Genomic DNA, 230,686 nt, shown 5'->3' on the forward strand with positions numbered 1-230,686 from the left:
ATCTTCATAGAGCAGGGCCACCTTCTGGGCCTTGAGCGTCTTGGTGAGGTAGTAGCCCAGGACATGGCCCTCGTCGCCGTAGTTGGGCTGTGTCATCCACATCCAGGGCAGCGTCTTGCCCTGAGCATCGATAAACTTGGAGCCACCGCCAACCGGGTCCACCATGGGAATGCCCTTGGGGCCAAGATAGGCCGAGGCGACATTGGCGGCACCCGAGCCGCAGACCTGGAAGATGCCAAAGACATTGTCCTGCTCAACTAGTTGGCGTACCGCGTCACGTGTTTTTGTCGTGTCGCCGTTATCGCTGACCTGCACGAACTTGATCTTGCGCCCATTGATGCCGCCAGCCTTATTGATCTTGTCGAAATAGAGCTGGTCGCCCTGCAAAATAGGTTGACAGATGACCTTAATAGCGCCCGTGGTGTCGAGTACTCCGCCAATCGTAATCGTGTCGTTCGTCACTCCGGGAACGTTGCTGCTATCACCTGCCGCCGCGCTACTACCGCCGCACGCGGACAAAATCAATAGAAGCATGGTCGCCAGCCCCAGAGCGGCATACCATCTGCGTCTGCCCAGGTATGATGCTCTTTTTAAAAATAATTTGCCCATGTCGCCTGGTTCCTCCTCTTTGATCTCCCCCACACTCTTTGTGGGATACGCCTCAATACACTTGACGTCAGCCAGAGAAAAAGATACATTACTATAAACATGACACTTGAGTCATGTATCATATAACAGATAAATGATAATTGTGTCAAGGGATGAAGTGGGTATAAAGGGATTGATTTGAGATTACCGTAAAAGGAGAACACCATCCATGCTTGCGTTGGTCCAGGTTCTCATCTCCGGGCTGGTCACGGGCTGCCTGTATGGTCTGCTAGCCCTGGGCATCGTGCTTATTTATCGCACAACGGGCGTGCTTAACTTCGCCTATGGAGCCATCGCCTCATTCTGCACCTGCTTTATGTATGCGCTTATGTCACTGGCGCACCTGAACTTCTGGCTGGCGGCCCTGCTGACCCTATTCGGCTCGCTGCTCTTCGGCGCGCTTCTGGAGCGAGGCTTTGCCCGTCCTGTGTTGCGCGCTCCCATTTTTACCAAGGCCATCGCGACGCTGGCCCTGGCCCTGGTGCTGGAGACCGTGGCGCAGCTTATCTGGCCTCAGCTTACCTCTCCGGTGCGCTTCTCTACGCCTTTCGAGGGCCTGGCGCTCCATCCGGGTGGCCTCTACCTCTCGCTCATCGATCTGCTTGTGGTGGGGGTAACTGTTGTGCTCGTGCTCGCGCTAAACCTCTTTCTTACCCGCACCAGCCTGGGCATTGCTATGCGCGCGACCTCGGATAATCTCCCCACGGCGCGCCTGATGGGCATCCCCGTGGGCCTGATCTTCTTGTTGGTCTGGTCGCTGGCGGCGCTTATCGCTGCCCTGGCTGGCATATTACTGGCCAGCCGCCAGCAGTTGATCGAGGTGCGTTTTATGGACCCCATCCTGTTGCTGGCCTTTGTGGGCGCGGTCCTGGGAGGCCTGGAAAGCCTACCGGGCGCTCTGCTGGGTGGTATCCTAGTGGGCGTCGTCGATAACCTGCTAACGCTACTGCTCGCAGGCCACACGCTGGGCGCGCTGAATATTGGCGACCGAAGTATCGTTGAGATGCTCATTTTCGTGGCTTTTGTGCTGGTTCTCTTGCTACGGCCTCAAGGGCTACTTGGGCGCGCATTGCTGCGCAGGGTATAGCCGTTCCAATCAAGGAAGATTTTGCTATGGCAATGAAAAAGCGTGCTGAGGGTCGGTCTCCCGTGCTCTCACCCGTCCCGACAGAGACAACCGGGCGCTTCTCGGGGCGCATGCGCGGCTGGATAGCCAGCGCCTGTCTCTTGCTATTTCTCCTGCTGCTCCCCACACTCTATGATGGGCTCTTTGGCGGCAGTGCCAACTTTGAGCTGCATCGCGTGAGTCTGATTGGCATCTTCGTCATCGCGGCCCTGGCCCAGAATGTGCTGACAGGCTATGCCGCCCAGCCCTCACTGGGTAACGCGGCCTTCTTTGGCGTTGGCGCCTATATGCTAGCCTGGACGACGAACGATCTCAACTGGCCCTTCTGGCTGGGAATTCTTATAGCCATGGCCGCGTCGGCTATTCTGGGGGTAATCATTGGGGGGCCCGCACTGCGTATCTCGGGTGCGCACCTCGCCGTGGCGACCCTGGGACTGGTGCTAATCACAGGCTCACTCCTCGATCTATGGGACAAGGCCGCGGGCCGCCAGAACTACGATCTCAATACGATCCCTCTCTGGCTAAGTGATGACCGCGCGCTCTATTTCCTGATTATGGCCGTGGTTACGCTGTTGCTCTTCCTGAGTTTCTACTTGCTGCGCTCGCGAGTGGGGCGGGCCTGGATCGCCATTCGCGACGACGAGGCCGCCGCCGAGGCCTTTGGCGTTAATATCACACGCTATAAACTCCTGGCCTTTGTCGTGAGCGCCGTGCTGACCGGGCTGGCGGGCGCGTTCTATGCAACCTGGGCCACGACCGCCAGTTCTTCGATGTCCAGTTCTGATCAGACGATTGCCTTCCTGGCGATGATTGTAGTAGGCGGTCTGGGCTCGATTGTTGGTTCGGTGCTGGGTGCGCTCTTCGTCGGCTTCCTACCCCTGCTCCTGGGCCAGTTGCCCAATCCCCTGGTTATGGGCAGTATGCAGATCCAGGTTGCGACCCTGACGACAGGCATTTATGGCCTGCTCCTGCTGCTGGCCCTGATCTTCTTCCCCCACGGCTTGAGTGGCCTGGTAGAGCGTTTCCAGGGGAGACGTGATACGAGAGGAGGGCAGGCATGACGACTGCACAGAACGGGCCTCTACTGGAGATTCGCGATTTGAGCGTGCGATTTGGCGGCCTGCTCGCCCTCTCCGAGTTTTCGCTGACGGTCGAGCAGGGAGAGATCTACGCCCTGGTTGGACCTAATGGTGCGGGCAAGACGACCGTGCTGAACTGTATCAGCGGCTTTGTCCGCCCGGTGGCTGGCTCGATCACCTTCGCGGGTACCTCGCTCTTGCCGCTGGGACGAGACCGCCGCATCCGCCTGGGTATCGGGCGCACCTTCCAGCAGCTACAACTCTTCGCCAGCATGACGGTTCTGGAGAACCTGCTGGTCGCGCAGCACTCCGCCATGCGCTCTGGTCTTTTTGAGGGAATACTGCCCTTTGGTCGCGCTCCGCGTGAGGATCGCAAGGCCCGTACGCGTGCTCGTGATACCCTGATTCTGCTCGGGCTGGAGGAGTACGCCGATACCAGGGTAAGCGTCCTCCCACATGGCATTCAGAAGCTTGTAGGGGTAGCGCGGGCGCTGGTGCTCCGTCCACGCCTGGTATTGCTCGACGAGCCAGCCGCAGGCATCACGCATCAGGATGTCGAGGCCATGGCGCAAAATCTGCGTACCTGGCGCAAAGAGCTTGGTACGACCCTGCTCCTGATCGAGCATAACATGAGCCTGGTGCAGGCCGTAGCTGATCGCGTCTGCGTGCTTGACTATGGGCGCAAGCTGGCAGAGGGCGAGGCGCGCACAGTCCTCTCCGACCCCGCCGTGCTGGAGGCCTACCTGGGCCGCGAGGCGCTTGAGGAGCCAGAAGTTGTGCGCAGCGCTGTGCATGAAGCGACCAGTATCTCCGAGGAGCAAGAGGCGCGAAAGGAGGATTCAACGTGTTAAAAGTAGAGCATGTAAGCGCTGGCTATGGCGCGGCGGATGTCCTGCATGACGTCTCTTTCGTGGTTCCTGAGCGCGAGATTGTGACTATCCTCGGCGCCAATGGTGCAGGTAAGACCACACTCATGCGCGTGCTCACCGGACTGATCAAGTCGCGCCAGGGGACAGTTGCATTGCAGGGACAGCAGCTCGAAAGCTGGAGTCCTGAGCGACGTGTGAAAAAAGGTCTGGCCCTTGTTCCTGAGGGACGCGAACTCTTCCCCTCGCTTACCGTGTACGAGAATCTCTTGATGGGAGCCTTCACACGTGCATCGCGCCAGGAGCGCGAGGAGACTCTGGAGCGCGTGCTCAAGTACTTTCCGCGCCTGAAAGAGCGCCTGCATGCCTATGCCGCCAGCCTCAGCGGCGGCGAGGGACAGATGGTCGCCATCGGACGTGCTCTCATGGCCCATCCGCGTGTGCTCCTGCTCGACGAGCCTTCGCTTGGCCTGGCCCCAGTCGTCGTGGATACCGTCTTCGACGTCATCGCCCGCTTGAATGTCGACGAAGGATTGACTATCATACTGGTAGAGCAGAATGCTCGCCGCGCCCTGCGTATCGCACGCAAGGCCTACGTCCTTCGCGGAGGGACCATCGCCATGGAAGGCACAACGCGAGAACTAGCCTCCAGTGCCGCCATCCAGCAACTCTATCTCGGAGGCTAAGCTATTTTTCAAAGGAGTCTATGCTATGACAGGCTTAGAAGGAAAGGTTGCCCTGGTTACCGGTGCCGCATCAGGGATCGGCCTGGCAATTGCCCGTGTGTTCGCCGAACAGGGCGCGCGCGTTACATTGACTGATATTGATATAGAGCGTGGCGAGGCCGCAGCCACGGAAATTCCCGGCGCGCGTTTCCTGGCCGCCGATATGTCGAAGGGCATCGAGATTGAGCGCCTCATCGACGAGATTTTGAAGACTGAGGAGCACATCGATATCCTGGTCAATAACGCGGGCATTCAGCATGTCTCGCCCATCACCGAGTTTTCGGAGGAGAAGTGGCGCCTGATCATCGACATCATGCTCACCTCGCCCTTCCTCCTCACCAAAGCTGTGCTACCCTCCATGTATGAGCACAAATGGGGCCGTATCCTCAATATTGGCTCCGTGCATTCGCTCAGGGCTTCTGCATACAAGTCTGCCTATGTAAGTGCCAAGCACGGTCTTCTCGGCCTGACGCGCGTCACCGCCCTGGAGGCGGCTGAGCATGGTGTGACTTGCAACGCCATCTGTCCCTCCTATGTGCGCACGCCCCTCGTCGAGAAGCAGATCGCCGACCAGGCTCGCATCCACAATATTCCCGAAGAGGAGGTCGTCGAGAAGGTCATGGCCGCCGAGGGCGCGATCAAACGTCTGCTCGAACCCAGCGAGGTGGCCCAGCTCGCTCTCTTCCTCTGTAGCGACGCCGCTAGCGGCATCACCGGCAGCGCCCAGACCATCGACTGTGGCTGGACCGCCCACTAGAGTTGATGCCCGACGCTGCTAAAGCACGCGTCGGGCTATTCATATAGTCCGCGTAACCGCTCGCGCTCTATACCTTCCATATCTGTACTATCGCTCCACTGGCTCAGGCTTCCTATCAAGCGTCGCCCGGCGATACGCTGCACATCGGGATCGGTAATCTCTTCTCGCAGCGCCTGGGCGAATAGCTCGCCGTGGATGGCCCGGAAGGGGCGGTCATAGAAGCTGGAGGCGACCTCGGGCAGGACCTTGCTTACACCGAGCGCGTTCTGCATGCGTGCCAGGACCTCATAGGCGTCGGCGAGGGCGTCCATGCGTTCCTGCCAGCTCGCGGCCTGTTGCGCCCGCCTGAGCAAAGGGCAGATCTCCCCGGCACAGCGCAGCCGTTGGAAGCCTGTGCCAAAACACTTGGCATAGGGGGCGTACTGCCTCTCCATCAAGAAGCACAGGTTCATCACATCGCGAACGAGGCGCGAGGCGATGAGCGCCGAACCCAGCTCGTCACCCATAAATAAAGAGGCGTGGACCCCAATCGTGATCCATAGACATCTCGCTATCGAAACCCAGCACCTCGCTCCCCGGCCCAATCAGGGCGGCGGCATATGCCAGCTCGGGATAAGCCTCTACGAGCAAGGGATGCACGATCTCCTCATAGAAGCGACGGCTCAACTCAACTCCCGGGATAAATATGGGCATGCGAACTCCTTCACAAAAGATCTAAGCACCAATCATTACAGCGCATAAAGTGGCCCTTGGGGTACTCGAATTCGCACTCTTCGACCAGGGTGAAGCCCAGCTTGCGGCAGAGTGCGTTCGATGGCGGATTTTCCACAGAGGGGAAGGCGTGCAGAAAGCGGTGCTTGCCGTCCGCTCTGGCTGCCGCGATGACCAGGGCAGCGCCCTTTCCCGCGATGCCCCGGCCTTGGAAACCGGGAAGCACCGACCAGCCCATCTCATAGATCTCTTCGCCATTATGGCTACTATCCCAGTAGCCGACCGATCCGACTGCCTCACCCGTCTCCTGAAGCACAACCTTAAACATCCGCCCCTTGCCGGACTCCACTAGCTTCTCATAGCGAGCCTGGCGTTTGATTAGTTGCTCATCGCTCTCAGGTCCACCGAGGTGCTCGGTCATCGCCGGGTCACCTAGCAACTTCTTCAACAGCGGCAGGTCGCCCTCACCCCACGGCTCAATCCGTATATTGCTCTTATGCTCCATATCATTTCCTGACTTGCTATCCACAGCCATTCTATTCTCCCTTTTTGTATGAGTTTGCAACTAGAAAATTGTAGGGTCCAAGCTTGCTTGGATTTTTCCTTGCTTGCTGTGTTATCTAATATAGCACTAAAACCTGTCAATACCTGTCAGGAATAGGCTGATTTTAGCCTACTGCTCTTTTTTCTTTTAAACTCTGCTATAATGGCTTTCAGGCGCAGGAGTAGATATTCGCGTATTTCTCTGCGTCGCTATTTCTTATTTGAGGAGTGCATATGTCAATTTATAGGCTTCACAAACGTTGGTGGCTTGTCTTTCTTGGTTGTCTTGTTTGTGTGTTGTCAGCTTGTGAATCTACTCAGTCGCTTAATTCTATCTCATCCCAGACAGTAAGCACGCATACAGTTGGCCCGAATCACACAACCACGCCTACAACTAAACCAGCACCACAGACGAGTTGTCCGGCGGCTGGCACTGCACGTGCGATGGTGACGGAGCCGCTTACATTGGGCAACCACCCTACCATTATCTACTCAACCAATCAGGACACCTCTAATGGCGGTAATGCTGATCCTCTCGCGGGCGCACTGAAACGCTATGATGTGACAACCGATAGCAAGACTGTGGTTGTGAATATCCCAGGTGCAAGGATTGACAATGCACAAGTTTCAAACGATGGTCAATGGATATTCTTCACCTCAGCCTCAAAAAGCGCAACCACAGATCAGCATGGCTCGATGTGGGACATCAAGATGCAGGTTGTCCGTGTAGATGGGCAAGACCTGCAAACACTCTATTGCACTACTAGAGGTGTTACAGATCTTCCATATATTAAATGGTCTCCTGACCAGCAATCAATTGTCTTCCTTGGCAGTACATCCTCTAGTGGCGCTTCCGATCCCAATGGAAACACAGCCGTGCTGTTATTGAGTACTTCTACTGGCCAGATCCAAAGTATATTTGTCCCTACCTCCAATCCTCTCGATTGGAGCATAACTGGATTTAGTTCCTGGGCTGATAATACACATATTTATATGTATGGCATCGAGGGTCATGGGCAAGGCAAAAAGAACGTTTACTTGCTAGATATCACCAAAGGGACCAATCAACATGAAAACAATCTTACTACTATTTTAGATGGCCCCTTTAACGGTTTGGCGAGCGATAGCTCTAAACTGTACATTGATTACAATGGTTGTGATCAATATAGTTGCTCGCCTCCCAGCTCAGTGGTTTCTATGCCAGCTACAGGTGGTACTTCGCAGACGATCTGGCATAGTACACAATATAACGTGACTGAAGCCTGTCCAATTAACGACCATCAGTTGTTAGTCAGTATCATGAACTTTCAGCAGCATCCAGGCCCCTCTGATACCTCGCACAACGGAGTTTGGATTATGAATGGCGATGGGACCTTAGCGCAACGGCTCACCACTGCTAACCAGAGTACGGCTCCGATCAGTAACTGCACTTCTGCGACGTCTCATGGCTCGCGCGCTGGCGATATGTATGCGCTCGCTATACGCACCCAGCCAGTAACTAGCGGCCAACTGGTCTTTGGTAAGACCAGCAGTGGTACGCCCACACCCTTCGCCACTTATGGAGATGGACTATTTGCCGATGTGGTTGGCTGGACAACGATGTAACTACTAATACCTTCAAATCGTCTTCATGAGAGAGCTGTGGGAAGCCTTTGTAAAAGCTTTCCACAGCTCTGATCGCCTACGAGGTTACGTGTGAGCTACACCTCCAGGCTCTTTTGGTTCAGCAGAAAGGAAAAACCGTGGATAACCAACCCACAAATATACGTTTCATTCAACCCTCAACGCTCCCGCCAACGCCAGGCTATACCCATGTTGTCGAGGTCAAACGAGGGCGGACCATCTTTATCTCTGGCCAGATCGCCCTTAACCCATCCGGCGAGATCATTGGTCTAAATGACTTTCATGCCCAGGCTCAGCAGGTCTTTGAAAACCTCAAGGCCGCGCTTGCCGCCGTTGAAGCCGACTTCACCAGTGTGGTCAAACTGAACATGTACGTTGTGGACATGTCTCAAATTCTCACTCTCCGCGAAGTACGCGACCGCTACATCAATACCCAGAACCCGCCCGCCATGACCTTGGTCGAGGTTCGCAGGCTGGCTCGCGAGGAATTCCTGCTCGAAATCGAAGCCATCGCCCACCTGCCAGAGTAGCACAAACATATCCCTTACCCCTCGATGAGGAAGTGTGCGACGGAGCCGCAAGTAAAGCACCCGCTTAAGAAGCGTCTTCGTCGCATATCCCTGGAAACTTTGCCTATTTTTGTTTCAACCTGGAGGGATTCCATGAACTTATCTGTGTTTACCTCTTTATTGCTCTCACATTTCTTTATACTGAGATTGTGGCTGGCAAGAGAGGCTTTGGCGGCAAACTCCCCAGCGCCGCCTGGAAACCTGAACGCTCCTCTCCGGAACAGCAGTAGCCGCGTACGCCAGGAGCGGGCCCGCTCCTGGCGTACGCGGCTACTCACATTAAAGCGCGTCCATAAACTCAGTGCAGAGCTTGAGTACCTCGTCCTGCTTCTCGATGTGGGGTGAGTGGCCGCACTCGGGTAGTACGTGTTCCTGGTAATTGCCGCCGTTAGCCTGGTAGCTCTCTAGCAGCGTGCGGATCTGCGTCTTCATCGGTTGGGGAGGATAGATCTGCGCGCCGGGCCAGCCAGGAATGACACCCAGTTGTCCCAGGAAGCCGATATCGAACATGGAAGTGTCGGAGACGATCTGGTCATCCGCGCCATGAAACCAGAGGATAGGCGGTTTGTCTGCGATATCGACCAGGGCGCTCTGATTCAGGTATTTAGGCGCCAGGGCGTTGTTGACGCCTTGCTTGCCGGGGGCGATACCAGGCCAGTTCTCGGAGGGAAGCATATCGCCGGGATAGTTGCCGGGTGTGACCTTCGTCGAGAGGATCGCGCTTACATAGATCTCCTCGCGCTCGGATGATACCTGGAAGGGGGGCTTAAAATAGAAGGCGTTCATCGTGGTGCGTGACGAGGTGGGGCCGCTGCCACGATCGCCACTCTGCAGGCTCTTGACGAAATCGGCGTTGACGGTGCCCCCGCCGCTGCCCGCGCTATCCAGCCAGGTTGGCGTGCCTGCAGCGTCTTTAGAGCCTCCAAAGCCATAGGGCGAGCCGCTCGCCTCCAGCAGGAGCGTGCGCGCCGTGCCTGGATAGTCGATGGCGTACTGCATGATGATATTTCCACCCAGCGACCAGCCCAGGAGATGGAAGGGAGGCAGGTTGAGCGCCTGGACAAAGGCGGCGAGGTCATCGGAGTAGTCGCGTACCCCACGCGTGGCGTCGACGGGTAGCGTCTCGCTCTCACCATAGCCGCGCATATCTGGCGCGTAGACTGTGTAGCTTCCCGTGGCCGCCAGGGCCAGCATGAAGTCCTGAAAGAAGAGTGAGGACGAACAGTTACCATGCACCAGGACCACAGGCGTCGCCCCCTGTCCCGTGGTCAAATATGCCATTGTGAGCCGACTTGTTTGAAGCGTGCGCTGGCTAATTCCGTCCAGCAAAAGCGATGTCGTCATCTGATTATCCCTCCATTACGAATTGTGTACGCAACTGTGCCTTCATGACCTTGCCCATGGCGTTGCGGGGCAACGCATCAGTAAACATAAATGCGCGCGGAATCTTATAGCGTGCCAGTTTGTCGTCACAGTAGGCTATGATCTCTTCTGGCGTAAGCTCCGCCTGCTCGCGGGGTACGATCACGGCCAGGCCAACTTCGCCCCACTTGGGATCTGGTCGGGGAATGACCGCGACCTCGTAGATAGCGGGATGCCGCGCCAGGACCTGTTCGACCTCGGCTAAATACACGTTTTCGCCGCCCGAGATCAGCATATCCTTCTTGCGTCCCACGATGTAGTAATAGCCCTCCTCGTCCTGGCGTACAAGGTCTCCAGTGCGCCACCACTCATCTAAACGCGCCTCCGCCGTGGCTTCGGAACGCCGCCAGTAGCCTGAGCAGACATGGGGACCTGCCAGTAGCAGCTCGCCCTCGCGCCCCGTGGAAACATCGTGCCCCTCTTCATCCACAATGCGCGCCCGTGAATGAAAAACGGGCTGCCCTACCGAGCCCGCCTTGCGCAGAGCATCCTTGGGGGCCAGGCTAAAGCAATTGACACCAACCTCTGTCAGGCCATAGCCCTGGCGAAAAACCAGGCCCCGCGCGGCATAGCCCTCAATCACTGGGAGTGGACACGAGGAGCCACCTGTGACACAGAAGCGGAGCGAGGAGAGATCACTTGTAGCGAAGGCCTTGTGATGCTGCATCATCTGGAAGACGGTCGGCACGGCAAAGACAATCGTGCAGCGCTCCCGCTCAATGGTTCCCAGAATGGCTTCAGGCGTTGAGTTGCGCAGGAGCACTACCGTGCCGCCGCAGTGGTAAAGTGGCGTGGTTAGCACGTTCAGACCGCCCGCGTGAAAGAAGGGTGCGAAGGTTGGCGTAATGTCGTTCTCACGTACGCCCCAGCTAATCTGCGTGTTGATCGCGTTCCAGGTCAGCATGCGGTGCGATAGCATGGCCCCCTTGGGTGTACCCGTGGTCCCCGAGGTATAGAGAATCAGGGCTATCTCCTCACCATCCTGGCTCTGGAAGGGCCTGGCACGCTCCGCGAGTTGCGCATCAGCGCCGGGAAAGCTTGCGAGTGCGCGTAACTGGGGTGCGGGTGAGCTCTGCTGTCCCAGGACTGTCACGATAGTCTGGGACTGCTGCTGGAAGGTCGCGTCATGCAGCAACAAGCGCGGCTCGCAGTCTATGAGGATCGTTGTCAGTTCGTTAATTGTCAGGCGTACGTTTAGGGGAACGAGGATCGCGCCGATGAGGGCGCACGCGAAAAAGGCATCCAGGTATTCTGGCGCGTTCTGCGCCAGGATCGCCACGCGTTCGCCCTGCTGCACGGCGTATTCTTCCTGAAACACAGCCGCCAGGGCGCGTGCGCGCTGGTTGAGTATACGATATGTCAGTCGCCTATGTTTGGAGGTCGTCTCGCCATCTACCAGACCGACTTTGTCTGGCGTCAGTTGTTCACGGCGCTCAAGCCATTCGCCAACATTGATGAATGTCATGTTGCACATCGCCTCTCTGCGTTCTCTGCTAACAAGTATGCATGAAAATCGATTGAAACACAACTAGAATAAATTGCTGCTTTAAAACTCACTTTCTGTGCTCAGGCTAGCCCCAGCGCAACGCCGTCGCGCCCCAGGTAAAGCCCAGGCCCGCGCTCGCCAGGACGACCAGTTGCCCAGGGCGAAGCATATCGCGTTGTTGCGCCAGTTCCAGGGTCAAAACCTGGTCGGGCGCGCCAATATGGCCATAATCCGAGAGATAGATTGACTGCTCTTCACTGAGATGAAGCATGGAGAGGATGCGGCGATGCATCGAGGGCTTCATATGATTGATCGCGAGCAGATCAATATCCTCCACCTGGTACCCACTGCGCTCTACAGCGTCACTTACAACCTGCACAAAACGCTGCTCTGAAATAAGGTCCAGCCCCTGGCGCAAGTGCTCAGTATCTGGAACATGAAAGGTATGCAATCCCTGCTCCAATGTCTCGCGCGAGGTTGGATGCCTCGTCCCGCCCGCGGGAATAATTACATCCTCCGCCAGCGAGCCATCCGTGATAAAGGCCGAGTCCAGCACCTGGTTCAGCGCATAATCGCGCTTCAGCAGCATCGCGCTCCCTCCATCTGAGAGATTGAAGAGAAAGCGACTGGAGGCCTCGCGAAAATCGATCAGATCCGCCGTCCGATGCCCACCACAGATCAAGACCGTGCGCAGCCGCGTATCCGAACGCATCAAGTCGCGTGCAACCTTGAGCGCCAGCACGTTTGTTGTGCAGAGAGCCGCCAACTCAAAGGCGTAGGCGTTTTTGGCCCCCAGCAGGTGCTGAATGCGATTTGCCGCCGACCAGACATAGAAATCCTTGTGCATGCTTCCCGAATAAAGCACCAGGTCGATCTCCCCCGGCTCAAGTGTCGCCAGTTCCAATACCCTCTGCGCCGCCCTTACCGCCATAACCGAGGTCTGATCTTCATAGCTCGCACGCCGCTTCTGCTCAATCCCAAGCTTCCCGCGCACGATCTCCTCGGGAATCCCACTCTGTTCAGCAATATAGGCCGCATCCTGTACCTGCTCAGGTAAATAGGTCGCGAACGCCACCAGCCCAATTCTAGCTGACCTCCCTCCATCCTTGCCCTCTATCGCTCTGAAGCCGCTCTGCTCCTGTGACGCATTCTGTTCCAGGCTCACACCATTACCCCCTTGTGTTATAATATGACAGTTGAGTCACCTTTCATATATGGTACTCAACCATCTCCAGGAAAGTCAAGCGGGCAAAAAAAATAGACAGTCGAGAATGAATATGCGATTATGGACAGTGATGAGTTCTAGATCGTAAAGGGGAGTTGGATAGATGCAAGAACATACCTCAACGACTTCGCAGCCGGAGGAAGGCGCGGAGAAGCAGGCCAAAGGGAACACCCCACTCACTGCCAGGGGCGAGGCCACGCGTCGCCGTATCCTGGATGTCGCCGAAGAAGTTTTTGGTGAGATAGGTTACTACGAGGCCAGTGTCTCAGAGATCACACGGCGTGCGAAGGTGGCGCAGGGCACGTTCTATATTTATTTCCCAACCAAACGTGACATCTTCGCCGAGCTGGTGCGTGACCTTAGCCAGCAATTGCGCGGAGCGCTGCGCCAGGCCACGGCTGGCTCCTCAGGTCGCCTGGAGACGGAGAGGCGCGGCTTTAAGGCCTTCTTTAGCTTTGTCGCCTCGCACCGGGGTCTCTATCGCATCGTCCAGGAGGCGGAGCGTGTAGCCCCTGAGGCCGCGCAGGAGTATTACCAGGGCATCAGCCAGGGCTACATTCGTGGTCTCCGCTCGGCTATGTCTGAGGGAACGGTAAGAGACATGGAACCCGAACCCCTGGCATATGCTCTGATGGGAATAGGTCATTTCGTCGCCTTGCGCTATCTCATCTGGCCTGCGGATAACCAGGAGGAGTCTGCCCAGATCCATGACCTACCACCCGAAGTCTTCGAACCCCTCATGAGCTTTATCGAGCAAGGCCTGGCCCAGTCAGCCCACAAAGATACTCCGAATATTGAGCCACGTGGAGGCCAACGCTGCTAAAGCACGCGTCTACATATGGATTATGATATGTAGACGCGTGCTTTAGCAGCGTTGATCAATAGCTTTATTTTCATAAGGAGACCTGTACATGACCACAGAACTTGAAAACAACCTGCCACCCGTCGGAGCCAGGGTCACCCGCACCCGCACCATTACTGACCAGGACATTGTGCGCTTCGCCGAGGTGAGCGGCGACACGAATCCTGTTCACTTAGATGAGGCCTACGCCGCCCAATCGCGCTTTGGTCGTCGCATCGCGCACGGCTTCCTCACTGGCTCCATGATCTCCGCGCTTATCGGCACCGAACTGCCGGGACCAGGCAGCATCTACCTGGGGCAAACCCTGAAGTTTTCCGCCCCCGTCTACATCGGCGATACCATAACCGTGAGCGTCGAGGTCACCAAAGTTCGTGCCGACAAAGGCCTGGTCTTCCTCCAAACCGATTGCATCAACCAGGACGGAGTAAAAGTTCTGACCGGTGAGGCTACCGTCAAATACGAATCTGATGCCACAGCCGCTCCATAACTCACTATCAATCTCTCAATGAAAGCGTACAGTGTGTGAGAAGTCTTCTCCAAGGATCTCAAGAACTTTCATATCATAGCACTATTTTTCACTGTTTCTTCGATAGCAAGTGCCAGGCGCGTAAAAGCTGTTGCTCACGTTCAGGCGCGAGGCCAGCATGCAATACGTTGTTTGCTGGGCGTGTAGCGTCCCAATCAAGAGTATCCTGAATTGTCTCGGTAAGTGGACGAAAGCGCAGGCCCGCAGCAATTGCCTTACTACAATCAACCCGTGCAAAGCCAACCATGTCACTGGGTACCCAGAGGGGTAATTGAAGATAGGGCGTGACCTCTTGCTCCAGGAGAAACTGCTCATCTACCCACTCAAACTGTGCGTCGCTGCCACTCACCTGGCGGCAACATTCCAAGAATTGACGCATCGTTAATGGACTACCAGGTCCCTTCGCGTTATAAACACCAGTTTGGCGCGCTTCGGCCATCGCAATGCACCACGCCGCCAGATCACGCGCATCTATGAACTGAACTGGCTGCTCTGGATTACCGGGTGCTAAAACTGGGCCACCTTGAGCGATACGATGAGGCCAGTAGGTAAAGCGATCAGTGAGGTCATGTGGCCCCACGATGAGGCCTGGGCGAATAACCAGCACGCGGTTGGGTAGCGCCTGCTCTGCGTAGTGCTCACAGAATGCTTTACGTGCTCCGTAAGTCTCCCGTGTTTGGGTCTCAATGGCGGTATCTTCGAGTTTTGAGAGTGGTGAGAGCTCATTGATTGGCGCGACAGTAAAGTCTGCGTAGACAGAAGTCGTAGAGATAAAGGTATAGTGGCTAGTGCTCTCTGCTAGTAAGCTAGCACTTTCGTATACCTGGCGCGGAATTTGTCCATTGGAATCAATCACTGCATCCCAGATGCGCCCATGAAGCAACTGGAGATCGCTCTCGCGGTCACCATGGATCTGCTCCACCTGCGGAAACAGTTCGGGATGCGAGAGGCCACGATTAAAGAGTGTTACTGTATGCTGGCGCTCTAACGCTGCCTGAACAAGATGACGACCCAGAAAACCAGTCCCGCCAAAAATAAGAATTCTCATGTTTTTCTTTTTCCTTCTCCAGAATGCACTGAACAAAATGATACATGAGATTCTTTCTGAGTGAAAAGAGCAAAAGCATGCTGATAGCATATGTTTGCAAGGTTACAATGCTATCAGCATATGTTGTGACTAGAACCATAAAATGACATGCATTGGAACCATAACGAGTCGTCGAGTCGTCTTTTTCACGCTCGACGAAAAGAAGCAAGAGGAGGGACCTCAATGCTTTTTGGAAGCATATTATGTCGCAAAGTGCAAATTGGAACCATAAGTTGTCGTAAAGTCGTCTGTTTTCGGACCAGCAATAGGAAAGAAGAAAAGAGATATTGAGCGATTAACTCTGTATGAGTATGTCTATAATGCGCTTCTTATGTGTTCCATTGAAGATTGCACTACGTTTGGCACTCCGTCCAATGTAGTGTAGGCTGAGCTTCTATTCAAGAACAGGTGGCTCGTGCGAAAGAGAGTGTTGGTGAGCACACGTCTCGATTTCCGACTCGCCTGAGCCGTTCGACTGTGTACGACTCAGGCGAAAGCCAAAAAAATGGTTCGACTGTGTATTGTTTGCTTACCAGCGATTCCAATGCAGTACTTCGTCCAGCGGCTTGCGCACAGCAGGTTTGAATGTGTCGCCTATGGTATAGGCAACAGGAATAAGCGCTGTTTGCATGATCTGTTCGTAGGGAATGCTCAGTATTTCGGCTGCTTCTCGCTCAAAGAAGAGATGGTAGGATGTCAATGAAGTACCCAGGCCTCGCGAACGTGCGGCTAACATAAAGCTCCAGGTGGCTGGCATAATCGAACCCCACAGACCTGCTTGTTGGATGACTGGGAGATTCTCGCTGCGGCCCTCGATGCAGGGAATGACATGGACAGGGACCTCGTGCAGATGTTTAAGTAGGTAGTGTGCCGAAGCGCCTACTCTGGTATACATGGCTGCCTGATCCCCAGCGAGAGCAGCGGCGGTGTGCTCCTCGATGAACTCCCTATTGGTTTCCCATCCTTTGCGATAGAGTTCCGCCAGGTCCTTGCGCTGGGCCGGTTCGGTGATCACGAGAAAGTGCCAATTCTGTCCTACGCCTGCGGTTGGAGCTTGCACCGCAAGTTGGAGACATTGGGCAATGACCTCTGCTTCTACCGGGCGCGTCAAGTCCAGGCGTTTGCGCACGGTGCGGGTGGTGGTGAGCAGCTCATCGATAGAAAGATTGAGGGGAGACATGATCGAACTCCTTTCAAGATCACTGAGATCTCTGATTGACAATAACACAGGTGTATGACAGGATGGAAATGATCCTTTGTTCTCCTCGCAGTGTAGTCTGACCACGGGTGAGAGGCAAGAAACAATCGGGATCAGATGTCGCAAGCTGAGACAAGGAGCGCAAAATGACTCAATTTGCTCACAATTTGCATGTTTTACGCATGCGCAAGCTTCTGCGGACGGCCTTGATGGAACTCGTCGAAGAGCGTGGTTTTGATGCTCTCACGGTGGGAGAAATCACTGGCCGTGCGATGGTGAGTCGAGCTGGCTTCTATCGCTATTATCGGGATAAATATGATCTGGTCGAAGGGCTCTTTGAGGAGGCTGTGCGTACTATGATGAACAATCTGAGCGCTCATCCTCGTGTTGTCCGAGGCTCCCAGGAACCGCAAACGTTACCAGAACCCTGGGTGAAGTTCTTCGAGCATTTTGTAGAATACGAGCCACTCTATCGCGTGCTGTTTGCCAGCAAGAGCATTTCATGGCTTGTGGTGAAAATGCACACCTCTCTGAGAGAAGCGATGTGTGTACGCGTACAGCAACCATCCTCGTGTGTGCAGAACGGGAAACGCGTAGCCAGGACCTACGACAGGCTTGCCCCTTCGCTTGCTGCCACGCTGGTAATCGAGGTCATAACCCGCTGGTTTGAGGAGGGCCTGGGAGATCCTCCGAAGGAAATAGCCCTGCGCTGTTCGAGGCTCGCCTCTTCGCTCCTGAAAGAAGTGGGAACCTGGGAATGACTCCATCAGGTCGGGTGCATGATGAGCTTTATCAGAGACGACTTTGTGTATTTCTGAAGCCACACCAATCATGGCACCAACTTGATATTGCAGACTTTAACATCACATTCAACAGAGAGCTAAACTGACGTACCATCTTCATCCATTTTGGAAGCATATTGTGTCGTTTTTGCCAGAATATGGTTCCGGTCACATATATACTTCATCTAACGTTGTCGTATTTTCGATATTATGATATGTATGCTTTAAATTATTCATGGAAGGATGCTTTATGGAAAATACTGATACCGCGCTTATCATTGTCGATGTCCAGGTCAACATGTTCTCGCCTGAGAACCCTGTGTATCAGGGTGAACAATTGCTGGCAACAATTGCTCGTCTCCGCGAAAAGGCGCGCTCCGCCCAGATACCCATTATCTACATCCAACATGGCAGTCAGCGCCAGGGACATCCTATGGAAGTGGGGAGCGCAGGCTGGCAGATCCATCCTGCTCTTGCACCGGACCCACAAGACACCATTATCCAGAAGCATATGTCCTCCTCTTTTTATCAAACTCCACTTGATGAGTATCTGGCCAGCCACCAGATCCAAAAGCTCGTTATTGCTGGCATCCAAACGGAACTATGTGTTGACACAATCTGCCGGGAGGCTTGTAGCCGGGATTATGATGTCACACTGGTTAAAGATGGCCATAGTACCTGGCAAAGAGGTGAAATTACAGCCCCTCAAATTATTGCCCACCATAACTCACTGCTCAATGGCTGGTTTGTCACCGTGAAAGAGGAACAAGCCATCTCTTTTTGAAAAGAGGGCCATGCATTGATGATGGCACGCGCACAAACCCCATGTAGGGTCCATGCTTGCATGGACTAACGCCCCCCAGCCCAGTAGCCCGCTACTTGCGTACGCGGCTACTGGGCTGGGGACATTACCCATATGGGTGGGTCTATTTGCACAGCTTGACAGTGTCGAGTGGCTGTGGGATAATGCACTTCGCTCCAACACATGGTAAACAGCGACAATCACCGGTTTGATCGGTGCTCCTGTCCGATTTACCCGGCGTCTGTACCTCGCTTTTGAAGTGCAGGCTCGCAGATGCCCAGGTGCCACGCTAAGGTGGCTCGCCACGGGTACTTCCCCCGCTGCATGACACGTTCTCTCCAAGAAGAGCGAGCGTGCTTTTTGTGCTGTCTCTGACAGGATGCAGAGAGGGTCCCTGACCAGGCCTTGAGCGACTAAAAACGAGTTTTCAGCGGTCGCAAAAAGAAGTCAGAAAAGTACTTGACAAAGCGCAAAGCGTATGCGATAATGACACCTGTCAACGGCGAACACGGACACCGCGAGCGCCGGAGCGACACCAAGCACAAGCGCAAGCCCACGAGGCCTGCCGGGTTGCGGTTCAACAAAAAGAAGAACGAACCAGAGCACCCTGAACAACTGAAGAGTGGAATGCAGAAGTACAACGGAACTTCGTTGATTGAGCATCTCTCAATCGCGGAGAACACCGTTCCTGTCAATTCTGCGAACAAAGCAATGAAGTAACGACAACGTGCTTCTAGCCTGGACGCAAACTTCCAATGCTTACTCCATCGCTGTGTAGCAGTGATGTAGAAAGATACATTCACATTTGAATGGCGAGTTTGATCCTGGCTCAGGATAAACGCTGGCGGCGTGCCTAACACATGCAAGTCGAACGCTCTCTCGCAAGAGAGGGAGTGGCGGACGGGTGAGTAACACATGGGTACCTGCCCCGAGGTGAGGAATACCGGCGAGAAATCGCCGACAATACCGCATATGCTTCTCGCAAGAGAAACAAAGCTCGCAAGGGCGCCTTGGGATGGGCCTGTGGCCGATTAGCTTGTTGGTGAGGTAAGAGCTCACCAAGGCCACGATCGGTAGCTGGTCTGAGAGGATGGTCAGCCACACTGGGATTGAGAACGGCCCAGACTCCTACGGGGGGCAGCAGTGAGGAATTTTCGTCAATGGGGGCAACCCTGAACGAGCAACGCCGCGTGCAGGAGGACGCTTTTCGGAGTGTAAACTGCTTTTCTGAGGGACGAGTAAGGACGGTACCTCAGGAACAAGCCCCGGCTAACTACGTGCCAGCAGCCGCGGTAATACGTAGGGGGCGAGCGTTGTCCGGAGTTACTGGGCGTAAAGCGCACGCAGGCGGTTTCGTACGTCTGGAGTGACAGTTCCCGGCTCAACTGGGAAAGGTCTTCGGAAACGGCGAGACTTGAGGGCTTCAGAGGGACACGGAATTCCGGGTGGAGTGGTGAAATGCGTAGAGATCCGGAGGAACACCAATGGCGAAGGCAGTGTCCTGGGAAGCATCTGACGCTCAGGTGCGAAAGCTAGGGGAGCGAACAGGATTAGATACCCTGGTAGTCCTAGCCGTAAACGATGACCACTAGGTGTGGGAGGTATCGACCCCTTCCGTGCCGTCGCAAACGCAATAAGTGGTCCGCCTGGGGAGTACGGTCGCAAGATTAAAACTCAAAGGAATTGACGGGGACCCGCACAAGCAGCGGAGCGTGTGGTTTAATTCGATGCAACGCGAAGAACCTTACCAAGTCTTGACATGCAGATGCACCAGCGGTAATGCGCTGTTCCTTCGGGACATTTGCACAGGTGCTGCATGGCTGTCGTCAGCTCGTGTCGTGAGATGTTGGGTTAAGTCCCGCAACGAGCGCAACCCCTACTGCCTATTACAACTTCTAGGCGGAACTGCCCGTAAGGGAGGAAGGCGGGGATGACGTCAAGTCAGCACGGCCCTTACGACTTGGGCGACACACACGCTACAATGGCCAGTAACAAAGGGATGCCAACCCGCGAGGGGGAGCCAAGCTCAAAAACCTGGTCTCAGTTCAGATTGCAGGCTGAAACTCGCCTGCATGAAGGTGGAGTTGCTAGTAACCGTAGGTCAGCACACTACGGTGAATACGTTCCCGGGTCTTGTACACACCGCCCGTCACACCACGAAAGTCGGCAACACCTGAAGCCGCCAGGCTAACTCTTCGGAGAGGCAGGCGTCGAGGGTGGGGTCGGTGATTGGGGTGAAGTCGTAACAAGGTAGCTGTACCGGAAGGTGCGGCTGGATCACCTCCTTTCTAGGGAGTCATCACTACCCTTCGAGGTAGTGCACTCTCAGGTCGAACAGGAACGACCTGTCCGTTGATACCCTGCTTCCACTCTTGAGCGGTTCGGCCGCTGGTTTATTCCAGATCCGAAGCCCGCATTGTACCTGAACAACCAAAGAAGTATCCTTCAATTTTGCTGAGCGAGCACGTTGGCATGTAAGTGTTCAACCGTGGCGTGAGTCATATCGAGCTCGTGACAGTGAAGAAAGAAGACCGAGATCCCATACAACAAGGGTAACGAACCAACAAGCAAGAAGCAGACAAGGCAGAACAAGCGAAACAGAGTACGAGGTGGATGCCTTGGCGCTGAAGACCGATGAAGGACGCGGAGACCGGCGAAACATTCAGGGGGAGCTGCATCCAAGCGATGAGCCCTGAGAATCCGAATGGGGCAACCCCTCCAGAGTCATGTCTGGAGACCTATCGCTGAACACATAGGCGATATGGAGGATCGTGGGTGAACTGAAACATCTCAGTAGCCTGCGTAAGAGAAATCAACCGAGATTCCCGTAGTAGTGGCGAGCGAACCGGGACGAGCCCAAACCATCTATTCCTTGGAATAGGCGGGGTTGTAGGACTTCTATCAGCAGACATTTTCTTACTCGAAGGCATTGGAACGTGCCACCAGAGGGGGTGAGAGTCCCGTAGAGGACGAGAGAATGGCTGTGAGAAGTATCCTGAGTACCACGAGACACGTGCAATCTTGTGGGAAGCTGGGGGGACCACCCTCCAAGGCTAAAGAACTTCAGCGACCGATAGCGAACAAGTACCGTGAGGGAAAGGTGAAAAGTACCCCGAGAGGGGGATGAAAGAGTCCCTGAAACCACGTACTCACAAGCAGTCAGAGGCCACTGTCTCATGAGAGACTAAGGGCTGATGGCGTGCCTTTTGTAGAATGATCCGGCGAGTGCATCGCACGTTGCAGGTTAACCAGCGCTAAAGCTGGGGAGCCAGAGGGCAACCGAGTCTCAAATAGGCGTGTATGTAGCGGCGATGCGACCCGAAACCGTGTGAGCTACCCATGAGCAGAGTGAAGCGGATGTAACAGTCCGTCGAGGCTCGAACCCACCAGTGTTGCAAAACTGGGGGATGACTTGTGGGTAGGGGTGAAATGCTAATCGAACACGGAGATAGCTGGTTCTCCCCGAAATGTATTGAGGTACAGCCACCTGACACGACTATCCTGGAGGTAGAGCACTAGATAGGCTAGGGGCCCTGTGCGGGTTACCAACCCTACTTAAACTCCGAATGCCAGGACAGGATCCAGGTGAGTGAGACGGCGGGGGCTAAGCTTCGTCGTCAAAAGGGAAACAGCCCAGACCATCGGCTAAGGTCTCCAAATCGATGCTCAGTGTCAAAGGGGGTCAATGCGCCCAAACAGCCAGGATGTTGGCTTAGAAGCAGCCACCATTTAAAGAGTGCGTAATAGCTCACTGGTCGAGTGCAATGGCACCGACAACGTATCGAGGCTTAAGCATCGTACCGAAGCCGTGGAATATAGGACTACCTATATTGGTAGGGGAGCGTTCTCGACGCCTGAGAAGCCAGACCGCAAGGACTGGTGGAGGCAAGAGAAGTGAGAATGCCGGAATGAGTAGCGCAATGTCTGCGAGAACCAGACACACCGAATGCCTGAGGGTTCCTGGGCAACGTCAATCGTCCCAGGGTGAGTCGGGCCCTAAGCCGAGGGCGTCATGCCGTAGGCGATGGAAAGCAGGTCAGAGAATCCTGCACCGGAACATTTCGTTATGAGCAATGGGGGGACGCGGTAGGGAAGGTGAGCCGATCGAATGGACAGGATCGGTGCCTCTGCTGAAGCGCGTGACCGAGGAAAATCCCGGACACAGATGCGTAACACGGAGGCCGAGCGCCCGCGAGGGTGCGGAAGTCATTGGTCCCCAGGCCGTCAAGAAAAGCCTCTCGCCAGAAATTGTTCCGCCCGTACCGCAAACCGACACTGGTAGGCAGGGGGAAATCTCCCCAGGTGATCGAGCGACCCTCTGTTAAGGAACTCGGCAAATTAACCCCGTACCTTTGGAAGAAGGGGTGCCTGCGTAGCTGTCGCTCTTCGGAGCGGTGGTGAGAAGGTTGCAAGAAATCGGCTCAAGCGACTGTTTACCAAAAACACAGGTCTCTGCGAACGCGAAAGCGGAAGTATAGGGGCTGACTCCTGCCCAGTGCCGGAAGGTTACGAGGAGTGGTGTGCGTAGCCACGAATCTAAGCCCCGGTGAACGGCGGCCGTAACTATAACGGTCCTAAGGTAGCGAAATTCCTTGTCGGGTAAGTTCCGACCCGCACGAAAGGAGTAACGACTTGAGCGCTGTCTCGACAGAGGACTCGGCGAAATTGAAGTACCCGTGAAGATACGGGTTACCCACGACAGGACAAAAAGACCCCGTGGAGCTTTACTACAGTTTGGCCTGGAAACGAAGTATGGTGTGCGTAGCATAGGTGGGAGCCGAAGAGAGCAGGCTTGTGGGCTTGCAGGAGGCAGCAGTGAAATACCACTCTCACCATGGTTTGTGTCTCACACGTCACCGTGATCCGGGACGTGAACAGGGCCAGATGGGTAGTTTGACTGGGGCGGTCGCCTCCCAAAGAGTAACGGAGGCGCCCAAAGGTTCCCTCAGGGTGGATGGACATCACCCTCTGTAGAGTGTAAAGGCACAAGGGAGCTTGACTGCAAGGCTGACACGCCGAGCAGGGACGAAAGTCGGGCTTAGTGATCCCACATTCCCGTGTGGAAGGAGTGTGGCTCAACGGATAAAAGCTACCCCGGGGATAACAGGCTTATCTTGCCCAAGAGTTCACATCGACGGCAAGGTTTGGCACCTCGATGTCGGCTCGTCGCATCCTGGGGCTGGAGTAGGTCCCAAGGGTTGGGCTGTTCGCCCATGAAAGCGGCACGCGAGCTGGGTTCAGAACGTCGCGAGACAGTTCGGTCTCTATCCGTCGTGGGCGTCGGAAAAGTGAGGGGAGTCATCTTCAGTACGAGAGGACCGAGATGGCTTGACCGCTAGTGCGCCAGTTGGGGGGCCTCCTCCAGAGCTGGGTAGCTACGTCAAGAAGGGATAAGCGCTGAAAGCATCTAAGCGCGAAGCCGACCCGAAGATAACTTTTCCCACTCTCTTGGAAGAGTCAAGATCCCAGGAAGAAGACCTGGTGGATAGGCTGCGCGTGGACGCCTGGTAACAGGTGGAGCGGAGCAGTACTAATGATCGTACGGCTTGTTTCCCATTGTGTTTCTTCGCGAATGTGTGGTGAGTCCTTGTGGTGTGAGTGAGAGCGGTCTAGGATCGGACCTGAGCACGAGTGAGAGGGCGAGCGGCACGGGGAGCAGAAGCAGGCCAGCGTGGCTCAGCAAAATTGAGGGAGTACTTCTTTGGCAGGTTATATCAGAACGAAAAAGGGTTCGCAACGAAAGAATGATGTTGCGAACCCTTTTTCGTTCTTGGCTGAGAAGAGTATGCTGTCAGAGAGACCAACTCAAGTGTGCAGTTTTATTTGTGGCTGTGAATTAATTTGTTATTGGCAGCATAAGCATTTTCAGCGTGGCCCATAGCGCGAGAAGGGCCTTGAGGAGTGGCGCCTTATGAGCAGCACAGAGCTTATACCTTATCGTATAGATGTGCATCATCATGTTATTCCGCCCTTTTATGTCGAGGTTTTGCGCCAGGAGGGCATTACTGAAGCGGTGCCGGGTGTATCCTTTCCCAACTGGAATATTGACGACATGATCACCATGCTGGACCAGCAGGGCATTGCGGCTGCTATTGTCTCGATATCGGAGCCAGGCATCTACTTTGGGGAGAAGGTGAAAGCTCAGGCCCTGGCCCACCGCGTCAATACATTCCTGGCTGAGCTGGTGCAGAGCCATCACACACGCCTGGGAGCTTTCGCCATTCTCCCCCTGCCTGATATCGATGCCGCTCTCAAAGAGATGGAATATGCTCTGGACACGCTCAAGCTAGATGGCATTGGCCTGCTCACCAACTATCGCGGAACTTATCTTGGCTCTCCAATCTTTGACCCACTCTTCGCCGAGCTGAACCGCAGACGGATCCCAGTCTTTATCCATCCCTCTACTCCTCCATCCAAGGATCAGCCGCACTTCGGGCTTCCTGCGCCACTCTACGAATTCCCCTTCGATACCACGCGCGCGGTCGCGAACCTGTTATACAGCGGTACCATGGAACGCTATCCCATGCTGCGCCTGATTCTCTCCCACGCAGGAGGTACAGTCCCATTTCTGGCCAAGCGCCTGATGACTGGTGCAATGCTTGCCAAGCTCAGTGATCGTACTCCCGAGCATCTGCTAGCCCTGCTCAAGCGTTTCTATTATGATGTTGCCATGTCAATCTCGCCCTACTCGCTCCCCTCGCTCCAGGCCCTGGCGGACCCCTCTCACATTCTCTATGGCAGTGACTATCCCTTCGTTCCAGTCGACGCCATCGCCCGCGACATCAAAGAACTGCGCAACTACGATGGCTTCGACCGCCAGGAGATCCACCTGGTCGAGCGTGAGAATGCCCTGCTCCTCTTTCCTCGCTTGCGCTCATGAAGGGCAAAAAACAGGCCTCTTCTTAAATGCCCTTTTCATATGCAACAGGCAAGAGGTAAAATAACCGTTGAGATAAAGATGTCCAACAAAGATATTGAGGAGCAATAACGGGGTATGTCACATGAACACCTTGATCCACATGCTATTCTTGAAACGCTTGGTTTGCTTGATGTTACTGCCGTAGCCCCTGTGCATGGAGGAACAGATACTGCTATCTGGCGTGTTGAAAAAGCTGGAACAGTCTATGCCTTGCGTGTCTTCCAGAAAGGGGAGGATGATGACTGCCAGCGCGAGCAAGTGGTAATGCAGGCAGCACTGGCCGCAGGTTTGCCTGTGCCGCAGGTTCATGCAATGGGGAAATGGCACGATTATCCTGCACTTCTTTTATCCTGGCTCCCAGGAAGGCCTGTTGCTGAGGAACTACGTGCCCATCCCTGGCGAGCCTGGTCTCAGGGGGTGCTATTTGGCCAGATGCAGGCCACTATTCATACCCTTGCTGCACCTGAAGTGCTCTGCCAGCAACCAGAGGCGTGGATCAAATGGTCTGGCCCAGACGAGAAGTCACTGCAAGAGTGCCTGCACCGAGCGAAGCAGCAAGCTCTTACGCTGCTTCACCTGGATTATCACCCTCTCAACGTGCTGACAGACGGAAACAAGATAACCGCCGTGCTTGATTGGAGGAATGCTCTCTCTGGCGACCCTCGCGCTGATGCGGCCCGCACGGTCTCTATCCTTCGTTATGTTAGTCTTGGAAGACGATCTATTTTAGAATTGCTCGTGCTGAGGATCTTTGAAGCTGGCTGGCGTAGCGGCTATGAACAAAAGAGAGGAGCCTTAGGAGACATGAATCTCTTTTACGCCTGGGCTAGTGTTGTGATGGAGAGAGACCTGGCAACAAAGCTCACACAGAAGGAACTCTCTCTTATTCACCAGTGGACGTTAAAATGGAAAAAGCGCATAGGGTGCCTCTAGAAGCCATCTCTACAAGCTCCCAGTCCACTGGATTGTTTTTACATTGAAGGTCTTCCATGCAACTGCATTTGACGTTACCTTTGGTACCATAGATACCATCTTCAGCGTCTCAGCCATTCTTATCATCTTGGGTGGCCTCTATGCCCTGATCAACCTGCGCCACATCCGTCTCGATGAGAAACTATCCTCACCACAAGAAGAGATTGCTATCGCCGAGTAAATGAAATTTAAGAGCGTGAGAGAGCGCTTTTGACCAATATGGCGTTCTCCTGCGCTCTTTGTTTTTGCTTCTAGCCCGCCAACTGTATTCCTGTGTAATGGTCTGTGTGGTAACGTGTAAGGAGCACCATCTATTTCAACTTTGTGCAGGAGGGCATGTATGAAGCTCAAACGGCTGGGTAATACTGGTTTGCAGGTGAGCGAGGTCGCGCTAGGGACAATGACCTTTGGCCACCAGGCGAACCAGGAGGTGGCCTTTCAGATGATGGATATTGCGGAGAGGGCGGGCGTCAATTTCTTTGATACAGCTAATATTTATCCCGATACTGAGTTGGGCTTGCAGGGACGTACCGAGGAGATTGTGGGAAACTGGCTGCGGGTACGTAAGGCGCGCGAGCGTATTGTGTTGGCGACGAAGTGTGGAGGTCCGATGGGCGAGGGACCAAATCAGGCAGGTTTGAGCCGTAAGCACATCTTGGCAGCCTGTGAGGCCAGCCTGCGCCGCCTGCAAACTGACTATCTCGATCTCTACCAGGTGCATTGGCCCGATCCCCAGACGCCCATAGAGGAGACGCTGAGCGCCCTGGATCAGCTTGTACGTGAGGGTAAGGTACGCTATATCGGCTGTTCAAATTTCCCTGCCTGGCAATTAGCAGATGCGCTCTGGACCAGTAAAATGCATGGTTTGTCCAGCTTTGTGAGCGATCAGCCGCGTTATAACATGCTGTTTCGCATGATTGAAGACGAAATTCTGCCTCTCTGTCGCGCGCATGGCCTGGGAGTCATCGTTTACAATCCCCTCGCTGCTGGTGTCCTGACGGGTCGTTACCGGCAAACCCCAGAGGTGCAGCAAGGAACACGCTTCAGTCTTAGAGGTAGTGGTCAGCTCTATCAGCGTCGCTATTGGAAGGAGGCTATGTTTGAGGCTGTCGAACAACTCCATGATTTCTTCACGCCACGTAATAAGAGCCTTACCCATGTTGCCCTGGCCTGGGTGCTTCAGCAGCCTGGAATTACCAGCGCCATTCTGGGGGCAAGCAGGCCTGAGCAACTCACCGATAGCCTTAAAGGTGTCGAGCTGGCACTGGATGAAGAGGAACTCAACGTGTGTAACGAGGTCTGGTTCCAGTTGCCACGCGAACAGGATCAGGGAGTTGCGCGCAGATAAGTTTGCACTCAGGAGGTGTTAGTATGAGTGAGGTCGTACGGCGAGAGGACCTGCTGCGCCACCTGCGCGACCTCAGTACCGGAACCTATGAAGGCCAGGTAAGTCGTGCGGAGAAAGAAGAGATCTATCGTAAGGCCGTCGAGCTATTAACTCCAGTGGTACAGTCTGTCCTGGAAGAGGCCAACTGCCTATTTCTAGATGGTACAGGCCAGGTGCGTGTTATTGGACCAAAGAATGATGGTCAGGGTGGCCTGGAGACACGCTTTGAGCTGACCTGGCCGAAACAGCGGACGGCCCAGGTCATGCGTGGCCCTCGCGCTCCACTGCGACCTATAATCATCAAGGCGCACTATGGGCGCGGCTTTCTGCACCCACATCTCTCTGGCTCTAGCGGCGGCAACTGGCCCTTACAGATTCTCAATGCTGAGGACGCTGAGCGCCAACGCACTATCCTGGCTGCCATCGTTGAGATGGAACTCCACGAGCGTGTCTTCGAGACCGATTGGCACATCCTGCCTATCAGTCGGCAATGGCAGCAGGATAAAAGCTAGCTGCGTCTTATGGACAAGGAGGTGCTTGCACTGACCACAGGGCAGCGCTCTCTTGCCCTTTTCGTTTTTGCTGGTAAGCGATTGATCAACAATAATATCGCCTTACATAAGAAGTATATATATAGAGGCGTACTACTGGCTGGCGTTCGCCAGCCAGTAGTACGCCTCTATATATATACTTTTAAACCTATGAGCGCCAAAGGCGCGAAAGACTACGTAGCAAGCAGACTAGCAAACTTTACAAGACATTCTCTCTGGCATGATAATGTAAGGGAAACGGATGAAGGAGTAACAAAAATAATTATGGCTAAATTGCGCTTCACCATATTCATTCAACGCTCGCCGGAGACAGTGTACAAGGTGCTTGCCGACCTACGCGGCTATAAGTCCTGGCTGCCATCGTCGAACCTGTTTAGGGAGACTACTGTTACGACTGATGGCCCGGTACAGGTAGGCACAGCCTATGTGGATAAGGGACCCTCCTCAGAGATGCAGGGCGAGGTCACAGCGCTTAAGCCACATTCACATATCGTTTTTCATCAGGCGGCGCGTAAGGGTATGCTAGATATTTATGTGCGTTATACACTTCAGCCAAAGGAGGGCGGCACACAGGTTGTCAGGGAGCTAAAGTTGCGTACGAAGGGCCTGGTAGCCCTTTTACAGCCGGTCCTTGTACGCGCCATTCGTAAGGAGAACGAACGCATTCTTCAACGTTTGAAGTGGTATCTGGAGGCGCGGTAGCCTGAAAACACTTCCTTCTTTGAGAGGTCACATGCCATAACGGTAATAACAGTGGATGTGGCCTCTTTTTATTTTTGGCGTAACACTTTTCATTGCTCATGCGACGGAACAAATGAGATCTCAAAACTAGAAAAATTGCTGAGGACATGGATGCAGTTGTTTAAGCAGCAAGCAAACCCCGACCATAAGGCCCTGGTGGCTGAATTATATACACGTTATGCGCCGGCCATAATGATGTATATACGTCGGCAAGTACCTTCTCAGGAGGATGCGGAAGATATCTTATTAGAGGTGTTTACAGTCGCGCTAGAGAGCAAATTGCTTGGTAAGCTGAATGAATATAAGCGGAAAGGCTGGCTCTGGAGTGTGGCGCACAACAAGGTGATGGATTATCACCGACGCGCCAAACATCGCACTCACACGAACCTGGAGGATGTGGTAGAGGATCTGCTGGATGATGAGATGGATGCGCCAGAATTTGTCGCTTTACGCAATGAGGCGCATGCCCAGGTGCGTGAGCGTTTGCTTTCGCTTTCAGAGGTGCAGCAGGAGGTGGTGCGCTTACGCTTCGCTCACGGCCTGCGTAGCCCTGAAATCGCAATATTGGTCAATAAGAGCGAGGCGGCGGTGCGTGTCATGCTCTCCCGCGCGCTCAACAGTTTGCGGGGAATCTACAAGATGGATAGTGAGGAGACACACGATGGCCGATAAAGAGTACTTTAACCCGGGGATTGTAGATGAGCAGATCGATGCGTTACTGCAAACTGGGAGTCATCCCAATGAAGAGACGCGCACTGTACACGATCTACAAGGCCTCTACAGGAGCGATCTGCGCTCACTGGAGCGAGTATGGGAGCGCCTGGACCTGGGGACAGACACAGGCTTTGGGAAAAATCCCTGGACAAAGAGAATTTCTCAAAACAACAAACCATTAGAATCTGAAAGGTTTCGATATATGCAAGGACAGCATACTCAACAACATAAAGCCAGGTCATCCTCGACGTTTACACGTCGCTTGGGCCTGATTGCGGCGGTGCTCTTTATGGCCCTCCTGGTGGGAAGCCTGGTTGCTTTGCTGAACGCTACGCACGGGCAACATAATAGTCATAACGGTCCTGCCACTTCAAGGCATACACAAGTTGTTACCAATGCTCCCAATCTTCAGGTGAAAACGCCGTCTGGAGTATATGTTGGCGGCGACGGTGGCGTAACCAAGATCGATCCCCAGACGGGAAATGTGATCTGGGGCTATAGCATAACACTTAATAAGACCTTGAAGGGAACACCACCGAGTATGCTCGGTGCAGGTGTTAATCGAATTATCTTGAGTGGCAATACCCTCTTCGCCCTGGTTGTTAGTTCTGCGAGTCAAAGTACGGAGGCGCAACAGGGGGTAATAGCGCTCAATGCCCAGGATGGTTCCGTCTTCTGGCATAAGAATGTAGATCAAGGTTTAAGGGATATTGCCTTAGGCGATGGCCAGGTCTATGTTAGTACCATCACGTATTCCGCTAAAGATTCTCCTACGTCTGATATACATATTTTTAACGCGAGCACAGGCGTTGAGAAGCGTAGTTACTCCCTCCAGATGGATATCAACTCTATGACGTGGAATGCAAGTAAGCTGTACCTTGGTACCAATCACGGTCTGTATGCCATTAAGCCAGCCGATGGTACCGTCCTCTGGAGCCAGCCAGTATCACATGAGCAATTTTACGTGACGCGGCTACATATCGTGAATGGCGTAGTGTATACCTCCTTCGATTACACTAATGAAGCTGGACCGAGCCATTCGAATATTGAGGCGTTTGATGCCCTGAGCGGCAAGCCGTTGTGGCATACGGAAGACATCCCTGGCCAGGTCTTTGATATTGCCCTGGATGAGAAGGCTGTGTACCTGGGGATCCTGCGACACAGTCCAGACAAATTAAATGTATTCCGGGGTACGGTCTATTCTTACGATATCAAGAATGGACAGCCAAACTGGTCAACACCTGTAGATGGTGCGGTACAGAGCGCGCCTGTTGTCGCCGATGGTGTCGTCTATGTGCCAACTTATGGAGGCCGAGACGGTAACGGTCATACGACGACCGCTCTGGACGCCAGCACCGGCAGCCAAAAATGGCAGAAGCCCGTTACCCTGGGTATCATGCTCAATCCAGTTGCGGCTAATGGCATGATTTACGTCGCCGACTGCAATTCCTTCGATTCCAAGTCTCCATTGGGAACCAAGGTCTATGCCTATAAGGCGGACGGCACCCTGGCATGGCAGTTTAGCATTGCTCACAGCGTGTTGGCTCTGGAGGTGGCCGAATAAGCAGGTTTTCACGGACCTGATGAGAAATGATGACGGCGTGGGTGGTGGGTATGTACCCGCCACCCACGCCGTCATCTCTTACTCTAAATTCGAGCTAGCGATCACCTCTTATCTGGCTGAGCAGATTCTTGGCCTGTTCGGCGTGTCTATTGGCAGCCTGCTGCTCATCATTAAAGAATTGAGCAATCTCTTGCTGCCCCTGGCTCTGGGCGTCTTGCTTGTAGCACTCACAGGTCTGTGCTTCCCGTAATGAGTGGTACAGTACACTAACTACATTGTATACATCGTTGTGTGTGGAGGTGCTTTGCGGTTCTTGCATCGCGTTCTATCCTTTCCGTGTTGTTGTTCATGGCTTTCTATCGTTGAGTAGCAGCCAGGTGAGAGTTACTCACGCAGGCTGCACGATAAGCGAGCGCCAAACGTTTCGGCATGAGTTTGCACACTGATATCTTGCCTCCATGTATATGCCATTCAGGAATTATTTTTGGGCAATATTGGTTGTCAGTAGACCAATTTATCCTCTTATGCGCAAAAAGTTCCAGCTTCGATCTCTCGTTTCTCGTACGACACCTGAGCTGGCCGCTCGATGGGCGCTACGCTATCGCGCGCACTTTTACAGGGCAAGAGCCATGCCCTGGTGCTGCTGGATGCCCGGAGCAATACGGTAAGCACGTTGATTTCGCCAGGTGAGGTTCCAGCACCTCTTCTGCCTGGAGACCCAGAATGGTACTAACAAGCTCATTCGCCTGGTAAAGCGGACAAAGTAGACCTAATTCCGTTTATCACACAGCCGCGGGCGTCGCAAGAGGCCCTTTTTCTCAGCCCACCACTGGCGTACGCGGCTCCTGGTGGGGGGCTACGCGCTACTGTCCTTCGCTCTGCCTGTGCTGCTGAGGACAAGGGATGGTAACGCTATCCTGCGCATTGAAGATGTTCAATTGTTTGCCGTGCTTAATTACATCTTGCTTAAATAGTCACACATGCGATACCAGATGCTGGGGGGATCGCCATGCGCGGGAGCTGGTGCGTTGGCGTAGTGGAGGTACAGCTCATGGAGCAGTTTGGATTCATGGGAGGGATGGCCCTCGATGATCCATTGCAGGGCCTCCAGGTCTTGCAAGAGTTGCTCAACTGAGATGGCAAGCTCTGTTGGCACCACCGGAGGTGTCTCGCTGGCCTCCTCGACCGCCTGTGCGATGAAGGTGGCAACCTGGTCATCTAGTAACAGGCTTGTTGTGAGTGTGTCTCTCGGTTCAGGAGGAGTGTTACTACTGTTATTTCCCAATTGGAGATCAATAATGGGATATACTTCGTTGAGAGGATCAACAAAAATCTCAAAGAGGGCGTTGTGGATGGCCTCAGAGAAGGCGACAGGATCGTCCAGGGAGTCTGCCAGCGCAAATCCCTGAATATTTTCGTAACGCTGAAGAGGCAAAGGGAGGCGCGTGCGGACGAGTTGTTGGAGTTCACGTGTAATCTCGCCGCGTAGTTCACTGATCGAGGTGTCAGGCCGCCAGGGACCAGTACCCAGGCAGTAAAAGGACCAGCATTTGATAGTTCGCCACTCAGCGGGCCAGGAACATCGCCGGTTGACGAGATAGATGCACTGGCGCTCGCTGGCACTAATGTTTTCTGCAAGCACAGGTGCAGACTGGTCGAGGAGCGTTATCGCAAGTAGATCAAAAGGCTGGACGTTCGAGGCATCCGCCACGCAGCATTGCCCACCGCACTGACGGCAGTAGTTGAAGCCGTTCCAGAGGATATGGTTATACTCTTGAAATAGAGTGGAGAGGTCGCGCACAAACTCCCGCGCTGACTCATAGGTCCAGGTAAGCCCATATGCTGGCACTGAGATTGTGTCGTTGTGCGCTCGCCACTGAGTGATGGCCTGTTCACAGAGACGAAAAGCTTCTCCATTGGCTATATAGACCCGCTGATACTCGGGATGCTGAGTTAATTTCATCTCGCCCTCCCTGAAGAGATGCACCATCGCATTCTGCAATAGTGGTTTGTCGGAGCACGCTAATGCTCTATCTTCACCGAACTCACACTGTATTATGGCATATATCTATACTGTGCTCTATTCAAGATGGGAAAGCCGGCGAGTGCATAAGCATTCTCCGGCTATGTGGTGCGAAATAAAAGTGAGGGTCTGGAATGCTCTACATCTCGCCTTGAACGATGGCCGCGATATTAAAGGCGTGGGATAGAACGCGGCTCATGGCGTTGAGCAGGTCGAGGTGAATGGCGCTTGAAGAGAGGCTGGGCGCGACCCTCTGTTGCAGGCGGCGTACATGACGCAGGTGGAGTGTGCGCTTGGTTTGGGCGAGAATTGCTTTGCGAGTGAGGCATTCCGTGGCAAGGGTTGGATCTTGCGACGCCAGCGCTGCCAGCACCTGCTGTACCGCGAGCTGCACTTCCTGATAATAGGTAATAAGATCCTGCCAACCCTCCTCTGAGAAGACGACCTGTTCGCGCTGCTTGCGTTGTGCGAGCCGGACGATCTGTTTATCAATAATATCGCCAATCGCCTCTAGATCTGTTACAATGTATAGTAGAGCTAGCTCACGCCGCGACTGTTGCTCTGTCATCTGTTCTTCATCAAGCCGGGTCAGGTAGCTTTTCACAGCTTCTTCTAGATCATCGAGCTGGTCATCAAGCTGGTCGATATGCCTGGGAACGTTATCACTTTCTTCATCAAAGGCCAGAATACCACGTTTAAGCATAACTGTGACCAGGTCAGTCATGCGCACAATCTCGCGCATAGCCTGGCCGAGGGCAACAGCCGGTGTTGCCAGGGCTTCTGGATCAAGATGGCGTGGTCCATCTACGCTCTGACTCTCCTGATCGGGTACCAGGGCCGTTACCAGGCGTACCAGTGGTGTTGCCAGGGGAGCGAAGACCAGTGCCAGGGCGATATTCAGCCCCATATGCGCGATAGCGACCTGCGTCCCACCATTCCCCAGATGGGAGAGTAACTGAGCCAGCGGCTGAAGCAGGAGGAACGCCACGGTCACACCTATGAGTTTGGTTCCGGTATGCAGGTAGGCCAGGCGACGCCCGACGCGGGATGAGCCACCCAGGGCAGATAAAAGTGCTGTAAAGGTATTGCCAACGTTTGTACCCAGCATGATTGCCAGGGCTGCGATAGGCGGTAGCGCTCCATTGCCCGCCAGAACGATGACCAGGCCGATAGAGGCTGCGCTTGAGGTAAAGGCGATTGAGAGGATGGCGCCAATAAGAGCCAGAACAATAGGAGCGTTGACCATAGCTTGTAGTACATCTGCCGTAAGAGGACTGGCCGCGACGGGACGGCTCCCAGCTTCGAGTGCCGCCAATCCAACCGTGATTAAGCCAAAGGCAAAAAAAGCCTTCCCAAATGGGCGTAGCCCGGAACGGCGGGTGAAGAATGCTATGGCGGTGCCCAGTCCCAGGATTTCCAGGGCGTGATCAGTAATATGTAAGGCTAGCAACTGGACAACCAGGGTAGAGCCAATGTTGGCTCCCAGCAACATAAAAAAAGCCGTCGTCAGGGTAATAAATTGTGTATTGACGAGACCAACAAGCAGGCTGGATGTGGCGCTAGAACTCTGTGTAATCGCAGTGGTGATCAGTCCGAGCAGTAGCGCCATCCAGGGGCGACGTGACAGCGTCGCCAGGGCACTACGCAAACGGGCGCTCATTGTCTTCTGAAAGATATCAGAAATTTGCTGTACTCCATAGAGGAGCAGCAGGACGCCTGCAATTAGAAAACTCACCACCGTGGTGGGCGATGTTGGCAACTGCATAAAGGGGCCTCCTCTCATCCTTGTCGGGAAATGCCTCTACCTCTTCTGCTAGTGGGTTTCCTTTCTCGCTGGTAGCTCTCAATCGAGAGATTCCGACTTTGTGTATAACCCGGCAACCGGCAGTTTGGGCGTGAAAATCAAACAATTTAATATTAAGGGAATGTTAATGGATTGTTAAGAGAATGTTAAATACTATAACATCTTCTGTCCAGAGGCGCAAGCGGAAAAGAGGGATAATTTTCGGTGTGTAGCGGTTTTAAGGCGAAATAGTCCAGTACTTGCCAGGTTCTACAATCGTAGAACCTGGCAAGTACTGGACTGCTAAGGCTGGAACAGCAACTAAATGGAAGCGCTTATTGTTGTTTCGTGTTCAAGTAAGGTCGCGAGACCCGCTACACTATCTACCAGGTGCGTGGGCTGCTGGTCCTGGAGTTCCTCGTAGGAGCCATAACCATAGGCGACCGCGATAGAGGCGAGGCCATTCTGCTGGGCGCCGATGATGTCGTGTTTGCGGTCACCAATCATGATCGCATTCTGATAAGTTGGAGCTGGAAGCGATGCTAGAGCGTAAGCAATGACCTCGGCCTTGGCAATGCGTGTGCCATCCAGTTCGCTGCCTGCGATAAGCTCAAAATAGTGTGCTAGATCGAAATGGGCCAGAATGCGCTCGGCGAAAATTGTAGGCTTGGAGGTCGCGACCAGCAGGCGCTTATGGCTAGCACGCAGATCGGCGAGCAGAGCAGGAATGCCGGGGTAGACTGAGTTTTCGTATAGTCCAGTTTCAGCGAAATACTCGCGGTAGTAAGCAATGGCCTGTTGGGCCTGTTCAGGTGTAAAGCCATAGTAATTGTGGAAAGACTCGGCCAGGGGTGGGCCAATAAAGGGGGCGAGTATATCAAGATCAGGAACATCTATGTCAAAGCGTGCCAGGGCGTACTGCACGGACTTCGTAATGCCTGGCTTGGGATCAGTTAGTGTGCCATCGAGATCGAAGAGCAGAGTATCATAGGTTAGCATAAGTCTTTTGTAGTTCGCTTTCTTGTATATTGATTAGCTTTATCATAACACAAGAACTTATTTGGAGATAGCATAATACGTCCAGTGTCGTAAGCAGTGGTGAAATCAATAAGCGGACTGGATGTGGTTGAGTGTATGTATGTAACGTCAATGCGCATATCAGAGGCTGATCCACATGTACATGTTTTTTGCCTCGGTCTGGGCGCGGATGGCGAGCTGGCAGAGCTGCTGGAGAAATTGCGTGGCCGCCTCGGTAGGGGGCAGGCCTTTCTTGCTTTGCCATTCCTTGGTCGCTCCCCACTGCGCGCCATAGCGGCTGATCTCAGTGTCTTGTAGCGTAGCTAATCTGTTAACCAGGGGATCGGGGAACTGGTAGATCCATTGCTCGGTGGATTCGGCCTCGCCGAGCATACGCTCATCAAGGCTGGACAAGATAGCTGGTAGGCTATTCTTTTCCAGATTCGTCACGATGAGTTCCAACTGAGCCAGCATGAGAGGGTCGATATTCTTGCCCTGCATGGTTGGAAAGAACTGGCCTGGATTGCCCTGACTCATGAATTGTGTCTCTTCTAGCTCAGTTTTAGTCGCAATAAAGGCGTCGCTTATGAGGCTCATAGTGTTATCTCCATTATTTTAGCGCTTCTTATCACAAATAGAAGCTTAGTTTGTATTTCATGTATTAATCTATATCTGAAGTTTAAGATTGCCGTGCAACAAAAGCATCTTCAGTATATCATTAACAGGTCATGTCTGCCGTATGTAAAATCCATGAAGCTTTCATATCTGTTTCTTTGTGGAAGGGAGCCAGGGTGGGCGGTTTCCCTTTGCCAAGAATGATACGTGATATAGCTGAAGGATGCGTGGTTGCGTACTACGGCGCAACCATATTTTCTGCCTGAATTAATGTTAGCGAAGGGGGACAAGAGAGATGGCAAAGCGCTTAGAGGGTAAGGTTGCGTTGATTACGGGCGCGTCGTCTGGAATTGGAGAGGCGACGGCGCTGGCCCTGGCGGCTGAGGGGGCGCAGGTGGCGGTAGTGGCGCGTCGGGCCGACCGTTTGCAGGAGCTGGTCAAGCGCATTCATGAACAGGATGGTACAGCGGTGCCTGTGGTGGCGGATGTGGCCGACGAGAAACAGGTGCAGAACGTGGTCAACCATGTGAAGGGGAAGCTGGGGCGCATCGATATCCTGGTCAATAACGCTGGCCTGATGCTGCTGGGCTTGATCGATGGTGCGAATACCGAGGACTGGCGGCGCATGGTGGATGTCAATATTATGGGTTTGCTCTACACGACGCATAGTGTGCTACCAATCATGAAGGAGCAAAAGAGCGGACATATTATCAATATCTCTTCGGTGGCTGGTCGTACGGCGCGTGCGGGGAGCGGCGTCTACAATGTCACCAAGTGGGGCGTTGTGGCGCTCTCAGAGGCGTTGCGACAGGAGGTCTATAAAGACCATATTCGCGTCTCCGTCATCGAGCCTGGCGCGGTTGCGACCGAGTTGACCGAGCATATCACCGATGAAGAGGCTAAGAAAAAGCAGGCCGAATGGTTGCAAGGCATCACCCCGTTGGAGAGCGAAGACATTGCCAATGCCATCGTCTACGCCGTGGTCCAGCCAGAGCGCGTCAACGTCAATGAGATCCTGATCCGTCCAATCGAGCAGGATCGCTAAGCTGCGTGTGGCACGACGCTGCTAAAGCACGCGTCTACATATAATGGTACGAGTATATCACGCCATTATATGTAGACGCGTGCTTTAGCAGCGTCGGTCAGGAACTCTAGCGGCTTGTAGCCAGTTGCTCAAAGAATTCGGCGGCCTCGGTGGCTGTGGGTATTTTGAGAATGTTCTCGTTGGCAAAGTCCTGGGCCTGGGGATAGCCGCTCTCGCGTACTTGTTGGGCGGCGGCCTCCAGATCGTATTCCGTCCGGCGGAACTCGTGGCCTTCGGGGGTGAGAAGCAGCCAGTATGCGCCTGGACGTTCTGCATAGGGCATGCCCACACTACCTGCATTAATGATGCGCGTGTTGCCTGTCTGGCGCTCGAATTGTATGTGGGTATGGCCGCAAATGACGATGGGGTGAGCGGTATTGGCGAAGAGCGTGTCGAGGCGCTCCTGGGGTGTCAGGGGAGTGAAGATATCCTCGTCGTTGTGGGGCGTGGCATGGCAGAAGAAAATTTCGCCCTGTTCTTCGAGAGGGAGGGTCAGGCTCTCGGGTAGGCTGGCCAGGTAATCGCGCTGAATCTGCTCCAGTTGTCGCCCAACCCAGTGAGTTGCCGCCTGGCCCTCTTCTGACATATGTGAGGGCAGGGGAAGGCCGTCGAAGGCCAGGACGGCCTCGCGTTCTCCATTACCACGAATGGCGCGCATGTGCAGATCGAGCTGTTGCAGGCGTTCCAGCGTCTGACGCGGGAAGGGACCCGAAACAATATCGCCGCCCAGTACCACCAGGTCAGGCTCTATCTCCTCAAGCTCATTGAGCACCGCTTCTAGAGCGGGCAGGTTTCCATGAATATCATAGAGGGCCGCAATCTTCATATGTTAACTCCTCTTTCATTTCTATGTCTCTATGCAAAGCATAGCAAATACTGGCCGTATGGAGAAGAAGATATCTATGCTTGTAGCATAGATACCCGGTCTATAGGCGTAATATTCATAAAGAAGCCAGGCGGCTGGGAAAGAGTTGCTTTGTGTTGCTATTGTGTCTTACACTGAAGTTATGATTGAGCACGCACGAAAATCCTTGATATAAAATAAGGAGGCGCAAGCTTTGAGCCATTTTACTGAAACTGAGATTGCATATATGCAGGAGCAGAAGCTGGGGCGGCTGGCGACGGTGGATACCAGGGGCAATCCGCATGTGGTGCCAGTGGGTTTTCGCTATAACAGCGAGCTAGATACCATCGACGTCGGTGGCTATAATATGGGTAAGAGCAAGAAGTTCCGCGACGCGGGCCGTCACGGGCGGGCAGCCTTTGTAATCGATGATGTTCTGCCACCCGGGCAACCACGTGGTGTTGAGATCCGAGGCCGATCCGAGGCCATTCAGCAGGGGGGACGGGAAATTTTGCAGAATGAGAATGTGGATGCCGAGTTTATTCGTATCACGCCCACGCATATTATCTCGTGGGGCATCGATACTCATCCCTATCGTCCCAACAGCCGAAAGGTCTCTTCCTAGCCTCATTGAAACAGGTGCGCCGGGTGCCTGCGTGCAATAAACAAAAGATTTGAAAAGGGTGAGCAAGCATATATGGCTAAGTTTCTTTTTTGTAACGTGCCACGCTATGGACAGGTCAATCCCACGCTGGCGGTGGTGCAGGAGCTAGTTGTGCGGGGAGAGCAGGTGGTGTATTGCTTAACCGAGGATTTCCGGCGCGCGGTGGAGGCTACTGGCGCGCGCCTACAGCCCTATCGATCGACGATGTTTGGTTTCAGTTCACCGAGCGCGCCGAGGGGCCCCTATTCCTCAAGCACGCCCGCGCGCCTGGTGGAGGAGAGCCGCTACGTCCTCTCGCAACTGCGCGATGTCGTACGTATGGAGAAGCCGGACTGCGTGATTTATGATCCGGCCAGCCTCTGGGGCTATGTGCTGGCTCAAATGCTGGGCGTGCCAGCGATCCAGTTCCGGCCTGGCTATGTCTTCAACGAGCATTTTCAATTTGCGAGCGAACTGTGGGAGGGGGCCGCGGAAGCGATTCATCCCCACCCCTTCGAGCAGGCGAACAAGGATTTTGAGGCGCTCTGTCGCGTCTATGGCGTGAATGCGTTCCCTTTACAGGAGTTGTATGCCCGAGCGGAAGCGCTGAACGTTATTTCTATTCCCAAGGCCTTCCAGCCTGCGGGCGAGACCTTCGATGAGCGCTTTCGCTTTGTCGGACCCTCCATTGTCTCGCGGCTCACAACCTCGGAGTTTCCCCTGGAGCGCATCAATAGCCAGCCTGCGCTCTATATTTCCCTGGGAACGGTCTTTAATAACCGCGTTGACTTTTTCAACACCTGTTTTGAGGCTTTTGGTGGGAGCGCATGGCAGGTCGTGCAGGCCATTGGCCAGCGCATCAACCGCGCACAGTTGAAAGAGATTCCCGGCAACTTTATGGTCTTCCCCTTTGTGCCGCAGTTGGAGGTCTTGCAGTATACCGATATCTTTATTACGCATGGCGAGCTGGGTAGCATCATGGAGTCGTTGTATTACGGTGTGCCACTTATCGTGGTACCTCAGACCTCGGAGGAGGCGATCACCGCGCGTCGCGTCGAGGAGCTGGGCCTGGGCCTCTCGCTGGACACAGGCGAACTGCATGCTGATGTCCTCAAGCAAACAGTGAATCGCATCGCCAGCGACTCTAGCTTCCGTGTTAACACCAAGCGCATGCAGCGCGCCCTGCGCGAGGGCGGTGGCTACCACGCCGCCGCAGATGCCATAGTTGAGTTTAAACAGCGCAGGTAGCCCGCTACTGGCGTACGCGGCTACGCTGTTGTTGCCCGACAAGCGTAAGGCTCACATTTGCTTTATAACTGCTCACGTAGTGCCAGGCCTACAAATCAGGGCTATTCAACCTGCGCATGTGTTCTTCTGTCAGATGAACGTGCAATGCCCCGAGGTTCTCGTCCAGTTGCGTTGTGTTGCTGGCGGCAATCAGGGGGATGACAGCGGGCGTACTCTGGAGAAGCCAGGCTAAGACGACCTGATTCGGCGTGGCACCGGTTTCGGCTGCTACGGTTGCCAGCGCGCTCAGACGGGCCTCAGTTTCACTTGAGCGGTATTGTGGTATCAAAGCGACATCCTGGCGAGTGTATGCACCAGAGAGGAGTGGGGAGTAGGCAAGCAGCGAAAAATCCTCATGCTCCTGGCAGTAATCCAGCAATTCCTGGGAGGCCGCGATCTGGGGTTCAAAGGTCGCTCCAGCTCTGGGCTGCAGGTAGCTATAGCGCTGTTGCACACAACAATACGTGGCCCAGCCATGCAGGTGGCTGATGTTGCGGGCCTGCTCAATGCGCCAGGTCATCATATTGCTACAGCCAATGGCACGGACTTTTCCAGCAGTGACGAGGCGGTCAAAGGCGGCGAGCGTTTCCTCCAATGGGGTCTGCCGATCATCGATGTGCGCGTAGTAGAGATCGAGGTAGTCAGTCCCCAGACGCGTTAAACTGCCTTCGACGGCTCGCTCAATGGCGCGAGCAGAAAGTCCTTCCCAACTTTCGAAGCTTCCACCAGGCTGGGTAGGCCGGGCTCCGACTTTGGTTGCCAGAGTGATCTGATCACGGTTCTTACGGCTCTTGAGCCAGCGCCCCAGGACCGTTTCGCCTTCATCGCCAGTCGCACCGTCGATCCAGAAGGCGTAATTGTTCGCGGTATCGAAAAAGCGTCCTCCAGCCTCAAAATAGCGGTCTGCCAGTTGATAGGCCATTTCCTGGGTAGTCAATGTGCCAAAGAACATACAGCCCAGGCAGAAGGCACTGACGTCCATGCTGGTTTGTCCGAGAGAGATCTGTTTCATGAGTACACTCCTGATATGAAGAAGTCGTGCCTGGATAGGCTCCAGGCGCGTAGAGATAGTATAATCCCATGAAACGTTTGCCCACATCCACCAAAAGAAGGACCCGCGCGCTGGATTGTGTTGCCAGCAGTTTTACCAAACATCCCAAACGGGGGAACCTTCTATCCTGGGGATACCTCTATTTGAGATGAGTGAGTGACACTAAAGGTTGAGGTTCTATGAAGATTGGGTATACTCGCATTTCAAGACATGAACAAAATGAAGCGCTCCTGAAACCAGATCCCAACCATCTTCGTTGCTAGCATGGCCTTATCCCTTGAGCCAGGCATTTAGGCTCTAAGAAGCGTCACAAGATTTTCCCAGTGGGCACCAAGAACGATGAGTGCCAATATGAGGAAGACTGCTGCAGGAAGCAACTCCGATATAGGATCTTTACCTCGTACAGTATGGGAAAAGAGAGCCCCTAACATGATGGCTATCAAAAGCAAGGCCGCCAGTGTTGCCAGGAGCGGAAACCATATGCCAACCAGCAGACCTATCCCTGCCAGGAACTCGCAGACTCCTGTGAAATAACGGAGCGCCGCGCAGTGATATGTAGGCGCGTGCTTTAGCACGCGCCTACATATCACTGGCTCTAGACGCGTAGTACAGTGCTGCAGGACCAGCAACACTTGCCCAACCTGGTAATACTGAGTTGATCGCTAACGCTTCCCTGACTGGTAACACTTGCTCAAGCAGTAGCCGCGTACGCCAGTAGCAGACTCATTGCGACGTTTGTTGAATGCGATTGATCATGTGCATAATAGATTTACCTTGGAGCGAGGAGTGTTGAGCATGAATGATCGGACATATCCACCGAATAACACGTTGCCCTTTGTGTGTGCTTTGATGTGGCGGTTGGAGGAGGCTGGCTTGCGGACCTGGCTCTTTGGCGGCTGGGCCGAGGAGGTTTGGCAGTTGTGTCCTCCACGAGCGCATCACGATATCGATTTGTTGTATGTCGCACCAGATTTCCAGCAACTGGACGCGTGGATGGCACAGCAGGGGGAGCTTGAGCCTGTTGTGGGCAAGCGCTTTCATCACAAGCGCGCTTTTATTTACCAGGGAGTGCTGGTCGAGATTTTCTTGCTTGAGCACAGCGATAACAGTTTTATCACAAAGTATTTTGGCGATAAGTATGTGCTGACGTGGCCGAAGGGGACGCTCTCGGAGGTGCAACTGGCCGATGAGCCAAGAATAAGTCTTGCCAGCCCGGAAGCGCTGCTTTATTATCGCGAACAGCATGAGCAAGTAAGTGGGGCGTATGAGGCGTATATAAAGGAATAAGAAACCGTTCATTTCAGGAATTGTAGAGGTCTTCGGGGTATGGTACAATCTTGCCTAAGATCCACCACTGAAGGAGATATTTATGGAGTCTGCTCAACCTCTTGTCATGCTTAATCCTGCCGCTCGACATGGCAAAGTAGACCTCTATCGTACACTTGTACGCAGCCGCGCGGAACAGGAAAAGGCCGAATATATCGAGACAAGCGCACCAGGAGAGGCGCGGGAGCGTGCCCGGCAGGCTGCTATGCAGAAGCGTCCCGTGATTATTGTTGGCGGAGATGGCTCGGTGAATGAAGTTGTCAACGGCCTGTTGAGCGTGAGCCAGCGTGTTCCGTTGGGCATCGTGCCAGCAGGTTCAGGCTGTGATTTCGCCTGGAATACCCTCCACTTGCCTCATGATCCTCAAGCCGCAGTCGAGCGCGCTTTTAGTGGTAGATTGATTAACGTGGATGCTGGCCGGGTAAATGAACACTATTTCGCCAATTCGTTCAGTGTGGGGCTTGATGCTGATATTGCTGTGGCAGCAGGGAGCCTGAAAAAATATTTGCGCCTGGCTGGTATGCCTCTCTATTACACCTCAACCCTGCGCCAGTTGCTGTTCGGCTACCACCGTTGCCCCTGGCTAAAGTTCAGTCTGGATGATAATGGAGAGAGGCGCGAGCAGGAACAGCGTTTTATCCTTATGGCGATTACCACGGGACCAACCTATGGTGCTGGCTTTCGCATCAATCCTCAAGCCGATCATACAGATGGCCGCTTCGATATCTGTACCATTCGTTACACTCCCTTGTTGCGTGCCCTGCGCCTATTACCAATCGTCCAGAAAGGTGAACACAGCGATTTGCCAGAAGTAACCTTCTATCATGCTAGAACCGTACAGATTGAGAGTCAGGGGTCTGTGCATATGCAGATGGATGGCGAAACTATGTCTGCGAGCAGCTTCAATGTCACCATTTTGCCGAAGGCTCTGTGGGTACGTGTATGAAAAAGGCCGCAACATATGGAAGTGGCCGGCTAGGCAGCATCATTTACACTGTGTTGCGTCCAGTGGCTCGGTTGTTGATATTGTTGGTATGCCGTGTCTCGGTGCGTGGTTCGGAGCATGTGTCCGTAGCTGGTCCCCTTTTGCTCGTCTCTAATCATCTCAGCTGGTTCGATCCCATCCTGGTAGCGGGTCTTCTTCCTCGCCGTACCTGGTTTTTTGCCAAGAAAGAGATTTTTTCCTGGCCCATTGTGGGCTGGCTGGTGCGTTGTACAGGACAAATTCCTGTACATCGTGGCGAGAGCGATCGCGCGGCTCTGGAACAGGCGCTTGCCTACTTACAGGAGCAACGACCCTTGCTCATCTTTCCTGAGGGGACTGTCGCCCGCCAGGAGCAGATGCTTCAGGCCCACACGGGGGTCGCGATGCTTGTCCTGCGTACCGGAGCGACAGTTCTCCCCGTGGCGTTGAGTGGCTCACGACGTATTCTACGTCCTGGAGGTGGGTGGCGCCCTCATGTCTCTGTTCAGTTTGGTGAGCCCTTTGTTCCCGTTCTGCCCATAGGACTGACGCGTAAAGAGGGGTTACGCAGTATCACACAGGAAATGATGCTGCATATCGCTACCCTGTTGCCGCCAGAGCAGCGGGGAGCATATCGCGACTTGCCGCTGGAGAAGATGTAGAAGGTGTGTCGATCAGTAACTCTGCTGGCATTGCTCACCCGCTCCACGGATTAGCCAACATCTATCGTGAGCAGAAGAAGTATGAGCAGGCGGAGCTGTTGTATCAACGGGCCTTACATATCCGAGAACAAACGTTGGGGCTAGATCATCCTGATACAGCAGAAATGTTGCGCGACCTGGCAACCCTTAGGGAAACTCAGGGGAACAACGTCGAGGCTGTATCTTTGTACCAACGTGTACTGGACATCCAAAAGCAGGTTCTGGGACAACAGCATCCGAAAACGTTGGAAACCCATGAGCGCCTACGTGTTCTATTGCAAGGAATGAACGGGTGAGACGCTGCATTTATATCCCCTGAGTAAAATATAGACTGAGGCGGTCTTAATCAGGCTGAGGCGGGACCGCCGGCGAGCAGGTGCTGACTGATTGACGAATAATGAGTTGACTGGTTATTTCGACGCGGATGGGGGCGGCCTCGGGTTTGAGGGCGCGGTAGATCATGCGTTGTACGGCCAGTCTCCCCATTTCCTCGCTGTTGGCGTGCAGGGTGGTAAGCGCGGGGATCAGAAGTGAGGCGGCGGGAACATCATCATAACCGATCACAGAGATATCTTCAGGCACACGCTTCCCGGCCTCTTGTAGAGCACGCATGACGCCAATCGCGCTCGCGTCATTGGCACAGAAGACTGCGCTGAAGGGAGGATGCAGCCTGGAGAGCCAGGTTTGCATCATGTGGTGCGCGTCATCTACCTTGAGCTGGCTTTCAAGCAGGAAAGCGGGATCATAGGGAATATGGGCCTCCTCCAGAGCTGCACGATAGCCAGCCAGGCGGCGTTGCAAAGTGCTCCTCCGCTTACTCTCAGGCTCGGTCATGTGTAGGATGCGTCTATGTCCATGCTGGAGCAGGTGGCGTGTGGCCTGGAGACCTCCGATGAAATTGTTGGGAAGAAAGGTATCAACCGCCAGGTCACGTTGCTCGGCATTAATTAGAACCACTGGTGTTTTAAGGTTAAGGAGCTCTTCAATGAGCTCACGATCATCAATACTCACCAGTAAGATGCCAACCTCTGGACGTCCTCGGGCCTGGGCAAGTATACTGGCTCTATCGGCTGCGCTCTGCTCAACGACGGAATAGTTCAGTAAGATGTCATGCTGACGGCACTCTGCCGCGACACCGTCCAGGATATTGACGTGGAATGTGTGAGGGGCTTTCATCGTAGCGTAGGACGGTGTAAAAAGATGTAGTTGCTGCAACTTGCCGGGCGTTGCCATGTCCTGGTGGCCAAGCTCCGCCGCACTTTTTAAGACATGCTCCCGAAGCTCCTCACTAATGCCTTCCACGTTATTGAGCACCCGAGAGACGGTACTGGGGGAGACACCCGCGTGTTTGGCAATAGCCCGTTGTGAGACGCGATGCATTGCCAGGAGGTGAGGGGAAGCGTTGTTCTTCATATATCCTCTCTTTACTACTTCTCCGAAAACCTGAGCGCGAAGCGCTAGGCACGCGAGTGACGTTGGGTTTCGGAATAAGATCTTAGAGTTGGAGGAAACTCCAAATCAGATTTATGTATGTGTATATAGCTTACGCTATTGTGAAATTATGTGCAATAGTGTTTCTGGATTTTACGCTAAATCCGCCTGAAATGTGTGCTGAGGAAATGAATTGTGGTTGGGTTGAGGACAGAAACGGAAAGTTTCGCAACGTTTTCGCAACGTAATAGCTTGAAAAGGTGCAAAGCTCCTCGGTATACTTGAAGTCATAGATTGCTTTGTGTTGCGAAGTTGCAGCGCACTAGATCAAAGGAGAAGTTATCCCGTTACTCTACAGTATCTCATACTTACTTTTGTCAATTTGCCTCCTGTGATGTATTTCAGCGAAAGGATTCTTCTCTATGCCGCGTCTCAAAGGCATATTTATCTTGCATTCTAGCGCATACGAAGAGATATATGGGCCTGCGGTGCGCGAAGCGATTGACGAACTGATCGATGTGGTTGCGCCGCCCCAGACGGCTGAGGAGATACTCGCCCATCCCGAGCTCTTGCGCGAGGTGGAGGTGCTTCTCTCTGGCTGGGGAGCGCCCCTCATAGACGAAGCCTTTCTGGCGCATGCCCCTTGCCTGCGGGCCGTTTTCTATGGCGCGGGCTCCATTCGCGGCTTTGTCACGGATGCCCTGTGGCAGCGTGGCATCCTTGTAACAAGCGCCCAGGAGGTAAATGCTATCCCGGTAGCGGAATACACACTTAGTGCGATTCTCTTCTCACTCAAACATGGGTGGCGCCTGGCCGGGCAGGCACGCCAGCAGCAGCGTTTCCCTTCACGCTATGGGGTACCTGGCGTGTATGGAGCCACGGTGGGGATTATCTCTCTGGGCATGGTTGGACGACAGGTTCGCGAGTTCTTGCGCCCCTTTCATCTGCATGTGCTCGTGTATGATCCCTATGTTTCTTCTGCTGAGGCAGCTGAGCTAGATGTCTCCCTCTGTTCTCTGGAGGAGCTTTTCCGCGAGGCTCAGGTCGTGTCTCTGCACACGCCACTGCTGCCCGAAACCACAGGCTTGATACGTGGCACTCACCTTTCCTCTATGCGGAAAGGATCCACGTTTATCAATACGTCGCGTGGAGGATTGGTGCGGCATGAAGAGTTGATCGCGGTGCTGGAGCAGAGAAGTGACCTGCACGCGGTTCTGGATGTGACCGATCCAGAGCCGCCGCATCCGGACTCTCCGCTCTACACACTACCCAACGTTACGCTGACGCCACATATTTCTGGCTCGCTTGGCTCAGAGCGTCGCCGCCTGGGCCAGGTCATGATGGAGGAATTGCAACATTTTGTTGCGGGAGAACCACTGCGCTATGCGGTCACGCGGGAACGGCTCTCGCTGATGGCAACGCCATAGCTCTGCCCAACGCAACGTAGCCCATGTGCAATGTCGTTTTATTTCGTTCAATAAGCTAATCGTGCTTGGTAACTCATACACAAGTATCCATTTACAGCGTCGTTTGGTTCAGTTTAACAGGAAGGGTTCTTCATATGCGTCAATGGCGCCGTCTGGCATTTGTTGCCCTGATGTTGCTGAGTATGCTACTTACCGCCTGTGGCGGGAGCAATGCTCAAGCAACTACTGTCTTAAAGATCGCCGATTACTCTCCTGAACAGAAAGCGTTTCATGAAGCGGTTGCTGCCGAGTATCATCGACTGCATCCCGACGTGACTATTCAGTGGCAATCGACGGCGCAGGCTCAGTACCTGCAATCGTTGCCGCTCTCGTTCCAGAGCCACCAGGCTCCAGATATTTTCTTCTACAAGTCGCAGCTTTCTCCCGAGCTCTCCATGTCTTTCCTGCTCAAGCAGGAATGGATTCGCCAGCTCGATCCCACGGGTAATCCAGATCAGAGTTTTTTGAGCCGCTGGTCCTCTGACATGTTCCAGGAAGGGATAAACAAGCACAACGGCCAGGTCTATGGCTTTCCCTTCACCGACAACGTGATCTGGGGGCCAGGCTTTATGTTCTACAATAAGTCGCTCTTTCAGCAGGCCGGCCTCGACCCCGCCAATCCGCCCACGACCTGGAGTCAGTTTACCTCCGCCTGTCAGGCAATTAAAGCCAAGACCGGGAAATATTGCCTGGGCGTATCGCTCAAGGGGACCGATTTCCAGCGCATGTGGTATCCCATCGCTGGTTCAATCATGACCGACCAGTTCTTTGACTACAAAACCGGGACCTTTGATCTCAACAATCCACAGTTGCTCCAGGCCTTCAGCTTTATTCAGAGTCTCTACCAGAAGGGGCTGGTGGCTCCTGGTGTGAACGACAAGACCTTCTCGCGCCAGCAGCTAGCTAGTGGACAGGTGGCCATGTACTTTGATGGTACCTGGCTGCCCAGCACCTTAACGCAGCTTGGTTTCTCCGAGAGCCAGTATGGCATCGCGGCGCCTCCTTCTCCTGACAATGGCCCTCGCGGTGCCGAGGCGATCTTGAATACGCAGAATGTCTACTGGGTCAGCAGTCAGACGCAGCATGCCAACCAGGCCTGGCAGTTTCTCCAGTGGATGACTGACCCGACTGGCTTTTTCGCCAAGAACTATCTGAAGGATGGCTTTGGCACCCTGGCCTTCGCGGATAATAAATCGCTGATCACCGATCCTGCCATGAAGACCATGGAGCAGATTGCGGCCAGCGGCCTGCGTGTAAACTATCCTGAGCCGCTGCTCAAATGCCCCGACCTGGCGAAGTCACAGGCCTATTCCAAGGCCGCAGGGACTAAGCCCAACGGCGAATGGCAGACCATGGTTGACGCCATTGTCAAGAACACGCCGCTGAAGCCAGGCGCCGATCAACTGGTGGTGCAGCGCCAGAAGACCTTCCTCGATACGTTGCAGCAGGAGGCGGCCTCGGGCTTGAAAGTCTCGCAGTCCTGCTTCGCGTTCTCCAATTGGAACTATAACGAGAATTATACAGGCGGGTATTAGCCTGTAACGGGTTTTTGCCTGCGGCTGCTCGGGCGATTGCCAGGGCAGCCGCAGGCAAGACCAAATCACTGCGATGTTGTTAGCATCGCCTACTCGCGATCTGAAGAGAAGGTACACAATGGGTAAAGTTATAGAATCCTCTCGCTCACTTGCTGCATCCGCCTCGGCAGGTGGAGGAAAACGTGTTCAGACGCGTGTTCGTGGCAAGGGTACAACGGGCTTCTGGATCTTCCTTTTTCTACTGCCATTTCTCCTGTTCTTTGGCGCTTTTACGCTCTGGCCGCTGCTGGCTACCGTAGTCTACTCGTTCTTTGATTGGAATGGCATTGATGCTCTCTCCGCGCAAAACTTTGTCGGCCTGAGCAATTACCTGGAACTCTGGTATGATCCCTTGTTCTGGCAGTCTTTCTGGAATACCCTGCTCTTTGCTCTGGCCAATACTGCCATTAAGCTCCCACTTTCGCTCTTTCTTGCCATTATCCTGACACGCAAGTGGCTCTGGTTTAAACGCTTTTTCCGCACGCTCTTCTTTGTGCCGATCATCCTGCCTGTTGCGCTTGCCGGACAGATCTTTACCTTCCTGCTTAATCCCTCCAATGGGGCGTTGGATAGCTTTCTGCTAGGGACCGGGCTGATCAAGCAACCTATCGACCTGCTGGGAAATGGGAACACGGCCTTGTGGACCGTTATTCTGATCTCCGTCTGGCAGATTTTCGGCCAATATATGCTCTACTGGATGGCCGCTTTACAAAATGTGCCGGAGGAGCTCTATGAGTCCGCACAGATCGACCGGGCTAACGCGTGGCAGCAATTTGTGCATATTACGCTGCCCACGATCGCGCCCATGGCGATTGTGATTACGCTGCTCGGCCTCGTTAATTCGCTGCATGTCTTTGGCATTGTCGTGACCATGACCAGCGGCGGCCCTGGTACCAGCAGCTACGTACTCTCCTATTATATCTACGAGGCGGCTTTCCAGAACCTGCCTTTCCGCTATGGCTATGCCTCGGCGACAGCCGTCCTGTTTATCCTGCTGGCAGCGATCTTTGTTATTATTCAGTGGTGGCTGGGGCGTGATAACACACAGACCACGCGCCGGCTTGGTGGAGGCCGCGCATGAAATCGCTCTCACAACGGAGTGGAGGCCGCTTCCTCCGCTACAATCTGATTACGATTACCCTGCTACTGCTGGTGGGCTTTTTCTGGGTCTACCCTTTTCTCTGGGCGATCGCGGGTGCGTTTAAGACGCAGAGCGGTCTGTTTACTTCAGGGATTAGTCTGTGGCCCAATGAGTGGGATTTCTCCAATTTCCAGCGCGCCTGGGTGACGGCTGGTTTTGGTCAGTATTTCTTTAATACGTTGCTCTACTCTACTGCCTCTACGGTGATTGAGCTGTTCAAATCGGCGCTCTGTGGCTATGTCCTGGCGCGCTATCGCTTCCCTGGACGTAACCTGCTCTATGCGCTAATTGTCGCCACGCTCTTTGTGCCGCTGGCCTCGATTGTCCTGCCACAATTCCTGGTGGTGGAGTCGCTGGGCCTGCTCAATACCCAGGCCGGGGTCATCCTGGCTTTCTCCGGGGCCACGGGCGCCCTCTATGTGCTGCTCTTCGTCAACTTCTTCAAGGGCATTCCTGAAGAGTTGTTTGACGCGGCAAAGGTCGATGGCGCGGGCTTTGTGCGGCTCTTCCGCCTCGTCTTCCCGCTGGCGCGCCCGGTGATCGCAACGGTGGTAATTTTCAACTTTATTGCCACATGGAATGATTTCAATATCCCGCTGATCTATACCTTGAGCGCGCCGGATCTGCGCAATCTGGCCGTGGGAATGTTCGCCTTCCAGGGCGAGAACTCTTTTGACTGGACCGGCTTTGCCGCGGGTACCGTCATCTCATTTGTGCCTGTGCTGCTGGTCTTCCTGGCCTTCCAGGGATACTTTGTACGCGGCCTCTCTGGCGCGGTGAAAGAGTGATTTAGAGAGCAATTTAAAGAGTATTTGCTAGAAAGAAAGATAGGCGTATGCGCCATCAAGCTGCTAAATGTATAAATGAAGCGTGGCGTTTTCACCTGGGGGACCTTCCGCCCTCGGACGTGATGCGAGCTGAGGGGCAGACCTGGAGCGGGGTCACGCTACCCCATAGCTGGAACGCTCTGGACGCCATGGCGCTAGAGGAAGCGCACCATTACACTCGTTCGGTGGGCTGGTATGTGCGCGAGTTTGAGTCGCCTGCCGCTGGACAGCGTCTCTGGGTAGAGTTTGAGGCTGCCTCGCAGCGCGCCAGTACCTGGTGCGATGGCGTGTGCCTGGGAGAGCATGCCGGGGGCTATACGGCTTTTACGGTGGAGCTTCCCAGGCAGCCGCAAGAGAGCATGCCGGGAGAGTCACTGACGCTGGCGCTACGCGTGGATAACCTTCCCGATCCCGATCTCATTCCCTCTGACATGTCGGACTTCTTCCTCTATGGCGGTCTGACGCGCAACGCCTGGTGCTATACCACCGGCTTGCGCCGCCTGGCGAGCCTGCGCTGTGAGACGGAGGTGAGTGTGGAGTTAGCCATGCTCACTATCCATGGCGAGCTGGATGCACCGCCTCCGCGAGCGTTGCGCTTAAGCGCCCGGCTCCTCTCGCCCCAGGGCGAGCTGCTCAGTACTATCGAGGGGAGCATTACGGAAGCAGGCTTTGAACTGCCTGCTCATCGCATTGTACAGCCGCAGCTCTGGTCTCCAGCTCAACCTGTCCTCTATACCGTAGAGGTGACGCTGCTGGATGGTGAGGAGGCCTGGGATGTAGTCACGGAGCGGATTGGCCTGCGCTTCTTCGACTTTCCCGAGAGCGGTCCCTTTCTCCTGAACGGGGAGCCGCTCAGGCTGCATGGTACACACCGGCATGAGGATTGGGCGGGCTATGCCAGCGCCGTCCCTGATGCTCTGTCGCGCCAGGAGTTACGATTGATCAAGGAGGCGGGCTTTAACTTCGTGCGCCTGGGACACTATCCGCAGGCGCGGGCGGTACTGGAAGCTTGTGACGAATTGGGCCTGCTGGTCTGGGATGAGCTGCCCTGGTGCCGGGGTGGCATTGGTGGCGAACACTTCCGTGCTCAGACTCAGGCGATGCTTGAGGAGATGATCAAGCAGCACTATAACCACCCCTCCATCGTCATGTGGGGCCTGGGCAACGAACTGGATTGGGAGAGCAAGCATCCAGATTCTAGCGATGAGAAGGTCTGTGCCTTTTTGCAGACCCTGCACGACTTCGCCCATGCCCGCGATCCTCAGCGTCTGACCGCCCTGCGGCGCTTTGAGCCGGGGGCGAGCATCGTGGATGTCTATTCGCCCTCGATCTGGTCCGGCTGGTATCGTGGGCGCTATGAAGACTATGAGGCGGCGCTCAACGAGGCCCTGGCGCGCTATCCGCGCCTGCTGCATATCGAGTGGGGTGGCGATAGTCATTACGCCCGCTATAGTGCTGGCGAACATATCAACGCGGAAATCGATCAGGAGAGCGACCACGCCGAGCGGCCAGGTATCGCGACCGGTGTAGGTGGTCCAGCGCGTGGTAGCCGCGATAGCGACTGGAGCGAGAGCTATATTCTCGACCTGATGGAGTGGCACCTGCAAGCCCAGCTCCGTACCCCGCGCCTTGTCGGCAACGCGCAGTGGGCGTTTAAGGATTTTGGCACGCCGCTGCGGCCCGAGAATCCCATCCCCTATGTCAACCAGAAGGGATTGCTGGACCGGGCGGGCCGGCCCAAAGCGCTCTACTATCTCTTCCAGAGTTACCTGGCGACCACGCCCATGTGCTTTATTGAAGCGCCAACCTGGGCTATACGTACAGGCCAGCGCGACGCGTTACAGCGTGTGCGCATCTATTCCAACTGCCCCCAGGTCACGCTCTTTGTGAATGGTCGGGATTGTGGCGAGCGGCGGCGCGACGGCACGGCCTTTCCCGCCGCGGGCCTGGTCTGGCATGTCCCTCTGTGCCTGGGAGCAAACGCGCTGCGTGCCGTAGGCCTCGCCGCTGATGGACAGCGCGTAGAGCATACTATTAGCGTGGAGTATCACGAGGCCGCAACGGGTCCTGGCGCCGCCTTTCAGTGGCAGATTCAGCCAGCAAAGACGGCTGGTGGTGAGGAGGGGCAACAGGTCACCATCCAGCTTGTAGACGCGGATGGGCATCCCCTTATCGAGGATCGCCGCCGCGTCTCCTTCGAACTAAGTGGTGCTGGAAGGTTGCTTGCCTGCCTGGGGATCGCCGGTGGAAGCAGCGTGATTGAGCTTGCCAATGGGCGCGCCAGTATTACCGTGCTGACTAAAGAAGCGACTACGCTGCTGGTTAGGGCCGACCAACTTCCAGAAACACTAATTCCCATCGAGCCAGGAGATAGATAAATATGAAACTTGCATATTCTTCCCTTGCCTGTCCAGGCTGGACGATTGAAGAGGCGGCAGAGGCGGCTGCACGCTATGGCTATCAGGCCATTGAATGGCGCCTGGCGGATGGCGAGACGCTTGAGCCCGATGCCTCGCCCGTGGTACGGCGTCGCCTGCGCCAGGCCTCCAGTGCCTATGGGATCGAGATTGCCTGCCTGGATAGCTCGTGTCGGGTGACGCAAGGCACACCTGAGGAGCGTGCGGCGGTGATCGAGGCTGGTCAGCGTATGCTCGATATGGCCGCTGAACTGGGCGCGCCTTTTCTGCGCGTCTTTGGCGGCGCTCTCCCTACAGGTACGACGCGCGCCGAAATGCTCGCGCCCACTGCCCAGGTGCTACACGCGCTTGGCGCCTATGGAGCCGAGCGCGGCGTTACCGTCCTGCTAGAAACCCACGATGCCTGGACCAGGAGCGAAGATGTTCTAAACCTCATCCGGGCCGTGGCTCTGCCCACGGTCAAGGTTTTATGGGATGCCCATCACACCTATCGCGCTGGCGAGACTCCCGCGCAGAGCCTGGCGCTACTCGGAGACGAGATCGCCTATGTCCATCTCAAGGATAGTCGTTTGCTTAATGGCAAGCCGGGAGCCTGGACATATTGCCTGCTCAACGAGGGCGATATGCCGCTACGCGCGATATGTACTCTCCTCAAGCAAGGGGGCTATGATGGCTACCTCTCGCTGGAATGGGAGAAGAAGTGGCATCCCGAGATTGAAGAGCCAGAGGTAGCCCTGCCCCAGGCGTTGCCCTACCTGCGCGACCTCTGGCGGCAGGTCTGACGGATGGTTGCTTTTCTACATTTCTACATCCCAGGCTTGACATGCATATAAATGTTTGATATATTTCCTCCTATGAAACAGACCATCACCGCCAAGCTCAAATTGTTGACTGATCCTGCTCAGTTTGCGGCCTTGCGAGAGACCCAACTGGCCTATCGTGATGCCTTAAACTACGTAAGTCACTATAGCTTTGGGCATGGCAAGAAAAGCAATCGGCGCGCCTTACAAGATGCCTGCTACGACGACATCCGCTTGCTGTTTGGCTTGCCTGCCCAGATGGCCTGTAACGTTCCCCGTCAGGTAGGAGCCACCTACAAAAGCTTGTGGACCAAAGCCAGGCACAATGCCCAGGCCCGCAAAGCTGGCTGGACCAAGAAGCGCTTCAAGGGACTTGATAAGCCGCCCAAGTACGTTTCGCCAACTCTGACCTACAATTACCAGCGCGATTATTCTTTCAAGAAAAATCAACAGGTCAGCATCTTGACTCTTGAGGGGCGGATCGTCGTCTCATATCGCGGTTACGAGAAGCATGTGGCCTTCATTCAGCAAGGAGTCACCATCGGAGCAGCCAAGCTCTGGTATGACAAGCCGCACAAACAATTCTACTTGCTGGTGTCCCTTGACCTAGAGGTGGCTGATCCAACACCTGAGATCCAGTGCCAAGTAGTTGGCGTTGACGTTGGTCAGCGCTACCTGGCCGTGACGGCCACTCCCACGGGGCAAGCCTTGTTTTTTCCTGGCAAGCAGATTCGTGCCAAAGCGGATCATTATGCCCGGCTGAGAAAGCGGTTGCAGAAGAAAGGCACTCGTTCCGCCACGCGACGCCTGCTCGCCATCAGCGGACGAGAGAGACGGTTAAAACACGACCGCAACCACCTGATTAGTCGGCGCATTGTGGATGCGCACCCGCTGAGCCTTATTGGCCTGGAAGACCTGACCCATATTCGTGAAAACACCAAACGCAAGCGGGGCAAGCATGCCAGTAAGAAGCAGCGACGAGCCAATCGTCATGCCTCCTCGTGGGCCTTTGCCGAGCTGCATACTCATATAGCCTATAAGGCAGTGCTTGCAGGAAGCATGGCGATCAAAGTGGATGCGTACCACACCAGCCAAGCTTGTCCTAAGTGTGGCTATGCGTCCCCAAAGAACCGGCCCAATAAGGGGTTGCTCTTTGCGTGCCTGAGTTGTCAGTATACCCTGCATGCGGATCTGATTGGTGCGCGCAATATCGTGTTGCGAACGTTGCTCACTCGGCACGACTGGGTGAGTACGGGGATGTTGTCGGTATCCCCTGATGTGTCGTGCAACGAAGCCAAAGCACGAGAGCGGCAACGTTTCCGTGAGTTGAGGTGGAGCACTGACACAAGCCCCTGCCACAGAGGCGTGGGGTAACTGACCAAGTCCTACAACCCGAACTATCGCGAGGGCTACCTCAATATCATGATTGCAGCCAGCCTCTACTTTGGTCCCAGTACACTCAATACCTTCTTCACCTCGTTTGACTACACCAGCTTTAATCAGCAGTTGCAGTCAGCTGGCTTTACCAACATCCAGGCTGCCTGGGCCAATGCCCAGACGCTCTTCATGAGCGGTGGCAGCGACAATTGTAGCGGCACTGGTTCGGGCGTGCGTACCGCCTTTACCTACAACAACATTCCACTCTCCAATCCCGCCGGTATCTTTGACCAGCTGGCTATCTTCACCTACCAGGATACGGTGACCAGCACGGGTGCAGGCGGCAATGCGTATATCGCCGATAACACCACCAGCCCCTACCAGGGCCAGCAGGGCATGGAGCATGAGTTTAACTCAACCGACTCCGGTGGCGCCCGCAGTGATGCCCTCTACGCCTATGAGGGCTGGATGAACAGCATTTCTTCGCGCACTGATATCACCCTCTTGAATGCCTGGGGCTGTGGCACAACCCAGACGCAGGATATAAGGTTGGAGAGCGTCGGCTCTGGCGATCTGCTCTACAAGCTACAGCATGGTTATGAAGGCTACTATCTTGCCCAGAGCCACCTGGTCAACGAGACAACGCCCTCTAGCGATGGGCCCTCTGCTAAGGGCTTCTACTTTGACCAGCAGGTCTGGAACATCGTTCTCTCAAAGGTCCAGCCCTGCTAAAAAAGTATCCACCTGAACCCGTCAAATGCCAATGGGGTCCAGAAAATGGGCCCCATCGTTATGCACTTTTCTGACTTTTATTTATTGGTTGGCGTCGTTGTACTCTTGTAGTGAGTCATTCGACTTCTGAACGGCACTATCCAATGCAGCTTTCGCACTACTGGTTTGACCAGTGAGGTAGGCGTCCATTGCGGTCTGAACATTATTACGCATAGTAAGCATGTTCCCGGTAGCCGCGCCAGCATTGTAGTAGTTAGTCTGGCTGGAGCGAATCTGGTCAAGGCCTACCTGGAACTGGGGATACTTTGCCAGGGTATCCTTCATCGTCTGCTGATTATAGGCGGAGAGACGGGTCGGGATGTAGCCAGTGTTGGAGGACCAGTACGCCTGAGTGTCTGGCTGAGACAGGAACTTGGTGAAGTCCCAGGCTCCTTCCTGCTGTTCTTTTGTACCCTTGTTCGTGATCCAGAGAGAAGCGCCACCGATGGCGGTGCGACCCTGGGCAGGGAGGGTCGGGCGAGGGATATAAGCAACGCCGATATCCAGCTTATTACCGTTTTTTGCCGCTGTATTGACGAAGTTGCGCATTGAAGCGACAGACTCAAAGGTCATCGCGGACTGGCCTTTGAGGAAGGCTGACGAGGAAGAACTTGAGCCGCTCGCACCAAAGTATTTTGCTGAACCGTCAGAAATCAACTGCTTCTCGAACTCCAGCCACTTGACGCCGGTATCGTTGTTGAAGCTGTACTGCGTCGCGCGCGCCGAACGACCATTGTTGGGGGTAGCCAGGAACTGGTTGCTTGAGGCCAATGCCTGTTCAAAGAACCAGCTATAGTCATAGAAGCTAATGCCTGCACGAGTAACCTTGCCGCTAGAGTCCTTCTGAGTTAGCTTCTTCGCAGCCGCGATCACCTGATCATAGCTCCAGAGTTTCTGATTGGGGTCCAGACCTGCTGCTTTGAAAGCGTTCTTATCATAGTACATCACCATCGTCGAGGAGTTGAAAGGCATGGAGTAGAGTGTTCCGTTAATGGTGTAGTAGTTGCGGATCGCTGGCTCCAGGTCATTAACGACGCTCTGCAGATGATCACGGTTGATCAGATCCTGCACCGGAATAATTTGCTTGGTGTCGATCATGCGCTGGGTGCCGATATCATAGACCTGCACGACATTGGGAAGCTGGTTTCCGCTCAACGAGGCATTGAACTTGCTGAGGGTGTCATCATAGGATGACTGGAAGATGCCATCAATATAGTATTTATTCTGGCTCTCATTGTATTTGTTGATCAGTGTGCGCAGAACGTCACCGTTTACACCACTCAGACCATACCAGAAGGAAATTTTGAGCGTTCCTGGTTTCTGTGGATCGAGTTTAACCGCCGGGGTCGCCGCAGGCGCGGCGGGTGTGGACGCGGTATTGGCAGTGCTTGTGTTACCCCCACCACAACCAACCAGCAGGAGGGTTGCGAGGAGCACCAATATGATTTGTTTTGCGTAACGCATGGGAAATATGATCCTCCAATAAAAGTATTAGCATCTACACAGGACTTCAATTGTTATTTAATAATGCCAGCTGTTAACCCGCGCACGAGTTGACGATGACCAAAGATCAAAGGTAGAAGCGTTGGAATCACAACGATGAGCGTAGCGGCCATCTGGGTGTTTAGAAAATTAACTTCACTAGAGTGAAAGATTGCAATACCAATCTGCGTAGTACGCCACGTCGACTCGTTAGTGACAAGAAGGGGCCAGTAAAACTGGTTCCAGGTCGTAATAAAGGTATAGAGACCCAACGTCGCCAGGGCTGGGCGCGCCAGTGGAAGCAGGAAGCTCCAAAGGAAGCGGAAGTGGCCGCATCCGTCTAACTTCGCCGCCTCTTGCAGTTCGGGCGGAATGGTCATGAAGTACTGGCGTAACAGGAAAATGCCAAAGCCTCCCGCAAGAAATGGCAGAACCAGTCCCTGATAACTATCTGTCCAGTTCAGGTGTAAGATCAACAGGAAATTCGGCACCAGTGTTGCTTCAAAGGGGATCATCATTGTTCCCATGACAATAGCAAAGAAGATCGGTTTACCCCAGAAATTGAGGAACGCAAACGCGTAAGCGGCCAGCGATGATGTCACCAATATGCCAACGGTGACCAGAAACGAGACAACAAAAGAATTGAGAATCCAGCGCGGCAAATCCGGTTGCTGAGCCAGAACCCGCACAAAGACTCCCCAGTCAAGTTGGGTCAGATCCGGAAGGAGTTGTGGTGTTAGAGTCTGCCCCTGCAATGCGATAGAGAACGCGAAAAGCAAGGGGAAGAGAATAATCAGCGAAACCAGTACCAATAAGATATAGGTGACGATTGTCCCCAGGCGTTTCCCAATGCTGATCTTTCTCTGGGGTATTGTATTGACAACGGCACTCATCGGTAATGTACCCTCCTGCCCAGGAAGAGAAATTGCATGGCACTAAGAATGAGCAAAATGATGAACAGAATAATTGACATTGCCGACGCGAAGCCATAGCGATGATCAGCCCAGAACGATTGATAGATCGCATAGACAAAGACATTGGTCGAGCTTTCTGGTCCTGGTCCATTCACCAATACATTGAACTGCGTAAATGCTTGAAAGCACGAAAGGGTGTTAATAATCAACAGAAAGAGCAGGATAGGCGTTAACATTGGCAGCGTGATGTGGAGGAAACGCTTCCAGCGGCCCGCGCCGTCCAGAGAGGCACTCTCGTAGAGGTCCTCAGGTATAGCCTGCATACCAGCGAGCGTGATAACAAAATTGAAGCCCAGACCCGACCAAACCGACATCACGGCCATGGAGATGAGCGCAGTTGAGGCATTATTAAGTAATCCCGGCTGTGGCAAGTTCAATAAGTTGACCAACCAGGTAGTGATGTTCGTCGTTGGATCAAAAATCAGCGCCCAGATGACACTTGAGCTTGCTAGCGATATAGCAATACTAACGGTAAATATCAAACGGAAGACGCCAATACCGCGCACCTTCGCCATCGCTAACGAGGCAAGACCCAGCCCACAGACGATTTGTAGTGAGACTACAAGCAATGCGTACTCAAAGCTTATCAACAGGCTGTTCAGGTAATCATTTTCCGGGTTGCTAAAATTCAGGATTTGTTGATAGTAGCGCAAGCCGACGAACTTTACAGGATTACCCAGCTCATTGGTGATATTGAGACTGAGCCAGATGGCACGGAAGAAGGGGAAATATGTAAAAACGGCGAATACCACAAGTACAGGAGCCAGGAAGAGCAATCCCAGGCTAAATTCGCGTACCCGCCCGCCCAGATTTCTATATACCTGAACATTTATTCTTTTCCCCCCCGGTTGCTCAGATTTCGCAGGTAGCTTCTCTGCTTGTAACGGGGCATCTACATCCAGGTGTTGTATAGAGGATTGTTTCAACTTACCACAGATACTCCTTCTATTAGGATAATAGCCACTTTCTTGATTAGCAAGCTTACTTAGAATAAACCTCTTGCGTTAATTTAATATTAAGTATATATAAAGTTCATGATAAATTTGAGTTAAATGATGTCATCGAAACTGTATATACCCTTTCCAAAAATATACTTTAATTCAAAAACAAACGGTTTAAGTAGATCTTTTATCGTTTTTTCTCTTATCTTCAAAAGACGAGACTATCCCAGGAGCTGTAAGCGGGAGCCGACATCGTGATTGAGCATGGCGAGGTGAGTATTGCAATAAATATTCTTGCGTGTACGGCGCAAGATTCTATTCAAACTGCGCAAGAACATAGGCGATTGTACATTCCCTCTGAGGTACTCTTAGAGTAAGAGAAAGGTGTAGAGGAGCCGTTTGAAAGACTCAGTTAGCTCCTTTCTCTGTACATGGTCCCTCTCCATGGATCTATGGAAACAGGTATGAGTAAGACATACCGCTTTCCATGGACAACCATCGCGATATAGCTTGAAAGAAGGAAACTACAGTGTCTGAGAAAAAAACCGCTCTTGTGACCGGAGCCTCATCGGGGATTGGGCTTGAACTTACGAATACCTTACTTGCTCAGGGATATCAGGTCGTCGCCAACTCGCGCACTATTACCAGTGCGGGAACGCTGACCGCTTCTGATCACCTTGCTCTCATTGACGGGGATATTGCCGATCAGGAAACCGCAAAAAAAGTCGTAGAAACAGCCGTTCAACGGTTTGGCGGGGTGGATCTGCTTGTAAATAACGCCGGGATCTTTATCGCGAAGCCCTTTACTGACTATACCATTGAGGATGTTGATCGCCTGGTCAAGACAAACCTGCTAGGCTTCTTCTTTGTGACACAGTATGCCGTGGAGCAGATGCGAAAACAACATGTTGGGCATATTGTAAACATTACCACCACGCTAGCAGATCAGCCTGTTGCAGGTGTTTCGGCATCCATTGCTCTTTTAATAAAAGGTGGATTAAACGCGGTGACCAAAGCACTGGCCATTGAGTATGCAAGTGAAGGTATTCGCGTTAATGCTGTGGCTCCAGGCAACATTGCAACCCCTCTGCACAAAAATGATGATCATGGGTTCCTCAGCCGCATGCATCCAATTGCACGTATGGGTCAGGCATCTGAGATTGTTGATGCGATCATGTACTTAAACGCAGCAACCTTTGTCACTGGTGAGACCATTCATGTGGATGGAGGAGCACATGCAGGCAAATGGTGATCGAAACGGTCCGCGAAAGCATAGTGAGAGGCTGGATGCGCTTGCCATCCAGCTTCCAACGCCTCCGACACCGCTTGGGAACTATGTGGAAACATCACTGGTTGGGGCCCTGCTTTTTACCAGTGGCATCCTACCCTTTGTCGATGGGAAGCTCCTGTTCACAGGCCGTTTGGGTGCTGATCTGACGGTGGAACAGGGGCAAGAAGCGGCCAGATATGCAGCATTGAATGCTCTGGCAGCGGCGAGTCATTTCCTGGGCGATGTGGATCGTATTCTGAAAGTGGTACGAGTCGGAATTGCTCTGGCGACGACCGAGGCATTTACGCAGCATGCAGCAGTTGCAGACGGTGCCTCAGATCTGTTTGCACAGATCTTTGGGAAGGAACAGGGGCATACCCGGCTGGTCTCTGGTGTTTACAGCTTGCCTGTTCGAACCCCAGTGGTCCTGGATGTAGTCTTTGAAGTTGTTGTGTAGTAAGAGACATAATCCGAGCGTCTTTTTGCTGAGATCCAGGCCAGGCGGCTTATCAGCAGAGACGTAACTGGTTGTATATCAGGAACGGGTATGCTCAGGCAGACGACCTGAGGTCGCCGGTTCGAGCACACCCGTTCGACTATGGAAGGGTTTTGCTGGCTGGTTTACAAGCATATGGTATGTTCATTATCGAGCGTTTGCCTGCTCGTTGGGTTGGTAGTGGAGTTCGACGATGCCGGATGGACGAGTTATGGCGTTGACAAGTTTCAGCTTTGTGTAGTCCTTGAAGAGGGGTTTTCCCTTGCCAAGGGCGATAGGATAGAGAAGAAGCTGATACCGGTCGATCAGGTTGTGACTGGCGAGGGCCTGAACCAGGCTGGCGCTCCCATAGATAATGATGTTACTCCCCGGCTCCTGCTTCAGTTGCGTAATCTCGTCAGGGATGATTTCCCGGCGCACAGTGGAGTTGTTCCACTCGGCGTTCCCCAGCGTTTTGGAGAAGACAATCTTGCGCATCTCGTTCAATTTGCGGGCGTATGCCTTCAGACCCTCTGGAGCATCCGGGGAGTTGGGTACATGTGGCCAGGAACCGGCAAAGCTCTCGTACGTGGTGCATCCTAACAAGAGCGTATCAGCAGCAGAGACAAATTGGTCCTGATATGGTCCGTTGTCCTCATCGTTGATCTCGCCCATCCAATTCATTTCTCCATCGGGTCCAGCGACAAAACCATCAAGTGTCACCCACATGGTCATAATAATGTTTCGCATGGTATGCAACCTTTCTTTTTGTGCACTATTACTCTGTCAATCTTCATTGAAAAGGTTTCAAGCTGCCTACGGCGAGAGGGGATTTAGATGCAGAGAGGCTGACGCCCCTCTGCACTCCCCACCTTCCCAACACCTGAAATTACTTTTCTTTCCGGATAGAACGCTCGTGATTGCGTCACGGTTCATGTGTATGAACGTATGACGACCCCAATGGACTGCGAAAAAGAACCTATGCTGTGCGCTCACTCTGGCGACGACCATCAGCAATGCAGACCGCCAGAACGAAGCTGTCTCAATTGATTTACTTGCAGAATGCAAGTGAAGACACTCTACTATTCTGCATGGGGAACAAAAAAGTGGAAAGAATAAGTCTTTTTCGCTCGTTCGTCGTGAGCTAAGTGATTGAGATTAGCACGCTGCCCAGCAGGAACAGTAGCGCGACAAGCAGCAGCGCGATATGCATGCCAGCAAGAAATGCGCTCCTCTCACTTAACGAACCGAGTATCGAGCCTAAAATCGCAACGCCAAGCACACCTCCCAGTTGACGGCTCGCATTCAGCAGTGCTGAAGCGACACCCACCTGGCTCTTGGGAACGGTATTAAGGATAGCCGTCGTCATGGCAGGGACCGTCATACCACAGCCAAGGCCAATGAGGATTTCTCCAGCCGTCAGCAAAAGGATGGAATCGCCAGTTTCGCCCAACAGGAGCAAGAGTGTGCCAAGACAGCTTGCTGCCAACCCTCCGATCATTGGTCGGCGCGTGCCCAAACGTGCAGTGATCCTCCCTGAGATCAGAGCTGTGCTTCCTGTCGCAACCGTGATTGGCAGTAGCGCAACACCCGCCAGAGCCGCTGGGTAATGATAGATATCCTGAAAGAACAGGGAAAGGACGAATAGGATACCATATAGGCCAAAGTTGAGGATGCATCCTACCAGTATTGGCATGCTAAAGGCTGCCGATGAGAAGAATTGTAGGGGAAGCATAGGCGTACTGTGCCTCGTTTCGATGAGCAAGAAGCCGCCAGACGCGCCTATGCACAGCAGAAACATGCCAACGATCTGAGGAGAAATCCATCCCTGGCTTCGCCCTTCGATAAGTGCGTAGGTCAGCGTGGCAAGGGCAACGATCACGCATGCCTGTCCCCACAGGTCACGTTTCTGCGTTGTTGTACGTGGCGTCTCGCTAACAAAACGCATGGTGAGAGCGAGAGCGAGTAGACCAAAAGGCACATTCAGTAGAAAGATGCTGCGCCACCCCAGCGTTTCAACAAGCAACCCACCGACGATAGGACCTCCTGCCAATCCTATGCCCGAACTGCCGGCCCAGAAACCGACTGCCCTTGCCCGTTTCTCAGAGTTCTGAAAGCCGTGAGTGATCAAAGAGAGAGAACTTGGAACCAGGAGTGCGGGTCCCACTCCTTGAAGTACCCGCGCCGCTATCAAGATATTGAGCGAGGGAGCAAGGCTACAGAGGAGCGATGCTCCTGTAAACAGCACGTATCCCGTAAGAAATGTGCGCTTATGCCTGAGCCGATCCCCGAGCGTGCCCGCGCTGAGCAGCAAGCTCGCAAAGATCAGGGTATAGCCGTTGACCACCCATTGCAATCCCTCAAGCGAGCCATGCAGATCGTGCTGCATAGCCGGAAGGGCCACATTGACAACGGATGTATCGAGAATAACCATGAAGAACCCGAAGCAGATGGCAGTCAACCCAAGGGCATGAAGCGACTCTTTCTCTGAAGGGATAGATGGAATCTGGAGTTCTCTTGACATATCTTATCACGTCTCCTGTACAGATTCTGCAAAATACGAGTACCACAATGTGGTCACATACCCAAGAAGCAGACAGCACTCTTTGCTGCAACCTCCTGGTCGTTCCCGTGAAGGATTTGTTCTCTCTTTACTCTAGTATGAAGCGACGAGGGATGCACCCATATTCTTGCGCCAGCACAACATATTCTTGCGCGGTTAACGATAGGGACTGGGGATGAGTCCAGTGAGACGCTTGAATCACAGCGCCAGGTGGCTTTAGAGGGGATTTTGCTGGGGAAAAATGTTGGGACCCCAAAACTATGAGGAATTTCATAGCTTTAGAGCCCCACTTCTTGTTATACTGGTTTCGGAATCCTAGTCAATAAGGTAAAATAGCTGTATTTAGAAGGTGAATGTCAATACTCTGTTAAAATTGAATTAACTGTAAACGACGGCCTACCACTTCACTACAGATAAGAGCGAGAAAGAAAAGGATATACGACGCGTATGGAAACGATACTACAATTGGGTGAGGGCTTGGATGGATCCTTCTGGTTTATTATCTTGATAGCATTGATATTACTTGCTCTGGCTTTACTCTTCGAGGGAGTCCTACGTGGAAACAAGACGACTGATTCTTATGGGTCGGCAAAGTTCGCGCAGCTCCGCGACATCAAATCGTTGCTTTCCTCAAAAAAGGACTTCGACGGTCCCGAGCAAGCAGAAGGAGAGCCTGCTCCCAGCAGTTTGTTGTTAGGCCGATACAAAGGGAAGACAATCGCTTTGAATGAGGAGGTGTTGGAGAATCATGTTTTGATGGTTGCGCCAACAGGCGCAGGCAAAACAAGCCGTGTCATTCTACCTGGCCTGCTCAGAGAGGAGGGCCACCGGAGCTTATTTGTGATTGACCCCAAGCAAGAGCTTGTGAAAAAGAGTGCGGGGTATATTGCTAAGCATCACGAAGTCTGGATCTTTGCGCCCAATGACGCGGCCAGGAGCCATAGCTATAACCCCCTTGCCTACATTACAAACCTCGACGATGCCCGTGACTTCGCCATGAGTTGGATCCAAAATACGGGTGAGTCAAAGGAACCGTTTTGGGATCGTGCGGCCGAGCTGTTAATCACAGCAACAGTACTCCACTTGCGAACTTGTGAACCAGATGCACCGTTCTCCCGGCTTGCTGATATCTTTAGTATGCCATTTGAAGATCTCAAGACCCTTCTAACAAGGAGCGATAACCAGACAACGCGAAAGATAACAACTTCATTTCTGTCCAACATGGAAAAAAATGGGAAGCTGATAGGTAGTGTCATGACAGACATTGCTAACCGCTTTTTTATGTTGTTCTCACCAGAGGTCCAGGCTGCAACCGCGGAGAATGACATTGACTTTAACGCCATGTGTGACCGATCTATTGCTCTCTACCTCTCTATCCCTTTCGGCGACGCCGAACGGTTACGCCCTCTCTCCGCAACCTTGATTATGCAAATGATGCGTACCTGGATCAGGCGTGCCGACCATAGCCCTAACGGGCAACTTCCCCGGGCTATCGGATGTTACCTTGATGAGTTTGCCAATGCGGGGCGTATACCTCACTTCGAGAGCTATATTTCTACTCTCAGAAGTAAGCGTGTTGCACTGTTGATGGCAATCCAGGCGTTTTCTCAGCTTGAAGAAGTGTACGACCCGGCAGGCAAGGAAACGATCATTAGCAACTCACGTACTAAATTGCTGCTACCAGGCGCTGGTCTGGAAGAGTGCGAGTACTTTAGCAAATTGACTGGGCAGACAACTACTGTAACGAAGAGCCAGAGCAAGAGTATACATGGGATCAGCATATATGCGATACTCTTTGCTGATAGCCAGAGTTTTAACAAGGCAGAAACTAAGAGAGCTCTTATGACACCCGATGAGATGAGAACTATGCGCGAAGGTTCGATCCTTATGATATCGGGTAGTTTTCCTGTAGTGCTTATACAGAGCACCCCATACTACCAGAACCAGGTTTTGGTCGAGCGGTCTCAGATTCATTTCCAGTTGCCAGAGCGTGCTACAGTAATTGCGGCTAAGGAGGATGTATCTTCTGGACAGGGGCGGAAGCGGAAACGGGGACGAAGGGGGGCCGCCCGGTCACAAGATCAAACGAAAGTCACCGTAAAGGAAGAGGCAATGGTTCAAAGCGAGGATGATGCATATATAGAACATGTGGAGGGCATCATTTACTTGTAAAAATAGATTGAGGCAATTTCGCCTTTTTGTCTTGACAAATGTGACTATCATATGCTATAAATTAACGCATGTAGTACCTTCTCTATCTCGCTTGTTCGCTGGGCTTACGCTCGCACCGAGATGTGTTACAAGGTGCTTTTGACCAACTCACAACTTGCATCTCTCACAGAGATTGCTTGTCGTAGTTGGTTTCCCTGAGCTGATGGTATTCTCCGGCTCACTCATAGACTTTCGGAGTTAGTAATAACTTCGAAGGAAAAAAAACCGTTTCGACCCAAGGAGATCATCGTGAAGTTCATCATCCAGATGCTCAACGGTATCTGCCCGTCCTGCGGCCGGGCGATCGACTCCTCCGGCCACTGCGGCTGCAGCTGAGAGATCAACAGCTCCACTCCCTCGCTGAAATGTGAGGGATAACAGGAGGCGGTGCTCTGGGTAACCCCAGGGCACCGCTTCTTGTTTATGATCTCCCACTCGATGAGCAACTGCTCGCAGCATGCAATGCAATCTGGTATCAGCCTTCCGCGTGAGCAGAACAAAAGCCTGCACAAGATATTCTTGCGCAGTTAACGATAGGAACTGGGGATGAGTCCAGTGAGACGCTTGAAGTGCAGCGCCAGGTGGCTTTCATTCGCAAATCCTACCGCGTGCGCAATGATGGTGAGGGACCAGTTCGTTGTGGAAAGTAACAGTTTGGCTCGCTCAATTCGACGCTGGATGACATACTGATGAGGCGAAAAGCCGGTTGACGCTTTGAAGAGACGCGTGAAGTGGTAGGGGCTGAGAGACGCGACAGCCGCGATTTCTGAAAGCGAGAGACCCTCGGCGAGATGGTCTTCGATGTACATGCTGACGCGTCTGAGTGTCATCTTGTCAAGGCCAACGGATCTTGGGAGAGAGGGTTGCTTCACCGACGAGTGTTGTCTGAGCAGGTGGATGCCCAGAATGTTTGCTAATGACTCCACATAGAGCTTCCCACCCAGACCATCTGAGCGAAGCTCCGAGAGCAGCGAGAGCGCGATGGACTCGATCTGGGGGTCGAAAATGCCGAGGGTACCAACGAACTCAACCGTATCAGGATAAATGTCTGCCGAGGCGGCGATCTCCTGAATGAAGGTGGGTGAGAGATACAGATGCAGGTGGCGTACCTCTCCCTCGCGCTCCAGGTGCCAGTTGGTTGGCGCTCCCGCAGGCAAAATGACCAGGTTGCCGGTTCCAAGTTGTCCCTGACGTCCAGCGAGCCGTTCTTGAACAGTAGAAGGAGCACTGAGATTGACGATGAGGATATGGCGAGGAAGAGCAGGCAAGGCAAAATCATCGAGCGGGTGGATGACCTCCGCAATATCAAGCCCATTCCAGCCCTTTCCGCTGCTCGACTGCACAATATGTTCAGGCGGAACATCGAAAACCGTGCCGCGTCCGTCGCCTCCTAAAGGAACCTGCTCCACTCCTTGCCTGCCTTTCCTACCCACGAAAAAATGATGCTGGGTACATGTTCTACTCACTCATCATATGAGCGTCAGTGCCCCCATGCGATTATACATCAGACCTTCGCCTCTGGATACTCCTGTCTTGAGGTATGGAGAGGAAAGAGGCGTTTCCTTCTGTCGTGCCCGACACGATAAGCATGTAAAAACGGATATTCATTTTCCTGAGCAGAGACGCAGGGAAAAAGAGTAAGATCCCTGCGCCCCATATGCCATACGCTAGTTTAGGGACGAAGCACGATTTTGCCATACGAGGCCCGCGACTCCAGCAAGCGGTGCGCTTCCGCAACTTCTTCAAGTGCGAAGGTGCGCATGATGCGTGGGCGAACGTTTCCTTGCTCGACGTAGTGTCTAAAGGCCTGCCTCCCCTGTGCAATGAGATCAGGACGCTGCTGCATGAGGGTGAAGGACGAAAAACCTTCGATCCGTTTCAGCCCCATCATGAGCTGGGAGACGCTCTCCGATGGCAAGGAGGGAATGCGCCCACTAGCTGCGCCGGAGACAATGAGACGGCCAAAGGAGGCCAGGAGTGGAAGGCTTTCAACCAGGATCTGACCGCCTACAACATCAAGGATGACATCGACGCCTTTCCCTCCGGTTGCCTGCATAACCTGCTCGGCCCAACCCGGCTCGGTGTAGTTGATCAGCGTGTCAGCTCCCAGGGTCTGCGCCACGTCGAGTTTAGCCGCGGAACTGGCGGTGGCGATGATCTGCCCTGCCCCCATTGCGCGCGCCAATTGCACCGCAAAATGTCCAATGCCTCCGGCAGCTGCGTGAATCAGCACCCGTTCACCAGGGCGCAACTGCGCCGAGGTCGCCAGAAGATGATACGCCGTCTCGCCCGCAACGGGGAGGGTCACCAGCTCCTCTGGTGAGAGCGAAACCTCTGGCAAGGGCTGAAAACGGAGCGCGAGAGGCACCAGCGCGTATTCGGCATAGGCTCCCACTGGAGCAAAACCGAGGATACGCTCTCCCACCTGAACCTCGCCTACCTCTGGCCCCACCTGGGCTACCGTGCCGTACACATAGTCGCCTGGTGCCACCGGGAACGTGGGTGTTCCCCACGGTGAGTCCTCGTTGCGCATCTGCGCATCAACATACCCAACATCAATGGCTTCGACTTTAACCAGAACCTGACCGGCCTCAGGCTGAGGAATAGCCGCATTCTCGACCTGTAAGACTTCTGGAGCTCCAGAGGTGTAATATCGTACCAGCTTCATTTCTTTCTTTCTTTCCATCCAATTTCAACGTGTTCCTATATTCGCGTTATTCTATCAGCGAAAACGGAACATCAGACAGGCATCAGGATCATTCCTGACCTGAAGTCGTGGCGCATCTGAGACGCGAACACCGTTTGTGGCGCGTGTCAGAACAATCACGTTGTCTGTCTGGTGATAGTATGGGACGATTCCTCTGCATTAACCAGGAGTGTGTTGTATCATATGTCTAGAAAGACACAGCCTCCGGAGGACGTGCAGGGAGGTCATGAGGAACCTATGAGAGAAAGAATCAAGAGCCGTGCGGGACTGGCCGATTTTTTACAAAGCCGTCGTGCTCGTCTGCATCCAGAACAGTTTAATTTCCCGGCATTTCAGAGGAGACGAACGCCTGGCCTCAGACGCGAAGAGCTTGCTCAACTGGTTGGCGTGGGTGTTTCCTGGTATACCTGGCTTGAGCAAGGTCGGGATATTCAGGTTTCCGATCAGGTGCTGGAACGTCTCGCATCCATTTTGCAACTCAATGAGGAGGAGCGCCGCCATTTGTTTCTCCTGGCGCAAGGTCCAGGCCCATTCCTGAGTGAACAGGAGGATCAAAAGTATGCGCCCAATGCCACCACGCAAACCATTCTTGATGGCTTCATGTACCCGGCCAGGCTCTTCGATCCACGTTTAAATATCGTCGGATGGAATGAAAGTGCCAATCGGGTCTTTGGGGATTATCCCAGCCGAACTGGCCGAGAGCGCAATGCTCCCTGGTTCCATTTCATTCATCCATCGTCCCGAATTTTTGAGGTTCATTGGGAAAGGGAGGCGTGGCGCTGCCTTGCCTTCTTGCATGCCAGGTATGACCAATACCCTGATGATCAATGGTTGAGCGAGTTGATTGCGGAGTTGCAGCAAGCCAGTCCAGAGTTTCGCGCCTGGTGGCCTGAGCATGAGATTGTGTTGGACTGTGGCAGCCTTTACGAAATTAATCATCCGCTCGTTGGCCGTCTTGCCTTGCATCCCACAGTTTTCCCTATGCCTGAACAGCCTGACCTACAGATGATTATCTATACTCCGCTGGCTCAGGAAGACACTGCGGCAAAACTGAGCGCGTTAATGATCGAAGAGGACCAATATCATCTTATGGTATCCTAATGCTAGGATGGGCTATGTGCTTGAAATGGCACACGCGTTGTTGCTTCCGACCGAACATATTGTTCAGTCGGAAGCAAGAGTGGCCACGAGCTACTCAGGGAGCCCAGGCATGCATTTCTCCTCATTGCTGGACGACAGCGATGTTTCTCATAACTTAGTCCTGCGCGAGCAACTGGCGCAAGATCATGTGGAGCACACCACCATGGCGCAGGTACTCAATTTCGGCCGCGTTGTCCACGCGAGCCAGCACAGTAAAGCGCAGCAGGCGCTCACCATCCCTGGCCTCTACTTCGAGCAACCGACCCGGTACCAGACCATCTGCGATGCCCCGAATCGTGAACGCTTCCTGCCCTGTGAGTCCCAGCGACTGGCGGCTCTCGCCCGGCTGATATTGCAAAGGCAGAATTCCCATGCTTACCAGATTTGAGCGATGGATGCGTTCGTAGCTCTCCGCAATGACCGCTTTGACTCCCAGCAATGATGGCCCCTTCGCGGCGGTATCACGCGAAGAGCCATTCCCGTACTCCTTGCCAGCCAGGGCGATCAGCGGTACACCCTCTTTCCTATAGCGCATGGCGGCATCAAAGATCGTCATCAGCTCCCCGCTCGGCTGATGAGTAGTCCAGCTGCCCTCTTTGCCGGAAGCCAGTTCGTTGCGTAGGCGAATATTCGCCCAGGTGCTGCGCATCACGACCTCATAGTTGCCTCGCCGCGTCCCATAGGTGTTAAAGTCTGGTTTGCGCACGCCATGTTCGAGTAAAAAATGGCCAGCCGGGCTCTCGGCGGCAATGCTTCCAGCGGGAGTAATATGATCGGTCGTGACGGCATTGCCGAGTGCGACCAGGACGCGCGCGCTCTTGATATCACGCAATGGAGATGGCTCAGGTGTGAGATTTGCGAAAAAGGGCGGTTCCTGGACATAGGTTGAGGCTGGCTCCCAGGCATACGTTGAGCCAGCAGGCGCCTGTACCTGTTGCCATTGCTCATCTCCCTGGTAGATCCGGCCATATTCTTGCGCGAACTGATCTTTGCGCAGCGCGGTCTGCACAATATGCGCCACCTCTTCAGAAGAGGGCCAGATATCGCTGAGGAAGATTGGCTTGCCCGCGTCTGTATGGCCCAGCGGCTCACTCGTCAGATCCTTGCGCACCGTTCCGGCCAGGGCGTAGGCGACAACCAATGGAGGTGAGGCCAGATAGGCAGCCCTCACTAACGGGTGGATTCGCGCCTCAAAGTTGCGATTGCCCGAAAGCACCGCGGCCACATTGAGTTGCTCGCGCTGAGCCTGCTCCTCTATCGCCGGGCTGACCAGCGGACCAGAGTTCCCAATGCAGGTGGTGCAGCCATAGCCGACGAGATAGAAGCCGAGCGCTTCCAGATAGCTTAGCAGCCCAGCCTCGCGCAGATACTCGGTGACAACGCGCGAACCAGGAGCCAGGCTTGTCTTGACGTGAGCAGGAACGCGCAAGCCAACCTCGACAGCGCGCTTTGCCAGCAGGCCCGCGGCGATCATTACAGAGGGATTTGAGGTGTTTGTGCAACTGGTCAGGGCCGCAATAACGACCGAGCCATCACTCAACTGTTCGTCTGAGCTGACTGGTGTGGGCACCGTGGAAACCAGATCAGCAGAGCACACCTCTTGCTCCTTTGAAGGGAAAGCGGCGGCGAAATTTTCCCGCACTCCGGAGAGCGGCACACGACTCTCAGGGCGCTTTGGCCCCGCCAGGCTCGGCTCGATCGTCGCGAGATCGAGTTCGAGCAGTTCACTGAAGATGGGCAGTGGCGCGCCATCGACGCGGAAGAGCCCCTGCTCTTTGCAATAGCGCTCAACTAGTTGAATAAGCTCGATCTCGCGATTGCTGGTCTCCAGATATCGTAGCGTCTGTGCATCAACCGGGAAAAAGGCAGCGGTCGCACCATACTCTGGGCACATATTGGCGAGCGTGGCCCGGTCCGCGACACTCAGACTGGAGAGTCCATCTCCGCAAAACTCAACGAAGGTATTGACAACACCGTGCTTGCGCAGCAACTGGGTGAGTGTCAGCACTAGATCGGTGGCAGTCGTACCAGGCGGCAGCGCGTTGGAGAAACGTACCCCGATAACAACCGGGAACGGTAGATACATCGGCTGCCCCAGCATACACGCCTCCGCTTCAATACCACCAACGCCCCAGCCCAGGACACCGAGTCCATTGACCATTGGCGTATGGGAATCTGTGCCAACCAGGGTATCAGGAATGACAACCTGCCGTCCGCCTATCGACTGGACCTGAACACAGCGACTCAAGTGTTCCAGGTTAATCTGGTGGCAGATACCCATGCCAGGAGGCACCAGCGCAAAATTGTCAAAGGTTTGCTGAGCCCAGCGCAGGAGGGCAAAGCGCTCACCGTTTTGCTCATATTCGCGCTCGCTATTGGCTTGATATGCTCGCTGAGAGCCAGATTGGCTGACCTGAACGCTATGATCAATCACTAAATGGGCCGGCACAAACGGATTGACGCGGCGTGGATCTTTGCCAGCTCGCGCCATAGCTGCGCGCATTGCGGCCAGGTCGACCACTGCTGGTATGCCGGTATAATCGTGTAAAAGCACGCGAGCGGGCCTGAAAGGAACTTCAAACTTCTCCGAGGGCGGCTCTCCTGTCCACTGCGCAAGGCCTCTGATGGCCTCAGGTGCCGCGTGTTCATCACGCAACTGCATTTCCAACAAGATTTTCACCGTCATTGGCAGGCGACTTGGATCTCCCAGCCCCTGATCCTGGAGAGCTGAGAGTGGATAATATTCCAGATCAGTGCCAGGTAAATGGGCACGCAAAGCAAGCATAGTTTTCCTCCTGATAAGCGCCGTCTTCTTGCTATAGCCAACTCTTCCTGAGGCTTTTTATTTTTGCTACTTACTACTTCTCCGAAAACCCTGAGCGCGAAGCGCTAGACACGCCAGTGGCGTTGGGTTTCGGAATAAGATCTTATTGTCACTCGAAGAAGAGTCGACACTTTGTTTCGCGAATTAATAATAACATGCTAAAATAGCACTAGTCAACCCGATTTTAAAGAAAAGTGTAGACACTTATAAAAGCCGGGCAGAATAGTATATAATTCTCTCTCAGAGAATACACAAAGAGGGAGATAGTCGTGGAAGTCTCAATGCACAGCATCTTCGCCAACGAACTGGAACGTTCGGCAAACCTCGATTCGCTGGTTGGCTCAATCGCTGAATGGGTCGGCCTCGCCATCATCGATGGGCGCCTGCGGCCAGGTGACGACCTGAACTCGGTCGCACTTTCCAGGCAATTTAAGACCAGCCGTACACCGGTGCGCGAGGCCTTGATGCTCCTGGAAAAAGAGGGCCTGGTAACGATTCCGCCGCGCCGGCGGCCCTATGTGACGCCCATCAGTCTACGCGAAGTGCGCGAAATCTACCAGGTGCGAGCGCATCTCTACATCCTGGTCGCGGATCTCATCGTCACCCAGGCCTCAGACGAAGCGATTCACACGCTCTGGGAGCACCAGGCGCGCTTAGAAGAAGCGGTCAAAAACAATGACCTGGACGCATATTTCTGGAGCAACCTCTCGTTTCGCGCCACTGAAGCCGAAATCTGCGGCAACCTCTATCTGCAACAAATGCTCAGTTCCCTTGGCCTGCGCACGCTTCACCTGCGCCATCACACGCTATCCTATCCAGGGCGCATGGAACGCTCACTCAAAGATCACGCTCGCCTGATCCAGGCTTACGAAGAGCGAGACTCCTCGCTGGCTCAGTCCCTCACCCGCTCGCTCGTTCTGCGTGGACTAGCCTCAATCGAGCAAGCAGAGTGGGTCAACGGGCAGAGCGAGCGCGGCACATCTGCAGAACGAGAAGAGGAAAGCGAAGAATTTTAATTGACGCGCTGTCTCACCTCTGCTGATCTACTGGTTGAGCAGGTCGCGTAGCACAACAGCGTTGTTGTGCTCGCTATCATGCGCGGAATACACGAGCGTTAGCGGCCCCTGCAATGCCATGTCGTTGAGGCGTTTGAGGGCGGCCTGCCCCTCTGGCGCTTTTAACTCCTCTTCATAACGGCGTCGGAACTCGTCAAATTTGGCTGGCTCGTGATTGAACCAGTGGCGAAGGTCGTTGCTGGGTGCGATTTCCTTGAGCCAGAGATCAATACGAGCGCGCTCTTTTGTGAAACCGCGAGGCCAGAGACGCTCAACTAAAAGGCGTGTGCCGTCATCTTTTTCGGGTGTCTCATAAATGCGTTTGATCACGATCTGGTGATGTGCCATAAAATCTTGTTAGTCTCCATGAACTCTGCTATAGGGGTCTCATTCTCGCTATTACTAGTGTAGTCGTTTAGGCGAATCATCTGGATACATGTGTGATACACGTAGAGTTGAGATGCAGGGCTTTGAGCGTCGCGTGGGGTGGTATTGCCGGTCTGCCTATGAGTAGTCAACTGCTCATAGGCACATACTTAGTTGTATGTGAAATGCATGCTATATCGCATAGATTTCGGCGTGATCTGTCTTACGTAAGAAGAATACAACCAGGCGGATCCTCCCCTACACTTTTCTGAACTTTGCAAAAAAAGTGTGGGGGAACCCATTGCTCATCAAAGTAATTTATACTATTTGAAATGCAAATTATTAAATGTTATAATGCATTCATCAGAGGTTGCTACGAGTTTCTCGTCACTTCGGGTCATCGAGATGAAGTTCTCAACCTAAAGTGAATGCAGCGCTTCGTTCCGGTCACCGAGAGAAATCTCAACCTGGAACGGATGCAGCGCTTCTTTCAGGTTGTCCTGGAGCGATTGATAGAATCTCAAAGCGACTCCCACCTCAAGCCTTCGGAAGGAGGTGTAGACACGATGGATCTGGTCCGTCAGGCTGTGCTGGAGTTCTTCGCCAAGTGCAGGGAGTGCAAGCAGGGCAACCACTGCCGCCTCTGTAAGTGCTGCCGCCGCTAGCACGCGACCTGCTCGCCACGTGACATCGATCTAGAGGAAGGAGTTCTCAAGAATGAGGGCGTGACCACACGTGGTCACGCCCTCATTCTCATTCTAGCTCCATACGCTTTTGTAGGAAAGACCATAAAATTGCCAGTTTTAGGGTACTTCATCGGTACGTGTGAAGATCGTAACTATTAAGTAGGATGGCGTTAAAGTAATATTTCAGGCAATTGTTGTTATGCTCGCAGCCCTATCAAGCTTCAAAAGTGGGAGCGTATGCACGATTTGTGCCCTCTACATGGGCCTTCTGAATGGGTGCGCCACAGATTTTTGCACAGAGACGATACCACGTGCCCACACGTTGGTCGGCCGTGGGCCATCAAAATGGCGAAATACCCTCTCGGTACTTCCCGCTCCGCTGAAAATAAGGAAAACTCCGAAAAACAGGAATGGAGAGGGCGGAAGGCAGATAATGTAGTTAGGAAAATGTGCCTGGCAGGAACCTTTTCTCGAATAAACACGTCCTCCCAGGAGGAATCTATTTCCAGGGCCTCGGATGACTCATGCACAAGGGAAAAAGAAGATGCCCCAAGGAAAGACTTTGCCCACCTGCTGACATTGACGGAGGAGGGAGGAGCGATCCGCGTGTATCTGGATATGGGTCAGCCCATGCAGCAAGTACTCCAGAGCCTCCTTGAGAACCCATCATCTCTGGAGTACGAATTATCAGATGGCGCTCGACGTCAAATCAACATCCTGCTCTCAGCCTTTGAGCAAGAGACAGCCCGTCGCTCCCAACAGAAGCAGGTTCCAGATCTACCTGTGCTGAGCGTATCATCGCCCGCACAAGCTCCTACAGCGATAGCCCTGCTTGAACCGCTGACTGCGCGTGCGTGAGCGGGAAGTGCTGCATCTACTAGCCGGAGGAGCAACCAACCAGCAAATTGCTGAACAGCTGGTTATTGCACTGGCCACGGCGAAGAAGCACGTCGCCAACATCCTGAGCAAGCTGGGAGCCGAGAATTGTGTGCAAGCCATTGCTCGTGCCCGCGAGCGCGACCTGCTTTAATGTCTTTCCCTGCATCTCAAACAGAAATACACCCACGTATTCTCCTTTCGGCTACTCCCACACAACGAGAAAGCAAGTATCCTGTGTGCAAGAGAAGGGCGGGAGAGGCCAGTTCATGAAAGCACAGCCAGGCGAACAGGATTCATTTGCAGAAATTGCAGAAATTCTTGGAAAAAGTCCCGCAAATTGTCGCCAGCTCTTTCATCGAGCGAAAAGCCATATTACAGAGAAAAGGCACCGGGCGACTATCGAGTCGGAAAATCAGCGTCAACTCCTGGAGTCGTTTGTTATCGCGTGCCAGTCTGGAAATCTCTCCATGTTGACGCAACGGCTTGCCAGCGATGTGACCGCTTGGGCGGATGGTGGCGGCAAGGTCCACGCAGGTCCGCTCCCCGTCTCTGGCCAAGAAACGGTTGCCAGGCTGTTCCTCACATTGATGCGCAAAGTGCCAGTAAGCCATACCCTTTTCATCGAGGAAGTGAATGGTACGCCTGCGCTTCTGTCCTGGAGCGCTTCACAGCTCAACTGGGTATTGATACTCGATATCCTCGATAATGCCATTGTGGGATTGTACAGCATTTTGAATCCTGATAAGCTGGCCTTTCTGCAACGCCAACTGGAGGAACGGCGAGGGCAACAAGAGCACAACACATACTTCTTATCCGAAAACCCTGAGCGCGAAGCGCTAGGCGGCACGCTAGTGGCGTTGGGTTTCGGAATAAGATCATAGTAATCTTTTTCTCTATTTCATGTTACTATGTAAATGCATCAATATATATGATAGTTAAATTGAGCTAAGCGATATGAAAAAGCATAAAGGAGATTCAGTTCATGAACCATATTCCCCGACGCATTGGGAAATATGAGTTGCAGGAGCTTTTGGGAAGTGGTGGGATGGCAGAGGTATGGAAAGCTCTTGATACTCAATTGCATCGCTATGTCGCCATAAAATTACTGCATGCAAATTTACATGCAGACCCGGATTTTATCTCTCGTTTTACTCAGGAAGCGCAGATGGTTGCAGCCCTGCGTCACCCAAACATTGTACAAATCTATGACTTTCATATTTCGGAATCAACTGAGACTGAAGATACACCGGCCTATATGGTTATGGAGTATATCCAGGGTCAGACTCTGGCTCATTATATCCGTACTACGTCACAGCAGAAGAATTTTCCTTCTGCTAACGATATCATTCAGCTCTTTACCCCTATTAGCCTAGCTTTAGATTATGCACATCGGCAAGGCACAATCCACCGTGATATTAAACCGGCGAATATTTTGCTTGATCAAAAGAATCGGACGCATAATCCAATGGGAGAGCCGATTCTCTCAGATTTTGGCCTGGCCAAGGTGATGGATGCTCCTTCCCGAACAGTAGCCGGAATGGTGTTTGGCACTCCCCTCTATATTTCTCCTGAGCAGGTGCAGAATGGATTGATAAGCAACCGCACCGACCTTTATTCTCTGGGCATTGTTCTCTATGAACTGTTTACCTCGCAGCCACCTTTTTCTGGCGGGAGTTCGAGCCATATTATGCTCCAGCACGTTCTCGAAGAGCCCACTGATCCACGCAGCATTAATCCCGACCTCTCCTCTGCGTTGTCAGAAGTTCTCCTCAAAAGCATCTCCAGAGATTCACAGGATCGCTTCTCCAGCGCTGCTGCTATGACCGCCGCGGTGGCGGAGGCACTCGATCTCCCAGTGCCAGAAGCTGTGCAGCTGGCACTGGCCTCGACACATCAGGCGCAAGGATCAACGAATGATGCACAAGTTGATCAAGAAGCCGCGACGGTAATTACTTCGTCCCCTGCGGCTATGCTGGGCCAGCAAAAGATGAATGCGGTTGTTGATGACGATGCAGCGCAAGTCGATCTGCTCTCAGCAGAAAGGGTGGAGGGCACTAGTGGCCCCCCGAATTTGCCAGATTCTGAACCGCCATTGGCAGGAGTCGCAACCAGTGACAAAATAGCGACTGCTGATATCCTTGACTCCGGAGCAACTCTTCTCTCCAAACCGGGCCAACAAGTGCCTGATGATGATGAGCAATCCGAAGCAGCTGCTCAAAGTGATGCCAGGAAGGGGCAGACGGTTGCAATACCAGTACGGTCCACATCCTCATCTCCTTCAAAGATGCCACCGGTAGCCCCCCTACCGCCACATGCACCAGGAGCGCAAAAGCGCCAGAGGATGCGTATAGTGATCGCGGCCCTATTCATTGGTATCTTGATTGTGGCGGGGTCAGGCGTGTTTTTGCTCCTGCGAACGCCGCATAAGGGCACCACGACCACCAGCACAAATAGCACTGTTGGGCAGGCTTTCTTTCTCAGTAGCGTAAATATGGACCAGGATACGGCCAGGGGAAACAACAGTAAATTAGAACTAGATCTCAAATCCATTCCAGCCCCTCAAAATGGGAAGAGCTATTATGCCTGGTTACTGCCTGATAAAAATCAGCCTGAAGGGGCGCCTATCCTCCTGGGGCAACTTATAGTGAAGGATGGAACTATTCATTATATCTACCCAGGCAATAGTGATACCTCAGATTTGCTTGCGATGACCAGTCGTTTTCTCATCACCGAAGAAAGTTCCACCATCACACCGGATATCCCTTCTCCTGATCTTAATGCCTGGCGCTATTATGCAGAGATTCCTCAAATGGTGCCCGCCGGTCAGCAGTATAGTTTGCTTAGTCATGTCCGTCACCTGCTGGCGGATGACCCTGACCTCATGTCCCTCCATCTGCCTGGAGGGTTGGATATCTGGGCCAACCGAAATATATACGAGGTTGCTCAGTGGTCTAAAGGGGCGCAGAACGATTGGAAGGCAAAGAATTTTGACGCGATGCACCAGCGTATCGTATCCATTCTTGATTACCTTGATGGAGCCTCATACGTCAAGCAAGATGTGCCAGCGGGTACCCCTCTCTATGCCAATCCCCTGGATGCCCAGGTTGGTTTGCTTAACCTCAATTCCGGAAGTCAAGGTCATCCCAGCTATCTGTATCATATAGCGCTTCATCTCAATGGTGTGCTTTCCTCACCCGGTTCTACTCAGTATCAACGTTCACTAGCATTACAAATCAATACGGGTCTCAGTAACGTAAAATTAGAGTTAGTGCAAGTACGGCTGGATGCCATTCAACTGGTGCATATGAACAATGCCCAACTGGCTCAGCCTTCGTCTCTTGCTCTTCTGAATGATATCGTAACGCGGTCCAATATCGCTTACGCAGGTCAACTAGATGCAGCCACTCACCAGGTAAAGATACTGGGTATGACGCAGATTTACCAGGATAACCAGCGGTTGGCTACCTTTGAGATTAAACCCTATCGATCGTGACGACTCCCCACGTACACATGCGGGGTCTTCTCAGGTGGCCTGATTTAGCACCTGTTTTGAGGCACTGCTCAAGTACCCGTCCCCTGCAAGAGGACGGGTACTTGCAGAAAGGCTCACCTTTGTTACCCTTTCAAGCCGCTTTGTGTATAGCCCTGGACGATGTAACGCTGAAAGAAGAGGAAGAGGAGCACCAGGGGGAGGATGCCGATGGCCGCCGCCATAAATATCTCATGCAGAATAATCGTCTGAGACGTCTCGAACGTAGAGATGACCACCTGAACAGTTTGATTCGAATCATTCTGCGCATTCACAAGAGGCCAGAGAAAAGAATTCCAGTTGGCAATCAGCCCCGTAATACCGAGAGCAGCGAAAATGGGAATCGAGTTCGGAACAACGATACGCCAATAGATGCCCCAATAGCCAAGCCCATCGACATGCCCTGCTTCCTCAAGTTCCCGTGGAAAACTCAAGAAGAACTGGCGAAACAGAAAAGTCGTAAAGCCGCTAAACAGACTAGGAATAATCAAGCCCTGTAACGTCCCGATCCAACCAATGTATGAAACGACAATATACGTTGGCAGAAAAGTGACCGCACCTGGAATCATCATTGTACCCAGAACCGCGCCAAACACAACAGTGGACCAGCGAGAAGGAATACGCGCCATCGCATAAGCCGCCAGCGACGTGACAAGTACCTGCCCGACCGTACCCAGGACAGCCATCAACGCAGAATTTTGCAAACCAACAAGGATCGACGTAGAGCTATCACTAAACAGCTCTTGAATATTCTCAAAGTGGAGGACATTGGGAAAGAGGACACCAAGGCGAATATCCTGCTCGGTTGCCAGACTATTGCGTAGAATTAAATAAAAAGGAACCAGAAAAAGCCCTGCCAGAAAAATGAGCAGCGCATAGCGTAGCACAACGCTCACAATAGATCTTACTGATCTGGCAGCCCTGACGGAACGCTTATCGGCTTTTTGCCTCGAAATAGTTAACGACATAAGCTATTCCCTTTCTTCACGACTGTACTTTGCCAAAGCCAAACACTTTTGCCTGCACAACAGTAAACACAATAATAATGACTGCGAGAATGATTGCGCCTGCGCTCCCACGACCATAATCTTGCGAACCTAGAGCGACCTGGAAGATATAGAGGAGCGGCGGTCGTCCCAGAGACGCATTGCCACTGGACGCCGTACTCCCCATAATGTTATAGAACTCATCGAACGCTTGATAGGCTGCGATCAAGTTCAGAATCAGAATGGCAACCGAGGTATTGCGTAGCAAAGGAAAGGTTATATAGCGGAAAGTAGTCCAACCACGCCTGGCACCATCGACCGTCGCAGCTTCATACAGTTCTTGCGGGATGGTTTGCAACCCTGCAATAAAAAGCAACATATAGACGCCAACCTGTATCCAGAGACGGAGCGAGACCAGTACAATCCAGTAGTACGGGGGATTTGGGCTGGAAATCCAGGTGTTAATAGGATCCATATGCAAGGAGGTCAAAATGGTGTTGGCAAACCCCGTAGGGAGACCATTGAAGATATCGAGCTTCCAGATGAGCGAGGCCACGACATAAGAACAGGCTGTTGGAAGAAAGAACACGGAACGGAAGAATGGCTGGGCAAAACGAATACCGTTGACCAGGAGCGCAAGTCCAAGCGAAAGCGCAAAAGTGGTCGGTATAATGAAAAGCGCGAAGAGCGTGATCGTGACCAGAGCTTGTTGATAGGCTGTATCATTGAGCATGCTGGCATAATTGGCCAGGCCAACAAATTGTGTCGGTGCTATAGTGCTGCGGGCATCGAAGAAACTGAGGAAGATGCTCCAGAGAATAGGGATATAGACAAACACCGCCAGACCAATTAGGAGAGGGGCCGCAAAACCCCAGAAGGCGAGCTCAATCTTGAGACGTTTTCGTAGCGTAGAGCGTTTCCCCCTCTGTTTCACGTCCAGAGGTGCCTCTGGTTGAGCAGGTGAAATGACTTTGGTGGACTCCATACAGCTATCCTTCCTGAAAGGCACCTGTTGGTATGAACCAGTAAATTCAGTCCAGTACACTGCCAGGTATCGATATGGTCATAGGCCTGCAGGGGAGCATGAAACATTCCGCCAGGTTTGTTCATGCTCCCCGATAAAACTACTTTACAATCCTTTGTAACTCGGCCTGGCACTTTGCTTCTGCTTTAGCCAACTCAGCTTTGGCATCGGCACCATTTTTGACGATATTGGTGACTGCATCTGTAAGTGCTGTACCCATGGTCGTATCCCAGGCGGGAGGATTGGGCTTACCATATTGGTTGAGGATACTTACAGCATCTGCGGCTGGCCCGCTTTGCAACTTGGTTGCGCTGGCCGCGGCGCTCTTCCGCGGTGGAAGATGGAAGCCGTAATTCAGACTCCAATCCTGCTGATCTTTCGTATTATCAATCCAGAGCGATTTTGTAAACGCTTTGGCCTCCTGCACATGCTTCCCTTTGGCTGCAACCATAGCACCCCAACCACCAGAAAATGTTGCTGGTATCCCCTGTGCATCAAGTTTTGGCCAGGGTACGACTCCAAAGTCATCACCAAGAGCTTTGATAATAGCTGGCATTGACCATAAGCCACCCCACTGCATAGCAGTCGCTCCACTAATGAAAGCGCCAGGGTCCGCCCAGTCAGTGGTATAACCCAGCAGCAGACTCTTCGACTGATAGAGCTCGCGCACCTTTTTATAAGCCAATACAGTCCGATCATTATTGAACACGATCTTATTATCCGCCGTCAGAAAGTCGCTACCAGCAGACCAGGGAGCGATCTGTTGCAATGCACCAATGCCACCATCGTTACCAATGAAGAGGCCCTTCTGATTGCCAGTTGTCAGCTTGTTCGCTGCATCGATCAACTCATCCATAGTCTCAGGTGGATTGACTCCAGCCTTTACAAGTATACTTTTGCGGTAGTAGAGCAAACCAGTATCTACAATCATCGGAATGGCATAAACTTTTCCGTTGTATGTGTAGGGTATAAGGCTGGAAGCGGAAAAGTCATCTTTCACAGGAGCAATAAGATCATCCAGTGGCTCAATCAATCCTGCATTTACCTGATCTGCCTTCAGCCACCCTTCAAAGGTATCAGGAGGATTTCCACTCAATAAGGCCGCATTGAGGGGAGTGAAATAATCGCCAGGTTTCCAGACAAGGTTGATGGAGGTTTTCGTGTACTCCTTTGCGTAACGCTTGGCGGCCTCCTCGGTGCCCGCTTCACCATACTGGTGATACCACTGCTGTAACACCAACTGGCCATTACCACCGGTACTACCCGGCGTGGTATTACCACAGGCAGCTAGAAAAGCGGCACTCGCCACCGCTGCGCCGGTGGCCTGTAAAAAACGCCGACGGTTGATTTTGTCGAGAATCGTTTGAGTGTCCATGAAGAATCTTCAACCTTTCTGCATCATCGCAAATAAACCTAACAATGTAAATGGCCCTTGCCAGTAAAAGCCCTGACAGCTAGATCTGCCGGTTACCACAACTCTGTAGTAATGTTGGGCAGTCATACCGTCAAACGATCGAATTAGCGTCTTGTTGAGGGCATCCATGCGCTCCCAAACGCCGGGACACACGCGAGACATTGGCAAACAAATAACGAAAACCCCAACTCCTTTCTGTTGAGAATTCAGGGGTGAGCGGGCAAGACGAAAAAGCGATGGAGAACCAGAGCCGCAGCCCCACGCGCCCAGCTTTCGTAGCCAACCAGCGGCTCAACCAGCAGGCGCAGATTCTTTCCTAACTGGGAGAAGAGATTCTGTCGTAGTACGGCTTCCATTGATTGGAACATGGCTGGCTCGACAAAAACGCCCTCGCCCGTGAGAACGATACTCTCGGGGTTCAGGACATTTACCAGGTTGGCCAGGGCAATGCCCATCAGTTCACCGCTATGCTGAAAAGCCTGCGCGGCCAGTTCGTCGCCATTTAAAGCTAGTTCAAGTAATGTATGGATCACGCGCTCCTCGGAGCGCACGGCCCGATCTGAGGAGCTGTCGAGAGGCATATTGAATGGAAGTGTTTGTGAATAGTTGCGCTCGAGATAATTGGCGATGATGCCACGAAAGGAGATATACTCCTCTAGACAGCCACGTTTGCCACATTCGCAACGCCTGCCACCGGGAACCGCTACCATATGCCCAAACTCGCCGGCCCCTCCCGTCGAGCCGTGATAGACCTCGCCGTTGAGCACCAGGCCCAGGCCCACGCCGCGCCCCAGTACGACCGTAAAGAAGTTCTCGCTGCTACCCCCCCAGCCAAAGAGTCTCTCGTAGGTCGTAATGCAGCTCACATCGTTATCGATTACCACAGGAAACCCCAGACGCCGACTAAGTGGTTCGGCTAGCTCAATAGAGTGCCAGTCCAGATTCCAGGAATCGACGCAGATGCCATTTTGCGCGTCGATATAGCCGGAGAGCGCGCAGCCAAGCCCGATGACCAGGTCTTTCTCGACCCCCGATTGGGCCAGCAGATCGTTCGTCATCCTGACGATGTGTTCTAGAGCCTGGGCACCTTGATGTCTGAGCACAGTATCCCAATGGAGCGAAAAAATCACATCGCCGCGTAAGTTAACAACCACTCCGATACATTCAAAGCCCCGTACCATCAGACCAAGAGCAAACCCTCCTTCGGGGTGCAGGTCCAGCAATGTCGCCTTGCGTCCTCCTGTCGATTCCGCCGGGCCACTCTCCACCACAAAATGTCGTCCGATAAGATCGCCAGTCAAACCGATCACCGTAGCCAGGCTCAGACCCGAAAGTTCAGCCAGCTGGGGGCGCGAGATCGGCGCATTCAGCCGAATCAAATTCAGCAAGTTATTCTGATTAATGGCGCGGATCAACCTGCGATCCGCCGGCACTGCTTTCCCCTGCATCGTTTTTCTACCCCGAAAACTTCCTTTAGTGATTGAAGTTAGGCAGAGTATACCCGCGAAAAAAGCTAGTGTCAAGCCCTCAATCCTCTGGATTGCAATAACTGCCTGCCTTCTCTGTCCTGAAATATCCCAGAATAAAAGCGACCATAGGAGTAGAAAGGGCTTCTTCTTGACAAGGGGACCCTTTCTCAGTATGCTTATCAGTATACTTAGTTTAATCATTGATTAAACTAACCGGTCACCGTGCTTATATGGGAAGAGCACGAGACTCTTGTCATTGGCCGCTACAAGGAGGTATTTTTTATGTCTCAACGTCAGAGAATGATGCCCCGACTTCTCTTTGCCCTCACCATTTTGCTCTTATCTGGTAGTCTGCTGACCATGGCAGCCTGGCATCAGGGAAGGACGCCTGTTGCCCATGCTGCAACCAATGTCACCAATGGTTTGGCCCAGACGCCGTACATGGGCTGGAGTAGTTGGAGCCTGGAATCCACTAATGCCAGTGGATATGGGACGAGTTGGCTAACCGAAGCGAATGTCAAAACCCAGGCCGATGCTCTCCATCAAAAGCTGCAGGGGAGTGGATATCAGTATATCAACATTGATGCTGGTTGGTGGATGGATTATAGCTGGAATCCTACCTTCGATTCCTTCGGACGCCCGGCCCCCTTCCCAGGTCGTTTTCCCGATGGCATCGCGGCTGTTGCTGACTATGTCCATCACTATGGGCTCAAACTTGGGATCTATTATGGTGCGGGCCTGGATTTTGCTGCTTACAACAACAACTATCCCATCTATGGCACGAGCTGTCACACACAGGACATTGCTGTCCAACCGCTGACAAAGACCAATGGTTGGCAGGGAGCCTATGCCATCGATTATAGCAAACCCTGTGCCCAGGCCTATATCAATTCAATTGCCAATCAATTCGCGAGCTGGGGCGTCGATTTTATGAAGCTGGATGGGGTCACACCAGGTTCGTTCAATAATGGTGCCAGTTCTGCGGACAATCGTTCAGATGTTCAAGCCTGGTCACAGGCGCTGTTTCAGACAGGGAGACCGATCCAGTTTGTCCTCTCCTGGTCGCTGGATCACGATTTTGTCAACACCTGGCAGCAGAATTCCAATGGCTGGCGCATTGATACCGATGTCGAGTGTTACTGCAATACGCTGGTTACCTGGGATAACTCGGTCAAACAGCGCTTCACTGATGTGGTACCCTGGATCACCGACGCCAAACCGGGTGGTTGGAACAACCTGGATTCGCTCGATGTAGGCGTTGGGAGCATGGATGGCTTGACAAACGACGAGCGCCAGACTTATGAGACCCTCTGGGCCATCGAGGCGGCTCCGCTCTACACTGGGGATGACCTGACCAAGCTGGATAGCTACGGCCTTTCCTTGCTCACCAACGAGGAGGCCATCGCCATCGATCAGGCTGGCCGTCCAGCCAGGCCGGTTTCACAATCTAGCAACCAGCAGGTCTGGTATGCTAAAAACGCCGATGGCAGTTATACGGTCGCGCTCTTTAATCTCGATAACACACCCCAGTCGGTCACAGCGAACTGGAGCGATCTGGGCTTTGTAGGGAAAGCCCATGTACGCAACGTCTGGGCTCACAAGCAGCTGGGCCAGTTTGGAAATAGCTTCAGCGCGGCACTACCCGCTCATGGTTCACTGCTCCTCACTGTCCAGCCAGATTCCACCAGTCCGGCTCCTCCTCCCACGGGTAATGCCGTCTCCTATGAAGCGGAAGCGCCAGCGAATACCATCGGCGGGGGCGCGGTTGTAAGTGGTTGCTCGACCTGTTCTGGTGGTCAGAAGGTTGGCTATCTGGGTGGTGGTGGCTTCGTCCAGTTTAATAATGTGACTGCAACCAGCGCTGGTCTCTACAACCTGACGATTTATTACATTGACGGAGATGGTTGTTGCCGATCTGCCTATCTCAGCTTCAACGGTAGCTCAAGTGTCTTGATGACCTTCCATGGCGATAGCAACTGGGGGAACGTCCAATCGATGCAGATCCGGGTGCAACTCCAGGCTGGCAACAATACCATCAAGTTTGATAATCCAACAGGTTATGCTCCCGATGTGGACCGTATCGTGGTTGCCCCCATCGTGAAAACGACCTCTTATGAGGCGGAAGCCTCCAGTAATACCTTGAGTGGAGGAGCATCAGTGGCCAGTTGCTCGGACTGTTCTGGTGGTCAGAAGGTCGGCAATCTGTTGCTGGGTAGCTCCCTGCAATTCAACACCATTACTGTGGCCAACGCGGGCACCTATAACGTCACGGTCTATTATGTTGACGGTTCCTCCGGTCGCTCGTTAAATGTGAGCGCGAATGGCGGCCCGGTGCTCACCATGTACACCAATGGCACCAACGATAACAACTGGAATGTTGTACACTCAATGGTGATTCAGCTTGACTTGCGGGCAGGAACAAATACGATCCTCTTCGCAACCACTGCCTCGATGTATGGGGCTGATATCGACCGTATTGAGGTATAATGTTTTCTGATGAGAAATGGGTTGCCTGGCGAGCTGATCGGCTCGCCAGGCAACCCTTCATCCCTTGTCCAGGTTGCCAATTGAAAGGAGTCGATACGCATGCACCAGGCAGCGCGTGTTCCACAAGTCAAATCTCCGCTAAAATTATGGTATCGCCAACCGGCCACACAATGGCTAGAGGCACTCCCGGTGGGTAATGGACACCTGGGAGCAATGATTCATGGTGGCATCAGAGAGGAGGTGTTTCAACTTAACGAGGATACGCTCTGGTCAGGCGAGCCATATGATACGGACAACCCTGACGCAGTTACTCATCTGCCTGAACTCAGGCGCTTGATTCTGGAAGAGCGTGACTATGCGGCTGCTCAGAAGGTTGCGCGCCGTATGCAAGGTCCTTATAATGAATCGTATCAGCCGCTTGGCTATTTGCGTCTGAAGTTTGCGCAACAGGGCGAGGTCCAGGCATATCAGCGTGCATTGGATCTGAACACTGCATTGGCAACAGTACAGTATAAAGCAGGTGATATCCTCTTCTCGCGAGAGGTGTTCTCTTCGGCTGTGGATGACCTGCTGGCGATACATCTGACTAGCGATACCCCTCATGCTCTTTCCTTCACAGTCAACTTAGAGAGCATACATCCGTTTACCTGCGCGCCTGCTGGCTCCAATACGATCAGGATGACGGGCCGTTGCCCCAGGCACGTTGATCCAAGCTATGTTTCTACAAATGATCCTGTTATTTATGACCACGGCGAAGACGGCCAGGGTATGCGCTTTGAGACACAGCTTCAGGCCATTGTTGAGGGAGGGCAGATCTCTGCGGATGTAGACGGCACACTGCGGGTGGAAAACGCGCATACGGTGACCTTACTCCTTTCTGCGGCTACCAGTTACCGTGGTTTCGCCTCTCGTCCAGACCTTCCTGCGCATGACCTGGAGCAACTGTGTGCAACCAGGCTCGCCGCGGGCATGAGCAAAGGGTATGAAGCTCTGCGTGCGGCGCACATCAGTGATTATCAATATTTGTTCCAACGCGTTACTTTGGATCTGGGCAGTAGTGAAGGGGAAAAACTCCCTACTGATGAGCGTTTAGCCGCGGTGCAAAAGGGGGCCAGGGATGATGCGCTGCTGGCTCTCTTTTTTCAGTATGGTCGCTATTTGCTTATAGCCAGTTCACGTCTGGGAACTCAGCCCGCGAATTTACAGGGAATCTGGAATGATCAAGTACGACCTGCCTGGAGTAGTAACTGGACCATAAATATTAATGCTCAGATGAATTACTGGCCTGCTGAAACCTGCAATCTGGCGGAATGTCATTCCCCCTTGTTCGACCTAGTGGAAGAGGCCAGCGTGAGTGGGGAACGAACCGCGCAGGTTTATTATGGTTGCCGTGGCTGGGTCGCTCACCACAATATGGACCTGTGGCGAAATACCGCCCCAGTTGGCAACTGTAGCGGTGATCCGCAGTGGGCAAACTGGAACATGGGAGGAGCGTGGCTTTGCCAGCATCTCTGGGAGCATTATGCCTTTTCGGGCGATCGCTCGTTTCTCTCCCAACGCGCCTATCCGATTATGAAGAAAGCCGCCCAGTTTCTGCTCGATTTCCTGGTAGAAGACAAGCAAGGGCACTTGACAACCTGTCCTTCGACTTCCCCAGAAAACCTCTTTATTACTGCCAGTGGAGAGCAGTCTGCTGTCAGCGCTGGTTCAACCATGGATCTCGCCATCATTCACGATCTTTTTACACACTGTATTGCAGCAAGCCAGGTATTAGACATTGATCAAGGATTTGCGCATGAACTGGCACAAGCACTTGTCCGTTTGCCGCAGCCAGGGATTGGCAGATATGGGCAAGTGCAAGAGTGGAACGAGGATTTTGCTGAAGTGGAGCCTGGTCATCGTCATCTCTCCCACCTGTATGGCCTCTATCCTGGTGAGCAAATTACCTTTGAAAAGACGCCAGAGCTCTTCCAGGCAGCACGCAAGTCACTAGAGCGCAGACTCGAACACGGAGGAGGGGCCACTGGTTGGAGTCGAGCCTGGGTAGTCGCATTCTGGGCGCGGTTGGGTGAAGGTAATGTGGCTCATGAGCATGCAATCCAGTTGCTCAAAGATTCGCTTGCTCCAAATCTCTTTGATCTGCACCCCCCCGTGATCTTCCAGATTGACGGCAACTTCGGAGCGACCGCTGCAATTGCCGAGATGCTGGTGCAGAGCCATGCTGGCGAACTGGCGATTTTGCCCGCCCTTCCGCATACGTGGAACGATGGATATGTACGTGGCTTGCGTGCTCGGGGCGGTCTTGAAGTCGATGTGGAGTGGAATAATGGGCATGCCGTATCCGTCATCCTGCGCGCAGAACAAGATGGACGTTTCCTGCTACGCCTTCCTCAAGATCAGCAACCAGTAGCCATAAAAGATCAGAACGGCCAACAGGTTTCATGGAGCAGCGAGCGTGGTCGCATCGTCCTTGTGGTGCAACATGGAAAGAGCTATACAGTGAGCTTTCGCTAAAGTGTGTACTAGTGCTGTGTCAACATTGATTGGAAAGGTGGGGAGTGCAGAGGGGCGTCAGCCCCTCTGCGTCTCAATCCCCTCCCGCCGTAGGCGGCTTGAAACCTTTCCAATGAAGATTGACAAAGTACTAGAGCATATTGATGAGGCTATGGTGACAATATGACAAATACAAAAATTCAGAGCTATCAGGTATTCCAACGTGATGGCGATAATAAAGCGCGTGTAGATCAAGAAGATGGACAGGTGATTGTATTACCCGTTGGGGGCCCTTACGCCGTAGGAAATGCGCAGAATATCCTGGTAGGGGATCTATGGGTGCTCGCGGGACAGAGTAATATGGAAGGGGTTGGGAATTTAATTGATGTTGAAAAACCTTCGCCATTTGTGCATTCGTTACAATCACGCGAGGAATGGGCGGTAGCCGAAGAACCGCTCCACTGGCCGAACGAGTCGCCACGCATTATTCATCATAAGCTGATGGGCGCTGAGGCTGCGCCTCATCCCTTGCCTTCGCATGATCCTATGCGCACAACAGGAGCGGGCCTGGGCTTAGCCTTCGCGAAAGAGCGCTATATCCGGACAGGGGTGCCGATTGGACTGATCCCTGCCGCTCATGGTGGAACTACTCTGGAACAGTGGGACCCGGAGTTACGCGAGCAGGGGGACGCATCGCTCTATGGTGCATTGCTCAAGCGAATTGAGGATGCTGGTGGCAACGTGGCTGGTGTGCTCTGGTACCAGGGCGAGAGCGAGACGTCCTCCTTAGAAAATATTGAACGCTATCACCGCCGTATGCATGCTCTGTTGAAGGCTCTACGTCGTGATCTTCAACAGCCTGATCTGCCATTTTACTACGTGCAGATCGGCTGTACTGTGTCATATGACGCGGATGCCAAAAATTGGAATGGCATCCGGGAAGCGCAGCGCACATGGCCTCCCCTCCTGTCCCACACCGCGATGGTTTCGGCGATTGATCTTGAGTTGGATGATTCGATCCATATAGGTACTCAAGGACTGAAACGGCTTGGACGCCGCCTGGCGGATGTGGCTGACGGCCTGCCATCACCTCAATTGATAGGAGCGACGTTTGAGGCTGAACAATCTCGTATCCGGGTCTCATATCGCCATGTTCGTGGTGGCCTCCATGCGAGTGGTCGTCCATCAGGTTTTTCTTTGCGTGATCGTAACGAGAGAGAATTACCCCTCGTGCATAAGGTGTCCTTGGACGAGAATGCCGCTGTTTTACATCTTATCGACCATCCTCTCCCACCTGATACGTTTTTATGGTATGGTTGGGGCTTGAATCCCTACTGTAACCTCACTGATGCTGCGGATGTTGCTCTTCCAGCTTTTGGCCCACTCCCATTGTGACACTCCGCAGGGGGAAACCCAGCAACTTCTTCCACTCCTGAGCCCTGGAAATCAGTCGCCAGAAGTCATCCGTGAAAGCGACTTTACGCTGCTGCACCAATCATTGTCTCTTTCACATGCACCTCAAGGCTTCCATCGGTTTGCATGCGTTGCTGCAAGATGATGAGTTCTGGCAGATCGAGCGACACAAGAATCCCTTGGGTAGGCAGACTCTCTGCCAGAAGTTAAGGGTCTATAGTATGCTGTTGATGCATCGCTTGTCCTTGGGCGATTTGGCGTTTTTTGTTCATACCAAATCTAACGAAGGACAAGCTGATGGCTTACCTCCTCACCATTTTTCCCCTACTTTCCCCCTAAAGGATGTAGAGCCAATAATTCAAACATAAATACTCCTTTTATGTTGTGAGATTTGAATAATTCAAAGCGTAATCTTATATGGTTACTTGTTTCTTCCTTGCTTTAACTATATTTTTGTTCATTTCCGCCGTAGTAACGTGAATAAAAATATAGATAGGCTTCTCTCGAATCAAAGAACTGGTCCATCCTTTAAAGCTTTGGTTCATTGTAGGCGTTTTTATTTTTCAAGGAGAAAAAAGCTTGGAACCTGGAAAGAAACCGGTCTTGTTCCTGATGACCTGTCTATGCCTGCTCACGATGTTGTTAGCGGCATGCGGTGGTGGCTCCTCTGGACCCTCCTCAACAAAGGCTTCGGATGATAAGCAATCATTGCGTTATCCAGTTGTAGGTGATCCAGATATTAACACCTTTGACCCGGCCCTCGTTCAGGATACTGACTCCAACTTCCCTATCCAGGCCGTCTTTACGGGCCTGGTCACCCTGGACGCCAATCTACAGGTAAAACCTCAACTGGCCGAGAGCTACCAGCAGTCCGATGGAGGTCTGACCTGGACCTTCAAACTCAAGCCCAATCTGACCTTTAGCAATGGAGATAAGCTCACTTCAGAGGACGTCGTGTATAGCATCAATCGCACGATCGATCCTGCCACGAAGTCGAGTGTCTCTGGTTACCTTCAGCTTGTCAAGGGTTATAAGGACCTGAGCGGCGGCAAGGTGAAGACCCTGATTGGCACGAGTTTGCTGGCCCCCGATCCTCAAACAGTAGTCATTAAGATTAGTCAGCCGGCAGCTTACTTCTTGCAGACCCTTTCCTATCCAACCTCCTATGTGGTCAACAAGAAACTGGTCGAGAAGTATGGCGCACAGTGGACCGACCATGTTGAAGAAGGTGGTGGTGCTGGCCCCTGGAAGGTAGAAAAGTACACCCACAACAAGGGTCTCGAACTGGTACGTAATGACGCGTACTATGGGGCGAAACCTCAGATGAAGAGACTCTCAGTGATCTTCTATAAGGACCAGGACTCAATGTACCGCGCCTTCCAGGCTCAGCAGCTCGACTTCACGCCTGTTCCGTCAACAAACCTGGAGCAGGAGCGTAGCACGCCTGGCTTTAAAGAGACACCTATCCTGACCATTCGTTATATTGCGATGAATTACCTGGTGAAGCCCTTCGATAATATCAAAATTCGCCAGGCTTTCGCGCTTGCCATTAACAAAGACCTGATCGTGCAGAGCGCCATGAAGAACGCCTTTACGCCTTCAAACCATGTTATTCCCAAGGGCATGCCTGGGTATAACGAGAATCTTACTGGGCCGCTTGGCACGGGCACCCAGGGCGATGCGAATAAAGCAAAGCAAGTCCTGGCTGAGGGGCTCAAAGATGCGGGCTACGCCAGTGTCTCCGCGCTCCCCCCTATTACGCTCACGTTCTACCCACGCAACCAGAACTTTAAGGATGCTCTCACCGCGATTGCGCAAATGTGGCAAACGACATTGGGTATCAAGGTGAACATCAACGTTGTCACACGCCCTAAACTGCTCGATTTGACGACCGCCACCAAGAACAACGGTTCACTTCAAATGTGGCAGGCTGGTTGGAACGCTGACTATCCCGATCCTCAGGACTGGCTGACGCTCTTCTTCGACAAGGGGCAGGACTACAACCAGTCCAACTATGGTCAGAATAAGGTGCAAGATACTAGCGCTCAATTAGAAGCGCAGAAGAAGCTGGAGCAGGCTGATCAGGAGCAGGATGTTACCAAGCGTATGCAACTGTACAACGAGGCCGAACAGCAGGCAATAAACGATGTTGCCTGGCTTCCTCTCTGGCAGGAGAAGGTCCAGTATCTGGTCAGGACAAATGTGCAGAATCTTTCGCTCAATTCGCAGCAATTGATTCCGCCAGATGACTGGAGCAAAATCTACATCACCCAGTAACGTTTACCAGGTCCGGTACCATTCGCGTTTCTATGGGTTGGACCTTTCCATGGAAAGGTCCAACCCATAGGATGCATCACCAGGCGGTTGCTGTTTGCAGAAACACATTCCTTAGGCTATCTGCGAATGGCAACCGCGACCTATGCGCTTTTTACGCACACGACTACTCTGCCGTCCTCCACGCGAGCGCCGGGGAGTGCCCATGGCACAGCGTACGAACAGACCCTGAAGAACTATCAGGAGTGTTTTATGATTCGCTTTCTGCTAAAACGGCTCATTGGCCTGCTATTTGTCGTTGTTGGGGTCACACTTATCACCTTCTTTATGGGTCATTTCGCGCCCGGAGACCCCATTCGCGTCCTGCTTGGCGACCACCCGAACGCGGTACTGGAGGCCCAGCTCAAACATCAGTATGGCCTGGACCTTCCCTTATATCAGCAGTATCTCAACTATATGGGACACCTGATCAGGCTTGATTTTGGGCTGTCATTTCGGAGCATCAATCGTCCCGTTTGGGATATTCTCAAAGATGGCATACCAGTTTCTCTTGAGTTAGGCTTATGGGGTCTCTTTCTGCAATTACTGCTTGGCATTCCCCTCGGCGTGGCCTCCGCGCTGCGAGCAAACACCTGGGTAGATACGTTCAATATGGGCCTGGCGCTGGTCCTGTACGCCATACCAGTGTTTATCTTTGGTGTGCTCTTCCAATTGCTCATCATCTGGATGGACAAGCAGACTGGTTTGCGCTGGCCCGTTACGCAATGGGGAACGCCATGGCAATACACCTGGCAGGATATCCAGTATAAGCTCGCCCCTATTCTGGTCTATACGGCGGCAGGTATGGCCTACTATGCGCGTCTCGCTCGTACCAGCATGCTTGAGGTGTTACGCCAGGACTACATCCGTACGGCTCGCGCCAAAGGACTGCTGGAAAATGCCATTGTCTATCGCCACGCTTTTCGCAATGCGTTAATACCACTGGTGACAGTGATTGGCGTCTCGATTGGGTTCCTGGTAACCGGTGCCTTCTTTACCGAAAAAATCTTTAACCTTCCTGGCATCGCGAATCTAACCCTGGAGGCGATTGATTCGCTGGATTACCCGGTTCTCCAGGCGACAACGGTTATGCTGGCGTGTAGTGTGGTCCTTGGCAATCTGATCTCAGACATCCTCTACACGGTCGTCGATCCACGTATCAGAGCGGAATAGAAGCGCGAGGTAAAGTTATGGACATGGATACCAGGGATAATATGGAAGCCAGCGAGGAGCGTGAAGAACAGGTCGCACAACACCTGGAAGAAACGCCATCTGTTGAAGCTGTGACTCCGCCTCCTGTCGATCTGCTGGAGATTGGAGGTGACGGTACGCCAGAGAAGACAACGTTATCACCGCTTCAGAAGCCCCCTACACCTCTACAGGATTCACTCAGGCACTTACGCCGCGATAGACGAGCCATGATCTGCCTGGGGATCATCGTCTTCTTCGTGCTGCTTGCCATCGTAGGGCCTTTTATCTATCAGCACGTTGGTGGCGACTACAACAGCCCTATTAACGGGAGAGTTCCTTCCACGGTCTATCATAGCTTCTCGCACCAGGAGCTTAATCGCCTCGATGAAGGACCATCGGCGCAGTACTGGCTGGGAACTGATCGTATCGGGCAGGATCTCTTTGCCCGGATCTTGCAAGGTTTGTTGATATCAATCCTTGTCGCCGTGCTGGTCGAGGTCGTCAATGTGCTACTGGGCCTCATTGTGGGCGTCCTTGCTGGTTACTATGGGGGCTGGACTGATTTTCTCCTGGCCCGCTTTGCCGACCTGATATTTGCCTTTCCCGGCCTCCTCTTCGTCATCCTGCTGACTGGCATTTTTGGGACGCAGGCCGACGTAGCGTTGTCTCGCGTCCCTATCCTGGGACCAAACGGTAACGCGCGTTTGATCCTGGTTTCGATGGCGCTGGCCCTCACCTCCTGGCCCCTTATGGCGCGCTATGTACGTGGGCAAACCATGCAGATCAAGCAACAGCAGTTTATTGAGGCAGCCAAAACAGCGGGTTCGAGTGACTTTAGCATTATCGTGCGACATATCATTCCCAACCTGCTCAGTGTGGTTATTATCGTCTCGACCTTGAATATATCCAATACCATTATTAGTGAAGCTGGTATTAGCCTGCTGGGGTTAGGGGTTCAGCCCCCCGGTGCGAGCATTGGTCTGATGATCTCAGATGGCGCGACCCTGTTGAGTACGCACCCCTGGGAAGCCTTGCTCCCTTCGGGAGTACTGGCAGCTATTGTGCTGGCCTTCTCATTTCTGGGGGACGGACTGCGTGATGCTTTCGATCCGCGCACAAAAGATTAAACGTCCTCTTTTCATCTCTAGCAAAACTATAATTTTGTAATTTGACTCATTCATGAGCAAGCGTATGCTCAACTGTGACTCGTTCACGCAGTTGAGCTCGTCCTTGCGGAGTTTGTTGACGCTCTCGTAACTCGATTGCTAAAAGGAGCTTGATCGGTGTCCAGACAATCGAGGACTAACTGCCATCTCCGATCCATGAGCGTCGCCTCAATGACCTCGTCATCAGAAACACCTGTGTACGCTTGCACAATGGTTGCCAGTGCCAGTCGTGCTGGAGCAACGGGGGGCTGACCTCGTTTACTCGCCCGGTACAAGCCCGCTAATTCCTGTTGGAACGCCTCATCCGGCAGTTCGTGCCGATGGTGGCGAAGAAACACAAACAACTTGGCTCTCCGAATCCGCTTGACAAGCTGTTCCTCTTGTTCAGAAAGTTCCACGGGGGTTGCCAGAACGATGGTTGCATCTGTCTTTTGCCTTTCTCGTCGCGTTTCGCTTCGTCTCACCATGCCTGTGCTTCCGCCTCTCGCGGTCTGCGGACAAAAACAAGCAGAGAACACGCTTCTCTGTCTTGCGCCGTTTCCTGTCCAGGTACGACAGACCCTCTCAATTGGGCAGCCTTTTGCACCTCCCATCTCTGATCGAGGTGCAAAAGGCCGCCTGTGGCAGGTTGCCATTACCAGTCAAGACCGCCATGCCGTATGAGGCGAGCATTTCGAGTCACGACCTCATTCTGCGGCGTGCAGGACGATGACCCCGCGTAGATGGCCTGCTTCACCGCGCTCATGTGCTTTGCGTGCTTCCGCCAGAGGCACAACCGCATCGATAGTAACGCGCACACGCCCGGCGTTGATCAGTTCGCCGATTTCGGCCAGATGCGCCCCGTTGGAACGGACTTGAATCTTCTCAATGGTGACGCCAGCCTCCGCGTATTCCGTTCCCATCCCGTTTTTCAGAGGGCGCAGACCAATCCATACCAGCCTGCCACCGTGCTTGAGCGTCAAGAGCAGCGAATTGTATTCCATTGTACCAACGGTATCGATGACCAGATCAACGTCGCGGACCTCCTGTTCTACGGGAGTGGTCGCGTAGTCGATGAACACATCAACGCCCAATTCGCGGAGAAACGTTTCATGGCGCTTCGATGCTACACCGATGACCCGTGCCCCTCTGGCTTTAGCCAATTGCACCGCAAAGTGGCCGACTCCTCCAGCCGCGCCGTTGACGAGCACGGTCTGTCCTGCACTCAGATTCGTATGCTCAACAATTCCCTGCCAGGCCGTCAGCCCTGCCATCGGGACCGCTGCCGCATGGAGGTGATCGATGCTCGCCGGTTTGAGGGCCAGGTCGAATGCAGGAGCTGTCACATATTCCGCATAGCATTCTGCGGGGACTTCTCCGGGAAAGCGGAGCAAGCCATAGACGGCATCGCCTTCGTGAAAGGCGCTGACTCCTGATCCGATCGTCTCGACGATGCCCGAAACCTGGGAGCCAGGGATAAAAGGGAGAGAGACGCTCATCGGGGGCCTGTCCGCCTCTGGAAAATTGGTATATCCCGAACGTCTGTACCAATCACCTGGGTAGACGCCCGCGGCACAGACGCGAATCAGCACCTCGCCTGGTGCAACTCGAGGACGTGGAACCTCCTCATACACTAAGACCTCAGGACCTCCATAGGTATGAATTTGGATGGCTTTCATGGTTTGGGGAGTTTCAGTCTGCATATTTCCTTCCTGTTCCTTATCTTTTTGCATAATGCATCCTTCTACACGCGCTCCTCCGCTCTCGGCGAATGCTGCTGACCTGCAGGCATGTCGCGTCGGAACTCAACACAGAGATCGCGAAGCGAGGAGAGAAGTGCGAGACGTATTTCTCCCCTTGACTCTAGCGCTATACTAGCAATATGTCCAATATATTGTTCCTATCCCTGCGAGACATGTGATGTATAGCCAGAAGGTCGAGTTGCGTCATCTGCGCTACTTTGTCGCCGTCGCCGAAGAGTTGCACTTTGGCCGCGCAGCCGAGAAATTACATATCGCGCAGCCGCCGTTAAGTCAACAGATCCGCCAGTTGGAGCGAACCTTAGGGGTGCGCCTCTTAGAGCGCAATTACCATACTGTGACGCTAACGAACGTTGGGCGGGTGTTCCTGGAGGATGCCCGACGCATTCTTGAGCAGGTGGAGCATGCACTTTCTCGGGTACAAGATGCTCAACAGGGCCTGGTGGGTTGGCTGGACATTGGATATATCAAGAGCACAAGCGCAACGACGATAATTCCTGACATGCTTGCTATCTACCGCCAGCGTTTTCCCTCTGTGGAGATTCGCCTGAGAGAGGTGAATCTCCAGGAACAACTGCAAGCCATACAGGCGCAGCAGACCCAGGTGGGTTTTGTTACCTGTCCCCCGAAGATACCTGCCGAGCTTGACTCAGTGGTTGTTGAACGTATTCCTCTCGTTGCTGTTTTTGCGCAACAGCATTCCCTCGCTTCCCATGCATCCGTTCCTATCCGCTCCCTGATCAATGAGCCGTTCATTTTTTGTCAGCGCCAGGCCTCGCATTTTTTTTACGACCGGATCATTCAGCTCTGCGGCTTCAGTCCGCGCATTACGCAAGAGGTTCCTGACATTCGTATGCAACTTGGGCTGGTAGCGGCAAACCTGGGTATCTCTATTGTGCCTGCATCAGCAGCGGCTATTCGCACTCGTGGGCTTGTCTATCGTCCTCTTGCCGATCTTGATGGTGATGATACCATCGAAACGGTCTTAGCGTGGCGTCGGAAAGATATCGCTCCCGTGGTTCAGGAATTTCTTGCCGTTGCACGGGAGGTGCTGGAGGAGTGTAAGAATACCACGATAGGTGCTGAGGGGGTGTAAGTTTCTGGGAAAAGGACAAGGGCTGTGCCTCGTCGGCATGAGCAGTGGCATCATAGACGATAACATGCTCTTTTCCCATTACTTGACCGGCGTTCTAGTACTACTTTGTTAGTTTCTTCTGGGGCGGAAGAACTCGATCTGCTGGGTGTGAATGAGCCACCAGACGAGATCCTGGAACAGCCAGAGCAGCATCTGGCGATGCACGCCAGGTAGCGAGCTTCGCATGCCGCAGGGGGAAACGCCTCATCGGGAGGCGAAGAAAGGGTGAGACGAAAGAGCATGAGGAAACTGTAGGTCAGCATGACGAGAGCCAGATGCCGATGCAGGCCGTTCCAACTGCGTCCCTGGAAGTGATCGAAGCCGCATTCCTGTTTGGCATCCGCATAAAACTGCTCGATGACCCAGCGAGCGTGGGCCAGCAGAACCAATCGTTCCAAGGAGGTTTCGAGGGGCAGGGTGCTGAAGCGATACGCGCGTTTGCTCTGGCTTCTTGCCAGCCTTTTCAGCACTCGATGTTTCCTGCTTGTTGGTGTCTGCTTCAGGCAGAGGGCGCTCAGCCAGCAGCCAGCCCTCTGGTCCGGTTTGTACCCGACTGTGACTGGTGGAGTGCCGAGGCGAACCGGTCGCCCAATGCACGCGGATGGCGACCGCCTGCACCTGCATCGTGCCCTTTGTTCCTTCGCGCCAGGAGATGGTTCGCCAGGCAGAGGCGGGCAACGCTTCGATCAGGTCTTTGACCGTGTGCAGCGGGGCTGGACGTGGTTTGCGGGGCTGTCCACGTCCTTGATAGGTGGGCAACTGGAGCGCGACAGCTTGCACTTCGGCGGGCAACCGGCAGCCGAACGTGCTCTCAACCGCGCAGATGTAGGGGATCTGGCGCTCGTCGAGGCCGCGCAGGAAGTTGGGATTGTCTCCATAGCCTGCGTCGACCACCACCATTGCGATCGGGACACCCCACTGCCTGGCGCGATCTAGCAGTCCCAGCGCAATTTCCGGCTTGGTCTGCTGGCTGATCGACTTCGGGACCTGTGCCTGCTTACGGCGCTCGGCATCCTGCATCCAGGCTTGCGGCAGAAAGAGTTGGGCGCTCACGGGCCAGTGGAAAGGTGTGCTGCTTGCCGGATCATCAGCGAGAAACTCAGCACTGACCACGACCTGGCAGTTGCCAATCTTGCCGAGGGTCCCTGAGTATTGCGGAAAGACGCCGACCGAGGCGCTCCCTTTCTTCGGCAGGCCAGTATCGTCGAGAACGAGGATGCCATCCGCTACAGGATGCAAGGCCAGTAAGCGCTTCACGCGTGCTTCGTCCAACTCCAACGGGTCCCAGGCCGCGTCAGTTAACAGGTGTTGCAAGCGCTCAACGGTGGTTCCTGCGACCACGTCTGCGATGGTGTCACACGTTTTGTGAGGCAAGTCGGTGAGCAGTCCAGTCAGGTAGCGCTCCATACTGTCTCGGCTGGTATGTCGGCGGAACAGCGGGGCAAATGGTTCCAGGAATGCTGCCAGTTCTGGTAGGGGTTCGGGTGAGGCTTTGGGCACTCGATTCTTGTTCATGTCTCCATTCTATCACTGAAACTACCAAAGTAGTACTAGACGATTTCGCTTTTCGGCGCGGGAGAACCTTTGGGACGATCGTCGTTAACCTGGATGCTCATCAGATCATCGACATCTTGCCAGATCGGCGGGCCGAAACCGCTGCCACATGGATGGCAGCTCGATCCAGGAAAACAGGTTGCGTGGACCATCGCCATCCGCCGCGCCAAGCGAGATGCGCGTTATCAGCAGGCCAGGCGCCTGCGCGAGCAAGGGCTTGCAATCAAAGAGATTGCCTACCAGCTCGGTGTCAGCGAACGAACAGTACAGCATTGGTTCGAGCGGGGCGTGGCCCTCACTCGTAATACTCCGGCAGCTTTTTCAGCCCTTCCCACTGCTCCTTGTCATGACCGAAAATCACAAGCCCGATATGCTCCCGTTCGACCAGATCAAGCAGTTTAATCGTACTGGCGCGGATCGCTTCGGCGTCCGGGTTGCTACCGTCGTCCTGCTCGTCACGGGTAAAGCCCTTGCCGAAGGGTACAGCGTCAATCGGCAATAAAATCGCCCCCGTTTTGGGCAGCCGCACCAGCACCGATTGATGTCCCGGCACATGCCCGCTCGTCTCAATCAGCTCCAGCCCCGGCAGCAGTTCCGTGTCCCCGTCCACCAGCCGAATGCGCTCCATTGGCTGATCCCATTGGGGTCGATTGGCAGCAAAACGTGGGTTGCTCGCCGCATCCAAATGATGCACACGCTGAACAGCATATTGCGCCTTCGTGAATGCCGCGTGTCTTCCGGCATGGTCGATATCATAATGCGTCGAAATGACTGTATCAATATCGTCCGGTTTTAAGCCAATGCTCGCCAACTGCTCAATAACGTCCTGCCCATTCTCGAACTCCGATTCTCCTTCAGGCATAATCTCCGGTAGACCACTGTCAACCAGAATATTCTTGCCGTCACCCGTTTGCACCAGATAGCACACAATCGGAATCTGGTATTCCGGCATGGACCCAACCTGCATCAGATAAAGACGCTTCATGGCATTCTGGCTCATAAGCTCCTCCTCGGAATTGAAGCATATATTCGATCACATCAATCGTGTTGGCGTTCGTATCGGCCCGGCGTTAGCAGAAAGCTAACGCCGGGCCTGTCAGTCTTGCGCACAAAGGTCTTCCGCTCCCTCATTGCACGCAAGACATTCTACCGTCAAACCTGCGCAAAAACTTCTCCTATCTTGCTCTTTTGGCCATGCAGCATTACCGCCTCGCATTCCAAAACAGTTTCTCAGTCTGGACCACTTATGAAAATTGACCTATATCATGGCTCATCCCACGGGATGCGCAACGAGATTGTAGCAAGCTAGCAGCAGAAAGAAAAAGAGATCTCTAATGAGGTAGACTTTATCCAATTACTAGACAAAAAACGAAAGGCAGAGTAAGCTTCTCTCAAAATTCTTACCAAGGAAAAAAGCGAGATGCAGACGCTGCCTAAAAGGATTATACACGTGTTGCGCCACTTTGAAACCGCTTTTAGCGAAAGGATTTGGGAATGGGCCAAAGTGCTGCTGATTGGGGCGATTTTGGCTCCTGGTGAGCGAACGGTTACCGCCATCTTGCGCGTGATGGGATGTGCCGAGGAAAAGCACTTCCAGAACTATCACCGTGTGCTTAGTCGTGCCACCTGGTCCTCGCGAGAACTCAGTCGCCGCCTGCTGGTGCTGCTGGTGTCTCTGTTTGTTGCCGCAACTGAGCCAGTGATCCTGGGGATCGACGAAACTATCGAGCGCCGACGAGGTCGCAAGATTGCGGCACGCGGGGTCTCTCGTGATCCCGTTCGTTCGAGCAAAGAGTTCTTTGTGCGCAACAAATGGGTTGCGCTGGATCTCGATACTGCTGCTCACGCCAATTCCCTGGGCACAGCGGGTCTGGGCCTTGCCCTTTTTGACCGCGCTGGCTCCATCGGAGCGCTATCACGAAGAACGCAACATGCGACACAAAACCATTACGGATTGGGCCTGGCAGATGATCCTGCAAGTCACTCGCTGGCTGCCTGCACGACGCCTGGTGATCGTGGCTGATGGCACATATGCTGTGCTCTCGTTCCTGCTGAACGTGAGTCGCTTGCCCAGTGCGAGCATCCTCACACGCTTGCGTCTGGATGCATGCTTGTACGAGCCCGCTGCCGCGCGTGAAGCCGGGAAACGAGGGAGGAATGCTCTCAAAGGCAAAGCCCAGCCCAAGCTTTCTGCCCGCCTCACCGCTTCCACCACACAATGGAAGAAACACACTCTTTGCTGGTATGGAGGAACCAAACGAGAGATGGAGCTTGCCACGGGCACGGCTCTGTGGTATCAATCTCCCGTTCCTCCAGTTGCCATCCGCTGGGTGCTCATTCGCGATCCCCAAGGCCAATACGAGCCGATGGCTTTGCTGTGCACGGATCAAGAGGCACTGGCAGTTCAGATCGTCGAGTGGTTTGTCTTGCGTTGGACGCTGGAAGTGACGTTTCACGAGGTGCGTGCTCATTTGGGCGTGGAGACCCAACGCCAATGGTCGGATCTGGCGATTATGCGCACCACACCTGCTCTCCTGGGCCTCTTTTCGCTCGTGACCATTTTTGCGCAGCAGTTGTTGGGGAAGCCCCCCTTTCCCATTCGTCAGACGGCTTGGTACACCAAAGCCTTGCCCACCTTTTCCGATACGCTTGCCTTTGTCCGCCAGCATCTGTGGCCCTCCACCTTTTTTTCGGTGTCGTCAGATGAAGGCGACACCGTTCAAATTCCACGGGTGCTTTTTGATCACCTCGTGGACACGCTCACTTTTGCAGCATAGCCAGATCTTGTTGTTTGAAAATTTGGATAAAGTCTACATGAGAAGGAACAAAATCTTCTCTCTGAAGGAGGTCTCTCTACCTATGATACCCAACGCTTGCATTCAAGTCCACACGTCTCCTGTAGATCGCCCCTCGGTACCAGTCTGGTTCGCTGAAGTGGTCATCATTGTTCAGCACCTCGCAGCGAGTGGTCTGCTTGATGTGTTTGCTCATGAGGTGCGTTTGGTGCGCGGACGTTTTGGCAGCTATGAACCCATCGATTTTCTTGCCTTGCTGATAGGTTATGCAATCAGCGGCGAGCGGACGTTAGCAGACTTCTTTGAGCGCATAGAGCCTTTCGAGACGGAGTTCATGGCATTGTTTGGGCGCAGATGTCTTCCTCATCGTTCCAGCTTGAGTCGCTTCTTAGCCGATGTAGATCGTCCTTGCTTGGAGGCCTTCCGCGCACTCTTCCAGCACCATGCTTTCACTGATGGCTGGACCTTTGAGAGTATCGGCGGATTGTGGGATCGCCAGGGTCACCGCTGCATTGTTTTTGATGTAGATGCCACGCGTCAGGCCGCACGGCAACGAGCGTTACCTTGTGGTCCTGAACTTCCCGCTACGCGACGCCGTCTTGATGCGGTCTGTGCGCCTGGTTACAAAGGGCGCAAGCGAGGTGAGGTGGTACGTACACGTACCACCGCCCTTCAAATGCATACTCGTCAATGGATCGGGACATATTCAAGGAAAGGGAATGGTGACTATCGTGACGAACTTGCTTCAGCATTTCAGGCGATCACCTCCTACGTGAAAACTTTTGCGCTCACATCAGAGGTGGCCTTAGTCCGTCTCGATGGGCAATATGGCGACGCGGCGGTGATCGCGCAAATCATCCTGGCTGGTGTGCACCTCGTGACACGAGGGAGAGGATATCAGATCTTGGAGCATCCCCAGATTCAAGGTGTCCTGGTTCATGCACCAACGGCAAACATGACGAGCAGAAACACGGGTGAGGTCGTTGAGCTCTTTGATGGAGGCTGGCTTCAACCAGGGGAAGACTTCCCTCAAGTTCGCGTGATTGTTGCCCGACATCAAGCTCCTGCACCTGAAAAGTCGATTTCGGTGGGAAAGCGCATCAATGAGTGGGTCTATGAACTCTTCATGACGACCCTTGATGTCGAAAGATTTCTGGTGGAGGACGTGCTGGACCTGTATCATGGACGTGGGGCGTTTGAAGCGGTGCTCGCAGATGAAGATGTCGAAAACGACCCGGATCGCTGGTGTTGCTACTCAGAGTGCGGGCAAGAACTCTGGCAAATCGCGTGCCAATGGATATGGAACCTTCGGCTCGTGCTCGGACATGCCATGCAGGGACAACAAATGCGCGAAATTGAGTGGACCTCCTCGAAGGAGCCTCCAGCACACATAGTGGTGTCGGAACGTCTCTCTGAAGAATATGGCCCTTGGCAGCAGGCGAAAGGTGGGGGATGGGCGCGTGGTGGTTTCGGAGCAGATGCCTTCACCTTACAAGAGAACGGGATGCTGCAATGTCCTGCAGGAAAATCTCTCTGGTTGAGCGAAGTGCGCCAGGAGAACGCCTTCTCTCAACGAGCTGTCTATGTCGCCCTCCAAGAAGATTGCTTGTGCTGCCCTCTGCGTGAGCAATGTCTGGCTCGAAAAGCCAAAGGGAATCGTGCTCGTCGCGTCAGTGCTGTTCGTCGTCTTTTGCCTGCACCTTCATGCGTAGAACCCACGTCTGGAATCCTAGCAGCAACGCAATGGGTGGATGTCGCGGGGCGGATGCTTCGCCGAACATGGATGACCCACTGGCGCAGACAACATGTCGAGAGTGTTCCACTGCCTGACATTCCAAAGAACATTTCCCCTCCACAGCGCTCACCGCGTGCCGTCCGCTCGCATCATCGCTGGAGTTGGTATGATCGACTTGGGCGTAACGCTTGGTGGGGCCCAGCGGTGATGCGAGTCACTGTCGCAGGTGTTCCCGCTTTTCTGGCAGTGAAGTAACGAAGGAGGGATGAGGAGAGAGTAACGCGTCTCAAAAGCGAACAATCTCCCTCTGAGGAGAGTACGAGGGCAGTAATCCTTTGTCCATTTTCACACTCGATCTTTTTCTCTTTTTACTCGCTTGCTGCAACCTCGTTGCACATCCCGTGGGCTCATACACAGGTTTGGTGAAACCTCTTCAATAACCTTGTAAATACTCTGGCGTTTGTGCTCAAGGAATGGATCACTTCTGCCATCATAAACTCAGCATTCACCAAACTTGTGTATGAGCCAAGTTATTTGTCAAGAAAATCAGCATTGGCTCATCCATTTAAGCTCAAAGGACTGGCGAGTTTATACGCCGGAAGTGGCGCATAATTGGGTCAAACTACAAATTTTATGGATCTCTCAACAGAACAATTTTTTATTGCTGAGCACTCTCCAGATGCCACTTGTTTTTAGATCACGCTGTGGAAAAAGTCTCTCAAGTGGCACGACGCTACTAATGCTCTTTTAATAATTAACCCGAGAATGTTTGCGGGCTGCGCTGCTAAAGCACGCGCTTCTATATCATGGCACGGAGCTGGTCGTACCATGATATAGAAGCGCGTGCTTTAGCAGCGCAGCCCCCCCAGCACGACCCACGCGACGATACCCATGGACGCGTCGTCTACAAACGTTCCCAGATTATTTTTTGAAACTCCATAAGTACGCGTCTACATATAATGGTACGGCATCTCGTCCTTGATATGTAGACGCGTACTTTAGTAGCGTCGGTCGATAGCTCTAGGCATGGGGGGGTCTGACTAGAATGTTTCGTTAGCACTTGACAAAGGGGAAGCTGATTCTTATGCTTAATATCAGTGAGTATATTCCCATCGTGCAAAAAAAGCACTCCGGATGCAGGCACTTTTATTTTTCCCTTTTATGCACACGTGTGCATAAAGATTTCTTGTGAGGATCTCTCGTAAAGGGGGCAAGCGTTGCGCCGACAAGAGGTTTCTATTGCCGATATCGCTCGTGTTGCTGGCGTCTCACACACGACCGTCTCGCGTGCGCTCCGACAGAATCCGCTCATCAGCGCGGATACACGCGAGCGCATCCGGAAGCTGGCCGATGAAATGGGTTATACCCCCAATGCTATCGCGCAAAGCCTGCAAACACAGCAATCCAGCACTATCGGCCTGGTCGTAACCTCGATTGCTGATCCCTTCTTTGGCGATGTTGTCAAAGGCGTTGAGGAAGTAGCGCGTGCCGCGCATTTTAGTGTTTTGCTCAGTGCCTCTTATAACGATCCTCAAAAGGCTACAGATATCATCGAAACCTATCAACGTCGGCGTGTCGATGGTATCCTGGTCGCATCATCGCGTATTGCTACCAATTACAGCCAGCGCATTTCCCATATCCGCATTCCCACTGTCTTAATCAATAGTCAGGGCGAGTTACAGGCCAGTCAGTTGCACTGGATTGCAGTAGATGATCACCAGGGCGCGCAGCTTGCCGTCAACCACCTGCTGCAACTCGGACATCGCGCTATAGGCTATCTGGGCAGTAGGAGCCGTCCAGGTTCAAACCAACAACGGCTTCAGGGATACATCGACGCGCTTGATCAAGCTGGTATACAGAGGCAGGCAGCATGGGTGATCCAGCCTCCATGTGATGAGGCCTCGCAGGATGAAGATATAAGTGCGGGACAGAACGCCCTGCCTGATTTTCTCGGAGCAGGTGTTACTGCTGTTTTTTGTTATAACGATATGATCGCTATTGGTATGCTGACAGCATGTCACGAAAAAGGGATCGCGGTGCCACAAGACCTGAGTATCATCGGCTTTGATGATATCCAGATCGCCAGTTGCATGGCGCCGCCATTGACTACTATTCATCAGCCCAGAGTAGAACTAGGACGCCTTGCGACTCAGGTAATGTTAGACCTATTGAGTGGTCATTCAGGTAAAAGCCATAGCCTACCTCCATCTCTTGTATTACGTGGCAGCACCGCGCCATTGCGAGAGCAGTATCGTTAGTACCGCGATCATGCGATTCTATCAGACCGGCCTGCCTGTAGACCTGTAATGTGTATATGCAGACAAGTGTATATGAGAAAGGAATTGATATGCGGCAATATGATGCAAGCAACCTGATTGTTCATTCTGGTAATGCACATGATGCCAATGTTATCGTCGAGGTAACAGCGGAGATGGCAGGCTGGGATTACCTCCATTTTCAGGTGCATCACCTGTCTGCGCAGGACACATGGACGTTTGCCACAGGCGAGCGTGAACTGGCATTGGTAGTCCTGGGTGGTCGTATTCAGGTTGAATCGAATCGCGGTCAATGGTCCCATATCGGGGAACGCGAGAGTGTCTTTACTGGTCTACCACACGCGCTCTACCTGCCACGCCAGACGACGCTGAATGTTCGAGCCGAAACGGAGTGCGAATATGCCGTTATTTCTGCTCCTGCAGACCAGGATTTCGCACCACGCCTGATCACGCCACACGATATCGCTACCGAGATTCGAGGTGGTGATAATGCCACGCGGCAGATTAACAATATCATCCCACCTGGCTTCTCCTGTCAGCGGCTCGTCGTGGTAGAGGTGTATACACCCGGCGGTAACTGGTCGAGTTATCCTCCGCATAAGCACGATATCCATAAGACGGACATACACGGTCAAGTTGTGGAGGCTGACCTCGAAGAGGTGTATTTTTATAAGCTGAGTCGCCCTGAAGGGTATGCCTATCAACGTATCTATACCGATCATGAGTCACCCTTGCACCAGGCTGGCTTTCCCATCGATGCCCTCTTGATGGCGCGTGATAACGATGCTGTGCTGGTGCCAGAAGGGTACCACCCCGTTGCGAGCCCGCCCGGCTACACGACGTACTACCTCAATGCCCTGGCCGGTAGCGCCCAATCTCTGGCGAATAGCGAAGATCCGCGCTACGTGTGGGTCAAGGAACACTACAAAGGGCTTGACGAACGTATACCGCTCTACGAGATCAAGCACAGGCTATAGCACAGGAGAAAGGCATGAATACAGGCAAAAAATACGATGTCGTGACAATGGGACGCTCGTCGATTGACCTCTACTCGAATGATATCGGTGCCCCATTTGTGGGTATTACGGGTTTCGCCGCTTACGTTGGCGGCTGTCCAACGAATATCAGCGTAGGCACGCGCCGCCTGGGATTGAATGTCGCATTGCTCACGGCGGTAGGCGAAGACCAGGTAGGCGACTTTATTCTGCATTTTCTCATGCGCGAAGGGGTCGAGACGCGTTTCATTCCGCGTAAACCGGAGAGACGCTCTAGCGCGGTTGTACTGGGCATTGAGCCGCCGGACCGCTTCCCGCTGACCTATTATCGCGAAAATTGCGCCGATATCGCCTTGACTATCGACGATGTGCTGGCAACACCCATCGCCGACAGCCGCGCGTTATTGATCAGTGGCACGGGCCTGAGTCAGGAACCAAGCAGAAGCGCGACCTTGTTCGCGGCTGAGGTAGCACATCAGGCGGGAGTAACCGTACTGCTGGATATCGACTTTCGCCCTGACCAGTGGCACGACCAGCGCGCCTTTGGCGTGACGCTGCGTTCGGTGCTACGCCTGGTGGATGTCGTTTTAGGCACTGAAGATGAAATCAACGCGGTCATGCTGACCGATGTGAGTCAGATACGGCTCACCCATTCTCAGATTTCGGATGCGCGGGTGAGTGGTGATAGCCAGGCTGCTATCCAGGCCATGCTGGGGCTGGGGCCACAATGGGTTATCCAGAAACGGGGGGCTGAAAGTTCTCTCGTTCACTCCACCTCCAGTGATCTCCTTGCCGGGCCACTATCGGTGCCAGGTTTTCCAGTGGAGGTGCAGAATATCCTGGGCGCGGGCGATGCCTTTGCCTCTGGTGTGCTGTATGGTCTGGTCAATGGATGGGATTGGTATAAGACGGTGCGCCTGGCGAATGCCTGCGGAGCTATTCTGGTGACCCGGCATGGGTGCGCGAACTTTATGCCTACTTACGATGAGGTGATGGCTTTTATTCAGGATCACGGCGGATTCTAATGCTCGCGGGAAGGATGCTGTCAACAACCCCTGGATACATCATAGGGGTTTTCCAGAAGCGGAGGTTCAGTACGTTGACGACGATGACAATGGCCCAGGCACTGATCGCCTTTCTCAAGAATCAGTATATCGCGCGTGATGGTGTAGAAAGTCCCTTTTTTGCTGGATGCTTCGGCATCTTCGGCCATGGGAATGTCGGCGGTATCGGTCAGGCGTTGCAACAAATGCCCGATTTTCGTTACTACCAATCACGAAACGAGCAGGCAATGGTACACGCCGCTGTGGCGTATGCCAAAACGAAGAATCGGCTGCAAGCGTTTGCCTGCACGTCATCGATTGGCCCGGGCGCCACGAATATGCTCACGGGAGCGGCCACAGCCACGATCAATCGCTTGCCAGTGCTGCTCTTGCCCGGTGATATTTTCGCGCGTCGCAATGTCGCACCCGTTCTCCAGCAACTTGAGTTTGAGCATTCACAGGATATATCGGTCAACGATTGCTTTAAGCCAGTGAGCCGTTACTGGGATCGCATCAGTCGCCCCGAGCAGCTCTTGACGACATTACCCGAGGCTCTGCGCGTATTAACCAGCCCCGTAGAGACCGGCACGGTAACGCTGGCCCTCCCACAGGATGTGCAGACCGAGGCATATGCATATCCTTCGGAGTTCTTCGAGCGCCGCACATGGCATATAGCGCGCAATCGGCCAGATCGCCGCGCACTAGAGCAAGCCGCCGCCTGGATTCGCGCCAGTGAACGGCCTCTGATTATCGCTGGAGGAGGCGTGATTTACGCGGGGGCGACGGAACTGCTGTGCGATTTCGTCGAGCGTTCGGGGATTCCCGTCGGCGAAACAATGGCTGGCAAGGGTAGCCTGCGCTATGATTACCCGCTTAATCTTGGCGCAATAGGCGTTACCGGCACCTTCGCCGCCAACCGCCTTGCGCGGGAAGCTGACCTGGTGATTGGCATCGGCACGCGCTACAGTGACTTCACTACTGCCTCGAAGACGGCTTTCCAGCATCCCAATGTACGCTTTATCAATATCAATTGCGCTGAATTCGATGCCTTCAAGCACCGGGCCTGCCCCCTGGTTGGGGATGCGCAAGCGACGCTAGAAGAGCTTCAGGTGCTTCTGGGAGACTATGCGGTTGCTGCTGACTACCGGGAGCAGGCCGAGCGACTTCATGGTGCCTGGGATCGTGAAGTTGAGCGGATTTATGAACTGCGTAATGAGCCGTTACCATCTCAGGGTGAACTTATTGGTGCTGTCAACGAACTGAGCTCACCTGACGCTATTATGGTCTGTGCCGCGGGTAGTCTACCCGGCGATTTGCATAAGCTCTGGCGGGCGCGTCATCCCAAGAATTACCATCTCGAATATGGGTATAGCTGTATGGGCTACGAGATCGCAGGTGGCCTCGGCATTAAGATGGCTGCGCCCGAGCGCGATGTGTATGTGATGGTAGGGGATGGTTCATATCTCATGATGAACGGCGAGATTGTTACCTCCATTCAGGAAAACTATAAATTGATCATTGTGTTACTGGATAATCATGGTTTCAAGAGTATTGGTAGTCTTAGCCGCTCATTGGGCCAGGAAGGCTTTGGTACACGCTATGCTTATCCGGAGAATGGTGTCTTGCCCGGAGACGTGCAGGACACAGAGGTTCGTCCTCTGCCCGTTGATCTGGCAACGAATGCGCGTAGCCTTGGAGCACATGTCATTGAGTGCAAAAGTCACGCGGATTTTGTCGCTGCGCTTGAAGCTGCCAAAGCAGTTGAGCGTACAACAGTTATCTACGTGCAGAATGATCGCTATCAAGAAGTCCCAGGCTACGAAAGTTGGTGGGACGTACCAGTTGCGGAAGTCAGTACAAAGCCGCAAGTAGAAGTAGCCCGCGCCCAGTGGGAAGAAAAGCGCCAGCAGGAGCGCTACTTCCTATAACATAATCCTACATCATCAACACCCTACTCGGGATGGAGGACAGGTATGACACAGCATCGTCAACTCATGAACTATATTGGCGGCCAGTGGATACACTCACGAGCCACTGAATATCTCCCAGTACGTAATCCTGCGACAGATGAGGTCCTGGCGCACGTGCCCTTTTCACTTGCTAGCGAGGTGGATACGGCCGTACAGGCTGCCCAGGCCGCCTTTGACGGTTGGCGACGTACGCCGCCAACCGAGCGTATCCAATATCTCTTTAAGCTCAAGCAGCTTCTGGAAGCGCATTCCGAAGAGATTGCCTATCTGACCACGCAGGAGTGTGGTAAAACGCTGGCGGAAGCTCAGGGTGAACTCTTGCGCGGCATTGAGAATGTTGAGGTCGCGACAGGCATTCCCTCTTTGATGATGGGCTATAACCTTGAGGATATCGCCTCTGGCATCGATGAGCATATGTTTCGTCAACCAGTCGGGGTGGTGGCCGCCATAACGCCTTTCAATTTTCCTGGCATGATCCCGCTCTGGTTCCTACCCTATGCTATCGCCTGCGGTAACTGCTTTATCCTCAAACCATCGGAGAAAGTGCCGCTGACGATGGCGCGCGTCTTCGAACTGATTGATCAGCTTGGCCTGCCAATGGGGGTCGTGAGCCTGGTCAATGGTGGCAAAGAGACCGTTGACGCACTGCTCGATCATTCGTTGGTACGCGCTATTTCGTTTGTGGGTTCCTCGCCTGTGGCAAAGTATGTCTATAGCCGGGCGGCAGTCAATGGGAAACGCGCTCAATGCCAGGGGGGTGCGAAGAATACCGTTATTGTGCTTCCCGATGCCGATATGGAGATGACTACACGTATCGTCGCTGACTCATCGTTTGGCTGCGCCGGGCAACGCTGCCTGGCTACCTCGGTCGCGATTACGGTGGGCGAAGCCCGGACAGAGTTTCGCGAGCGCCTAACAGACGCGGCAGTGCAACGCAAAGTAGGATCTGGCCTGGATTCAGAGGTTGAGATGGGGCCAGTCATTACCCCTGAGAGCAAGCAACGTATCGAGTCGCTTATCGCGAAGGGCGCTGGGGAGGGAGCGGAACTGCTTGTCGATGGGCGCAATACACAGGTCAAAGGCTATGAGCGCGGGTATTTCGTGCGCCCGACACTACTTGATAATCTCGCGCCGCAAAGTGAGCTTGTGCGTACCGAGATATTTGGGCCTGTCCTCAGCCTGATACATGTTCAGGATATCGATGCCGCCATCGAGCTGATCAATGCCTCTCCGTTTGGAAACATGGCCTGCCTGTTTACAAGTAGCGGCGCCGCGGCCCGTAAGTTCCGCTATGAGGCGCGTGTGGGCAATATCGGTATCAATGTGGGCGTAGCGGCCCCGATGGCTTTCTTCCCCTTCACGGGTTGGAAGGATAGCTTTTTCGGCGATATGCACGCTCAGGGGCGCGATGCCATTGAGTTCTATACCGAGAAGAAGGTCGTAGTTGAGCGTTGGCCTCGCGAGTGGTCACGCAAGTTCTAGAGTTCTAGAAACGTGAGAGGGACGAAGATGCATATTGCTAACGCCCCCTGTTCGTGGGGAGCACTCGAATTTGACGATGTGAAGGGTGAAGGTATCACCTACGGGCAGATGCTTGATGAACTGCGTGATACAGGCTACGTTGGGACCGAACTTGGCGATTGGGGCTTTATGCCCACTGTTCCCGCACAATTGCAATTAGAGTTGAAGCGACGCAACCTGCGCATGGTGGGTGCGTTTGTACCGGTGGCGCTGAAAGATGCGAGTATGCATGCCGCTGGGGAAGCCGAGGCGCTCAAGGTTGCCCGTCTGCTGTCCGCCGTGGCTGAGGAGAGCGATCAGTCGCCCTTCCTTATTCTCGCCGATGCCAATGGAACAGAGCCGGAGCGTACTCGCAATGCCGGGCATGTCACGAACGAGATGGAGCTGAGCGCGGCACAATGGACCACCTTCGCCCGTGGAGCTGAACGCATTGCGCGCAGGGTACGTGAGGAGACTGGCATGCCAACAGTCTTCCATCATCATTGTGCTGGCTACGTCGAGACACCACAGGAGATTGAGCGCTTGTTGGAGATGACTGATCCCGAACTCTTAGGGTTAGTCTTTGATACCGGGCATTACCTCTATGGTTCAGGGGACATCGATGGTCAGAGGGTATTGGAAGGGCTTGAGCGCTTTGGGAAGCGTATTCAGCACGTCCACTTTAAAGATTGTCATCCTCTGGTTGCCCGGCAAGCGCGCTCCGAAGGTTGGGATTATTTTACGGCAGTGCGCAATGGGGTATTTTGCGAACTGGGACAGGGTAGCGTCCCATTTGAGGTGGTGCGCGACTGGCTACACGGACGCGGCTATGATGGCTGGATTGTCGTTGAGCAGGACGTTCTGCCTGGTATGGGTAGTCCTAAAGAGAGCGCTCAGCGCAATCGGGCCTATCTGAAGGCAATCGGGCTGTAATAGAAGAAGAGGAGCCTTATGTCAATAGACACCTTGACGGTCGGCCTGATTGGTGCCGGGCGTATCGGTTTATTACATGCTCAACACTTGGCCAGACACATTCCGATGGCTAGCCTGCTCATGGTTGCCGACGCGAACGAGGAGGCCGCCAGGGAATGCGCCCGGCGCTTTGCGATACCCTATACCACACAGAATTACCAGGCGATGCTGGAAAATCCAGATATTCAAGCCGTAGTGATCTGCTCACCAACGGATACGCATGCTCGTATGATTCAAGAGGCGGCGCAGGCTGGCAAACATATTTTTTGTGAGAAGCCTATCGCCCTTGACCTTTCCTCGATAGATCAGGCTGTCGCGGTAGTAGCGTCTGCCGGAGTGAAATTGCAGATTGGCTTTAATCGACGCTTTGACGCGAACTATCGTCGGGTGCGACAGGCCCTAGAGCGTCAGGAAATTGGTTACCCTCAGATCCTCAATATTACCAGCCGCGATCCGGGGCCGCCACCGTTGGCCTATATTCGCGTCTCAGGTGGTCTTTTTCTTGACATGATGATCCACGATTTTGACATGGCTCGCTTCCTGATTGATAGCGAGGTTGAGGAAGTCTTCACCATGGCGGGTGTCATGCACGATCCTGCGCTTGGAGAGGTGGGCGATGTGGATACGGCGGTGGTCATGTTGCGTTTTGCCAATGGTGCTATTGCCACAATTAATAATAGCCGCTACGCTTCCTACGGCTATGACCAGCGTGTAGAGTTGCTGGGAAGTAGCGGTGCAATTAGTATTGATAATAAGTATGCCAATACGGCCATTATCAGCGATGGGCAGAGCATTCGGCGCGACCTTCCGTTACATTTCTTCCTCGAACGCTATAACGAGAGTTTCTTGTTGGAGATGACGGCCTTTGTCGATTCTGTATTGCACGACCAACCTGTGCCCGTCAACGAGCAAGATGGGCGCGCTCCGGTGGTCCTGGCTCTGGCGGCACGCCGCTCGCTGGATGAACGACGACCCATTTCTATTGATGAAATGAGATAGGGGGATGCGCAATGACAGTGAGAATGAGCAAAGGCAAATTCGAGGGACTCAACGCCTGTGCTAATGAGGACGGTTGTATTGCCGCGCTGGCAGTTGACCACCGCCAGAATCTCTTGCAAGCCATTGCGACAGCGCGCGGAGCGGAGGCAACGGCACATGATATGCAAGCCTTCAAAGGAGCGGTAGCAAAGGTTTTATCCCCATATGCCAGCGCTATACTCTTAGATCCAGAGTATAGCCTGATGTATGATCTTCAGAATAAGGCTACCATGCTGGCCTATGAAAAGTCGAGCTACGATAACAGCACAGGAGATCGGTTGCCTGATCTCCTGCCGGAGTGGAGCGTGCGTCGTCTCGTCGAGGCCGGAGCCAGGGCTATCAAAATTCTCCTTTACTACAACCCATTCGACAAAGAGCTGATCAATGTCATCAAGCAGGCCTATGTTGAGCGCATTGGTGCCGAATGCATCGCGCTAGATATACCCTTTTTTCTTGAGCCGCTAGTATACGATAACGCAATAGGGGACGAGAAGGGGCTGGAGTTCGCGAAGAAGAAGCCCCTCTATGTTGCGCGTGCCATGGAGGAGTTTTCACAGCCTCGCTATGGTGTGGACGTGCTCAAGGTCGAATTGCCAATAAACCCTATCTTTGTGGCGCAAACGCGCGCCTTTGCTGGCGGTCAGGCAGCCTATACACACCAGGAAGCGTTAATGCACTTACGGAAGACCGCCGATGCAACGAAGCTGCCATTCATCTACTTGAGTGCGGGCATCAATAACGAGGTGTTCTGCGAAATGCTGGAATTGGCCGCCGAAGCAGGGGCGAAGTTTGCGGGTGTGCTGTGTGGGCGAGCTACCTGGCAGCAGGGCATTCAGGTGTTTGCGCGAGAAGGTGTGAAAGCGTTGGAGTACTGGTTAGCGGAGCATGGCGCTCAAAATATCCAGGCGCTTAATAGGGTACTGACCACCTATGCTAGCGCCTGGTGGGACACGTATGGTGGGAAAGGTAACATCGAGATCGCATAGCTTAGTCTCTTCCTGTTGTGCTATTGCCAGAGCCGAAACGTTCTCTTGCCATATTCCCGCACCAATCAACGCGAATGTAGCAGCATAGAGCTATGCAGAAATCAGCATTATTAGCAACTCGTTTTCACAAGGCATTTATGCTTTTGAAACGATAAAATAAGGCTACAAGCGGTGTATCAGATCCAGACCTATTAGATGAGCTTAGTGAGATTATGGGCGATATCGCCTTGACCGTCTCCAGTGTTATGTGTGGCATTGTGGATCTGGGATCGTTTCTAGAAACCTCAGAGATGGTTGTAAAGGAGGGCCACTTAAAGGGTAATTTGTAGTGCTTTCCATGTTTTTGGACATGTTTGGATTGCTTTCTCAGATTGTAAGCACAAGTATTCGCATGGGCAACCTTATGACATGTCATTCTCTCTATAGCACAAAGAACAGGAGAATATATTTATGCGATCTGGCACGAAATTTGTGAAGGGCATTCTTCCAACGTTTTTCTGTCTGCTCACGCTCCTGCTCGTAGGCTGTGGTAGCGCACAGCAAGGAACTATATCAACGACTAAGGCCGACGATAGTAAGCAAGTCTTCATCTGGCCTAGCAGTGGTAATGATCTCAAGACGATTGACCCCGCGCTCTCGACTGATGGGGGCTCTATTGCCGCTATCGACCTGGTGTTCACTGGTCTGGTCCAGCTCGATAATAAGTTGCAGATACATGATCAGCTCGCGGCCTCACACTCCGTTTCGTCTGATGGCCTCACCTGGACTTTTAAGTTGCGCCCCAACCTCAAGTTTAGCGATGGCACCCCATTGACCTCTGCCGATGTCGCGTATAGCATTGATCGCGCCCTCCAGCCCAGGGTAAAGTCTGCCGTGGCTCTGACCTATATGGGGCTGATTAAAGGCGCGCCAGAACTGGCTGCGGGCAAAGTGAAGACTGTCATTGGTGATGGCATTCTCACGCCTGATCCTGATACGGTGGTGATTATTACGACTCAAAAGGCATCTTATTTCCTGGAAGAACTGACATATTCGTGCTCGTATGTGATTGAAAAGAGCATGATTGAGAAGTATGGCGACCTGAACTTTGTAGACCATCTCAGCCAGGGTATTGGCGGGGCTGGTCCGTTTATGGTTTCCAAGTACGAGCATGGAAAGGCTATCGAGTTTGTCCCTAATCCGCACTACTATGGTCCCAAGCCGCAGTTGAAGAAGATTGTCATTCCCTTCTATAAACAGGCGGATACGATCTATAAGGCCTATCAGACGGGGCAGGTCGACCAGAGTAATGTTCCCTCTGCGCATATAGATGCCGCGAAAGCCTTGCCCGAGAGGCAATTCCATTCCATTCCCCAGTTGTGGATTACGTATTATGGGATGAACTATCTCGTCAAACCGTTTGACAACATTAAGATTCGCCAGGCGTTTGCTTTAGCTATCAATAAAGAAACGCTGGCGCATAATACGTATAAAGACAAGGTTATCGCGACAAATCATATCGTCCCACAGGGGATGCCGGGCTACGATGCGGGCCTCACGGGGCCAGCTGGCGTCAAGAGTCCCGCCGGTGACCCGAAACTCGCGAAACAGTTGCTTGAGGAGGGCATGAAGCAAGAGGGCTATACCTCCTCGACGTTCCCATCGGTGACTTTCACGGTCGCGACCAATGGTAGCTCCGATACACGCAATGAGCTCCAGGCCGTCCAGCAGATGTGGCAGACTGTGCTGGGTATCTCGGTGAAACTCAATGATATTGACTACGGAAAGCTGCTAAGCGATGTTCCGGCGGCGCTAAATAACCCCAATGGTGTACAGATGTTTGCCCTGGGCTGGGTCGCCGACTATCCTGATCCGCAGGACTGGCTGACACTGCAGTTCGATAAGGGGTCACCCAACAACGTAGTTAACTACGGACAGAATCATTCCGCTAACGCATCTCAGCAGCAAGAGACGCAGAAGTTAATGGAGCAGGCTGATAGCACTCAGGATCAAGCGCAGCGGATGAAACTGTACAATCAGGCGGAGCAGCAGCTTGTCAACGATGTGGTATGGCTGCCGACAGTCCAGGTAGGAAGCGTGATTGTGCGTAAACCATGTGTGGTTGGTATTGCGGATAACGCGCAGAGCATGATTCCACCCGACGATTGGACGAACATCTATATCTCGACAGCGACCCCATGCGCTGATACAAGGCAGTATTAAACGTTCGCTGTTCGAAAGGAAGCCAGTTTGTGCCTGTGCGCCAAACTGGCTTCTCCTTTTGTTTGCAACTCTTGACCGAGTGGCTCTACCAAATCGACGCATGATGGGCATAAAAATAATGCCGACTCGGCGCGCCTCTATAAAAACAGCGAGTCGGCATCCATGTTTGTCTGGTTAGAGGCTTTGTTGTTGGAGCGCTAAGACTGTTTGAGCAAGTGTTGTTTGAACCAGGCAAGCACACGTTGCTGGTAGTCGCGCTGGTGTTTCAATTCGCCCAGGCCATGCCCTTCACGTGGGTAGACCGCCAGCACGGTGTCAACGCCGTTCTCTTGCAGTGCGCGATAGAAACCGTAAGCCTGGCTGACGGGTACACAGAGATCCTTCTCGCCGTGAACGACCATTGTTGGCGTGGTTACGCGGCGTGCGTAGGTGATTGGCGAGCGCTCGCGATAGGCTTCGGGATGAGTGAGCGGATCGATAGGATGGCCGTTTTGCCCGAGGAAGCGCATATCCCAGCCCTGTTCGTTAGACTGAGCATGATAGCTGTGGAAGTCACTGATGCCAGCTCCCATGATCGCGGCTTTGAAACGGTTAGTCTGGGTGACGGCCCAGGCAGAGAGGAAGCCGCCATAGCTCCAGCCCATAATACCGACGCGCTCTCCATCAACCAGGTTGCGCTCGACGAGATAATCGACGCCACGCAGAGCATCCTGAAAATCTTTTCCACCCATGTCACCTAGTACAGCGTCAGCGAAGGCGACTCCATGACCCATACTGCCGCGCACATTTGGACGCAGGACGGCAAAGCCAGCCGCCGCCAGGTATTGCGAATGGTAGTCGCCGTCGTCCAACCACGCCCCTGATGGACCGCCGTGGACATGTAAGATCAGGGGTGGGGGAGTGCTGCCTTCATGGTGGAGCGGCCATGTCACGAGAGCATCAATGTGCCAGCCATCAACGCTCTCATAGCGAATGCGCTCAGTCTTCGCCAGCGTCAGCGTCTCTTCCTGCTGCGGGTTCATACGCGTGAGGCGCTTCCAGGTAAGATCCCTCACGCTAGCGTCTTCATAGTGTAGTTCGCCAAACCAGACATCGTAGGGATGCTTCTCGCTGTGCGTAGCGACGACATAGCGCCGGTCTGCCGTCATTGACAGGTGGGGCCAGTGGCGGTCTCCCAGGGCGAAATTGCTGCTCAGGGAAGTCATCTTGCCAGTTGTGCTATCAAGCAAGCCTACCTGACAGGAGAGGCCTTCGAAGCCCGCGCAGATCAAGTGTCGCCCGTCAGGGAGCCAGCTACACCAGGTGGGACTCCAATCAAGCTCCGGTGTGAGATTGCGCGTCTGGCCATTCTTAAGCGAGATGGCATAGATGTCGCCGCCGTTGCGGTCGGGATCACTCCAGTTGCCCGATACATATGCGATAGTATTGCCGTCAAGCGACCAGGCGAGGGAGCATGCCTGGCGGTCAAGCTGGCTGAGCTGACGAACTGCCCCGCCGCTAGCCGCGACGATACCGACCTGCCCCCAGTACCAATCGGAGTATTCGGGGCCAGTGGCGAAATAGACCGCGAACTGGCTGCTATCAGGTGACCAGGCATATTGCCAGATAGAGACGCCATTGGGTGTTACAGGCTCGGGAGTACCATACGCAGGCCGCACCGTCCAGAGGCGGCGATAACGCTCCTCACCAGGGCGCAATATGATAGGATCATCGCCTGGCTTGGGACCATCATGTGAGAGGAAGGCGATGCGGTTACCATCAGGCGACCAGTTGACCTCGCTGATGCCGTTAGGCATGGCGCAAATAGTCCGGCTTTCTCCACCTTGGGCGGGGACAATGCGGAGCAGGGCCTCGTCCTCATGCCCACTTTTAGAGATGAAGGCAAGCTGCTGGCTGTCAGGTGACCAGGAGGGGGCAGAATCATCGAGCGTCCCTGTGCTTAGGGGATAGGGCTCGCCGCCTGCTGTGTCTACACACCAGACGCGCCCCCGCTGTCTGGGCTGATCTGGCACCCATTCGCGAACCACAAACGCGGCGCGCTTCCCATCAGGCGCAATAACCGCGCTGATGACGTTGCGTATACTAAAGAGCGTGTCCAGGACCACAGGCACGTGCGGATGAGTTGTGTGAAAGGGGACCGCCTCCTGTTGAGAGACCGTAGAATGTAACTCGTTCATAGGAAACCCTCTATTTGTTTGCGATAATGGCTTCAATTTCTGCGAACGTTTTGGGTGCGTCGCTGGTGAGGTTTTCGTAGCCCTGCTCGGTTACAAGGATATCGTCCTCGATGCGAATACCGATGTTCCAGAACTCGGGGTTCACGTCTTTGGTGCCTTCGGGGATATAGATCCCCGGCTCAATGGTAAAGACCATGCCGGGTTCGAGCTTTGGATCTTCGTCCCACTGTCCCAGGCGCTTGTATGGGCCGAGATCATGAACATCAAGGCCCATCCAGTGGCTGGTGAAGTAGCCATAGAAAGGCTGATAGGCTTTATCCGCGATAAGCTGCTTCACATCGCCTTTGAGAATGCCATGCTCCACCATCCCTGTTGTCAGGACCTCGACAGTATGGTCATGGATATCGGTAAGCGTAATACCTGGCTTGACCATCGCCGTTGCGGTCTCAAGTGCTTTGAGTACCAGCTCGTAAAGCGTGCGTTGAGCAGGAGTGAAGCGTCCATTGATGGGATAGGTGCGCGTGATATCGGAGCTATAGTACTGATATTCGCAGGCCGAGTCAATAAGAACCAGTTCACCATCTTGCATCTGACGGCTGTTCTTATCGTAATGCATAATGGTCGCGTTGGCACCGGAGCCCACAATAGGCGCGTAGCCGTGGCGAGGCGAACCGTGCTGTTGGTAGACATATGACAGAATCGCCTGGACCTCGTACTCGTGCATACCCGGTTTGAGGGCTTTGAGTACCTCGCTATACGCTTTGGCGCTAATACGAGAGGCTTCACGAATCAGCTCGATTTCCTCCGGCGACTTGCGTACGCGCATTTCGCTCAGAATAAATAGAGGATCGGCGATCTGACGTGGGATGAAAGCGCGGCGGTGGCGCGCGAGCAGTTCTAGCAATTGATCATCGAAGGATTGGGCCTTGCCGCTGCTATAGTAGAGGGTTTGACAGCCTTTGAGATATTCAGGTAGTTTCTCCGCGAACTGCTCAAGTGGGTAGGCAATATCAGCGCCATACTGGCTCATCGCTCCCTCTGGACCAGCGTGCCGTCCCGTCCAGGATTCAGCGAAGGGGTCGCGTGGTGCGACGAAGAGGATAAAGTGATGCTCTGGATGCTCCGGGGCCAGGACGCAGATCGCTTCTGGTTCCTCGAAGCCCGTCAAATAGTAAAAGTTGTTGTCCTGGCGATAGGTAAATTCCAGGGAATCGCCACTGCGCCGAAATTGTGGGCAGCTACGGAGGATTGCCACGCCCCCGCCCATGTGATCCATAAATGCTTTTCGTCGTGCTTCAAACATACGATGGAGTCCCTCTCTAGCAAAAAATAGCCTGAACCAGTCTCTGCCTGTGGTATCCTATTTAGAAGTAGTACTCCATTATATGATGCACAGCCAGGCGCAAGCTTGTACAATTGAGTTATGGTTTATGCTGATTTATGCATAATGGAGCAGCCTCTAAATGGGGTGGTGTAGAAGGAAGACCCTCCTGCATCTCCTTTAAGACCGTTCGGTAATAGGAAAGTAGACAGTATAACGCTCGTCGCGAATGTCGCACAGGGGGAGGAAGCGTGTGGTGTGCGGCTGGTTGCGCGTCTCATAGCTGTCAGGCTGCCAGGCGGCATACTGACGTTCATGACAAGAAGCCAGGAGCGTTTCGGGCTGATCTTTACTTCCATAGAGCATAGACGCGTCATCGCATAGTCCGGCTAAAACTATGGGGCCATCCATAAAGGCCATCATGTCAGATGCGCCTGGCAGGGGGACGATTTGCAAGGCTTTCGGAAGCAGGATGGTAAGCTTATCGTTATGCCAGGTTCGGCGAATGCGATAGTAGCTGGATGGAGTGTGAGGAACCCGTTGGCGCTCGCCATTGATCGTGATTGTTGGTTCGTCTGCGAGCCACCAGGGCAAGCGCAGCGTAAGTGTATACTCTGTGGGCTGCTCGCAGTTGACGCTAAGCGTATACTCGGGATGTGATGTCTGGCGCGGCCGCTCACGCGAAGCCTTCAGCGCGTAGACGTCGTGGGCCTTGCTCTCCAGAGTTACGCTAACTTCGGATCCATCGTGATGCCATTGCACGCGGGAAGGGATGTACTGGCTGACAACCAGCCCTTCATCATTCGTGAAATAGACGTCGCGCGTATGGCTTGCCTGGGCCTGCACAAGGGTTCCGTGACAGCACCAGAAATCATTCGTCGGAGTTCCCCATACTTTGGCTCCTCCCGTCTCCAGAGGCAGGTAGTACGCGACCATGCCTGTCTGCGCGTTCTGCTGCGCGAGGATACCATTATAGAAATTGCGCTCGTAGTAGTCCGCATAGACGACATCCCCAGTCCAGCGGAAGAGATAGTTCGCCAGGCGCATCAAGTTATAGACGGTACAGTGTTCCTGGTTTTCGGGTCCGAGTTGTCCGCCAAGTTGATGCGGTGGACACCACATCTCATCGCTTGTCTGACCACCAGTGCAGAAATAGCCGCGATCCGTAACCGCGAGGCGCCAGTATGCTTCAACAATGTCGCGCCAGCGCTGTTCGCCAGTTACCTCCCAGGCACGCGCTGCGCCATGCACTTCGGGGATAGTGGTATTCGCGTGCATATATGTCAGCACATCTTCGCCAGCAAGCAGGCGATCAAAGAGGCGGCGGCGATCATAACGTCGTATGAGATCCAGATGTTCCTGTCTATTGGTGACACCGTAGAGGTTTGCCCATACTTCAAGCATGCCGCCGGTTTCGACGTCGAGAATATCGTCCATCTGCTCGCGTGAGAACTGCCCTGTCCAGCGATGAAACCAGTTTGCCCAGTGGATGAGGATGTCAAGTGCCTGCTCATTCTGAGCAATTTCGTACATATCGTACAGGCCCATCAAGGTCTTGTGCAGAGTATACTGAGGTGCCCAGACACGCTTGCCACGTGCGATCCAGTCGAGATACTTTTCTGGAATAGAGCCGATCCACTCGCCTCCCATTTCTTGCTGACAACGCGCTAGCTCAGCCACGATAAAGTCAGCCTTCCCTTTGATCTCGGTATCGCCCGTCGATGCGACCAGGCGTGCCGCAGCCGAGAGCCAGTGTCCGAGGAAATGCCCGCGCAATTGGCTGGTTGGCGATTCCCATCCCCCGTGGCAATCTGTTGGTTGCTGGGGCGGGTTCCAGAGTCCGGCTTCACCATAATGGTTCTGCAACAGATGAGAACTCTTGAGACTGAGCATATAGGCGCGATTAAGCTCTGCCCTTTTCTTGAGTGATCCCGGCTGAAGCGTGACTGCGTTCCAGGGGAGCGAATGGTGAATTTCAAACATTGAAGGACCTCCTCTATAGTTCTGTGTCTGGTATATACATGATAGGATAAAGGACGTAGGCACGAGGCGCAATGTAGATTCTCAACGCAAAGGTGGAAAATTTCAACATGTCCGGCTCGATCTATCGACTAGATGGGCAACCAGAAGTTCTGAGTATGGGTTTTGTGCAGGAGGAAACACTGCACGCTGACCGTGTGCTGGATTTCTGGGTGCTTGGTATGCTCACAAGGGGTGCGACGAGTTTACAGGTGGGCGGGGACCGAGTGAACGTATGCGCGAATAGCTATTATCTTCTGCCGCCATATGTGCGGCATTATGGGATACAGAGTGGGACAAGCTTCGATGTAATCTATTTCCACTTTCTAACGAGAGAGGGAGGTTACGAGTCTCAAATGTTGAGCTTGCCTGTCTTGGGACGCATACCACCCGATATCCCATATCTTAACCTGTATCGCTTTCTCAAGCGTGCTGTGGACTTTGCCGTGTTGTCTCCCGCGCAGATAAACGTGCAGGTTGCCGCGATCCTTGCACAACTGAGCGCCATGCAAGATTACACAGGGAGTGAACAGGATAGGCCGAAGCGACTGGCCTATCGCGTCATGGATTACCTCAGAGAGCATATCGAGCAGGATGTGAATAGTGAATTGATCGCGGAGGAGTTAGGATATAGTTATGGACACCTGGATCGTGTCTTCCGGCAGCACTTTGGCAGGAGCATTCATCAGAAGCTACAACACCTGCGCATCGACATCGCGGCGGAATTACTGGTGATGGGTAAACCAATCAAGGAAGTAGGAGCGCAAGTCGGTTTTCATGATTATCACTATTTCCTGAAAGTCTTTAAAAAGATCCGAGGCGTCTCACCGGGCGAACTGCAACGTCGCCCGTCTGCCAGATGGTAAGCTCTGGAGCGTGATTAGCCTCTGAAGAAACTCTCGTGTACGCTGCCACCCTTGACAGGGTGGCATTTTTAGCGCAATATGCGGATGAATAACAGAGCTATACATTTATGGCAAATATATCTTGCCACATCGTATGCTCAAGTAGGAGGGAGAGGCTTTGCTCTGGCCTGATTGTCGAAAAAGCTGTGAATAAGTCATCAAATAATGCGAAAAAGTCCCCCAAGATGTCGGATATTGCCAAGCATGCGGGCGTTACCTTAAGCACCGTCTCTTATACACTGAGTGGGAAGAGGCCCATTTCCGATGCGGTGAAGCAAAAGGTCTACCAGGCGATGGAAGAGTTGGGGTATCAGCCGAACTCGTTGGCGCGCGCGCTAGTGACCAAGCGTACACGTATCATCGCCTTGCTCTATCCCACCTGGAGCTCCAAGGTAGGTCCACAATCCGAGTTTATTACCAGTATCGCGGCCTCGGCTACCGATCACGGGTATGCTCTCCTGCTGTGGACGTCTCCCCTGGCCGATGATGAGAAGGTAATGGACATGACCCACCAGGGCTTTATCGATGGAGCGATTCTCATGGAAGTTGCCCTGCATGATCCACGTGTTGAATTTCTCCAGAAGCAGCATGTGCCCTTCGTTATGATTGGCCGCTGCGCGGAAAATGACGATATGAGTTTTGTGGACCTGGATTTTGATTATGCGTTGGAGACAAGCGTTCGTTACCTGGTAGAGGAGGGGCATCGGCATATCGTGCTCATTAACCAGTCGGAAGAGCTTTTGGAGCGGGGTATTGGCTATGTCGTGCGCTCCAGGGACGCTTTTTATCGCGAGATGCAGAAGCATGGGTTACAGGGCAGAGATTGCTGCTGCGAGGCAAATGATCAGGCGGGGTATGAGGCAACAACGAACCTGCTGAATGACCATCCAGCCATCAGTGCTTTCATTCTCATGACACCCTGGCCGAGCGGTGGTATTATCCGCGCTCTTGCTGACAAGGGGTTGCACATTCCTGAGGATGTTTCCTTAGTCGCGATTTTCTCGCCGCACCTGGCGCAGATGACGACGCCCACCCTTACGTCAGTCGATTTTCCCTTTGAGGAGATGGGGCGACTGGGAACGCAGATTCTAGTGGATAAGTTGAATAGGATCGAGACCGCAGCCTCACATGTCTTGCTGACTCCGCCTCTCACCATACGTTCTAGTTCAGGCCCTCATCGCTAAGACACCAATATTGACAGATATCACTCTTGACAGTTCCTGTTCTTGAACTTATACTTTCTCTATCGAAGCGCTTCGATAAAAGGGACAAAGCTGATTCCAGATCGAGAGGGAAACATGACTGGAGGTCCCTGTGGAGCGGGAACGCATCTCTATTCACTGGAGAGTATGTTCGTGTTGTTCCACAGGGGAGGGGGCAGAAGGTGGGCTTTTACTCTCGTGTCGGGTGTGATGGTCAATCCAAAGGAGGATATACAATGAATCCACAGCCGTTTAAAGTGGCAGGTCAAGCATATATAGCATCCCAAAAGCGCACCTCTAAGCGCTTTTTCAGCCTGATCTCAATGAGTTGCCTCATATTTCTCGCTCTGGGACTACTGTTGAGCGCCTGTGGTGGGTCCGCTCAAAGCTCTAACGGGAAGATTGAGCTTACCGAGATGGACTACCTGGGAACAGAGCCAGCAAACACTGAAATCAATAAACTCATCAAGCAGTACGAGCAGGAGCACCCGGACGTGACGATCAAGCGAACTGCGGTGCCGATTGGCTCATTCACCACCAAAGTATCCCAGCAGGTCGCGTCGCATACACTACCGGACATCCTGGTTATGGATAATCCGAACCTGCCGACGTTCGCATCGACCGGGGCGCTCACACAGCTCGACTCCTATCTGACAGGCGATCTCGCCTCCTCCAAATTCTACGGAGGCTCGCTCTCCACGATGCAGTACCAGGGCAAGACCTATGCTGTGTCAACGGGAAACAACGATCTCGCGCTCTACTACAACAAGAAGATGTTCAATGACGCCGGTCTCAAGCCGCCCACGACCTGGGCCGAGTTGCAGGCGGACGCGAAGGCGTTGACCAAGGGCAATACCTATGGCTTCGCCCTCTCGGCACCTGCTACCGAAGAAGGTTCCTGGCAGTTTGAGCCGTACCTGTGGTCGAATGGCGGCGATCTTGACAAGGTCGATGGCCCTGCAGGCGTCGGAGCATTGCAGTTCCTTACGGATATGCTGAAAGACGGCTCCCTCTCCAAGGCCTCACTGAACTGGGGCCAGGCCGATGTCCTGACACAGTTTGAAGAGGGGCACGCGGCTATGATGGAGAATGGCCCCTGGGACCTGAGCCTGTTGAAGCAAGCCAACGTGGATTACGGCGTTGTTGCTCTGCCAGCCCCATCCGCTGGGAAAAAGACAGTCTCCCCGCTGGGCGGAGAGATCTGGACCATTCCGCAGACCGACGACACGCATCAGAAAGCTGCCTGGGATTTCCTGAACTGGCTGGAGCAGCCAAAGCAGATCACGGACTACGACCAGGTACAGGGCTACATTCCTCCTTTGAAGGCTGCTGCTCAGGATCTTCTGAAGCAGAATACCGAGTTGCAGGTCTTCGCCGATGAGTTGAACAACGCCCAGGCTCGCACTGCCAAAGTTGGCGAGAAGTATCCCAACATCTCGCAGCAGATCTGGACTGCCGAGCAATCCGCCCTCTCTGGCAGCCTCTCTCCGCAGTCTGCGCTGACCCAGGCACAACAGAAGATCGACGCGATTGTAAAGGGCTAATGTGGGATCTCTCCTCTCGCTTGGCTGGCCCACGCTTTCTAACGTGGGCCAGTGAGGCGGAGAGTTCTGGTGTGTGTGTTCAGGGAGGCTTATCGTGGCTACGCATATTCAGGAGCAGCAATCGGTGGTCAGAGGGAACGTATCGAAATCGATAGCGCGCAGAAGCAGTCGTTCGCGCCTGGTTCGCTTCTCATTCCTGGTGCCAGTGATTATCTACTTGCTCATCTTCTTTGGTTATCCACTCTATTATAGTATCAGTGTGAGCCTGGAGAAATACACCCTCCAGACTGAATACACTGGCAACGCGCCCTTCATTGGCCTGAGCAACTATATCGCCGTGCTTCAGGACGCGACGACCGGCGGTGCGGCGCTTCACACGCTCATCTTCACGGTGGGGTCGATTGTGCCTCAGTTTGTGATCGGCCTGGCGCTGGCGGTGTTTTTTACCAAAAAGTTCCCGCTGAGCCGTTTTCTGCGCTCGTTAATGCTCCTGCCCTGGCTGTTGCCTCTGGTCGTGTCGGGAACGGTCTGGCGCTGGCTCTTTGATCAGACGAACGGCATTATTGACCAGACGTTGGCGGGCCTGCATCTCATCCCCGCCGCGCACTTTGGCTGGCTGACCACTCCTGGATACGCCCTGGCAACAATTATCGTGACCAACATCTGGATTGGCATCCCCTTTAATATGGTGCTGCTATACAGTGGTCTGCAAGGCATTCCGGGTGAGCTCTACGAGGCGGCGTCAATTGACAGTGCGACCCAGTGGCAGCGTTTCTGGTATGTTACCGTTCCGCTGCTCAGGCCGGTAATCGGCGTTGTCTTGATGCTTGGCCTTATCTACACGCTGAAAGTATTCGACATTGTGTATGTAATGACCGGTGGCGGCCCAGCGAACACGACGCAGATTTTCGCGACCTGGTCGTATAACCTCTCCTTCGCACAGCAGCTGTTCGGGCAGGGATCGGCGTTAGGGAATGTTATCCTGGTCATTTCACTGGTAGTGGCGCTGTTCTACGTACGCGCCAACCGTCAGCAGGATGCCTGAGCATAGACAAAGGAGATTTCGCAATGCAGGCTCAATCTGTCAAGCGCAAAAGGAGCGTTTCGCTGCGCCCGCTTCTCTTCCTCATCCTGGGGTTGATCATTACCGTGATAATGCTCTTTCCCGTGTATTGGATGATTGTCAATTCGCTGGAAACAAACCAGGATATCTTCAAGATCCCCGTCTCGCTGATCCCGACCCAGATCACGTTTGAAGCGTATACGGCGACTTTCGCCGATCAGTTCCCGCACCTGCTTACCAGCCTGATCGTCGCGCTGGGGGCGGTGGTGATCTCGCTCGTCATCGCGATTCCCGCTGCCTATGCCCTGGCGCATTTCCGCCTGCGCTTCTCAAACGTGTTGATTTTCGCGCTCTTGCTGGCGCAGATGATCCCGGCGGTCACTCTGGCGACGCCGATGTTTCTGATCTTTAACAAGCTAAACTTGTTGAATAGCTACCCGGGCTTGATTCTGGCTGATAGCACGTATGCTGTCCCCTTTGATGTAATTATTCTGGCCGCGTATATGCAATCGCTTCCCTATGAACTGGTCGAGGCGGCATTTATCGATGGCACGGGTGAGTGGGGCGCGTTCCTCAGAATCATACTGCCGCTCGCGTTGCCGGGTATTGTGACGGCAGGGCTCTTCGCCTTCCTCTTCGCGTGGGGCGACTTCCTTTACGGCCTCACGATTATGACGGTGAATGATATTCAGCCCATTTCCCTGAGCATCTATGGCTACCTGGGGCAGTTTAACTCCCAGTGGAATAACCTGATGGCGGTCGCGACCCTCGGAGCGATACCAGCCGCGATCCTGCTGATTGTCTTCCAGCGCTATATCACGTCCGGCCTCTCGTCTGGTGCGTTGAAGGGCTAGGAACTGGTTGAGTGGGGATGTCTCAGAACTTCGGACCAAGAAAGAAGGATTATCATGCAAGGTTTTCAACGATATGCAAATGCACTACTGTGGGAACGGAATCACGAGCAACTGCGCATAGAGCCGTGGGGGCGCGATAGCCTGCGCGTCCGTTCGACGCCTAATGCTGCAGTTCGTGACGACCTGTTGAGCGTCCTTTTGTCGCCGGAACCAACGGAAGTGCAGATCACGATTGACGCGCAGGGGGCCAGGATCAGCAATGGCGCGCTTACCGCGAGCGTTTCTCCGCAGGGGCATGTTCGCTTCTCCAAGACGGAGAGCGGAGAGGAACTGCTGGCGGAAACCCCTCTTAAGCATTCGACCCGCATTCCACCTCGCCATTTTAAAGCGCTTCACAGCGATCTCTATCATCTGGAGGCGCGTTTCAAGGCGTATGAAGGCGAGAGGCTCTACGGCCTGGGGCAGCACCAGCACGGGTTGCTCGATCAGAAGGGGGCGGTAGTCGAACTGGCCCAGCGCAATACTGAAGTGGCTATTCCCTTCCTGTTCTCAAGTCGGGGCTATGGCCTGCTGTGGCACAATCCGTCCATCGGGCGCGTGGAGCTTGGCAAAACCGCGACGCGCTGGATCGCCGAGGCGACCGCTCAGCTTGATTACTGGATCACGACGGGCGATACGCCCGCCTCGATCATGGAGCACTATGCCGATGCGACCGGCCACGCGCCTGAGTTCCCCACATGGGCCTCTGGTTTCTGGCAGTGTAAATTACGCTATCGCACGCAGGATGAATTGCTCCAGGTTGCCCGCGAGTATAAGAAGCGTGGCCTGCCTCTTTCGGTTATTGTTATTGACTTCTTTAACTGGACCTTGCAAGGTGACTGGCGCTTTGATCCGCAAGCCTGGCCCGATCCCCAGGCGATGGTTGACGAGCTCAGAGCAATGGGCGTCGAATTGATGGTTTCCGTCTGGCCGACAGTCAACCCCATGAGCGAGAACTTCGCGGAGATGCAGGCGCGCGGCCTGTTGATGCGCACGGAGCGTGGTATCCCCGCGATGATGATCTTTCAGGATAACCGTCCGGAGGGCCCGGCCTTTGTGCAATACTATGACGCCACCAATCCCGAGGCACGCGCGTTTGTCTGGGAGCAGGTACGCGAGCACTATTATCAGTATGGCATCAAAACCTGGTGGCTGGATGCCTGCGAGCCGGAGATGCATCCGCTGGATGCTGATAACGTTCGTTTCCACCTGGGCAATGGCAGTGCAGTGGCGAACGCCTATCCGATGCTGCACGCCAAGGGGTTCTATGACCATCAGCACCGGGAGAGCGATGAGCCTATCCTCAATCTCTGCCGCTCGGCCTGGGCAGGGAGTCAGCGGTACGGGGTGGCTGTCTGGTCAGGAGATATCGATAGCACTTTTGAGGATTTGCAGATTCAAGTGCGCGCGGGCCTGAATATGGCCTTGAGCGGTATCCCCTGGTGGACAACCGACATTGGCGGCTTCTATGGTGGCGACATCGACTCACCTTCCTTCCGCGAACTGCTGATTCGCTGGTTCCAGTACAGCACCTTCTGCCCGATGCTGCGTCTGCATGGCTACCGTAATCCTGAGCGCAACATTGACGCCATGATTGATACTGGCGCGGAGAACGAGGCGTGGTCGTTTGGCCCGGAGGCATACGCGATCATTAAGGAGCTCTTGTTCTTGCGCGAGCGCCTGCGTCCGTATGTCGAAGCTCAGATGAAGGTAGCGCACGAGAAGGGCACCCCTCCCATGCGGCCCCTCTTCTTCGATTTTCCTGAGGATGAGGAGTGCACGCGTGTAGATGACCAGTTCCTCTTTGGCCCCGACCTGCTGGTGGCCCCAATCTTGACGGAAGGCGCGCGCAGTCGCGGCGTCTACCTGCCCGCGGGGACCACCTGGACCGATGCCTGGAGTGGCGAGACGTTCGAGGGTGGCCACTATATCACGGCAGAGGCCCCCCTAGAGCGGATTCCAGTGTATCTTCGTGATGGAGCTGATGTGCCCATTCGAGAGGGTCGCTAAGCAGCGAGCAAACAAGCAGTGAAAAACAAAGCAGGCGGGACTTAGCGAAGCAGGAAAGACTCTCAGGGACGAGAGGAAGCCCTTCCCTTGATGATGCGTTTTCTTTCTTGCCCGGTTTGTGGTATCGTCGCTTCGGTGTGCGGGTAAATTTCTCCTACCTGCACACTATGCATCGCCACTGGCTGGTTATTGTAGACCTCGACTGTATTGACTGGGCTCCCGGCAAAGCCACCTACAGCATAGATCCTTCCATCCTGTCCAAGTGCTCCTCCAAGCCCATAGCGTGCTGTAGGCATGGCGACAAGGGTTGTCCAGGTATTCGTTTTGGGGTCATATGCTTCCACCGTTTTGAGAGGGCCGCTTGCGTTTCGACCCCCAATGGCGTAAATTCGCCCATCGGGCCCTACCACTGCCGTCAATCCCGTGCGTGCGGTTGGCATAGGTGCAAGGGGTGTCCAGGTGTTCGTCCTGGGGTCATATGCCTCTACTGTCTTGAGGATGCCGCTTGCGTTTATCCCCCCCATTACGTAGATACGCCCATCGGGGCCAGCCGCCGATGCGAGCCCATAGCGTGCGGTCGGCATCGGTACAAGGGTTGTCCAGGTCTGTGTCCTGACATTATACGCCTCCACCACGTTTAGCTCGCCGCTATCTAATTTACCGCCTATTACATAGATGCGCCCATCGGCCCCCACGGCAGCAGTAAGGTTGGAACGAGGGGTGGGCAGCGTAGAGGCAAGAGTTGTCCAGGTATCTGTCAAGGGATCGTAGGTATCCACTGTACTGAGCTGGTTATTGCCGGAGTCTGCGACACGATTGGTGCCGCCAATAGCATAAATAAGGCCATCGGGCCCCAGTACCGCTGCTAGATACCCTCGGCGGGTGGGCATCTGCGTACCGGTAGTCCAGGTATTCTTCGCGGCGTCGTAGATCTCCACGCGGGTAAGGTAATAGCTGCCATCGGGATTGATACCATGGCCACCGATCGCATAGAGCCGCCCGTCGGACCCCCGTACCACCACCAATCCCTCACGTGCGGTTGGCATAGGCGCAACGCTCTTCCATTGTCCAGCCACGGCAGTGGGGGTAACGGTGGGTTGCATGGCGATGGGTGCAGGAGCTTTCCGAGTGATCTGACTGAGTCCATAGGCTGCGCCACCTAGCAAAATCAGCGCTCCCAGCGCGGCGGCCACGATCCACCAGGGGAAGGGCTTTTTCACAGGTGCCGCGGCGGGCACCGTAAATTTGACCGTTGGCCCCTCGCTAGTGTCATCATCGGGATTGGCCAGGTCCAGCATATCCAGCCGGAAGGTGTAGTCGCCAGTTGGGGCGCCTGGTGGAACGGTAATTTGCACGGTATATTGTTGGCTTCCGGTGCTGGCGAATTCGCGCTCAGATTCTCCCAGCAGCGTCAACCAGGGACTGGCAGCCGATGAGAGGGCGACCACGCGGGCGCGACCGCTAATGACTCGTGTCGTTGTGTTAGAAACGGTAAACGAGGTCTGCACCTGGCGACTGCTATCCAGAGGCATGCTACTGGTCGCCGCGGTGATCGCAAATGAGCTTGACATGGTTTTATCCTCCTGGGGGTCCTGCTCAACTTACTTGAGTGCGAGGAGACACGCAGGTGTCCCCTCCGTACGAAGGCACGTGATACTGAGTGCCCCATGCGCTTTGCCCGGGTAAACTTTGAAATTGGTATCCGTTGTGGTCCCTGCTCCCATGAGGGACTGTTGCACGGGCAGCGTCTCTTCCTGGGTGAGCATTACCGTCGCCGACGCCCCCCGTATGAGTTGCAGTGAGGCCAGGCGCAGCGTGAAGGGGGACTCTCCAATGCCAAACGTGCAGACGCTGCCCAGGGGCACGACGAGCGTATCTCTCTGAAGGCAACTCGCTGGTGCAGGCCTCAGATCACCAACCTTTAACGGCTGCTGAATGACGAGAGCTCTACCCAGTCCCGTCACCCACCCAGGAGGCTGGAATGCCTGATCGTCGGAGTGTATGGCCCCAAGGTTGAGACCGACGACGAAGAGGACACCTATCACGAACAATAGGGCGAGAAAGACTTTGGGGCTGCGCATACGAATGTACCCCTTTCTAAGAGGAAGGTGGTCTGCCTTCTGGATTCTCCACCATTTCAAGTTCATAGGTAACATAGGCAGGCTTTTCCGACTCGATGATCTGCTCGATCATGGCGCGGTATGACGCCGCTTCGTGTGGGGCCCGAACGCGCAGGTGGAATGGTCGGAGCAGGCCATCAGATCCCGGCACCTGCTCCTCTATCGTGAAGCCTTGTACGCCGGTTGCCGTTTCCAGGAAGCGTAGCAGTCCCTCTGCCGTCCCTCGCCATTGCGCCAGGAATGGGGCGGCAGCTATCAGTTCGCGGAGCCGCCCCATTCCACTGGGCCAGGAAGGAGCAGCCTGCGTCGCGGATGTTGCGGGAACACCCTGTAAAAAACGTTCTAGATCGACCCAGCTCGCCAGGAAAGGCACGAACGCATCGGGAGCGCGATAAGGGTCAAAGAACGCATCAAGCTGGTCCAACACTGCCTCGTCTGGAGCTGGCAGGGCTTCCATCACTTCGAGCAGGGCGAGCAAGGGCGAGCCTTCCTCTATGGCCCGCTGAAAAACCTCGGGGAGCAGACGCTCAATATCAGTCCGCTTCATCTTCACCTACTACCGCTATATCGTGCTCGCCCGAGACGAACAACCAGGTTGCTGGCAACGTCACTTTGTCGGGGAATTCTTTGTTCGAGGATGAAGAGTAGGCTCCCCCACCATCCTCGCTGCGGAAAATCCCCTTTGCTCCGCCCGCCAGTACCAACCCGGTTTCAGGGTCCGCTCCAAGCGCGATGACCGGGTGGAAGCGGCCCGGGTCTCTCAGGGGCAGGCCACAGCCTACGTCAGATACTCGCCAGGCGGCATCACGTCCATGGAGGTCTAGTTGCAGTACACCCGCGCGATGAGAGCCCGCCAGAACCTTCGTGCCGATAAAAGTGATTGAGCGACACGTCCCTCCAGTCCAGTTTTTCCCGAACCTTTGCCATCCTTCTGGTGGGTCCTCTGAGCCGCGCAACTCCCAGGTAAAGCATCCCTTGCCGGGGTCATCTCCGCCGGAGACCGCCGCGCCCGCCCAGATAAATGAGCGGGGACCATCGTGCTCTATCACTAATTCCCGGATATCCTCGCCACGTAGCCCGGTATGTCGAAAGGTGTTAGTCGCGCCCCCACTGCTGGAAAGATAGACCCCACCAGTATTCTGCGCCGCCACAGCGACGTTTGTGCTCCCCCGCGCGTCCGTACTGGTTGTTACCGCGTAAAAGCCCAGCGCCTGATTCGCCTGGTCCACGAGCACCTGCACAGGGCTACTGCCCGGCTGCATAGTAAGTTCATACAACCCGACGTTTGTCGCCAGCAGCAGAACCGGCGCGCCACCCCGTAACGTCCAGGCCAGGTCCTGTATCAGGAATGCCAGGGAGTAGATGGTGGCTTCCCATGTTTCTGCGCAGTCTCGCGAAATGTGCAGGCGCGATCCCTTATCGTTGGGCAGGCGCGTGGCAACGGCGACAAGCCCCGCTTGAAGCGCATGGACCTGCACAACGGTGATTTCCTCTCCTTCGAAGCGGCCAGCCGGCTCCCAGCCCCCACCATCGTTGAGCGAGCGGAACAGCGTGCTCCCGCTCCCGACATACCAGGTTCGCGGCTGTGTGCTATCGGCGACAAGTGTTGTCACATTACTCTCGGGGACCTCATCCACCACGAGCCGTACCTGATCCACCCAGCGCACCCCTGGCTCTGCTAATGCCACATCGTAGACATGGGATGCGCGCAGGGCCTGCCCAAAGGGCCACCCAGTCGAACTGAATGATGTCGGTAGCGGATTAATTGTCTGGTGCAGGCGTTCAATGACCCGCTGCCTGACCGCCTGAGGATCTTCTTCCCGCCTGACCACGATCCTCGCCTTTACACGTACCTCCTTATAATGGGCCCAATTTACCAGGCAGGTCGTCCCAAGCGGACGTCGCTCGTCCAGTGCCTGCTGGACATGTACGCGGGCCTCCGTGGTCTGGTGCTCCTGGAGCACGGACACCGTCACCTGTCCTCCATCCCGCTTCTCTTCGGGGAGAAAGGGGACTAGCAACACCTCTACGGTTCCAGGTGTGGCATATGCCCATAACGCGGCCCGCGTCAGCGCTTTCGCCCGCGCCACTACCCGTGAATTGTAGAGCGCGACCAGTTCGAAATCGCGGGCAGTTACCGCCCGTTGCAATGAGTGCAATTGCTGTGGCCCACGTACCAACGCATTCTCCAGCGTTTCTGCCGCGCGTCCTCCCACTGCCGGACCGGGGTTTGTGACCTGGACGCCGATGATCGGGTCCTTCAGTTTGGTCAGGATGTTGGCCTCAACATTTCCCTCTGGCCCACCCCCACGCCGGTACCAGACCCGTATCTCTCGCCCAGCACCCGGAATAGCTGATAGTGCATGCGCAACATCTTCCAGCGCGTCCCCCCGCTGCTCAAGCCGCGCCGCTGGGGCGAACATGATCATTCCCGACATCCTATCGGCAAGGTAAACATACGGGTCGTCCCCAACGTTGGTAAAGCTATCAACCTCGCGCCATACACGATAGGTCTTGCCTTGATATTCGATTGCTGGGATACGTTCGCCCAGTTCGCCTGGCCCCGCTTCAACGCCGACGATCAGGTCCAAATCGTCTCCCGTTCTCGCCACGAGTGGTGCCCGCTGTACCCTGATAACCAGATTGGGCAAACCGGTACCCGTCCCGGCAAGCTCACCCTCCACCAGATCGCAGTGGTGCGCCAATACTTCTACTTGAGTTCTACCAGCAGGGATAGTCGCGTTCACCGCCGTTGTAAAGATAAGCGCGTCGCTTGAACTTCCCGAGCGACTGAGCGCCACCCGCGTTCCCCGAGGAATCTGGATCGGTTGATCCTCGGCTCGTGCCCGGCTAAATAACAGGCTCACGCTGGCCGCCACCGGGGGATGCAGGCGCAGGCCGATCAACCGCAAGAACTCGATGTACATCTTCTCGGGCACACGGTTTAAGCGGTAGATCATCGTCTCGGTGAGGTGCGCGAACAGTTCCAGCAACACCATTCCGGGATCGCCCGGCGAAAGGTCTGTCCATTCTGGAGACGACTGCATGATACGACGACGCGCCTCCTCCATAAGCTGCCGGAAGTCACGATCGTCCAGGTTGGGCGAGGGAAGTGGCATTAGCGTCTCCCTCCCGCAAGGTTAAAGGGAAGCGTCGTGACATCGGTCTGCTGGGTGGCCCGTACACGGTATTCAAGGCTGATCGTGAGTTGTTCTGGATTCACTGCGTCACGCTGCGCATCTAGCCGCAGCACTTCAATGCGCGGCTCCCACCGATCGAGCGCCTGCCGTACGTAGTGGATGGCTAAACCGGCAGTCGTCTCATCATTGGGAGAGAACACCAGGCGATGCAAATGACAACCATACTCAGGGTGCATGATTCTCTCGCCTGGGACAGTGGACAGCAAGAGTAAGATTGCCTGGCGTACGGAGTCACGATCGTCCACCATGGCAATACCTCCTCGTGGAGTGAGTCCGAGGCCCGCTGGCCCCTCCGACGTGTCCAGGTCGGGGTGGACGAATTTCCAGGCGCGATAGCGTGGCGTGCTCATATTACCTCCGTCACGAGTTGTTGGCCGGGGTCGCGCACCGTGTATTTGACCACGCCCGGTGGCGTCCCGTCGGTCAGGCCGGTCACCGTATCCAGGCAGATGCGCTGACCATGAATGCGCAGAAAATCGGAGTAGCCGACCTCTACGTTGAGGGTGCGAGTACATGGTTTGATCGTGGCGCCAATATTCGGGCAGCCTGTGATCAACCTGCCTTCCGGATCGTTCTCCACCAGCACCTTTCGCTGCTCGATGGTCACCAGGTTCTGGGTCGTCGCGAGAGAGACGACTCCTAACTCGTGTTTGCAGGTAATAACCCCATCCTCAGTGAGCCACTTCATCGTTTATCCTCTCTCAAAGTCGATGTTCTTGCCGCGAATGACTACCCGTTGCCCCGGTGCCTCGATCTCCAGATCCGCCGCCGCATGTACGCGCACCTTCTGCGGCGAGAGTTCGCAGTAGCTTCCACGACTGTTCTCCAGGCGGATCGTCTGCTGTCCATCATCAAGCTGGATACGCTGCCCGCCTGGGGTCAGCAACGTATAGCGGCGCACCATGCCGCCATCAATGCCCACATCCGGTGGTTCCTCTACTCCGTAGAGTCCACCGAGCACTACTCCCTGGCCTGGATCTTCGTGCGCGAAGAGGACCAGCACGTGGTCTCCAATGTCTGGTAAGGTTATAAATCCTTTTCCCGCGCCCGCCCCTGCGCTCAAAACCCCCATCCAGTCTGTCTCCACGTTGCCATACGTTGGCAGGGAAACGCGAATGCGCCCTAACTTCTCGGGATCATCTATCTGAGTTACCACTCCTGGCGTGGCGACACTGCTACGCGACCGTGGTCGCTGCGCAGGAGGAGAACTGGAAATCTCGGAAATAAAGCCCTTACGCGCATCGATGGTATGCGTGACAGCCGAGAGGACGTAGCGCCCCGCCACGGCGTCTGCTACTCCTGTGACCTCCACTGGCGTTCCTGGTTGTAGGCGTGGATCGCCCTCGGCTATCCCCCAGAGCGTCACTTCTTGCGCCACCCGCAAGTCTAACTCTGCCTGCGCGAGCCCGGTCGCGTGATCGCTGCCAGGTGCCGCCTCATCAACAAGCTCGCGCCTCTCGCTTCCACCGACACGTGCCGGGGTTATCCCGGCGGCAACAGCACGTCCTACTCGCGCCCGTGATGCCTGGCCTTCGTGGGTTTCTATTCGTGATGGATCCCATCCCGCCGCCGCCACTGATTGGCATACCGTGTCAGCATTGATCTCGATGCGCGCTTGAAGGAGGGACTCGCCCAGGGCAAGTGGCACGACCTCGCCAATGCCTTGCAAGGTCAACAGATGCAGGACATTTCCCCGTATCGCCAGGTATAACCCACACCGTTCGGCCACTTCCTGCAGGAGTTCGAGATCTGATTGCCGATGCTGGATGAGCCGGGGCCACAATGGTCCAGGTTCCGCTGCCTTCACAATCAATCCCAGGTCGGCGGCCAGTTCTTGCGCCAGATCTCGTGTAGTGACCTGTACGTGGGCGCGCACCGATTGGCGCTTCCGTAGCCGATGCAGGAGATCATATCCACGAACGCGAATCGCGCGACCATAGGCTGGCTCGTAGCAATGCTCAACTGCCGTCACCTGACCCGCAAAAAGTGGTTCCGGTTGCCCTGCGATCATGACACGTAACGCTGTCCCTGGTGTGAGCCATACGGCGCTCGCCAGGGACACTGGTGGATCGACAAATGTCAATTCGCAGAGCGTCGGCAGCGAGAGACGCTTCTGAATCCGTACCTCTCCTAGCGACTGCGAAATATCAGTGGCGAGCGCCGCTCCCTCTGCTTCCACAAGCACCTCGGGCAGGGAATGTACATAGTTCATGCGCCTTCTTCTCCTAGCACTGAGAGTGGCGGGATGCGCAGCAAGAAACCCACCGGGAGGTGAAGCGGATCTTGCAGATTATTGAACGAGGCGAGCATCCGCCATAGGGCGGACACCTCTGCTGCCGATTGTTCTGGGTAGTAACGGGCGGCAATCACATCAAGGCGCTCACCCTCGCTGACAATATGCACGCGTACGCGATCCTCTGATACACTCTCCGGAGGCACCTGTAGTCCTTCTGGGGAGAGCGTTTGAGCCTGGAGCGGCTGCCTTCCCGGTAACGTCGTTTTCAGCGGCTCGTTTACTCGCCAGAGCCTCATACGCAACCAGGAGCGCTGTGGGGCTCCCTCTGCTGTAAACTGCTCCAGGTGCTCAGCCACCGCGACCACGATCGCGGGTATGTTCCACGATTTGCCCCAGACAAAACGTACCAGCGGAGGCCGTCGATAGCTACTGACACCGCGAGTATTTTCAGCAAGGTTCCATAGTGGTCCCGTGAGATCACGCACATCACTCGTCACAATAGAAGACCCTGCCAGAGAAATATCAAACAAGAGATTGAGTTCTAGCTCTGTCCTGCCACCTCCGGTGTAGAGCAGGGGATCATCCCGTAACTCCACTCCGTTCACCACCCCTCCCAGTGAACGCCGGGGCAGCACTCCCGCTAGCCGACGCATCACCAGGCTATCGGGATTGAGTAAACATCCCAGGCGCTCATTGGTTTCTTCCAGCAAAAAGGCTACGCGTTCCATGAGCGACCTCGCTGTTCCTCGTCCAAGCGCTGCTCCCGTTCCCAGGCTCGTCGCGCTATGTCCCAATCCGTGCTCAGGTTGCGGGTTGTCTCTTCCAGAGGAAGAGATGGCCAGCGCATGCTTGCCTGTTCCAGCTCGATGAGTGATTGATTGCCGTATGCCGGTCCTGGTATGCTCGCTTGAGACCAGTGGTTGTGCTCGTTCTTCTCGCTGTCTTGTAAGTGATCGCTTACCACTTGGGTGTTTAGCACATGCAAAGCACCCAGGCTCACCTGATGGCTGTGGCCAACGCCTGCCTGGGGCAAGGTTTCTCCCGCTGGTTCTGCTGGCTCAGTCTTCTCTGCTCGCGCTGGCCTCCTCTCTTCTACACCTATTAGCGCCCCTCCTCCGCTGTTGCCAGTTGAAAACGTGTGCCAATCCGTGAAAGGGCGAGCGTCGTGACTGGTCTGCTTGGCGGAAGGTACACGTGGGCTCTCCTCTCCTGACACAGACGTTTCCATGTTGACCTGACGTTCCCTGCGTGCCTCGTCAGGCTGTTTACCCGGCTCCGCTGACCTGCTAGTATCCTTCTCCATTCCTAGCGCCGCAGGCACATGCATTTCTTGTCCGTCGATCATTGTCCGTGTGCCACTCTGTTCCTGTGCCGTCAGGGGGACCTGAGATGGTATTGCAGTGCTCCAGCTGGCATGCCCTTTCTGCCACAGCAGTTCTGGTGCGCCTAGCTGCGCCCGTGCCAGCCAGTGAGCAGGCGGACTGTCAATATCCCCACTTCCCACATATTCTTCAGGGATCGGCGACTGCGCTACCGGCATGGGTGAAGATACAAAACGAGAATCGACGCGCTGCGCGCTCCCCTGGCCCCATAGCGCTCCGCGACGTTCGGCTCCCGCCTGCCTGGCCACGAAATCTGCCCAACGCTGTAACTGTCTTGCCAGTGCATGCAACATCAAGCCTTTGACGTTCCGTTTTTCCATCGTTTTCTATGCTCGTTGCAACGTCTCGTAGACTAACGTCAAGGTCTCGATGGCGGCCTCGCGATTGAGCGCGTCCAGGGGAGCGCCACGCCACTCAGACGGCCAGGCATTGATGAGATCCCAACGCATCATTTCGCTCACGCCATCACTATCGAGCATCAGAATAGAGACATTCTTGCGTTCGACTCTTCCTGCCACTGCGGTCATGAGCCAATCCCAGACCTCATGCGAGGCGGTGAGTCCATAGCGTAACGTCACATCGGCATATTCTACCGGGCCTGGAATGCAATGCACCACCTGGTTCGTTCCCCCTTCGCGGTACTTGATGACTTGAATCTTGATTCCCAGCCCGCTGCAAGCCGTGAAATGTCCTTCAGTGACGCCCTGAATCACCAGTTTAAAGTTATAGGCCCGATAGGGGTCGTTGAATACGCCCGGTTGCGCACCAGACGGCGCCGTTCCTGGTGCTATATCTCCAGCTTCAGGCATTAAAACCTCCCACAGTTTCTGTATCAAGCCCACTTGCGTGCTGACTGATACGGAAAACAATGAACTCGGCGGGTTTGACAGGGGCAATGCCAATAACCGTGACAACCATACCAGCATCAATGGTGTCGGGTGGATTTGTTTCTTCGTCGCACTTGACAAAGAACGCTTCCTGAGGTGTGCGACCCATCAACGCCCCGTCTCGCCACAAACGCGTCAGGAATGCCGAGAGGTCCCTCCGGATCGATTTCCATAGGGTCCTGTCATTTGGCTCAAAGACAATCCAGCGCGTACTCGTGGCTATCGATTCTTCAATCATATTGAACAGGCGCCGCACATTGAGATAACGCCATTCACTACTTCCATCGGCAATGGTACGCGCGCCCCAAACACGAATTCCCTCACGCGCGAACGACCGAAGACAGTTTACGCCACTCTGATTCAATATCCCCTGTTCATCGCGTGTGAGCAGATAGGTAAGATTGAGCGCACCCCGTACCGCTTCATTCGCCGGTGCTTTATGTACTCCTCGCGTCGCATCCGTGCGCGCCCAAATTCCGGCAAGATGACCAGAGGGCGGCACATCAACGAGGTCGTTGGGCGAGAGTGGGTCGCGCACTGTGATCCAGGGGAAATAAAACGCTCCATAGCCGCCATCTGACTGCCGTGGCCGAGCCCCTCTCGATCCCCCGAGTTCCGCGGTCGTACCGTCATCGCCCTCGGCGGCGTTACCCTTTTTAGTTTCACCAGTCGCCCCTGCATGACCCGTTCCCGATATCGGCTGGGCCTTCGCTGTGGCAGCCTGCGTCAGCAACGTAATGTCTTCAACATTTTCAGGCGCGTCCAGTATCGCGACCCGGTCCTTGAGCCTTTCACAGTGCGAAAGGACGAGGTCATATGAAGTAGCATCGGTGTATCCCGGTGCTGCAACGATAGCGACCTCATCGATCTGCTCAAGGACATCGAGTCCTACGCGGGCACGTCCCCCGCCCGCGATCGACCCACCTTTACCAACGTTGACCACGAAGCATCGGCTGCCGCCGTTCTGGAAAAAACCGTAGACGGCATGTGAGAGCGGCGTGCTCTTACTTCCCTCGGAGACGAAAAAGCGTATGAACTGCGACCAGTTGTTAATAGCTACCGCTTCATTCAAGCGCCTGGTTGGATCGGGAGCTTCGCCGACAAAACCAGCAGTGCTTGTGCCAACTGCCTGGATTGGTCTCGTCCCCCCCGAAACTTCCTCAATGTAAATGTCCGGTGCCATAGGATTCATCATGGTGTTTCTCACTTTATCTCAAATGAATCGAACCGTATCACCAGTGGCTCTCTGCCTGAAGTGGGTTGTTCCACCGTAACATTCTGCACCCGCCCTTTTGCCTTCACCAGCAAGCGGGTACTACCCGCTTCCCCAGGCACTGTGGGGAAGTGGAATCGCCCCCCTGTATCGGTGTGATTGCGAAGTTGGAGAGCGGGCAGTTCCACACTTGCCCCGGCAATCGGGACATCACCTGGCCCCAGAACGATCCCGTACAGACTTGTGATAGGCGTTCCACGCATCACTAAAGGCCCTTGTACTAGCCTGGTGACCGGCTCTAGCCGCTCAATAGGGAGTGGAACACACAGCGTAAACGTGGGGCGTGGGGCTATGCCTAAGGCCGCCCACATGGCCGCAGGCACTTCTGCCAGGTCAAGCTCATACTCATGCTTCTTTATAGCCGCCAGGACGAGTTTTCCCAGGAGACGATGTGCCTCCTCCTCATCGTCTCCTGCCCAGGTTGCCACGAAATAGCGCAATGCAATTCGTATAGGAGGCTGTCGATTCATCCACGCTTGCGGGGGATTGGTTAACGCGAGCAAATAGAGGCTCACGCCATGTTTGCCTTCTAACTGACGAGGTGGGCCCAGAACAACATCAGCCCCCATGACAACGCTCTTTACCCACTCTTGTAGCTCTCTATCCACTTGATCAATCACGGCGCCCTCGTTTCTGCGCCTGAAATCGATTGATATGCGACCGGTATCATCCCAAACCCTTCTGTCAATTCTCTGCCTGGAGGTCCCCATCTCCAGGCAGAGGAAGGAAAATATATGCTTCTTGTAACCGTATCTATAGATCAGACGTGCCGGGGCGCTTTTTTTAGAGGTTAAAGATACACAAGCACTTATTGTAGTTGAGATCTATAAAAGAGTATACTTCATTTCATCATAAAATATCAAAGTCACATGCTCATGATGCGATAGGATATACTGAAGCTAGAAGTGAAAAAAATCTTAAATGGCATGAACAATACTTTGCGTGCTTGACCGCTCCATTGACTTCCAGCTATAATTGGCTCAGGAACGGGATTGCGTTTTTGCCGTCTGTCCTAAGCGTTCGGTAGTTTTGAGGTATGCAATGAATCGCTTGCGTACGCCTTTCTTATTCTGTGCTATCGTCTTGATTTGTATCGTCGTACTCATTGAAATGGGTACGGCCCTCCCGGGCGTGCTTCGTAGCAACCCGATTCCAATCACAGCCTTCCAACTGCCTCCACAGCTCTCTGCCGCTACTGCCGGACTCAACCGTGACCAGCAAAATGTGGTGGCACAGCTTAGCAGTCAGGGGCATCCACCGGGTCTTGGTCTCCCCGACCTGGCCCTCCTTGACAGCATCATGCTTTTCACCGTTACTCTTATGGGTGTTGCCTTATTCATTCCAGAGCGCCTGCATGGCAGAGTACAGGGAATTGCCACCCTCATCTTCTCACTCCTACTCATGGGCTTCGCTCTGCGCCAGATCTTCATCGCTCTTAGCCTGCTTATGCTGATGATCTCGCTGCTCCTATCCATTCCTTTCGGCACGCTTATCTACCTCATTGTGTACGGATCCTTTAACCGGGCAGGCGCATATGTGGTATTGAGTGTCATCATGTTACTCAAGTTCGGTTTCTCTGGTAGCCTGTTCTTCGCTCAACAGCGCTTCCTTGAAAGCAAAGGACTTCTTCTGCTTCTCCTTACTTCTCTTCTTGGCACTGTTCTCGTTAGCCTTCTTCTTGGTATCGTTCCGGCCTTCCTCGTCAGCATTACTGACGCGATCGCCGCTCTATGCATTGGTATCATTACCATCATCTGGGGCATCACTTTGCTCATCGGCTCTATCACGTCCATTATTAAAACTGTTCGGCTTAATCGCGCACTTACTGCTTGATTCAGGCATGTTTTCAAGAGCAGAAATTGGATCGTACAAACCGCCAGGTTGGGTGTCGATGTTGAAGTCCCACGGCACACAGGAGTGTGCCTTTCTGCTCGCTCTCGTTGCACGTGCGCTTTTTGTGGACGCTCGACCTCGCGTTACAGCGGGTATACAGCCACCAGCGCCCACCCTTGCGCACCCAAATGATCACAGATGGGGATAGCTCAAGCAGCTATCCCCATCTGTGAGTGCTCATTGATCTCGCTAGCTTAGTACAACATCATCGTAGTACGTGTACGTCGCGTCGCCAGCATAGTTATCGTCGTGACTGATCAACTTCAGGGTATAGGAGTGGCCAGCCGTCACCGTAGCTGACACCTGGACCCAGGTCCCGTTGGTGTTACAGGTCTTGGCCAGGACGGTCGAGGTCGTACCACTCGTGTTGTCCTTCAGTGTCGCCGTTGCCCAGTCATAGGTCAGCGTATCCGGACAATACACGCGATACCAGAAGGTCAGATGCGTATTCCCACTGGGCACCGTGAAGGTCTGGCTGATGCTGCTATCGCCATTGGTCGGCGAGGTTGAGCCCACCCGAGCGGAATAACTGCCCGAATGCACCGTGGTGCTGACCGAGGTAGTCCCAGCGGAGGTCCAGCCGGAGAGGCTCCCCGTCTCGAAGCCGCCGTTGGTAATGCCCCCCCGCTCGATGATGTGACAGTTACCGTCACGGATGTGCTGTGGGTCGCGCTACCTTCGGTGCCAGTCACAGTAACGGTATAGGTTCCCGTCGCGATCGACGAGCCAACAGAGACGGTCAGGGCCGAGGAGCTACCCGCCGTAACCGAAGTGGGCGAGAGCGAGGCTGTTGGGCCGGAAGGCGAGACGCTCGCCGAGAGGCTAACGGTTCCCGCCGAGCCACTGTTTACCGCAGTGCTGATCGTAGAGGTGCCGCTACCACCGGGAGCGATAGAAAGGCTGGTGGGACTAGCGCTGATCGAGAAATCATTCGTTGTGGTTCCTCCACCAACGATGGGGTGGGATATATCGCACCTGTTGGTGTCATTCGACCAGGTCGATTGCATGGTGTAGGTGCCGTTGCCCATCGTGACATTAGCAGAGGCACCCTGGCCGGAGGAGATCCAGGCGCACTCATCCGCGTTCTCTTGCCCACTACTGCTGCTCGTCCAACCGCCAGCGGGGTTCTGGTCGGTAATGGTTTCGGAGTATTCGTGGCCTTCGACCATGGTGAAGCCATCGAGAGTGCCCGCTGAGCCAGAGTTAACGAAATTCTGGCCGCAGCTGCTGCCAGCGTCTAGAACATATGGCATGTTGGTGAAGGCGATATCACCGTAGGGCGAGCTGGCTGCACCGCCAGAAAGCGTCGTGTCGCCATTATAGTCGTGCCACGCGCAGAATCCTCCCGTCCTCCAGCCGTCGGGGTTGGTTCCGGTCGCCGAGAGGATCACGTACTGTGCATATCGGTTGCTTGCCGCCGACGTGTTGCCGAAGTGTCCGGCGGCCTTGATTGCCTCGTTGGCTAACTGGTTTCCGCTCGCCGTACCTGGCTCGGCACCGGAGTTATCGTACCAGACACCAGAGAAAGCACCACCAGTTGGGTAGCCAACATGTGCGGTACTCGATGAACAACTGGTAGCACCTGCCGACACGCCGGAACCGTCACAATACTGGGTCATTACGCCTGACCACAGCTCGTTGCCAGTGCCCAGACCTTTGAACATATTCTGCAGACGTGGCGCGGCACCAGCGGAGTCGTTGGAAAAAGTCAGGTTGCCACTGCTGTCAGTGCTCTGAGTTCCCCACTGGGTGCCCCAGAAGACCAGATAGACTTTCTCTTTGCCGCTGGTCACACCAATGCCGTCGATGCCACCACCATAGGACAGTGTGTTAGCGGACACTGCCGTAATTGAGCTCGAATGCGCCTGCTGATAGACTTTGATCTTAACCTGTTGACTGGTCGTAGGGACTGCGCCATGTCGGTAGCTGTGCTGGTACGCAGGCGAGTAGGGATTCGTGTCCAGGGAGGAAGCGGTGTTCTCTTGTGAGGCTGGCGCCGCAAATACGGTCAGGGGGGTTAAGGCTGCCAGGATGAGAACAAACATGGAGACTGCAAACGCTCGGATAGCTCGTTTCTGCACGGCAAACTCCTTTTTTGTGTGAAAAGAAACGATCCTCTAATGGCGACCAGGAGATTTTCATGGGAGGATGGCTGGCACTCATTGTTACCATTCATGCGAACGTGACGGACTCCTCCCGGCAAAATGGCCCATTTTTGTACGAATCCTTGTACTCTCCCTTCATTGTCGCCATTATTACTCTTAAGTATAGCTATCCCTTCTTCACGGGCACTTCTTTAGAAATTTCATACTATTTGGGACGATTTTGTTAAATGTACAAAAAATGTATCTCATTGAGAGCAAGATCAGTACTTTTTTATCGGTTTTTTCATGGTTCTCTGGATTTTTTTATGGTAGAATGCGAAAAAAACTCGCGGGATGCTGATTTCACTTCTATTGAGCTTGAAAATTACATAAGAAATTACATAAGAAGAATCAACATTGCAAAGATTGTGCCAAACGAATGCAGACATCGGAGACAAAAGCATGATTTTCTTTGATGCGCAGAGACCCTCGGACTCGCCTTTTGTCGAACGGATCTGGTGCACCCATAGTGAGGGCTCTCACCCGTTTCTCTCTATTGCCGTGAGCCGCCTTGAGCTTGTCGTGAGTAAACTCCAGGGCAAGATCACCCTGACGGTACGGGGACCCGAGACCAAAGCCACCCCGGTTGGAGACTGTCCTGCCGAGGGGAGTGGTTTGGCATCTTGTTGAAGCCGGGCGTGTTTCTGCCCCATCTGCCTGTAAGATCGCTGGTAGATGACTCGGTGAACCTGGAAGCCTCTTCCAATACTACCTTCTGGCTGGGTGGCTCGGCCTGGCAATTTCCTACCTATGAGAATGCTGATACCTTTGTTGACAGGCTGGTGCATGAGGGGCTGCTGGTTCGTGATCCCATCATCGAGGCTGCCCTACAGGGACACCTCAACGACCTGACCCTGCGCTCGGTCCAGTATCGGTTCTTGCAGTCTATCGGGATCACCCAGAACGCTGTCCGACAAATCGAACGAGCCCGCTCTGCCACCTTCCTCTTACAGCAAGGCGTCTCAATTCTCGACACCATTGTGCAGGCCGGCTATTACGATCAGTCACATCTCACCAGGTCGCTGGGGCACTTCATTGGCCAAACCCCCGCTCAATTGCTTCATCACAGCCGACCTGAGCAGCTTTCGTTTTTGTACAAGACAACTCCTTTTCCTTGAGGCATACTATCCCAGTCCAGGGAATCTCACAAGAATCACGACCAGGAGCATCCTCAGATAGCAGGATGCTCCTCCCATCGCCTCCCGAACAGGGAGGCAAGGAGGTCACCAGAGTTAGCCAGCAGGAGGTCTTTCCTCCTGCTGGCCAGGTAGAGGAGGAGGCTCGTGTGCGTCGAGAGTCCTCTGGGAAACATCCCTTTCGATAGAGTATCGGAAAGGAACAATATGGAGGGAATCATGCGAAAGATCGTTGTCTCAGAGTTTGTGTCGTTGGACAATGTCATACAAGCGCCTGGTGGAGCAGAAGAAGATACCGAGGGCGGTTTCACCCACGGTGGGTGGACAGGGCCGTTCTGGCACGATGACATTGGCGCGCACTTCTTTGAGGAAATGAGCCAAACTGGCGCGCTGCTTCTGGGGCGCAAAACCTGGCAGATCCACGGAGGGGCATTTGAACCCATGCCAGCCGGGGATCCCTTTGGCGATCTCATGAACAGCATGCCGAAGTACGTTGTTTCTACAACCCTAACAACGGCCTCGGCTTGGCGCAACTCAACCTTGATTAGCAGCAATGTTGTCGAGGAAGTACGCACCTTGAAAGCACAGCCCGGCAAGAACATTGCCATCGATGGCAGCAGCGTGCTGGTTCATACCTTGGCCGAGCACGATCTGATTGATGAATATAGCCTGCATGTTTACCCGGTTGTGCTCGGCAGTGGCAAGAAGCTTTTTCCTGAGGATCTGAGCGTTCATCTGCGCCTGATCGAAGCCAAACCACTCCCATCAGGCGTTGTGTTCATGCGCTACGCGCGCGCATGATGGGCCGCTGGCGACGTAATGGTAAAAGGGATGAATCTCAGCAGTGAAAGCACTCCCATGACCAGCAAACTGAAGCGATAACAGCTCGTATTGGTCGAGTTTTGATCAGAATGTTGGTGGTATTGGCAGCGTTGAGGCGGGCGGTTCCATCGGCACATACCCGGATCTGTAACCTGAATGATCGCTATTGGCATAGCGGAACGTTATGCCTCCGCAATCACCTTTGAGAATGGTCATCTGCACTTCATATGTCAATCACCTCGCTCAAAAGCATACTGACTCACCGCGTTGAGGGCGTCCCGATACGCCAGTTGCGTCTGGCGTAAGCGTTGCTGCTGCTCTGGTGTGGGCAGAAGTTTCAGTTTGGCGGTGATGATCTGCTTGATGTCGTTCGCTTTCTCGTGACAACGTGGGAAGCCAGCTTGTAGGTGACGTGTGTGGTGTGCTGTGCATCCATACATATCAGTATGACAAATGTTCTACTCCTTGCGAAGCCCCTGAGATGGCGGCGCTTCCTCCCCTGGTTGAAACGCAGGGGTATCCGCGCCGCCTGTATCATGAAAGTATAGCACAGACACAGACGGGAGAGAGAGGAAAATAGATACAATTACCGCTTCACGAATATAGGACCAGCTTAGATGCAAAAAAGAACAAGCTGGAGCCATCAGCGGCTTCAATAGTTTCTTCTCGGCTGATTGTGATCTCCAGGAAACGACCATTGCTGGCTGAGTATTACCCAGGTCTTGAATAAGGGTGGGCATGAGCGGTCTCATAGTAAAAACGCGCCGAGGAGGCCGCCGTGTTCGTCAACCAGTACAGCGTCACGTTTGTGTGGATGTAGTTAACCCAATCCATACCGTGTACACCATACATGATGAACATATACCATCTCAAGTGTATGAGGAAAGGGCAGCTTTGACCAGGACAGGAGGAGGACACTTCTGGACATTTTGCCCTAATAACTTTACGTGCCGATTTCCTTTGCTTATACTGTAGTAGTCTTGAATGTTGTCAGCTCATACTGTCTATATAGAAGGATAAACACATATCCATGCACTTCGGGAAACGGTTACGTCAGGAGCGATTGCGCCTTCACTTATCGCAAGAAGCTCTGGCAGAGGCTCTGGCTATCTCCGCCAGAAGTATCCGCCGTTGGGAGCAAGGACAGGCGCTTCCTCAAGCGTCGGTCCGGCTCCAACTCAGCCGCTTTTTTGGGCTACGTCCTGAAGAGCTGTTTGAAGATCAGGAAACCCAGACGCCTCGCACGCCTCTCTGGTGTGTTCCCTATCCTCGCAATCCCTTTTTCACCGGTCGAGAAGAGATTCTCACAACTCTCCACACGGCCCTCTCCATCAATCAGGAGGTGGCATTTACCTATGTGTATGCACTCCACGGGCTGGGAGGTGTCGGCAAGACGCAGATTGCCCTGGAGTATGCCTTTCGGTTCGCCCAGAAGTACCACGCGGTCTTCTGGATCGGGGCAGAGACCACTGAGAGCCTCGTCTTGAGCCTGCTACGTATTGCCGAGACGCTCCAATTGCCGGAACGGGGTGACAGGGATCAGCAACGCGTCATCACGGCGGTCCGCGACTGGCTCATGACGCATCATCAGTGGCTGCTCATCTGCGATAACGTGGAAGACCTGGGCGTATTGGATCGTTTCCTTCCATCGAGACGGCAGGGGGCAGTACTGCTCACGACACGCCTGCAGGCGTTGGGGACACATGCGCGAGGTATCCCCCTCTTGCCCATGAAGCACAGGGAAGGGATGTTATTCCTGTTGCGTCGTGCCAGAGTGTTGGAGGCGGAAGCGACTGGCGAACCCATGCATCAGCTTTCCGTGCAACAGCCGTCCCACTACGCGGCAGCGGCGGAACTGGTCACGGCGACAGGAGGATTGCCTCTGGCGCTCGATCAGGCTGGGGCCTACCTGGAAGAAACGCAGTGTGGTCTGCCTGCCTACCTGGATCTCTTCCGTACCCGGCGTGCTGCCCTGCTCCAGCAGCGAGGAGAGGGTGCACAGAATCACCCGCTGCCAGTGTCCACGACGTTTGCTCTTGCTGTCGCCGCGACAGCCGAACGCCACCTGGCGGTGCGGGACTTTTTGCGGGTCTGTGCGCTGCTGCAGCCAGACGCGATCCCTGAAGAACTCTTTCGCCAGGGGGGCGAGCATCTTGGCGCAACGTTGGAGGCGGTGTGTCGCGACATGCTGGACTGGAACCGCGTAGTTGCCCTCGCGTGTTCCTATTCCTTGCTGTCTCGTCAGCCAGAAGCACAAACCTTCTCGATCCATCGACTGATGCAGGCAGTGCTCCTGGATAGCATGACCGAGGCAGAGCGACAAGAATGGTCCAGGCGAGTTATGCTTGCCCTCGACGCTGTGTTTCCTGAAGTGCAACCGACGGCGGAGCTGGCCATCTGGAAGCAGTGTGAGCGACTCCTGCCACATACTTTGCTGTGTCTGCATCAACATAAGGGGACTGAGGATGCTCTCCCCCTGGCATCCTTAGCCTGCAAGGCAGCTCTATATCTATGCGAGGGCGGACAATATGGAGATGCGGAGGCGCTCTATCAACGTGCCTTATATATCCAGGAGCGGCTCCATGGGCCTGAGCACCCGCAGATGGCCACTTCGCTTAACTACCTGGCGGTTCTCTATTGGAGGCAGGGCAGGTATGCCGATGCGGAACCCCTCTATCAACGGGCCTTGCCCATACTGGAAAAGGCTCTGGGTTCTGACCATCCCTATATGGCTCAATTGCTTGGAAATCTGGCGCTTCTCTACCGAGATCAGGGAAAATACGCTGATGCGGAACTCCTCTTCCAGCGGGTGTTGCGTATCTTAGAGCAAGCTCGGGGGGAGGACCATCCTGACATTGTTCAGGTACTGAACAACCTGGCTCTTCTCTACTGGAAGCAGGGCAAGTACGCCGATGCAGAACCCCTCTACCAACGGGCATTGCGGCTCAGTGAGCAGAGTCAGGGATCTATGCATCCCCAACTGCCCGAGACACTCAATGGACTGGCGAACCTTCGCCGAGATCAGGGCAAGTATGCGGAAGCAGAACCCCTCTATCAACGTGCCCTCACAATATGTGAACAGCTTCTTGGCCCACACCACCCTGAGACGGCACAGACGCTGCACGACCTGGCTATCTGCTCTCAGGAGCAGGGTGATCTGGGCAAGGCGCTCTCCTTTGCTGAGCGAGCCCTGAAGATCCGCTCGTTATCTCTGGGAGAAGCTCACCCCAAAACGGTCGCTACCCGGGAACTCTACGCTCAACTTGTGCAGAAACAGGGAGGTGCAGAACAAGACCCGCCCTCCCCAGAAACGAGCAAAATGAATAGCTGACATACACACGATTATTTCAAACGCATGTCAAGCAGTGGACGGCCCGTTCGCGCCGCGATCAGTGAGAGGAGATTGGCAAACTCTTGCTCATACTGGTCTCGCGCGAGCTCTGATACGTAGAGCGGGTACATGCGCTTTGCCATGTATGGCTGCTGCCAGCGAATACTCTTCTCGCCATCGCCGATCTCGTAGGTCCAGTCGTTTGGGTCTGATGATGATTTATGTTGCTTGACAAGCGCGAAGTAGCGAACGTTGCCCCATGGGATAATCACTTTCTCGCCAGGATACCAGGCTGTCAGGCCTTCCTCCGTCGCTTCAAGCTCTGGACAGAGCCAGCGACGCATCCTCAAGTTTACGAATACTCCCAGGGCGGTCCAGGCTACCCACAAGATGATTGCAAGCACGACATACCTGAGCCAGGCATCTAATGCTATCGCTGTGGCTGCGTTGCCATAGTTGTTCAGAAAGGTGGCCCAGGTGGAGTAAAGCGACCAGAGTAACAGCAGGATGATTCCAAAACATAGGAGAATGAGAATGAAGTTTAGGATAATTGGTGCCAGATTGAGGCGGATGCCCAGCCATATCGGCGTTGACTCCAAAACATCTTGGTTCTGCGCGGGCTGAAATTGCGTGCGTTCCTGCCACTCTCCACTGAGAATCTGTCGGCGGCGTGAGACGCTTTGATGATACGAGCGTTGAGCCTGAACAATACTAAGAATCAGGAGTATGGGGACGACAATGACAATGAAGGCGAATTCTATCTGCCCTCGCTCAGGGAGAATTTGCAGATTGAAACTCACCATCAGCAGCAAGAGGAGGATGCTCACGCCGAAAAAAACCGTCAGGGCAGAGATACCGACTGAGTAGCCTCGGTCCAGCGTGATTCGAGCGAGGCCAGCACGGAAGAACGCTTGTGACGGAAACGAAACCGCGTGAGCTGCTCCTGCTGGGCACGGGTCGTCTGCTGGCGCAGTTCTCTCCACCGGCCCCGGTCAAGCTGAGCAATCTGGCGCTGCAAGTGGTGGCGGTGGGTCTCATCTTGCTCCCACCAGGGCGCATAGGCCACGCAGCGCCCATAGCGCAACAGATACGCATTCCAATTCTTGCGCCCGCTCACCCGGCGATACTGCGTTTTGAGCGCGCGAATGCTGCGCTCCATGTCATTGTTGGTGCGCGGAAAGTCCTCCCGCTCATAACACTGCACCAGGTACGGGCGCAGATTCGAAAGCACCTGCAGCAGCTCCCGTAGGCTCTCCTGTTCCAACTCCGAGAGGGGGGACGTTTCCAGAAGTTGGACCATCTGCTCGCGCCACGCGTCCAGGCGTCGTCCCACGCTCTCATTGCTCACGGGTTCTGCGAGCGTGCGTGCCGCTTCTTTCACCAGGATCGCTTCGACCTCACAGAGCCAGCCATACATCCGCTTGACCTGTCTCAGGTGCTCTGCCCAGGTTGCCCGTTCTGTCACAATTGCCTGCAGACGGGTGAGCTTCTGTTCACACCGCCGACTCACGGCGCCCCCTTTTTGAGCAAGTGCTGGAGACTGGCTTCGATCTCCTCCAGCATCTGGCTTGCCTCGACCGTCGCAAAAGTCAGCGGCTGCACGCCGTCGATATTGAGCGCGGTCAAGATCCCAGTGGCGTACGCATCCAGCACGCGGAGCTGCTCGGCCTCCTGAGGCGAGGCGGTCACGAGGGCCTTCTTGATCTGTTTGCGCACCGCACGAACCTTCGGCTGTAAGCGTTTGCGGATCGCCGTTTTCGCCGCTTTGTCTGCTTCAAAGGCGGTCTTGGAGGCATCGCGCAGCGCATGGAACTGACACACCTGATGAGGGACCTCCGGCCAGAGCTCCTGGAGTGCCAGCAGCTCACTTTCCTGGGCATCGCTGATCGTGCCCAGCACCTTCACCCCCAGCTCAACCACCGGAGTCAAGAGTGCTTTCATGACGGCAGTCTCCGAGGAGAGCACATTCTCGGCCACCAGGACCCGCCCAGTCAGCGCATCGCGGACCAGGTACACTGTCTCGTTCCCTTTGTCAGGCTGAATGCCGTCGATGGCAACAATGATGCCCCCGTTCTTCTCGACTTGGGCCAACCACTCCTGGTCCTCGTTGGCCGCACTCGCTGCCCGCAGCAACGTGCAGTACGCATCAAACAGGTAGAGCACTTCTCGGCGCGCGATCTTGACTCCCAACGGGGCCAACCGGGCCAGTAACTCGCGATGGATCTCGTCGACGGTTTGGTGCTCGACCAATCGCAGCCGCCCCACCAACAGCACCACATCCACCCCATACGTGAAGTGGGGCAGGGCCAGCGCATCCGCTCGCGCACTGCGATACGTCCGCTGATGGCCCACACACTGCGCATCGGAACAGCGGTAGCCCGCATGCACCAGTTTGATCACCTCCTGCAACGTGACCACCGTGCGTTCCGACAAGGTGACGGCCCGCCGGAGTCGCTTCTGGCAGTCGGCACAGTGTGTCACTTCGGGACGGTAAAAACGTCGGCTGACCTGGGAAAATGTCCGCGCAGGTTTCATGCGTTTCTCTCCTGGCTGTTTCTGAGATCCTTTCCTGGTGGAGAGTGTACCACATGGGCTCAGTCGGCATCTCTGCCCCTACGGAAAAAAAAAGACTTGCACGACAGACCATAGGACACTCAAGCTCTTCCATCGCTGCGATGGATCAAATTGCATAGCCATAGTCGATGATATGCTATTCATTTTCTATCATTCTTACCTTTCTAAAGTTGTCTAACTGTGCCAATCCAACCTCAATACCGGCGACCAGTGGAGCCAGAAAGAGGGAACCTCCGAGGCAGTGCGCACAATCTATGGCAGACATAGTCAGGGCAGCAATTGGCCCATACATAAACATCCAGCCGCCCTCCCCTATACGAAGTGTGGGAGAGAGAAAAGGCCCCCTACAATCTCCAAGAGGAACATCATCCACGCTGAGGAGAGAACAAAGGCCAGGCTCAGAATGCCCCAGTTCGCCAGGAAGCTGCGCTGCCGACGATATTGACGATATTCCAATAAAACACCGCTTAAGCAGGCACACAATAGCGTGGTACTTGTAAACACCAGGATGGGTCCCAATGCCTGGGGATACAAGATGTAGAGCAGCAAACCCGTGAGAAACATGGCACAGCATCCCCGCCACCAGCCAAGTATGGCACCAGCCAGTAACATCCAGGTGCCAATAAATACCCATAAGAGAAAAATAAACAACACGGTACTTAAACCCTCGGGAGAGAGAGCTCCACTCTGTGTAACCACACCTGAAGATGCGGGCGGTCTCAATACATAGGCCAGCAGGATGAGTAGCGCCAGACTCACTATATATCCTGGGATGACCAGCGCGTCACGCCAGCGTGGTGGACCGCGAAAGAGCGGGAAATGCTTTATGTCGTCCTCAATGAGAGGCTGAGAAGGTATATACGCGGGCGATTGTTCACTTTCGTTCGTATCTTCTTCATCGGTATCTCTCAGCACCATCGCGGTCTGCTCCGCCGAAGATGGCTCATCCCCTTTCCCTTCGCTGATCCTTCTCGCGGCCCGTTCCTGCTGATCGACCGCGTCCTGAAACGCTCTCGCAAATGCCTGGAGCGAGGGAAAACGCTGCTCTGGCTCCTTCTTCAGCGCTCTTAGCACAACATGCTCAACGGCTGATGAGAGCCCTGTCTGCTGACGAAGAGAAGGTACGGGCGCTGAATAATGCTGGGAGAGTATTTCCGCGAAGGTACCTTGAAAGGGGACGTGTCCACACAGCCATTCATAGACTATAATGCCAAGCGCATATTGGTCGCTGGCGGCTACAGCTTGCTGGTACATCTGCTCAGGGGCCGCGTAGGTTGGTGTACCGACAATTCCACTGGCCATACTCCGACTCGGCGAGGCAATACTAAAGTCAGTCAGAAGAATTTCACCATGCGCTCCTATCAGAAGGTTTTTTGGTTTGACATTCCGATGGATAATCTTTTGTTCATGCGCATATTGCAACGCTGACGCTATCTGCTGAACATAGTCATTCACCTGGGTAAGAGGCACGCGGCTGCCAGAGGGGTGGCGCATTTGGAGCGAGCCTCCTGAAGCATAGGACATGACCAGGAAGGGTATTCCCTCATCAAGATCAAAATTGAGTATGCGCAAGATATGGGGATGCTCCAGGCGAGCCAGGATATAAGCCTCTTGCTTAAAAAGCTCTCCGTGCTCTTCTTGCAATTCCCGCGTATGCAATACTTTGATCACGGCCTGGGTGCCCAGGTGTATATGTTCAGCCAGGTACACCTGGGCGAGTTTGCTCTCACCCAGTGGTTTGAGCAGGCGATAGTTACCAAGATGTTCTTTAGAGTTGACCATTCTTCCTTCTCTCCAGGCAAGCAGACTCTCAGCAGCTATTGTGTCCGCTGATCATGGATGTCGTTTCGGTGCTGCTGAGCCTTTACTTGTGGCAATGACAGGCGACGCGATGATGGCATACAGATAGACACTATCCACTCCAGGCTCGCGGTCAACAGCGACGCTACAATTGGTAGAATTGTTAATGATGTTGGATGAGATATTGAGATACTGATAAACGGACAATAAAGCGGTTGTTGAAAAATGAATGAATTGAGCGAGATTGAAGCGACCACACTTACAAGGGTAAGCAGCAATGATGACAGAAACTGATACGCTCTCTTGCGCTCCTGCCAGGCCCCTGCTCCGGCGGTTATGACGATCTGTGCCAGCGTCGTACTTAGAGCGGCGAAGAGGGGAATGCGCCCCTGTAACAGCAGTGGCGTCAAAACAAGGCTATAGACAAGCGCGACTACCAGTGGCGCGCGCCTGCTTCCCAATACCGGGCCGATAAGCAGAAGCCAGGCGAGAAGACAGAGTGAGGGCAACTCATTCTCGTTCAGGTATGAGTAGAGAGGGCTTACATACTCGACAACCTGGGCCAAGGGTAAGCAACTCCCTCTGGGGACGCGTTGTCGTAGCGTTCCCCCTGACGCATAGTTCATTACCAGGTAAGGGGTTTGCTCCACAATCCCAAAGTCAAGCACACGTACGATATGGGGATGCTCAAGCTGAGCAATCAAACGTGCTTCCTGACGAAAGCTCTCAAGCTTATCCTCGCCATCCAGGCGGTTATGCAATAACTTGATAGCGACCAGCATATCGAGGTGCTCCTGCCTGGCAAGGTAGACATCGGCAAAACCTCCTCTTCCTATTCGTTGCAATAAACGAAAGGCATGTAGGTCTGGCAGGTCTTTCAGATTGTCGTCTATCATGAGTCGTGCCTCTGACGACGCCTGAGCACGATAGCCTGGATAATGGCTTCCAGGCCTACCATCAATGGTGGCACGATGATCAACGAGATCCAGGGAGTCTGGCCAATAACTCCCAGGCTCAGGGTTTGCTGTAAATTTCCTAGCAGTGGCGTAGCGAGGGCATAAGCAATATTAGTCCAGAGAATCATACCCAGGACCGCCAGGGTATAGATTCCCCAGGAAATGAACAGGTTGCGCTTCTTGCGCCGCTCATACACTTTGCCTACCACAAAGGCAAAGGCCATCGATCCCAGGAGTGTGATCGCCACGAGAATGAGCACCTGTGCTGGAGAGGGTATCTTCAGGTAAAATTTGATTGTACCAGGTGCAAGATTCGTGGGATCCGAGGCGCTCTGGTTTGCGGGATCGATTAGAAGAAACACGGTCAGTAACCCAAGTGTGGAACCAGTGTAATAGATCAGATTGATAATAGCCGCGCGCCATGCTCCAAACACCGGGCCGGTCATGTAGCTTGTCAAGAAGGAGAGCATAGCTGTGATGACCTCAAAGCCAATCATCGCTCCCGCATACTCTGCTAACAGGTTTGAGAAGGCAGCTGGATCCTGAGCATTCACATTGGTAACAAAGTCATTTAAGCTAGTATAGAGTCTCAGGGAGACCAGGCCTTAGCAGATGAGGATGCTTCAAGCGTATCAGGGGCTCTATCTCTGCCCGAAAACGCTCGCGGGCATCTTCATTCTCGATAGTGCTGTGAAACAAATGTATGGTGACAGGTGTTCCTTGATTACGAAGCTGCGCAAGGTAGATTTCGCTCGTAGCACGTTGTTCTAGAAGACGCATAAGGTGGTACTGGTCGATCTGTTGACCAACATGGCCTGCCATAACGCTCTATCTATCCCTTCTATCGTAGAGCAAGGCCTTCGCCGTCATTTTCTTCTGCTTCTGGCAGCAGCCACTTCCACTCTGGAAGGGATTGCCTTCACCTGGCATGCCATCAAATAGTATTTGCCAACACCGCCTGAACAGCGACTAGCGTGCGCTCAGGCAAATGAACGGCATGGCGATGATTGACGAAAGCCCTCTGCTTCTTCGCTGGCGAGGAAACGCCGGTTTCTGTATTAGAAGTGTACGAGGAAAAGGAAGACCCTACCAGGACAGGCGTAGGACACTTTCAGGCCACTTTGCACCAGGAGTCCTACATACTCATTAACTTTATTTTTACACCGAATACATTATATTAATGCCAGTATCGCGCTCGAATGTGCCGCTCTCCTGGGACATGAACAGAAGCAACTCTTCTCTCTCTCGTGAAGTCCTGGCTGTTCTGACTCACCTTTTTCCAGTCGATCATACCTGGATACCGGGTTCTGATTGGCCCTGGTGGTATTTTCCTATGGCCTTTACAGAGCAGCAAGCTAAACATTCTTCTCAGACGTGTGGCGAGACCAATCAACTGCGCTATAGTGCGCCAATATCGCTCATCGTTTCATACACACAGAATTCTGGTGCAGCGTTCACTCCTCCTGCTCTCCCGCCAGCATATCCCCCTGGTTCGGGACCATCTGGGCGCTGCGCCAGATCTGCACCTGGAAGGTGGACGTCCCGCAGGGAATGGCTCTTCTTTGATTTTGGGGCTGCACTTTTGTCCCTATCTTCTCCTTCCTTTCTTCCCTTCTTTTATATATACTTCACCTCACTTAACGCATGACCTAGGCCAGCCACACGCTCCTGTGCGCTCTGCTTGAGAAGAGGCAAATGGGCTAAAGCCGTGGGGTCTTTCAGCGTCGTCAAATATGCTGCTGGGATTGTTCCTCTGCTCAAGTGGGAGAGTGGCACGTCTCATAGGCGTTCTGTTGTCCAAAAGTCATGAGAGGAGAAGATTTTGTCAACAACAGATAATTTCGATCAGGCAGTGACACAGATGAGGGAAGCGAATCAGCGCCTTCTGGAAGGAGATCCCACACACTACAGTGCGTCCTGGTCGCATTCTGATGATGTTACTATTTTTGGCGGCTTTGGTTCCTATGAGAAAGGGTGGAACCAGGTCGGGCCTCGCCTGGAGTGGGTTGCCTCTCGTTATAGTGGGGGACACGATACCTTCGAACTCATCTCCACAGGTATGAGCGGTGACTTGGCCTATCTCATCTACCTTCAAAATGGTGAGGTACGCCTAGATGGGCAAGAGGAATATAGTCCACTGGCTTTGCGCGTCACTGAGATCTTTCGCCATGAAGAGGGGATCTGGAAGCTTCTCCATCGGCACGCCGATCCCGTCGCGGGAAAAGACCGGGTTCATAACAACCTTTCTCAAATAGATAGATAATCGCGTGCTCGTAACTCTTTGGGGACACGCTCATATGAAATGGCCGAAAGCAGCGGATTGAGGGGACCGCAGCTAACACGGTGATAGAATCTGTCCTCTGCTTGCCACAGTTCCTTCCCTGACGAACGGCATATTTGGGCGTCACTATGTGTTATTGGACAGTAGTGAATGAATCCCATCATTGCCTTACTGGGGCGAGAAAGAGAGAAAACTGATGGACGTATTTGAGGCTGTTCGCACTGTGCTTGCCGTGCGACAATACCAGGAGAAGCCCGTTCCTGAGGATGCGGTTCGGCAAATTGTTGAAGCGGGGCACCTGACTGCCAGTAGTATGAATGGGCAGCCCTGGCACTTTATTGTGATTGAGGACCGGGAGACAATGGGTCAACTTGCCACCCTCGCACGTTCTGGCCCCTATATCGCTCAGGCACCTCTCGCGATTGTGGTAGGGATGGAACAGAGCCCATTTGCCGTCTCCGATGCCAGCCGAGCTATTCAATCCATGATCCTGACTGCGTGGGCGCGGGGCATTGGATCGAACTGGGTTGGTTTCAACAACCTGCAAGATGTGCGGCCTCTCCTGGGCATCCCCGAGAACATCGAGATCCTGGCGATTGTCCCCTTCGGCTATCCTATGACCTCACTTGGGAAAGGACTGAAGAAGCGCAAAACGTTGAGCGAGGTTGTTCATCGCGGTCGCTGGAACCAGCCTTTCGAATAGAGACGGCGTCATATTGGCGAGCGGTCTCTTGTTGCATCAGGCGGTGGAAAAACTGACTCCACTGGGTTGCTATGATGATACCGCTTGCCTGGTTCTCAGTCATCTTTCGTGCTCAGCATCGACGTGTGGTACGCCCATGCCGTACATGTCGACGACGACGAAATCCGCCTTTTCGCCCAGAGAGGCACGGGAGTGTGCCACTGTCCATCATCGAACATGCGGCTCGCCTCGGGCATCGCTCCCATCAAGAAGTACCTGGACCACGGCGTGAAGGTAGGCATTGGGGCCGATGGCTCGTCGAGCAATGACGCCTCCAATATGCTCGTTTTGAACACCTGGGATCGGCTGTTCGAGCTTGTAGCCTTGAAAACCCTCGAACTGCGCCTGCGCTGCGGAAATACGCTGGTACCAGTGCAGAAACGTGACAGCGGATATACTCATCTTCGAGCAATGCTCCTCTGAACTTTATCTATTGTGTGATTTTCGTTTATTGCCATGACTCTTGATTTAGTATAGTGCATGACCTAAATCAAGGTAGGGGCCAGCAATAGAGCACAGCCCAATTCATGATTCTTTCAACGTCATATCTCCTCTTTCCGCATGGTCACCTTCTATGGCCTTAACGCTTGCTGCTCCTGAAGGTCTCTCTAGCCTGATTGGTGTTCCCAGTTGTGCAAAGCAAAAACTGCGTCTATAAAGAATATCTTGCGCGTCTTCATTGGATAACGCCAATGCTTGTGTGAAATCGTTGATGGCTTCTTGCCAGCGGTTTTGAGCTTGATAAGCGATACCCCGGTTATAGAGAACGGTTGGATTCTCCTTCGAGGCCTGGTACTGGAGTCCAGTCCAGCTTGCTTGTTTCTCACAGATATCACATCATTTCACTAGACGTGCTTTCGGTTTGAGCAGGAATGCGTCTTCGTTCTCAGGGATGGGGGTACGTGAAAAGGAGAGGTACCACCGTATGTCCAATACCAAGCAAACCAAGCGTCTCACTCCTGGGTCGCGTGAGACGCTCCTCACCATTCTTGAGACCCTTCCTGATGCCTTCTTTGTCGTCGATGACGCTGAGACCATAATGTATGCCAATGCGAGCGCGCAGGCCATCACCGGAGCACCTCCCGAGGAATGCCTTGGGAACAGGTTCTGGCGCTACGCTCCCCAACTGGTGAGCCCCTCACTCTATCAGGCCATGCGCAGGACCAGGCAAACCAAAGAACCGAACGAAGTGGAGTATTGGTCTCCTATGACCCGGAACTGGCTGCGCGCGCAACTCACTCCGACCGTTGGGGGACTCACGTTGCAATTCCACCAGATGAGAGCACCAGCACCACGCCAGGGGACGTTTCCCCAGGGCGAGCGCCTCTGCATCGATGACCTGGATGGCTTGCATACCAGGATCGGGATTCTGACGCCCGAGGGGATCGTGTTAGACATCAATGCGGTCCCGTTAGATGACGCGCAGGTCCCACGCGAGGAGGTGATTGGCAAATCGCTGGCCGAGACCCCCTGGTGGTCCTTTGCTCCTGCCAGTCAAGAGCGGCTCCGTGCCGCCATCGCGCGAGCCAGCAGGGGAGAAACGGTGCGTTTCGAGGCCCTGGTTCGCCCGAGGGAAGGAATGCTCCTTTCCTTTGAGAGCGTGATCACCCCCCACATGGATGCGAATCACTATGTCGAGTACCTCGTCATCGCCGGCATCGACATCACCGCGCGCAAGCGAGCCGAAAGAGACATCCATGCCTTGATCGATGCCATCCCCCAGTTGGTCTGGACGGGGCGACCGGACGGGTACGTCGACTCGTATAATCAACGCTGGCGCGATTATACGGGCCTGAGCACCGAAGAGGCCCAGGGGGAGGGATGGATGCAGTGTACCCATCCTGAGGACCGGCAACGCATCCTGCAGACGTGGCAGCGCGCCGTCCAGACCAGCGAGCCCTATGAAACGGAACAGCGCCTGCGCCATGGCACGACCGGGGAGTATCGCTGGTTCCTGATACAAGCAACCCCGTACACTGATGCGCAGGGCACGATCCTCAAATATGTTGGCACCTGCACCGATATTCATGACAAAAAGCGGGCCGAAGCAGAACTGCGTGCCCTGATCGATGCCATCCCCCAATTTGTCTGGATCATGCGCCCCGATGGTTCTGCTGAATACGCGAACCCACGCTGGTGCGATTATACTGGCATGACCTCCCAACAATACCAGGGGGACGGCTGGCTCCAGGCCATCCACCCCGATGACCAGCAACGCGTCCTGGCGGGGTGGCAGCGCGCCGTCCAGGCAGGCAGGCCCTATGAAGCGGAACAGCGCCTGCGCAATGGTACCACCGGAGACTATCGGTGGTTTCTTGCCAGAGGAGCACCGTTCAAAGATGCGCAGGGCACGATCCTGAAATATTTTGGCACTACCACTGATATCGATGAGCAGAAACAGGCTGAACAGAAAATCAAAACCAGCGAGGAGAACTGGCGGGTGCTGGCCGAAACGGTGCCGCAGATGGTGTGGACGACGCGCCCAAATGGCCAGCACGAGTATATAAACCAGCGCTGGTGTGACTACATGGGGGTTACGGTTGAGCACATGCAAAGCGACCGATGGGCTCCTCTCTCGTTCATCCATCCCGAGGATCGGGAAGGCACCCGAGCGCTCTGGCAGCAGGCCCTGGACACGGGAGGAATGTATGAGCACGAAGAGCGTTTCAGAAATAGCCAGACCGGAGCCTATCGCTGGTTCTTAGCCCGCGCCATGCCGGTACGCAATGACACCGGTCAGATCGTCAAGTGGTTTGGGACTATCACTGACATCGACGATCAGAAACGGACGGAGGAAGCCTTACGCCAGAGTCAGGAGCGTGCGAGCGTCCTGATGAACTCCAGCATTATCGGGATCAATATCATCGAAGGAGAGCAGATTGTGGACGCGAACGACACCTTTCTGCGCATGACCGGCTATACCCGCGAAGACCTGCGTGAAGGGCGCATGAACTGGATGCACATGACGCCTCCAGAATATCTAGCTCAGGCCCAGCAGGCCCATCAGGAACTTGTCACTCAGCAGTCTACGACGTATGAGAAAGAGTACGTGTGTAAAGATGGCAGTCGCCTTCCGGTGCTCGTGTGCGGGGTCGTCTTCCAGCATCACCCACGCCAGGCGATCGCCTTTGTACTGGATAATTCTGCCCGCAAGGAATTGGAGCAGCGCAAAGATGACTTTATCAGCATGGCCAGTCATGAGCTCAGGAACCCGCTTGCCGCCTTAAAGATGCAGATCCAACTGGTGCAAAAACGACTGGAAAGGCAATCTCATCACGAGGCTGCCACAGCGCTTACCAGGGTAGAGGGGCCTGTCAAGCAACTGGAACGCCTGATTGAAGAGTTACTGGATGTCTCCAAGATCCAGGCAGGCAGGTTGGAGTACGTCCGGGAGACGGTCGATCTTGATGCGATGCTCCATGAGGTGGCAGAAACGATGCAGCAGCTCAGTACGACACATGCCATTGTGGTGCGTGGTGCGGCACCGCGCTCACTCCTCGGAGACAAAGACCGGCTCGGACAGGTCTTCACCAATCTGATCAGCAATGCCATCAAGTATTCTCCCGGCGCAGAGACGGTCGAGATAGACCTGAGTACCTCCGAAGAGACGGTCACGGTCCGTGTCCGTGATCATGGCCTGGGCATCCCACGAGAGCAGCGCGACAAAATCTTTGAACGGTTCTATCGGGCCTCTGGTCCCAGGCAGAAAGCGATCCCTGGTCTGGGCATGGGACTCTACATTGTGGCGGAGATCGTCAAGCGTCATGAGGGAACCATCACCGTGGACAGCACCGTCGGGAAAGGATCGACCTTTACGGTGTCCCTTCCCAAGAAGAGGGATGCCTGAGCAGGGAAAGGTACTCATCAAGCGGTCTATCGAGGAGTGACAGGGAAATAGCCCTCTCGTATGCCACCCCGCCTCCCCACACAATCCCCAAATAAGGAAACGACCGGCACTTTCATCCCTCCCCCTCAAAGGGGGAGGGATGAAAGTGCCGGTCGTTAAAGGGTCTTCTCCTCTAATTCTGCTAATTCCGCTCGTACATCGGTTACGAAGTATTCTAGAGTAGATTGCATTGTGAGGAGATGCATGAGCGCCTGTTGCAGGCAACGCATATAGGATTCTTCGTCTGGTTGGGTATTTGCCTGTTTGAGTGCAGTTTCTATGGTGTTTAGCTCACGTTGCAAAAAGTCGTGTTTTTTCCAGCATCGCTCAAACATAATAATCCCCCTTTTCATATATACAGTATATGTCAATTATACATCTGCATACGTAGCTCAGAGGTAGAGCGCCAGCCCTTTTTTGTCTACACATTGCATCATGAGAAGTCGTACCCACAAGGAAGATTTCTTCTGCTGTTTTTCTGCCTTATTGAATCCAGATCGGCATTTCTTCGTGGTCTACGCCAAAGTGATGAGCCACCTCATGGAGGATCGTCTTTCTGACCTGCGCGCGAATACGATCAAGATCGCCTAAAACCTTACGTAGTTGCCTTGTAGAGATGCAAGACTATTCCATTCATTAGGGGCAATTCCTGGCAATTGAGGGTGCGGCACATGATGTCAACTATAATTCGCCCGTCAGGTTGGCACAGGCCGTACAGCGCTTTCTCAACTGCCAACCAGGTCGCCCTGTAAAAAGGCCAGAGCGGCCTGATTGAAAACCAGGGGACGATCAAACATGCTCACATGCCCGGCTTTTTGGAGAATCAGCAGTTGCGCATTGGGGAGTGTCTGCCGAAGTTGAATACCAGTGGTGAGTGGAACGACAATATCATGTTCACCCCAGACGAGCAGTGTAGGCTGACAGATGGTAGATAGCTCTTCGTTGAGGTCAAGTAGGATCAGGTCATGTGTGGTGCGTAGGAGCAGGCGTGGTCCCGCCCGTAATGCGTCATAAAGAAGCAAGGGTAAGAATGTGGGCCGAACATAACGAGTTGATAGGATTAAAGGGCGCATGTAGCCCAGAATCGAGTGAAATTGGGGTTGCACGGCTGGCGAGACAAGTATCATTCTCATCACTTGTTCAGGATAGGTCGCAGCCAGGTGCATACAGATATATCCGCCCATCGAATGCCCTACCAGGTGCGCCCGCTCAATCCCAACCGCCTTCATCCATGCCAGCAACCAGGTAGCGGCCTTCGCCAGCGTAAACTGACGCGCCAAGCGATGCATCATGCCAAAGCCGGGAAGGTCGATAAGGTAGACGCGATAATCCTGTGCTAGCGCAAAAATATTATGAGTCCACCAAAGCGTTGAGCCGCTCAGTCCATGCACCAGGATGACGGCTTCCTGCGTCATATCCTCTCCAATGACTCGATAGTGTATAGGATATCCCTCGACCTCCACACTCCGTGTAATGCTCTTTGACTTCTGCCTGGTTGCATCCATGTTATAGGTTCCTGTCTATTCTTTGCGATGGGCACCGTTGTCAGGCTCCAAATATGAGCGCGTGAAGTGGTGGTGAGCATAAGAACATGCAGTTTGCCTGCTTGTCGCGCTTAGAAGCTACACGTATGGGTCCCCTTTGGGGGTGACAGTTTGAGAGGGAGCAACAATATAGCCAGACACTATCACTTCTCGTGCTTGATCTGTCATGTGAGATGGGGCGTTGGTAAACTCCACGAACCAGTCATGGGTCTCCGTTTTGTAGAGGCTGGTGAAGGCCTCTATTTCTTTAAGCAGAGAGCGATAGCGTGTATCTTCTCGACGCATAGGGAATGCTCCTTCTTGTGTCTTCAAAAAAAGACATGAAAAAACTGGCTCATCCGCCTGTTAGTGCAGGCAGATGAGCCAGTGTGTACGAAGAAAACGTGAATCTCTATGTACTACAGGAACATACGGTTCCTACTGCTGCGTTCCTCATTGGCGCTATCATTACTGCCAGGCAGAGTCTATGGATAAAACATGCCTGCATTGGTTCTAAACCTTGATTCAGCGTTTTATTCATACCAATGAGGAACGCAGCACTACAGCGATGTCCACAAAGATTGAGCTACATGGTAGGGGAGCTTATGTCACGCTCCCGGAGATGGGATGATGGGTAAGGTAAACCAGAACGTGGCTCCCTGACCAGGAGCACTCTGCACCCCAACACTCCCCTGATGCCGTTCAATGAACACCCGGCACAAATAGAGGGCCAATCCGAAGCTCAAATCCAGTTCATGCTGGACGGCACTCCCTTTGCTCAGGAATCTGCACGATTGCGGTGAGTAGATCCAACATCGACTCGTAGACACATTGGAGGTGGGAGACTTCCTGGTAATAATACGTGCGTCGCAGCGGCACGATATCCTTTTCTCGCCATCCTCTTCTCCTCTTTGCCTCACCTTTTTCAGCCTCGCTGTTCTTTTGCTCCTTGAATGTGTATCTGAAGGCCATTGACAATGCCTCTCTCAGATGATACCATCTCAACATGACGTTAACGTAACGTTTGAGAGGGTGAGCTATGAATGACCGCATGCGCATAGGTGATTTGACGGAACGAGCAGAGGTAACTGCGCGCACTGTTCGCTATTACGAGAGCATTGGACTGATCCCTCCAGGTGAGCGTGAAGGCCACGGTCAGCATTATTACACCGAGCAGACGCTTGCCCGCCTGCGCAAAATTGACCAGCTAAAAAAGCTTGGACTCAGCCTGGATGAAATACGTGACGTTATCGACCTCTATTTCACTGACCCTGGTGGAATACAACCAAAACAGAAGGTCCTCGCCATCCTGCGCCAGCATCTAGCCGATGCAGACCGGAAGATCGGTGCGTTCCAGCAATTTCGTGCTGACTTACAGGCCAATATCGAACGCTTCGAGCGCTGGCTTGAGGAAAGAGAACATTAACCAGGCTTTTTTTGTTCTAAACATGACGTTAACGTCATATTTAGGAAGGTAACTCATTCAGGAGGATTGAGAAATATGAGTGAAACGATTGGATTTATTGGACTCGGCAATCTGGGTCTGCCACTGGCGAGCAATCTACTCAATGCCGGGTATGCTCTCCGGGTGTACAACCGCACGGCGAGCAAAGCGGAACCTCTGGTTCGAGAGGGCGCGCAACAGGTGAGCCGACCAGTTGACGCTGTGACGAGTGGAGGAATTGTTGTGACCATTTTGTGGGGTGATGCGTCTGTGGAAAGCATCGTCACGAGTGATGGTTTTTTAGAGCAATTAGGACCAGGTGGTATCCATCTTGCGATGAGCACGATCTCGCCTGAAATGGCAAAGACGCTTGCGGCAATGCATGCACAACATGGGAGTGTCTATGTTGAGGCTCCCATCTTTGGAGGATCTGAAGCCGCTGTCGCCCAACAGCTCTGGATTCCTTTTGCAGGTCCACAAATAGCCAAAGAACGCGTCCGACCACTTCTCAAGGCGATGGGGGGACAGGGCATCGTTGATTTTGGCGAAGAGGTCGGCGCGGCAACGCTTGTCAAACTCGTGGGCAACTTCCTGATTGTTTCAGCAGGACACTCTCTGAGAGAAGCACTCTCGATGGCCGAGAACAATGGAGTCGATCCCAAAGCAGTACTCGATATGCTGACGACGGCACCCACGTTATTCCCCGCTCCCATCTATCAGAGGCATGGCAAGAGGATTGTCGAGAACACCAAAGCCGCGCCTTTCGGGCAGAATAAGATCCCGCTGAAGGATATTGATCTCTTCAAAACGACCGCACAACAGGTGGCGTTGCCAACACCTGTTGCGAGCCTTTTGTCCGACCTTATGAGGGGCAATGAAGGAAGAGCATAGACTCTTCCAACAATCTCTCAACCCATGATCAGGTAGGAATCAGTCACGCGACCGTTTCACGTTGGCTGCGCAATGGCACGTTTCCAGAACAAAAGCCGCAGCCTCGATCTGCCAGCGTTGACCCTTATCTTCCTCAACTCGTTGAACGATGGAAAGAGGGTTTGCACACGGTCGCGGAGTTGCACCGGGAACTCGTCGCCGTTGGTTACTCACATCAGTACAACTCCGTCTACAGGCGGCTCGTTCGGTCCTTTATTGCAGGGCTTTGTAGCTGGAGTCATACGAGACAAAGAAGCGGTGAAAGCTGGTTTGACGTTGCCTGCGAACAATGGAATCGTCGAAGGAAAAGTGAACAAACTAAAGCTCATGCGCGAGAATGGGCTACGGTCGGGCATCCTTGCCGCTCCTGCGTCAACGGATGGCTCCACGCTCTGTAGGATACCTCTCAAAGATGTGCTTACAAACAGGGATATGCAGCTCTGCCCATCGGTTGGCATCACCAAAAGCGGGACAGATCCAATGCTGTGCGCTTTGCCTCGAAATATGAGCAACACAGCTATTCAGATCGATCGACCTGCTCATTTTTCGGGCTCAGTGCGAATTACAGAAAAGGTTGCTCTCCATCGAATTTGTTCAGGATGAGCTTACTTCACTGCGATCCGCTCCTTACAGAAAAAGGAGCGGATCGCACGCATCTTCTCATAGGAGAGGAGTGAAGCTGCATCAAGGAAAGCTTTGCAAGGAGCGGCTCCTTTAGCGGTTTTCTTTGGCCAACTGGTAGGTTGCGATCACAACGCCTGTGCTCGTCGTCCTGGTGCCGACAAGCTGGAGCGTGGCTGCTGCACCGCCTTCCGGGAAGAGGCGGCGTCCCGATCCCAGCACCAGCGGGTGAATAAGGAGCACGTACGTATCGACGAGGTTCGCCTGCATGAGCGACTGGACCAACTCTCCGCTGCACATGATCACCAGATCCGCGCCTGACTCCCGCTTGAGCCTGGCCACAGTCTCTGCGGCGTCGCCTTTGAGCAGCGTGGAGTTGATCCACGGGAGCGGCTCAGAGAGCGTGGTGGAGGCGACGTACTTCGGCATGTTGTCGAGCATTGCCGAGAAAGGGCTGTCCGTTCGCTTGGGCCAGACGGAGTAGAAGTCCTCGTAGGTGCGCCTGCCCAGTAGCAGGGCAGGGATAGTGGGCATGCTATCCCCCGCCAGCGCCATCGCGTTGTAGGGCGCTCCCCAGCCGCTGTGCTCGAAACCGCCCCGGCGATCCTCGTCTGGCCTCGCGGGGGCCTGCATGACCCCATCGAGGGTCAGATTCGTGAAGACAATCACTTTGCTCATGAACTCTTTCCTCCTTCTGTCGAGAAACCATGGTGTTTCTCTCGTTTGTTGGAGTATACCTTGCCTTTCCTTTGAGCGCTTGTAAAAAACCGTCATCATCAGACAAAAGCATAGCCTGCTTGCTCATGATAGAAGTCATCGACCTGTTGAGCAAGGCGTGTAGGAGTCATGCCAGAAAAGGCTTTCATGTCGTGAATCAAATGAGACTGGTCAGTGAAGTTAAGAGCAGCTGCCACATCGGTCAGCCGTGCAAAGCGCCTGGTTTTGATGAGGTGGATCGCTGCATTAAAGCGCTTTACCCGAAGATACGCCTGGGGGGTCAGGCCCACCGCCTGGGTGAAGCGCCTTTCAAACTGGCGTTCAGAGAGATGGAACGTGTTCAGCAAGTCTTTGACATGCAGCGAACCAATGTGCGCGTGGATCAAACGGAGGCTTTCTTCCACGAGCGTATCTCGCAGTTTCTCCTGCTTGAGCAGAGCCACCAAGAAGGTGGTGAGAAGCGCCATCTGTTCCTGCCCGCTCCGGGCTTCCATCAATTGACTTGTCAAATCGAGAGCCCCGCACTCCTGCGGACCTATCCAGCCGGGAGCAAGTTGCGAGGCATTGATCCCAAAGAGGGTTTTGAGGGCGGAAGGCTTGAAAATCACATGCACCGTTGTGAAAGCTGTTTTTTTGTATGTCATGACGCTGGGCTCGATCACGGGTCCAGAGAGAAAGAGGGGAGGTGGGCAAAAGCTGCGTCCCGAATGGGTGGCGATGTGTTCAAGAGCAGCGTGCCCCTTATTGTGATGAAAAACCATTCCTGGCGCACCAGTGGGAGAGACTTTCATGGTCACGGCTTCCTCGCCACGATAGTCGGCGATCCTTACGCACTCTACCTCGTTTTTGAGGATGGCTGGAGGTGGGAGAATGGCAAAGTGGATCGAGTGCATACAACACATTCTTTCGTTTCATAAAAAGACACATTATCCGATGGTTCTTTCTCAATTCTTCTTTTGCTTGCCTGCAAAGCTGGTAACGGCGAGAGATGAGGCTTACTATCTCCTCTCTGGCTTGCTCTTTATCCCATCTTCTTCGTCAAAAGTTCACAATAGCCTCTAGTGTGTGTACTTTCCTGTAAGATATGCTCAAACGAGACGGTGTGAGATGACCGAGTGGCGAGGGTTGCTCGGTGTGCTTGCGGATGCTGTTAATCGTCGTAATGGGACATAGGGTGCTCCTTTGATGTGTGCTACCCATCGTGTTTGTGTGGTACTCCCTCTACGGCGTTTGCAGAGAGGCTGTTCACGTGCCCGTTGTGTTGGTCGCGGCATTGCTACGCATTTGGCCAGATGGCGCCTGGTATGCGTGCGCCAGGGAGGAAACGGTATGCATCAGGATGACGAGTGCCATAGCGCTCAAGGCGGCGAGGCCAACGACGAACAGACCAAAGGCGATAAACAGGACAAGCACATATCTGCTGTGATAGGGTGCGAGAGGCGTGTATCCTCCATGCCGATTTTGACGATCTGTAACTGTCCATATAAAGCCTCTAAATCAAAATCGCACTGGGAATGACGTTTGTGATCATGACTGGCGGCATTGATCTCTCTGTCGGCGGTATAGCGGCGCTTGCCAGTGTGGTTGCAGCGCTCACCAGCTCGCATGGTTTCTTTTATGCACTGTTTGCGGCGGTTATTGCGGGTACGCTGGTAGGGATTGTGAATGGGATTGTCGTTGCGTGGATGCGCGTGCCACCGTTCATCGCCACGCTTGCCACCTTGTATATTGTGCGTGGTGTGGCTTTGAGACTCATCAATGATGCAGCCAGCGTTAACCTGGATCAGAAAAGTGATTTCATAACGATTGCGGGAACAACAGTGGGGGACGGCTTTCTTAATCCACCGGTGCCGTTCACTATCCCACTTCTGCTGGTGGCCTTTCTCATCGGCATCCTGGTGCTACGGTATACACGCTTTGGCCGCTATGTGCTGGCCATTGGGGGCAATCCCGAAGCAGCGCAACTGATGGGGTTGCCCGTCAAGCGGACGCTTTTCTGGGTGTATACGCTCAGTGGCGCGTTGGCCGGACTTGTCGGAGTATTGTTAGCCATCAATCTGAATGGTGGTTCAGCAACAGAAGGGAACGGTTGGGAACTGATTGCCATCGCGGCGGTGGTAGTTGGTGGCACATTATTGACCGGCGGTGTTGGCTCAGTTTTTGGTACGCTGGTGGGTGTGCTGTTATTAGGCACGATTGTGGAGATCCTTCAGTTAGAAAATAATTACACGCTGGATCATGGTGGAGGGCTCTACCTCAATTCATTCTGGCAGAATGTCATTCGTGGCATATTTTTGCTTATTGTTGTTCTCTTGCAAAGCCGCCTTCAGCAGAAACGCGCCAGACAACGTACCTAGACTTTCACTTCCTGTTGGGTCGAAGGTTCGGACAAAGGCCCCTCAACCCAGCATTTGCGTCCGAACCTTCGACCCTCTTGCAGTATCCTGGAGAGGATAGTAACCACTCTTCTTTTGTGAAGAACAGCGAAGGCATAAGGAAGCGTCTTGGCAATGTTCGTCACGCACTCTCTAGCGCTGGTATGAATTTCGTTGATCGTTTCTCTGACATAGAATGTGATGGACATGCCAGCCACTCTCTTTCGTGATTTTCTGGTCGCAGATCGGACATTTCCCTTCTTGCTCGTTCCAGAGTGCGATGAGCTTTCTTCGCTTGAGCCAGCTTTGGAGCCACTTGAGCCCCATTCGTTCATCGAAGTATGCTTCATAGGCTGGATCGTACGGGTTTGCTTCCCTTGAATCAGGCGGTGTCGCCGGATGCGTGTGTCTGCTGCGTTGATGAGGTGAACGGTCAGAGTCTCCCCTTTTCTTCCCTCAATCTCGCCTGAGAACACCCATTGCCGTTGACCAATGGTATGAAAGTATTTCTCTTTCACCCATCGCCGTCCTTATGCGTGATTACGGTCTTTTCCTGTGAAAGAGTGAGACCACGTTCGCGCAAGAACCATTCCACCGCCGGTTTGACTTCCTGCTCAAGCACCTCTTTCGAGTTGCCTGAGATCAGGAAATCATCTGCTACCGTACCAGATGAACGAGCGCCTTACTGCCTTTGAATTTTCGCCCCACACGGATGCACGAAGAGGTCGAGCGCTACCTCGAACGGCCCGGGCTCGCGTGGACGCATTTGCGCCCCAGCCAATTTATGCAGTTTTTTCTTCCGCACGTGCCGACAGGAGTGGACGTGGCCCAGAACGCCCTCATCATCCCCATGGAGAATGCCAGACTCTCACCTGTCGATATTGAGGACATCGCGAAAGTCGCCTTTGCGTTGCTCCGAAGTTCAGGGCATGAGGGCAAGAGCTACGACATGACGGGTCCCGAAGCGCTGACGATGACGGAGGTTGCCGAGCGGATCTCTCAGGCGATTGGCAAGACCATCCAATATGTCAACGTTTCTCTGGAGCCAAAAAGGCAGGCATTACAGGCAATAGGGATGTCTGTGTAGTATATCGAGATTTTCATGGAAGCACTCACTGAGCGTCGCAAGTGCTCTGAATCGAGAGTAGACCTCAGCACGCACGAGGTCTTCGGGATTCAATCGACCACGTTCGCGGAGTTTGTGCGGTCGAACACCTCTTCTGGCTAGATTGCCGGGTCACTCATCTGAAGAGAAACCACCTACCTCTCAACTAACAGACACTGCGTCAGATCCGCACCGGGAATATGGGCATCCTGCAGAGAACGGATCACCTCAATCCGGACAAGGAACCAAGACCTTCTCGCCGGAGACGCCCTCCCCGGCGCGCGGATTGTGGAGCCTTCCTCTGTGATGTGGCGTGGAACGAGAGGATGAGGAACCCAACAATCAGGTATACGTACTGCATTCCATTGAAATGAAGCGACTTCGATTCATACAACGATTTCATAGCCCAGATGGCCGGCGAGTCGGTGTTTCATGGTGAAAATCCACATCCGGATTGGGAGATTTTCTGGAAGGACATTTTCACCCTCTGAAAGCTTGTTCTCAAGATACCAATAGGACCCTCGGCTGGCTCTTGCAGCTTGTGCAGCCTGCTCATACATACTGTCATCTCTTGATGGCATGCGTTTTCCTTCCCGAGTGTTCAAATGATATGGGTGTACCTTACACTATAGAATCAGGAACATTGGAACGGAAAAACACGATTGCGAAACGTGTTCCCAGATGCAGAGTATCGAGCAAAACAGTCATTTATTGACAATACGAACTACAATGAAGAGAAAGGCCAGATGGAGGAGGCAGCAGGGACCGAAGAAAAGGGCAGTTATCGCCTGCGCAATACTGGTAGTAAGCATGGGCAAGAGATCCAGGAGGCCCCACATGAGCATCTGTATCGTCTTGCCATGGGGAGTCCAATCATCAGATGGTGTGAACGATGTGGAGCCTCATATCTGCTACAACAGCGGCAAGCCTCGGATGGCGAGCCCATAAACTCTATCTGGGTAGCAATTGAGGAGGGAGCATAACGGCTCGGCCATGCTACGTTTTTGCCCTCTCTATGGGGCCAGACATACCCCCCTCTGAATTCCCCTAAAGTAGGGAAGCTAGCTGTGTTTGTGTGGCGTGGTAGGACGGTGGTAAGGAGGTGTATCATGTCGAAAGAATTGATCAGATGTACAGGTGAAGCCCATGCGATGTATGTGTGTCTTGAGTGTGAGGAATACCTGTGTGAGTTGTGCGCTGAAGCCTGTCTACAGGATCATCCCGACAATGTATTGGCTATCACCGATTTGACACCTGAAGAGGTTGAAGAGACGATGTTCATCCCGACGCATTGCCAACTGTGCGGGAAGCAGACAGACATGTTTCGTCCCGTTGAAGCGCCACACGATCCTGACGATATGGTGTGGGCATGTGGTGAATGTGTGAAGTATGGGGGCCTTGCTGATGAGGCCCGGAGTGAAGGTTTTTGTTATCAGAGATAGGCCCAGGATAGCTTTCTTAATCGGTCAAACCGTGCGGAATGAGTCGCCTTCCCCAGCGTGTTCGACTGTCCTTTGAGCAAGTCTACATCTTGCTCCGGCCCTTCGTCGAGTGGGCTTGTTTCAATATGAACGTAGAAGGAAGTGAGAACATGAGACGGTTTATGCTCGTCACCGAACTCAACCTGATCAATGGTATAGAGTTTGACTCTGGCAGGGTCGCGCTCGATCAGTGCGACTCGATTGGCCTGGGGTCGGTTGATTGTGAGAGTCATAGCAGTATCGAGTCTCTGATAAATGCCTACAGCCTATCGCCTATCATCTGGTTTAAGACGCTTGATATCACAGATGAGCAGAGGAAGAAGGCAGAGATAATCCGTGGCCAATGGGTAACGAATGGATATAAATATGAGTCAAGAGAGGTTGAGCTATAGTGACGACTCACCACGGCTAGAGCCCTGTCTTTTATACACAAGGTATTGTCAACTTAAACAAAATTGTAGAGCTTATGGGCGAGAAACAGGCCTCAAAGTGGGGATGGCATCCATGTTCTGACGGTGTTTTCTGGAATATTTTGGCGAAATAGCATTGATGTGGGGAAAGCTCATCAACAAAAATATTTAAGTTGACAATACCAGATCAGCCTGGGAATGCGCTGGAAGAATAGGAAGAACAAGGAGACATCTGAGAGATGAAAGCTATTCGCCTCTATGCTCAGAGTGGACCCGATCAAATTGTGTTCGAAGATGCACCGAAACCTCAGCCAGGAGTGGGAGAAGTCCTGATTCGTGTCCATGCGACAAGTGTGATGTGGCAGGAACCGACCTGGTCGGAAACCTGGAAAACACCGGCTGGTATCGAACGTCAGCATCCCATACCAGGTCATGATGTTTCTGGCGAGGTCGTTGAAGTGGGGTCCGGCGTCGCTGGTATAGCCGTAGGAGAGGGCTATCTATGCGCTCACCGAATTTGGCGGGATGGCGCGGCTGCGGAGTACACTGTCGCACGCGCGACTGATGTGGCGCCCAAGCCACGAACCCTTGGGCACATCCAGGCAGCCGGAGTCCCCCTGGTTGGACTGACAGCCTGGCAAGCGCTTTTTGAACACGCAGGGCTTACCAGTGGGCAATCTCTTCTCATTCATGGTGCCGCTGGTGGCGTGGGAAGCATGGCGGTTCAAATGGCAAAGTGGGCCGGCGCCACGGTGATCGCGACAGCCTCTGCACGCCATCATGCATTCCTACGCACATTGGGAGCCGATGAGATCATTGATTATACCACCACGCGTTTTGAGGATATGGTGCGTGATGTTGATATAGTGCTTGATACCATAGGCGGTGAGACAGTAGCTCGCTCCTGGCGCGTTCTAAGGAAGGGCGGACTGCTCCTGAGTGTGTTTAGCCCCCCATCCCAGGAGCAGGCTGCCGCCTTTGGTGTGCGTGCGTTCTTTTTTGTCGTCAAGCCCAATCGAGAACAGCTCATACACATCGGGGACCTGATAGATACAGGCCAGCTCCGACCAATCATCGAGCGGGTCTTCCCTCTCTCAGAGGCATCTCAGGCGTTTGAGCAGGCCCTGCAAGGGCACACGCGCGGAAAAATCATTTTGCGCGTAGAGGACGAGGGAAGGAGGAGATGACCATGATGCTTGTGACAGGCACAACGAGTGCTGTGGGGAATGCCGTCCTGAAAGAACTCTTGGCACGGAAGATCCCAGTGCGTGCCTTCGTGCGTAAACCATCTGTTGCTGAAAAGCTGGAGGCGCAGGGCGTAGAAGCATTTTTAGGAGATATGACAGAGCGAGAAAGCGTTCAGAAAGCGCTTCAGGGAATCGAGAGTGTCTATCTTATTTCCCCCCTCACTGCGCATCTCTTGGCGACCGAGCAGCTATGGGCTGAGGAAGCCAGAAAAGCTGGTGTACGCTACCTCGTCAAACAATCTGAAATCGGGGCAGATCCTCAATCGTTGAGTCCTTTACTTCACTATCATGGGAGAGCAGAGGACGCAATTCGCACCTCAGGCGTACCCTATACCATTCTACGTACGCTCTACTTCATGCAAAACTTTGCCCCAATGTACGCTCATTCAATTAGCTCCAGAGGCATGATCTATGCCCCGCTGGCGAATGCGCGCATTAGCTATGTGGATGCACGCGATGTTGGTGCGGTTGCGGCGCATCTGCTCACCGAAGAGGGGTACCAATACCAGGAATATGAGGTGACTGGCCCAGAAGCACTCTCATGTGTACAATTGGCGGAGATCTTCTCCACGGTATTGGATGTGCCAGTTCGCTACACTGCCATCTCTGATGAGGATGCGCAACAAGCGCTCTTGAAACGCTATCCTGCCTGGACTGCTCATGCGGTTATCACCCTCCTGCAATTTTATCGTCAGGGAGGCGGAGCCAGTGTTACTCGGGTTATTGAGGATGTGACAGCCCGCAAACCTTGTACGGTAGTCACCTACCTGACTGAGCACGTACAGGCCTTCCAGACAGTCTGAGTGTAGTGCCCGAAACACAGTAGGCCACCAGACCCCATAGCTAAGGCTCTGTCTTTTCTACACATTTCACAATGGCAAATGGGAGGCGGCATCAGATGTGGGATGGGAAGCTAGAGCTTTCACCTCTCTATTTGTCAGCTCTTCTTTCCAAGACAGCTTCTTCAGCCAAGTTGCCAAATCACTTTGTGAGATGTGTAGAAAAGACAGACTTGAAGGTGGGGTCTCCAGGGTATTGTCAACTTAAATATTTTTGTTGATGAGCTTTCCCCACATCAATGCTATTTTCGCCAAAATATTCCAGAAAACACCGTCAGAACATGGGTGCCATCCCCACTTTGAGGCCTGTTTCTCGCCCATAAGCTCTACAATTTTGTTTAAGTTGACAATACCTGCGTACCCTATGCGTTGAGCATTTACATGTTCCACCTTAATCTCTTATTTCTGTATTTGGTGAGACACTCTGCATGTTTCCAAAGCATGAATCACTTCGGACCATCGTGCTTTGGCATGCTCAAGTGCAGGAAACAGGTGTCCTTTCCTACCTGGTGATTGCAACGTCTCTGCCTGATCAAGCACATGCCAGAGCGCGGCTTCACGTTCCTCTTGAGAGGTAACGTGCTCCGGTTCACAGAGGAGGCTCGTTGATAAGCGAAGATGGAGGGTGTGTGGTTCTTCATTGAACACTGAACCAGGGAGGGTAGCGATGTCCCACTCCTCCAGCAGATAGTGCGCAAGCTCCTGGCTGGTCTTGATTCCTCGTTGCAGGAGTGCGGTTTTCCATGGGGAGAAGTCCGGATAGAGGTAGAAGCCTCCTGCTGGGCGTGGGCAAGGAATGCCAAGTTGCGTGAGCTCGTCATAAAGCTGACGAGCGATATATCCGTGAACAAGTGCCGAGCATTGGACATAGTGCTCAACTGATGAATTGGGTAGGAAGGCGGCAAGAGCCGCTTCTTGGAGTGGTGTAGCAGCCGCAGACCAGATTTCACTCGCCAGGGAGCGTAGAGCTGACATCGCCTTGTTGCCTGCACTCGTCGAGGGCAGTGCTGCATATCCAAGCCGCCATCCTCCCGCCGAAAAGGCTTTAGAGAGTCCTCCGGTCACAATACAGCCTTCAGGGTAGAAACGAGCAGGTGAGACGTGTTCGCGCCATCCGTGAGCCAACTCGGCATAAATCTCATCACTAATAAGAGTAACCCCTGCTTCGCGTGCCCAGCGTGCGATGGCTTCCACGTCAGGAAGGTCAAACATGCTTCCGGTTGGATTACTTGGCGTGTTCACAAGCAAAATGCGTGGGTCGGCTCCGTCCTGGCGCGCCTGGGCCATCGCCTGCGAAAGGACTTGTGGCGTCAGACGATGATGATCCTCTGGCTCGGTCTGTACTCCGATCACGCGCCGATTCCCGAGATGGGCTATTGGAGCATAGCTGACCCATGAAGGAATCGGCAGCAGAATGTCGCCTTCGAGGATCTGCACAAGTGCAAAGAGCAATGCTTTGCTTCCTGGACCGACCACGATCTGATCAGCACAATATGCCACCTCACGTGTGCGTGTGAGGTACGCAGCGATGGCCTGACGCAGTGCAGGTATCCCAAGCACAGGGGCATAGCTTGTGCTCGTTGCAGCTTCAGCCAGGGCCGTTTTCAGTAGGGGATGTAGGGGGAATGCGGCTTCGCCAAAGCCGAGATGGATCGTCTCACGGCCCGCCGCACGCCGTTTCGCCACTGCCTCGTTCATAGCAAGGGTGGCGGAGGTGGAAAGGGTTTGCGCTGGTGAGGTGAGGCTGAGCAGCGTATGTACTGAATTTCCATCGGCATGCGCCTCTCTCTCGTGGGTGGTACTCATTATCGTCTCCTTTGTTTGCTCTCATTGTTCTCAAAAATGGGAGAAACTTCTCTCTGCTTGACAAAAGAGTCATTTTCTCGGTGATTTGCTTGTCTATACTCAGTATAGAAGGAGAATATGCAATAATACAGGAGAAATGACAGATATTTCATCGTGATAAGCAAGAAATGTAAAGGAAAAAAGTTCTATGACTTTACAGCATGATGATTCCCTCCTCGATGACATTGGATGGAAGCTCCTCCAAGCGTTGCAAGAAAACGCCCGACAGTCTTTCAGAGAACTAGGACAGCGCGTTGGGCTCTCAGCACCAGCTGTGATTGAGCGCGTTCGCAAACTGGAGGGAGCGGGAATTCTTATCGGTTACAGGGCTGAGATTGACCTGGCAAGGGTCGGCCTGTCAATCATAGCTTTTATACGAATGAGTACCCCGAGAGAGCGAAGCGGGTATGTTGGGAGACAATTACAGGACATTCCCGAAGTCCTCGAATGCCATCGTGTAGCGGGTGAGGATTCCTTCCTGATGAAAGTGGCTGTTTCCTCAATGAGCCATCTGGAGAGGCTTATCGACCATCTCGCCCAGTATGGTCAGTCTACGACATCTATTGTCCTGTCTTCCCCGGTGACTAGCCGCATCGTGGAAGCAGAGAAAGACTGAATATGACCTTTGTGAGACACTTGTTCATATGAGTTACCAATCATAGAATATCTGTACTCGGTCAAGTTTCCTCTTTTAAAACGTTATTTTCAGTACTTTACAGGTAGAAACGAGCAAGTTTTGGCGAAAAGCTTGTCGCAGAATCCTTACCGTACAGATTTCATCTTTAGATACTCTGACCTCTATGAGAACGAAGAGGCCATAAGAAGAGCAGTCGTCATGGCCTGGTCCGGGCCGCCAGCAGTCAGATTTCGATCAAAGCGACCTGCTCCCTCGTTGCGCCAACGTAGATGGTGTTATCGACTTTAGGTACGAGATAGATATCTTTGCCCAGGATTGTATGCTTGAGCGGCGTCTCTGGCTACTTAAGAGATAGGATCTGGCCGCGACCAGGGAAAACGAGGATGGTCAGGCCAAGCCAGGTACCGACCTGCGCGGACTAGGCGCCGGTCGCGATCACGAGCAGATCACAGTCAATGGTCTCTCCCCGGGCCGTGCGTATTCCCGTCATCGCGCCTGAGGTATGATGTATGCCCGTGACCTCAGTGTGTTCGTAGATGCGTGCACCGAGCTTACGGGCGGCCTCTGTATATGCCCTGGTCGCTAAGCGCGGCCTGATGCTGGTCGCATACGGGACGTAGAGAGCGGCGGTGATGGCAGGATTGAGCAGTGGTTCGTTGCGGTGTAGCTCCTCCGAGGTCAGCCAGGTGACGTCCCAGCCATGCGTCTGCCAAGCTTCGGCATAATTGCCGGGAGGCCAGGCCGTGCTGGCTGGCCCTCCGGCCGCTATCTGTACCCATTCGGAAAGCCAGACCTCCCGCACGCTCTTTGATTGTCCTGTCGTCCCACTCTCGGCAGCCGGACCAAGGCATGAACAGACGCAACAGATGGGGGATGAACGCACCTCTCCGGCCAAGGGCACGCTCGCCATAGAGAGACCAGTTCCAAAACCTGGCATATAAAATGGCTCCGTACTTTCCATATAAAATGGCCCTTGTAGGAAGGCCACTATCATTCTATAATTTTGCCAGGTAAAGCACTTCGGAGCCACATGCAGGTATATATCGGTATTGTCAACTTAAAAAAAATCGTTGATGAGCTTTCACCACGTCGATGCCACATCAACCAGAATTCTCGAGCAACCAAGGCAAGAAAAAGGGCGCAATCCCCACTTTGAGACCTGTTTCTCTTCTATAAGCTCTACAATTTCAATGAAGTTGACAATACCCATCATTGTAATAGATTTCTTGAGGTGAGAGCAGGAATGCGTCTTCGTTCTCAGGGATGGGGGTACGTGAAAGGGAGAGCTACCGCACGATGTCGAATACCGAACAGACCAAGCGTCTCACGCCTGCGTCGAGTGAGACGCTCCTCACGCTTCTTGAGACGCTTCCTGGGGCCTTGTTTGTCGTCGATGATGCCGCAAAGATTGTGTATGCCAATACGAGCGCGCAGGCCCTGCTCGGCGCCACACGAGAGGACGTAGTGGGCAAGCCCTTGTGGCGCGGTGCTCCCCAACTGGTGAGCACCGCACTCTACCAGGCTGTTCAGCAGACCAGACAGACCCGAGCACCCGCCGAAGTGGAGTATGTGTCTCCCGTGACGGGGACCTGGCTGCACGCGCAACTCGCTCCCACGGCTGGGGGCTTGATGGTGCAGGTCCAGCAGGGCAGAGCCGCAGCCCGACGAGAGGCGCCGGTTCCCCAGGGCGAGAGTTTCTCCATCGAGGACCTGAATGGCTTGTATAGCAGAATCGGCGTGCTGACCCCCGAGGGGATCGTCCTAGAGATCAATGAGGTTCCCTTGGCGGAAGCGCGCGTCCGACGCGAGGAGGTCATTGGTTACCCGCTCGCCCAAACCCGGTGGTGGTCCTGTGCTCCGGCCAGTCAAGCGCAGTTGTGTGCCGCCATCGCGCGAGCCAGCAGGGGAGAAACCGTGCGGTTCGAGGCGGTGGTTCACCTCAGAGAAGGCCTGGACCGTCACCTGGAGGTCGCGATCACTCCCCATAGGGATGCGGATCACCACATTGCGTACCTCGTCATCGCCGGCATCGACATCACCGAGCGCAAGCGCGCCGAAGCGGAAATCCATGCCCTCATCGATGCCATCCCCCAGCTGGTCTGGACCACGCAACCGGACGGCTCTCAGGACTCGTGTAATCAACGCTGGCGCGACTATACCGGCCAGAGCACCGCAGAGTCCCAGGGGGAGGGGTGGATGCAGTGTCTGCATCCGGAGGACCGGTCACGCGTCCGCTCCGCGTGGCAGCGCGCCGTCCAGACCGGCGGGGTGTATGAAACGGAACTGCGCCTGCGTCATGGGACGACCGGGGAGTATCGCTGGTTCTTAGCCCGCGGCATGCCGGTACGTGATGAAAGAGGCCAGATCATCAAGTGGTTTGGCACCAACACCGACATTGAGGAGAAGAAACGGGCGGAGGAAGCCTTACGCCAGAGCCAGGAGCGCGCGAACATCCTGATGAACTCCAACATTATCGGGATCTTTGTCGGCGAAGGCGGCCAGATTGTGGACGCCAACGACACCTTTCTGGACATGACCGGCTATACCCGAGAAGACCTGCGTGCCGGGCGCATGAACTGGACGCACATGACCCATCCAGACTATCTGGCTCGTACCTTAGAGGCCCAGCAGGAACTTGACGCTCAGCAGTCGCTGACGCCCTATGAGAAAGAGTATGTGTGTAAAGATGGCAGTCGTCTTCCCGTGCTCGTAGGTGCGGTCCTCTTAGAGCATCACCCGTTCCAAGCAATCACCTTTGTGCTGGATAACTCAGCGCGCAAGGAACTGGAACAACGCAAGGATGACTTTATCAGCATGGCCAGCCATGAACTGAGGAACCCGCTCGCCGCCTTAAAGATGCAGACCCAACTGGTGCGAAAACGACTGGAAAAGCAATCCCAGCACGAGGCGGCCACAGCGCTTTCCCGGGTGGAGGGACCTGTCAAGCAGCTTGAACGCCTGATCGGAGAGCTACTGGATGTCTCCAAGATCCAGGCAGGTCGGTTGGAGTATCTGCAGGAGACGGTTGATCTTGACGCGTTGCTTCACGAGGTGGCCGATACCATGCAGCAGATACATACGACGCATACCATTGTGGTGCGAGGTGCCGCCCCCCGCTCACTGGTCGGGGACCGCGACCGGCTCGGACAGATCTTCACCAACCTGATCAGCAATGCCATCAAGTATTCTCCCGGCTCAGAGACGGTCGAGATGGATTTGAGTACCTCCGAAGAGACGGTCACGGTCCGTGTCCGTGATCATGGCCTGGGCATCCCACGAGAGCAGCGCGACAAGATTTTTGAGCGCTTCTATCGGGCCACTGGTCCCAGGCAGAAAGCGATCCCCGGCCTGGGCATGGGACTCTACATTGTGCAGGAGATCGTCAAACGCCATGGGGGAACCATTACCGTAGACAGCACCGTCGGAAAAGGATCGACCTTTACGGTGACCCTTCCCAGGAAGAGAGATGCATGAGCGATACGAACAGGGAACATCCGCCCCAGGACGACATTGGTCTTGAGATGGTACGTCGCGACTGGACGACCTACCATGACCAGACCCGGTGGATCCTGGAGAACATGCTGACCTGATGGTTGCTGCTCCAGCGAACGCTCACGTTCTCTGTCACACAGGGAATACAGGCGAGCCAGGAGTGTTTTCTTCTCGGCTGTGCTGGTTGGCTCACCAGAGGAGACATTCTTGCGCGTCTTGAGCAGGAGCGAGCGGTCTCTACCCGGGGGCTTGAGGCCATTCGGAATGCAGGAACGCAGGTTGATCTCCCTCCCGCTGCCCTGGCTTAAGAAGGGTGACGACGATCATGGCGATCAACATGGTATAGAAAAAGAGGCATGCGGCAATCTTTTTCACGAGCATGCACCTTTCTTCACTTTCTTCGTGTTCAGTGCGAGCAGAAAGGTTGCGGTATCTTGTTTGATCAATGCCAGATGCTTCATGTCTTCTTCTTGTCTCGGTGATCCTGCTTTTTGGACCGCACGGGTCAGTTGCGACATCGTCAGATACTTTTGTTGTCTTGCCCAGAAGAAGCGTTTTACCAGGAAGCTGAGAACATAGGAACAGACAATAAGAAAGACCGTCAACGCTTGGAGCTTCGACGTTGTGCTGGGAACCACAACCATGATAACCACACAGGCACTCAGAGCCACTATGCCCGCAAAGAAGAGAACTGATGTGGCTAAAAGCGTCGAAAACCTCTTTTTCGCCCGAGTTTTCTTCACAGCTCGTAAGGGAAAGGCCTGAATCAGACGAGCTTGATAGTCCTCATCATCTCTTCCTTCAGACAATCGCCATGGATGGGCCGTTGGCTGTGTCTTCCTCGGCTCAGCAGGCATGCGACGGGGAGCAGGCGTCTTGGCGATGGAAGGAAGAGGCAATGGGCGCAGTGCGAGGTGGTGAGGGGCCGCTTTGTGACCACTGACTGGTGATCTGTTCTCCGTTCCGGGCCTTCTGCCGGAATCGATGGCAAAGTAATTCTGGGTCCAAACGTGTGCCCCTGTGCCCTTAGAGTGTGGCCAAGTTCGCTAGAGAGGAGAGGATCTGTATGAGGGATCGACGGCTGGGCCGAACGTGAGATGGGCTGTATAAAATACAAGTTGTATTTGGCATGGCTTTGGTTACGGCTTCTCCCACAATAGTCCGAATTGGGACGGGATGGACTTCCAAGCTTGTGTTTTTCACGCTGGAAGAGATGAGGTAATAAACGAAAGAGTCATAGAGTGAAGAGAATGTTTTACCAAAATCAAAAGACAATCGCTGAACAAAGGATTGACATTTGTCTATTTATTCGTATACTTCTAGCTAAGAGCATCTAGTGCCAACAAATATATAACAGCAATAACTATGTATTTGTAATGTATGCTCGATAAATGCACAGAGAGGAATTGTGCATATCTTTGGCAGGAAGCCGCCTCGCACTTCATGCTGCCTGGGCCTTCTTTTTCTCTTGCATGTTTTGAGGTCTCGTGTGTTCTTGTGTGTTCTTGTGTGAGCAAGCTGTGCAATGGAGCGCCTGGGCTTGCGCAATGGATGCACGAGCTCTCCTATTCCTCTTTCTTGAAGAGAAGGATGATGCAGATGAAACAGTATTTTCGTCTCCTCTGCCTGGCAACAGCCGCATCTCTCGCCATCCTGGCGTTCTCCGCACCTGCTTTTGCCAAGCAGACCGCAAACGGTTTTCGATCCCATCACATCTGTACGACCGCCTCTACTGGCTTTGCCCAGTGTAGTGCCATTCAGGTCGATAGTACAAGTCAGGGCCTAACCCCCAAAGCCAGTAGCCCATCAGGGCTCAACCCCGCTGATTTGCAAGCTGCGTATAACCTGCCGTCCGCAACAGCGGGTAGTGGGCAAACCATTGCCATTGTCGATGCCTATAATGATCCCAACGCGGAATCAGACCTGGCTGTGTATCGCTCCCAATTTGGCTTGCCTGCCTGTACGACAGCCAATGGCTGTTTCCGCAAGGTGGACCAGAATGGTGGTACCAACTATCCACGTGGGAATAGTGGGTGGGCAGAAGAGATCGCGCTCGATCTGGACATGGTGAGCGCCATCTGCCCCAACTGCCACATCTTGCTGGTGGAGGCGTCCTCCAATTCGTTCACCAACCTGGGAACAGCGGTCAATACGGCCGTCAGCCTGGGTGCCAATGCCGTCAGCAACAGCTATGGTGGCAGCGAATCCAGCGGGGAATCGTCCTCTGCCTCGTACTACAACCATCCTGGCCATATTATCACCGCCAGTTCTGGTGACGGTGGCTATGGTGTAGAGGTCCCTGCCGCCTACAATACGGTGGTTGCGGTTGGTGGCACCTCGCTCAGCCGGAGCAGCACCACACGTGGTTGGACGGAAACCGCCTGGAGTGGTGCTGGAAGCGGGTGCAGTGCCTACATCACCAAACCAAGCTGGCAGAGCGATAGTGGGTGTGCCAGACGGACGGTTGCCGATGTATCGGCGGTTGCCAATCCAAATACCGGCGTCTCGGTCTATGATACCTATGGTCAGGGATCTGGCTGGATGGTCTTTGGCGGCACCAGCGTTGCCTCTCCCATCATTGCCAGCGTATATGGTCTGGCTGGCAATGCGAGTAGCGTCAATGCCGCTTCCTCCCTCTACAGTCACACCGGGAGCTTGTATGATGTGACCAGTGGCAGCAATGGCAGTTGCGGCGGTTCCTATCTCTGTACCGCCACAACGGGCTATGATGGCCCGACTGGCCTGGGGACACCAAACGGCACTGGAGCCTTCTAAAGCAGCACATAGTGCAGAAGAGGTCTTGCACGCGAGGCAGCAGGACCTCTTCTGCGCTTGAGGTCACGAACGTTCAGCCAGCATAGAGGTGTCCCATGAGGAGGGAGATATGACCAGCAAGAAGGTTGCTATCCATTTTCTCGGAATCTTCACGGCACTATTGTTTCTCTTTGTTCGCGTCCCTCTTAGCAAAGCCGCGCCCCACATGGCAAGCGCCACTTCTACTCCCATATCAGTCTACGGCACCTGGCATTGTAGCAACGATGCGTGTCTCTGGGGTACCGTGCGCAGTGTGACCGAGTTCGACAGCAAGAACCATTGGTTGATTGATCGGGGGGATGGCATCCCCTCTGTGAATCTGGTGGTCCTGAGTTTTGTCCAACCACTCAAGCTGCTCAACAAGACGACGGATGCCCAGACAGCGCAGGGTGTTCCCATTGGCATGACAGCAGACATCGTGAACTATTTCAAGAGCCACAATATCCGCGTCATGCTCTCCATTGGCGGAATTACCTATGTCAGTGCCTGGAATCAGGCACTTACCACCAATCCCACTCAGTTAGGACTCAACGCGGCAGCGGTTGCCCAGCAATTGGGAGTAGGCATCGAGATCGACTATGAAGAGTCAAGTTCTCCTAACCTGACGGGACTGCAAGCGTTCATCGATGCCTATCGCTCCGTAGAGCCCTATGATGCGACGGGCAATAACCCCGCCTCGCGCCTGACCATTGACTTGGCTGCTGGCGATCGGTGGCTGATAGGACTCGTGACTAAGGCAACCACGTCCTGGCTGACGACCTCTACGCCTGTGCTTGATTATGCCAATGCCATGGTGCCGAGCAGACAACCAACGAGTGCGAGCAGCGCCGAGAGCAATTGGCAAGAACATATTGATGGCAAGCCACAATATAGTCCTCCAATTCCCCCACTTGCTCCAGCCAAGTTCACAGGAGGTCTCTATATTACCAGTGCCAACGGGGCCGTTCAACCAGAATGTTACCACTTCAGTGGGTCACTCATTGATACCACTGGCAGCTATGTGCAGTCCGTGGCACCCAATGGAGCGGGGACCACGAACGGGATGCTGGGCTACATGTTCTGGGCTGCCGAGTGTCCTTCATCGCGAGGCACCTGTACCACCCCTCCGAATACGTGTGAAGGTGGGGTCGGTGTGGGTGGTCAAACCTATGCTATGCCGATTCCCATGCCTCCGCTTCGGCAGGGGTAAGGGAACAGGTCTGGGAAAACGTGTGTGACGGAGGAGAACAATACGGCGTTGTTCTCCGTCATCCTCTTCTCCAGAGTACCTGTTCTTGCTGAAATGTGGGAGAAACAATCGTAAGCGTCGAATCGCATTCACTCAACGGTACACCGTCGTCACGTTTTGATCAGCGGTCAAGGAAAAGGAGATGTTTATGCGTACGCGTACATCTTTCGCTCTGAAATTCCTCGAACATTGCCGCCCGAGGCGCTTCGCCACGACAACTCTCCCTGTGATTGTGATATTGCTGCTATGGCAATTGGTATTACCAGCCTCTGCTGCAAATGCTCGAACAGCATTGCTGCTCACTCCTCTGTCTCCCGGATGCATTTCCCCCAGTGACTGTGTCTCGAAAATGACCCTGCCTGAAAAAGAGGGGCAGATGACCCAGGTCGAGAAAAACGCTTTTACCCAGGCTGGCAACTCGATAACCGATATTACGACCTATTTTATCGGATCGGTGTTAAGCGGTGGTGGTGGTGGTCCGAATGGCGCGGGCGGTAGCGCCACGCAGTGGGCAGATATGGTAGACAATTTCCAGAACTACGCGCTCCAGACCCGTTTGGGTATTCCACTCATCTACGGCGCTGATGCGGTCCATGGACACAACAATGTGTATGGCACGACGCTCTTTCCACATAACATCGGGTTGGGAGCGATGCATGATCCTGCTCTGATCACCCAGGTCGAGCAGGTGACCCGTGACGAGGTGTTAGGGACTGGTGTCCGGTGGACGTTTGCGCCATGTGTGTGTACGCCACAGGATATTCGCTGGGGACGCACGTATGAGGGCTATAGCGAGAATCCTTCCGATAATGCGACTGATGGCTCCGCTGCCATCGTGGGTTTCCAGGGGACGAATGGCACGCTGGGACCGACCAATATCCTGGCGACGGCAAAACACTTTATCGGCGATGGTCATACTGCCTGGGGGACCGGGTCACCGTACCTTAACGAGGGTGATGCGCAGATTTCTGAGCAGCAGTTGGATGCCATTGATCTTCCACCCTATCAATCAGCGGTCTCAAACAAAGTTGGTTCGGTGATGATCTCCTATAGTAGCTGGAATGGACTCAAAGACCACGCCAACCAGTATCTGATCACAACCAAGCTGAAAGGCACGGGAACAGACAGCTACGGTACACCCAATTTAGGGTTCCAGGGTTTCGTGGTCTCAGATTGGCAGGCCATCGACCAGATTTCTTCGGACTATAACTATGACGTCCGTACCGCGATTAACGCTGGCATCGATATGGTGATGGTCCCGGACAAGTATAAAACCTTCATCAGCACCCTCGATACCGAAATCAAGGCAGGGAACATTCCGATGTCCCGTATTGATGATGCGGTCACGCGCATCTTGACGGAGAAGTTCGCCCTAGGCTTGTTTACGCAACCCTCCACGAATCGCAGCTATACTCCGAATGTGGGGTCGGCGGCACATCGCGCGGTCGCACGGCAGGCGGAGCGGGAATCGCAAGTGTTGTTGAAGAATAACGGTGTCCTCCCCTTATCAAAAACCGGGAGCTATACCCTGGTGGTGGGAGGCAGCCATGCGGATAATCTGGGCTACCAGTTAGGTGGCTGGTCAATCTCCTGGCAGGGGGGAAGCGGGACCACCACTGTTGGAACAACGCTCTGGCAGGCCATCCAGCAGGCAGGACTGTCATCTTCGGTGAAACTCAACTTCGTTGGGACACGCACGAAGGGAAATTACAAAGGAGATGTTGGAATCGTCGCGGTTGGGGAAACGCCGTATGCTGAAGGCAATGGTGATACGAATACCCTGGCACTCAGCAACAGCGACGCAACGGCGGTTTCCGACGTGTGCAGTCGCGTCACGAAGTGCGTCGTGTTATTGTTCTCGGGACGTCCGATGATCATCAATACCCAGCTGAACCAATCCTCGGCATTTGTTGCCTCGTGGATCGGCTCAACGGAAGGCGAAGGCATCACCGATGTCCTGTTTGGCGATTACGGTTTTCAAGGAAAATTGACCTATACCTGGCCGAATGCGGTGACGCAAGAACCCTGTAATCAGAATAATGGCTGCACGGGTGCCTTATTCCCGTATGGGTATGGTATCACACCTTTCTAATCGAAGAGACCCATGAAACCCACTCCCTCTGAGATTTCAGGAGAGCGGGTTTCATGGTTTTTGAGGGCAAGAGAAGACCAAAAATCTGACAGGGATCTCGGTTTTGTGCTCTATCTGAGGAATAGCGTGTTTTCACGAAGCGCAGTGCATATAGAGTGTATGATGGAATTTTGTGTTTATATGTTATCAAAAGAGAACTGCGCCGTTTCGTCATATATATAGATGTTGGTCGATTCATAGGAGGGTACGGAGAACTCAATCGCATACATTGTTCGAAGCTTTATTTTTTCAGGTTGTTTAGCACTGTCTTCCATAGACAGGAGGAAAGACGTGAGAACCAGAAGAGGTCTTTTCACCATTGCCATCGCGCTCTCACTCGCTTGCTTTGCATTGTTCGGCAATTTCGGACCCTCGGTCCGCGCAGCGTCCTCAGGGCGCACACTCCTTGCTGGGAGTATCCCCTCATGGGCAAACGCAAAGAATTATGTGAAAGCCGCTAATCCAAACGACACTGTTGGTTTCCGCCTCTACCTTGGCTGGAATAATCCGTCCGCCGTTGAGGCACTTGCTCAGGCGGTCTCCGATCCACATAACCCATCGTATGGGCAGTACCTCACCCCCGCCCAATTCCGTCAGCAGTTCGCGCCCTCACAGGCGCAGGTCAATGCGGTTCGGTCCTGGTTGCGCAATCAGGGCTTCAACGTTGTGTATGCCCCTACGAACAACCGGTATGTCTCGGCTGAAGGCACGGTAGCTCAGGCAGAGGCTGCGTTTAGTGCCAACTTTGGCATGTACAATGTTCAGGGGCTAACCCTACGCTCACCCTCCTCCACTATCTCAATCCCAGGTTCCATTGCCGATGTGGTGACGGGGGTGCTTGGTCTTGATGACAGCGCCCAATTTGTCCATACCAACCATGCCGTTGATGGGAATGCGCCCCCTCCACCCGCGTTCGTGTCAGCCCAGCCCTGTTCAACATACTGGAATGAGAAACAGGCAGTCGGATTCACCAATCCATATGGAACGGGTCCCCTCCCCTATGCGCCATGTGGGTATACCCCCGACCAGGTCAAGGGAGCCTACGGGATCTCTGGCTATGACGGCAGTGGTCAGACCGTGGCGATCATCGATGCGTTTGCCGCCCCGACCATTCTCCAGGATGTCAACCAGTGGTCGACCAATCGTGGGCTACCAACCATGAAGTCAGGCCAGTTTTCGCAAGTTGTGGCTCCTGGCACCTATCATCATCCCGAGGCTGGGCTCAAGCAAGATCCGCAAGGGTGGTATGGCGAAGAGACCCTGGATGTCGAGGCTGTTCACGGTATGGCACCTGCGGCCAACATCGTGTACGTTGGCGCACCTAATAGCTTCCAGGATCTCGACGCGGCCCTCAATGAGGTGGTTGATCGGAAACTGGCTTCGATTGTCACCAACTCCTATGGTTTTGACTCGGAGTTGTTACCTGCTGGATACATCAAACCTTTTGAAGATACGATCCTGCAGGGAGTCGCTGAGGGCATTGGCATCTACTTTTCGTCTGGCGATAATAGTGATGAGTCGCTCATTGAAGGGTACAGAACGACAGATTGGCCTGCCTCAAGCCCATATGTTACCGCCGTTGGTGGAACCAGCCTGGCAGTCGGTGCCAACAACAACTACCTCTTTGAAACTGGTTGGGGAAGCACCACGGCCTCGTGGACAGGCTCAACCTGGTCACCCACTCCGCCTGGAGACTGGATTTACGGATCAGGCGGTGGCGTCAGTACGCTGTTTTCCGAGCCCTCGTATCAGCAGGGTGTCGTGTCCTCTTCGGTGTTTCATACCCAGGGACGCACTGGTCGTGCGATCCCCGATATCGCCGCCATTGGCGATCCCAACACAGGCTACCTGGTCGGCGAGACCCAAACATTCCCTGATGGATCAGTCAAGTATGCGGAATATCGCATTGGTGGGACGAGCCTGTCATCGCCTATTATGGCGGGCATTATGGCCCTGGCAGATCAGGCCGCTGGCCACCCCCATGGGTTTGCCAACCCGCTCTTGTATAGCCTGGCAGGGACCGCTTCCTTCACTGATATCGTGAGCCCGGTATCTCCCGTGGCTGTGGTGCGAGCAAACTATGTCAATAGTGTCGATGCAAGCGCTGGCACAGCCTATGCCTTGCGAACGATGAATCAGACGCTCAGCTTGCAGACAACCCCAAGCTATGATGATATCACCGGTCTTGGAACACCGACCAAAACCTTCTTGAGTGCATTGAGCCACTAGTGCTCCTGTTGATCTCACAAAAAGGAGGAATGAGCACCCGCATGGTCAAAGCGGGGAAGAGCTACTGATACGTAGCTCTTCCCCGCTTTGGTTTGAGAACCAACCTTGGAATGGTTGCTGAGTGCTTCCATATGCACGTCTTCAGAGGCAAAAATCCGTTTTACCCCTTTGAGAGATGTTTCAAGAGTTGAAGCAGCATGTCCAAAGAATACGGCTCTTCAAGCAGATGAAGTTCTGGAAGGGGTTCATGACGCACCTTTTCGCCCTCTTTCACGATGACGATAGTGGGTAGGGTCTTCTCCGGTGTTATTGCTTTGAGGCGATGATATACCTCTATCCCATTCAGATCGGGAAGATGATACTGGATGAGAACAAGCGATGGCTGGATGTTGCGCGCAAAGCGGATGGCCTCTTCACTCGTCTTTGCAACGAGCGTGAGATACCTCGCTTTTTGCTCTATCGCTCTTTGGAGCACCTTCCATGTTGTTTCGCTCTCTTCCACAATGAGCAAGAACCTCGTTGGCTTTCTCTGCGACACCATGACATTCTCCATATCTTCTTCCTGATGTGTGCCTTTCTTTTAACCGTTCATGTATCCTCTCTGTGATCCACTGGATGGCGTCATTCCATCCCTCCTAGTGATGGGGAGTTGGTGTCACACTGGGTTTTCCCCCACCAGTATTCGTATCGCCAGGACCATGAGGATGCGTATTGTCCCCATTGCCAGTCGTGTCAGGACCATTTTTCCCTGTGCCCTGTCCATTCGTATTCCCATTTTGACCACCGCTTGACGCAGGAGAGACCGTAATCGCCGTTGTCTGAACCACGGTCGCATCGGGATTAAGTAAGCTCACTGTCTTGATTGGTTGCTTGCTGTTCCAATCGACGAGAAACACATAGGTCCCATGTTGCAGCGTCCCTGTGCCGCTTACATGCTGATTATTCAGCCAGAGCTGCGCTCCTGGTTGAAAGTGTTCTCCAGTCAGCAGAAGTGTTGTCTGTGCATGAGGTGGAAGGGAGACGATGATCGAGACGGCCTGCAGATGCGTGACCTGCTCGCCCAACTGTTCCAGCGCTGCCGTGGTTGCCACTTGCTCTGGACGCTCCAGGGAGGGCAATAGCGCGTGTAACGTCTGACGCGCATCTTGTTGCAGCGCTGCGAATTCCTGGGAGAGACGATCATGGTCTTTGCCAGCTGGAACGGCGTGAATGGAGTGAGAGGCCGTGGCAAGCTGCTGCTCCAGGGTCGTCAGTTCACGGGTATAGGCATCTTCCTGCAAGGTGGTCGCCACTGTCTTCAAGCCAGAGAGGTGATCGCGTGCGATCTGCAGACGGAGTTCAGCCTGGTCTGCCGGGGATGTCGTGAAGGTTATCTGCATCTGCTGTACCCAACTTTTCACCGCATACAGCGGAGTGTTGGGTGTCGCTCCCTGCGCCGCCATCGCAACACCTGTACCCAACACGAGACAAAGGAACACCCCAGCAGCCAGTACCAGTTGTACGCCCAATGGTCGTAGAGAGTGTAACCGCCACCATGGAGCAGTGGCTCGCTTTTGCTGGAGAGTATATGCGCGAGCACGAATTCGCCCCTCTAAGCGTTGGGCGAAGGCACCATCGGGTTGGAGTGCAGGATGACTGCGCACATACTGTGCCACAGTGATCAGTTCTTCGATCTCATCCTTTGTACTGCCAGGGCCAGCAGGAGTGACGAGCTCAGCGTTCTCGAAACGGTGCTCTTGTGCCCATTGCTGCTCTAGGCGTTGATTGAGATCGTCTGCGTGGGTTTTCATGATCGTTTCTCCTGTTTGGATACCTTGCGACGCCGGGGCGCTTTGGCTCCTTCCGTTTGCTGCTTGTCTGGTGTGGGTGGATGAAGGAAGCGCTGCAAGCTCTGTAATGCACGAAATTGCAGTGCTTTCACGGCATTGTCCTTTTTCCCAATCATTTTGGCGACTGTCGCGACATCATATCCCAGAATCAATCGACCAACGAGCACCTGTCGTTGTTCCTCGGTCAGCTTCTCCATCGCTTGTACGACACGTTGCCACTCATCGCGTGTCTCAAAGACATGGACAGGATCATCTTCGGGATGGTGTGTTGGCAAGGCATAGGCATGGCCGTCAAAGTTATGCTGTTCGCTCATCTCGTACACTGGTGTCAATGAGAGAAGTGGAGGCTGTTTTTCCTGCCCACGATAATAGCCAGCGACGATATTATGGGCTATGCCCAGAAGCCAGGCCGCAACACCGGCTTCTTCTCTGGCCTTGATCCGGTGAATTCCCTCAACCATTTTTAAAAAGACCTCGGATGTCAGGTCCTCCGCCACAAAACGGTCAGGAACACGGGCGGCGATATACCCAAATATTCCTGGGAGAAAGTGACGATACAGCGCTCCAAGTGCCTCCCCTTCGCCTTGCCTGGCAGAACTGAGGAGATGATCAAATACCATGTTCTGCTCCTCATGTGCCGAAGTCACCATTTCCGATGACCATGGCCAGGAAACCATACGCGTCTCTTCCCTTCTAAATAATGCTGTGCTCTTACACTCTTCTAGTTGTCTTTTTGCTCTTCGTGGTTATGGGAGGGGGAGAAATGTCTGTTACGCTCTTCCGAGCAGGCACAACTCGTCGAGGATCTGCATATGTTTGTGTCCAAAGGTGTCCCCAAAAGAACTATTTCGGATGGAGGCCGTAACCAAAACAAAAAAAAAGACCACTCTCTAACTGAACAACGCAAGTGCAGGTAAGGAGTCTAGCAGGCACCAGAAAAGGCCTTATCTTGCTCAGCACGTGTTCTCGATGAGCGCATGGTAGGAGAGGTGGAGGGGAACATCTCTCCTACCATGCGCTCATCGAGAACACGTGCAACTGATTGAACTTATTTTTGAGACAAAAGGAAGGTACGACATATGAGTATTGGTAGCACCATCGTAGCAGCCCTCAAAGGCAAACTTGTCGTCACAGCCCTGCTGGGCGCGGTGGTTGTTGGTGGCGGGACAGCCGCTTTCGCAGCAACCCCAATGGGACAGAATATCACAAAATCTATCACTGCTCCAGCCCAGACCTCGACGCCAGCGACACAACATGGCAAAGATCAGAACGGCAAGAGCGAGACGAGTACGACAAACAATCAGCCAGGTGATCAGAAGAATGACTGCCCAGGGCTCTCTGAAGCCCAGAATCTGGCCAAGAAGTTTTCACTGAGCACGGATAGCAAGAGCGCCAGCATTCAACTGATCTGTTCGCTGCATACCGGGACCTACAAAGGGCTCAAGCATGCGCTCGGATATGGCGAAATTGAGGATCTACTCACCTACGCTCAATCCCTGGCTGGGCAGGATAAAAACGCCGCGAACGCGAAACTTAGCGACGAGACACTCAATACATACATCGCAGCGACGCTAAAAACGTGCGCGAATGATCCCATTTCCGCTTGTGTGAAAGCGAATACGCCGACCCAGCAAGGGACCCCTGGGAGCAGCAATAGTGGCAACGGAAGCACTAACGGAACCGATCATGGCAGTAGCGGGACGACGGGCAAACCAACAGCGACACCAACACCACATCATTAGTCCCCGCCCTTTTCTTCGGTAGTTCGTATGTGTCTCCTCGCCAGTTGCATTACTGGCGAGGAGACGTTTTGTTTTGCTCGCATCCTTGTCTTATCTGCCGTAGCCTTCGTCTTGTAGCGTTCCCCGTCTTTCCTCAACCAAGGCTCCTGTTGACACCACACGCGGCGGGGTGGTCTACGAGTTATTCTTCACGGCTTTGCCTGCAGATGCATTTACTCCTGCGGATGTCGTTGCCCTGTACTTACATCGAGGGGTGTTTGAGTCCGTGTTGGCAGATGAGGACGAAGAACAGGATTTAGATCGTTGATGTTCACATACCCGTTATCGAGAACTTACCCAAATGTGGACATACCACATCTGGTCTGAGCCATTTTGTTGTAATAAAAGCCACCAATAGAGGTAAAGCATCCTTTGAGTTGGTTTTGCGGGAAACTCGGGGAGGGTGCGCAGGCGAATATGTGCCATGCTAAAGGGAACCACCCCAACCCAGCATTCGCCATCGTAGGTGTCCAGTTCCAGCTCCGGCGGAATCAGAGGTCGCAACTGAGCAGGCTTAATTGGCCAGTGTGAAAAGAGCAGATCGTTCCAGGTCTGGGTCATGATCCAGCACGTATCGGGCAAGGGATAGGGGCGATGGACAGTATTTTGGAGTAGCGTTTGCATACGTACGTTAACCTCTTTGGAAAACAGCTTTCACTTCTCTCTTTCATGAGAGTGACGACAGCCAAACTCAGGGGAAGAGGAATTTTCGCTGCGTGCATATGTAGATATGCATATACGCTTTTGTCTGCTTCTAGCTACTTATAGCCTGCTTTCGTAAGCCAAGGCAAATGCGGGTGTCATATGTGTGTGACTACGAGCAAATGCCTGGTGTCACACACATATTACACACTTCCCGGAGGCGAGCTTGCAAGCCAGGAGGCAAAAGTAGGTGCTGGATGAGGAGCTCGTGATATTTTTGTTTTTGCTATAGGTAGTTGCTGTGCCACAAGAAAAGATCCATCTTCATGGATATGAAATAACAGCGACCGTCCTTCGAGGTCCCTACAGTACTCTCTATCGAGGAATGGCGCAAGATACTCAGCAACCAATATTTATTAGAAACTGGCCGACGGCGCAGATCACTTCGGAACGCAAGCGGCAACGTTTACAAGATGAAGTCGATAAGCTGAAACTCCTCAATGAGCATCCTCATATCCTGGATACCTATACAGTGACCATTCCTCAAGGATCTATGAATCAAATTTTCCCAGGACAATACAATGGTGGACAGCCTACAGTCTTTAATCCTGGCCGCCAATATCATGTCTTTCGCGTGACGTTCTATAATGGGGATATAGTCATGTGGATGCTTAACAACAAAACAAGGACTGCCAGCCAGAATGGCCCAGGCTGTTGAGCACTGCTTGAGGTATTGTCAACTTATTGATCAGAGCAAAACGTTTTTCTGAAAAAGGGCCCATGAAGAGAAAAAGAAGTGCAAGGTAAGGGGCATTGCGTTCGCTACGCAGCTTGCTGCATGCTGGTGATGTCGTTCCATGTCTGAAATTGCTCCCGCATGAGCGCACGAGATGCTGACGCATGAAGCCGATGTCGTCGTGGTCGAAAGTGGTCTGAGATGGGTCTAAAGGCAGAGAGAAAGCGTTGAGCATGACCAGGGGATGTGAAGCGGCGCATGCTGCGGTCTCGTTGTCGTGTCGGTTGATGGGAATTCTCAGCTCGATGCCAGAAAGCAATTGCTGTAACACGAAGCGTTGTTCTTCGCTCAAGGTCATCTCATATTTGTGAGGGCGCTCTCTCATCTGTGTCTCCTTGCATGGATATTCTTGAGCTTCAAGGAGAACAGATATGTTCTTCTGTTGCAAACCTCACTTGACAGTGCAGTACCCCATCATTGCCATTTCTTGCAACACAACCTGTTATTGCGCCCTCTTGAAGCCAATGTTGTCCGGCACAACCGTTGCCGGTCCCACTGCTACCAACTCAGCGGGGTCGATGTTGAGCCTGGTGAAGGTAATTTTTTCGCTCCATACCTTTCTTAGGAGATCCTTGAAGAAACCAATGGTGAGGAACTCACCCGCGCAACGGCGATACCCGAAGCCGAATGGCGCATATCCGGCATCGTCGCACACTGGATAGGTCTGATCATCGACACGTGCGTACACTGCGCCAAACGCGCTGTTGGTGATCAAAGCCTGCCGTCCATCCTTGACTCCAAAGGCCTCCCTGCTGAAGGGGCATTGAGCCAACCCAACTTGCTTACACCTAGTTTCGTCGTTCTGTTCACTCGTCGGAGCCTGCTTATAGCGGTCCGGGTCGAAGTCATTGGGATTGTTCCAGTGAAGAGGGTCTCTGCTGGTTTCCAGGTGAGGCGTAATAATGGTGCTGGGGCCAGTGAACCCAGTGCCAAAAGCGTGTTCCTGAGCAGGCAGCACTGAGGTACTGCCGCGGTTGGGCGAGATGGTCCTGAACAGCTCCATCACGAAACGGTCCAGCCTGCTGAATGCGGAGTAGTCCGTTTCATCGGGAGCACTCTTCATCGTCTTTTCAAACCAGGAGCGGACAGCCGGGTCCTCATTGGTTGCCTGCAAGCGGGTCATCATGTTATAGAGCGTATTGCCCCACTGGCTGAAGGCAAGAAAGTTATGGAAGCACTCGAAGACCATGTCCTTCCTCCTGAAGTTCTCCCCTAGCGCGCCGTTCTTGATCCAGTAGTAGACCAGAGTCTTCTCGGGATTGGGCACATGACCGTCGATCAGCTCTTGCACCCGCTGGTCAATCCAATCCTTAAGGAGTTGACGAAGCTGGCGCACACGCATGTAGTTGTCATGGACGACCTGCAAGATCGGGTACCGGAAGCTGACGACAGCCACAAAGCTCTGGCCGATCAGCCTGACCTCGGGCGGAATGTCGTCCCCCGTGACGCCAAGGTGAAGGTCCCAGTACAGGTCAAAGTATCTCTGGTAGTACTGGTGCATCAGTGGCTTGCCTTCGTTTTGCTTGTCAAAGAGGGAATCGAGGAAGCGCTTGATCTTGTCCGAGTACATCGGACCATACAGATCCGGCGTGACAGCCGAGTAGTAGATCCTCTTTCGCTCGTTGTGTGGTCCGCGCTTCTGGTACCCCTGGATGAAGACCGTAAGTCCCTCCTCCTCCATATTGAGCTCCCAATTGTCATAGAGCATCCCGACGAGGTGGGCTGGCATCGCCGCCTCCTTGCTCAGAGAGAGGTCGATCATGGGAAGCAATGGCCGTTCGCCCTGATAGATGGAGCTGTAGAGGAACGGCTTTACAACGCCCTGGACATAGGTTGGGTCGAAGGTGGGCGGCATCTTCCTGTGGCACAGAAAGGTAATCACGAGGACGATCCATACACCGATCAAGATGGTTACCACTCGCCAGACGGCAAGGGACTGACCTGACGTCCCGATACTGATGAGCAGCAGGAGCAGGACCGTGAAAAAGAAGAGGTGCAGGAGGTAGTTCAGGTCTTTTACGGTGAATGCCAGGAACGTGATCGCCACGACGATCAGCCCTACTACCAATGCGTTCTGCACACCGGCAATCACTACTGCTGCCAGCAGCGCACCCAGGAACGTCGCAATGACATTCTGTAGCGCCATCATCAGCGAGACCTTCTGATCCTGCTGGGTACAGATAATGACAGTGAGGGCCGCCCAATAGAACGGCAACCCTCCCACGGTCCAGCCGCTTCCTGCTGCAATTGCAGCTCCCACTGCACGCAGCAAGCTAAAGCGCAGTAGCGGGGAGGTCAACGTGAGGTGCGCAGGGAGCGTGGTGCGTGGTGGCTGTGACCTGTTCGGTCGCACGTCGTTTCTCGGCGTGCTCCGGTGTGATTGGAGCCATGCAAACAAGAGCGCCAACAGCATCAAGATCGCCCCACCAAGCAGAAAGCCTCCCGCCGCTGGCAGCGCCGTTGCCGGACCACTACGCTTCGCAAGCGAGATCACGAACGGGATCGTCAAAAGCACTCCCATTACAGCCGCGGCCCGACCATACACCGAGAGGAGTCCGCTGATGAAGACCACCAGGAAGATCGCCACGATCTCTTCCCACCATAACCCACCGATGAGTCGACCCAGTGCGGTCATGAGCGCGCCGCCAACGGCGGTCATTCCCAGCGACCATGCCTGGGTGCGGTACGATGTGCCGACGTCCCCGAATGAGGTAAGCAATGCACCGGTCATGACCTGGACACCAAATGCACGCTGACCATGCATGGTTAGAACAAGCAGGGGCAGGAACATCGCCAGGGCGGTAGAGAAGCCTTTGACCGGGTTTGGCTTGGCGCCGGAGTTGCTGCGGAAAAGAACCGCCATCCTCTCCATCACTCTCTCCTTCCTCGCCAATTTCTACCACTGGCAATGCCAGTGGTATGCCATCAATGCGAGAAGTATGGGTCAACACTGTCGTGAATCGGTTTGGGCCTCGGCTAGCGCTCGGCTCCACCTCCTCCCTCGGCAACATACTCGGCGTCCGCCAGCCACCGTAAAGCCCGCAGGCTAGGCAGAAAGAAGTATTCCCCGCCACGGTTGGTCACGAACTGCGGCAAGTCGTGGAGACGTTGGCGGATGGGTTGCTTGGGAATAGTGAACACACCCGTCCCGTCATTGGGCCCACAAATCGGATCCTTCTCGCTGGGTGCCCCAATGAAGGTACCCTGATTGACCCACTCACTCTGGACAAACTCGAACTGCCGCGAAAGTGAGGCCCCGATGAAGACGAAGATGATGCCACGCTCAGCTCCGTCGTCCTCCAAGGCCCCTTCTGGAAGGAGCGGGCCATAGACTGTGCCGCGGCGAATCAAGCGATGACGATTGACCTGGGTGATCTCGTGCTTGAATTGGTCACGCGGGTTCATGCGCCGTGCATGCGAGCCAAGCGGGCATTTGAGGCCCTTGGGGTCATCGTCAGCGTAGAGAAAATCGTTGTTGCGTTGTGGGTCGGCACCGAGCTTTGGGTCATCATACTCTGGACAGAGTGCGAGGGGCGCACCGCTACGCCAGCGACCCATCATCTTGGCGGCCAGCCATTCTTCTTCCACCGCGCTGGTGGTGTGTGCCGCCAAGTATTGGCGGAACGCAGCGACATCTTGATACAGTTTTCTCAAGGCCACATACGACCCATTGCGGCCCAGCACCTCGGGCTGGGGCTGTGGAGGCAGCCTCCCCGCCTCGTCGAGATACCCCAAGATAAACTCCCCCGCCTTGAGCGGAGCTTCCTGTGGATTGCTCCCAGTAAGACCGCTCCCCTCGATCGCCGGTTGACCAATGCTGTCCCGAAAGCCGAATGGTTCGCGCCCCGTGGGAAGTTGATAGCAGTCCTGTCGGTAGATCGCCCTCACGCCAGGCATCTGCTGGTAGGCCTGTCTTGCAGGAGAGAGGACCTTCGCCAGGCGCGTCTGATCAGGAGCGAGCGCAGCGATCACGAGATGGACCTCGGAGGTGCCCAACGGCCACTCCCACTTTTCAGGAGCGCTCTCGCCCACATCGCCCAGTTCCGCGGCGCGTGCCGCCATCCCTTGCTGGAACTCCGGTGAGAAGCTCTCCAGCGATGCTTGGGGAACGCCTAACGCCTTGAGGCCGTGAGTGGAAAGCGCCACCGCAACCCAGGCATCGCCTGCAGGGCCAGTCAGATCGGCGGCCGAGGCAATCGCGGGTGTGAGCCGCTTCAGCAACTGATGCCCGGCGGCGCGATCGTCAATGCGAAGCAGAATGTACGTTGCGGCATACGGCATCGGACGAGGGTGGAGCACGCCGCTCTGGATGTCGTTGAATTCAAGCATGGTTGGCCCTCCTGGTGTCGCTGTCCCAGGCGTTGTTGGGAAGCGATTGCTTGCTATCGGATTGGGCTACTCTCCCGCTTACGTCGCTGCCAAGTCAAGCAGCGGCTTCAACGCCGGGTGCTGCAGCGCCTGCTCAGCCTCAGGGTTGTCGAGCACCTGCTGGAACGCGTGCTGCAGTTCCAGCGCTTTCCAGATCTGCTTGACTGTGGGCTCGGGATAGCTACTATCATAAGCGGTAGCTTCATATTGGTGCGCCGTTAACCAGTCCCTGATGCTCGGGTCCGTGATGCCCGGATAGCCCTCGACATGCGACCAGAACTCCGTGAATGATTGCGAGACGGCATTGTCGGCAACAGCAAAGTCATCGATGTATCTATCCCACGTGCCGTCGAAGCTGCTGCAGAACAGGAGTCGTGTATCGTTGTCGATAAGAGTAACTCTGGCTTCATGGATCGTGCCGAACTTTTTGGCGTCCTCGATTCGGCGGGGATCGGCGGCTCTCCGCTTGATAGCCTCGCGCAGCGCTTGTTCGTGACCTGGCTTGATCTTCCCAATGACGGTGAATTCTGTCCTCGTTCCCGACTTCAGCCCCTTCCGCTTTGGATACTCCTTTGTCGTTTCCATGTCTTTTGCTCCTGTGTGTGAAGATCTCCAGTCTGAGCACGGTGCTCACCTGCCGAAGCGGACGAGCTTTCCTTGTACACTTGTAGGCTCAGTGGAGTCACGCTCCTCTCTGTGACAGAGGAAACGCAAAGCCACTCTGCTTATGTCCATCTGAGCATCTCTACGAAGCATACTAGATGAGTCCAATATGCTAGCACCCAATCTGCCACACTTCGCCGACAGAGGCTTGCACAACCCGCGGGATCACACTGGTCTCAAGGTGCTATCTTCCCGCATGTGCGAAAAGAGGCAAGCCACTTGTTATCAGGGATTGAGGCCACTCGACGCTTTCCACATCTGGAGTGGGACCAGCAGTCTGTATTCGCGCTCATTTGACCATGGGCAAGGTAAACCAGAAGGTAGAACCCTCCCCAGGCGTGCTCTCTACACCCACCTCTCCGTGATGTTGGGCGATGAGTGTACGACAGATATATAAACCCAGGCCCAACCCTTTCCCTGAACCGCTCTGGACTGGTACTCCCTTGACCTGGTGAAAGCGCTGCCACAGTTCCTTTTGAGCCTCTTCGGTGAGGCCTGGTCCGTGGTCTCGCACCCAAACGCGAGCCACGCCCTCTCGGATGGTCAGTCCAATGTGGATCGGCTGATCTGCGCTTGAATAGCGGATCGCGTTGGTCAGATAGTTCGTCACCACCTGGCTGATCCGAGCTCGGTCGGCAAGCACCATGACTGTGGTGTGCTCCGGCAATTCAAACAGAAGCGAGCGTTCAGGTGCCGTCACCTGCAGATTTTCGACGGTTTCGCGTACAATGGGAACCAAATCACAAGGCTCCAGTTCCAGCTTCAAGGTCTGAGCGGTGATGCGCGAGACATCCAGCAAATCATTGATCAAATGGGTTTGCACATCGACTTGACGAGCAGAAACTGCCAGACGCTCCGAAAGATCATTGAGGAAGGCACTCACTTCTGGAGACATGTGGTCGGCCTTCGTGCCAAGGCGTTTCGCCCGCCGTTGGAGCAATTGGAACGTCCCTTTGAGCGCGGCCAGCGGCGTTTTTAACTCGTGGCTGGTCATGCTGAGCATGAGGTCTTTTTGCCGTTCGATTTCTTTGTGGGCGGTCTGATCTAAGACGAAACCAATCACTAACGGGGTCGCCCCTTCCCGATGAAAGAGCGTTCTCCCCACCAGGACTGGCACGCGCTTGCCGTTTTTCGTCATAAACTCTTTTTCAAACGGCTGAATCATCCCCGTTGTCAACAGTTCCTCAACCGCCTGGGCAGAGCGCTCCTGATATTCCGGAGGAGTTATAGTCGCCCACTGCACCTGCCCTGCTGCCATATCCTCCTGCGTATAGCCCACAAGCTTGAGAAAGGCCTCGTTGGCCTCTTGAATAGTTCCAGAGAGATCAGAAACAGTGATCCCAATAAGGTTGGACTCAACGAGCCCGCGAAACCGCTCTTCGCTCTGCTGCAAAGCTTCTTCCGCTTGCTTGCGCTCGGTGATATCGTGCAAATCAAAGGAAATCCCATTCGGAGTTGGATAGATGTGAATATCCAACCATCGCTGGAAACTCGGATGAAATCCTTCAATATGCCTTGTCTGCCGCGTCGCCATGGCTTCACGGTACACGTGCTCGAATGGAGTGCCAAGAAGCTCAGGAAGCAGATCCCAAAAGTATCGGCCCACCACCTCTTCCCGCTTTTTTCCGATCATCTTTTCCAGCCCGCGATTCACATAGGTGTAGCGCCATTGCGTATCAACATAGGAAAACGCATCGGTAATGCTTTCAAGAACGGTCGTGATCCTTTCCTCCGCTTGCTTCTGGTCTGTAATGTCTCTGACCGTTCCAATCATGTGGGTCGGCTGGCCCTGGATATCAAAGCAGCCTCGCCCCCTGGCTGCCAGCCAATGCATGCTTCCATCAGGCCAAATCATGCGGTATTCTGTACAATAGTCGGCCTGCTCTATCAGAGCGCGTGCAATGAGATCTTCGACGCGCTTGCGGTCATCGGGGTGCAAGAGTGCCAGGAAGCGCTCATACGTCATCAGATCATCGAGCGAGAGACCAAAAAGCACTTTCCCTTGATCTGTCATCTGGATCTGATTCGTGACGAGATCCCAATTCCACGCGCCCACACCAGAGGCTTCTACGGCCAATTTCACTTCTGCTTCGCTCATCTGCTCGGCTAGTTCCTGCTTCGTGATATCGGTGCCACAAACAACGACCTCGCGAAGAGCCCCGCCGATCGTGCGCACCGGGATCGTGCGTGCGCGTATCAGTCGGTAGGTGCCATCATACCGACGAATGCGGCACTCTATCTCTCTGGCTCGTCCAGTCGCGGTCGATTGCATCACCGTTTCTTCCATCTGTGGCTGATCCGCCGGATATACGGTATCTCGCCAACCTCGCCCAAGACCATCGTGCTCCGTTTGCCCGGTAAAGGCGTGCCAACTGGGGGAGATTTCTTGCATCTCGCCTGTGGGAGTGAGAATGCAAAAAATATCTGTACTTTCTTGCATTACCGCCAGGAAACGATCATCAGCTGCCTCGCGTCCCTGCAGTGACTGGCTTCTCTTTTCCTGCGAAGGATGCTGTTTCGACAAAGACATGAGATGGCGTTCCTTCCTCACACTCACCAGGACAACCGAAGAGATACCTGTCGTGGACTCACCTTTCAGGTGAGAGTCCTGACACCGTGTTGTGCGGCTGATAACGCTCTTATCCATTCAGCGGCCTAGAGAGGGTAGTTATTCAGGGCAATTACCTGCTTTACACTCACATCCATTGTAGAATGGATTGGCAAAGTCAACAACGGAGAAAAAGAGTGTGCTCTGCGTTCGCTTGCCAGGACAAGTGGAGTGGACCGCCAGGAAGTGGTAACCATCCTTTGCGTTTGGATGCAAGCGCGAAATGTGCATGTTGTAAACCTGCCTCCCAGGCTACCGAGGAACCAAAGGGCGGAGGATTGCTGTGACTCTCTCCTGCTCATCTCTGTATGATGCGCAGAAGCAGGTCGGTGGGATGGTGATTGTCTTCCATGAGCTTTCACTGCGATATCAGCACGCCCTCCATCTCCAACGCGTTCACGAGGCGGTGCTGACCCTGACCCAAGTGATTGCTCACCTCCCTGAGCGTATTCCTCAGCACATTGCTGATGTGCGGCCTGAAGGATCCCTGCTTCGTGTGAAACAGCGAACAAGAGCACTTTATCATTCGTGCTGGAGCTGACGCAATTCGATCAGCAACGTTTCATCGGGATGAATGCTCACACTACATCCCTTGGCACTGGCGGGACACTGGGCTTGCAAGGGACGCTGGTTACAGGCCTCTTTGTGCCATAAAGTGCCCCGGCTCTTTTCGGGCGATAAAACATCCTAAGAGGACAGAACCTCTGTCAAATCACAGTACGAAAGGAGAGTACCATGCAAGCGTGTGAACAGGTTGTTGAGTATCAGCTTTTCGTCGGCGTGGATATTGCACCTCTTACCGCGACCATTGCCTGGCAAGCTCCAAAACAGAAGCCAAGCAAACCTATGACCATTGAACAGACTCCGGAAGGGTTCTCTTCTTTGCATCAGCGACTTCTTAGGACGGGGGCCCGCGCCAGATCGCATGCTTGTCGTTATGGAAGCCACAGAAATCTCCTGGCTGACTCTGGCGACCTTCCTGGCGCGCCTTGGATACGCGGTCAGTATCGTGAACCCTGCCCAGGCGCATCATTTTGCCAAGGCCCATGAGAATAAGTCCAATCATTGTGAGCTAGTTACCACTGTTACCAGTGAGATTACCCATTGTTGTGCTCACTGATCCACTTTGAGTGGCTCACCTGACGCTTATAACCGCTCATGATCGTATTCTCATTGTGAGTATGCGTGGGGTGTTCCTCCCCTATATCAAGGGTGCAGTCCAGGCTACTCACTCACCCTAACCCTTCCCCTTGTCCTTGGAAAGTTGTGACTGGTCGCTCTGTCTCTCCGTCATATCCTCTATGCTATGGTTGTACAGCCTACCTACGTTTCCTGAATCCCATCACCCTGTGCAGCCGTAGCATACATTCATTGAACGCGAGGCAGATCTACGTGGCAAGGCCGTCTTTGCATTAGGGTACTGGGCAGGCTGCCGGGTCAGTGACGTGTCCTGGCTCCAGCTCGACCAGGTGTATGTCACTGGCAAGGCTGGTATGATCACCGTCGGGCATAAAGGTGGCAAGACACGCAGCATCGACCTGACCAACGGCGCTCGTCGCCCGCTCCATGACTACCTGGAGCAGGGGACACGCAAGGAGAGCGCCTCCATCTTTACCAGCCAGCGTGCCAAGAAGCGATTGAGTGCTGGAGAGGTCGACGGCTGGCGCTGGAGCGAGGACGGCGTCCACCAGTGGTGGCAACAGCTCAAATCGCTGGCATGTGCGGCTGAGTACGAACTCATCGCCGACGTGACGTTTCACGATCTGCGGCATGACTTTGCCCATCGCGCACGCGCTGCGGGGTGGTCGCTCGAAGAATTGGCCTACTACCTTGGGCCATGTGACGAAAAGTGGCACCCCGCCATTCAGACCACCATTCGCTATGTCCAGGTGAGCCGTGAGCAGGTCAAGAAGAAACTCAAAGAGGTCAAAGGAGAGCGCAAAGGCTTCTATATGGAGTAGCACTACGTTGTTGTCATTAGGGGTAGAGTCGCGTGCTTTCAGGTGATAAGCGAAAATGATGTTGTAAAAATGGTGCGTTCTCTCGTCTATACACTTATAAATATCTATGCATTAGTGGAAATCACTTTTTTCTATGGTTCTCCGTCATCTTCCGTACTAAGCACAACTATAAACAGGAAGTGCTCTGCCGCTCTTCGCTCAGCTAGCCAATCTGTCAGACTTAATGGTTTCAGGCAGCATCTTATTGCACGAAAGATGACGGAGAACCCAAAATTTGGTTCATATGCAACCTCGCTGATACGAAAAGTGGTCTGTTGAAAGAGTGCGTATGAGCCACTACGTTGGTAAAATGAGACCGAGTGGACTATGGCGCACATGAGTTAATCAGAAAAGAGGTAGAGACCACCTGATGCATTTTTCTCTCTATGCGACACGCTTCAAGGACGTCAATCATATCGCATGGACGTGATGCAAGCAACTGTCCTCTCGTCAAATGAGAAACCATGTGACATACTGTAGTATCTATATTTGTCGAGTGAGAAAGAGAGCATGATGGATTCGTTCCCCTCTGATGCCACATCGGTCCCGATGGTTCCTCCACCATCACCACTTGAGCCGACAGGGATCCCTCATTTGGATCTGGTGTTAGGTGGAGGGCTTCCAAAAGGAGCATTAACGGTTATTCTTGGACCACCTGGGAGTGGGAAAACCACGCTTGCCAGTCAGATCGCGTTCGCCGCAGCTCAGCGTGGAGAGAAAGTTCTCTTTTTGACAGCACTGTCTGAACCAACGACAAAGCTCTTAGATCATCTGCGTTCCTATAGCTTCTTTGCGCCAAGCCTCGTTGGTCGCACTGTACAAGTGTTCAGCTTGCAGCAATTTTTCCCACCGGAAGGTCCCATAACGGGGAAGGCGATTGTGACAGAAGTGCATCGTATGAAGGCGAGTGTCGTGGTGCTTGATGGCTTTCAAGGGTTACGTGGCCAGGAAACCGATTTTGTTGCCGCCCGCCGCCTTCTCTACGATCTTGGAACACAATTGAGTATGTTGGGCACAACCTCACTCGTCACAGCGGAGGCCGATCCCCGCGATACAACGCTCTTTCCAGAGATGACCACTGCGGATGTGCTCATCGGGCTCTACAATACATTGCTCGGCGTGCGCACTCATCGGGCGCTTGAGGTGCTCAAAGTACGAGGGAAAGCGGCATTACCAGGCCTCCACGGTTTGGCGCTCAACGAGATAGGGGTACACGTTTTCCCTCGATTGGAAACCCGCCTCAGGCACCCGTTCAAGGTGGGCTGGAATAAGAAAACGCTCTCAGCAACGCCAGCAAAACGAGCGACCTTTGCATTGCCCGAACTTGATACCTTGCTTGGCGGTGGCTTGACCCGGCAAACAGGGACGGTCCTGATTGGGAGTCCCGGAACGGGCAAGACACTTCTCGCGCTCCAATTTCTCCTTGCTGGCGTAGCAGAGGGAGAACCGGGAGTGTATCTCGGCTTTCGAGAGACAGCAGATCAGTTGGTTCAAAAATCGGAGGGCTTTGCGTGGAGCCAACAATTACAGCACGCTTTGTCTGCGAGGAGGGGATTGATCGTCCACCACTGGGATCCGGTTGAATTGGACCCCGATCATGTTGCCACAGAGGTGCTTGCGGCATTAGAGCAAATAGGTGCACGGCGTCTGGTCATTGATAGCATTGCGGAATGGGAGCGAGCCATCCAAAGGAGCAGTGGAGCCGAACGTGTTCCCGATTATCTCGCGGCATTCCTGAGTCTCTTACGTGAACGGGGTGTGACGCTGCTTGCCATCAAAGAGCCAACGCAAGGTATCATCACGCAACCGGATTTCTCCGTGAATGAACTAACGGTGCTTGCAGAAAATGTGGTGTCTATGCAGCACCTCATCTATCAAGGGAAACTCCATCGCATCCTCTCCGTTCCGAAGATGCGCTTTTCCACCCACGATGAAACGCTCCGTGATTTTCTGATTACGACGCCCGAGGGGGTGCGTGCGCTGACACCCAATGAGAGGGAACGGGACATCTTGATCAAATTAGCAGAGCAGCAAGCAGCAATCCAACGGAGGGAGCCCCCCCCACAGAGGAGTTCTCCTTCAGAGCAAGAGCGACACTAAGAAAGCAGGATGTAACACTTGCATGAGGAAATATATGAATCACCCATCGTCTTGATCGTTGACGATGACATCCCGATTACCGAAGTCCTGGTGCTGGTGGTCGAGGGCCTTGGGTACCAGCCACTGGTCGCCTTTAATGGTCAACAAGCGCTCGACCTCGCCCGTGAGCACTGGCCAGCGCTTGTGCTCACGGACGTGATGATGCCCATTATGGGGGGGATTGGTGTGGTGCAAGGGTTACGTGAGGAAGCAAGCGCAAGGGGAATCGCGCCGCCGCACATGGTACTACTCACGGCAGCTAACATATGGCCTGAGTTATCTTTGCCTGTAGACGCTCTCATCTCTAAACCATTTCATATAGATCAGCTTGAGCAACTCATTCACCGCTTCCTTCCCTCACCAGCTTCCTCCTAGTTTCTCTCCTCACGTGGATACCTTCTCTGCTAGAGAGCAAGCAGAAAAACAAGATGAGCAAAGACGTACACAACAGAAGGTCCGTTCTTTTGCCTTGTACCTCATCTATTCTCAAAAATCAGCGAACCTGCGTAAGAATCAAAATTTGGCCAAATTACTGACAGCAAGCCTGGCCAAAGAAAAGCTTGCAAAGGAAAGGATGATGGTCTATAGCTCTTGCGGAAAAGCAACCGAGCAAGAGGAGAACCATCATCATGACTGGATCTCCGATAAACCTGATGTTCTCTTCGCTTGTCATAGTTTCCTCCTTACTCTCGCCTGTTATGAACCGCACGTTCTTGTGGTGATTGGCCCTCCACGGGAGTGGAGGTACAGGGGTGAACCCACAAGACGTTGAACGTTTATCTGAGAACGATAAACAGGCGTCTCCGACATCGGCTCAATTCTCACGCCCAGAACGACCTGGGTTTGGTGATCATCCTGAGATACATAGGGTCTGTTAAAAAAAACTTCTGGTTCTAGATCGCTCTCAGACAAAATCTGGGGGCGAGGTCGAAGCGTGTAGTTCCATCGGGAGCAGACCTCAGCAAACTCAATGTTGAGTTGCTGCATTTGCGTATCGGAAACCTTTTGGCCTTTGGCATACTCCCCTTCTAGCAGGCTCGCTCGTACGGTCAATCCCGCCTGAGTGGTGGTTCCACGAATGTAGTTGAGCACTGTCTCAAAGCTGCGTAAGGGAATTCCTGCCCAATTCTGGCTAATCTGGCTGAACAAACGATGCTCGATGGGATTCCACTTGGAGCAGCCTGTTGGATAGTGAACGACGGTGACGGTCAAGCCGTAGCGATCAGTGAAGTGTTCTTGCAATTGTCGTTTCCACATGCGAGGTCGGCATCCATTACTCCCTCCACTATCTGCCAGAATGAGGATCTGCTTGACGTCAGGATAAGCGATACATCCCTCTTCTTCCCACCAACGAGCAAGGGCAGCAACTGCGAATTCAGGTGTACCAGAGGAAGAACCAATATAAACGGTCCAACGATTGCGAAGAATATCATAGATGCCATAAGGAACCGCTTTTCCCACAGCATCTTGTGGAAAATCATGGGCATTGACTGCTTCTGGTTCCTCTGTCCAGGCTCGTCCAGCATTCTTAAAATTCCCGATCAATTCCTTCTTTTTCGTATCCACGCTGATGATTGGAGCGCCAGAGGCTTGAAATCGCTCCTTTTGAGCCTGAATAAACGCAAATTGCGTACTGCGTTCCGGAGATTTGCACTGGCCTCAAGTTTTTTCTCATTGACGTGTAACGAGTAACCAAGTTTGTGGAGCAACCGGCCAACGGTGGGAGGACTGATGCCATGACCCAGGTCTTTCAGGCGCTGGCTCACATGACGTAAACTACTGCGGATCCGCCTAAGAAAATTTGAGAGGATCGCTCACGCTCACTTTCTTTTCTTCATTGTTTTTGCAACACTACCCCCTCTTCTCCTCTCTCGCCTTTTTGATGGATCGACGCGGCTACCGTCCTCTTCCCCAAATTTGCTGATCATTTGCGATGAGTTTGGGATCACTTGTGTGTCACTAGAGGTGAAAGGGAATTGATCCCTCTCGCACATCAAGTTTGAAGAGGAAAGGACACCATCTTATGCGTAACATTATCGCACATACCGTCGTCTCGTTAGATGGCGTTTTCGAAGGAGCAGCCATCTCAGAAGAGAATAGGGATCGACACATTTCCAGATTTTCTCCCTACCGCGACGAGGCATATCTGCTGTACGAATTGGGCCAAGCGCTGGCGTGCGGTGCGCTGTTGATGGGCCGCACGACGTATGAGGATTTTACCAAGATTTGGCCGGGACGTCCTGACCCGTGGTCTGATAGGGTCAATGCCATGCCAAAGTATGTGTTCTCGTCAACGCTGGAACAAGTCGAATGGAACAACTCGACGCTTGTTCGAGGCGATGTGATCGCTGAAGTGACCAAGCTCAAGCAGCAAGAAGGGCGCGATCTGCTCATCTATGGGCATGGTCTTCTCGCAGAGACGTTGCTCAAGCACCACTTGCTCGACGTCCTCGATCTCTCGATCCATCCGCTTGTTCTCGGGCAGGGCAAGCAGCTCTTCCGGCAGGGCGAAACCGCCGCATTGAAGCTTGTTGCGACAAAGAGCTTCTCGAAAGGCATTGTCAATCTCACCTATGAACCACAGTACTGATGGGTCGCAGGGTTCCGCGCATCTCCATCATGCGTGGAACGTCTCCCGAGATCCGCCAGTACTGTGGTGAACAGGGGATGTCAGGGGTCTGTGGCGCAATGGAACAGGAAAGCGGTTTAAGAGAAAGCGGTAAAAGATGAAAAAGAAGCAGATATCCGCAGGGATATCCCATTGCATGGGAGCCTGGTACCTGAGTAGTTACGGGATATCTGCACTGGAAAAGCAGCATTTATGGTTCGTCGTCAGGTTGATCTGGGGTACGCAGTGCTCGTTGTTGACCGCTAGCGAGCAGGTCGGGCAAATCAAAGTGATACTTGCCAGAGAAATTGATATGCTGCGAGACCAAGGGAGATAACCGGGCAACATCGGAAGCCAGTACTTCTTTGCCTGTTGTCCGAAGGGTTTCTAAGGTACCTTGGGTGTAAGTGGTATTCCAAAGAATAACGGCATTCAAGACCAACCCTAAGGCCCCTAATTGATCCTCGGCCTCTGAGTATTAATGGACCGGAATACCACGCTAAGAGCTTGGATGGCGATAACGTTCGTTTATACCTCCACAATTTGGCACGCGATATGGTGCTTAAAACATAGACAAGTTGTATATGTCTTGCGAGGCTTTAGACGTTAAGAGGATACAGCAAATCCTTAGCGTGCTTTTTCGGGTTCTGACGCAAAGTTAGTGGTAAGCCCGTCAATAACAATCACTTTCAGCCGAGTGGTACCCATCCAACACACCTGTCTCTTCATGATGGTCAAGCAGCACAAAGGACACGTGTGCGAAGCAGATCAAAATTCGCACGTCCATACATGCTTCGTTTGATGAATTTGAGCCGATTGACGTTCCCCTCCACAGAACCCTGGCTCCACTTCAAGCTCAACCCTGCTCTCACTGCCGCTTCATCGCGCTGTAACCCTTTCGCAAAGCTGATTAATTCTTCAATCCCACTGTTTTGAACCTCCTTGAACCACGGCGTCAGTCCTCGATCAGTCTGCTCATGAAGCAAATGAACGAACGCCTGCGCGAGGCGATAGAGGACGGCAAATCTTGTTGCACCCTGACAGAGCTTCTCGAGTTGTGTCAGCTGCTTCTTCTTGAGGCGCTCGACAGGAAGAAGGAAGCACCACCGCAATGGGCCTGGGGCTGGAAGCGTGGCTTTCAGTGGCTTGGGTTGTCTGCTTTGCTTCCTTCCTGTCATCGCTTTCATGCCTGCCTGCTGACGCAATTGCGTGACGTAGTTCGTGACCACTGAACAACAGCCATCATAGCCACGTGTCCGAATTTCTCGATACAGCTGTGAGGAATTATCACATCCCTCTTCCGTAAAACGATGGGTGAGGTAAGGGATATATGGCAGAAGCTTCGTGGGACGAGATTTATACACAGGTGGATGAGGCGGTCCTTGCAGGAGTTGTCTCACCTTCTTGCGGCTCATGCAAAGTTCTGTGGCAATATCACCCTGGTTGTACCCTTGCTGGGAAAGCGAGATGACTCGCTCGTACACGGTCATTCTGCGTTGCTGGCTCATGTGTTTGTCTGCTTCGTGTCGTTGCAGCGGAAGTGAGCGATCAGGTTGCTGCAGGCGTTGAGCTGTCCCACCGAAGATCTGCTCGATGGTCGGATACTCTCGACGCAGGATACGTTCGAGCGTCTCTCCCAAGTTCTGAGAAAGGTGAAATCGATCAGCAATCTGGGTAGCAAGAGGTGCCGCTTCTCGGGCTGCCTCGGCATAGGTTCCTCCACGGTCACGACTAATGACATCGACTCCCGGATGGGCCTTGAGCCAGGCTGTAACGGTCGCCTTTTCCCTATCCGGTAACAGATCAACCACCTGCCGTTGTTCAAGGTCGACGAGAATCGTGCCGTAGATTTGGCCTTTACGCAGAGCAAAATCGTCGATTCCAAGCACCTGAGGCGTTGCCCGTTCGGGAACCTCAAGTGCTCGAACAAGCCGCAGGAGCGTATCAGAACTCACAGGCAATCCCATACGTTTTGCCAAGAGTGCACCGGCATTTCCTCCGAGCAGGAGACCAATGGTTTGCAAACGAGAAGCGTAGCGGTTGGTCTTATGAGCATACGCTTTGATCGGATCTCCAAGCCGTTCCGCAAACGTACGTCGGGCACACATCGTATTGGAGCAAACGAAGCGGCGCACGTGTAATTTCAGTTGGACCTGGAAGTCAGCCCAACAGAGATCGGTGACAGTACGTGTGTAATAGCAATGGACCTGCCGCGAGGCAGTCTGACAGACAGGGCAACAAACAACTGGGCTTGTGCTCCTCACCATGAGCATGAGTTGTTGATCATGAACATGAAGCTGAGTCAATTTCAGGCCGGGGCAGGATGGTAACAAAAAATCTAGCTCGATTTGAATAACAAAATCCTCCTCACTTCCTCATCATCATAGAAGGCTACTCTATTTACGCATGAGTGCTGAAGATGTTACCACTAACTTTGCGTCAGAACCCTTTTTCGTACCTTTAATACTCGGATCGCTGACCTCACGCCTGCTTTACCGCTTTTCCTTCAACCATTTTTCTGTTCCGCTGCATTACAACCCGATCATTCTCAAGAGATGGTCAGGACACGCAAGGTGTAACGATGGGCCAAAACCGTCAGGTGGTCGCTGCTCTCCACGTCAGCGATCTGGAAGTAGAGAGCAGATTCACCACCATACTCTACCAGTCTTCCTGGTTCACTGGTCCAATGCGGATGCTGCAGCAAAAACTGCTGAGTGAGCGGATGCGACCAGTAGACCAGTTGATCGACGGAGGGTACCTCGCCACGTCCGCCTATGTCCTTGCCACAGTGGGCACAGTGCATATGAATCCAGAATGGGTAGGGAGACATCCCAAGGCGTTCGGGATACGGAGAGAGAGGTGTCTCTGTATCGTTTCCTTCAACGCAGACCAACGCTGGTTCTCCACAAGACAGGCAGGAGTGCTGACCCTTGTGGAGCGCTGGCAGCAGGCAATCTGTCAGCCCTTGCATCGTCCGCTTCCAGGCAGGCCGAAACGAGTGGAGCCCCGAGAGCTGGACCAGGCCCATACTATGGACCGTATCCTGATGGTAGCGCCGAACACAGTCAGGACAGCGGAGATGAAGATTCGATCTCTCCTCAATTCCAGCTGCCATAAAACACCCCTCAAGCAGATGACGCGCACAGAGGGGACACCACAGACGGGTTCGCTGCCATCCCTCGGCCAGTGCTTCATCCAACGTCAATCCCATTGCTTCTGCTTCGTGACGCAACGGTCCGTGGAAAATGTGACGCAGATGGCGGCGTGCTCGATACAGGCGAACCTCCAGAGCGTTACTTGAGAGAGAGAGGCGCTCGGCAACCTCGGAGCGAGGAAGTTCAAGCAGGTAACACATCTCCACTATCTGACGCGTCTCGAGAGGTAACGCATCAAGCGCCCGGTCAAGCAACAGGACCAGGTCCTGGCGGCTGAGTTCTTCAAAAGGATCAAGTGTATCAGCGGCGAGAAGATCGGTCTCGTTGGAGACGTTCTCATACTCCATCGCAGCAGATGGCTGGAGCAATGGGACATGCCGGAGAAGATCCATCTCACGCCTACGAGCCGCGCGACGACAGATATTGCGACAGATCTCGTCAATCCAGGCGTGGAAACCAGCTGGAGAGTGGAGACGCTCCAGATGACTCCATGCTTCAAGCAGCGTTTCCTGTACCACATCGTCGATGACATGCGGTTCGACGCCTCGTGCTCGCGCAATGCGAGCGAGGCGCAGACGTGTCGCTGTCAGTATGCCATTTTGATCCGCTAGCAAGGCAGACCGCAGCCACTGCCGTTCGCCAGGTAAGCACTGCTGCACTGGAGGATCGATGATTTCTTGCATAGCTTTTCCTTTCTTCGTATCTGCTCTCTTATCACGTGAGAGGAGCTTTCCTTACACATTTTTTCGAGCGTATAGGGTGTCACACTCTCTCTTCTGCCGCCTTTCTCGCCCCGTCACCATCCTGCTTCTCCATCAGTTGAAAAAGCTGCTAAAAATTGTGGTAAGTATCTCGGCACCCAGGCGATAGGATACTGACGCACGATGAGAGGAGCATAAAAATATGCTCTCTCTCCGTCGATTATCGCAGCGTATGGAGGTAAATCATGGATACGTGTCCCTTTTGCACCACCTATCAGGATCTCCCTGCTACTCCAGGCGGGATTCTCTTTGAAGACCATCTCGTCTATGTGCATCACTACTGTCGGAATGAAGGACCGAGTTACCTGGGTCATCTCTTGCTGAAGACAAAACGCCATGTTCCCGGCCTGGCGGATCTGACTGAAGCTGAAGGACAAGCAATTGGTCAGAGCATAGCACGCCTGAGCAAAGCGCTCCAGGTCTGTACAGGGGCGGAGAAAATCTATGTTGAAGCGTACTATGAGGTGGTTCCGCATCTTCATCTGCACCTTATGGCCCGCTATCCTGGAACCCCACAGGCGTACTGGCGCTGGAAGATCGGCGAGTGGCCTGAAGCGCCTCAAGGGGGGCCTGAAGCAATCGCTGCTCTTTGTGAGCAGATACATGCATATCTTGCACAAACAGTATCTGGAAGCGTCGAGCCACATGTTGAGTAGCTCCCATGAAAGGACATCATACAATGAACAACACACCAATGAAACCCCACATCCTCGCACTCCTCCACTTCACGCGTCAACAAGAGTTACACCTCATCGCTAATCTCAGTGACGCGGAGCGCAACACGACAGGTACGCCGAACACTGGGACAACAAAAGGCGTGTGGGCAGCAAAAGACTTTTTGGCAAATATGCTGCACTGGAAAGCGTTACAGACTCAAAAGCTGGCCACAGTGCAACGAGGGGAGGTACCGCCTGACTGGACAGACATGAAAGTGGTCCACCAGATCAACGTCGAGGCATTTACCCGCTATCGGACCTCCACCTTCCAGGCGATAGAAGAAGAGGCGGAACACGTTTTCAATGCCTTCATCACCCAGGTGGAAAGAATGGGCGAAGAGGAACTCAACGATCCCCATTACTACGCCTGGCTGGAAGGAACCCGATTGCGCAATGAAGTCCTGAACTATGGGTTCTGGTATCCATGCAACCAGCTCACCATATGCGCTTTTCAGCTGGGAAAAAAGCAGCTTGCCTTCCAGCTTCAAGAGGCCCTGGTCGAGGCAGTCCGCCAGAGCACATTGCCAGATGAGGGGGTCGGGGTCGCCATCTATAACATGGTGTGCTTTTATGCCACAAACGGCGAGCCTGAGAAGGCCCTGCAGCATTTGCCAGAGGCGTTACGCCTGAGACCAACCCTTTATGAAGTGTCCAAGCGCGATTCCGATCTCGAGAGCCTGCGAGCCAACCCGGCCTTCCAGGCCATCCTCACTGATCCTGCATTACTGGCTCTCGTGCCTCTTAGTGATCTTGTGAAACCACACGATCTGCACACGAGCCTTCGTGGAGAGGTCCCCCCTCTCGTGATTGATGTCCGTGGGTCCGCAGAGTATGCAGCTGGTCATGTGGAGGGTGCGGTGAATATTCCACTGGGAAACCTCGAAAGCCAGCTCTCACAGATTCCGCGCGAGCGACCGGTGGTTACCTATTGTAACATGCACCACCAGGGAGCGTCGCGTGGAGAACAGGCCGCAACCAAGCTTCGTGAGCAGGGATACCAGGCGCGTACCCTGGATGGCGGTTATCCCAATTGGAAAGCACAGGGCTTCCTTGTGGAAGCAGCGCTCCAGCTGTAAAAGAGAAGCATCGACCAGGGATACCCCTGGTCGATGCGAAATGATCGTTTCCGCTTGCACAGCACAACAATGGTGAGCAGGAAGCACGTTTCCTTACAATGGACCCACTACTCAAGCCGTCCTTCCTGCTCACCGTATGCCAAGGAGGGATAGCATCCAACTCCAACGCAACGTCAGGGCTATGGAGTGAGGATGCAACAAGGAACAAATAGAATAGGAGAAGCACTATGAAACCAGTATTGCAGGAAAAAGCATCAACAGCAGACCATCCGAAATCTTATCACTCGCTTCTGGAAGTGCTTTGGCTTTTTTTACGCCTGGGTTGTACCGCTTTTGGCGGACCTGCCGCCCACATCGCGATGATGCGCGAAGAGGTGGTACGGCGGCGACAGTGGGTAAGCGAGGAAGATTTCGTGGACCTGATAGGGGTCACGAACCTGATCCCTGGTCCCTCATCGACCGAACTGGCGATCTATCTGGGATACCTGCGAGCGGGGTGGCCCGGCTTACTTGTGGCGGGTGCCTGCTTTATTGGTCCTGCTATGGTGATCGTCCTGGCGCTTGCCTGGGCGTATACGACCTATGGAGCGTTGCCCCAGATCGGCTGGCTCTTTTACGGTATTCAACCGGTGGTCGTCGCCATTATCGCGCACGCCATCTGGAATCTCGGACGCACGGTCTTCAAAGGACCGCTCGCTATGGGCCTCGCCGTCCTGGTGTTGATATGCTATTTTCTGGGTGTCAATGTGTTGCTCTTGCTGTTCGGCGGTGCAGCACTCTACGGTCTGCTGCACCTCCTCATCGCACACTGGCACACAAAACCACCAATGACCAGCCTCGTTGTCCCGTTGGTGGGAGCAAACCTTCAGGCGATCTTTGAACCGCTCGGTTCCGTTGTGCGCACTGGTGTTGCTGCGGTGGCAGCGCCAATCAGTTTGGGCGTGGTCTTTCTGACCTTTCTCAAACTGGGATCGGTGGTGTATGGGAGCGGGTACACCTTGTTGGCGTTCTTGCGCACCGACCTGGTGCAAAACCTGCATTGGCTGACCGACAAACAACTGCTGGATGCTGTTTCCATCGGGCAATTTACGCCAGGGCCCGTCTTTACCACAGCGACTTTCATTGGCTATATCGTGGGGGGCTGGCCTACGGCGCTGCTGGCAACCCTGGCCATGTTTTTGCCTTCGTTTATCTTGATTGCGCTCATTCATCCGGTGGCCTCGCGCTTGCGCCAGGCTGCCTGGACCGCCACGCTCCTGGACGGGGTGAATGCCGCAGCGCTAGCGCTCATGACCGGAGTCTTCATACAGCTCGGACAGCATGCATTGGTGGATGTCCTCACCTGGGCGGTAGCCGCACTTGCCTTTGCAGCCCTGGTGCGTTTCAAACCGAATTCGATGTGGCTGATTCTGGCGGGTGCTGTGATTGGCCTGCTTCGTTTCTGGGTCTTTTGAGGATGAAAGGCAAGAGAGGGAGCACCTTCTTCCCCGTTCTCTCGACGTCACGCTCAGAATTCAGCATTCTGCGTTCGTCATGTCCCTCCCTTGGATTCTGAGGTCTTTTCCTTCACTGAGAACCCAAGAGGCGCAAATAGCTGCTTTCGATACATGTTCTACCGCTTTCCCCTAAACCACTTTTCTGTTCCATTGCGCCACAGACCCCTGTCACGAGCCTTGCTCATCCATCGATCTGCGTACGTGTGGCAGGGTGGGCGGCAGGGCAAAGCATGAGAGGCCGGACACCTCTAGGAACGCGACCAGGCTGACAATCTGGGTGCCCTCCACACCCAGAACCAGCAGGCCAATAAGCTGATAGTCGTCTGCAAGAACCTCGCGCCGATAGAGTCCGAACGCCGGACTGCCATTGGCGCGAGTTGGAAGCAGGTGCCATTGCAAGCCGGGAGGAAACAGACTCGTCTGGAACAATGTGGCGATAGCCGCTCGTCCCTGGTACCAGACGGGAAGTGGCGGCATGGTGAACCAGGCATCCTCTCGCAGCAGCGCTACGAGACCGGGGATGTTCGCTTGTTCCCAGAGGGTCACATAGCGGTCAAGAAGTTCTTGTAACTGGAGGCGAGGCAGAACCATCTGCGCCTCGCTTCCGACATGGCGCTGGCGCAAAGCCCGTCGAGCACGCTGTAAGGCGGAATTGACAGCGGGAACCGAGAGATGAAGCCATTCGGCGACTTCGGAGGCTTCCCACTCCAACACCTCGCGCAAGAGCAAAATAGCCCGTTGCACTGGCGTTAAGTGCTGCAGCGCCATCAGAAAGGCCAGGGTGATGCGTTCGCTCCTCTCCGCGCGGTCTTCGGGATCAGCCCCAGGACCGGCGAGCAGATCATCGGGAAACGGTTCCAGCCAGATCGGCTCCCGCAGTGGTGGAGGCGCGAGGCTGCTGGGATTGCTCGGTGGGTGGGTTTCTGATGGCAAGAACCGTCGAGGAGCGCGCTTGAGCCGATTGAGGCAGAGATTGGTGGCGATGCGGTACAACCAAGCGCGGTAGGATTGCGGACTCGTGAGGGTCGCACGTTTTTCCCATGCTCGCAGCAGAGCCTCTTGCACCAGATCTTCGGCGTCGGAGAGCGAGCCCAACATCCGATAACAATGCACAAGCAGCTCTCGTCGATATGCGCCCACCAGAGCCTCGAACGCCTTCTGATCGCCTGCTTGAGCAGCGAGCACCAGGGCGGTTTGGGTTGGTGTCTCCATTGTGTCCCTCTTTCTGTTGTTTGGTAGTCATCTGATCTGGTCTCTTGGAAAGTCGCATCGCTGCTGTAGGATGTGGGGAACCCGCCTCACGAAAGTCAAACCAACGACTATTGGCAAGTAGGCTTGGTCTGTAAGATGGTCCTCCTCGAATTAGGATGAGGTTGCCTCCTGCGGATTCCCACCTACATCTATTCCCTCCTGGAGTAACGCAGCATGCATTCTCCATTCCCCAATGAGCGGATGCTCTTGCTTTTTGCGAATCTCATTGGCGACTTCAAGTGTAACCTTTCCTGGTGCTTTGCGGGTGTGCGACTTGTCATCCAGTCCCTTAACCCCTTCCTGCACCCAGCGTTTCAGGGTTGTATGTATACACCGTCTGTTTGCTCACCTGCAAATACTCGGCGATGGAGGCAACAGACCATCCTTCCGCATGAAGCTGCACAATGTTGTGACGACGGTGCGCCGGATCAGGGGTGGAGTTCCAGGGAGGGAAGCGGCGCATCTGGATTGATGGAGGCGGGCCAGATGCCAACACAGTCTTGATCGAATGATGCGAGGGCCGCCCTGAAAACGAGTATCACAGATTTCTGCAATCTCGCAGATGGACATGTTCAGCATTTCTACGCGCAGATCGACAATTAACTGACGCATATCTGGTGATAGGCTCCGCGCCGTTTCCTGTGGCTGTTCTCGCGGCCTGGAAGCGAAGAAGCTAACCATGCCTTGCTCATCAAAAGCGTCTGCTTTACGCTCCAGGCTGGTGCGTGGCTCATCTGTCTCTTGTGCCCGTTGAATCGCTGGATCACCGAAAAATACAACAGGTCTCAAGAGTTCATAGGCCGTTTGCTCCGGGCAGAGTATATATTGTTGAATGGTCTGCCAGTCTTCAGTATGCTCACGCTGAACCCCCTTACGTTTGGGCACCGTGCTCCCTCCAACACGATGAAATGGGCCGATGCACCAATCGTACCTGGATTTTTCCCCATTTGCAAGTATCCAGGCGTTTATGCCCAATTTGAGTACGCACCCCTTTCAAGCATCATGCGGCAATGTATCATGGGTGACACATATTCAAAGTATTCCTTAGAATAAAATCCTGTTGACGTGTGACCAAAAATGGTCACACGTCAAGAAAGAACAGGAGAACAATGATGACCCAAAAGCAATGGACTCTTTCAAGCCTCGACCTCTCACATCTACAAATTGTAGATCCCAGAATTAAGTGGGTCCAATCCTGTACAATGAAGCGGGTGGTTCTCTTCGCCTGGGGGATACCACCCACTTCCTTTATCCTATTTCCTCCCGGCTCCTTCTGGGATCTACACCTACGGGGCCGGTCTTTTGTTGATCCGCTCGTGGCGGTGAATTCTTAATTACTAGCCATTGAACGATATGCCGTCAAAATTGGACAATATGAATGACAAATCACACGATAATAGAGCTGGGTGGAATCATTGGTTTGAATATATGGCATCGTTTTCTTCCTTTTCTTTTCCTGCCGTTTCCAAGCCAGCCAGATACCAACTCATGGCTATATCCGGCTGGCGAACGTTTGCTTTTCGTATGCTCCTGAAGCGCTAGATAGGGTAGCCTTTGGCCCCCTGCAAGCCTTTGAGGACAGAGATCTCGCCGGTCATGTTGTCGACATGCCCCAGCACCATGCGATTGAGAAGGGCGCCGACGGTCATCTGCCCGAATCCAACGCTGGTCAGATCAAGCACACGGGCCAAATCCTCGTCGGTCAACGTTGCCAGATAGGCATCGGTGGCCGCGTGGACTGCCTGGGCATAGCCGCGCGCCGTCGGCTTTTTCCAACGTCGACGAGAAGACATACTTGGGCATGGCATTGATCCTCTCACCCCACGGGTCGGTGCGTATGGGGAAGTTCTTGGCAAACAGCTCGTACGTCGTGCGGCCTATCAACAGCGCTTCGCAGGAGAGCGCCTGGTCTAATCGGTCCCTATTATACTCCTCGTCGTCGCGGTACTCACCAAATCTTGGGATGGCTGCTCCAGTGGAAACGCCGTCTAAGGAGACGAGCGTATGTTCGATAATGGTACGCATAAGATGGTATCCTTTTCTCTTCAAACTTGATGTGGGAGAGGGGACAATCCCCTTTCACGTATAGGACACACCATTGATCCCAAACTCATCGCAAATGATCAGCAAATTTGGGGCGCGGGGCTGTAGCCGCATCGATGAGCGCAAAAAGGTGAGAGAGGAGTTCAGACGAGCTTCCTGGTTTTGCGGTCAGGCGCTTTTCCCCTTCGCACGGCAGATCTGGAATACGTTCGCGCGAGCGTGTCCTGCAAGGGGGTAGCCTTTCGCCTTCCAGGTTCACTACAAACAAGTTTCTCACTCGTTCTTCCACTCTTTCAAGAGGGTCTCGCTTTTCTATTACTGTAGAAGAAAGGAGGAGCCGATGACGCAATCTTCTGCACCGTCAGGGGTATTGTCAACTTGGAAACAGAGCTGAACAGTGTGTTAAAATAGCCTCATGAAAACAAATACCGCTGCTCTCGATTACAAAGGTTTTCGCTTCCCGCTTGAGATTATTAGCCACGCTGTGTGGTTGTATTTTCGCTTCTCGCTCAGTTTTCGCGATGTGGAAGAGCTTCTGGCACAGCGTGGGATCGTGGTGACGTATGAAACCGTGCGTCAATGGTGCTTGAAATGTGGGCAAATCTATGCCAACGAGCTGCGCCGTCGCTGTCCTCGCTGTGGAGATAAATGGCATCTGGACGAGGTGGTCTTGACGATTCGTGGCAAGAAGCATTCCCTCTGGCGAGCGGTAGATCAGCATGGCAACATACTTGATATCCTGGTGCAGAGCCGACGGAACAAAAAGGCCGCCAAAAGATTTTTCCGCAAGCTTCTGAAAGATTTGCAATATGTTCCGCGCGTCATCATCACTGATAAGCTCAGAAGTTATGGAGCAGCGAAACGCGAGCTCCTGCCTGGAGTGGAGCATCGGCAGCACAAAGGCTTGAACAATCGAGCGGAAAACTCGCACCAACCCACGCGACTTCGAGAGAAGAAGATGCGGCGCTTCAAATCAGCCCGCACAGGGACAACGCTTTCTCTCCGCCTTTGGCCCCATTACCGGGCATTTCCAACTGCGCCATCATCATTTGCATGCTGAAGAATATCGTACTATTTTACAGGACCGATTCCAGCAATGGAATGAGGTGACCGGGATGAAACTGGTCGCATAACCACAGAGACATCTCCGCCTCTCCTTACCCTTCAACATCTCACTTTGTATAACTCATCAATATATTTTAGCCCAGCGAATAAGTTGACAATATCAGGGCCACCTATGACGAAGTACTGGCCAGGGTTGAACTGGTGCAGGAAGAGAATCCCTGCCTCGCCTGAGGACCTTCTACCTCCGCGACCAGCTCAGGGGGCGTGATCTTGGTATCCCAGGGAGGGCTGCCGCCCTCGTATGCCTGCAGAAAACGATCATAAGAGGCAGGGCGATCCTGGGGATCGGGGAAGAGAGATGACATACATGAACCTCCTTATCTGTTCAGCATCTCTTGCTCACCACTATTCTATCTTATTTTCCATGCGAACGAGTGGAGTGGTCATGGTACGGATCGCCGCTTTGAATCTTTCGGAGAGTGGTTGATTGCATCTGCCACTGTTCTTTTGCTCCTTTCGTTGATCAGGACTCGTCTTCGACATCGCCCCAACCAGAGGGCCGCGCTGAGCCCCGCAGGGCCAGCGCCTACAATGATCGCATCATACATCAGGTACCTCCATTCTCAAGCACTCAACGCTCTTGCTCTTCAGTGAGTGGTCCTGCTGTTCTCTCCAGCAGCGAAGGGGGCAAGCCACGCTCCAGGACGGACAAGATCTGATCTGTCATTCGATCTGGATCAGGCGCCTCCTGATCGAAGGTCCAGGTAATGGCCCGCACAAGCATACCCACGAGCACATGGGCCAGGAACACTGGGTCGTCCGTTCCCAATTCCCCTTGTTCCCTGGCCGCTTCAAAGAGGGGAATGAAATGGGTCACCAAGCCCTGTTGCGCCCGTTGCGTCCCTGTATGGGCAACCAGGTGTGCCTCACCTGAACACAGAAGCACAAAGAGATCTCGCTGCTGGCAGGCAGAATGGAAGAGGGTGCGAATAATCAGCGGTATGAGTGGCTGATCAGAATGTTCTGCAAGCGCTGCATGAATCTTCTCGCGAAGCATCTGAAACACCTCCTCGGTCAGCGCTTGCAGGACCGCTTCTTTATCGCGAAAATGTAAGTAAAATGTCCCCATCGCCACATCGGCGACCTGTATGATTTCGGAGATTGTGGCGTCCTGATAACCACGGTTTACAAAGACCTGGCGAGCGGCGGCTAAGAGATCAGCTCGTACACGCGCGCGCCGACGTGCAACGCGGCCCTGATCCGAAGACGTTAATGTGTTTGTCTGTTCTTTCTTCATACTATTGATACTATCTCAAAATTGATAATTTATCAACAATGATAAAGGATCACTATTTCGCCACTATCGCCATACCCCCCTACAGGGGTTGACAAGACGCATGTCGAGCGTATATAGTATGTGTACCCCCTCCGGAGGGGTGTGGGTAAAACACAGAAAGAAACTGGTAGCATGGAAGAGGGAACTGATATGACAACAATACAGCCAACTGATGAAATGATTCATCAGCCTCTAGATAATACAGCCGGAGAGCACCACACGCTCTTTGCCGTCGAAGGCATGACCTGTGCATCCTGTGCGATGCGTATCGAGAAAGGACTCAGCAAACTTGAAGGCGTGAAAGAAGCCAACGTCAATCTCGCGACAGAGCAGGCACAGATCAGCTATGATCCAACTGGTGTTTCTGAAGAAGCCATAATGGCAAAGGTCGAAGCGCTCGGCTACAAAGCGCGTCCGCACACCGCTCCCATTGTCCCTCTTCCAGAACAGGTGGTGATACCTGCTTCCACCGCTCCTCAAAAGAGTGATCTGCAAGCGGCGAGCGTGCGACAGGATGAACGCGAAAAGCGCAAGCAGACCGAACTTGCCCACAAGCGATTCCTGCTCCTGCTAGGAGTTGTGCTCTCGCTGCCCATCGTCGTGCTCAACATGTTCTTTATGAATCGCTTTCCTGGTGAAAATTACCTCCTGCTCGTGCTCACAACGCCCGTCTGGGCCTTTGTCGGATGGGAGTTTCACAAGCACGCGCTCAAAAACGCACGTCATTTCAGTGCGAATATGGATACCCTCATCTCGGTTGGATCGACGGCAGCCTTTGTGATGAGCGTGGTCGCGACCTTTTTCCCAGATGTCGTTGGGATGACGACGTTTTACGATACGGCGGCGTTAATCATCACCCTGATCTTCCTTGGGAAATACCTGGAGGCACGGGCCAAACTCCAAACCAATAATGCGCTCCGCAAACTGCTTGGTTTACAGGCACGAACCGCGCATGTGCTGCGAAATGGCGTCGAGATGGAGCTTCCCGTCGAGCAGGTACGTGTCAACGATGAACTGATGGTACGGCCCGGTGAGAAGGTCCCCGTTGATGGCATTGTCCTCTCAGGTCGTTCCTCTGTCGATGAATCCATGATTACGGGCGAGAGCCTGCCTGTTGAAAAAACAGCCAATGATCCTCTGATCGGTGCAACGGTCAATCAGCATGGCCTCTTGCGGATGCGCGCGACACGCGTTGGCGCTGAGACCATACTCGCCAACATTATCCGCCTGGTCGAGCAGGCCCAGGGTTCCAAGGCACCCATTCAGCGGATCGCTGACCAAATCTCGGGCATCTTTGTCCCCATCGTGCTCGTCATCTCCCTGTTGACCTTTATCGGCTGGACCATTGCCGGATACGTCACCGCACCTGCTGCCCAATCCATGTCTGGCATGGATATGACCGCAATGGCCTCCATGTCGGCCTCCAGCAATCCCTGGATTGTGGCCCTGGTCGCCGCCGTCGCTGTCCTCGTCGTCGCCTGCCCCTGTGCGCTTGGCCTGGCAACGCCGACGGCCATCATGGTCGGCACAGGCAAAGGTGCGGAACAGGGCATCCTCATTCGTGGTGGTGAGAGTCTCGAACGCATCCAGGCCGTGCGTGCCGTGCTCCTGGATAAAACGGGTACGATTACCAAAGGCAAACCGGAGTTGACCGATGTGATTATGCTGAGTAGCGTCCCTGAAGATGACATGTTGCGCCTGGTCGCGGAGTCCGAACAGGGGTCAGAGCACCCCCTGGCCGCAGCCATTGTTGAGGGGGCAAAGCACAGAGGGATCTCCCTTTCAGTAAGCCCTGAGCATGTGACGGCACTCACCGGGCGTGGTCTGGAAGCGCACCTGGAGGGGCACACCCTCTTGATTGGGAATCGTCGCCTGCTCCAGGAGCGCGCCATTGCCTTCGAGGACCAGGGACAGCACATGGTCGCGCTCGAACAACAGGGCAAGACCGTGATGATCATTGTGCTTGACGGTGTCGCCGTTGGCCTCGTCGCCGTTGCCGATACCATCAAAGACGATTCGGTGCTCGCGGTGCGTCACCTTCAGGAACAGGGGATTACCGCCTGGATGATTACCGGCGATAACCAGCGGGCAGCCCAGGCCATTGCACAGCAGGTTGGCATCGCGCCCGAGCATGTGCTCGCCGAAGTGCTCCCCGAAGAGAAAGCCAACCAGGTCAAACGCTTGCAGGAGCAGGGCCTGGTCGTCGCCTTCGTGGGGATGGCATCAATGATGCCCCGGCCCTCGTCCAGGCCGATGCGGGTATCGCCATGGGAACGGGAACGGACATTGCCATGGAGGCCGCCGACATTACGCTGGTAAAGGGCAGCCTGACCAGTGTGACCACGGCGCTCTCGCTCTCGCGGGCCACCTTGCGCACGATCAAGCAGAATCTCTTCTGGGCCTTTGCCTACAACGTGATTCTGATTCCAACCGCGATCCTCTCGCCACTGATCCCTTTCCTCCAGGCGAATGCGCCCATCTTCGCTGCCGCAGCGATGGCCCTCTCGTCTGTGACGGTGATTAGCAACTCGCTCCGTTTACGCCGCTTTGGAAAGTAGGAGGAAGGATGCAATAGCCGTACCGGAAGAACATCTTCCTGGTACGGCTTTCTTGCTCCATTGGCAGCAGTTACCTGCCCTCTTTTCAAGTCATGTTCCTCCTATTGACGATAGGAGCAATACCGTGTCTGTGACACGTGTATCAACAAGAAGACACAAAAGCCAAAAAGGTGTCGTGAAAGGAAAAGAACCATGTATCTTATCACCGCCATTCTGCAAGCCCTCTCGATGGCCCTGAGTATGTGCTGGGAGATCCTCTGGCCGCTTATTCTTGGCTTTGCCCTTTCGGGCATTGTACAAGCCGTCGTCTCACATAAGACGATGGCCCAGGCGCTCGGAGGAGATTCGCCCAAAAATCTCACGCTAGCAACGCTCTTTGGCATTGCCTCCAGTTCTTGCTCCTATGCCGCCGTGGCTCTGGCGCGCTCCATTTTCCAGAAAGGCGCAAGTTTTACCTCTGCTATGGTCTTTGAACTGGCTTCCACGAACCTGGTCATTGAACTGGGCATCATTCTGATTGTGCTCATGGGGTGGCAATTTGCTGCCGCTGAATACCTTGGCGGTCTTCTCATGGTCATCTTCCTGGCAGTCATTTTTCGCTTGACATTGACGCCTCGTCTGGTCCAGCAAGCGAAAGAGCAGGCGGCAAAGGGCGTGATGGGGAGGATGGAGGGGCATGCGGCCATGGATATGAGTGTGGAAGGTGGGTCCTTCTGGCAGAAGCTCTTCAGCGGCAAAGGCTTTACTGCGGTCAGTCACTACTTCGTGATGGATTGGGCCTCCGTCTGGGTCGATATCGCGCTCGGCTTACTCATTGCCGGAGCACTGGCGGCGTGGGTTCCCGAATCGTTCTGGCAGGCGTTTTTCCTCTCAAATAATCCGACACTGGCAAAGATCGAAGGGCCACTCGTTGGACCGCTCGTCGCCATCTTCAGCTTCGTCTGTTCAGTTGGCAATGTCCCACTCGCAGCCGTCTTATGGAGAGGAGGAATTAGCTTTGGTGGGGTTGTCAGTTTCATCTTTGCCGACCTGATCATTCTGCCAATCCTCGATATTTATCGCAAATATTATGGCTGGAAGATGATAGGGTATATTCTGGTCACCTTCTATGTGACGATGGCTGCCGCAGGCTACGTCGTCGAATTCCTCTTTGCAGCCCTTGGGATCATTCCGCAGAACCGCAACGTGGCTACGATCACGGAAGGCTTTCAATGGAACTATACCAGTATCCTCAATATCATCTTCCTGGTGCTGGCAGCGATCCTGGTCATCCGGTTTCTTCGCACGGGTGGTCCAGCGATGTTGAAGATGATGAATGGTTCAGGACATAAAATGTCGCATGACGATGAGGGTCACCATACGATGCATCACCATGAACATGCCTCGTAAACACAGAGGCCGCTCTTTATAGACGTTGAGCTGAAGAGAAACATCTCTTCAGCTCAACGATTGCCCACCATACTGTACAATTGCAACAATTCCTGTTGCACTGCCTCTAGCTTTCCTTCTTTGATCCCTTCGGGAACACATCCCTGGAGATGTCCCTGGAGAATGCTGTTTTCCAGCTCTTCAATCGCTTTGCGTATATCATACGCCTGGCGTAAAATCTCAACACAATATACATCTTCTTCGACCATCTGGCGAATCTCGCTCACGCGCTGTTCAATCTCGCTGAGTCCCCTCAAGGTAGCATCTTTCTGTGCGTGCATGCCAAGTCTCCTTCATTGCTTTCCACTCTGAGCCTGTAGTATAGCATGAGCAGAAGTGTCTCACAATGAGACCTCTTCATAAGCACGAAGGCGAGGAGCATGACTACTCCTCGCCTGGTGCAAAACGGCATCGAACAATTGTGATGCAAGAAGAGGCTGCCGATGGGATGGGAAGAGTGCAAATTGGACTTCAGCAACGTCGTCTCCAGGAGAGAAACACGGCGCAGCGACTCCAACAGGTGTTCCCTTGTGAAAGAGAAGCTGTATTCTAGTTGCCCAGGCCATGAGTGACCACCAACCACCGCGAGGTCGGAAAAGGGGATCATCAACATCCTGTGAGGCTGCCCAAATTGTCTCTCTGTCCACTATTAAAGCTGTTCTTAACTCCTTTGATCCTTGGTGGCTGACGGTAGTTGACCAAAAAGCGTTTGTTGTTTCCCGACGAAAAGATCTTCAGTGTCCCTACCGTCACACGACTCGTGAATGCCCATCGTAAGGGCTACCTCTGGTACCTATGGCTGGCGAATATGAATGTCTTGCTTCATTCCAGCCTCATAATGCCCAGGCAAGTAACATGCAAACTCTGGTTGCGTTCCAGCGGTAGAAGATGGAAAGGTATATTCAAGCGTCTTGGTTTCTCCCGGATGAATCGTATCGATACTTGCAAGCGCCATCTTGTCCATATCATCCATTGACATACCACTCATGTTTCCCTGGGAGGAAGGTAGAATCATAAACTCGTGATCCGTCTTGCCCGTATTCGTGACAGAAAATTGGTATGCCGTGCCTGGCTGAAACGTTGAAGCGGATGTCTCGATCTTAAACTCAGAGAGGGTGACGTTAACCGTATGTCCCTTCGAGGTGCTCGTTGTCTGTCCACACCCAACCAAGACAAGAGCAAATGTCAGCAGCAGAAAAACAGCGAGAAAACGTTTCATAGAAGCTCCTTTATGTTATGCTCTCTCTGTGAATTCACGCTTCAGAGAGACGAACGATGTGCCTACTTCAGAAGAGGCAGAATCTGAAAGTACAGCTAGCGCGATGTATCCACATGGTAGAGTTGAAGTAACTCTTGAACAATTGTGCCTTCATTGCCAGCCGTAATCCCTTCAGGAACGCAGATCCGCAAATGGCTTTCGAGGAGAAGCTTTTCGAGTTTCTCAAGTGCTTTGCGTACAGCATGGGTCTGGTGTAAGATATCAACACAGTACTTGTCCTCTTCAACCATCTTACGAATACCGCCCAAATGTCCCTCAATATACCGGAGCCGGTGGCAAACTTCCTCACAAACCAGGGACTCCCTTTCCTGCCAAGCAACGCTCGATAGAGGAGTTCGTATGCCGCGATATGCTCGAAGAATGCCATCCAGACCTCTGGAGGGTGTTCCGTCCCCATCTTTCCGAGCGCGTTCATCAATTCGCTCATGGCTTCCTCAAAAATCTTCTCAACCAGAGCATATTTATCCTGATAATTGCGATAGAACGCAGCCCGGCTCACCATTGCACGCTCGGTGATTTCGCCAACGGTGAGTTCCTCGAAACCTTGCTCCTCGATTAACGCAATTAATGCCTCCCGCAATAATTTCTGTGTCCGTCTGACGTGTACATTCTTTTCCTGCTGAGTCATTTTGTGCTCCTTGTCTCATTTGAGACATTTCTTATCGATTGATTCTTGCCCCCGAATGTTCATCCCACTATACTTGAAATGAAACAGAAATACACGCTTGAGATAGCTTGTCTCAAATCAATCAATATGTCACTACACCCTCTGGCATAAGAGAGGTGTCTCTACAAGGAGCAAACCTATGCATTCATTCGCACGTCGCTTTCATGGCAAGACATCCGAGGCAACAGCCGCAGAGACAAAAGGGCTGGTCCTGACGGGAGGATGGCGCTATGACATGGGAACCTGGTTTACCGATACCTTTGTGTTTCGTGGCCAGCTACGAAAATTGAGGCAGAGAACTGCCAATCTGGCCCGCATTCAGCCCGGCGAGCAGGTGCTAGATGTGGGCTGCGGCACGGGAACGCTGGCGATAGAAGTACAACTTCGTGTTGGCAACACAGGTCACGTCGCTCGTGCGCGTGCGAAAGCTGCTTCATGGCTCACGCGGGGTCAGAAGGCTTGGGTGCCTGACCTCGATACACAGCCAGGTGGAGGCATATCGCTGGCTGCCAACATCTGTTGCGGTTGGAACTTCTCCTTGCGGGCACGTTGTGTTGAGTCGGGTGTGAGAGAAGGCTATAGCTACAATCATTCGAGATGGTTTTGGTGAGTCCCTGATATGCTGCTTGTCGCGCGAGGACGTTGCCCTGTTTCGCGTTGAGGAGCTGGGAGGTCCTGTCTCTGCTGGCGCGCCGGAGGAGTTTGCCCACGTAGCACGCCTCACTGTATGTGCATGAAGGTGATCGCTAGCGCGAGGAGGGAGAGAGAGCATCTCTTGGAGCCCACATTCACATGTATTCTACATGTGATATCGCATAGATTTATGCGTGATCTATCTGAAGGTGGAAGCGCGAGGTCTCCTTTTTGCAGAAGAGGTGATGAGGGACGACATAGGTGTGTGTGGAGGAACGCCTGTGATATGGCACAGAATTGCATATAGTCATAGTGGAAGAGAGAGGGGGAGTGGGTCAGGGGTGGAGGTGTGCCAGCGCGATCGTGAGACGTGCGCGATAGGCGTCGGTGGAAGGTGTGTGCCGGAGGTGTGTGATGGGTGCTGGTGTGATAGACGAGTGTGTGGGAGTGCAATATACTACTGCTCATTCCCCCACAAAGATGTAGGGTTTGATCCATGGTTTCGTCGAAAGAGTGAGTCCTTGCGACCCGCAAAAAAAGAGCGGGTCGCGAAGCAGATGGGGATGCCCTCCTCCTGCCTCTTGTGAGCAGTGGGGAAGGCTTCCTCGTGAACTGAGAGGCTGTTAGGACTCCTGAGCCTTGGGCTTGAGAACAAAAGCGCCAACCAGGCCAAGGATCAACAGCACAGCGCCGGCTCCCAGGGTTGTGAGTCCATGCGCCTGGCCGGTCACTTTCAGAACAATGCCAGCGATGATGGCAAGAATTCCAACCACTGCAACGACATAGGAACCAACTTTCATGAGATTTCTTCTTTCATTCTTCAAATATGAAACATGCATGTATTGAAGATAATGCATACATGTTTAGACAACGTCTCCTTCATCAAGAAGTAACGTTCGCTTCTTCTTTGGCAAGAGACGGTCCTGTTTTTGGCAGGAATAAGGCTCCTGGCCACTCTTGGTACTGGGAGGGGGGAAAACCGGGTTTCCAGTGAGAGGATGGAGGGAAGAGGGAAGGAAGCGATGCAGTGGGTGTCCTTGTGGAGGAGGGGGTGGAAAGGAGGTTACCAGTGATCCAGAGAGAGGAGAGGAAGGCCCAGCGCTCGAGAGAGGAGGCGCCAGGTGGTGGTGTGGAGGGTCGAAGTTGGCTGTTGTGGAGAGTCGAAGTTAGCTGTTGTGGAGAGTCTGTGTGTCTGTGTGCGTAAAACATGCGATATCGCATAGATTTTTGTGTGTGTTTCTGGAAGAGGACGACGAGAGAGGGGTGTTTGCACGCGCTGGTGGTGGGCGCGGCATCGCCAGTCCCTTGAAGAGAGAAGAAAAGGTGCTCACCACACTCACCGGTGAGCACTTTTGACCAGCAGCGCGCCAGCCAGCAGCGTGATCCCAACCACCATCCACCCTGCATGAAAGATGTCAGCGTGCTGGCTCACCACCCCAAAGAGCAGCGCGAAGAACACAAAGGCGAGCGAGGAGAAGGCACTCACCCCCGAGGCTGCTCCCGCTCGCACCTCTGAGGGGAGGGAATCGTGCAGCATGCGGGTAAAAATCGTATTGACCGCGACTCCTCCTGCAACCAACACCCCCTGGGCCAGGATAACGATCACCGCGCTTCTCACGGCGACCAGCGCCAGACTCGACGCCACCAGCAACCCGGCCATCCCCACGACGCTGGCTGGCTTCGAGAGCGTCAGTCGGGCCGCAAGCCAGGAGCCTGCTCCTCCCGCCGAGAGCACCGCCGCTGTGGCTACCCCATAGAGCCCAACCGGAGTAGCCAGGGCCAGCGGCCACAGCGGTCCAAACTCGAAGACTGCCGAGAGAAGGAGCGAGGTGGTTAGTAAGATGGTGACGGTGCGCAGGGTTTTCCCTCGCTGGAAGAGGATCTGCGAGATAGCCCGC

The 230,686-nt window shown here is 53.9% G+C and carries 199 protein-coding genes, 2 rRNA genes and 14 pseudogenes (2 of these 215 cut by a window edge); 114 read left to right on the forward strand and 101 right to left on the reverse strand.

Features of this window, described 5'->3' with window-relative positions:
* Window positions 1-609, reverse strand: partial view of an ABC transporter substrate-binding protein gene (locus tag JMJ16_RS07120; protein ID WP_201379670.1) — the 5' end (the start) only. 636 nt of this gene lie to the left of the window's left edge; 609 of the gene's 1,245 nt are visible here — the first part of the coding sequence; its start codon is at window positions 607-609; its stop codon lies beyond the left edge, outside the window.
* A 208-nt stretch (window positions 610-817) separates the two neighbouring features.
* On the opposite strand from JMJ16_RS07120, the gene JMJ16_RS07125 reads away from it, so the two are divergent.
* Genes JMJ16_RS07125 through JMJ16_RS07145 form a run of 5 tightly spaced genes read left to right on the forward strand, consistent with a single transcriptional unit; the run spans window position 818 to window position 5,201 of the window.
* Window positions 818-1,735: a branched-chain amino acid ABC transporter permease gene (locus JMJ16_RS07125; RefSeq protein ID WP_201379672.1), complete on the forward strand. Its 918-nt coding sequence runs from the start codon at window positions 818-820 to the stop codon at window positions 1,733-1,735.
* A gap of 26 nt (window positions 1,736-1,761) precedes the next feature.
* Window positions 1,762-2,835, forward strand: coding sequence for a branched-chain amino acid ABC transporter permease (locus JMJ16_RS07130; protein WP_201379675.1), 1,074 nt, complete (start codon window positions 1,762-1,764; stop codon window positions 2,833-2,835).
* Entirely contained in the window at window positions 2,832-3,704 is an 873-nt protein-coding gene (locus JMJ16_RS07135; RefSeq protein ID WP_201379677.1) for an ABC transporter ATP-binding protein, read from the forward strand. The genes JMJ16_RS07130 and JMJ16_RS07135 overlap by 4 nt, the downstream gene beginning before the upstream one ends.
* A complete protein-coding gene (locus JMJ16_RS07140; protein ID WP_201379679.1) occupies window positions 3,698-4,405 on the forward strand; it encodes an ABC transporter ATP-binding protein in 708 nt (235 codons plus the stop codon). The genes JMJ16_RS07135 and JMJ16_RS07140 overlap by 7 nt, the downstream gene beginning before the upstream one ends.
* A gap of 25 nt (window positions 4,406-4,430) precedes the next feature.
* Window positions 4,431-5,201, forward strand: a complete 771-nt coding sequence (locus tag JMJ16_RS07145) for a 3-hydroxybutyrate dehydrogenase (protein WP_201379681.1) — start codon at window positions 4,431-4,433, stop codon at window positions 5,199-5,201.
* A gap of 35 nt (window positions 5,202-5,236) precedes the next feature.
* On the opposite strand, the gene JMJ16_RS07150 is transcribed toward JMJ16_RS07145, so the two are convergent.
* Genes JMJ16_RS07150 through JMJ16_RS07160 form a run of 3 tightly spaced genes read right to left on the reverse strand, consistent with a single transcriptional unit; the run spans window position 5,237 to window position 6,447 of the window.
* Window positions 5,237-5,707 carry a DUF4037 domain-containing protein gene (locus JMJ16_RS07150; RefSeq protein ID WP_201379683.1) on the reverse strand — a complete coding sequence of 157 codons (471 nt, stop codon included), beginning with the start codon at window positions 5,705-5,707 and terminating at the stop codon, window positions 5,237-5,239.
* The gene (locus JMJ16_RS07155) at window positions 5,700-5,894 is read right to left on the reverse strand and encodes a hypothetical protein (protein WP_201379685.1); all 195 of its coding nucleotides are present in this window, start codon (window positions 5,892-5,894) and stop codon (window positions 5,700-5,702) included. Before JMJ16_RS07155 ends, JMJ16_RS07150 begins: the two co-directional genes overlap by 8 nt.
* A 10-nt stretch (window positions 5,895-5,904) precedes the next feature.
* Entirely contained in the window at window positions 5,905-6,447 is a 543-nt protein-coding gene (locus JMJ16_RS07160) for a GNAT family N-acetyltransferase (RefSeq protein WP_201379687.1), read from the reverse strand.
* Between the two features lie 242 nt (window positions 6,448-6,689).
* On the opposite strand from JMJ16_RS07160, the gene JMJ16_RS07165 reads away from it, so the two are divergent.
* The gene (locus JMJ16_RS07165; protein ID WP_201379689.1) at window positions 6,690-8,060 is read left to right on the forward strand and encodes a hypothetical protein; all 1,371 of its coding nucleotides are present in this window, start codon (window positions 6,690-6,692) and stop codon (window positions 8,058-8,060) included.
* A 137-nt stretch (window positions 8,061-8,197) separates the two neighbouring features.
* A complete protein-coding gene (locus JMJ16_RS07170) occupies window positions 8,198-8,608 on the forward strand; it encodes a RidA family protein (RefSeq protein WP_201379691.1) in 411 nt (136 codons plus the stop codon).
* 318 nt (window positions 8,609-8,926) lie between these two features.
* Here the strand turns inward: JMJ16_RS07170 and JMJ16_RS07175 are convergent, their stop codons facing one another.
* From JMJ16_RS07175 to JMJ16_RS07185, 3 genes are all read right to left on the reverse strand, one after another.
* Window positions 8,927-9,991, reverse strand: a complete 1,065-nt coding sequence (locus JMJ16_RS07175) for an alpha/beta fold hydrolase (RefSeq protein ID WP_201379693.1) — start codon at window positions 9,989-9,991, stop codon at window positions 8,927-8,929.
* A 4-nt stretch (window positions 9,992-9,995) separates the two neighbouring features.
* Window positions 9,996-11,534 (reverse strand): long-chain fatty acid--CoA ligase, encoded by a 1,539-nt coding sequence (locus JMJ16_RS07180; protein ID WP_201379695.1) that lies wholly within the window; start codon window positions 11,532-11,534, stop codon window positions 9,996-9,998.
* 106 nt (window positions 11,535-11,640) lie between these two features.
* Complete coding sequence (locus JMJ16_RS07185) at window positions 11,641-12,720, reverse strand: 3-oxoacyl-ACP synthase (RefSeq protein ID WP_201379697.1); 1,080 nt, start codon at window positions 12,718-12,720, stop codon at window positions 11,641-11,643.
* A gap of 163 nt (window positions 12,721-12,883) precedes the next feature.
* Between JMJ16_RS07185 and JMJ16_RS07190 the strand changes: the two genes are divergently transcribed.
* Together JMJ16_RS07190 and JMJ16_RS07195 are read left to right on the forward strand one after the other, a co-directional pair.
* Complete coding sequence (locus JMJ16_RS07190; protein WP_201379699.1) at window positions 12,884-13,603, forward strand: TetR/AcrR family transcriptional regulator; 720 nt, start codon at window positions 12,884-12,886, stop codon at window positions 13,601-13,603.
* An 88-nt stretch (window positions 13,604-13,691) separates the two neighbouring features.
* Complete coding sequence (locus JMJ16_RS07195; RefSeq protein WP_201379701.1) at window positions 13,692-14,129, forward strand: MaoC family dehydratase; 438 nt, start codon at window positions 13,692-13,694, stop codon at window positions 14,127-14,129.
* Window positions 14,130-14,217: 88 nt separating this feature from the next.
* Here the strand turns inward: JMJ16_RS07195 and JMJ16_RS07200 are convergent, their stop codons facing one another.
* Window positions 14,218-15,216: an NAD-dependent epimerase/dehydratase family protein gene (locus JMJ16_RS07200; RefSeq protein WP_201379703.1), complete on the reverse strand. Its 999-nt coding sequence runs from the start codon at window positions 15,214-15,216 to the stop codon at window positions 14,218-14,220.
* A 568-nt stretch (window positions 15,217-15,784) separates the two neighbouring features.
* The gene (locus tag JMJ16_RS07205; protein ID WP_201379705.1) at window positions 15,785-16,435 is read right to left on the reverse strand and encodes a nitroreductase family protein; all 651 of its coding nucleotides are present in this window, start codon (window positions 16,433-16,435) and stop codon (window positions 15,785-15,787) included.
* A gap of 164 nt (window positions 16,436-16,599) precedes the next feature.
* Here JMJ16_RS07205 and JMJ16_RS07210 point away from each other — a divergent pair, with 164 nt between their 5' ends.
* The 14 genes from JMJ16_RS07210 to JMJ16_RS07275 all read left to right on the forward strand — a co-directional run bounded on the left by JMJ16_RS07210 (window position 16,600) and on the right by JMJ16_RS07275 (window position 31,135).
* Window positions 16,600-17,214: a TetR/AcrR family transcriptional regulator gene (locus JMJ16_RS07210; protein WP_201379707.1), complete on the forward strand. Its 615-nt coding sequence runs from the start codon at window positions 16,600-16,602 to the stop codon at window positions 17,212-17,214.
* Window positions 17,215-17,485: 271 nt separating this feature from the next.
* Window positions 17,486-18,019 carry a cysteine hydrolase family protein gene (locus JMJ16_RS07215; protein ID WP_201379709.1) on the forward strand — a complete coding sequence of 178 codons (534 nt, stop codon included), beginning with the start codon at window positions 17,486-17,488 and terminating at the stop codon, window positions 18,017-18,019.
* A gap of 477 nt (window positions 18,020-18,496) precedes the next feature.
* A complete protein-coding gene (locus tag JMJ16_RS07220; protein ID WP_201379711.1) occupies window positions 18,497-18,757 on the forward strand; it encodes a hypothetical protein in 261 nt (86 codons plus the stop codon).
* Between the two features lie 86 nt (window positions 18,758-18,843).
* Window positions 18,844-20,325, forward strand: a 16S ribosomal RNA gene (locus JMJ16_RS07225).
* Between the two features lie 298 nt (window positions 20,326-20,623).
* A 23S ribosomal RNA gene (locus JMJ16_RS07230) occupies window positions 20,624-23,591 on the forward strand.
* Together the 16S and 23S rRNA genes form the textbook arrangement of a ribosomal RNA operon.
* Window positions 23,592-23,948: 357 nt before the next feature.
* A complete protein-coding gene (locus tag JMJ16_RS07235; protein WP_201379712.1) occupies window positions 23,949-24,917 on the forward strand; it encodes an amidohydrolase family protein in 969 nt (322 codons plus the stop codon).
* A gap of 114 nt (window positions 24,918-25,031) precedes the next feature.
* Window positions 25,032-25,889, forward strand: coding sequence for a phosphotransferase family protein (locus JMJ16_RS07240; RefSeq protein ID WP_201379721.1), 858 nt, complete (start codon window positions 25,032-25,034; stop codon window positions 25,887-25,889).
* Window positions 25,890-25,932: 43 nt separating this feature from the next.
* Window positions 25,933-26,109 carry a hypothetical protein gene (locus JMJ16_RS07245; RefSeq protein WP_201379723.1) on the forward strand — a complete coding sequence of 59 codons (177 nt, stop codon included), beginning with the start codon at window positions 25,933-25,935 and terminating at the stop codon, window positions 26,107-26,109.
* Between the two features lie 159 nt (window positions 26,110-26,268).
* Window positions 26,269-27,276 (forward strand): aldo/keto reductase, encoded by a 1,008-nt coding sequence (locus JMJ16_RS07250; protein ID WP_201379725.1) that lies wholly within the window; start codon window positions 26,269-26,271, stop codon window positions 27,274-27,276.
* Between the two features lie 23 nt (window positions 27,277-27,299).
* Window positions 27,300-27,827, forward strand: coding sequence for a hypothetical protein (locus tag JMJ16_RS07255; protein WP_201379727.1), 528 nt, complete (start codon window positions 27,300-27,302; stop codon window positions 27,825-27,827).
* 303 nt (window positions 27,828-28,130) lie between these two features.
* On the forward strand, window positions 28,131-28,568 hold the full coding sequence (locus tag JMJ16_RS07260; RefSeq protein ID WP_201379729.1) for an SRPBCC family protein: 438 nt from the start codon (window positions 28,131-28,133) through the stop codon (window positions 28,566-28,568).
* A 150-nt stretch (window positions 28,569-28,718) separates the two neighbouring features.
* On the forward strand, window positions 28,719-29,279 hold the full coding sequence (locus tag JMJ16_RS07265) for an RNA polymerase sigma factor (RefSeq protein ID WP_201379731.1): 561 nt from the start codon (window positions 28,719-28,721) through the stop codon (window positions 29,277-29,279).
* Window positions 29,269-30,885: a PQQ-binding-like beta-propeller repeat protein gene (locus tag JMJ16_RS07270; protein WP_201379733.1), complete on the forward strand. Its 1,617-nt coding sequence runs from the start codon at window positions 29,269-29,271 to the stop codon at window positions 30,883-30,885. Before JMJ16_RS07265 ends, JMJ16_RS07270 begins: the two co-directional genes overlap by 11 nt.
* 19 nt (window positions 30,886-30,904) lie before the next feature.
* A complete protein-coding gene (locus JMJ16_RS07275; protein ID WP_201379734.1) occupies window positions 30,905-31,135 on the forward strand; it encodes a hypothetical protein in 231 nt (76 codons plus the stop codon).
* A gap of 363 nt (window positions 31,136-31,498) precedes the next feature.
* On the opposite strand, the gene JMJ16_RS55905 is transcribed toward JMJ16_RS07275, so the two are convergent.
* From JMJ16_RS55905 to JMJ16_RS07295, 5 genes are all read right to left on the reverse strand, one after another.
* Window positions 31,499-31,621 (reverse strand): hypothetical protein, encoded by a 123-nt coding sequence (locus JMJ16_RS55905; RefSeq protein WP_255553169.1) that lies wholly within the window; start codon window positions 31,619-31,621, stop codon window positions 31,499-31,501.
* A 219-nt stretch (window positions 31,622-31,840) separates the two neighbouring features.
* Complete coding sequence (locus JMJ16_RS07280) at window positions 31,841-32,848, reverse strand: hypothetical protein (protein WP_201379736.1); 1,008 nt, start codon at window positions 32,846-32,848, stop codon at window positions 31,841-31,843.
* 199 nt (window positions 32,849-33,047) lie between these two features.
* On the reverse strand, window positions 33,048-34,673 hold the full coding sequence (locus JMJ16_RS07285) for a Na/Pi cotransporter family protein (protein ID WP_201379738.1): 1,626 nt from the start codon (window positions 34,671-34,673) through the stop codon (window positions 33,048-33,050).
* Between the two features lie 339 nt (window positions 34,674-35,012).
* Window positions 35,013-35,690, reverse strand: coding sequence for an HAD family hydrolase (locus JMJ16_RS07290; protein ID WP_201379740.1), 678 nt, complete (start codon window positions 35,688-35,690; stop codon window positions 35,013-35,015).
* 159 nt (window positions 35,691-35,849) lie between these two features.
* Window positions 35,850-36,305, reverse strand: coding sequence for a hypothetical protein (locus JMJ16_RS07295; RefSeq protein ID WP_201379742.1), 456 nt, complete (start codon window positions 36,303-36,305; stop codon window positions 35,850-35,852).
* Window positions 36,306-36,618: 313 nt separating this feature from the next.
* Here JMJ16_RS07295 and JMJ16_RS07300 point away from each other — a divergent pair, with 313 nt between their 5' ends.
* Window positions 36,619-37,368 carry an SDR family NAD(P)-dependent oxidoreductase gene (locus JMJ16_RS07300; protein WP_201379751.1) on the forward strand — a complete coding sequence of 250 codons (750 nt, stop codon included), beginning with the start codon at window positions 36,619-36,621 and terminating at the stop codon, window positions 37,366-37,368.
* 106 nt (window positions 37,369-37,474) lie between these two features.
* On the opposite strand, the gene JMJ16_RS07305 is transcribed toward JMJ16_RS07300, so the two are convergent.
* Complete coding sequence (locus JMJ16_RS07305) at window positions 37,475-38,233, reverse strand: metallophosphoesterase (RefSeq protein WP_201379753.1); 759 nt, start codon at window positions 38,231-38,233, stop codon at window positions 37,475-37,477.
* A gap of 232 nt (window positions 38,234-38,465) precedes the next feature.
* Between JMJ16_RS07305 and JMJ16_RS07310 the strand changes: the two genes are divergently transcribed.
* Together JMJ16_RS07310 and JMJ16_RS07315 are read left to right on the forward strand one after the other, a co-directional pair.
* Entirely contained in the window at window positions 38,466-38,876 is a 411-nt protein-coding gene (locus tag JMJ16_RS07310; RefSeq protein ID WP_201379761.1) for a PPOX class F420-dependent oxidoreductase, read from the forward strand.
* Between the two features lie 72 nt (window positions 38,877-38,948).
* Complete coding sequence (locus tag JMJ16_RS07315; protein WP_201379763.1) at window positions 38,949-40,142, forward strand: macrolide family glycosyltransferase; 1,194 nt, start codon at window positions 38,949-38,951, stop codon at window positions 40,140-40,142.
* Window positions 40,143-40,230: 88 nt separating this feature from the next.
* Here JMJ16_RS07315 and JMJ16_RS07320 read toward each other — a convergent pair whose 3' ends face one another.
* Window positions 40,231-41,193, reverse strand: a complete 963-nt coding sequence (locus JMJ16_RS07320) for an aldo/keto reductase (RefSeq protein WP_201379765.1) — start codon at window positions 41,191-41,193, stop codon at window positions 40,231-40,233.
* A 329-nt stretch (window positions 41,194-41,522) separates the two neighbouring features.
* Entirely contained in the window at window positions 41,523-41,864 is a 342-nt protein-coding gene (locus JMJ16_RS56765; RefSeq protein ID WP_374228934.1) for a DoxX family protein, read from the reverse strand.
* Between the two features lie 163 nt (window positions 41,865-42,027).
* Between JMJ16_RS56765 and JMJ16_RS07330 the strand changes: the two genes are divergently transcribed.
* The 4 genes from JMJ16_RS07330 to JMJ16_RS07345 all read left to right on the forward strand — a co-directional run bounded on the left by JMJ16_RS07330 (window position 42,028) and on the right by JMJ16_RS07345 (window position 44,519).
* Window positions 42,028-42,519: a nucleotidyltransferase domain-containing protein gene (locus tag JMJ16_RS07330; RefSeq protein WP_201379769.1), complete on the forward strand. Its 492-nt coding sequence runs from the start codon at window positions 42,028-42,030 to the stop codon at window positions 42,517-42,519.
* A gap of 82 nt (window positions 42,520-42,601) precedes the next feature.
* The gene (locus tag JMJ16_RS07335; protein ID WP_201379771.1) at window positions 42,602-43,504 is read left to right on the forward strand and encodes a diacylglycerol kinase family protein; all 903 of its coding nucleotides are present in this window, start codon (window positions 42,602-42,604) and stop codon (window positions 43,502-43,504) included.
* Complete coding sequence (locus tag JMJ16_RS07340) at window positions 43,501-44,184, forward strand: 1-acyl-sn-glycerol-3-phosphate acyltransferase (RefSeq protein ID WP_201379773.1); 684 nt, start codon at window positions 43,501-43,503, stop codon at window positions 44,182-44,184. Before JMJ16_RS07335 ends, JMJ16_RS07340 begins: the two co-directional genes overlap by 4 nt.
* Before the next feature lie 5 nt (window positions 44,185-44,189).
* A complete protein-coding gene (locus JMJ16_RS07345; RefSeq protein ID WP_201379775.1) occupies window positions 44,190-44,519 on the forward strand; it encodes a tetratricopeptide repeat protein in 330 nt (109 codons plus the stop codon).
* A 46-nt stretch (window positions 44,520-44,565) separates the two neighbouring features.
* Here JMJ16_RS07345 and JMJ16_RS07350 read toward each other — a convergent pair whose 3' ends face one another.
* Window positions 44,566-45,636, reverse strand: a complete 1,071-nt coding sequence (locus JMJ16_RS07350) for a LacI family DNA-binding transcriptional regulator (protein WP_201379777.1) — start codon at window positions 45,634-45,636, stop codon at window positions 44,566-44,568.
* 440 nt (window positions 45,637-46,076) lie between these two features.
* Between JMJ16_RS07350 and JMJ16_RS07355 the strand changes: the two genes are divergently transcribed.
* From JMJ16_RS07355 to JMJ16_RS07390, 8 genes are all read left to right on the forward strand, one after another.
* Window positions 46,077-47,081, forward strand: coding sequence for a hydroxyacid dehydrogenase (locus JMJ16_RS07355; RefSeq protein WP_201379779.1), 1,005 nt, complete (start codon window positions 46,077-46,079; stop codon window positions 47,079-47,081).
* Window positions 47,082-47,215: 134 nt separating this feature from the next.
* On the forward strand, window positions 47,216-48,655 hold the full coding sequence (locus JMJ16_RS07360) for an ABC transporter substrate-binding protein (RefSeq protein WP_201379787.1): 1,440 nt from the start codon (window positions 47,216-47,218) through the stop codon (window positions 48,653-48,655).
* A gap of 118 nt (window positions 48,656-48,773) precedes the next feature.
* Window positions 48,774-49,775, forward strand: a complete 1,002-nt coding sequence (locus JMJ16_RS07365) for a carbohydrate ABC transporter permease (protein ID WP_201379790.1) — start codon at window positions 48,774-48,776, stop codon at window positions 49,773-49,775.
* Window positions 49,772-50,623 carry a carbohydrate ABC transporter permease gene (locus tag JMJ16_RS07370; protein ID WP_201379792.1) on the forward strand — a complete coding sequence of 284 codons (852 nt, stop codon included), beginning with the start codon at window positions 49,772-49,774 and terminating at the stop codon, window positions 50,621-50,623. Before JMJ16_RS07365 ends, JMJ16_RS07370 begins: the two co-directional genes overlap by 4 nt.
* A 47-nt stretch (window positions 50,624-50,670) precedes the next feature.
* Window positions 50,671-53,040, forward strand: a complete 2,370-nt coding sequence (locus tag JMJ16_RS07375; protein WP_201379794.1) for a glycoside hydrolase family 2 TIM barrel-domain containing protein — start codon at window positions 50,671-50,673, stop codon at window positions 53,038-53,040.
* 2 nt (window positions 53,041-53,042) lie between these two features.
* The gene (locus tag JMJ16_RS07380) at window positions 53,043-53,861 is read left to right on the forward strand and encodes a sugar phosphate isomerase/epimerase (protein WP_201379796.1); all 819 of its coding nucleotides are present in this window, start codon (window positions 53,043-53,045) and stop codon (window positions 53,859-53,861) included.
* A 72-nt stretch (window positions 53,862-53,933) separates the two neighbouring features.
* The gene (locus JMJ16_RS07385) at window positions 53,934-55,253 is read left to right on the forward strand and encodes an RNA-guided endonuclease TnpB family protein (RefSeq protein WP_201379798.1); all 1,320 of its coding nucleotides are present in this window, start codon (window positions 53,934-53,936) and stop codon (window positions 55,251-55,253) included.
* A gap of 48 nt (window positions 55,254-55,301) precedes the next feature.
* Window positions 55,302-55,988 carry a hypothetical protein gene (locus JMJ16_RS07390; RefSeq protein ID WP_201379800.1) on the forward strand — a complete coding sequence of 229 codons (687 nt, stop codon included), beginning with the start codon at window positions 55,302-55,304 and terminating at the stop codon, window positions 55,986-55,988.
* Window positions 55,989-56,069: 81 nt separating this feature from the next.
* On the opposite strand, the gene JMJ16_RS07395 is transcribed toward JMJ16_RS07390, so the two are convergent.
* Genes JMJ16_RS07395 through JMJ16_RS07405 form a run of 3 tightly spaced genes read right to left on the reverse strand, consistent with a single transcriptional unit; the run spans window position 56,070 to window position 59,409 of the window.
* A complete protein-coding gene (locus tag JMJ16_RS07395) occupies window positions 56,070-57,491 on the reverse strand; it encodes an ABC transporter substrate-binding protein (RefSeq protein WP_201379802.1) in 1,422 nt (473 codons plus the stop codon).
* 53 nt (window positions 57,492-57,544) lie between these two features.
* Window positions 57,545-58,402: a carbohydrate ABC transporter permease gene (locus JMJ16_RS07400; RefSeq protein ID WP_201379804.1), complete on the reverse strand. Its 858-nt coding sequence runs from the start codon at window positions 58,400-58,402 to the stop codon at window positions 57,545-57,547.
* Window positions 58,399-59,409: a carbohydrate ABC transporter permease gene (locus JMJ16_RS07405; protein WP_201379805.1), complete on the reverse strand. Its 1,011-nt coding sequence runs from the start codon at window positions 59,407-59,409 to the stop codon at window positions 58,399-58,401. The genes JMJ16_RS07400 and JMJ16_RS07405 overlap by 4 nt, the downstream gene beginning before the upstream one ends.
* Window positions 59,410-59,953: 544 nt before the next feature.
* Between JMJ16_RS07405 and JMJ16_RS07410 the strand changes: the two genes are divergently transcribed.
* Together JMJ16_RS07410 and JMJ16_RS07415 are read left to right on the forward strand one after the other, a co-directional pair.
* Window positions 59,954-60,676, forward strand: coding sequence for an SDR family NAD(P)-dependent oxidoreductase (locus JMJ16_RS07410; RefSeq protein WP_201379807.1), 723 nt, complete (start codon window positions 59,954-59,956; stop codon window positions 60,674-60,676).
* The gene (locus JMJ16_RS07415) at window positions 60,660-61,151 is read left to right on the forward strand and encodes a RidA family protein (RefSeq protein ID WP_201379809.1); all 492 of its coding nucleotides are present in this window, start codon (window positions 60,660-60,662) and stop codon (window positions 61,149-61,151) included. Before JMJ16_RS07410 ends, JMJ16_RS07415 begins: the two co-directional genes overlap by 17 nt.
* Window positions 61,152-61,337: 186 nt before the next feature.
* On the opposite strand, the gene JMJ16_RS07420 is transcribed toward JMJ16_RS07415, so the two are convergent.
* On the reverse strand, window positions 61,338-61,919 hold the full coding sequence (locus tag JMJ16_RS07420; protein ID WP_201379811.1) for a dihydrofolate reductase family protein: 582 nt from the start codon (window positions 61,917-61,919) through the stop codon (window positions 61,338-61,340).
* A gap of 394 nt (window positions 61,920-62,313) precedes the next feature.
* A complete protein-coding gene (locus JMJ16_RS07425; protein ID WP_201379813.1) occupies window positions 62,314-63,693 on the reverse strand; it encodes an MFS transporter in 1,380 nt (459 codons plus the stop codon).
* Between the two features lie 486 nt (window positions 63,694-64,179).
* Between JMJ16_RS07425 and JMJ16_RS07430 the strand changes: the two genes are divergently transcribed.
* Window positions 64,180-65,904, forward strand: a complete 1,725-nt coding sequence (locus JMJ16_RS07430) for a type IV secretory system conjugative DNA transfer family protein (RefSeq protein WP_201379821.1) — start codon at window positions 64,180-64,182, stop codon at window positions 65,902-65,904.
* 566 nt (window positions 65,905-66,470) lie between these two features.
* Here JMJ16_RS07430 and JMJ16_RS07435 read toward each other — a convergent pair.
* Both JMJ16_RS07435 and JMJ16_RS07440 read right to left on the reverse strand, forming a co-directional pair.
* Window positions 66,471-67,352 (reverse strand): AraC family transcriptional regulator, encoded by an 882-nt coding sequence (locus tag JMJ16_RS07435; protein WP_201379823.1) that lies wholly within the window; start codon window positions 67,350-67,352, stop codon window positions 66,471-66,473.
* A gap of 263 nt (window positions 67,353-67,615) precedes the next feature.
* Window positions 67,616-68,611 carry an NADPH:quinone oxidoreductase family protein gene (locus tag JMJ16_RS07440; protein ID WP_201379825.1) on the reverse strand — a complete coding sequence of 332 codons (996 nt, stop codon included), beginning with the start codon at window positions 68,609-68,611 and terminating at the stop codon, window positions 67,616-67,618.
* 222 nt (window positions 68,612-68,833) lie between these two features.
* On the opposite strand from JMJ16_RS07440, the gene JMJ16_RS07445 reads away from it, so the two are divergent.
* The gene (locus JMJ16_RS07445) at window positions 68,834-69,751 is read left to right on the forward strand and encodes a helix-turn-helix transcriptional regulator (RefSeq protein ID WP_201379827.1); all 918 of its coding nucleotides are present in this window, start codon (window positions 68,834-68,836) and stop codon (window positions 69,749-69,751) included.
* Window positions 69,752-69,905: 154 nt separating this feature from the next.
* On the opposite strand, the gene acnA is transcribed toward JMJ16_RS07445, so the two are convergent.
* A complete protein-coding gene (gene acnA, locus JMJ16_RS07450; RefSeq protein ID WP_201379835.1) occupies window positions 69,906-72,575 on the reverse strand; it encodes an aconitate hydratase AcnA in 2,670 nt (889 codons plus the stop codon).
* Between the two features lie 308 nt (window positions 72,576-72,883).
* On the opposite strand from acnA, the gene JMJ16_RS07455 reads away from it, so the two are divergent.
* Window positions 72,884-73,630: a GntR family transcriptional regulator gene (locus JMJ16_RS07455; RefSeq protein ID WP_236601250.1), complete on the forward strand. Its 747-nt coding sequence runs from the start codon at window positions 72,884-72,886 to the stop codon at window positions 73,628-73,630.
* Between the two features lie 27 nt (window positions 73,631-73,657).
* Here JMJ16_RS07455 and JMJ16_RS07460 read toward each other — a convergent pair whose 3' ends face one another.
* Window positions 73,658-74,017 carry a DUF488 domain-containing protein gene (locus tag JMJ16_RS07460; RefSeq protein ID WP_201379837.1) on the reverse strand — a complete coding sequence of 120 codons (360 nt, stop codon included), beginning with the start codon at window positions 74,015-74,017 and terminating at the stop codon, window positions 73,658-73,660.
* 437 nt (window positions 74,018-74,454) lie between these two features.
* The gene (locus JMJ16_RS07465) at window positions 74,455-74,703 is read right to left on the reverse strand and encodes a hypothetical protein (RefSeq protein ID WP_201379839.1); all 249 of its coding nucleotides are present in this window, start codon (window positions 74,701-74,703) and stop codon (window positions 74,455-74,457) included.
* 624 nt (window positions 74,704-75,327) lie between these two features.
* Here JMJ16_RS07465 and JMJ16_RS07470 point away from each other — a divergent pair.
* The 4 genes from JMJ16_RS07470 to JMJ16_RS07485 all read left to right on the forward strand — a co-directional run bounded on the left by JMJ16_RS07470 (window position 75,328) and on the right by JMJ16_RS07485 (window position 79,093).
* Window positions 75,328-75,579, forward strand: a complete 252-nt coding sequence (locus tag JMJ16_RS07470; RefSeq protein ID WP_201379841.1) for a hypothetical protein — start codon at window positions 75,328-75,330, stop codon at window positions 75,577-75,579.
* Window positions 75,580-75,586: 7 nt separating this feature from the next.
* Complete coding sequence (locus JMJ16_RS07475; protein WP_236601251.1) at window positions 75,587-75,751, forward strand: LuxR C-terminal-related transcriptional regulator; 165 nt, start codon at window positions 75,587-75,589, stop codon at window positions 75,749-75,751.
* A 115-nt stretch (window positions 75,752-75,866) separates the two neighbouring features.
* Entirely contained in the window at window positions 75,867-76,481 is a 615-nt protein-coding gene (locus JMJ16_RS07480; RefSeq protein ID WP_201379843.1) for a hypothetical protein, read from the forward strand.
* A 101-nt stretch (window positions 76,482-76,582) separates the two neighbouring features.
* A complete protein-coding gene (locus JMJ16_RS07485; protein WP_201379851.1) occupies window positions 76,583-79,093 on the forward strand; it encodes a serine/threonine-protein kinase in 2,511 nt (836 codons plus the stop codon).
* 122 nt (window positions 79,094-79,215) lie between these two features.
* On the opposite strand, the gene JMJ16_RS07490 is transcribed toward JMJ16_RS07485, so the two are convergent.
* The 4 genes from JMJ16_RS07490 to JMJ16_RS07505 form a co-directional block, all read right to left on the reverse strand.
* Window positions 79,216-80,097 (reverse strand): carbohydrate ABC transporter permease, encoded by an 882-nt coding sequence (locus JMJ16_RS07490; RefSeq protein ID WP_201379853.1) that lies wholly within the window; start codon window positions 80,095-80,097, stop codon window positions 79,216-79,218.
* Window positions 80,098-80,113: 16 nt separating this feature from the next.
* Complete coding sequence (locus JMJ16_RS07495) at window positions 80,114-81,100, reverse strand: carbohydrate ABC transporter permease (protein ID WP_201379854.1); 987 nt, start codon at window positions 81,098-81,100, stop codon at window positions 80,114-80,116.
* A gap of 139 nt (window positions 81,101-81,239) precedes the next feature.
* Complete coding sequence (locus JMJ16_RS07500) at window positions 81,240-82,514, reverse strand: ABC transporter substrate-binding protein (protein WP_201379856.1); 1,275 nt, start codon at window positions 82,512-82,514, stop codon at window positions 81,240-81,242.
* A 245-nt stretch (window positions 82,515-82,759) separates the two neighbouring features.
* Window positions 82,760-84,001, reverse strand: a complete 1,242-nt coding sequence (locus JMJ16_RS07505; RefSeq protein ID WP_201379858.1) for an ROK family protein — start codon at window positions 83,999-84,001, stop codon at window positions 82,760-82,762.
* Window positions 84,002-84,304: 303 nt separating this feature from the next.
* Here JMJ16_RS07505 and JMJ16_RS07510 point away from each other — a divergent pair, with 303 nt between their 5' ends.
* The 6 genes from JMJ16_RS07510 (at window position 84,305) to JMJ16_RS07535 (ending at window position 95,046) form a co-directional block, all read left to right on the forward strand.
* Window positions 84,305-86,509 carry a carbohydrate-binding protein gene (locus tag JMJ16_RS07510; RefSeq protein WP_201379860.1) on the forward strand — a complete coding sequence of 735 codons (2,205 nt, stop codon included), beginning with the start codon at window positions 84,305-84,307 and terminating at the stop codon, window positions 86,507-86,509.
* Window positions 86,510-86,608: 99 nt separating this feature from the next.
* Window positions 86,609-89,023, forward strand: a complete 2,415-nt coding sequence (locus tag JMJ16_RS07515) for a glycoside hydrolase N-terminal domain-containing protein (protein ID WP_201379862.1) — start codon at window positions 86,609-86,611, stop codon at window positions 89,021-89,023.
* 162 nt (window positions 89,024-89,185) lie between these two features.
* Window positions 89,186-90,397, forward strand: a complete 1,212-nt coding sequence (locus tag JMJ16_RS07520) for a sialate O-acetylesterase (RefSeq protein ID WP_201379864.1) — start codon at window positions 89,186-89,188, stop codon at window positions 90,395-90,397.
* Window positions 90,398-90,994: 597 nt separating this feature from the next.
* The gene (locus JMJ16_RS07525) at window positions 90,995-92,692 is read left to right on the forward strand and encodes an ABC transporter substrate-binding protein (RefSeq protein WP_236601252.1); all 1,698 of its coding nucleotides are present in this window, start codon (window positions 90,995-90,997) and stop codon (window positions 92,690-92,692) included.
* Window positions 92,693-92,941: 249 nt separating this feature from the next.
* Entirely contained in the window at window positions 92,942-93,901 is a 960-nt protein-coding gene (locus tag JMJ16_RS07530) for an ABC transporter permease (protein ID WP_201372965.1), read from the forward strand.
* A gap of 23 nt (window positions 93,902-93,924) precedes the next feature.
* Window positions 93,925-95,046 carry an ABC transporter permease gene (locus tag JMJ16_RS07535; protein WP_201379866.1) on the forward strand — a complete coding sequence of 374 codons (1,122 nt, stop codon included), beginning with the start codon at window positions 93,925-93,927 and terminating at the stop codon, window positions 95,044-95,046.
* A gap of 140 nt (window positions 95,047-95,186) precedes the next feature.
* Here JMJ16_RS07535 and JMJ16_RS07540 read toward each other — a convergent pair.
* Together JMJ16_RS07540 and JMJ16_RS07545 are read right to left on the reverse strand one after the other, a co-directional pair.
* Window positions 95,187-95,509 (reverse strand): annotated as a pseudogene (locus tag JMJ16_RS07540) (transposase); the annotation flags it as partial.
* Between the two features lie 262 nt (window positions 95,510-95,771).
* Window positions 95,772-96,797: an NADP-dependent oxidoreductase gene (locus tag JMJ16_RS07545; RefSeq protein WP_201379870.1), complete on the reverse strand. Its 1,026-nt coding sequence runs from the start codon at window positions 96,795-96,797 to the stop codon at window positions 95,772-95,774.
* 187 nt (window positions 96,798-96,984) lie between these two features.
* Between JMJ16_RS07545 and JMJ16_RS07550 the strand changes: the two genes are divergently transcribed.
* The gene (locus tag JMJ16_RS07550) at window positions 96,985-97,920 is read left to right on the forward strand and encodes a LysR family transcriptional regulator (RefSeq protein WP_201379872.1); all 936 of its coding nucleotides are present in this window, start codon (window positions 96,985-96,987) and stop codon (window positions 97,918-97,920) included.
* Window positions 97,921-98,267: 347 nt separating this feature from the next.
* On the opposite strand, the pseudogene JMJ16_RS56770 reads toward JMJ16_RS07550, so the two are convergent.
* A pseudogene (locus tag JMJ16_RS56770) lies at window positions 98,268-98,429 on the reverse strand (transposase); the annotation flags it as partial.
* A gap of 7 nt (window positions 98,430-98,436) precedes the next feature.
* Window positions 98,437-99,474, reverse strand: a pseudogene (locus tag JMJ16_RS07555) (IS701 family transposase); the annotation flags it as partial.
* Here JMJ16_RS07555 and JMJ16_RS53730 point away from each other — a divergent pair.
* Together JMJ16_RS53730 and JMJ16_RS07560 are read left to right on the forward strand one after the other, a co-directional pair.
* Window positions 99,417-99,584: pseudogene (locus tag JMJ16_RS53730) on the forward strand (hypothetical protein); the annotation flags it as partial. The pseudogenes JMJ16_RS07555 and JMJ16_RS53730 overlap by 58 nt on opposite strands.
* Window positions 99,568-99,915: a helix-turn-helix domain-containing protein gene (locus JMJ16_RS07560; RefSeq protein ID WP_236601542.1), complete on the forward strand. Its 348-nt coding sequence runs from the start codon at window positions 99,568-99,570 to the stop codon at window positions 99,913-99,915. The pseudogene JMJ16_RS53730 and the gene JMJ16_RS07560, both read left to right, overlap by 17 nt.
* On the opposite strand, the gene JMJ16_RS07565 is transcribed toward JMJ16_RS07560, so the two are convergent.
* Window positions 99,809-100,513, reverse strand: coding sequence for an N-acyl homoserine lactonase family protein (locus JMJ16_RS07565; RefSeq protein ID WP_201379876.1), 705 nt, complete (start codon window positions 100,511-100,513; stop codon window positions 99,809-99,811). The genes JMJ16_RS07560 and JMJ16_RS07565 overlap by 107 nt on opposite strands.
* 420 nt (window positions 100,514-100,933) lie before the next feature.
* On the opposite strand from JMJ16_RS07565, the pseudogene JMJ16_RS53735 reads away from it, so the two are divergent.
* The 12 genes and pseudogenes from JMJ16_RS53735 to JMJ16_RS07625 form a co-directional block, all read left to right on the forward strand.
* Window positions 100,934-101,236, forward strand: a pseudogene (locus tag JMJ16_RS53735) (transposase); the annotation flags it as partial.
* A gap of 46 nt (window positions 101,237-101,282) precedes the next feature.
* Window positions 101,283-102,290 carry a transposase gene (locus JMJ16_RS07570; protein ID WP_236601253.1) on the forward strand — a complete coding sequence of 336 codons (1,008 nt, stop codon included), beginning with the start codon at window positions 101,283-101,285 and terminating at the stop codon, window positions 102,288-102,290.
* Window positions 102,291-102,372: 82 nt separating this feature from the next.
* The gene (locus tag JMJ16_RS07575) at window positions 102,373-104,298 is read left to right on the forward strand and encodes a hypothetical protein (RefSeq protein ID WP_236601255.1); all 1,926 of its coding nucleotides are present in this window, start codon (window positions 102,373-102,375) and stop codon (window positions 104,296-104,298) included.
* 962 nt (window positions 104,299-105,260) lie between these two features.
* Entirely contained in the window at window positions 105,261-106,301 is a 1,041-nt protein-coding gene (locus JMJ16_RS07585; protein WP_201379881.1) for a LacI family DNA-binding transcriptional regulator, read from the forward strand.
* An 89-nt stretch (window positions 106,302-106,390) separates the two neighbouring features.
* A complete protein-coding gene (gene iolB / locus JMJ16_RS07590; protein ID WP_201379891.1) occupies window positions 106,391-107,296 on the forward strand; it encodes a 5-deoxy-glucuronate isomerase in 906 nt (301 codons plus the stop codon).
* Between the two features lie 14 nt (window positions 107,297-107,310).
* Window positions 107,311-108,339 carry a 5-dehydro-2-deoxygluconokinase gene (gene iolC / locus JMJ16_RS07595; RefSeq protein ID WP_201379893.1) on the forward strand — a complete coding sequence of 343 codons (1,029 nt, stop codon included), beginning with the start codon at window positions 107,311-107,313 and terminating at the stop codon, window positions 108,337-108,339.
* Window positions 108,340-108,422: 83 nt separating this feature from the next.
* A complete protein-coding gene (gene iolD, locus JMJ16_RS07600) occupies window positions 108,423-110,285 on the forward strand; it encodes a 3D-(3,5/4)-trihydroxycyclohexane-1,2-dione acylhydrolase (decyclizing) (RefSeq protein WP_236601543.1) in 1,863 nt (620 codons plus the stop codon).
* A 45-nt stretch (window positions 110,286-110,330) separates the two neighbouring features.
* Window positions 110,331-111,809 (forward strand): CoA-acylating methylmalonate-semialdehyde dehydrogenase, encoded by a 1,479-nt coding sequence (locus JMJ16_RS07605; protein WP_201379897.1) that lies wholly within the window; start codon window positions 110,331-110,333, stop codon window positions 111,807-111,809.
* Between the two features lie 27 nt (window positions 111,810-111,836).
* Complete coding sequence (locus tag JMJ16_RS07610; protein ID WP_201379899.1) at window positions 111,837-112,760, forward strand: TIM barrel protein; 924 nt, start codon at window positions 111,837-111,839, stop codon at window positions 112,758-112,760.
* Between the two features lie 18 nt (window positions 112,761-112,778).
* A complete protein-coding gene (iolG, locus tag JMJ16_RS07615) occupies window positions 112,779-113,798 on the forward strand; it encodes an inositol 2-dehydrogenase (RefSeq protein WP_201379901.1) in 1,020 nt (339 codons plus the stop codon).
* Between the two features lie 11 nt (window positions 113,799-113,809).
* Entirely contained in the window at window positions 113,810-114,823 is a 1,014-nt protein-coding gene (locus JMJ16_RS07620) for a tagatose 1,6-diphosphate aldolase (protein ID WP_201379903.1), read from the forward strand.
* 450 nt (window positions 114,824-115,273) lie between these two features.
* Entirely contained in the window at window positions 115,274-117,025 is a 1,752-nt protein-coding gene (locus JMJ16_RS07625; RefSeq protein WP_201379905.1) for an ABC transporter substrate-binding protein, read from the forward strand.
* 197 nt (window positions 117,026-117,222) lie between these two features.
* Here JMJ16_RS07625 and JMJ16_RS07630 read toward each other — a convergent pair whose 3' ends face one another.
* The 3 genes from JMJ16_RS07630 to JMJ16_RS07640 all read right to left on the reverse strand — a co-directional run bounded on the left by JMJ16_RS07630 (window position 117,223) and on the right by JMJ16_RS07640 (window position 122,506).
* A complete protein-coding gene (locus JMJ16_RS07630; RefSeq protein ID WP_201379907.1) occupies window positions 117,223-119,202 on the reverse strand; it encodes a S9 family peptidase in 1,980 nt (659 codons plus the stop codon).
* Between the two features lie 10 nt (window positions 119,203-119,212).
* On the reverse strand, window positions 119,213-120,505 hold the full coding sequence (locus JMJ16_RS07635) for an aminopeptidase P N-terminal domain-containing protein (protein WP_201379909.1): 1,293 nt from the start codon (window positions 120,503-120,505) through the stop codon (window positions 119,213-119,215).
* 198 nt (window positions 120,506-120,703) lie between these two features.
* Window positions 120,704-122,506, reverse strand: a complete 1,803-nt coding sequence (locus tag JMJ16_RS07640; protein WP_201379911.1) for a beta-L-arabinofuranosidase domain-containing protein — start codon at window positions 122,504-122,506, stop codon at window positions 120,704-120,706.
* Between the two features lie 107 nt (window positions 122,507-122,613).
* On the opposite strand from JMJ16_RS07640, the gene JMJ16_RS07645 reads away from it, so the two are divergent.
* The 6 genes from JMJ16_RS07645 (at window position 122,614) to JMJ16_RS07670 (ending at window position 130,159) form a co-directional block, all read left to right on the forward strand.
* Window positions 122,614-123,408 carry an AraC family transcriptional regulator gene (locus JMJ16_RS07645; RefSeq protein WP_201379913.1) on the forward strand — a complete coding sequence of 265 codons (795 nt, stop codon included), beginning with the start codon at window positions 122,614-122,616 and terminating at the stop codon, window positions 123,406-123,408.
* A 224-nt stretch (window positions 123,409-123,632) separates the two neighbouring features.
* Window positions 123,633-124,631 carry a LacI family DNA-binding transcriptional regulator gene (locus tag JMJ16_RS07650; protein WP_201379915.1) on the forward strand — a complete coding sequence of 333 codons (999 nt, stop codon included), beginning with the start codon at window positions 123,633-123,635 and terminating at the stop codon, window positions 124,629-124,631.
* Between the two features lie 254 nt (window positions 124,632-124,885).
* The gene (locus JMJ16_RS07655; RefSeq protein ID WP_201379917.1) at window positions 124,886-126,193 is read left to right on the forward strand and encodes an ABC transporter substrate-binding protein; all 1,308 of its coding nucleotides are present in this window, start codon (window positions 124,886-124,888) and stop codon (window positions 126,191-126,193) included.
* A 94-nt stretch (window positions 126,194-126,287) separates the two neighbouring features.
* A complete protein-coding gene (locus JMJ16_RS07660; protein ID WP_201379919.1) occupies window positions 126,288-127,238 on the forward strand; it encodes a carbohydrate ABC transporter permease in 951 nt (316 codons plus the stop codon).
* 23 nt (window positions 127,239-127,261) lie between these two features.
* Window positions 127,262-128,110, forward strand: coding sequence for a carbohydrate ABC transporter permease (locus tag JMJ16_RS07665; RefSeq protein WP_201379921.1), 849 nt, complete (start codon window positions 127,262-127,264; stop codon window positions 128,108-128,110).
* A 54-nt stretch (window positions 128,111-128,164) separates the two neighbouring features.
* Window positions 128,165-130,159, forward strand: a complete 1,995-nt coding sequence (locus JMJ16_RS07670; RefSeq protein WP_201379923.1) for a TIM-barrel domain-containing protein — start codon at window positions 128,165-128,167, stop codon at window positions 130,157-130,159.
* Window positions 130,160-130,221: 62 nt separating this feature from the next.
* Here the strand turns inward: JMJ16_RS07670 and JMJ16_RS07675 are convergent, their stop codons facing one another.
* The 12 genes from JMJ16_RS07675 to JMJ16_RS07730 are packed head-to-tail and all read right to left on the reverse strand — an operon-like array spanning window position 130,222 to window position 141,877.
* Window positions 130,222-131,730: a kelch repeat-containing protein gene (locus JMJ16_RS07675; protein ID WP_201379925.1), complete on the reverse strand. Its 1,509-nt coding sequence runs from the start codon at window positions 131,728-131,730 to the stop codon at window positions 130,222-130,224.
* A 30-nt stretch (window positions 131,731-131,760) separates the two neighbouring features.
* Window positions 131,761-132,240, reverse strand: a complete 480-nt coding sequence (locus JMJ16_RS07680; protein WP_201379927.1) for a hypothetical protein — start codon at window positions 132,238-132,240, stop codon at window positions 131,761-131,763.
* Between the two features lie 16 nt (window positions 132,241-132,256).
* Complete coding sequence (locus JMJ16_RS07685; RefSeq protein WP_201379929.1) at window positions 132,257-132,826, reverse strand: phage tail protein; 570 nt, start codon at window positions 132,824-132,826, stop codon at window positions 132,257-132,259.
* Entirely contained in the window at window positions 132,813-135,398 is a 2,586-nt protein-coding gene (locus JMJ16_RS07690; protein WP_201379936.1) for a baseplate J/gp47 family protein, read from the reverse strand. The genes JMJ16_RS07685 and JMJ16_RS07690 overlap by 14 nt, the downstream gene beginning before the upstream one ends.
* Complete coding sequence (locus JMJ16_RS07695) at window positions 135,398-135,829, reverse strand: GPW/gp25 family protein (protein ID WP_201379938.1); 432 nt, start codon at window positions 135,827-135,829, stop codon at window positions 135,398-135,400. Before JMJ16_RS07695 ends, JMJ16_RS07690 begins: the two co-directional genes overlap by 1 nt.
* Window positions 135,826-136,167, reverse strand: a complete 342-nt coding sequence (locus JMJ16_RS07700) for a hypothetical protein (protein WP_201379940.1) — start codon at window positions 136,165-136,167, stop codon at window positions 135,826-135,828. The genes JMJ16_RS07695 and JMJ16_RS07700 overlap by 4 nt, the downstream gene beginning before the upstream one ends.
* Before the next feature lie 3 nt (window positions 136,168-136,170).
* Window positions 136,171-137,691: a phage baseplate assembly protein V gene (locus tag JMJ16_RS07705; protein ID WP_201379948.1), complete on the reverse strand. Its 1,521-nt coding sequence runs from the start codon at window positions 137,689-137,691 to the stop codon at window positions 136,171-136,173.
* Complete coding sequence (locus JMJ16_RS07710) at window positions 137,688-138,443, reverse strand: LysM peptidoglycan-binding domain-containing protein (protein ID WP_201379956.1); 756 nt, start codon at window positions 138,441-138,443, stop codon at window positions 137,688-137,690. Before JMJ16_RS07710 ends, JMJ16_RS07705 begins: the two co-directional genes overlap by 4 nt.
* The gene (locus JMJ16_RS07715) at window positions 138,431-139,417 is read right to left on the reverse strand and encodes a hypothetical protein (protein ID WP_201379957.1); all 987 of its coding nucleotides are present in this window, start codon (window positions 139,415-139,417) and stop codon (window positions 138,431-138,433) included. Before JMJ16_RS07715 ends, JMJ16_RS07710 begins: the two co-directional genes overlap by 13 nt.
* A 6-nt stretch (window positions 139,418-139,423) precedes the next feature.
* The gene (locus JMJ16_RS07720; protein WP_201374725.1) at window positions 139,424-139,906 is read right to left on the reverse strand and encodes a phage tail protein; all 483 of its coding nucleotides are present in this window, start codon (window positions 139,904-139,906) and stop codon (window positions 139,424-139,426) included.
* Window positions 139,899-141,179 (reverse strand): phage tail sheath C-terminal domain-containing protein, encoded by a 1,281-nt coding sequence (locus JMJ16_RS07725; protein ID WP_201379959.1) that lies wholly within the window; start codon window positions 141,177-141,179, stop codon window positions 139,899-139,901. Before JMJ16_RS07725 ends, JMJ16_RS07720 begins: the two co-directional genes overlap by 8 nt.
* Before the next feature lie 8 nt (window positions 141,180-141,187).
* The gene (locus JMJ16_RS07730) at window positions 141,188-141,877 is read right to left on the reverse strand and encodes a hypothetical protein (protein WP_201379961.1); all 690 of its coding nucleotides are present in this window, start codon (window positions 141,875-141,877) and stop codon (window positions 141,188-141,190) included.
* 421 nt (window positions 141,878-142,298) lie between these two features.
* Here JMJ16_RS07730 and JMJ16_RS07735 point away from each other — a divergent pair, with 421 nt between their 5' ends.
* On the forward strand, window positions 142,299-143,090 hold the full coding sequence (locus JMJ16_RS07735; protein WP_201379963.1) for a hypothetical protein: 792 nt from the start codon (window positions 142,299-142,301) through the stop codon (window positions 143,088-143,090).
* Between the two features lie 249 nt (window positions 143,091-143,339).
* Here the strand turns inward: JMJ16_RS07735 and JMJ16_RS56775 are convergent, their stop codons facing one another.
* The gene (locus tag JMJ16_RS56775) at window positions 143,340-143,807 is read right to left on the reverse strand and encodes a carbohydrate binding domain-containing protein (RefSeq protein ID WP_374228988.1); all 468 of its coding nucleotides are present in this window, start codon (window positions 143,805-143,807) and stop codon (window positions 143,340-143,342) included.
* 1,889 nt (window positions 143,808-145,696) lie between these two features.
* On the opposite strand from JMJ16_RS56775, the gene JMJ16_RS53740 reads away from it, so the two are divergent.
* The 3 genes from JMJ16_RS53740 to JMJ16_RS07755 all read left to right on the forward strand — a co-directional run bounded on the left by JMJ16_RS53740 (window position 145,697) and on the right by JMJ16_RS07755 (window position 147,231).
* Window positions 145,697-145,924: a hypothetical protein gene (locus JMJ16_RS53740; protein WP_236601257.1), complete on the forward strand. Its 228-nt coding sequence runs from the start codon at window positions 145,697-145,699 to the stop codon at window positions 145,922-145,924.
* Complete coding sequence (locus JMJ16_RS07750; protein ID WP_236601258.1) at window positions 145,918-146,412, forward strand: helix-turn-helix domain-containing protein; 495 nt, start codon at window positions 145,918-145,920, stop codon at window positions 146,410-146,412. The genes JMJ16_RS53740 and JMJ16_RS07750 overlap by 7 nt, the downstream gene beginning before the upstream one ends.
* Before the next feature lie 237 nt (window positions 146,413-146,649).
* The gene (locus JMJ16_RS07755) at window positions 146,650-147,231 is read left to right on the forward strand and encodes a dihydrofolate reductase family protein (RefSeq protein WP_201379968.1); all 582 of its coding nucleotides are present in this window, start codon (window positions 146,650-146,652) and stop codon (window positions 147,229-147,231) included.
* A 257-nt stretch (window positions 147,232-147,488) separates the two neighbouring features.
* Here the strand turns inward: JMJ16_RS07755 and JMJ16_RS56780 are convergent.
* Window positions 147,489-147,692, reverse strand: a pseudogene (locus tag JMJ16_RS56780) (RNA-guided endonuclease TnpB family protein); the annotation flags it as partial.
* Between the two features lie 590 nt (window positions 147,693-148,282).
* Here JMJ16_RS56780 and fxsT point away from each other — a divergent pair.
* Window positions 148,283-150,583, forward strand: coding sequence for an FxSxx-COOH system tetratricopeptide repeat protein (gene fxsT / locus JMJ16_RS07765; RefSeq protein WP_201379970.1), 2,301 nt, complete (start codon window positions 148,283-148,285; stop codon window positions 150,581-150,583).
* A gap of 11 nt (window positions 150,584-150,594) precedes the next feature.
* Here the strand turns inward: fxsT and JMJ16_RS07770 are convergent, their stop codons facing one another.
* The 7 genes from JMJ16_RS07770 to JMJ16_RS55910 form a co-directional block, all read right to left on the reverse strand.
* On the reverse strand, window positions 150,595-151,410 hold the full coding sequence (locus tag JMJ16_RS07770; protein ID WP_201379972.1) for a hypothetical protein: 816 nt from the start codon (window positions 151,408-151,410) through the stop codon (window positions 150,595-150,597).
* Between the two features lie 14 nt (window positions 151,411-151,424).
* Window positions 151,425-152,093, reverse strand: a complete 669-nt coding sequence (locus JMJ16_RS07775) for a transposase (RefSeq protein WP_201377911.1) — start codon at window positions 152,091-152,093, stop codon at window positions 151,425-151,427.
* Window positions 152,090-153,118 carry a hypothetical protein gene (locus tag JMJ16_RS07780; RefSeq protein WP_201377840.1) on the reverse strand — a complete coding sequence of 343 codons (1,029 nt, stop codon included), beginning with the start codon at window positions 153,116-153,118 and terminating at the stop codon, window positions 152,090-152,092. The genes JMJ16_RS07775 and JMJ16_RS07780 overlap by 4 nt, the downstream gene beginning before the upstream one ends.
* Before the next feature lie 351 nt (window positions 153,119-153,469).
* Complete coding sequence (locus JMJ16_RS07785) at window positions 153,470-154,939, reverse strand: serine/threonine-protein kinase (protein WP_201379980.1); 1,470 nt, start codon at window positions 154,937-154,939, stop codon at window positions 153,470-153,472.
* 35 nt (window positions 154,940-154,974) lie between these two features.
* The gene (locus JMJ16_RS07790) at window positions 154,975-155,853 is read right to left on the reverse strand and encodes a protein kinase (RefSeq protein WP_201379989.1); all 879 of its coding nucleotides are present in this window, start codon (window positions 155,851-155,853) and stop codon (window positions 154,975-154,977) included.
* Window positions 155,850-156,467 carry a hypothetical protein gene (locus JMJ16_RS07795; protein WP_201379991.1) on the reverse strand — a complete coding sequence of 206 codons (618 nt, stop codon included), beginning with the start codon at window positions 156,465-156,467 and terminating at the stop codon, window positions 155,850-155,852. The genes JMJ16_RS07790 and JMJ16_RS07795 overlap by 4 nt, the downstream gene beginning before the upstream one ends.
* Before the next feature lie 900 nt (window positions 156,468-157,367).
* A complete protein-coding gene (locus tag JMJ16_RS55910) occupies window positions 157,368-157,493 on the reverse strand; it encodes a hypothetical protein (RefSeq protein WP_255553170.1) in 126 nt (41 codons plus the stop codon).
* Between the two features lie 242 nt (window positions 157,494-157,735).
* Between JMJ16_RS55910 and JMJ16_RS07800 the strand changes: the two genes are divergently transcribed.
* The 3 genes and pseudogenes from JMJ16_RS07800 to JMJ16_RS56785 form a co-directional block, all read left to right on the forward strand.
* A complete protein-coding gene (locus tag JMJ16_RS07800) occupies window positions 157,736-158,176 on the forward strand; it encodes a nuclear transport factor 2 family protein (RefSeq protein WP_201379993.1) in 441 nt (146 codons plus the stop codon).
* Between the two features lie 214 nt (window positions 158,177-158,390).
* On the forward strand, window positions 158,391-158,897 hold the full coding sequence (locus JMJ16_RS07805) for a nitroreductase family protein (protein WP_201380000.1): 507 nt from the start codon (window positions 158,391-158,393) through the stop codon (window positions 158,895-158,897).
* A 120-nt stretch (window positions 158,898-159,017) separates the two neighbouring features.
* Window positions 159,018-159,221 (forward strand): annotated as a pseudogene (locus tag JMJ16_RS56785) (amidohydrolase family protein); the annotation flags it as partial.
* 240 nt (window positions 159,222-159,461) lie between these two features.
* Here JMJ16_RS56785 and JMJ16_RS56790 read toward each other — a convergent pair.
* Entirely contained in the window at window positions 159,462-159,767 is a 306-nt protein-coding gene (locus JMJ16_RS56790) for a tetratricopeptide repeat protein (protein ID WP_201382778.1), read from the reverse strand.
* Window positions 159,768-159,861: 94 nt separating this feature from the next.
* On the opposite strand from JMJ16_RS56790, the gene JMJ16_RS07820 reads away from it, so the two are divergent.
* Window positions 159,862-162,783 carry a PAS domain S-box protein gene (locus JMJ16_RS07820; protein WP_201380002.1) on the forward strand — a complete coding sequence of 974 codons (2,922 nt, stop codon included), beginning with the start codon at window positions 159,862-159,864 and terminating at the stop codon, window positions 162,781-162,783.
* Window positions 162,784-162,938: 155 nt separating this feature from the next.
* Here JMJ16_RS07820 and JMJ16_RS07825 read toward each other — a convergent pair whose 3' ends face one another.
* The 5 genes and pseudogenes from JMJ16_RS07825 to JMJ16_RS56795 form a co-directional block, all read right to left on the reverse strand.
* Window positions 162,939-163,157: a hypothetical protein gene (locus JMJ16_RS07825; RefSeq protein WP_201380004.1), complete on the reverse strand. Its 219-nt coding sequence runs from the start codon at window positions 163,155-163,157 to the stop codon at window positions 162,939-162,941.
* 148 nt (window positions 163,158-163,305) lie between these two features.
* Window positions 163,306-163,440, reverse strand: a complete 135-nt coding sequence (locus tag JMJ16_RS07830; RefSeq protein ID WP_255553202.1) for a metallopeptidase family protein — start codon at window positions 163,438-163,440, stop codon at window positions 163,306-163,308.
* 107 nt (window positions 163,441-163,547) lie between these two features.
* Window positions 163,548-164,327: an alpha/beta fold hydrolase gene (locus tag JMJ16_RS07835; RefSeq protein ID WP_201380006.1), complete on the reverse strand. Its 780-nt coding sequence runs from the start codon at window positions 164,325-164,327 to the stop codon at window positions 163,548-163,550.
* Between the two features lie 117 nt (window positions 164,328-164,444).
* Window positions 164,445-164,651 carry a hypothetical protein gene (locus JMJ16_RS07840; RefSeq protein ID WP_201382907.1) on the reverse strand — a complete coding sequence of 69 codons (207 nt, stop codon included), beginning with the start codon at window positions 164,649-164,651 and terminating at the stop codon, window positions 164,445-164,447.
* A gap of 302 nt (window positions 164,652-164,953) precedes the next feature.
* A pseudogene (locus JMJ16_RS56795) lies at window positions 164,954-165,130 on the reverse strand (ATP-binding protein); the annotation flags it as partial.
* Window positions 165,131-165,384: 254 nt separating this feature from the next.
* On the opposite strand from JMJ16_RS56795, the gene JMJ16_RS07845 reads away from it, so the two are divergent.
* Both JMJ16_RS07845 and JMJ16_RS07850 read left to right on the forward strand, forming a co-directional pair.
* The gene (locus tag JMJ16_RS07845; RefSeq protein WP_201380007.1) at window positions 165,385-165,771 is read left to right on the forward strand and encodes a MerR family transcriptional regulator; all 387 of its coding nucleotides are present in this window, start codon (window positions 165,385-165,387) and stop codon (window positions 165,769-165,771) included.
* A 75-nt stretch (window positions 165,772-165,846) separates the two neighbouring features.
* Complete coding sequence (locus JMJ16_RS07850) at window positions 165,847-166,680, forward strand: NAD(P)-dependent oxidoreductase (RefSeq protein ID WP_201380009.1); 834 nt, start codon at window positions 165,847-165,849, stop codon at window positions 166,678-166,680.
* A 753-nt stretch (window positions 166,681-167,433) separates the two neighbouring features.
* Here JMJ16_RS07850 and JMJ16_RS07855 read toward each other — a convergent pair.
* The 3 genes from JMJ16_RS07855 to JMJ16_RS07865 all read right to left on the reverse strand — a co-directional run bounded on the left by JMJ16_RS07855 (window position 167,434) and on the right by JMJ16_RS07865 (window position 169,470).
* Window positions 167,434-168,018: a dihydrofolate reductase family protein gene (locus tag JMJ16_RS07855; RefSeq protein WP_201380011.1), complete on the reverse strand. Its 585-nt coding sequence runs from the start codon at window positions 168,016-168,018 to the stop codon at window positions 167,434-167,436.
* Between the two features lie 98 nt (window positions 168,019-168,116).
* Window positions 168,117-168,950 carry an AraC family transcriptional regulator gene (locus JMJ16_RS07860; protein ID WP_201380013.1) on the reverse strand — a complete coding sequence of 278 codons (834 nt, stop codon included), beginning with the start codon at window positions 168,948-168,950 and terminating at the stop codon, window positions 168,117-168,119.
* Window positions 168,951-169,302: 352 nt separating this feature from the next.
* Entirely contained in the window at window positions 169,303-169,470 is a 168-nt protein-coding gene (locus JMJ16_RS07865) for a hypothetical protein (RefSeq protein WP_201380015.1), read from the reverse strand.
* A 101-nt stretch (window positions 169,471-169,571) separates the two neighbouring features.
* Here JMJ16_RS07865 and JMJ16_RS07870 point away from each other — a divergent pair, with 101 nt between their 5' ends.
* Complete coding sequence (locus JMJ16_RS07870) at window positions 169,572-170,414, forward strand: ABC transporter permease (protein WP_201380017.1); 843 nt, start codon at window positions 169,572-169,574, stop codon at window positions 170,412-170,414.
* Window positions 170,415-171,123: 709 nt separating this feature from the next.
* Window positions 171,124-171,519: an NmrA family NAD(P)-binding protein gene (locus tag JMJ16_RS07875; RefSeq protein ID WP_236601259.1), complete on the forward strand. Its 396-nt coding sequence runs from the start codon at window positions 171,124-171,126 to the stop codon at window positions 171,517-171,519.
* Between the two features lie 404 nt (window positions 171,520-171,923).
* On the opposite strand, the gene JMJ16_RS07880 is transcribed toward JMJ16_RS07875, so the two are convergent.
* Window positions 171,924-172,118, reverse strand: a complete 195-nt coding sequence (locus JMJ16_RS07880; protein ID WP_236601260.1) for a hypothetical protein — start codon at window positions 172,116-172,118, stop codon at window positions 171,924-171,926.
* Window positions 172,119-172,283: 165 nt separating this feature from the next.
* Between JMJ16_RS07880 and JMJ16_RS07885 the strand changes: the two genes are divergently transcribed.
* From JMJ16_RS07885 to JMJ16_RS07905, 5 genes are all read left to right on the forward strand, one after another.
* Window positions 172,284-172,520, forward strand: coding sequence for a hypothetical protein (locus JMJ16_RS07885; RefSeq protein WP_201380019.1), 237 nt, complete (start codon window positions 172,284-172,286; stop codon window positions 172,518-172,520).
* Window positions 172,521-172,646: 126 nt separating this feature from the next.
* Window positions 172,647-172,979, forward strand: a complete 333-nt coding sequence (locus JMJ16_RS07890) for a hypothetical protein (RefSeq protein WP_201380021.1) — start codon at window positions 172,647-172,649, stop codon at window positions 172,977-172,979.
* Window positions 172,980-173,128: 149 nt separating this feature from the next.
* Complete coding sequence (locus tag JMJ16_RS07895) at window positions 173,129-173,410, forward strand: hypothetical protein (RefSeq protein WP_201380023.1); 282 nt, start codon at window positions 173,129-173,131, stop codon at window positions 173,408-173,410.
* Between the two features lie 257 nt (window positions 173,411-173,667).
* Window positions 173,668-174,615, forward strand: coding sequence for an NADP-dependent oxidoreductase (locus tag JMJ16_RS07900; protein WP_201380025.1), 948 nt, complete (start codon window positions 173,668-173,670; stop codon window positions 174,613-174,615).
* 2 nt (window positions 174,616-174,617) lie between these two features.
* Complete coding sequence (locus tag JMJ16_RS07905) at window positions 174,618-175,478, forward strand: SDR family oxidoreductase (protein WP_201380027.1); 861 nt, start codon at window positions 174,618-174,620, stop codon at window positions 175,476-175,478.
* A gap of 435 nt (window positions 175,479-175,913) precedes the next feature.
* On the opposite strand, the gene JMJ16_RS07910 is transcribed toward JMJ16_RS07905, so the two are convergent.
* Window positions 175,914-177,320 carry a pyridoxal phosphate-dependent aminotransferase gene (locus JMJ16_RS07910; protein ID WP_201380035.1) on the reverse strand — a complete coding sequence of 469 codons (1,407 nt, stop codon included), beginning with the start codon at window positions 177,318-177,320 and terminating at the stop codon, window positions 175,914-175,916.
* A gap of 187 nt (window positions 177,321-177,507) precedes the next feature.
* Here JMJ16_RS07910 and JMJ16_RS07915 point away from each other — a divergent pair, with 187 nt between their 5' ends.
* Window positions 177,508-177,975 carry an Lrp/AsnC family transcriptional regulator gene (locus JMJ16_RS07915; RefSeq protein WP_201380037.1) on the forward strand — a complete coding sequence of 156 codons (468 nt, stop codon included), beginning with the start codon at window positions 177,508-177,510 and terminating at the stop codon, window positions 177,973-177,975.
* 439 nt (window positions 177,976-178,414) lie between these two features.
* Here JMJ16_RS07915 and JMJ16_RS07920 read toward each other — a convergent pair whose 3' ends face one another.
* Window positions 178,415-178,933, reverse strand: a complete 519-nt coding sequence (locus JMJ16_RS07920; RefSeq protein ID WP_201380039.1) for an FAD-binding oxidoreductase — start codon at window positions 178,931-178,933, stop codon at window positions 178,415-178,417.
* A 359-nt stretch (window positions 178,934-179,292) separates the two neighbouring features.
* Between JMJ16_RS07920 and JMJ16_RS07925 the strand changes: the two genes are divergently transcribed.
* A complete protein-coding gene (locus tag JMJ16_RS07925) occupies window positions 179,293-181,470 on the forward strand; it encodes a PAS domain S-box protein (RefSeq protein ID WP_201380041.1) in 2,178 nt (725 codons plus the stop codon).
* 255 nt (window positions 181,471-181,725) lie between these two features.
* Here JMJ16_RS07925 and JMJ16_RS07930 read toward each other — a convergent pair whose 3' ends face one another.
* Complete coding sequence (locus JMJ16_RS07930) at window positions 181,726-181,863, reverse strand: hypothetical protein (RefSeq protein ID WP_201380043.1); 138 nt, start codon at window positions 181,861-181,863, stop codon at window positions 181,726-181,728.
* Entirely contained in the window at window positions 181,860-182,006 is a 147-nt protein-coding gene (locus tag JMJ16_RS07935; protein ID WP_201380045.1) for a hypothetical protein, read from the reverse strand. Before JMJ16_RS07935 ends, JMJ16_RS07930 begins: the two co-directional genes overlap by 4 nt.
* A gap of 1,081 nt (window positions 182,007-183,087) precedes the next feature.
* Here JMJ16_RS07935 and JMJ16_RS07940 point away from each other — a divergent pair.
* The 4 genes from JMJ16_RS07940 (at window position 183,088) to JMJ16_RS07955 (ending at window position 189,890) form a co-directional block, all read left to right on the forward strand.
* Window positions 183,088-184,263, forward strand: a complete 1,176-nt coding sequence (locus JMJ16_RS07940; RefSeq protein ID WP_201380047.1) for a peptidase S8 — start codon at window positions 183,088-183,090, stop codon at window positions 184,261-184,263.
* A 109-nt stretch (window positions 184,264-184,372) separates the two neighbouring features.
* Complete coding sequence (locus JMJ16_RS07945) at window positions 184,373-185,491, forward strand: hypothetical protein (protein WP_201380049.1); 1,119 nt, start codon at window positions 184,373-184,375, stop codon at window positions 185,489-185,491.
* A 187-nt stretch (window positions 185,492-185,678) separates the two neighbouring features.
* Window positions 185,679-187,622 carry a glycoside hydrolase family 3 protein gene (locus JMJ16_RS07950; RefSeq protein ID WP_201380051.1) on the forward strand — a complete coding sequence of 648 codons (1,944 nt, stop codon included), beginning with the start codon at window positions 185,679-185,681 and terminating at the stop codon, window positions 187,620-187,622.
* Between the two features lie 330 nt (window positions 187,623-187,952).
* Window positions 187,953-189,890, forward strand: a complete 1,938-nt coding sequence (locus JMJ16_RS07955) for a protease pro-enzyme activation domain-containing protein (protein ID WP_201380053.1) — start codon at window positions 187,953-187,955, stop codon at window positions 189,888-189,890.
* Between the two features lie 160 nt (window positions 189,891-190,050).
* Here the strand turns inward: JMJ16_RS07955 and JMJ16_RS07960 are convergent, their stop codons facing one another.
* From JMJ16_RS07960 to JMJ16_RS07970, 3 genes are all read right to left on the reverse strand, one after another.
* A complete protein-coding gene (locus JMJ16_RS07960) occupies window positions 190,051-190,431 on the reverse strand; it encodes a PleD family two-component system response regulator (RefSeq protein WP_236601261.1) in 381 nt (126 codons plus the stop codon).
* 94 nt (window positions 190,432-190,525) lie between these two features.
* Window positions 190,526-191,680 (reverse strand): DUF5667 domain-containing protein, encoded by a 1,155-nt coding sequence (locus JMJ16_RS07965; RefSeq protein ID WP_201380057.1) that lies wholly within the window; start codon window positions 191,678-191,680, stop codon window positions 190,526-190,528.
* Window positions 191,677-192,339 carry an RNA polymerase sigma factor gene (locus JMJ16_RS07970; protein ID WP_201380059.1) on the reverse strand — a complete coding sequence of 221 codons (663 nt, stop codon included), beginning with the start codon at window positions 192,337-192,339 and terminating at the stop codon, window positions 191,677-191,679. Before JMJ16_RS07970 ends, JMJ16_RS07965 begins: the two co-directional genes overlap by 4 nt.
* A 459-nt stretch (window positions 192,340-192,798) precedes the next feature.
* Between JMJ16_RS07970 and JMJ16_RS07975 the strand changes: the two genes are divergently transcribed.
* Window positions 192,799-193,461 (forward strand): hypothetical protein, encoded by a 663-nt coding sequence (locus JMJ16_RS07975; RefSeq protein ID WP_201380061.1) that lies wholly within the window; start codon window positions 192,799-192,801, stop codon window positions 193,459-193,461.
* A 321-nt stretch (window positions 193,462-193,782) separates the two neighbouring features.
* Here the strand turns inward: JMJ16_RS07975 and JMJ16_RS07980 are convergent, their stop codons facing one another.
* Entirely contained in the window at window positions 193,783-194,124 is a 342-nt protein-coding gene (locus JMJ16_RS07980) for a DUF2071 domain-containing protein (protein ID WP_236601262.1), read from the reverse strand.
* A 319-nt stretch (window positions 194,125-194,443) separates the two neighbouring features.
* Here JMJ16_RS07980 and JMJ16_RS07985 point away from each other — a divergent pair, with 319 nt between their 5' ends.
* A complete protein-coding gene (locus JMJ16_RS07985; protein ID WP_201380063.1) occupies window positions 194,444-194,860 on the forward strand; it encodes a hypothetical protein in 417 nt (138 codons plus the stop codon).
* 104 nt (window positions 194,861-194,964) lie between these two features.
* Here the strand turns inward: JMJ16_RS07985 and JMJ16_RS07990 are convergent.
* From JMJ16_RS07990 to JMJ16_RS08010, 5 genes and pseudogenes are all read right to left on the reverse strand, one after another.
* A pseudogene (locus JMJ16_RS07990) lies at window positions 194,965-195,186 on the reverse strand (IS6 family transposase); the annotation flags it as partial.
* Window positions 195,187-195,380: 194 nt separating this feature from the next.
* On the reverse strand, window positions 195,381-197,810 hold the full coding sequence (locus tag JMJ16_RS07995) for an FUSC family protein (RefSeq protein ID WP_201380065.1): 2,430 nt from the start codon (window positions 197,808-197,810) through the stop codon (window positions 195,381-195,383).
* Window positions 197,811-197,914: 104 nt separating this feature from the next.
* Window positions 197,915-199,267 carry a Dyp-type peroxidase gene (locus tag JMJ16_RS08000; protein ID WP_201380067.1) on the reverse strand — a complete coding sequence of 451 codons (1,353 nt, stop codon included), beginning with the start codon at window positions 199,265-199,267 and terminating at the stop codon, window positions 197,915-197,917.
* 78 nt (window positions 199,268-199,345) lie between these two features.
* Window positions 199,346-199,891 carry a hypothetical protein gene (locus tag JMJ16_RS08005; protein WP_201380068.1) on the reverse strand — a complete coding sequence of 182 codons (546 nt, stop codon included), beginning with the start codon at window positions 199,889-199,891 and terminating at the stop codon, window positions 199,346-199,348.
* Between the two features lie 367 nt (window positions 199,892-200,258).
* The gene (locus JMJ16_RS08010; protein WP_236601263.1) at window positions 200,259-202,499 is read right to left on the reverse strand and encodes a PAS domain S-box protein; all 2,241 of its coding nucleotides are present in this window, start codon (window positions 202,497-202,499) and stop codon (window positions 200,259-200,261) included.
* Between the two features lie 361 nt (window positions 202,500-202,860).
* On the opposite strand from JMJ16_RS08010, the gene JMJ16_RS08015 reads away from it, so the two are divergent.
* From JMJ16_RS08015 to JMJ16_RS08035, 6 genes are all read left to right on the forward strand, one after another.
* Window positions 202,861-203,118, forward strand: coding sequence for a hypothetical protein (locus JMJ16_RS08015; protein ID WP_201380072.1), 258 nt, complete (start codon window positions 202,861-202,863; stop codon window positions 203,116-203,118).
* Complete coding sequence (locus tag JMJ16_RS55915) at window positions 203,106-203,231, forward strand: hypothetical protein (protein WP_255553171.1); 126 nt, start codon at window positions 203,106-203,108, stop codon at window positions 203,229-203,231. The genes JMJ16_RS08015 and JMJ16_RS55915 overlap by 13 nt, the downstream gene beginning before the upstream one ends.
* A gap of 283 nt (window positions 203,232-203,514) precedes the next feature.
* Entirely contained in the window at window positions 203,515-203,697 is a 183-nt protein-coding gene (locus JMJ16_RS08020) for a hypothetical protein (RefSeq protein ID WP_201380074.1), read from the forward strand.
* A gap of 250 nt (window positions 203,698-203,947) precedes the next feature.
* A complete protein-coding gene (locus JMJ16_RS08025; protein WP_236601546.1) occupies window positions 203,948-204,538 on the forward strand; it encodes a site-specific integrase in 591 nt (196 codons plus the stop codon).
* Between the two features lie 549 nt (window positions 204,539-205,087).
* Window positions 205,088-206,677 (forward strand): ATPase domain-containing protein, encoded by a 1,590-nt coding sequence (locus JMJ16_RS08030; RefSeq protein ID WP_201380080.1) that lies wholly within the window; start codon window positions 205,088-205,090, stop codon window positions 206,675-206,677.
* Between the two features lie 18 nt (window positions 206,678-206,695).
* Window positions 206,696-207,091, forward strand: a complete 396-nt coding sequence (locus JMJ16_RS08035) for a response regulator (protein WP_201380082.1) — start codon at window positions 206,696-206,698, stop codon at window positions 207,089-207,091.
* A 321-nt stretch (window positions 207,092-207,412) separates the two neighbouring features.
* Here the strand turns inward: JMJ16_RS08035 and JMJ16_RS08040 are convergent.
* Together JMJ16_RS08040 and JMJ16_RS56800 are read right to left on the reverse strand one after the other, a co-directional pair.
* Window positions 207,413-208,354: pseudogene (locus JMJ16_RS08040) on the reverse strand (ISAzo13 family transposase); the annotation flags it as partial.
* Window positions 208,258-208,527 (reverse strand): hypothetical protein, encoded by a 270-nt coding sequence (locus tag JMJ16_RS56800; protein ID WP_374228989.1) that lies wholly within the window; start codon window positions 208,525-208,527, stop codon window positions 208,258-208,260. The pseudogene JMJ16_RS08040 and the gene JMJ16_RS56800, both read right to left, overlap by 97 nt.
* 212 nt (window positions 208,528-208,739) lie before the next feature.
* On the opposite strand from JMJ16_RS56800, the gene JMJ16_RS08050 reads away from it, so the two are divergent.
* Window positions 208,740-209,306: a dihydrofolate reductase family protein gene (locus JMJ16_RS08050; RefSeq protein WP_201380086.1), complete on the forward strand. Its 567-nt coding sequence runs from the start codon at window positions 208,740-208,742 to the stop codon at window positions 209,304-209,306.
* Window positions 209,307-209,535: 229 nt separating this feature from the next.
* Here the strand turns inward: JMJ16_RS08050 and JMJ16_RS56805 are convergent.
* From JMJ16_RS56805 to JMJ16_RS08065, 3 genes and pseudogenes are all read right to left on the reverse strand, one after another.
* Window positions 209,536-209,787: pseudogene (locus JMJ16_RS56805) on the reverse strand (Tn3 family transposase); the annotation flags it as partial.
* Window positions 209,788-210,058: 271 nt separating this feature from the next.
* The gene (locus JMJ16_RS08060) at window positions 210,059-211,657 is read right to left on the reverse strand and encodes an ISL3 family transposase (RefSeq protein ID WP_201380095.1); all 1,599 of its coding nucleotides are present in this window, start codon (window positions 211,655-211,657) and stop codon (window positions 210,059-210,061) included.
* A gap of 215 nt (window positions 211,658-211,872) precedes the next feature.
* Window positions 211,873-213,162, reverse strand: a complete 1,290-nt coding sequence (locus JMJ16_RS08065; RefSeq protein ID WP_201380097.1) for an RNA polymerase sigma factor — start codon at window positions 213,160-213,162, stop codon at window positions 211,873-211,875.
* Between the two features lie 263 nt (window positions 213,163-213,425).
* Between JMJ16_RS08065 and JMJ16_RS08070 the strand changes: the two genes are divergently transcribed.
* The 3 genes from JMJ16_RS08070 to chrA all read left to right on the forward strand — a co-directional run bounded on the left by JMJ16_RS08070 (window position 213,426) and on the right by chrA (window position 216,486).
* A complete protein-coding gene (locus JMJ16_RS08070) occupies window positions 213,426-213,896 on the forward strand; it encodes an HIT family protein (protein ID WP_201380106.1) in 471 nt (156 codons plus the stop codon).
* 23 nt (window positions 213,897-213,919) lie between these two features.
* Window positions 213,920-215,032: a rhodanese-like domain-containing protein gene (locus tag JMJ16_RS08075; protein ID WP_201380108.1), complete on the forward strand. Its 1,113-nt coding sequence runs from the start codon at window positions 213,920-213,922 to the stop codon at window positions 215,030-215,032.
* A gap of 227 nt (window positions 215,033-215,259) precedes the next feature.
* On the forward strand, window positions 215,260-216,486 hold the full coding sequence (chrA, locus tag JMJ16_RS08080; RefSeq protein WP_201380110.1) for a chromate efflux transporter: 1,227 nt from the start codon (window positions 215,260-215,262) through the stop codon (window positions 216,484-216,486).
* Between the two features lie 210 nt (window positions 216,487-216,696).
* Here chrA and JMJ16_RS08085 read toward each other — a convergent pair whose 3' ends face one another.
* The 3 genes from JMJ16_RS08085 to JMJ16_RS53760 all read right to left on the reverse strand — a co-directional run bounded on the left by JMJ16_RS08085 (window position 216,697) and on the right by JMJ16_RS53760 (window position 219,587).
* Complete coding sequence (locus JMJ16_RS08085) at window positions 216,697-217,740, reverse strand: RNA polymerase subunit sigma-70 (protein WP_201380112.1); 1,044 nt, start codon at window positions 217,738-217,740, stop codon at window positions 216,697-216,699.
* Between the two features lie 328 nt (window positions 217,741-218,068).
* The gene (locus JMJ16_RS56810; protein ID WP_374228990.1) at window positions 218,069-218,242 is read right to left on the reverse strand and encodes a helix-turn-helix domain-containing protein; all 174 of its coding nucleotides are present in this window, start codon (window positions 218,240-218,242) and stop codon (window positions 218,069-218,071) included.
* 1,075 nt (window positions 218,243-219,317) lie between these two features.
* Complete coding sequence (locus JMJ16_RS53760) at window positions 219,318-219,587, reverse strand: DinB family protein (RefSeq protein WP_236601584.1); 270 nt, start codon at window positions 219,585-219,587, stop codon at window positions 219,318-219,320.
* A 650-nt stretch (window positions 219,588-220,237) separates the two neighbouring features.
* Between JMJ16_RS53760 and JMJ16_RS08105 the strand changes: the two are divergent.
* Window positions 220,238-220,955 (forward strand): annotated as a pseudogene (locus tag JMJ16_RS08105) (IS6 family transposase).
* Window positions 220,956-221,057: 102 nt separating this feature from the next.
* Here the strand turns inward: JMJ16_RS08105 and JMJ16_RS08110 are convergent.
* The 3 genes from JMJ16_RS08110 to JMJ16_RS08120 all read right to left on the reverse strand — a co-directional run bounded on the left by JMJ16_RS08110 (window position 221,058) and on the right by JMJ16_RS08120 (window position 222,184).
* Entirely contained in the window at window positions 221,058-221,252 is a 195-nt protein-coding gene (locus JMJ16_RS08110; protein WP_201380120.1) for a hypothetical protein, read from the reverse strand.
* Window positions 221,253-221,330: 78 nt separating this feature from the next.
* Complete coding sequence (locus tag JMJ16_RS56815; protein ID WP_201380122.1) at window positions 221,331-221,495, reverse strand: FAD-binding protein; 165 nt, start codon at window positions 221,493-221,495, stop codon at window positions 221,331-221,333.
* Between the two features lie 23 nt (window positions 221,496-221,518).
* A complete protein-coding gene (locus JMJ16_RS08120) occupies window positions 221,519-222,184 on the reverse strand; it encodes a TetR/AcrR family transcriptional regulator (protein WP_201380124.1) in 666 nt (221 codons plus the stop codon).
* A 300-nt stretch (window positions 222,185-222,484) separates the two neighbouring features.
* On the opposite strand from JMJ16_RS08120, the pseudogene JMJ16_RS08125 reads away from it, so the two are divergent.
* Both JMJ16_RS08125 and JMJ16_RS08135 read left to right on the forward strand, forming a co-directional pair.
* Window positions 222,485-224,781 (forward strand): annotated as a pseudogene (locus JMJ16_RS08125) (heavy metal translocating P-type ATPase).
* A gap of 192 nt (window positions 224,782-224,973) precedes the next feature.
* Window positions 224,974-226,170, forward strand: coding sequence for a permease (locus JMJ16_RS08135; protein ID WP_201380127.1), 1,197 nt, complete (start codon window positions 224,974-224,976; stop codon window positions 226,168-226,170).
* Between the two features lie 53 nt (window positions 226,171-226,223).
* Here JMJ16_RS08135 and JMJ16_RS08140 read toward each other — a convergent pair whose 3' ends face one another.
* The 4 genes and pseudogenes from JMJ16_RS08140 to JMJ16_RS53770 form a co-directional block, all read right to left on the reverse strand.
* On the reverse strand, window positions 226,224-226,490 hold the full coding sequence (locus JMJ16_RS08140; RefSeq protein WP_201380129.1) for a metal-sensitive transcriptional regulator: 267 nt from the start codon (window positions 226,488-226,490) through the stop codon (window positions 226,224-226,226).
* A 512-nt stretch (window positions 226,491-227,002) separates the two neighbouring features.
* Entirely contained in the window at window positions 227,003-227,428 is a 426-nt protein-coding gene (locus JMJ16_RS08145) for a hypothetical protein (protein WP_201380131.1), read from the reverse strand.
* A gap of 95 nt (window positions 227,429-227,523) precedes the next feature.
* Entirely contained in the window at window positions 227,524-227,718 is a 195-nt protein-coding gene (locus tag JMJ16_RS08150) for a metal-sensing transcriptional repressor (protein ID WP_236601547.1), read from the reverse strand.
* 272 nt (window positions 227,719-227,990) lie between these two features.
* Window positions 227,991-228,116, reverse strand: a pseudogene (locus JMJ16_RS53770) (TetR/AcrR family transcriptional regulator); the annotation flags it as partial.
* Between the two features lie 178 nt (window positions 228,117-228,294).
* Between JMJ16_RS53770 and JMJ16_RS08160 the strand changes: the two are divergent.
* On the forward strand, window positions 228,295-228,765 hold the full coding sequence (locus JMJ16_RS08160) for a class I SAM-dependent methyltransferase (protein WP_201380133.1): 471 nt from the start codon (window positions 228,295-228,297) through the stop codon (window positions 228,763-228,765).
* A gap of 646 nt (window positions 228,766-229,411) precedes the next feature.
* Here JMJ16_RS08160 and JMJ16_RS08165 read toward each other — a convergent pair.
* Together JMJ16_RS08165 and JMJ16_RS08170 are read right to left on the reverse strand one after the other, a co-directional pair.
* On the reverse strand, window positions 229,412-229,588 hold the full coding sequence (locus tag JMJ16_RS08165) for a hypothetical protein (RefSeq protein WP_201380135.1): 177 nt from the start codon (window positions 229,586-229,588) through the stop codon (window positions 229,412-229,414).
* 536 nt (window positions 229,589-230,124) lie between these two features.
* Window positions 230,125-230,686: the final stretch of an MFS transporter gene (locus JMJ16_RS08170; RefSeq protein WP_201380137.1), read on the reverse strand. 644 nt of this gene lie beyond the right edge of the window; only the last 562 of its 1,206 coding nucleotides appear in the window; the start codon falls outside the window, past its right edge; the stop codon is at window positions 230,125-230,127.

It is taken from the genome of Ktedonobacter sp. SOSP1-52 (assembly GCF_016587395.1).

Excerpts from the sequence above, each read along its gene's own strand:
- JMJ16_RS07125 (WP_201379672.1), top strand. The coding sequence starts at position 818 with ATGCTTGCGTTGGTCCAGGTTCTCATCTCCGGGCTGGTCACGGGCTGC.
- JMJ16_RS07130 (WP_201379675.1), top strand. The coding sequence starts at position 1,762 with ATGGCAATGAAAAAGCGTGCTGAGGGTCGGTCTCCCGTGCTCTCACCC.
- JMJ16_RS07135 (WP_201379677.1), top strand. The coding sequence starts at position 2,832 with ATGACGACTGCACAGAACGGGCCTCTACTGGAGATTCGCGATTTGAGC.
- JMJ16_RS07145 (WP_201379681.1), top strand. The coding sequence starts at position 4,431 with ATGACAGGCTTAGAAGGAAAGGTTGCCCTGGTTACCGGTGCCGCATCA.
- JMJ16_RS07150 (WP_201379683.1), bottom strand. The coding sequence starts at position 5,707 with ATGGGTGACGAGCTGGGTTCGGCGCTCATCGCCTCGCGCCTCGTTCGC.
- JMJ16_RS07155 (WP_201379685.1), bottom strand. The coding sequence starts at position 5,894 with ATGCCCATATTTATCCCGGGAGTTGAGTTGAGCCGTCGCTTCTATGAG.
- JMJ16_RS07160 (WP_201379687.1), bottom strand. The coding sequence starts at position 6,447 with ATGGCTGTGGATAGCAAGTCAGGAAATGATATGGAGCATAAGAGCAAT.
- JMJ16_RS07165 (WP_201379689.1), top strand. The coding sequence starts at position 6,690 with ATGTCAATTTATAGGCTTCACAAACGTTGGTGGCTTGTCTTTCTTGGT.
- JMJ16_RS07175 (WP_201379693.1), bottom strand. The coding sequence starts at position 9,991 with ATGACGACATCGCTTTTGCTGGACGGAATTAGCCAGCGCACGCTTCAA.
- JMJ16_RS07180 (WP_201379695.1), bottom strand. The coding sequence starts at position 11,534 with ATGACATTCATCAATGTTGGCGAATGGCTTGAGCGCCGTGAACAACTG.
- JMJ16_RS07190 (WP_201379699.1), top strand. The coding sequence starts at position 12,884 with ATGCAAGAACATACCTCAACGACTTCGCAGCCGGAGGAAGGCGCGGAG.
- JMJ16_RS07195 (WP_201379701.1), top strand. The coding sequence starts at position 13,692 with ATGACCACAGAACTTGAAAACAACCTGCCACCCGTCGGAGCCAGGGTC.
- JMJ16_RS07200 (WP_201379703.1), bottom strand. The coding sequence starts at position 15,216 with ATGAGAATTCTTATTTTTGGCGGGACTGGTTTTCTGGGTCGTCATCTT.
- JMJ16_RS07205 (WP_201379705.1), bottom strand. The coding sequence starts at position 16,435 with ATGTCTCCCCTCAATCTTTCTATCGATGAGCTGCTCACCACCACCCGC.
- JMJ16_RS07210 (WP_201379707.1), top strand. The coding sequence starts at position 16,600 with ATGACTCAATTTGCTCACAATTTGCATGTTTTACGCATGCGCAAGCTT.
- JMJ16_RS07215 (WP_201379709.1), top strand. The coding sequence starts at position 17,486 with ATGGAAAATACTGATACCGCGCTTATCATTGTCGATGTCCAGGTCAAC.
- JMJ16_RS07235 (WP_201379712.1), top strand. The coding sequence starts at position 23,949 with ATGAGCAGCACAGAGCTTATACCTTATCGTATAGATGTGCATCATCAT.
- JMJ16_RS07240 (WP_201379721.1), top strand. The coding sequence starts at position 25,032 with ATGTCACATGAACACCTTGATCCACATGCTATTCTTGAAACGCTTGGT.
- JMJ16_RS07250 (WP_201379725.1), top strand. The coding sequence starts at position 26,269 with ATGAAGCTCAAACGGCTGGGTAATACTGGTTTGCAGGTGAGCGAGGTC.
- JMJ16_RS07255 (WP_201379727.1), top strand. The coding sequence starts at position 27,300 with ATGAGTGAGGTCGTACGGCGAGAGGACCTGCTGCGCCACCTGCGCGAC.
- JMJ16_RS07260 (WP_201379729.1), top strand. The coding sequence starts at position 28,131 with ATGGCTAAATTGCGCTTCACCATATTCATTCAACGCTCGCCGGAGACA.
- JMJ16_RS07265 (WP_201379731.1), top strand. The coding sequence starts at position 28,719 with ATGCAGTTGTTTAAGCAGCAAGCAAACCCCGACCATAAGGCCCTGGTG.
- JMJ16_RS07270 (WP_201379733.1), top strand. The coding sequence starts at position 29,269 with ATGGCCGATAAAGAGTACTTTAACCCGGGGATTGTAGATGAGCAGATC.
- JMJ16_RS07275 (WP_201379734.1), top strand. The coding sequence starts at position 30,905 with ATGAGAAATGATGACGGCGTGGGTGGTGGGTATGTACCCGCCACCCAC.
- JMJ16_RS07280 (WP_201379736.1), bottom strand. The coding sequence starts at position 32,848 with ATGAAATTAACTCAGCATCCCGAGTATCAGCGGGTCTATATAGCCAAT.
- JMJ16_RS07285 (WP_201379738.1), bottom strand. The coding sequence starts at position 34,673 with ATGCAGTTGCCAACATCGCCCACCACGGTGGTGAGTTTTCTAATTGCA.
- JMJ16_RS07290 (WP_201379740.1), bottom strand. The coding sequence starts at position 35,690 with ATGCTAACCTATGATACTCTGCTCTTCGATCTCGATGGCACACTAACT.
- JMJ16_RS07295 (WP_201379742.1), bottom strand. The coding sequence starts at position 36,305 with ATGAGCCTCATAAGCGACGCCTTTATTGCGACTAAAACTGAGCTAGAA.
- JMJ16_RS07300 (WP_201379751.1), top strand. The coding sequence starts at position 36,619 with ATGGCAAAGCGCTTAGAGGGTAAGGTTGCGTTGATTACGGGCGCGTCG.
- JMJ16_RS07305 (WP_201379753.1), bottom strand. The coding sequence starts at position 38,233 with ATGAAGATTGCGGCCCTCTATGATATTCATGGAAACCTGCCCGCTCTA.
- JMJ16_RS07315 (WP_201379763.1), top strand. The coding sequence starts at position 38,949 with ATGGCTAAGTTTCTTTTTTGTAACGTGCCACGCTATGGACAGGTCAAT.
- JMJ16_RS07320 (WP_201379765.1), bottom strand. The coding sequence starts at position 41,193 with ATGAAACAGATCTCTCTCGGACAAACCAGCATGGACGTCAGTGCCTTC.
- JMJ16_RS07330 (WP_201379769.1), top strand. The coding sequence starts at position 42,028 with ATGAATGATCGGACATATCCACCGAATAACACGTTGCCCTTTGTGTGT.
- JMJ16_RS07335 (WP_201379771.1), top strand. The coding sequence starts at position 42,602 with ATGGAGTCTGCTCAACCTCTTGTCATGCTTAATCCTGCCGCTCGACAT.
- JMJ16_RS07340 (WP_201379773.1), top strand. The coding sequence starts at position 43,501 with ATGAAAAAGGCCGCAACATATGGAAGTGGCCGGCTAGGCAGCATCATT.
- JMJ16_RS07350 (WP_201379777.1), bottom strand. The coding sequence starts at position 45,636 with ATGAAGAACAACGCTTCCCCTCACCTCCTGGCAATGCATCGCGTCTCA.
- JMJ16_RS07355 (WP_201379779.1), top strand. The coding sequence starts at position 46,077 with ATGCCGCGTCTCAAAGGCATATTTATCTTGCATTCTAGCGCATACGAA.
- JMJ16_RS07360 (WP_201379787.1), top strand. The coding sequence starts at position 47,216 with ATGCGTCAATGGCGCCGTCTGGCATTTGTTGCCCTGATGTTGCTGAGT.
- JMJ16_RS07365 (WP_201379790.1), top strand. The coding sequence starts at position 48,774 with ATGGGTAAAGTTATAGAATCCTCTCGCTCACTTGCTGCATCCGCCTCG.
- JMJ16_RS07370 (WP_201379792.1), top strand. The coding sequence starts at position 49,772 with ATGAAATCGCTCTCACAACGGAGTGGAGGCCGCTTCCTCCGCTACAAT.
- JMJ16_RS07375 (WP_201379794.1), top strand. The coding sequence starts at position 50,671 with ATGCGCCATCAAGCTGCTAAATGTATAAATGAAGCGTGGCGTTTTCAC.
- JMJ16_RS07380 (WP_201379796.1), top strand. The coding sequence starts at position 53,043 with ATGAAACTTGCATATTCTTCCCTTGCCTGTCCAGGCTGGACGATTGAA.
- JMJ16_RS07385 (WP_201379798.1), top strand. The coding sequence starts at position 53,934 with ATGAAACAGACCATCACCGCCAAGCTCAAATTGTTGACTGATCCTGCT.
- JMJ16_RS07390 (WP_201379800.1), top strand. The coding sequence starts at position 55,302 with ATGATTGCAGCCAGCCTCTACTTTGGTCCCAGTACACTCAATACCTTC.
- JMJ16_RS07395 (WP_201379802.1), bottom strand. The coding sequence starts at position 57,491 with ATGCGTTACGCAAAACAAATCATATTGGTGCTCCTCGCAACCCTCCTG.
- JMJ16_RS07400 (WP_201379804.1), bottom strand. The coding sequence starts at position 58,402 with ATGAGTGCCGTTGTCAATACAATACCCCAGAGAAAGATCAGCATTGGG.
- JMJ16_RS07415 (WP_201379809.1), top strand. The coding sequence starts at position 60,660 with ATGCAGGCAAATGGTGATCGAAACGGTCCGCGAAAGCATAGTGAGAGG.
- JMJ16_RS07420 (WP_201379811.1), bottom strand. The coding sequence starts at position 61,919 with ATGCGAAACATTATTATGACCATGTGGGTGACACTTGATGGTTTTGTC.
- JMJ16_RS07425 (WP_201379813.1), bottom strand. The coding sequence starts at position 63,693 with ATGTCAAGAGAACTCCAGATTCCATCTATCCCTTCAGAGAAAGAGTCG.
- JMJ16_RS07430 (WP_201379821.1), top strand. The coding sequence starts at position 64,180 with ATGGAAACGATACTACAATTGGGTGAGGGCTTGGATGGATCCTTCTGG.
- JMJ16_RS07440 (WP_201379825.1), bottom strand. The coding sequence starts at position 68,611 with ATGAAGCTGGTACGATATTACACCTCTGGAGCTCCAGAAGTCTTACAG.
- JMJ16_RS07445 (WP_201379827.1), top strand. The coding sequence starts at position 68,834 with ATGTCTAGAAAGACACAGCCTCCGGAGGACGTGCAGGGAGGTCATGAG.
- acnA (WP_201379835.1), bottom strand. The coding sequence starts at position 72,575 with ATGCTTGCTTTGCGTGCCCATTTACCTGGCACTGATCTGGAATATTAT.
- JMJ16_RS07460 (WP_201379837.1), bottom strand. The coding sequence starts at position 74,017 with ATGGCACATCACCAGATCGTGATCAAACGCATTTATGAGACACCCGAA.
- JMJ16_RS07480 (WP_201379843.1), top strand. The coding sequence starts at position 75,867 with ATGAAAGCACAGCCAGGCGAACAGGATTCATTTGCAGAAATTGCAGAA.
- JMJ16_RS07485 (WP_201379851.1), top strand. The coding sequence starts at position 76,583 with ATGAACCATATTCCCCGACGCATTGGGAAATATGAGTTGCAGGAGCTT.
- JMJ16_RS07490 (WP_201379853.1), bottom strand. The coding sequence starts at position 80,097 with ATGTCGTTAACTATTTCGAGGCAAAAAGCCGATAAGCGTTCCGTCAGG.
- JMJ16_RS07495 (WP_201379854.1), bottom strand. The coding sequence starts at position 81,100 with ATGGAGTCCACCAAAGTCATTTCACCTGCTCAACCAGAGGCACCTCTG.
- JMJ16_RS07500 (WP_201379856.1), bottom strand. The coding sequence starts at position 82,514 with ATGGACACTCAAACGATTCTCGACAAAATCAACCGTCGGCGTTTTTTA.
- JMJ16_RS07505 (WP_201379858.1), bottom strand. The coding sequence starts at position 84,001 with ATGCAGGGGAAAGCAGTGCCGGCGGATCGCAGGTTGATCCGCGCCATT.
- JMJ16_RS07510 (WP_201379860.1), top strand. The coding sequence starts at position 84,305 with ATGTCTCAACGTCAGAGAATGATGCCCCGACTTCTCTTTGCCCTCACC.
- JMJ16_RS07515 (WP_201379862.1), top strand. The coding sequence starts at position 86,609 with ATGCACCAGGCAGCGCGTGTTCCACAAGTCAAATCTCCGCTAAAATTA.
- JMJ16_RS07520 (WP_201379864.1), top strand. The coding sequence starts at position 89,186 with ATGACAAATACAAAAATTCAGAGCTATCAGGTATTCCAACGTGATGGC.
- JMJ16_RS07530 (WP_201372965.1), top strand. The coding sequence starts at position 92,942 with ATGATTCGCTTTCTGCTAAAACGGCTCATTGGCCTGCTATTTGTCGTT.
- JMJ16_RS07535 (WP_201379866.1), top strand. The coding sequence starts at position 93,925 with ATGGATACCAGGGATAATATGGAAGCCAGCGAGGAGCGTGAAGAACAG.
- JMJ16_RS07545 (WP_201379870.1), bottom strand. The coding sequence starts at position 96,797 with ATGCAAAAAGATAAGGAACAGGAAGGAAATATGCAGACTGAAACTCCC.
- JMJ16_RS07550 (WP_201379872.1), top strand. The coding sequence starts at position 96,985 with ATGTATAGCCAGAAGGTCGAGTTGCGTCATCTGCGCTACTTTGTCGCC.
- JMJ16_RS07560 (WP_236601542.1), top strand. The coding sequence starts at position 99,568 with ATGCTCATCAGATCATCGACATCTTGCCAGATCGGCGGGCCGAAACCG.
- JMJ16_RS07565 (WP_201379876.1), bottom strand. The coding sequence starts at position 100,513 with ATGAGCCAGAATGCCATGAAGCGTCTTTATCTGATGCAGGTTGGGTCC.
- JMJ16_RS07575 (WP_236601255.1), top strand. The coding sequence starts at position 102,373 with ATGATACCCAACGCTTGCATTCAAGTCCACACGTCTCCTGTAGATCGC.
- iolB (WP_201379891.1), top strand. The coding sequence starts at position 106,391 with ATGCGGCAATATGATGCAAGCAACCTGATTGTTCATTCTGGTAATGCA.
- iolC (WP_201379893.1), top strand. The coding sequence starts at position 107,311 with ATGAATACAGGCAAAAAATACGATGTCGTGACAATGGGACGCTCGTCG.
- iolD (WP_236601543.1), top strand. The coding sequence starts at position 108,423 with ATGACAATGGCCCAGGCACTGATCGCCTTTCTCAAGAATCAGTATATC.
- JMJ16_RS07605 (WP_201379897.1), top strand. The coding sequence starts at position 110,331 with ATGACACAGCATCGTCAACTCATGAACTATATTGGCGGCCAGTGGATA.
- JMJ16_RS07610 (WP_201379899.1), top strand. The coding sequence starts at position 111,837 with ATGCATATTGCTAACGCCCCCTGTTCGTGGGGAGCACTCGAATTTGAC.
- iolG (WP_201379901.1), top strand. The coding sequence starts at position 112,779 with ATGTCAATAGACACCTTGACGGTCGGCCTGATTGGTGCCGGGCGTATC.
- JMJ16_RS07620 (WP_201379903.1), top strand. The coding sequence starts at position 113,810 with ATGACAGTGAGAATGAGCAAAGGCAAATTCGAGGGACTCAACGCCTGT.
- JMJ16_RS07625 (WP_201379905.1), top strand. The coding sequence starts at position 115,274 with ATGCGATCTGGCACGAAATTTGTGAAGGGCATTCTTCCAACGTTTTTC.
- JMJ16_RS07630 (WP_201379907.1), bottom strand. The coding sequence starts at position 119,202 with ATGAACGAGTTACATTCTACGGTCTCTCAACAGGAGGCGGTCCCCTTT.
- JMJ16_RS07635 (WP_201379909.1), bottom strand. The coding sequence starts at position 120,505 with ATGTTTGAAGCACGACGAAAAGCATTTATGGATCACATGGGCGGGGGC.
- JMJ16_RS07640 (WP_201379911.1), bottom strand. The coding sequence starts at position 122,506 with ATGTTTGAAATTCACCATTCGCTCCCCTGGAACGCAGTCACGCTTCAG.
- JMJ16_RS07645 (WP_201379913.1), top strand. The coding sequence starts at position 122,614 with ATGTCCGGCTCGATCTATCGACTAGATGGGCAACCAGAAGTTCTGAGT.
- JMJ16_RS07650 (WP_201379915.1), top strand. The coding sequence starts at position 123,633 with ATGTCGGATATTGCCAAGCATGCGGGCGTTACCTTAAGCACCGTCTCT.
- JMJ16_RS07655 (WP_201379917.1), top strand. The coding sequence starts at position 124,886 with ATGAATCCACAGCCGTTTAAAGTGGCAGGTCAAGCATATATAGCATCC.
- JMJ16_RS07665 (WP_201379921.1), top strand. The coding sequence starts at position 127,262 with ATGCAGGCTCAATCTGTCAAGCGCAAAAGGAGCGTTTCGCTGCGCCCG.
- JMJ16_RS07670 (WP_201379923.1), top strand. The coding sequence starts at position 128,165 with ATGCAAGGTTTTCAACGATATGCAAATGCACTACTGTGGGAACGGAAT.
- JMJ16_RS07675 (WP_201379925.1), bottom strand. The coding sequence starts at position 131,730 with ATGTCAAGCTCATTTGCGATCACCGCGGCGACCAGTAGCATGCCTCTG.
- JMJ16_RS07680 (WP_201379927.1), bottom strand. The coding sequence starts at position 132,240 with ATGCGCAGCCCCAAAGTCTTTCTCGCCCTATTGTTCGTGATAGGTGTC.
- JMJ16_RS07685 (WP_201379929.1), bottom strand. The coding sequence starts at position 132,826 with ATGAAGCGGACTGATATTGAGCGTCTGCTCCCCGAGGTTTTTCAGCGG.
- JMJ16_RS07690 (WP_201379936.1), bottom strand. The coding sequence starts at position 135,398 with ATGCCACTTCCCTCGCCCAACCTGGACGATCGTGACTTCCGGCAGCTT.
- JMJ16_RS07695 (WP_201379938.1), bottom strand. The coding sequence starts at position 135,829 with ATGAGCACGCCACGCTATCGCGCCTGGAAATTCGTCCACCCCGACCTG.
- JMJ16_RS07700 (WP_201379940.1), bottom strand. The coding sequence starts at position 136,167 with ATGAAGTGGCTCACTGAGGATGGGGTTATTACCTGCAAACACGAGTTA.
- JMJ16_RS07705 (WP_201379948.1), bottom strand. The coding sequence starts at position 137,691 with ATGAACTATGTACATTCCCTGCCCGAGGTGCTTGTGGAAGCAGAGGGA.
- JMJ16_RS07710 (WP_201379956.1), bottom strand. The coding sequence starts at position 138,443 with ATGGAACGCGTAGCCTTTTTGCTGGAAGAAACCAATGAGCGCCTGGGA.
- JMJ16_RS07715 (WP_201379957.1), bottom strand. The coding sequence starts at position 139,417 with ATGGAAAAACGGAACGTCAAAGGCTTGATGTTGCATGCACTGGCAAGA.
- JMJ16_RS07720 (WP_201374725.1), bottom strand. The coding sequence starts at position 139,906 with ATGCCTGAAGCTGGAGATATAGCACCAGGAACGGCGCCGTCTGGTGCG.
- JMJ16_RS07725 (WP_201379959.1), bottom strand. The coding sequence starts at position 141,179 with ATGATGAATCCTATGGCACCGGACATTTACATTGAGGAAGTTTCGGGG.
- JMJ16_RS07735 (WP_201379963.1), top strand. The coding sequence starts at position 142,299 with ATGAATCGCTTGCGTACGCCTTTCTTATTCTGTGCTATCGTCTTGATT.
- JMJ16_RS53740 (WP_236601257.1), top strand. The coding sequence starts at position 145,697 with ATGATTTTCTTTGATGCGCAGAGACCCTCGGACTCGCCTTTTGTCGAA.
- JMJ16_RS07755 (WP_201379968.1), top strand. The coding sequence starts at position 146,650 with ATGCGAAAGATCGTTGTCTCAGAGTTTGTGTCGTTGGACAATGTCATA.
- fxsT (WP_201379970.1), top strand. The coding sequence starts at position 148,283 with ATGCACTTCGGGAAACGGTTACGTCAGGAGCGATTGCGCCTTCACTTA.
- JMJ16_RS07780 (WP_201377840.1), bottom strand. The coding sequence starts at position 153,118 with ATGAAACCTGCGCGGACATTTTCCCAGGTCAGCCGACGTTTTTACCGT.
- JMJ16_RS07785 (WP_201379980.1), bottom strand. The coding sequence starts at position 154,939 with ATGGTCAACTCTAAAGAACATCTTGGTAACTATCGCCTGCTCAAACCA.
- JMJ16_RS07790 (WP_201379989.1), bottom strand. The coding sequence starts at position 155,853 with ATGATAGACGACAATCTGAAAGACCTGCCAGACCTACATGCCTTTCGT.
- JMJ16_RS07805 (WP_201380000.1), top strand. The coding sequence starts at position 158,391 with ATGGACGTATTTGAGGCTGTTCGCACTGTGCTTGCCGTGCGACAATAC.
- JMJ16_RS07820 (WP_201380002.1), top strand. The coding sequence starts at position 159,862 with ATGTCCAATACCAAGCAAACCAAGCGTCTCACTCCTGGGTCGCGTGAG.
- JMJ16_RS07825 (WP_201380004.1), bottom strand. The coding sequence starts at position 163,157 with ATGTTTGAGCGATGCTGGAAAAAACACGACTTTTTGCAACGTGAGCTA.
- JMJ16_RS07835 (WP_201380006.1), bottom strand. The coding sequence starts at position 164,327 with ATGGATGCAACCAGGCAGAAGTCAAAGAGCATTACACGGAGTGTGGAG.
- JMJ16_RS07840 (WP_201382907.1), bottom strand. The coding sequence starts at position 164,651 with ATGCGTCGAGAAGATACACGCTATCGCTCTCTGCTTAAAGAAATAGAG.
- JMJ16_RS07845 (WP_201380007.1), top strand. The coding sequence starts at position 165,385 with ATGAATGACCGCATGCGCATAGGTGATTTGACGGAACGAGCAGAGGTA.
- JMJ16_RS07850 (WP_201380009.1), top strand. The coding sequence starts at position 165,847 with ATGAGTGAAACGATTGGATTTATTGGACTCGGCAATCTGGGTCTGCCA.
- JMJ16_RS07855 (WP_201380011.1), bottom strand. The coding sequence starts at position 168,018 with ATGAGCAAAGTGATTGTCTTCACGAATCTGACCCTCGATGGGGTCATG.
- JMJ16_RS07860 (WP_201380013.1), bottom strand. The coding sequence starts at position 168,950 with ATGCACTCGATCCACTTTGCCATTCTCCCACCTCCAGCCATCCTCAAA.
- JMJ16_RS07870 (WP_201380017.1), top strand. The coding sequence starts at position 169,572 with ATGACGTTTGTGATCATGACTGGCGGCATTGATCTCTCTGTCGGCGGT.
- JMJ16_RS07880 (WP_236601260.1), bottom strand. The coding sequence starts at position 172,118 with ATGCCATCAAGAGATGACAGTATGTATGAGCAGGCTGCACAAGCTGCA.
- JMJ16_RS07885 (WP_201380019.1), top strand. The coding sequence starts at position 172,284 with ATGGAGGAGGCAGCAGGGACCGAAGAAAAGGGCAGTTATCGCCTGCGC.
- JMJ16_RS07890 (WP_201380021.1), top strand. The coding sequence starts at position 172,647 with ATGTCGAAAGAATTGATCAGATGTACAGGTGAAGCCCATGCGATGTAT.
- JMJ16_RS07895 (WP_201380023.1), top strand. The coding sequence starts at position 173,129 with ATGAGACGGTTTATGCTCGTCACCGAACTCAACCTGATCAATGGTATA.
- JMJ16_RS07900 (WP_201380025.1), top strand. The coding sequence starts at position 173,668 with ATGAAAGCTATTCGCCTCTATGCTCAGAGTGGACCCGATCAAATTGTG.
- JMJ16_RS07905 (WP_201380027.1), top strand. The coding sequence starts at position 174,618 with ATGATGCTTGTGACAGGCACAACGAGTGCTGTGGGGAATGCCGTCCTG.
- JMJ16_RS07910 (WP_201380035.1), bottom strand. The coding sequence starts at position 177,320 with ATGAGTACCACCCACGAGAGAGAGGCGCATGCCGATGGAAATTCAGTA.
- JMJ16_RS07915 (WP_201380037.1), top strand. The coding sequence starts at position 177,508 with ATGACTTTACAGCATGATGATTCCCTCCTCGATGACATTGGATGGAAG.
- JMJ16_RS07920 (WP_201380039.1), bottom strand. The coding sequence starts at position 178,933 with ATGCCAGGTTTTGGAACTGGTCTCTCTATGGCGAGCGTGCCCTTGGCC.
- JMJ16_RS07925 (WP_201380041.1), top strand. The coding sequence starts at position 179,293 with ATGTCGAATACCGAACAGACCAAGCGTCTCACGCCTGCGTCGAGTGAG.
- JMJ16_RS07935 (WP_201380045.1), bottom strand. The coding sequence starts at position 182,006 with ATGTCGCAACTGACCCGTGCGGTCCAAAAAGCAGGATCACCGAGACAA.
- JMJ16_RS07940 (WP_201380047.1), top strand. The coding sequence starts at position 183,088 with ATGAAACAGTATTTTCGTCTCCTCTGCCTGGCAACAGCCGCATCTCTC.
- JMJ16_RS07945 (WP_201380049.1), top strand. The coding sequence starts at position 184,373 with ATGACCAGCAAGAAGGTTGCTATCCATTTTCTCGGAATCTTCACGGCA.
- JMJ16_RS07950 (WP_201380051.1), top strand. The coding sequence starts at position 185,679 with ATGCGTACGCGTACATCTTTCGCTCTGAAATTCCTCGAACATTGCCGC.
- JMJ16_RS07960 (WP_236601261.1), bottom strand. The coding sequence starts at position 190,431 with ATGGTGTCGCAGAGAAAGCCAACGAGGTTCTTGCTCATTGTGGAAGAG.
- JMJ16_RS07965 (WP_201380057.1), bottom strand. The coding sequence starts at position 191,680 with ATGAAAACCCACGCAGACGATCTCAATCAACGCCTAGAGCAGCAATGG.
- JMJ16_RS07970 (WP_201380059.1), bottom strand. The coding sequence starts at position 192,339 with ATGGTATTTGATCATCTCCTCAGTTCTGCCAGGCAAGGCGAAGGGGAG.
- JMJ16_RS07975 (WP_201380061.1), top strand. The coding sequence starts at position 192,799 with ATGAGTATTGGTAGCACCATCGTAGCAGCCCTCAAAGGCAAACTTGTC.
- JMJ16_RS07980 (WP_236601262.1), bottom strand. The coding sequence starts at position 194,124 with ATGCAAACGCTACTCCAAAATACTGTCCATCGCCCCTATCCCTTGCCC.
- JMJ16_RS07995 (WP_201380065.1), bottom strand. The coding sequence starts at position 197,810 with ATGGAGAGGATGGCGGTTCTTTTCCGCAGCAACTCCGGCGCCAAGCCA.
- JMJ16_RS08000 (WP_201380067.1), bottom strand. The coding sequence starts at position 199,267 with ATGCTTGAATTCAACGACATCCAGAGCGGCGTGCTCCACCCTCGTCCG.
- JMJ16_RS08005 (WP_201380068.1), bottom strand. The coding sequence starts at position 199,891 with ATGGAAACGACAAAGGAGTATCCAAAGCGGAAGGGGCTGAAGTCGGGA.
- JMJ16_RS08010 (WP_236601263.1), bottom strand. The coding sequence starts at position 202,499 with ATGTCTTTGTCGAAACAGCATCCTTCGCAGGAAAAGAGAAGCCAGTCA.
- JMJ16_RS08020 (WP_201380074.1), top strand. The coding sequence starts at position 203,515 with ATGGAAGCCACAGAAATCTCCTGGCTGACTCTGGCGACCTTCCTGGCG.
- JMJ16_RS08030 (WP_201380080.1), top strand. The coding sequence starts at position 205,088 with ATGATGGATTCGTTCCCCTCTGATGCCACATCGGTCCCGATGGTTCCT.
- JMJ16_RS08050 (WP_201380086.1), top strand. The coding sequence starts at position 208,740 with ATGCGTAACATTATCGCACATACCGTCGTCTCGTTAGATGGCGTTTTC.
- JMJ16_RS08065 (WP_201380097.1), bottom strand. The coding sequence starts at position 213,162 with ATGCAAGAAATCATCGATCCTCCAGTGCAGCAGTGCTTACCTGGCGAA.
- JMJ16_RS08070 (WP_201380106.1), top strand. The coding sequence starts at position 213,426 with ATGGATACGTGTCCCTTTTGCACCACCTATCAGGATCTCCCTGCTACT.
- JMJ16_RS08075 (WP_201380108.1), top strand. The coding sequence starts at position 213,920 with ATGAACAACACACCAATGAAACCCCACATCCTCGCACTCCTCCACTTC.
- chrA (WP_201380110.1), top strand. The coding sequence starts at position 215,260 with ATGAAACCAGTATTGCAGGAAAAAGCATCAACAGCAGACCATCCGAAA.
- JMJ16_RS08085 (WP_201380112.1), bottom strand. The coding sequence starts at position 217,740 with ATGGAGACACCAACCCAAACCGCCCTGGTGCTCGCTGCTCAAGCAGGC.
- JMJ16_RS56810 (WP_374228990.1), bottom strand. The coding sequence starts at position 218,242 with ATGCGCCGCTTCCCTCCCTGGAACTCCACCCCTGATCCGGCGCACCGT.
- JMJ16_RS53760 (WP_236601584.1), bottom strand. The coding sequence starts at position 219,587 with ATGCCATGCCCAAGTATGTCTTCTCGTCGACGTTGGAAAAAGCCGACG.
- JMJ16_RS08110 (WP_201380120.1), bottom strand. The coding sequence starts at position 221,252 with ATGTCATCTCTCTTCCCCGATCCCCAGGATCGCCCTGCCTCTTATGAT.
- JMJ16_RS56815 (WP_201380122.1), bottom strand. The coding sequence starts at position 221,495 with ATGTATGATGCGATCATTGTAGGCGCTGGCCCTGCGGGGCTCAGCGCG.
- JMJ16_RS08120 (WP_201380124.1), bottom strand. The coding sequence starts at position 222,184 with ATGAAGAAAGAACAGACAAACACATTAACGTCTTCGGATCAGGGCCGC.
- JMJ16_RS08135 (WP_201380127.1), top strand. The coding sequence starts at position 224,974 with ATGTATCTTATCACCGCCATTCTGCAAGCCCTCTCGATGGCCCTGAGT.
- JMJ16_RS08140 (WP_201380129.1), bottom strand. The coding sequence starts at position 226,490 with ATGCACGCACAGAAAGATGCTACCTTGAGGGGACTCAGCGAGATTGAA.
- JMJ16_RS08145 (WP_201380131.1), bottom strand. The coding sequence starts at position 227,428 with ATGAAACGTTTTCTCGCTGTTTTTCTGCTGCTGACATTTGCTCTTGTC.
- JMJ16_RS08150 (WP_236601547.1), bottom strand. The coding sequence starts at position 227,718 with ATGGTTGAAGAGGACAAGTACTGTGTTGATATCTTACACCAGACCCAT.
- JMJ16_RS08160 (WP_201380133.1), top strand. The coding sequence starts at position 228,295 with ATGCATTCATTCGCACGTCGCTTTCATGGCAAGACATCCGAGGCAACA.
- JMJ16_RS08165 (WP_201380135.1), bottom strand. The coding sequence starts at position 229,588 with ATGAAAGTTGGTTCCTATGTCGTTGCAGTGGTTGGAATTCTTGCCATC.